Origin of the sequence: Candidatus Nitrospira nitrosa (assembly GCF_001458735.1) — a bacterium.
Lineage (GTDB): Bacteria > Nitrospirota > Nitrospiria > Nitrospirales > Nitrospiraceae > Nitrospira_D > Nitrospira_D nitrosa.
This window is the reverse complement of sequence record NZ_CZQA01000001.1, coordinates 1548441-1779126: the sequence shown is the minus strand read 5'-3', so window position 1 is coordinate 1779126 and position 230686 is coordinate 1548441. Positions and strand designations below refer to the sequence as shown.

Genomic DNA, 230686 nt, shown 5'->3' with positions numbered 1-230686 from the left:
TCAGGCAGCGGACACATTGCCGACCTGCGGTCCCTTCCACCACGCCGGTCACATAGATGCTCCGTTCGATTGGACGAAGCTCCAATCCGACCGACATCGTTCCGCGAATGGATACATCCGCGTCCGTCAGACCCAACTCGTCCCCCGTCAGGTCTCCGGACAGCGAAAAGCCCTCATCCGTGATGTCCGCGATTTTCGGCGTTAAGACGCCCATGAGTCCCCTCGACGATATACCACCGCTCCATCCCAGGGCATCGATCTCACCGATCACGTTCGTTATCGCTCCTCAGCAAAGCTGATGATGGCGATATGCCGAGCCCGCTTGACGGCCACCGTTAGCTCACGTTGATGCCGCATGCAATTGCCGGAAATCCGACGTGGAACAATGCGTCCTCGCTCCGTCAAGAAATTCCGAAGTAGTCCGGCATCCTTAAAGTCGATCGGTGCTTTCTCCAGACAAAACCGGCAGGGACGTCTCCGTTGGAACAGCCGTCCACCCCCACCACCCCCACGTTCATTTTCACCTCGATCCATCACTGCCTCCTCATATGCCTGTCATTAACCTTCGTCGCCTGTCTCATAGCCGGGTTCATCATGCATCGGAGGTTCGGCGCCGGCGCCACCATCTTGACGCTTGGGCATAAACGTCACGGTCTGGGCCACCACTTCATGCTTGCTGCGCTTTTGCCCATCTTCGGTTTCCCATCGGCGCTGTTGCAACCGACCCTCGACAATCACGCCGTTCCCCTTGCTGAGATACTGCCCGCAATGTTCGGCTTGTTTACCAAAGACCACAATATCGACAAAACACACTTCTTCCTTCAAATCGTCGCCTTGTTTAAAGCGGCGACTGACCGCCAAGCCAAAACTGGCCACCGGCGTCCCGCTCGGCGTATACCGAAGCTCGGGATTCCGAGTGAGGTTTCCGAGTAAGATGACTTTGTTAAATCCGGCCACCGTCTGACTCCTGCGATGCAGCTTCCACTGGACGCCGCTCCACTAATGGCTTCTCATGATGAACCGTCAGAAACTTGATGATATCGTCTTCCAAGCGATAGGCCCGTTCCAGCTCACCGACGGTATTATTCGGTGCCTTAAAGTAAAAATAGCCGTAGGTCCCCTTTCGCTCCCGACGCACTTCGTAGGCGAGTTTTTTCTTCCCTAAGTTTTCGGCTTTGATGAATTGCGCGCCGGTTTTGTCGGCAACCGCTTTCATCTTGTCGATGAGTGTTTTGGTGTCCTCATCGGAAAGGGACGGACGAATAATAAACAGAGACTCGTAGAGCTCCATGCAGTAATCCTCCTGGACAATGGCCCCCGAACCAGTCGGGAGCGAGGTGTAGGGTGCCTATCTGGCACAATGAACGGAGGACGGTACCATAGGGGTTCTTACACTGTCAATGAATCGCAGAGCCCATCTCCTCCATCGATGGGACCCTCGACTGAGAGCAAAGACGTGCTTCCACGATCTGATTGCCGACTTCATACGAGCTTCTATACTGCTCCCCTTGAAATTGAGACCACCCCTACGACATGGTCCTGAGTGGACCGTGAGGTGGCAATGGCATCAGAAGCGGCAGATCCAATTGAACGATGGACAGCCACACGACGGGTGGCATTGGTCGTCAGTCTCCTGAAGGGGGAGACCTCCGTGGCCGAGGCAGCTCGGAAATATGGCTTGACTGTAGCGGAGGTGGAGGCTTGGCGGGAGAAGTTTCTGCTGGGCGCCGAGAATGCACTCCGCACTCGACTAAAGGACGAAGACGCGGTCAAGGACGAGCAGATCAAGAAGTTGAAGCAGAAGATTTGGGGATCTGGTCCTCGATAACGATATGTTCAGGTGCTCGGTGTCAACCGAGCTGGCTTGCACCGAGCCACGGGAGCGGGGCGACGCCGAAGCCCCGCAGAGCCTCCCTGGCTGGAGCGGCTGCGATATTGGATACAGCAGCATCCGACGTTTGGCTATCGCCGGTTGTGGGTGCAGTTGCGATTCCGAGATGGCATCATGGTCAATAGGAAGGCAGTCTACCGGGTCCTGAACCAGAACGGGTGGTTCGTACATCAACGCGTCTGTACCCCATGCCCTCGCGTGCAAGGCTGGACGAGTCGGGCAGATCGCAGCAACGAACGATGGGCGATGGATGTGACGCATATTCCGTGTGGACAGGATGGCTGGGCGCATTTTGCGGCGGTGATCGACTGTCATGATCGGGAAGTGATCGGGTACGAGTTTGCGATCCGCAGTCGAGCGAAGGAGGCGGAGCGGGCGATCGAAGCCGCCTGCCTCGCGCGGTTCGGGACGCTTCGTCCCGTGGGGGCCCCAGTCCTTCGCAGCGACAATGGCTTCATCTTTCAGAGTCGTCGGTTCCGGCAAGCCTGTCGGGACTATCGACTACAACAAGAATTCATTACACCGAACACACCGGAGCAGAATGGGATCATCGAACGGTTCTTTCGCAGTCTCAAGGAGGAGTGTGCCTGGCAGCACACGTTCCAGACATTTGAGAAGGCGCGGCGGGTCATTCGGGCTTGGATGCAGTGGTAAAACGAGGACCGACCGCATCAGGCGCTGGGGTATCGAAGCCCAATCCAATACCGGGCCCAAGAATCAACCCAGGTGGCTTGATTTCAGGGGAGCACTACAAGAAGGCGTCCAGAACCATTCTCTTGCAGACTCCCCCCTCATCTTGCCTTGCCTCCCTTCACCTCTTCCCTTAGGACGACTCTAAGACCACCTATTGGTCCCCTGAGGAACACAAATGGAGTCAAGCTTTTGACACAATCGCTGGTAGACGAACCAGACAGGATGGCACGAGCGTGCCGTCAACCCGCTGCTGACCACACATTTTCCCTCCCTGCACATACCGCATGCTGGCCGTGTGTTCGTTCCACTCTGCTGCAAGTCGCTCGACCTGGGTTAGCTCTTGTCTCAAGGCTATGCGGTCGCTGGTGCAGAACTCAGTGAGCTGGCTGTGCCTCCGCTCTTTTCTGGCATCAAAGAGCGGGGGCGATTCTTGACTTTGCACGGGCTGAGGCTGGCCCAACAGCAAGGCAGGTCTGGTAACCTACCATCCCTTGAGGCGCCAAAAGCCACCGCATGATGAATTTCTTTCCGTCTGGCGATCTCCTTAGACTCCTCTCCAGCTCGTCTTACCTCTTCTCACCTCACGCTCAATCCTAACTCGTCGACGATATCCACCCTGATGAGGGCTCCAGGGTGGGAAGACTTCCTACCGACTTTGATCTCTTTCTTTGCCATAAGCGACAGTCTTCAAAATATAAAAGCCATTGATGTATATATGTAATTCACAACTATTGTCCAGATTGTCTAAACTGGATATAATTGCTGCATGAGGTAATAACCATGCGATATGTCTCAGCAAGCGATGCGAAGCAGAGACTGGCGGCGATCCTGGATGCCGCTCAGCGTGAACCCGTGATGATCCGCCGCCAGAAGCGCAATGTAGCCGTCCTGCTCTCGGCTCAGGAGTATGAGCGGGTGTGTGCCATGAACCGGAAAGAGTTTCTGAGGTTTTCAGATCGGGTGAGCAAGAAAACCAAGGCGCAGGGACTGACGGAGGAAAAGCTCCACGAGATTCTGGCCGATGAAGGCTAGGCGGCGGTTGGTGCTGGATACCAACACCCTGATCAGCGGCGTCCTGCTGAGCGACTCCGTGCCAGGACAAGTGGTGCGAAAGGCGATTACCGAAGACCTCATCTTACTGTCCGAGGACAGCTTGTATGAACTGGCGGATGTGTTGTCGCGTAAGAAATTCGATCGCTATCTCTGCCTAGAAGACCGGGAAGAATTCGTGCAGCTCGTGCTGCGGGTGGCCGAGATGGTGCCGATCGTGACGGCGGTGCATGAATGCCGGGACGAATCAGACAACCGGATTTTAGAGGTCGCGGTCAACGGCGATGCGGCGCTGATTCTGAGCGGCGACCAGGATCTGCTGATGCTCAATCCCTTTCGAGGCATTCCCGTGCTGAAGCCAGGAGATTACATGCGGGAGGCCCACGATACTGATGACACCCCCCGTGCGTCCGAGGAACTTGAGTAAAGATTCCATTGAAGCCTTGGCCTCAGCCTGAGGGAATGTCCTAGCAGAAATCGTGTTTTCTTCTCGTCTTGCCTCTCCTTACCTCCGCCCTTTAGGATGGCGCTCGCAACTGGCAGATTATCCCACACGGAATTATTTCATGGATGCAATTTTTTGGCACAATCGCTGGCAGACGAACCAGACCGGGTGGCATGAGCGCGCCGTTAACCCGCTGCTAACCACACATTTTCCTTCCCTGCACATACCGCATGCTGGCCGTGTGTTCGTGCCGCTCTGCGGGAAGTCACTCGACCTCGGTTGGCTCTTATCCCAGGGCTATGCAGTGGCCGGGGCGGAACTGAGTGAACTAGCTGTGACCCAGCTCTTTACCGAGCTGAGAATGGAACCGGCCATCTCAGAAGTTGGGAAGCACAAGCTCTTTCACGGGGAGAAGATCGATATTTTCGTGGGTGACCTCTTCGATCTGTCCCGCGAAACTCTCGGACCCGTCGATGCGGTCTATGACCGGGCTGCATTAGTCGCACTACCAGACACCATGCGAGTCCAATACACCGCGTATCTCAAATCTCTCACAGCCTTGGCATCTCAACTCGTCATCGGTTATGAGTACGACCAAACCATCGTGCCAGGGCCGCCGTTTTCCGTGACTCCCGATGAGCTCCATCGCCATTATGGTGATAGCTATGCCCTCACACCATTGGCCCGTATCGACGTCCCTGGCGGGCTCAAGGGGAAGTGTCCGGCGACGGAACATGTCTGGAAGTTAGAAAAACTGCAAGGTTAGCAAGTGGCTAGGCTTCAATTCAGACAGAGATATCACACAGGTGTGGCGGCTTTTGAGGAGAAAAGAGAAACTCCAATTCTGGATTATACGTTAAACCTAAAGTAGACGATATCCGCTTCTTTAATGACGTAGTCTTTGCCTTCAAGACGAAACAGCCCCTTCTCCTTCACCTTGGCCTCTGATCCACAGGCCAGCAAATCGTCGTAATGATAGACCTCGGCACGAATGAAGCCACGCTCCATGTCGGAGTGGATCTTGCCGGCCGCTTGCGGAGCTTTGGTGTTTCTAGGAATCGGCCAGGCGCGGGATTCGGTATCGCCGGCGGTGAAAAACGTCACCAGATCCAGCAAGCTATAGGCTTCACGCGTCAGCCGGACAAGCCCGGATTCCGTCAGTCCCATTTCACTCAGGAAGTCCGTCCGTTCGCTTTCAGGTAATGATGAGAGCTCAGCTTCCAGTTGCCCGCAGATCGTGACAACTCTAGCCCCTCGCTTGGCGGCAAAGTCTCTCACCGTCTGGACCATGGCTTCGTCGGCATTCTTTCCTTCCGAAACGTTGGCGACAAACAGCACTGGCTTGGCAGAAAGAAGCTGACATTCCATGAGGATCACCCGTTCCTCCGCTGGGTATTCTCGATTACCCAGCCACTCCCCTTTGTCGAGCATGCCGATGAGCTTAGTGAGAAACTCCACTTCAAAAGCAGCCTTCTTATCGCCCGCCCGGACCTTCTTTTCGGTCTTCTGCTTTCGCCGATCGAGCGTTTCCAGATCGGAGAGCATCAGTTCGGTCTCGATCACCTCAATATCACGAAGCGGATTAACACCACCGCTGACATGCACCACATCGGTCCCCTGAAAGCAACGAACCACATGCAGTAAGGCGTCCACTTCGCGAATGTGGCCCAGGAATTGATTCCCGAGTCCTTCACCTTTACTGGCCCCTTCGACCAACCCGGCGATGTCTCGCACTTCCAGCGTGCTGTAGGTGGTTTTCTTCGAGGCAAAGATCTCCGTCAATTTGACGAGCCGAGGATCCGGCACCAGCGCCACCCCGGTATTGGGCTCCACCGTGGCGAACGGATAGTTCGCCGCAAGTGCCCCACCACCGGTGAGTGCGTTGAAGACCGTCGTCTTACCGACGTTGGGAAGCCCGATCATGCCGCAACAAAGACCCATTGTTCTTTCCTTATCTTTTTACAGACTCTATTACCAAGGGGAGCAGCCGGGTTGACCTCACTGTGCGCATCCACCGATGCACCGTTCTTAGTTTCATCATTCGATCAATTCTTGTGTGCGTGGTGGGCGAGCACAGGTCAGTCCGGCTGCTCCCCTTTCTCCACTCGCTCTCTCACATTGAACTGATTCATCGCGACCTCTGGTCCACGATGGATCAAACATTCCAGCGCATCAACGGCTTGCTCCAGACAAGGCTCAAAGATAGCCAGTTCGTCTTTCGTGACCGGTTCCAACACATAGTCCGCCGAATCTTGGCCTGGGGCAGGCCGACCGACTCCGATCTTGAGTCTGATAAATTGTGGAGTGCCCAGCGCTTCGATGAGGGACTTGATCCCGTTATGCCCCCCATAGCCTCCGGAAAGTTTGATCCGCAGCCGACCCGGCTCTAAATCGAGATCATCATGGACGACGATAAGCTCGTTGGGAGTGAGGGAATACTCTCTTAGAAGACCCTTCACGGGAGGACCGGAACAGTTCATCCAATCGAGGAGGCTGGCCAACTCGATTAATTCTCGTCCAAGTCGCCCGGAACCTCGTTGTGCCGTACCGCGCGGTGAGAGTCGGATCGACCATCGAGCGGCAGCCCGCTCGATGGCCCACATTCCGACATTGTGACGGGTCTGGGCATAGGCCTTTCCCGGATTGCCCAGTCCAACAAGCAGACGCAACGTTACTTCTTCTTTTCAGCTTCTTTCTTCTCACCCTTGGGCGCGGCAGCCTCTTTCTTGTCTCCACCCTTCGCGTCACCAGCAGGTGCCGCTGCTGCTCCGGCTTTGGCCGGCGCTGCGGCACCTGCCGCACCTTCAGCCCCAGCCTCCTTACCTTTCGCCGCCACTTCCGGTTCTCCTGCTTGGCCAGCCCCAGCCGTCAGCAAGGCCTCCAGCTTCGCATCCGACATTGGTGCCGCAACACTCACTACCATCTGTTCAGGCTCATCGAGGAAACGGATCCCCTCGCGCGCGCCAATTTCTTTGACATGGACACCGCTCCCAATGGTCAAGGCCGACGCATCCACTTCAATATGATCAGGCAATGCCGCGGGCAAACATTCAACGTATATATCGCGCATGTTGTGGTGCAACACACCGCCTTCCTTCACCCCAGCGGGAATACTGCCGGTGACCTTGACCGGCACTTTGACCCGAATCGGTTTGCTCATCGAAATTTCAAAGAGATCAGCATGCAACACCGCTCCCGTTATCGGATCCACTTGATAGTCTCGCAAAAGGGCGGTACGGCTCGGCTTGGACTTGGCCCCGTTGACGGTCAGTGAAATCAGCGCGGTGCTGCCCGCGTGGGACTTTAGAATCTTGACCAAGTCGTCGGGGTTGGCGATCAGCGAGAGACATTCACCCTGGCCGTACAACACCGCCGGAATTTTCCCTGCCCGTCGCATCGACCGTGCCGCTCCCTTACCCGCTTGTTCTCTCACCGCTACTGTCAAATCGAATTTCATGATTCTCCTCCGTCTCCCCAGCTTCCAGCACAACGCCCCGCCCAGACCGGGCTAGGCAAATAATGAACTCACCGACTCATCTTCATGGATGCGCCTGATCGCCTCGCCTAAGAGGGGCGCCACCGACAATTGATGCAACTTCGGACAGATCAGCTCTTTCCCCCTCAAGGGAATGGAATTGGTAACCACCACTTGGGAAAGACACGACGACTGTAATCGTTCCAGCGCCGGCCCGGATAAGACCGCATGGGTGCAGGCGGTCATCACCTCTCGCGCGCCATGATCGAGACAAGCCTGAGCTCCCTGAACAATCGTACCCGCTGTATCGATCATGTCATCAAGGAGAAGGACTCGCTTCCCCTGCACATCTCCGATGATATTCATGATTTGAGCTTGATTGGGACCTTCTCGGCGTTTATCAATGATCGCCAGATTAGCCTGGATCCGTTTGGCGAATGCCCGAGCTCGCTCCACCCCACCGGCATCTGGAGAAACGACGACGAGGTCGGCTATTTGTTTTTTGATGATATAGTCCAGTAAGACCGGAAGTGCGTACAAGTGATCGACCGGCACGTTAAAGAACCCCTGAATTTGCCCGGCATGAAGATCCATCGAAAGTACACGATCCGCCCCGGCCGTGGTCATCAAGTCCGCGACCAACTTGGCGGTAATGGGAACACGGGGTTGATCCTTCCGATCCTGACGGGCATATCCAAAATACGGGATCACCGCCGTGATGCGATTCGCGGAGGAACGTTTCAACGCGTCGATGATGATCAACAACTCCATTAAAGAGTCGTTGACCGGCTGACAGCAGGACTGCACGACGAAGACATCGGCACCCCGAACATTCTCGTCGATCTTGACACGGATCTCACCATCGCTGAACGAAGAGACCGTCGCCTCACCCAGCTTTTGCCCAAGGTATGCGCAAATCTCATGTGCAAGCGCAAGATTGGCGTTGCCAGAGAAAATTTTCAATTCTCTGTTCATCGAACGTTCCTAACTGACCGTCTCGTCTTTAATCTAACGTGCTGGATTCTCTAGTGGTTCTTGTGCGGCACACAATGCTGATCGGTATCAGCCTGACAACACACGTGGCAGCACACACGACTGGGGAAACCAATCAAGGGGTGAAACTGTATAAGAAATCTCCAGTCTCTGTCAACAAACGACAGGAAGAATGTTGGAGCGGTCAAGACGATGGGTGTGAGGTCTGTGCGACAAACACCTTAAACTGTGGCTCATTCATAAATAGGGCTTGTGCCTGACGAGCCTTCGCCTCCTCACGAAACACGCCAAAAACGGTCGCCCCGCTCCCCGAGAGAAGCGCCGCCTCAGCCCCGTGAGCTAGCAGTCGCTGCTTGATCTCCTGCAGCATGGAATAGGTCTTAAACACCGGTCCTTCGAAGTCATTTTCTGCTGCCTCCAGCACCTGCTCCCATCCCAACTCAGATACTTGCTCCAGCATGGCATGGGACCGGGATAGTGGAGCCACGCCGGCTCGATTGGCAGACAGTTGCTGATACGCCCACTTCGTTTCCACAGGGAAACCCGGGTTGACCAAAACGACCCATCGCGTTCCTTTGATTCGAACTGGAGCAACCTGCTCACCGCGCCCTGCCACAGTCGCGGAGGGCGCGAAGAAAAAGAACGGCACATCGCTCCCGAGCGTTTGACCGATGTGTGCCATTTTTTCCGCCGACCATCCCAGATTGAACAACTGGTTCAAGCCGAGAATCGTCGCAGCCGCGTCGCTACTCCCGCCTCCCAACCCAGCTCCCATTGGAATCCGCTTCGCGAGAGTGATGTCCAATCCCCCTACCCATCCGCTCTGTTCCATGACCGCCATTGCCGCGCGATAAACCAAATTGGAACCATCCGCTTTCAAGGATGGATCGTCACAACGCAATGTGACTCCTGGGTGGGTATCAGTCTGCGCAATAGTGATCTCGTCCTCTACCTGGACCGTCTGCATGAGCGACCAAAGATTGTGATAGCCGTCGGTGCGACGATCAAGAATGCGCAACACGAGATTGATCTTGGCAGGTGCGACAACGCGAATGGAGAGAGGCGTAGAGGTCGATGCGGAAGAAAGGTTAGTCACGACCTCCTTTTATAGCATACTTCTCTAACCGATACCGAAATGATCTGGTGTTCAACCGGAGCATTCGCGCCGCTTTCTTCTTCACCCATTTGGACCGCTCCAGTGCCTTGAGTAACAGATCTTTTTCGATTCCGTTGATCAGCCCCTCAAGATCCACGCCTTCGTCGGTCAAGTCCAGCGGCATCCCCTGTACTGGCGGCGGCGCCGTGGGGCGATGAAGCCATCCGCGCACATCGGCCTCCGTTACCGGTCCATCCACAGAGAACGCCACGACCCGCTCGATCAGATTCTCCAGCTCACGAACGTTGCCGCGCCACTCATGTTCCAACAGGACATGCATCGCGTCGGAGCTGAACACCGGTTTTGGCTTCCCACTTTCCTTCGCAAATCGCTCCAGAAAGTGATTGACGAGTAGTGGGATATCACCCGTCCGCATTCGTAACGGGGGTAGCCGTATGGGGATCACATCCAAGCGATAGTAGAGATCCTCCCGAAATGACCCGTCCGCCACGGCTTTTTCGAGGTCCTTATTAGTGGCCGCCACTATACGCACATCGACTTTAATGTCTTGACTGCCCCCCACTCGACGAAATTCTCGCTCCTGAATTACTCGAAGCAGTTTCACCTGAATGGTCGGCGTCGTGTCTCCGATTTCGTCAAGAAAGATCGTTCCGCCGTTTGCGATCTCGAACAACCCTGCTTTATTCGCGATCGCCCCAGTGAATGATCCCTTCATATGGCCAAAGAGCTCGCTCTCCAACAAGGTTTCCGGGACCGCACTGCAGTTCACGGCTACAAACGGCAAGGCGCTTCGCGCGCTGTTGTAGTGAATCGCGCGAGCCACTAGTTCTTTCCCCGTACCACTTTCCCCGCAAATCAGCACGTTGCTTTTTGAGTCGGCAACCTTTCGCACGACCTCAAACACTCGCTGTATCGCTTCACTCTGACCGACCAACTGCGCGAATGACGACTGACTCGCCATTTCTCGCTTGAGCAGCATATTCTCGGTCGTCAAGCGTCGCTTTTCCAGCGCATTCCGGATGATCAACTGCACTTCATCGACTTGAAAGGGTTTCGTCAGATAGTCATAGGCTCCCTGCTTCATCGCTTCGACGGCTGAATCCGCACTCGCAAAGGCGGTGATGATCAAGACCACCGTTTCAGGAGAGGCTGATTTGACCGCTTTGAGGACCTCCATCCCATCAACTTTGGGCATGCGTAGATCGGTGATGACCAGGTCGAAGATCTCCTTCTGCAGTAATTCAACGGCATCCTCACCATCCATCGCGATGGTTACGGCATACCCGGCCCGTTTGAGCATGATGCTCAATACCTCACGCAAGCTTTGTTCATCATCGACGACTAAGATCTTTTCCACGGTTCTCTTCCCTCATGCCAGAGTCTGATTCCAGAATCTGCGGTGCGAGGCAAACAGACCCCGAATCGCGTTCCCAGCCCTTCCTCACTCTCTACTTTAATCCACCCGCCATGAAGATCCACGATGCGATGGACCGCCGCCAATCCTAATCCGGACCCGCTCTTCTTGGTGGTAAAGAAGGGGAGAAAGATCTTGTCGAGGTTCTTCTTCGGAATACCTTCTCCCGTATCCTGAAACGACACTTCAATCACATCAGCCTTCCGACCCGCCACATCTACCTTTCGGCATCCAGTTGATACCGTCAGCTGGCCGCCCTTCGGCATGGCATCAAACGCGTTCACCGCAAAATTCCAAAACACTTGCTTCATCTGATCCTGATCCACTTGCGCAGGCAGTGTGTCGGAACATGGAGCGGTCACAACAGTGATGTTCGTTCTCGTTCGTGCTTCATGTTGTACCAGATCAAACGTCTCAGCAAGGACTTTGTTCAAATCACACTCGGCCAAATTGAGAGCTGGAGGCCTGGCATACTGTAAGAACTCGGTAATGATTGCATTCAATCGAGTCGCTTCCCGAACTGCGATCTCCACCAACCGTTGACTCGTCTCGTCGGCCTGGACATCTTTCCGAAGCATTTGCATGGCACCGGCGAGGGCACCGAGCGGATTGCGAATTTCATGTGCCATCCCCGCCGACATTTCCCCAAGACTGGCAAGCCACTCCTTACGCCGCATTTCCTCTTCTAAATCCCGGATCTGCGTGAGATCCTTACACACACCCACCAGACCCGTCGTCTCCCCCTGCTCGTGTAAGGGGCCGAGTGTCATGCCAAGAATCAACCGATTCCCATCGGCCCGTTTACACTCGACCTCAAATCGCAGATTATGTGAAACGCGCTCAGTCCCTTCATTCTTCAATCCCTCTGGCTGCCAGTTGAATACTTCGCGCCAAGGGCGTCCTTGGACTTCCTTGCTGCAATAGCCGGTTGCTTCTTCAGCTGCAGGATTAAATGACGTGATCAGGCCATGCGCATCGGTTGTAAACACCCCGCTACTGATGCTGTTCACGATGTTCTCATGGAACGCGCGCAGACGATGGAGCCCCTGCTCTTTTTCTCGGAGCGATTGATCCGCCGTCCGCAATTGATCCGCAAGTGCCCCACTCAGGAACCCGACGACCAGAAAGGCCAGCGCATACACGCCGAACGCCTGAAGCGTTTCCGCGGCACTCAGGCGAGTATGAGGAAGCCAGCCCCAGATCTCCGTGAGACCATACAGCTGCAAATTAGTAAGAAGTCCAAACAGGATGATGCAGAGGCTTGCCGTCAACAGGCCGACTCGGCGTCGTGGAACCAAGCTCGCCACAGTCACGCTGATGACGTAGAGCACAGCAAAGGGACTTTCTATCCCGCCTGTTCGTGCGATCAGCACAGACTCAACGACAAAATCTATGGCGATCTGCCCCCATGCAAACCGCACAAGTACTTCTGGACGAACAAGATGTTGCAGGGTGAGGGCGTAGAGGATCGTGGCCGCATAGGTGAACACGATCAAGGCATAGAACGTTTCGACGCGCTCACCCTTCGTCACCTGGAAGGCAAGGGACAACCCCAAGAGCAACGTAACAAGCACAACCCGCCAGCCCATCAGCCAATAAATTCTGGTCTTGATTTCGTCCACGCAGCGACCACCTTATTGTCAGGCCATTGTCCTTCATTCAGGAGAGCTGGCTGACTGGAGCGAACCTAGGAGTTGAAAGATCTACGGGCGGGAAGAATACTTCTAGCGTTGCCGAAACATGGATGGACAGCCGTCCGATCAGCTTGGTCCCCGAGGTGAGAAGAAGACGCACCCACCTCAGCGCATGTGTTACCCAATCGCAGAGGCCATCGTGAAGATTGGTAAATACATCGCCACCACGATGAAGCCGACCGTGACTCCCAGAAAGACCATCATCATTGGTTCCAAGAGTGCCGTGAGATTTCCAACAGCCTCGTCCACTTCGTCTTCATAGAAATCCGCGATCTTCCCAAGCATGGTATCCAACGCGCCTGTTGACTCTCCGACCGAGATCATGTGTGTGACCATCTTCGGGAAGGTACCGCTTTTTGCAAGCGGCTCCGAAATCGTCTTCCCGCCGCTGATACTGACCTTCGCATCAAGAAGCGCTCCTTCGACAACCTTATTGCCGGACGTCTTGGCGCAAATCGTCAAGGCCTCGAGCAATGGCACCCCGCTCGCCAGCAATGTCCCTAATGTCCTGGTGAACTTGGCCACCGATGCTTTTCGAATCAAGTCCCCGAACACCGGCAATTTCAGCAGGAACTTGTCGATGGCCAACCTCCCCTGTTTAGTTGCATAGTATTTTTTGAGCCCCACCACGGCTCCGATGATCACACCCAGCATGATATACCAATTCCCTTGCGCAAAATTACTCATGTCAATGACGAGCTGGGTCGGTGCCGGAAGTCCCATTTTTCCGCCGGACATTTCCTTGAACATTTTCTCGAACACCGGGATGACCCAAATCATTAAGACCGTAATTACGATGGCGGCGATGCCCAGAATGGCGGCGGGATAGACCATGGCGCTCTTAATCTGTCCTTTTAACTTCATGGCCTTTTCGATATGTTTCGACAATCGTCCGAGAATCGTGTCCAGTAATCCTCCCACCTCGCCGGCATGGACCATATTGACGTACAGATCATCGAAGATTTTGGGATGTTTGCTGAGGGCGTCTGAAAACGTTGATCCGCCTTCGACCCGTGCCTTAATCTCACCCACCGACTTTCTCAATACGGCATTCTCGGACTGTGTCGATAGGATTTCGAGGCATTGAATCAACGGCAACCCGGCATTGATCATCGTCCCGAATTGTCTGGTGAATACGACCAGGTCCTTTTCCTTCACCCCGCTTCCCAGTTGAAAACTGAATCCCTCTTTGGCCGCCTTCTCTTCGAGGCTCGTGACGACGAGGTTCTGCTTGCGTAACTGCTCCGCGGCCTCATCTCTCGACTTGGCGACCAGCTCACCCTTTTTCACGACTCCGGATTTACTGCGCCCAATATACGCAAATGTGGCCATAGGCTCTCAACCTGTTACGGCTCCAATGCCGGTTATCGAAATAAGAGGAAGACTACAACGCGAGTCTACTGGTGACTCCAAACCCTGTCAAAAACAATTACATTATTTACCTGGGCTCAGGGTCGAGTCGTGAAACTGAACAAGGGGGATTAGCTCAGGGGAGGGGCTGCATTTGCATCTCGGTACCCTCGATACAGGTAGTGGAATCCTGAGGCAAGGGTAAACCCAACCATTAAGACAACCAGCGGGGTAATCGTCGAGCGATCGATCCCACGCCATGTCAGCAGAATGGTAAGCAGAACATAGCTCAATTGAAACAGCGTCGTTCCCTTCCCTAAGAACGTTGGAGTGACAGTAATCGGCGTACTCGTCACATGGGCGACCACCGTCCCGAGCAGGAGCATCAGGTCGCGGCTCACAACCAAGATGACGAGCCAGGACGGCACAAGATGGAGCACGGCGAGCGAAATAAAGCTTGATGTCAGCAGCAGCTTGTCCGCGAGCGGATCGAGCAACGTTCCCAATCGTGTTCGCTGATTAAGCTTACGTGCAAGGTAGCCGTCAACTGCATCCGTAAGGCCAGCGAGCAGCAGTGTCAGCAGGGCGAATCCATAGGAACCATAGGTCATGAAGCCAATAATGACGGGAACCAAGAGGATACGAAGGATGGTCAGACTATTCGGAATATTCATGGAGTGGCGTTTGGACATGCCTCCGACTTGACGAGGCGAGGCATCATAGTAACCGATGGTGCGCTTGTCAACGAGTTGCAGGGAGGGAGGGACACCTCCTATAATCAAAGAGGTGGTCTACTATCTCAACCGATGGCGAAGGGATACGGAAGTATGAGCACGTTACCGCTTCTGTTCAAGAAGGAAGGATTGGTCGAAAAACATCAAGTGGAAGGGGTGGATCCGAGTGACCGCTACTTTAACCGAGCCATCCTCGTGAATCGAACTTCTGCAGGTTATTCGACAAAAGTGATGTACGAAGCATTGATCGTGGAGAGCCGATCGCACTCAACCATTATCGCGGCCGTAAAGGAATTGGTTGAAAAACTCCAAGACTTTGGGTTTACACGTCTGCGAACGCGAACTAATTTTAAGGGCACCAGGTATCTCGCCGAGAAGGAAACCTGGATCGATTTTCCAGACCGCTTTTGAGGTCAGGTATGAAATTCTTGACTGACAAGGTCGTGGATCACCGGACGGAACTCCCGAATCGCCTCATTCCGACTTGAGGGATGAACACGATTGGACATCAACACAACCTCCAAACGCGCTACGGGATCAATCCAAATTGAAGTTCCGGTATAGCCGAGATGACCGAAGGACTGAGCTGAGAAGTGCGATCCGGCCGATGACGGCTTTGAGGGAGTATCCCATCCCAGAGCCCAACTAGATGCCCCTTCTTTCGCCTGCCGCTTGGTAAACTCCCTGACAAGATCTCCATCGAGGATTGACGGCTGTCCATGGTACGCCCTTAGCCACTCGCCTGTGATAGCCATAACTGCGTCAACATTTCCAAATAACCCCGCGTGACCCGCCTCGCCTCCCATTGCCCCGGCATTCTGGTCGTGCACTTCTCCACACAATACCCGGCCTCGCCAGGGATCGAACTCCGTCGGAGCGACCCCGTCATGTGTTTCACGCACTCGCTCAAGAAATGTGTCTCGCTCTTCAGGCAGGACAAATTGAATACATGGGCTCCCCAGCCGATACAGGATGCGATCAGAAAAAAACTGATTCAATGGTTGCCCGCTGGTCCGTTCAACGACCAGGCCCAATAACATGAACCCCAGATCGCTATAAAGGCTGCGAGCACCGCGCGCATAGACTGAAACTTCCGATCGGATGCAGCTCAATAGCTTTTGTTTCGCCAGGCTCCTCTCCTCTCTCGATGATGGAATGGTTCCATCCGGACTAAGCCGCTCATAATACCCTCGCCATCCAGGCAATCCAGATTGATGAGTCAATAAGTCTCGGAGAGTCGCAGACCCGATCGGACTCTCACCGCATTCCTCAAGGTACTCAGCAAGATGCGCATCAAGCCGACACCGGCCGTTCTGAATCAGCAGCACAAGAGCGGTCACGGTGGCCAGAGGTTTCGTTAAGGAAGCCAGATCATAGATAGTTGAGGTAAGAACAGAGGCTCCTGGTGGATCTACTGATAACCGACCGGCACAAAATCGAGCGATCGGGCCATCTCCCTGACGCACTGCCAATACCGTTCCAGGGAAAACTCCATTCTCGACGGCTCGGTCGAGTGCAACCTGAATGGCTGAAGGTTCGAACATGTGGAGAAGCTTGATGTACAACAACCGGAAGAAGCGTTACAACTGGGCCATCGATGAGACGATGAGATGCGACGAATCATCGCATCGGGCTGGATTCTCCCTCCAGTTTTTCCTCCGGCAGACTGTGATGCTCTTGATAGACCTCACTTGCTTCAACATCCAGCATTCGTTCGAATGTGCTGAGTGTGGCTCGCATACGCTCCACCATCAGCAGACGCTGCTTCTTCAGGACGGACAGATCCCGCTGGGTATTCCCAAGCTCAACCCGTGCTTGCCGAAAGAGTTCACCAGCCTTCAATTCCGCTTCTTTCACAATCAGCTCGGCATCTCGTTGGGCGCTACGCTTCACGTCCTCGGCCAACGACTGTGCCGAAACCAGGGTGTTGGACAACGTCGTCTCGGTCCGCTTCAACTCCGTCACCTGTTGCTCAAGTGAGTAGATTTTTTCACGTAATGCGGCATTGTCCCGATTCAGGTATTCAACCGTCTGTGCGATCTCTTCCAGAAATCGGTTCACCTCTTCGCGATCATAACCACGGAGCTTGACCTGAAACACCATCTGTTGAATATCAATCGGCGTGATCTTCATGCCATCCCCCGTTGGTTGAGTCAATTCATCCGTACTGCGATGTCCTTTACCGACTGGACAACCGCAATTTGCATAAACCAAATCGCCGCGATGACGATCAATGGAGAAAGGTCCATGCCCATCCCCAATCCAATCCGCCGACGAATTGGAGCCAGTATCGGTTCCGTTGCACGAGTGAGAAATTGGACAATTGGATTCCACGGATCCGGATTGACCCACGAAATAAGCGCCCGTGCAATAATAATCCAACTATAGAAAGACAAGGCATAGTCTAGCACCGTTGCCAGCCCTAACAAGGTATTTCCAACCACAAACATTAGTTTCCAAGCTCCTGAGATCGTTTTGTTGCAGCCTCAACTGCGTCCATCAATACAGCTCGCAGGCCACCCTGTTCCAACCGATGCAATCCCGCGATCGTCGTTCCCCCTGGAGACGCGACTTGGTCCTTAAGACGCGCAGGATGCTGACCGGACTCTACTACCATCTTAGCCGCACCCAAAACCGTCTGCGCAGCCAACACACTCGCCGTCTCTCGAGGCAAACCCATTTTTACTCCACCATCCGCCATTGCCTCGATAGCCAGGAAAATATACGCGGGGCCGCTTCCGCTCAAACCAGTTACAGCATCCATCAGGCGCTCCTCAAGCAGAACAACTTTCCCGACCGATTCAAATATCTGCTGCACGCGGGCGACCGCCTCTGATCCAACTCCTGGACCAACCGTTAATGCCGTCATCCCTGCCCCGACCATCGCCGGCGTATTCGGCATGGCACGTATAATTGACGCTTGAGGGCCGAGAAGTTCCTGAATTCGATTGATGGGAACTCCGGCAGCCACCGACACGATAAGCCGATTACTGACACCCTTTCCCAGTCCCCTGAGTACGTCGGCAATGACCTGCGGCTTAACGGCGAGCATGACGACATCACTTGCACGTACCACCTCATCATGCGTGAGACCCACGTGAACACCGTAATGTCTCTTCAAGTGATCCTGCCTCGTAGCATCTGGATCGGCCACACGAATCTTTCCCGGCTCAAACAACCGGGCAGTGAGCACCCCACTGATCAACGCTTCTGCCATGCGCCCACCTCCGATAAACCCAATGGTGTGCATAACGACTGCGTTAGACATGTCGTGCTCCAAAAAGGGCGCTGCCGACCCGAACAAGCGTTGCCCCTTCCTCTATCGCGACTTCGTAGTCATTCGACATGCCCATGGACAGCTCGTCCATCTTCACCGACGGGAGCTGTTGAGCATCAATCGTCTTGGCTAATTCAGCAAGCTTTCTAAAATAGGGCCTGGCTGAACCAGGATCACTCGTTGGAGGCGGAATCGCCATTAATCCTTTGATACGGATATGGGAGAGGTGCGCCATCTCTGACACAGCCTGTGGTACATCGTCTGGGCGAAACCCTGCTTTTGTCGGCTCGTTGCCGATATTGACCTCCAGTAGCACATCTTGCTGATGACCGGCATCTCCAGCGCGGCGGTCGATTTCTTGCGCCAATTCCAGGGTGTCGACCGAGTGAATCAGATCAAACACACCGATCACGGATCGCGCCTTCCTCCGCTGTAATTGCCCGATAAAATGCCACTGGACGGAACCATGGGTGAAGGCAGGAATTTTGGTAAGGGCCTCTTGGACTCGATTTTCTCCCAAGAGGAACAAGCCCGCCTGCACTCCTTCTGCGATCTGCGGGATACCGACCGTCTTGGTCGCAGCCACAAGGCGAACCTCGCTGGATGAACGGCCGGCCTTCTCTGCCGCCGCTCGAATCTTTGCTAGGACTGATTGCACCCGTATTTTGATGGTGTCTTGGACGAGCGATTCCATATGCCCACTCAGAAATTCCAGCGCACCCCTACGGCACGCCGCCCATATTCTATCGGATTAGACTAAGAATTGGCAGAGACTGGTTTATCGTCGCTGGGTGGCAAGCCAATGGCACTAATCATAGTCCCATTGACTTTTCCTTCTCGCCGATAGGAAAAAAACAGATCCTCATGACAAATCGTACAAAGGTTCACAGTCGTGATGGCCTGTGGAGTGGCTCCATGGGCTAATGCCTGCTCCTTAATAAGGCCCTTCAAGTCCAGTTTGGCCTTCCCCTCGCCCTGAAATTGAACGACCTTCTCCCAACTAGGAACCCCTTGGCGAAGACGTTCAAGAACTGGGGCATCCACTTCGTAACAACAGGCGCCAGCTGATGGACCAATACTCATCCGTACCTGTTTAGGATTTGAGCCAAAACGTGACTCAAATAGCGCCAGTGTCTTGGGGACGATCGCCTCTACGGCTCCTCGCCATCCGGCATGGATTGCCGCGACAACTCCACGGACAGGGTCATGCATGAGAATTGGCACACAATCGGCCGTCCTCACTGCTACCATAACCCCTGGCTGATCAGTCACCAAGGCGTCCCAGCCTCCCACAAAGCGGTCGGCTGCTGACAGCGCACGATCCACCACCAGAGCCTCGGTCCCATGAACCTGTTTAACAGACAACGTCCATGCTGAGGGCGCAGCCCCTTGGACGCCCTGCAAAGGTCTGCCAACTTCCAGGTCGTGCTCCATCGTGTGCTGCCTGGTTCCAAAAAAGTGGTGCGCCTGATTCTTCGTATCCATAAATGCCGGGACCGTTATCACGAATGCGCTTACCATCTCAATGTTCACCCGATCTCACGTACTGAGCGACCCAGGATTAGTCGGCCTGCTTACGAAGAAATGTTGGGACATCCCATTCGTCTTCAGCCGTCATTGCCGCGCGATCCGTTGGGTCTCGCATCTCCGTCATGCGCCGTAAAAATGTGGGACGGTCGAGATCTTTCATCGGCCGATCCGCCGCAAGAGATGCGACCATCCCTGCCAAAAGCGGCTGGATCGGCTTTGCAGGCCGATTTACTCCTCGGTCACCAGCCATAGGAGCCGCAGGCTGATCTTCTTCTCGTTCAAACCCAGTTGCGATCACCGTGATAATGAGATCTTCACCCATATCAGGATTAATCACTTGCCCAACGATAATGTTGGCCTCAGAGTCCGCCGTCTGCTGGATAATGCTGGCCGCCTCTTCAACCTCATGCAGCGATAAACTAGCCCCACCGGTTATATTGAGAAGCACTCCCCGGGCTCCTTCTACGCTACCTTCCTCAAGAAGTGGGCTGCACATCGCCTTCTGGGCGGCTTCAATCGCCCGGTTGGGACCACGTGATACGCCCATTCCCATGACGGCACGACCGGTATGTGACATCACCGTGCGGACATCGGCAAAATCGACATTCACATGTCCCGTCGTCGTAATTACATCGGCAATACCCTGAATGGCCTGCCGAAGGACATCATCGGCCACCTTAAAGGCCTCCAAGAGCGGGGTTGATTTATCAACGATGCCCAAGAGCCGTTGATTGGGGATAATCAGCAAGGTATCGACATGCCGCCGCATGTCGCGGATCCCCTCCTCGGCGTGTTTGTTTCTCCGTTGGCCCTCATATTGAAACGGCTTCGTCACTACGCCCACCGTCAAAATCCCCATTTCTCGAGCGATGCTGGCGACAATGGGTGCGGCTCCGGTCCCGGTGCCTCCTCCCATGCCGGCCGTGACGAACACCATATCCGCTCCCTCGAGGCATTCCCGGATATGCTCCTTACTTTCAAGCGCGGCATCACGTCCGATTTCCGGTTTCGCGCCAGCGCCTAAACCACGGGTCCTCTCCGGCCCAAGCTGGATTTTGTACGGGGCCAGAGAGCGATCCAGTGCCTGAAGATCGGTGTTGCTGGCGATAAAGTCGACACGGGCGAGTCCAGAGGTGATCATCGTGTTGATCGCATTGCACCCGGCTCCGCCGATTCCGATCACTTTAATCCGCACAGGTGATAACATATCTTCCTGAAATGCAAACATCGGAGCACCTCCTCGTATCACCCGCACACCGAGCGTCTGACGCCCGCAAGGGTTTTATAAGGTTAAAAGACCTCCAACACCCGTTTCGTCCAGCTGAACATTTTTTTTGCCCAAGTCCCACCGTTTCGAAGCCCCGCAGTCTCTAATTCATCGACGTGTCGCCGGGCATGAAGCAAGAGACCGACCCCGGTTGAATGGCTGGGATGACCGACGATATCTCGGAGCCCTCCCACCCCCGATGGCAATCCCCGCCGCGCCGGCAAGTTCAAGACTTTCTCTGCAGCATCTGGCATCCCTTCCAACAACGATGTACCCCCGGTGATCACGACCCCGGCCCCCAACATGCCTTCGTATCCGGCCCGCGTGATTTCTCTCCGAACAAGCTCGAACATCTCGTCGACACGAGGCTCCAAGATCTCCGCAATATCCCGTCTAGAAAATGTTCGAGGTGGACGGTCTCCTACCGAAGGTACCTGAACGACTTGATGACCAATGACCAATTCGGTTCTCGCGATCCCATGTTGAGTTTTGATCCTTTCAGCCTCGGTTTGCGACGTCAAGAGACCAATGGCCAGATCCTTCGTCAAATTCTGTCCGCCAATCGGAAGAACTGCCGAGTGACGGATGCTCCCATCCAAAAAAATGGCCAGGTCCGTCGTCCCTCCCCCCAAATCCACCATCACCACGCCGAGTTCACGTTCCTCCTGGCTCAGCACCGCTTCACTGGAGGCCAGCGGCTGAAGGATGATGTCGACCACGTCAAGCCCAGCCCGATTGACACTCTTCACGATATTCTGCGCTGAGGTCACCGCTCCGGTGATGACGTGCACGTTGACTTCCAGCCGATTTCCGGATAGGCCCAACGGCTCCCGCACCCCTTCCTGGCCATCCACCATGAATTCTCGAGGTAACACGTGGAGGATCCTCCGCTCTTGCGGGATCACCGCGAGCGTGCGGGCGCTTTCAATGGCTCGGTGGATATCTTCTCGAGTCACCTCCGCTCGTTTCAGCGCCACAACACCCTTGCAGTTTTCGGCCGAGATGTGACTGCCGGCGATGCCGGTGTACACGGAGTTGATCTGAACAGCCGCCATCAGCTCTGCTTCTTCGACGGCCTTCTTGATGGATTCAACGGTGCTTTCAATGTCGACAACGACTCCTTTACGCAAGCCGCGTGAGGGACTCATGCCGAGGCCGATAATGCTGAGACCTCCCGCATCGGTCATCTCTGCAACGATCGCGCAGATCTTTGTTGTCCCGATGTCGAGTCCGACTAGAATTTGATCTCGCTTCGGCACCGCAATCACCCTCCGCCTTCCCGTACGATAATTCGATTATCGTACCGGAGATCCACTTCACTGACCCCGCGCCCCACGCCGTCAAAATTTAGTGATTTCAACGTTGGTTTGACGCGTTGGAACCGCTCCCATTGCTCCTCAACCGACTCCTCTCCAAATCGAAATCGAACGCCCTGGATGAGCGCCACAAGATTTGTTTGGTTTTCAGCCTGTACCCGCAACCTCCCATCGAAGGTGTGCCCAATGACTCTTGCCAGTTCGATGCCAGACATGATTGAGCGTCGCACTACGTCGGTCCCCTTTAGCAACCCGTCAAGATCAACTCCGGTTACCAACGGAAACGTATCATCATCAGCCTGCCCCAGCTTGGTCAGGATATGCCCCTCTTCATCACTCAGAAAGTTCTGTGATGCCGACCGGACGATCGCGGCAGGCTTTCGCTCGATCACCGCGATCTTCAACTCATGGAGTAGGACTCGCGAAACTTGAGCCTCCTTGATCCAGGGGTGTGCCTCGATCTGCTCTTCGACGGTGGTGGGCATGACCTGATAAAGCGACATCCCTTGTCTGACCTGAGCCAGCTCGATCACCTTCTGCTTGTCAAGATGATGCACACCTTCAACGGTGATCGTGTGGATCTCAAGCAAGTCACGGACTATGCGGCTGGAGTACGTCACGGCGGTCGTGATCAGCCACCCCAGAATCGCCAGACCCGTCACAAGCACACCGAGACGCACCGCAACCTTTCGCTTGGCCGTCCGTATCCGCCCGCCTTGCATCACCGCCTTTTCCCCTGATGGGTCCTTCCAACGATTCAGGCGCGGGACGGCAGGCTCAGCTCGTTGTTTTCTAAATGAGACTCTCATGACACAGGCCCTAATTGGGCGCACTGAGCACATCGAGCGGCACGGTCCAGTGCAGACCGTAAGATCCGCTCGACCAAGTCCTCGTACCCGATGCCGGCCTGCGCGGCAGCCATGGGCAGTAGACTCGTTGCGGTCATGCCAGGAACTGTGTTGATTTCCAATACATAGGGCTGGCCTCGAGGCGTGATGCGAAAGTCCACGCGTGCAGCCCCCTCACAGCCAAGGACTTTGTAGCTGCGGTAGGCCAATTCCCCTATTTTCTGAAGTACTTTGGCCGGAAGCGGAGCAGGGCAGAGATACTGAGTCTTCCCCTTTTGGTATTTGGCCGAAAAATCATAAAACCCTTCCGGGGCCACAACTTCTATGGCCGGAAGTATGTCTGCCTTGTCCATGGCTGTGCCAAGAATCGACACGGTCGCTTCATGTCCAGGAATGTAGCCCTCCACCATCGCTTCAGAGTCATAACGAAGAGCCAGTGCCAGTGCCTCCTTCCACTGAGCCGCGCGGCGCACAATGGTAACGCCGATCGTAGAGCCTTGCGAGACCGGCTTGACGACAATCGGTAACTGAAGCTTGCACGCCTTCAGAACCTTCGCCAGCGAAGGCCTCTCTCCAGCACGGATGACCGTTCCAGAAGGCACCGGGATGCCATGTGCGGCCAACAATGTCTTTGTCATCACTTTGTGCATACCCACAGCACTAGCCCGAACGCCTGACCCTGTGTATGGAATCCCGATGGTCTCAAGAAACCCCTGGACTAAGCCGTCTTCGCCCCCCAGCCCATGAAGCGAGAGAAAGGCGATGGCAACATCCTGCTCTTTCAAGTCTTGATACAGTCGATCACCGACGTCGATGGCCACGACATCATATCCTCGACGGAATAGTGCCTGATAAACCGCTTGGCCGGTCTTCAGGGAAATCTCCCGTTCGGAAGATCGACCTCCCATTAGGACCGCGATGCGTCTATCCGTCATTCTACCCATAGATACCAGGAGTCCGTAGGTTACGCTTGACCCACCAATTTCAGTTCCAGCTCCAACTTCACCCCGGTCTTCCGAGCGACCTGGGCACGAACCTTTTTGATAAGAGCGAGCACATCGGTGGCTCTCGCCCGCCCCTGGTTCACGATAAAGTTGGCATGCTTTGTCGAGACACAGGCATCGCCGACCGAGACACCCTTGAGCCCTGCCTCCTCAACAACCCGTCCCGCTGAATCATTGGCCGGATTCTTGAACACACACCCAGCACTCGGGAGCGTCAGTGGCTGAGTCTCTCGCCGGTAGCGCAAATAATCCTTTACGACCTTCTCAATGTCAGCCCGTACTCCCTGCCTCAATTGGAGCCATACTCCGACCACGATTCCCACCGGCAATGCTGCCTGCCGATACCCAAATGAGATCGATTCCGATGGACAGTCCAGAACCTCACCGTTTGCGAGCACAACTCGAACGGCTTTGACGGAATCTTTCATCTCGCCGAGTTTCGTTCCAGCATTCATGACGACGCACCCGGCTACCGTCCCAGGAATCCCAGCAGCCCATTCCAATCCCGCCAACGAGCGACGAATGGCATGGCCAATCAACGTCGGCATACCGACACCGCCCTCGGCATAGAGAACAGCTCCTGATTCTTCCTTGATCGCACGGAGTTTTGCCAAACTGACCACCACACCCCGAATGCCCTTGTCTCGAACCAGGAGATTGGTTCCTCCCAACACAAAGATTGGAAGCTTCTGTTCATGCGTTTGTTTGACCAACCGAATGACATCTTCCACATCTGCAGGTTCCACCAGCACATCGGCCGGACCACCGATCCGAAAGGAAGTGTATTCACTCAACGGCGCATTCAAGCGAACCATTCCCCGAATACCGGCCACGGCAGACTGAACCTTTCGCTGTAGCCTCGTGCGTTGCGCCGCTGTCCCATACCTGTGAGATATACGTTTCATGAATCATCACGTAGACTCGAGCCGTGCAAGAATTCCGGTACCCGCTTTCCAAATGTCCCCCGCTCCCAAGGTCAATACGAGATCCCCTGCCCGAAGATGTGACAAGACCTGGTCCGGAAGGGTCTCCTTACGTTCGATGAAGGTTACAGCGGGATGGCCTGCCGCCCTTACCGTCTCTGCAAGCGCAGCCCCGCTCACCCCCGGTAGCGGTTGTTCTCCAGCCGCATAGATGTCCGTCATAAACAGGACATCGGCCTGATCAAATGCATGGGCGAACTCTCCGAGACAATCTCGCGTCCGACTATATCGATGAGGTTGAAAAAGGACGACCAATCGACGATCCCAGCCCTGTTTAGCCGCAGCCAGCGTCGCTTTGACCTCCGTAGGATGGTGCCCATAGTCATCAACCACCATGATCCCACCCGCTTCGCCCCGCAAATGGAATCGGCGTTCGACCCCAGTAAACGCTGCCAAACCTTTACGAATCAGATCTACCGGAACATCCAGCTCCATCCCAATCGCAATGGCCACGAGTGCGTTCGAAACATTGTGAATCCCAGGCACCGTCAACCGAAACGGACCTAGGTTCTTCCCTCGAAAATGCGCACGGAAGTCGGCTCCCCATTGCTTGAGCACGATGTCCGTCGCGAGAAAATCTGGCGCCACTCCGTCCCGTTCACGGAGTCCATACGTGTAATAGCGCTTGAGGACGTGAGGAAAGAGCGACGCGAGGCGGTCATCGTCTGCACACAATACCGCCACACCATAGAAGGGAATCTTATTGATAAACTCGAGAAAACTTTCGTTGATTCGTTCCATCGACCCATAATGATCCAGGTGCTCACGGTCCAAATTCGTCACGGCGACGATGGTGGGGGGAAGACGCAGAAAAGACCCGTCACTCTCATCTGCCTCGGCCACAAGGAGGTCGCCTCTGCCAAGCCGTGCATGGCTTCCCAATGCGTTCACTTTGCCGCCGATGACCATCGTTGGATCGAGATCACCCTGTGCAAGCACAGTGGCCACCATTGACGTCGTGGTGGTCTTACCGTGGGCTCCAGCAATGGCGACTCCGAACTTTAATCGCATGAGCTCTGCCAGCATTTCTGCCCGTGGGATCACGGGAATTTGCATCGCTTTCGCCTTCAGCACCTCAGGATTACTTCCGGCCACAGCCGACGAAATGACCACGACTTGCGCCGTGCCCACATTTGACTCCTGATGGCCGATGAAGATTCTCCCACCTAACTCTTCCAGTCGCCTGGTGGTCTCCGAGGCGTGCAGATCTGACCCCGTCACGGTATACCCCATTGTGAGCAACACTTCGGCGATGCCGCTCATACCGGAACCGCCGATTCCAACAAGATGAATTTGTTCGACCTTGCGAAACATTCCCATACGACTTACCCGTTGCCGTCCAGTAGCAGCTCGTGCGCCAAGCGTTGATCCTCCAAGCGTCCTACCCTCTGGCCTTTCTAAAAGATTGGTTGATGTCATGATTCACTCCCATCATCGCGTAACACTCGCTGACGATACGTTCGCCAGCGTCAATTCGTCGCATCCCCAAACTCCCATGATGCATGCGCTCCCACCGCTGAGAGTCCGATACAATCGCATCCACCATCTCGCTCAATCTCGCCCCTGTCAGGTCTGACTGCGGCAGCACCACTGCTCCACCTGCCGCTTCCATGGCTCGAGCGTTCTTCATCTGATGATCATAAATGGCCGTCGGCAATGGAATCAGGATCGCGGGTTTCCCACATGCCGTCAGCTCAGCGATCGTCATAGCCCCAGCACGAGCCACCACGACATCCGCCGTCCGTAACACCGTCGGCATGTCATACAGAAACGGGACAACGGTAGCCGAGATCCCCAGCGTCTTGTACCCTTCCCTGACCCGCTCATAATCTCCCTCACCTGTTTGGTGTGTGATCGTCAGTGTAGGCAAGCGCGCCATGAGTACGGGCAATCCTTCGAGCACCGCACTATTGATCGCTTTCGCTCCCTGACTGCCTCCGAAAACCAGCAGGTGTCGTCCATTCCGCTTATTCGCCGCCTGGCTCTCGGGTTCATGCCCCAGGAACTCCTGCCTGATGGGTGTTCCGACAACTTGTGCGTTCTGTCGGTCAAAGAACGTCGCGGCCGACTCAAACGCCAAAAAGATCCGTTGGGCAAGTGGACCCACCACTTTGTTGGCCAATCCAGGATATGCATTCGGCTCTAAAATCACTCGAGGAATCCCCCTCAGTGCTGCCGCCACCAACACAGTTGGGCTCGTGTACCCACCGACGCCAATTACGAGATCAGCACTCCGCCGTCTCAGAACTTGCCATGATTGCCAAATTCCGACTGGAAGCGACAGCAGAGCCTGAAAAACATCAAGTAATCCTTTCCCCATCACCGGCTTAGCCGTAATCATAACGAGCTCGAATCCCTCATGTGTGAGCACTCGAGACTCAACACCTCGGCTTGTACCCACAAAGAGAATCTTCGTTGAAGAGTCCCGCCGCAGAAATTCTCTTGCCAGGGCAATGGCCGGATAGAGATGGCCCCCTGTGCCTCCTGCGGCAATGACGATCGTCATCGTTAACGTACCCACCCATGCCCACTCCGATGTTCTATCGCCTCTCGGCCGGCATGGCGATCTCTGGAGATGCTCAACAACATTCCCACTCCAGCCAAGCTGACGACAAGAGAGGATCCTCCATAACTGACGAACGGCAACGTGAGTCCTTTTGTCGGCACAAGCCCAGTCACCACACAGGCGTTGGTTAACGCCTGCACTCCGATCAGTGTCGTGATACCGATCCCCAAGTACCGCCCAAAGGGGACCCGTGCGCGCGTCGAAATCTGAAATCCTCTGATCATAAACAACACAAATAACAGGATGATGACGCCGGTACCGACGAACCCCAGCTCCTCGCCGATGAGCGCCAAGACAAAATCCGTGTGTGCTTCGGGAAGAAAAAATAGCTTCTGCTTTCCCTCCCCCAACCCTACCCCAAAAAGGCCACCGCTGCCGAATGCCAGAAATGATTGAGTAATCTGAAATCCTGTATCGGACGCATCGTTCCATGGCTGCAAAAACGCCATGAGTCGTTGTCGGCGATACTCGGTGGACAAGACAAGCGCCAATCCAATTGGTACCGCACAGAGTACCAATGTTGACAGATGAGACAGGCGTGCGCCCCCCACGAATAAAAGGCTGCCCGTGACTACGCCCAACACCACGACTGTTCCCAAATCCGGCTCCATCAGAACCAATCCGCAGAGGAGGCCAATCACAAGCAGCGCCGGGAGCAGCCCGCTCTGGAAGTCTTGGATCCGACCTTCCTTTCTTGTCAGATAGGCAGCGAGATAGATCACTACCCCCAGCTTCACCATCTCGGCAGGCTGAATCGATATCGGCCCCGCTCCGAGCCACCGTCTGGCCCCATTGGCTGTCATTCCCAGGGAAGGAATCAGGACCATGACCAAGAGTGTTGCCATGCCTCCAAGCAACGGAATGGACAACCGTTTCCACCAGACATAGTCGACACGAGACAGCACGTGGAGAAGGCTCAACCCCATTACCAACCAGACACCCTGCCGCTTGAGGTAGTACCAGGAATCGTGATGCCGATTTCCGGCCAGAACCGCACTCGCACTGAACACCATGACCAAGCCGACGACCGTCAGCATCACCGTCACGCATAATAAGACCTGATCCATCCCAACTCGCGAACTGTTCGTGGTCCAAGGTAGTGCCAAAGTCCCAGCTGCTTTCTTTGACATTGTTCAGTGTCAATGCTCCTCTACATTGCCGACCATCAGGCCGACAAGGATTGGACCGCGCTCTTAAATTGTCTCCCACGATCTTGATAATCAGCAAACATGTCGAAACTCGCACAGGCCGGTGACATCAGAACGACATCGCCCGAGCTTGCTCCCAAGGAAGCCAATTCCACTGCCTCCTGCAGGCTTTTCGGCCAGTCGATGGCTCCATACCCCTGCACAGCATCAGCAATTAACGGAGCCGCCTCTCCAATTAATAGGAGGCGTTTCACTCGCTGACGAATCGCCGGAGCCAACCGCGAGAAGTCCCCACCTTTATCGCGCCCACCAGCAATCAGCCAAATCGGCTGATCAATACTATGCAGCGCCTTCAAAGTCGCGTCGACATTGGTTCCCTTCGAGTCGTTGATAAAGCGTACCCCTCGTCGGTCACGGACAACCTCCAAGGCATGTTCCAGACCTGGGAACTCCCTAAGTACGCGACGTACATCATCCAGATGGCACCCACTCAACAACGCATAGGTGGCAGCCACCATGGCATTCTCAACGTTGTGATCGCCAATGGTCTTGAGCTCGCTACGGAGACAGACCTCCCGTGCCTGACCATCAATGGCCGTCATGATGCGACCATGTTCGAGATAGGTCCCTCCTGCCAGGTCCGGTGGTAACGGGGGCCGCCGCGTAAATCCGAACGTTCGCGCCTTCACACTATGTCGTAGTGCACTGACTCGTGGATCATCGAGATTAAACAAAGCAACATCCGATGATGTTTGATTCTCGAAAATCCTATTTTTTGCGGCAATATACTCTGCGATGGACTCATACCGATCCTGATGATCCACCGTCACATTAAGGATGGCCGCAATCCAGGGATGAAACTGCTCGACCGTCTCGAGTTGAAAACTGGAAACTTCCACGACGGCAGCATCGTACGGACAAGCTCGTCCCTCCTTCATTGCCCGTAGCGACTGGAGCGCCGCTTCGCTAAAAGCGGTTCCGAGATTGCCGCCAACAAATACCTGTTTCCCGCTAGCCTGTAACATTTTCCCTATCATCGTGACTGTCGTACTTTTCCCATTGGTGCCGGTCAACGCAAGGATGGGAACGGGCATGAATCTCGATGCAAGGTCAAGCTCGCTGATCACCTTCACACCTCGACGACGGATGCGCTCCAACGCCTCCATCCGATAGGGCACCCCTGGACTAATGACCACTAATTCGGCCGTCGTCAGAGCCGTTTCATAACCGCTTCCCAACGCCACGTCGATCCCCGACTCCTCAATGGTCTTGAGGACGCCTTGTAATTCTGCGCGATCTTTCCGATCTGCGACGGTCACAACTGCACCGACTGCCTGCAAGAGATGCGCGGCAGCCACTCCGCTCCTGGCCAGTCCAACGACAGCCACCCGCCTTCCTTCAAGCTGTGTCATGTCCAGTCCAACCATATCGGACTACCTTAATTTGAGCGTGCTCAGACTTAATAGTGCCAGTAAAATTGCAATGATCCACAGACGGACGACCACCTTTGGCTCTTCCCAGCCCTTCATCTCGAAGTGGTGGTGTATCGGTGCCATGAGAAAGATCCGCTTGCCTCGAGACTTGAACGAGACGACTTGAAAAATAACCGACACGGCCTCGATGACAAAGACCCCACCGACCATCAGCAGGAGCAACTCATGCTTACTGATCACCGCTACCGTCCCCAGTGCCGCCCCAAGCGGGAGAGACCCGACGTCTCCCATAAATACTGACGCGGGATAGGTATTGAACCAAAGAAAGCCGAGGCTCGATCCCAAGATCGCGGCAGTAAACACTGCCAACTCTCCGGCCCCTTCAATATGGGGAATCAGCAAATATTCGGACATCAACCGATGCCCGGTGACATAAGCGACGACGGTGTAGGCTAATGCCGTGATCATAATCGGCCCAATGGCCAATCCATCAAGACCGTCTGTAAGGTTCACGGCATTGGAACTGCCGACGATGACGATGATGGCAAATACGACGTAGAACCAGCCTAAGTCCGGCGTGAAACTTTTAAAAAACGGCACGCTGAGCTTCGTGTTGTACTCAGGCATGCAATAGAGAACCACCGCGACGATGAGCGCCACGGCAATTTGCGCGGTAAACTTTTGTGACGCGGAGAGCCCCTTTGATCGAGCTTTGATAAACTTGAGATAGTCATCGACAAACCCAATCGCACAGAACCCAAGCGTCGCACCGAGCACCAACCAGATGTGCGGGCGTGAGATGTCTGCCCATAATAACGTTGATAAGGTCACTGCAAAAATGATCAGGATGCCGCCCATCGTCGGTGTTCCGCTTTTAGCAAGATGCCGCTTAGGTCCGTCATCTCTCACTTGTTGACCCAGCTTGATTTCTTGGAGCTTTCTGATCACCCATGGGGCCAGCACAAAGGCGATCAGAAATGCCGTGACTGCCGCATAAATAATGCGGAAGCTCTGGTAGCGGAAGACGTTCAGAAAGGAGAATTGCGCGTGAAATGGGTAGAGCCAAATATACAGCATCTGTCAGCGAGACCTATAAGGCTTTCTTTCGCGCACCCTTGACTCCTTGGAGTGCGTCTACCACACGTTCTAACTTCATTCCACGTGATGCTTTGATCAACACCACGTCCCCAGATTTAGCGATCGCCTTCACCGCATCGGCTGCAGCTTTGGCATCCGATACTTCCATGATATGGGCCGGATCTTGCCCAGCCTCCCTCGCACCCTTGGCAAGACTTTTCCCCAAGGGGCCACAGGCCACCAGTTGATCGATCCCCTGCCGTGCCACGAAGCCGCCGACCTCCTCATGCATCTGCGCGGAATTCGGACCGAGCTCCAGCATATCCCCCAAGACAGCTATCTTCTTTCCCTTCGTCCTAAGCTGGCCTAGGAGCTGAACCGCCGCCGTCATCGAGCCCGGGTTAGCATTGTAACAGTCGATGATAAGCTTGACCCCCTGAGTAACAGAGACCTGCGATCTCATGGCCGCCGGCCTAAACTTTGAAAGCCCCTGCGCAATCGCCACCCCTGATAGCCCCAGGGTCGTACCGACCGCTGCCGCAGCTAGGGCATTGACAACATTGTGCTCGCCCTGAACACGAATATGGATATTGGTATGGCGTCTGCCTCCAGGAAGCAGCAGGCGAAACATCGTTCCATTGCGACCGTCCAAGGTGACATCCAAGGCACGGACGTCTGCTTTGGCGGACAAGCCAAAAGACACCACGCGACATCTGGCTCGCGCGGTGAGATAGTCATAGTAGAAATCATCGGCATTCAGGACAGCAATTCCATCGCCTGGGAGCAGATCAAGCAACTCGGCTTTTGCTTGCGCAGAGACGTCCATGGATCCAAAAAATTCCAGATGATCAGGCCCGATGTTCGTAATGATCCCGATCGTCGGCTTGGCTATTTCGCACAACCTGGTTGTCTGACCAATATTGTCGACCCCCATCTCGATGACCGCCCCTTGGTGCTGCGCATTGAGACGGAAGATAGTTTGTGGAACCCCCAACCGGTTATTGAGATTGCCCTCTGTCTTGAGGATCTTCCAGCGATGCGCCATAACACTCGCCACCATCTCCTTGGTCGTCGTCTTCCCATTACTACCCGTCACGGCGACGATCGGAATCTTGAAGCGACCCCGAAAGTACGAGGCCAGCTGTTGGTAGGCATACAGTGGATCAGGAACACCGAGAATCACCGGCCTAACTCGTTTGGAGAAAAACTTCCCCGCACAGAGGGAGACATCGTACGAGTCGAGCACGATCGCTCCAACGGCACCCTGCCCTAGCGCCGTCTTGATAAAGTCATGTCCGTCGAATCGATCACCTCGTATTGCAATAAAGAGATCTCCAGGACGAAGTGACCGCGTATCGAGACTGATGCGCTGGACTGGTTGCTTGCCCCAGGCACCTTCATTTCCACTTAAAACCCGACCGCCGATCACTTCCCGCAACTCTTCGACGGAAAAGAGTGTCATGGCTGTACGTCCCTGCACCAACCAAATCCTACCGCTGTGGGTTAGGCCTGAAATTTGAGTCGTTCGATCGCCTGACGCGCCACTTCACGATCGTCGAAATGATATTTCGTGGTTCCGATGATCTGATAATCCTCGTGCCCCTTCCCGGCGATCAGCACCATATCCGCTTCCCGTGCTTCTCGTACCGCCGTTTCAATGGCTTCCCGTCGGTCAGGAATCTTATGATATTGCACATGAGGCCGTTGCCTTAACGCCCTCACAACCCCCTGCTCCACTTGTTCAAGAATCACATGAGGATCTTCCGTTCTTGGATTATCCGAGGTGAGGATCACGACATCACTGGAACGCACAGCGGCTTCTCCCATCTTCGGCCGTTTCCCTCGATCACGATCCCCGCCACAGCCAAATACCGTAATGATCCGTCCGGTCTTTAATGTTTCTGCCGCCATCAACAGTCGATTCAACGCATCTTCAGTATGGGCATAGTCGACGACGACGGTGAACTGCTGGCCTGCCATCACGCGCTCAAACCGTCCCGGTACATTCGTGACTTGAGTGACAGCGTGATTTATCTGATCAGGTGTTGCCCCCTCATGAAGGGCCACGCCAATGGCGGCTAGCAGATTGTAGACATTGTGTTCGCCCACAAGGTGGCTTTCGACTCGAAAATTCCCCCGTGGGGTCACAGCGGTAAACACCACCCCCTGAAGAGACAGTCTCACATCTTCCGCACGGAGGTCCGCTTTGGCCTTGATCGCATAGGTCCACGCCGGCACAGAACACTGTTCAACGATACGCGGGCCATAGCAATCATCGACGTTGATGATTGCCCGTTTATTGACTTTCCGACCATTGGCGAGTCCGGTAAAAAGTCGCAACTTTGCCTGAAAGTAGGCTTCCATTGTCCCATGAAAATCGAGATGGTCCTGCGTCAGATTGGAAAAAACCGCCACATCATATTCACACCCGCTCGTACGGTCCTGAGCCAAGGCATGTGAAGATACTTCCATCACAGCCGTCGTGCATCCGTGAGTGACCATTTTTGCGAGCAACTGCTGAAGCTCAAGCGCTCCAGGAGTCGTATGTGCTGCAGGGATTACCGTGTCTCCAATTTGATAAGCAACCGTGCCGATCATCCCCACTCGAGCACGTACAGCTTCCAAGAACGCTTTGCATACATAGGTGGTCGTGGTCTTCCCGTTTGTTCCGGTCACGCCAACCATCCGCAACCGTGACGAGGGATCTCCATAGAACTGGCTCCCCAGAAGACCGAGCGCCTTCCTGGAGTCTTCAACGTAAACAAAGGGAACCGTCCCTGTCTCCATTGGTTGCTGTGCAACCACACCTCCAACGCCAGCGCCCACCACCATTGGAATAAACTGGTGCCCATCCACCCGCTCACCTTTCACAGCCACAAAGACACTTCCGGCTGAAACCGCACGGGAGTCGTCGGTGATTCCTTTCACGGCGATATTCAGGTCACCACGATGTTCAAGGACAGGTACGCACCCTTCAAGGGCTTGTAGCATGGTGGCAAAGGTCATTGACGTTTCCTAGTATTATCAGAATTACTACAGTGCCATTGCGAGCGTAACGGGTTCTTCCGATGCCACACCCAAGTAGCTCAGCACCTGCTCGCCGACGCGGCTAAATACGGGAGCGGCCACCGTCCCACCCCACGCATCGCCCTGAGGTTCATCGATCACAACAATCATTGCCAGTCGTGGGCTGTTCGCAGGGACATACCCCGCGAACGATGTCACAAACCGAGAACCCGAGTAGCTACCCGTTCGAGGATCAATCTTTTGGGCCGTACCGGTCTTCCCGGCTACCCGAAAGCCTGGGATAGCCGCCTTTGCCCCTGTCCCATCTGTGACAACGCCTTCCAAAATGTTCGTCATCGTATGGGCGGTTTCAGGTGAAACGGCCCGTCGCCTCACCTGAGGAGACATTGTCTTCAGAAGCTGCCCTTCGGAACTTCGAATCTCTGAAACCACGTACGGTCTCATCAAGACACCTTCGTTTGCCAGGGCCGCTATTGCGGAAACCATCTGAATCGGCGTCACGCCTATTTCCTGTCCTATTGAAATCGAGGCGACAGAACGCCGCCCCCAGTCCTTTGGATGCTTGACCAATCCTGCTCCTTCTCCAGGAAGGTCGATCTCCGTTTTTTGCCCAAATCCAAACGCGTGAAGATATCGATAAAGCCGCTGCTCTCCCAACGCCATGCCGGTCTTCACCGCTCCAATGTTGCTGGACTTCTGTATGACCTGCGCAAAGGAGACCCAACCTAGCTTCTCATGATCATGAATCACTGTATTGGCAACCGCCATACGACCATGCTCTCCAAACACCATCGTATTCGGCCTCACGACCCGCTCTTCAATGGCCGCGGCCGCCATTACCGCCTTCAGTGTAGACCCTGGCTCGTACGCATCAGTAAGCGCCTTGTTTCGCCATCGATCAGGACTGAGGTTCGAGACGACGTTGGGATCAAATCTCGGACTCACCGCCATTGCCAGTACCGCTCCAGTCCGTGGATCCAAAACGATCATCGTGCCTGACTTTGCCTGAGCGCGAGTCACGGCATCTTCAAGTTCCCTTTCCGTAATGTACTGAATCACCTCATCAATCGTGAGTGCGAGGTTATATCCAGGTGTGGGACTTCGTTCAGTCATATCCTTTGGAAACACCGAACGCCCCAGAGCGTCACGCTGGAGGACCATCATCCGCTTTTCACCACGCAGGTACGATTCATACCGATGCTCAACCCCCTCCAGCCCCTCACCATCCATCCCTGCAAAACCCAATACATGCGATAGAAATGGACCCTTGGGGTAAAACCGGCGCCCCTCCATGACGACTCCAACCCCATCGATAGATAACCGTTCCAGACGACGTCCCTGCTCAGGGTCTAACTTTCTGGCCAGCCACACAAAACTCCGTGTCTGTCGAAGCTTACGCTCTAACTCTTCACTCCGAACTTGCAATACAGGAGCAAGCACCCGTGCAGTTTTTGTGGGACTATCCAACGTAGTCGGAACCCCAAAAGCGGAGGGCACTTCAACATTCATTGCCAAGACCTTACCGTGCCTATCGACAATCGTGCCGCGCGCTCCTTCCAGAGATACCGTTTTCCTATGTTGTCGATCCGCCTTGACCGACAGTTCAGCCGCTTGCCAGACCTGTAGTGTCACCAGACGGAACAGAACCAGCCCAAAGCCACACAGCAGTAGCAACAGCAGGATATAGTGACGACCGCTAGGAACAAAACCCGCCACTAGTACCTCCTAGCCAGAAGGTCGTTCTTCGCGACTCGGACTTCTACGGGTGCAACATCGGCAACGGCCATTGGCTGCATACTCCCGGGCCTGAACTGAACTAATATGACCTGCCCTTGCTGCGGCAAATTCATCCCCAGCTCTTTGGTCGCCATCCGGGCGATTCGACCGGATGCACTCAAGGTGGAGAACTGCACTTTTAATTCATCCCGTTGTCGCTCCAACACAGTTTTATCGTGCTTCAGCCGTTCGATCTGATAGCCAACTCGAACCATATCGACTCGCTCCCACACAAACCCGAACACCAGACACAGCCCAAGAAGAACAGCCAAGATTTTCATGACAGCTCCTACTTCGGTTGACGTTCAGCAACACGCAATTTAGCGCTTCGCGACCGTGGGTTTCTCTCACACTCTTCCCTGGATGGAACGACTGGCTTCTTCGTGCACAAGGAAAGTTGTGCCTGAGGCCCTTGCGCCAGAGACCGGAACGTATGCTTGACCACGCGGTCTTCAAGAGAGTGAAAAGAAATCGCGCAGATTCTCCCCCCCTCCGACAGAACGTCTGTCGCATCTCGAAGTGACGGCTCAATACTCTCAAGCTCTTGGTTCACAGCGATGCGAATGGCCTGAAACGTCCGCGTTGCGCAATGAATTCGACCGTGTCGATACGATGACGGCACTGAGCGAGCGATGACTGCAGCCAACGCCCCTGTCGTCTCAATCCGACAACGATGTCGTTCCCGCACAATGGCCCCGGCAATCCGCCGTGCATACCGCTCCTCTCCAAACTGATAAATAATGTCCGCAAGCATAGACTCTGGGCTGGTGTTCACTACATCGGTGGCAGTGGGACCTATCGACCGGTCCATACGCATATCGAGGGGGCCATCTTGCTGAAAGCTGAATCCCCTTGCAGCATTGTCTATCTGTGGAGAAGAAATCCCAAAATCAAAGAGCACTCCCCCCACGGTCTCAACACCGACCTCTGCAAGATGTTGCTTTAAGTCTCGATGATTGCCGTGACGCAACACGATGTGATCTCCAAATCGACGCAACCGCTGCCGACTGAACTCAATCGCTTCGGGATCGCGATCTAAGCCAATGACCTTCGTTCCCGGCTGACCAGACTCCAAGAGCAACTCAGCATGCCCACCATACCCCACCGTGCAGTCCAAAATAGTAACGGGCTGATGGAGAACAAGCCTTTCGCATACTTCCTTCCCAAACACGGATATGTGCGGCGATTCACTAGCAATCTTTTTCACCCACTAACCACCACTTTCACCCACCACTCGAGCGAGTATACTCTCGCATTTCTGGTTGTCAACTGCATTTCAGTGACTTACAGCTCGTTGTACCTGTAGATAACGTTCAAGATGGCACTCGTCATGGAGGCTAATTCTTCTGCCGTTATAGATCTAAGTGGCCATATCATTTACCGCTTTCAGCTCAACTCCATCCACTCAGACCATCCAACTCTTTGAGTTTCATTGACTTCTACAACCTTGAGTTAGAGAATGAAATTATGTGGAAAACTACCCTAATTTATTTCCTTACAGGTATTTCCCTTTCTATCACTGCCTTATTCCTTGCCCCAGGGCAAGCCATGGCGAAAGATTTCAATCCCGACAACCCACTCAATCCACCGGCTCAGGTGTTTTGGTGTCCGAACAAGACACCTGATCAGCAGATTTCGACCGGCAAAAGCTCCGGATGCAAGCCTCTCTATGACCAGCAGGCCATTGAATTGTTTCAAGAGTCCGTACGAAATCGAGGATTTGACCTCCCAGAGCGTGACCCGATCAAAGTCGTCGACTTACAAAATGCCGCTTCGCGGTTTTCTGATCGCTATCGAACGTTTGTGTCCTGCTGTCTCACGGACGGCGATGCATCCGCGGATATTGTGGACCTCATCGACGAGGCGAACCATATCCTCAAAGCGGTCCAGCAAAAAGGCATCTATAATTCGGCAGGATTTGGGAAGGGAGAGGGAGCCACCACTGCAGGCCCAGGAAACGGCACGGGAAATGGGGGCCTAGGCGGTGGTCCAGGAGTTGCCCCAAAACTTGGGACATTTGCGCGACAGTTCACGCTCAGTGAAATTGTTGGAACCGTCGCACGTGCTCGCGAAGACCTGCTTCGCCTCCACGACCGCCTGGAGAAACTGGATGACGCACAGCAGAACCTGAAAGACGTTGACTATGAGAGCAGTGGGCGCGCCAGATTGCACATTCACGAGGAGGAAGAAGCGATCAAGAGAGAGTTCCAGACGAAAAAGCCCCCCTCCTCCGCACCAACAGGAATGGATATTCAAGACACGACCTTGCGCTCACGAATCGGTGGAGACATTGAAGACACCAGACTGAATGCCAACTTTGGCGCGGATATCGGCGCCTCAGTTTCTCCTTACAGCAATGTGAATGAGTCACTTCGACCTCGTCGAGGAGAGACTATTCATGACAGTGAACTCCCCCATCGACCAGGCACAGATATCCAAGACACCAGTATGTCCAGCAGCACAGGCTTTGCCGTTGATCACTCGCAAAATCGTGACGGATCTTCCACCGTTCCTCGCCGGGGAGTCGGTGCCGCAATCGGGGATTCCGATTTAAACAGCCAACGCCGATAATCCGCCCCACTACCCCCCACCTACCAACGGCATCGGCTCCCACGTCTCGCCTGCATCCTGGCTCCGATAGAGCCCGCTTCCGTTGGTACCGGCATAGAGCACCCTCGGATTGACCTCGCTTTGAGCGAGGGCTCTGACATTCGTAGTCATCAATCCATTGTTGATTGCCTTCCAGGTTGCCCCGCCATCCTCACTTCGGTGCACCCCATCACGCCCCGTGATATAGAGTACGCCTCGTCGCGCTCGATCAAGCACCATCCCCATAACCATTTGATCTGCAAGCGATTCCCCAATGCGCTTCCAGGATTTGGCACCATCTGTAGTCTTGTACATCCCTGCCAAGGTAGCCGCGTACACGGTATCAGATTCATAGGGGTCGACCAGTATCGCTGTCACGTTCAAGGCTCTTGAGGTCTTCACCATATTCGGTGGAACGAGTCCGTTGTTTACCTTTTCCCAATGGCCAACCTGATCAGTCGATCTATAGACGCCCCCGCTCGTTCCTGCGTAGAGAATCGACGGACGAGTGGGATCTATTCCAAGGGTCACGACCATCAAGACCTCTTTCATGCCCTCCATTTTCTTGACCCACTGTTCTCCACCATTCTTGGTTTCAAACACACCCATCGTCGTGGCGATGAAGATATGCTGCGCATCAGCAGGGTCAAAGAGGAACTGATTCACGACGGAGCTGATAGTCGCATCATCAAGCCCTGAACGCATCGAAACCCAACGCTGTCCTCCATCGTGGCTCTTGTAAACAGCATCGCCCTTCGTTCCCGCATAAACCGTCGCGGGATACGCGGGGTCAACAGCCATGGCGATCACACGGGAATGGCTCATTCCGCGCGAAAGATTCGCCCAAGTCTGACCCCCGTCACGGGTCTTATAGATGTAATCATTCGTCGCAATGTAGATGATGTCAGGGTTCTTGGGATGGAGCTGAATCAGGACAATCGGATCACTCCGATCGCAGCCAACGAGAGCGACAGCGAACACCAGGAAGGTGAACAGATGTCCCATCAAAGAGGTCTGCAATTGCTTCAGAACAGTCAAACGGGCCATCCAATAAGGCCGCAGGGAGAATCGGACGCCGAGGGAGGCTCTGTTCTGCATGTTGATGTGGACGATCGACCAAGAACACGGTTGGGGGTCCGTTTCAGCGTCCTGCCTATCGATAATTTGCAAACTGCAAATCGATGCCGAAATCTTTCCCCTTGAGGAAGGCAATCGCCGATTGCAGCTCGTCCTTACTCTTACCCAAGACACGCACCTGCTCGCCTTGAATCTGGCCTTGGACTTTCAGCTTCGAATCCTTGATCGCCTTCGTAATCTCTTTCGCTTTGTCTGACGCCAGACCACTTTGTATCTTCGCCACCTGCCGCACCGTCCCACTCAAAGCTGGTTCAATAGTTCCGTAGTCGAATGCCTTCAATGATACTCCCCGTTTCACGCACTTGGCCTTAATGATCTCTTGAACAGCATTGAGCTTGTAGTCATCGTCTGACACCACCAGCAGCTCCTTTTCTTTCTCTTTCAGAGTAATCTCCGTCTTCGAGTCCTTGAAGTCGAACCGCTGCTTGATCTCCTTTGTCGCCTGATCCAGCGCATTCTTCAACTCCTGCATGTTCACTTCTGAGACGACATCGAATGAAAACTGATCAGCCATGATTCATCCTCTCATCTTTCTGTTCGTTTCCGACTTTCGGATGTTCAAAAAGGTCTTCGTTCTCACCCGCGTACCCCAGCGCGCCAAGACGCGCATTTCACTGATCAAGGCCGCAGCGAGCGTAGAGGCGAGAGACACGCTCTTCCGTATGTCGAGCCTCTGAGCGATGCGAGAACACAGCTGGAAGCCTTTTTCAAGATCCGCTAGCAACACCCAGTTCCATGCGGCAGCTTAAAACCTTTCTCCTCATTGTGATGACAGATTGCGGTTTGCATTCGCCCAGCCGAACCGCCACCCGCTACCACCACAACTTCGCTTGTTGTGAAGGGCTTCTTCAGGATCACGTAGCCGTACCACTGCCTGATACTATCGCTCAAGACAATCATCCCAAGCACAGCGACCAGAGCGACCAAGACCGCATCGAGATAGAGAGTAAATGCCTGGCCTGCCGCCAACGTTCCTGCCTTCTTCAAGAACATCCAAAACATCTCGTACGATCCAGTCAACGTAATCACTCCAACAAATAACATCGGCACCACCGTGACCCAGAGATACGGCGATTTCCACATCTTGATGAGCACCGTCGTCCCGATGCAGAGGGCCAACATACCGAGGAGCTGGTTTGCCGCACCGAACATCGGCCAAATCGTCGAAATGCTTCCGGTCCCGATCAAATAGGCCCAGGCTCCCACAACCAGGCCACTACTCACCATCACGCCTGGTACCCAGTTCATCCGACGAAAGGGCGCATAGACCCGGCCAACCATCTCTTGGATAAGATACCGTGCCACACGTGTGCCCGTATCGATTGTGGTCAGGATGAACAGTGCCTCGAATACCAGCGCAAATTGGTACCAATAGGCCATCAAACCAGCCATTCCGGGCAAGGCGGAAAAGATCGATGCCATGCCAACGGCAAGAGACACGGCGCCGCCTGGACGCCCTGCCACATCCACCTCAACCATCTGTGACAACTCGGCAATTCTCGAAGGGGGAAAGCCCATCATCGCGAGTGCATCGGCCCCTAACGTCGTATTGATCGCTAGATAATCGCCGGGAATCAACACCGAAGCCGCGATCAGCGCCATCACGCCCACGAAACTCTCCAACAGCATTGCCGCATAACCCACTACGGCTTGCGACTCCAGCTCAATCATTTTCGGCGTCGTACCTGATGAGACGAGTGAGTGGAAGCCAGAAATCGCCCCACAGGCAATGGTGATAAAGAGAAACGGGAACAGCGTGCCTGGAATGATCGGTCCACCACCGCCGGCGAACGTCGTGACTCTCGGCATCTCAATCGTCGGCGCCATGAGGATCACCCCGAGCCCCAGCAAAAAGACTACACCGAGCTTCATGAAGGTCGAGAGATAACCGCGTGGCACCAGCAACATCCAGCCCGGCAATACCGAGGCAAGAAACCCATAGCCTGCCAAGAGCCAGACCAGCGCGGGCTTCTCGAACTCGAAAAGCCCAGCGTAGGACGACTGCGCCACCACACGACCGAATAGCACTGCGGCAATCAGAAGGAGGACACCGAGTATCGATACTTCCACGACTGCACCGGGGCGAAATTTCTGCAGATAAAATCCCATGAGCAGACCGATGGGAATCGTCATTGCAATCGTAAAGGTCCCCCAGGCATTGTGATAGAGCGCATTCACGACGGCAAACCCCAATCCCGCCAAAGCCACTACCACAATAAAGAGCACCGCCACAGCCGTCGCCGTTCCGGTAACGGACCCGAGCTCATCGTGAGCAATCTCAGGGAGTGAACGCCCATTGCGCCGCATCGAAGCCACCAGAATGATGAAGTCCTGCACTGCCCCTGCCAGCACCGCACCAATCACCAGCCAGAGAAACCCTGGCATGAACCCAAACTGCGCGGCGAGCACCGGCCCCAGCAACGGCCCGGCTCCCGCAATCGCCGCAAAATGGTGGCCGAAGAGAACGACTTTATTGGTAGGGTGGAAATTAACGCCATCATTGAGCCGCACCGCCGGCGTCACATGCTGATTATTGAGTCCGACGACGTGCCTGGCCAACCAACGGCCATAGAACCGATAGGCCAGGACATAGATACAGGCCGCCGCCACCACCAGCCAAAGTCCATTCACTTTTTCAGTGGGATTCACCGCGCCGACCACATGAGCCAGCGCCAGCGCAGCGAGGCCGGATAGAAACACCCAGAGCAGATTCACCGCAGCGTTCATGCGCGGCATCCTAACAATCTGCCAGCCGCTTGTAAATCGCGAGCCTCCTCTTTCTGTTCAAACCACAGAGCGTGCGCATAACACCGGGACTGTTGCAGATAAGGAAAGAGCTGAACCGATCGACACCTCATGAGAGATCCAACTACCCAAATGACTCGTCTCGGCGGCACGAGTGGGAGGAGTCGAAAACCAACGAGTCAAATCGGATCGTATCCATGTTAGCCATACGATTACCCCACCTCGCAGTAACTAGACTGATACCAGAGAACATAAGCTTCTCCTCCACACCTTTTGGCATGTGACTTATTCTTTGATCAGTGCCGCCAATCGTTCGTTGTAGGCCATCTGGCTCACCGCCCGCCGACTCGGCGCGGTCGGCGACAACCGATCAATGGATTGGCGCCCCCGTTTTGGATATACTTCCGATTACCATGGCACCCGATGCACCCCCCTCGCAATCTTCCCCGAGAGACCGCCGCGAGTTCTACCGTATCACCAGTATCCTTGCCATTTGCCTTCAACATGAGACCGATACGTCCGAAGGCTCTTTTTCAAAGGCACCTGTGAATCTTAGTGCTGGTGGAATCGGCGTGACGATTAACACAGCCTTTCAAGCGAATGACATTCTCCTCTGTACCTTGTTACTGGCTGACCAGAAACCCTTCAGAGCCTACATAGAAGTGTTGCGAGTTGAGCCCATTCACAACACGCCGCACACCTTTCGTCTTCATGGTCGTTTCATCCGGATGAGCACCCAAGACCGCGAATTCTTGGTTAGAACGATTCTCCATCTGCAACGTGAGCATCTTACCAAGCACTATTCCGCCTGATGCGAGCCAACAGCGAGCTGCCCGCACCATTCAAGATTCCGTTGAATATCCGCGCCTTGTCCTACCAACGAGGGATTCCCTTTTGCAAACACGCTCGACTAGACTGCCCTACCGTGGAATTCACACGCACCTATTCCCGCCAGCACTATCGTGTCCCCCTTGCCGTGCAATACCCGGTGATGTTTTCCGCAACCGACACCATTGCAGAGGGAAAAGTCATGAACCTGACGGTGTTCGGCTGCACCATTGAATGCACGGATGCTCTGCAGCAGGGAACCCCGCTGCGAGTGCGATTAATCCTCCCAGACCAGGCTCAGTCGCTTGCGGTGGAAGAGGCGGAAGTTCGGTGGGTCCGGGGGAATCGCATGGGGGTTCAATTCCACAAGGTTGAACGCGCGGCAGACTTTCGGCTCCACGGCTTTGTGTGGGATCGAATGATCGAACGATTTCGGATGATTGTTCAGGAAGGATTCTCAACCCGTTGATCTTCGGTCAATCCCCGCTTTCCGACCATCGCGAGGCAGAGCAACCCGATCCCGATCCAGACGAGTTCTCGGAAACGTCGCAATAGCGCGAAGGTAATACCCGTTACATCACTATAACCAAAGGCGTTCAAGAGCAGGAGGTTCCCGGCCTCTTGAGTCCCCAAACTACCTGGAATGAAAAACGTTCCCCCCTTAATGAACACGGCAAGCGCACCGATCGAGATGGTCGACAACAACGTAGCCGGGCCGTCCAGAACATAGATAATCGCAAAAACTTCCAGCGCTTCCGCCATCCAGCCGAAGAAGTAGATCACGGTTGACGCGCAAAAGACTCCTTGGTGGTGGCTGTAGAAATGTCGAATCGTCTGGTCGATAGAGCGCAGACGTTCTTCCTGCGCGTCGAGCGCACGGATCCGCACTCCCAATGTGTTGACAATTGAGAGGATGGACGCGAAGAGTCCGCGCCGCTGAATCAACACAAATCCCACGATGGAACAAACCAGCACCCCCACACTCACCAGGCCGGCAGTGATGGTCTGTCCCGCCGAACTACCCGCGCCCAAAATCCAGAACCCCAAGGCGATCCCCACTAAAATAAACACCACCTGAGCGATCGTCATCGTGGTCTTGGCGATCACGACCGATGCTGCGCCCTCTGTAATGGGGACGTTGTATTGCTTGAGTAGATACGCCTTCAGCGGTTCACCACCTACGTACGCGGGCGTGGTCATATTGACAACTTCGCCGGCCGTCCGGATCGCCAATAATCGCCAAAATGGAACCCGTTGTGCCGCTTGCCCCAGTACAATGTGCCATCCATAGGCCTCGATCACATACATCACGACAGATGGGATCAAGATCAGGAACAACGTACTGGGGCCAAGTTTGGATGCAGCCTCGTAGATATTGCTGGGTCCTACATTCCAAACAAGCAGACAGAGAACGATGAGGCCAACGGCAAGTAAAATATAGCGCAACACGTAAGTCGGATGGGGAACGTGGTAGTTATAGCCGAGGTAACGCAACTGCAGACGGACGGATCACCCAGACCATGGCACAGGCAAATAGGAGAGAACCGATCGCCGCAAACAGAAGAAACCAAAAGAGCTGGCCGAACAGCGCAAACCCGATCAAGGAAACTGAAAAATCACGGCTCGCGACGTTTTTGAGCATTACGGTAGCCCAAGCCGCATGAGCCGGAGTCCTCCATCCGACCGAGCTTTTGATCTTTTGCGCCTTTTCGACGAGCAGGAACGAGATACCATTGCCCAGCACGGCCGCTCCACCAAGCGCAAGTGGCACCCAATCATCCTCTTGCCCGATTTGTGCCGTATAGAGCCCGATAGCAATCCCCGCGAATATTGCCATATGAACGAGATTATCCAGGGCGATATCGAGCCAGGCCCCGAATGGCGACTCTGTAAAAGTCAATCGAGCGACTTCTCCGTCGCAGCAATCAATCACCGCTGCCAGCTGAAACAACAGTGCTGCCAAAATACCAGCGCTGTACGTTCCCAGACCAAACCCCGCAGCAGCCACCAGCCCGATAAGTCCGGCTAAGACCGTGATGGAATTGGGAGACAGGCCGAGCTCAAGGAACAGCCGTGTGAACCCACGAGAGACTTTCCGATTGAAATACCGATCGACGAATCCTTCAAAGTCTCCCTTGAGCGAGTTAAACAACTTCTGTTCGGCTTTTCCCACATCCTCCGATGTCCGCACCGGCTGATACCATGTCCCTCGCTTTTCCTCAGCCGTCACCACATGCAGTCGCCCATCCCCTGCAACCTGTTCGATCCACTGACGAACCGGCGTGCTCCCTTTTTGATACGTACCCACATTTGCCGCGTTCATGAGGCTAGCTGGAACAACGAGAAGCTCAGCGACCAACAGGGTTGACTCGTCGAGACGATCGGATGCCATGGCCGTCAGGCCGGGATAGGGAATCTTGACGCGTACGCCACTACTCGTCGGTAACTCGTCCGGCTGTGGCCTAGGTTGGGCCACCACGATGGCATGCCCATCGCGCACATCCTTGCGTAATTGTTCAATTAGCCCACGTGAGAACACGCCATTGATGCTGGCGATAAGCGCAAATCCTCGAACCTCTGCTGCTAAGGCCTCCCATGTCCGAGGATCATCAATGGGAAATTCTCGGATCGGCATCCAACGGACGGGAATGGTGACACGCGGTCCTTTCGCCAGGGAATGCTTCAGCTGCTCCTCCTCGGGCCCGGAGAGAACGATCAATTGCCGAATCCCGGCTCGCTGCAATGTGAGGACGGTTCGCTGAAAAAGGCCGATCCCAACAACGTTGGTGAGGGGACCTAGTTCGCCGACCTCCGATCCGACAGGTCCTCCAAACACTCCAGCCGACGGGAGCAAAATTGCCGTCGCCAATCCTTGGATCTCGACTCGCTTCTGAAGAATACCTTTGCTCATGGTTCTACTGCTAACGATGCACGACAATATTCGCTTACACCTGTCACTTTCTCACAATCTTGGCAAAACTTCCAACTCAGCTTTCTTTATATCATTGACAAAATCGATCTCGGTCCAGGGCAATCCTCCGATCTTCTCATGCCCCACCCGCACATCGTGGAAATATTCCAACAGCGCGTCCTCATACTCCATGTGCCACATATTTTTCTCGATGTATCCGCGGAGAGAGGAGACGACCCGAGGGGTGTCGGCATGCCTCACCCGAAGAAACCCCACCCCCTCGCCGGCATAGTCGTAGTGGTCCGGCATCTTTTTCGTGAGGGCAATCACTCTGTCCCCAGCCACAACCACCATACACTCCTCACCCGTTTGCTTGACGGTCTCATCCATCAACAGGGCATTCTCAAACGGCGACAGAGCGAGACGACGCAAGATCCCCCGATGAAATAGGACATCTGCATCCATGACGATCACATCGTCATCCAGCAGCATCCTTGCCTCCCAAAGAGAAGAGATGCTGCCACGCTGGAATTGTTCATTGACAAGAAAGTTGACGCGGATACCGCATGGGTCCTGTGCAACTGCGGCACGAATCATCTCCTGCTTATATCCAACGACCATGTCCACTCGCCGAATCCCGACTGCAGCCAGTGATTCCAAATAGCGGTATAAGAGTGATCGCCCCCCAATCTCAATCAAGCATTTGGGGCGATGTTGCGTGACCTCCCAAAGCCGCTTGCCGACTCCTGCTGCAAGAATAATCGCTTTCATCTTGGACGACACGCCTGTTCGAAAGCATCGAGAAATCCGCCAAACTGCTCCTCGGTCAGCGCTCCCATATTGGCGACACGGAAAATCTTGTTCTCCAAGTTGCCTTGCCCGGCATAAATCACGTACCCCTGCTGCTTGAGCTGATCATGCAAGTTTTGGTACGACACGCCTTCCGGCAGATGATACGCCGTAATGGTATTTGATTGTCGTTCGACCGGCAAAAGCGCTTTCACTCCAAGCTTCGCCATTCGTTCACGGATCACCGTCGCCATCTTCTTATAGCGTTGAATACGATTCGATACGCCTTCCTCAAGCAGCTCATCCAGCGCCTCGTCGAATGCGTAGTAGACTTGCACAGCCGGCGTGAACGGAATCATCCCACGCCCTTCGTTGTCGATGTAATGAGTCAGGTGGAGATACCACGAGCGCTTTGGGTACGCGCGCATTTTTTCGACGAACCCCTTCCGGACAAGCACGAAGGACACGCCGGGAAACCCCTGAATGCATTTCCCCGCCGTGCCTACGACCATGTAGATATGCGACTTGCCGATATCGAGCGTCTCTCCGGCCAATGCGCTGACGGCATCAAGCACAAACACGCGATTCTGATTGTCGACAATTTCAGCGATCTCGTGGACAGGATTGAGAAGTCCGGTCGTCGTCTCATGGTGCACCATGCCCACGACATGCACTTCTGGATGCTGACGGAGGGCAAGAAGCAGCCGTTCGGGATCGGGACGAACCGTCCACTCATACTTCAGCTCGCTTACTCCCAAGCGATGGAGTCCAATGATCTGAGACATCCGCTCACCGTAGACGCCGTTGTTGAGGATGAGCATGCGCTTACCATGGGGAAGCGACGACATTAATGCGGCCTCGACGGCTGCGGTCCCTGACCCCGTCATAAGGACAGCCACGTATTCCGATTCAGCCCCAGGAACGAAAGCCGTGAGCAGTTTGGTTTGGATACGATGAAGCAGCTCGGAAAACTCTGATTCTCGATGGCAGATGTCGGGCTTCACGAGCGCTTGACGAACACGCTCTGAGACATTGACCGGACCTGGATTCAGGAGAACCATTCTTCTCTCCTCCCTTTCATAGGAGCCTAACCAACTTCCCTTCACTGCGCGCATTGACCGAGCACATTGCGATCATGCGCGGTCAGCGAGCACAAGGGACGTTTGCCGTGCCCCTACCCCTCAATCGCTTTCATGAACCGCTGGGTAATGACGAAGGGGTCATGCACGACACGGCCTGCATCTTCGACAAACTCATTGACCTTGATCAGCAACAAACTGGGACCATCTTTCTTCAGCATATCCTTAAACTCGTAGATAAGATCGTCACGATCAAGTACCCGCTCCACATTCACATAGCCGGCTGATTTGGCGACCTTGTCCAGCGGCACCACATTAGAAATCGTAGGCTGATTCCCCGTCGTCCCATACACTTCATTGTCGAACACCACGTGGATAAAATTCCTTGGTCGCAACGCACCAACCGTCGCAAGTGTCCCCATTCCCATCAGCACATTCCCGTCCCCATCGAACGTCACCACCTGCTTGTTCGGCTTCGCCAATGCGACGCCGAGTGCAATCGCAGCGGCATTCCCCATAGATCCAATCATATAAAAATGTGTGGGGCGATCGGCAATCTTGTGTGCCTCCCGCGAAGGGAACCCATTACAGATCACGACGGGTTGATCGGTCAACAATTCCAACAAGGTCGCGATCGCCTGAGCCCGACTGATCAGAGTGCCCTCTTCAGGTCTCATGGGTGCAATCCCCTCACCACACCCGTTGTCAGGACAAGCGCGACGGGGATCTGCCTCTTCCGCAAGGTATCGATGCCCCAGCGCAAATCTTCGACGGCTGTTTTTTCGGTCAATGTGCGATGGGGAATCCTCACTGTCTCAAGCAGTTGCGGCATGACTTCGCCCATCACAAGATGCTCGGGCGCATCGCTTTCACCTTGGCCCCGCCATGACACAATCAGCAGACACGGCTGGCGATAGATCAAGTTGAGCGACATGAGTGTATTCAAACAAGTCCCGAGCCCAGAATTCTGCATAAGAACGGCTGGGACCCTCCCCGCCATGTATGCGCCAGCTGCCATGCCGACCGCTTCATCCTCTCGGACGGCCGGGATATAGACCCTTCGAATCATGAGTTCCGCGATAATTCCACCAAGGATGGAATCCGGAACCCCGGTGAAAAAATTTACCCCCAAATCCTGCATGGCCTGAACAAACACGTCGCTGTCAATCACAAGAGATGTCCTGCATACCAAGCCAATAGACACTCGCGGAAGCCGGGGCATTATAAGATAGCCCTCTGCGGGTTCTCAAGAAAGATTGCGTAGTTGTGTTCATATCAAGCACATGGTAGCGTGAGATTGTTCGTTATACACCTGACTCCACCCCGAACGATGAATCCTCTCCCCCATCCGGCACATCATCCATGGATCGCTGCGCTCATGCTCCTCCCGATGCTTGGCATAGACTCGGCATGGGCGGTATCCATGACGGACGACCCGAAGGGTTTTCGAGATGTCCCCTGGGGGGCGATCTTGTCCTCCCGTCAAGACGTGGAACCGTTTCGCTCCAGCGCCCACATCATTGAATATCGACCTAAGACAGATCCGCTCTCGTTTGCTGACACTCAGATGACCAGCATTCTCTACCTCTCGATCGATGACCAATTCGCACGGGTGACGATCCGTTACCGCGGCAGTGACGTCCATAAAGAGGTTCTCAACTTTCTAGAAACTCGTTTCGGCCGATTGGATCGCGTACCAGGGCAAATGGCGCGAGGCCTCACACAGCAATATACCTGGCGTGGGTCCGACACGGAGATCAACCTGACCTACCAAGCCGGAACAGAGCGAGGCTACATTTTCTTTGATAGTCGAACCCTTGCTCCTCGGTTCAACGACGACATCACTGACTCTGCAGAGTAAGTTATGACGAGGCATCCCTTGGGACGATTAGCGCTCCTCGTAACGGTATTGGCACCTCTGACCTTCTTAGAGGCGAACCGTTTCTCATCTGCAGCCCCGATTGCAAATGATCCTGATGGATTTGAGATGATTCCATGGGGATCGATTCTTGGAGAAATGAAAGCGTACTCAAAGATCGATGAGGCAGGCCGTTTGGAGACCTACGAATTGAGCGAGCGGACTCCCATGCTCGGGACAGTCCCTGTAGACTCTCTACGGTTTACAACCTTTGAGAAGAAGTTTGGTCGCGTGACTGTGCGGTATACCGGTCACGCGACCCACGCCAAGATCCTGAGCTATCTGGAATCGCGATATGGTCCCCTTGATCGTACACCAGGCCAAATTGCTGCTGGTTCGGTCAAGGTCTACACCTGGCACGGACTATACACGGAGGTGACGTTGCGCTTTGAAGGTGGGCTTGAACGCGGCATTATATTTTTTGAAAGTCGAACCCTGCCTGAAAAATTGACCGATGAGACATCGACCACAGCTTTTTGATCATTATCGAGTCGCAGAGACGAATCGGAAGGCCTGAGTTATGTTCTCGTCGTAGCAGTTCGTCCCTCAATCAAAGACTTTCCCGCCCATTGCTGGCCCCTTTTACTCGCTCCCCCCTCACCTAGACTATTCTTACCCACATTCCCAGAGAGTTGCTTGTCGTGAAGCTCCACTATTCCTGAATTCATTTTGCAAACCACACCACTGACGTTATGATCCTCGAGTCAATCATGATTGGACGAAAGCAGTACAGCCCCCTCGATAAGCGATGTGCCGAACGTGTCGCCATTACCTGTCGTGTACGCTATACAGGCGAGGTTCCCACTCAACCGCATCAAGGGGAGGGACTCACAAAAAACATCTCGGTGTCCGGATGCCACGTCATCACGGATCAGCATGTCACCCGCGGGACCCTCCTGACTCTTACCATTGCACTTCCAGATGGATTGCCGACATTATCGTTAGAATCAGCGCTGGTTGTCTGGGTTTCAGGTAGTCAGTTTTCAGTCCGATTTCTGGACTTGAGCCGAGACCACCGGAAACGAATTCAGAACTTTATTTGGAAAAGTATTTCCCATAATACGGTGAGCGACCAACGGACGCGCTTCCGGCTGATCTAACCTCTCTCAGGTACAGTGGCCAACCATCCCTTACGCCGTGTTCCTTTAACCTGAAAATCTGAGATTTTCGTTAGTCAGCCCTCGGCTCAGCAGGAATAAGACTGTTCCTGACTGAGTTCACTCCTGTAACGGGTTGAGATACCTCACGACCTTTCACATACCGCTGATGCCCCAACCTCTGGATGGGTTCTTCCCCCCACATAAGAGGGAGGGCAAAGATGCCTTACCACGCTAGCCTTGAACCTGACAGTAGCCTTCCAAAACCGATGAGATCTGCAACAAATAGGCAAACGGATGACCTGGCGGAAAGCGGAAACTTGTCTTAGACACTCAAGGAAGGAGGAACAGAATCGGGAGGGAGCACGGCAATGAGCTACGGTTATCGAATCAATCAGGAGGGACATCCATGAGACAGGCAAGGGGAACGGCCCGATTTAAACCACATCAATCCCACCACTCAATTGAGCGCCGCAGAGCATCAAGAAAGAGCGTCTCTTTTGGGCTCATGTACTCGGGAGTGTCTGGTGAGGATGTGCTCATTGGAGACGGGACCATAGTGGACCTCTCGGAAAGTGGCCTCGGTCTTCGTGGTGATATTCGTGTCCCGGTGGGCATGGAGCTGACATTGTTCTTGTATCTTTCCGATCGGGATGAGCCTTTATCCATTCTGGAGTCGACGGTCGTTTGGAGTAGCGGCTCCTTATTTGGTGTCGTATTCAATGACCTCAGCCTCTCTGATGGCGAGAGACTGCGGTCATTTCTTCACACCCATTCAGTCGGCCAAGCGTAGTCGATTCGTTTCCTTCAATTGGTCTTCAACCCCTCTGCGATGACCATCCCGTTCGCGAGATGGTCATCGCGAGCTGATCAGCCCTTTCAATACCAGTGATACCAAGTTCTGATGAAATCTTGCCTTTCAATCAAACGACGTGCTACCTTGGTGAGTGCTTACTCACCTGCCATGAACAACGTTGTCAAACCGGCTCGCCGGCAACCAGCGAGGACGCCAGGTCATCAACGGCAGGCGAGCTTGATCAGCGCAGCAGCATCACTCTTTGCGACGAACGGTTTTAGCGGGACCACAACAAAACAAATCGCGCTGGCAGCAGGTGTCAGCGAGGCACTGCTTTTTAAGCACTTCCCTACCAAGCACGCACTGTACTCGGCCATCCTTTCTGAGAAAACCGATTACACCGGACTACAGGAATCGGTTGAAGAGGCTGCCGCGAAGCGAGACGATAGGCGACTCTTCATGTTGCTTGCCGGCTATCGAATCAGAAAGGGAGCAGACCCGATATTATTTCGGCTACTCCTGTTCAGTGCGTTAGAAGGTCATGCGATGTCGGATATGTTTTTTCAACAACAGTATCGAGTATTTCATGATCTCCTTGCGGGCTATATCCGACAACGTATCAATGAGGGTGCCTACCGCCCAGTGGATCCAGTGCTTGCGGCGAGAGCTTTTTTCGGTATCATGGTCCATCATGGATTGCTCCATGACATTCTGGGTTTACCCATGCATCTGACTCATGAGGCGACCGTAGAGGAATATGTCTCCCTGTTCCTCAACGGCCTCATTCGGTAATGACTCAACCCATCATGATCCAATCCTGATATGCGCCGACTTGCTCGTCATCCGTTGATCGCTCTAGGCATGATCGTTGTTCTGGCAGTCATTGGTCTGGTGGTCCTGCGCCTCACCACCGGTGCCAAAACTGACACAGTGAGAGCGCGTGTGGTCACGGTAGGGATTGCACCACCGATTCGGGCAGACATCGACATTCGCTTAGCCTATACAGCGGATATCTCCCCCTATCAGGTCGTCAACATTTTCTCCCGGGTTGACGGGTATATCGCCATGCTGCATGTCGATAAAGGTGATTTTGTTAAAACCAACCAGTTACTCGTTGAAATTGACCATACGGACTATCACCATGCCGTGAACCAAGCCAAAGCCAACCTTTCGGCCGCTAAGGCAAAAGTCGCACAACAGGATGCCGTCCTTCGTAACGCCAAGCTGACGTTCGATCGTATGCAGACTCTCATCAAAGACCAATTCGTGTCTCAGCAGGATTTGGATAATGCTCAGGTCAACCTGGATGCCGCCAGGGCCGCACAAGATTCACTCCAAGCCCAAGTCAATCAAATGGAGGTTGCACTGGCCCAGTCGGAGAGAAACTTGACCTACTCGTACATCCGAGCCCCCTTTGAGGGCTATGTTGCGGAACGGAATCTTGATACCGGTGCGTATGTCAGCAGCGCAACCGCGAGCACGTCCACGATGTCGCGGGGCATCATGAGTCTCCATGATATCAATACCGTCCGCGTGTTGATTGAGGTCGTTGAACGAGATATCCCGCTCGTGCAAGTTGGACAAAAGGCTGAGCTTCGCGCGGAAGCCTATCCAGACCATGTCTTCGAAGGAACGGTGACGCGCATTGTCCAAGCCTTGAATCGCGCAACCCGTACCATGACCGTAGAGGTCGATCTCCCGAACGGTGACCGGCGGCTCAAAGGAGGCATGTTTGCTCGAGTCGAAGTCCTGGTGGGAACCCACCGCCAAGCCTTACAGATCCCCATCGATGCCGTGAGCCGGCTGGAAGAAACCCAATACGTCTATGTGGTTCGAGACGGGAAAGCCCGACGCGTCGAAGTTGAGGTCGGAGCACGCAGCCGCAATCGCATTGAGATCACCAAGGGGTTGACAGGCAATGAATCGGTCATCGTATCTGGTAAAGACTTGGTACACGACGGAAGACCGGTGCAAACCCAACCATTGGATGCAGTGAAAAGTGAGATGTAAAACGTGAAACGCAACGGGGTGACACGATTGCTATTTGCCCTTCATGACTCGGTCGCTGACGTCTATCCCTACACCTTTCATCAATCTATATGTGGTTGACCCTTCTCGCATTGCGCAATCGTATCGGCATCCTCATGCTCTCGCTCGCGATGGTCGTGCTGGGGTTCACGGCCCTTCAACGCTTGCCGGTGGATCTTTTCCCCCAAATTCAGGTCCCCGTTGCGTTTGTCGGCGTCATCTATAAAGGAGCCCCTCCACTCGATATCGAACAAAGTGTCGTGTACCCGATCGAGAAAGCGGTGAGCTCTGCATCCAATGTCGAGCATGTCGAATCATTCAGCAAACAGGGCCTTGGAGCTGTGCAGATCTGGTTCAACTGGGGGACCGATATCAACGTTGGGCAGATGGAGGTCATGCAGCGTATTACCCAGATTTTAAATAGTCTCCCGCCAGGCATTCTTCAGCCTTTTATCGTCAAGTTTGACGTGTCCAATATCCCCGTCTCCATCGTGTCGGTGGCGAGTGACGAACTGGACGAACGAGCCCTGTACGATCTGGCGTACAACACCATCGCCCCGCAAATCGAACAGATCGCGAATGTCGCTGCAGCCACGGTCGAAGGCGGGAGAATCCGCCAAATCAATATCAATCTCGACCCTGCGTTGCTGAGTGCCCGCGGGCTTTCGATTCTCGATGTCGTGAAATCCGTCAAAGCCTCAAACGTCATTCTCCCCTCCGGCGATGTCAAAGCCGGCAATCTTGATTACAACGTCTTTACCAACAATCAATTTCGCACCGTGGAGCCGATCCAAGACGTCATCATCAAGGTGAATCCGCAAGGCAACCCAGTCCGGGTGCGTGATGTGGGAACCGTGACCGATTCGTCTGATATTCAAACCAATATCGTCCACGCAGACGGGGCCAGATCCGTGTTCCTTCGTGTGAACAAACAACCGATCGCCAATACGGTCGAAGTTGTGGATGCCCTACGTGCAGCCATACCCAAGATACTTGGAGTCCCGGAGGGAGTGAATCTCACCATTTCGTTTGACCAATCGCTCTATATACGCCAGTCCATCCGCAATCTCGTCGAACAAGCCCTTCACGGCTCATTATTGGCCGCAGCAGTGATTTTCATCTTTCTGCGCAACCTGACGAGCACCCTGATCGTCTCCGTCGCCATTCCTCTCTCCATGCTGGTCACCTTCATCGTGCTCTATTTCACAGGACAAACCTTGAACGTCTTCACGCTTGGAGGACTTGCTCTCGGCATCGGTCGACTCGTCGATGACTCCATCGTGGAACTGGAAAATATCCAACGGCACCTCAATACCAACCCCAGCCGGTGGGACAGTATCCTCAATGCCGCCCGAGAAGTGGCCATGCCGATTTTGGCATCGACTGTGACGACCGTGGTGGTCTTTCTCCCCATGTTTTTCGTTGTCGGTATCGCACGCCTATTGCTGATTCCCTTGACGGTCACCATTGCGATCGCGCTCTTTACATCATTCTTGGTCTCCCGCACCGTCACACCTGCTCTCTGCTACAAATTCCTCCGTCCTGAACAAGAAGCCCATCGAACGATGCCAGGCTGGCTGGTTGCACTCATGGAATGGAGCCGCCACCGCTATGACTCGATCGATAGGAGTTACGAAGATTCCTTGCGGTGGGTACTCGGGCACCGCCGTATCTTCATCCTCGCGGTTCTGCTGATCTTTCTGGGCTCACTCACCTTGATTCCCCTGATCGGGACGGAATTCCTGCCTGTGTCCGATGAGAGTCAGTTCCGCATCGTCCTGCGGGCTCCGGTCGGCCAACGAGTGGAACGGACCGAGCAGCAAGTCACGGAAGTCGAGCGGGTCCTTCGTACGGTCATCCCTTCGAATGAACTGGAAACCATTGTCTCCAGTACCGGCATCTTGTCTCAGGGCCGTTCGTCACTGTTTAACCCCAATACCGGGCCTCATACCTCATCGATTCAAGTGTATTTGGTCTCACCGGAAAAACGGACTAGGAGCCAAGTCGACATCTTGAATGACGTCCGCCCAAAGATCGTGAAACTGTTTCCCGGTGTCTCGATGTATTTCGACCCTGGGGGGATCGTCAAACGCGTCACTAGCTTTGGGTCACAAAAAGCCGTCGATGTCGAAATTTATGGGTATGATTTTGACAAAGCACGGGAGGTCATCGCGCGGGTCAAGGAGATCATGGAGCGGACTCCCGGTCTGGCCGATATCGAACCCAGCCGGGAAGAAAACTACCCGGAAATCAATGTCACGGTCGATCGAGAAAAAGCCGCACTCCTCGGTATCAGTGAGGCGGATGTGGCCAATACCGTACTCTTTTCCTTGAACGGGAATGGCCAAACCGACCCCATTATCTACACAGACCCATACAACGGAAACGAGTATTTCATCAGTGCCTGGTTAGCCGAAGAGCACCGCGCCAATCTCTCCGATCTGGAAAACATCCTCCTCACGAGCAAAACCGGCGACCCCGTGTTGCTGAAGAATGTGGCATCGCTCAAACTGAATGCGGGCCCGGTCAAAATCGATCGCAAATATTTCCAGCGTGTGATTCACCTGACTGCCAATCCCACTACTCGCACACTCGGCGAGATTGCCGACGATCTGGAGTCAGCCTTTTCAGGACTTCAGCTGCCGGCAGGATTCAGCATCAAGCTGGCCGGGCAAATTCAACAACAGCGTGAAACTTTTCAGGGGATGCAGTTCGCAATCATACTGGCACTCCTACTGGTCTACATGGTGATGGCCGCTCAATTTAAATCGCTCATCGATCCGTTCATCATCATGTTTTCAGTGCCCATGGGCTTCCCTGGCGTCATCTTGATCCTGTTCCTTACCAACACGACGCTTTCAACCGCATCGCTGATGGGCATCATCATGATGTTTGGGATTGTTGTCTCGAACGGCGTGTTACTGGTCGATTACACCAACGTGTTACGACGCCGAGGGGCGCTCCTACAGAACGCCGTGGTGGCCGCCGCCCGCACGAGGTTGCGACCGATTCTCATGACCTCACTGGCAACGATCTTTGGGCTCCTGCCCATGGCAATCGGGCTGGGAACCGGCGGGGAAACGAACGCACCCCTTGCACGAGCAGTGGTGGGAGGCCTGAGTGTCTCCACCTTACTCACCATCTTTCTCATCCCAACGCTGTATATGATTTTAGAAGAGTGGGTGCCGAGAAATCTGGAAGCAGAGCGGGACCATTCCATACCAGCGACGCCAACTGCCGTGGCGACGCCGGAGTAGCGACATCAATCCTCAGTGATGTTGGGGAACAGGGATTTCAGCTGCATGGCCAGTCCAACATCCCCGGCGACTTGCAACCGACCTGACATGGCCAGCATCATTCCGCTTAATTGTCCATTCAGAACCCTGATGCAGTCCTCACCGGTCATCGACAAGGTCACGTGGGGATCAGCATGAACGCCGTCTTTCACGACACAGGTCCCATTCTGCACCAGCAGGTGATACTGCCCACCTTGATGCCCCTGGAGATCGAACTGATAGACGGCATCGAGACCCTCCGCAGCATACTTGTCGAGCTTGTCGGGTAGGGAGTGAAGCACCTCATTGATGGTCGTGACTTTCATAGCTGTAATCATACCCATGATAATTAGGGTTTATAAAACACGTCGGGGGCGCCAACTCTGCGCCCCCGACGCGATCTCAATGCGGATGAGAGTCTAGTAGCGGAGCGTGGCCGTCGCAACACTACGACGGGCACCGAAAAACTCTTTTGAGAACGATTCCACAACGGTGGGATCATACCCTTTGCAGCTGAAAATGTCGAGGTAGGCGTGGTTGGTGGCGTTCGCAAAATGGCCGCTGATCAAGGATGTGGAAATCAGCTGCACCATCGAATACCCGGCCACAGGTCCATCACCAAAATCGACGACCTGACATTCGCCGAAGCGTTTCATTTCGATGAGCTCGCAGAGCTCGATCACATAGCGCTTGATATATTCAGCATCTCGAATAAGCTCAGGATTGCAGTCGTGGAGGTCAACAGCAGTGCAGAGTCCCCAGGCTTTGCCGCTTCCCACCATATCCTGGATAGGACGGGCAGCAGCCTCAGGGGCAGTGGATGGTAAGATGGTGGACTCGGAACTAGCCGAGGTACTCATAGAGGGGGGGTCCCTTTCTGTAAGATGGTTGAAAAGACAGAACCTGTCATGCGTGAACTATACCATGTTTTCTTCTAATCGTATGGGATGATAAAGAATATTTTGGCTCCGGTAGGAAGGCCTTCATCGATTAGTTGACAAGGTCTCGACGCTCAGGAAGAATAGGCAGCATGGTCTCTACATCAGACGTACCTCGAATTGAATTGCCGGATCGCCTTTGCACCTGGTGCAAAGTGCTTATGACCAAACGACTGGTCGGGGGAAAACAGTTTATCCATTACACCTGCCCTAAGTGCATTTTTCAGCACACCCGTCGCGTGACATCCAAGCCATAACCCTATGACTGTGCTTGCTATTTTACTCTCTGGAAGCTGACCTTTGCATGTTCTGCGTAGGCGGAATCGTCACCTCCATACACTCATGAGTTCCCCAGGTACTTCACCTCTCTGTTGACAGTATCTCACACGTACCCGATCCAGGCCGTCCCAAACCGGTCGAAGCTTGATTCATGTTGAACTCCTAGTTACGACCAGACAACCCTATTACTCAATGGCGGGAGAACTATGAAACCTGGTGTCGACGAAGGGTGAAGCGGCCAATCGAAGACTTAAAGAACAACACGTCTGCGAGGGAAGGAGAATCCTTCACGAACAATGCAGACTAGAGTTTTCCCGACACCAATGTCCGCACCTGCTCCATCCGCTTCCGGTTCACACCAAGATCGCTATAGCCGGTGCGGGAAGCAGAACGGAAGTGAATAGTCTTGGTGGTTTCGTCGAAGAGAAACTCGACGTCATCCACGAAGCGGAGCAAGAGGGTCGTGAACTCATAGTGGAGATACGAGTCGTCCTCATCGACTAACCTGGTGCGCGGCAACGTCGCCATTATAACCTTGAGGAATTCCTTTGCCTCGGCACGAGCCTTTGCGTACCGGAACGGTGCGATCGCATGCTCCTCATCAGTCGCTTGGGTTGAGACGCAGTTGGGGCTCGAGGGACATGCCGATAAGGTCCGTTTGCTCATAGCAGTCATCACTTTACCCTCCCCCACTATCGCCCGCAACCAGACTTCAACCACTAGCCCCGCATCAGCGGGAATAAACCCAGGGACGTCTTTGTCGCGATGGGCTCGAGGGGAGACTGAGGGAAACCTTCCGATAGTTGGCGATTTTCATGCCTATCAGCATGCGTTCCACGCCAGCAACCGCCTGGCGGCTACCAAGTCGAGTTGTGTGCTCAAGCAGGATAGCATTGCCGACGACTCGGAGCACTTCTATCGGCAGAGACCTGATCTGCCTTTCCTGAATCCTCACCTCTTCGTCTTTGTTCAGAAAGGTTCGGGAATAGAGACAACGTGGTCTCCTCGTTGAACTTCTCGCCCCTCCGCTTCTCGGTTCTTCGAGTAGCTGCAAATCGCGGAGGCGTTTCATGACACCACCTCAATAGGAGATGGTCGCCAGCGTCGGTTGTGCATCGCCTTGGTCAACCACATCCACATATACGCGCCCGAGAATGCGTCCGTCTTTGGCTTCGACATCCACACGCCACTCACCAACATCCAGGCCCTGCTTGAAACTGTATGCACGGTAGCCTCCCTCTCGACCACCGGATATTTTGAGTGGAATTTTGTCTGCATGTGAAAAAGACCGGTTACTATTAGCACGATAGTACCAGTGATGATGAATTGTGGTATTGAGATCGACGGGAGCAAACACAGCCGTGAAGCAATAGATCGGGGTATTGGAGGGAAACGTGGTATCTGATTGTTTCCAGAACTCATACCACTGTCTTTCAAACGCCAATTCGAATTGGGCTCCGGGTCGCTTGACGTCATGATAGATCCCTCCGAACTTCAGCGAGAGCGGTACGGGAGGAATCCAATTCAAAAAATAAAACCCGACCAGAATCCCGATCAACGCCGCAGCGGGAACAGTGACACCGATGCCCTCCTCTCGTGATCGGTCTGGATTGTTTCGATAGATCAACTGAGCCACGCGTAAGATCACCGCGACGCTCAGCAGAGCCCCGATTGCGAAAACTATCGCATTCATATAGCCGGTGATCACGGGCAAGAAGAACGTGAAGAACGCAAAGCAGACCACCGCATAGAGGCTGATGAGTAATCGAAGATTCGAGAGTCGGTCACGCAAGAACTCATTGGCCACCAAGAGCAGGATCAGCAGGGCAAAGAACACTGCGGTACCGGAGAAGGTGGCGCTTCGCGAATAAAAAATCGTATAGGCACTGAAGAGGCTGCCTAATAGAAACTGACTGGCCATAGGATAGTACGGACGGCTCTCCAACACCCAGCGCATGAAGGGTGAGGATGCCGCAAGCTGTTCAGGATCCGGCGGAGACTCGATCCCGAGTCGTCCTGTCATCACAATCAAGGCCCCAAGCATGGCAAGATACAGCAGGAGGATGAGGTTATCTTGAAGCCGGTCTATCCGCGTGAGCGTCAGCGTATCGTACGTCACGCCGGAGAGGAAAAACACAGCCGGCATGAACGGTTTTGTGAGAAGCGACTGAACTTTGACCAGAGGACTCATGCCGTTCCTGTGCGAAATCCCGTTCGATTATTCAATCCACGTACTGAATCGCCCGGCAACCTACCCCATGTCAGAGACGGATTCTCTGGATACTCGACAAGGTCCCTCAACGAGGCGCAGACGAGAACAGTACCGAAAGGGTACCCTCTGGGATACGGTGATGGGTTTTCCGAAGCGAGAACCACGTTGGAAATCTTTTTCAGCGTGCCGTCACACAAAGGCGGGCAGCGGCGCATATACGACCGGATACCCAATCAATCGTTCCAACCATGGTGCCATATTGTCCTCTGGGAGCGGCGCTTGGTTGAGACGTACTTCAACCTTGAACTGTTGATGACCTCCAACAATACCGATGATCGCAGAAGCATCGCCCCGGTCGGGTAAGAGCGTCTGTGTTTGAAACTCACAGAGCGTGGCGTAGAGGACCCCATCAGGCCCGATCGCCGTTAATATCTCAGGGAGTTCATCCAGCGGGCAGTGGACCGAGCATCGATACATAAGCCGGGCACTCGGCTCGATGGCTTGGAACTCGGCCAACGCCGCTTCGGAAAACCCCGTCAGATAGGTTCGAACCCCGGCCGGTTCAGGATGGAACGTCTCTGCGAGCTTGCTGGATGGGACGAGGAACTCAAACGCATCGGACGTATTGTACTCAAATTGGCAAGGGCCAAACGCATCAGGCCAGGAGCAGAAGAACGGAAAAGACGTGTCGATGGGTCGCAGGACTACGGCCTCCTTTTCGACGTAGGTTTCGATTGGGAGATCTAAGAGGGTAATCGCTTCCAGAAATGCCGCTCGCCGCTCGTCCAGCCATCGCATCCGGTCCGTATCACCCCGCGTTTCCCCTGGTGCGATGACCTGGCTCGTTTGAAGCCGGATTCGAATGAACGAATGGGCATGGCGAAATCCGATCCAGCACATGGCGCGCGGCTCGTGAAATCGCAGGCGCTCTCGGATGCGCCAGGGATGGCTGATGGAGCAATAGGTCCCGATGTCTTGATGACGCTGGTAGACCGTATGATAGGCACCGGATAGGAGAAAGAAATCCCCGCGCCACCCCTCCCGTACATGGATCAGCGTGACATCTTCCGTCGCCCACGGATCAAGCTGATCGATGGCATCGAGAGACGAGACCGTCCATTCCTCGACGTAACAAATGACATCCTGAGCCGGCGAGACAGGTTTCAACCCCAGAGCCGCCAGCCGTTCCCCGACTGCGAGAGCTTGCTGAAAACTCAATGGCGCCGTCGTTTCCCACCGCCGCTCTCGCACGGATTACTTCCTTTAGCGTGCCCCGAGATCAGAGACCGCATGATGCGCACACTGGCGCCCACATCAGATTCGATGGGCGTCTCTGCTCATTTCTGCCGTACCGATCTCAACGCCTTACGCTCGATCATCGTGTCGCCCAGCAGCCGCTCGATTCCATCCCGTAAGGTGGCGGAGAGTTGCTCCTGCACGTCGTCATTGTTGAACCAAAAGACGGTTCGCGACCGGGCCCCTTCCACTCTTCGAATGGTGGTGCTGTGATCCGACTGATTTTGCGCCTGTACGTGAAAGCGGCTGCTGGTTTCAATCACCGTCGAAAAGACCCGGCTCTTGGCGCTCGCCGAGAAATCTTGGACCTGTCCACTGATAACGATGTCCGCATCGGGCACCGCGCCGGCCGGAGCGACACGCACGTTCCAGACACGATCATTCCACCCACGGGTTTTCAATCGGTCGGCGAGCCGCTGCGTGAGCATCTCGGCGAGTCGATCGCCCGGCACATTGAAATACGTCGTTCCCCCCCAAAGATGTGTGCGTGTCCCGACACGGCTTTTGTCCGTCCGTCGATCCTCAAAGGGTTCAATGACGATCTTGACCGGCTCGATGTCGGTCACCTGTACCATTGGCAGCTTTTCACGCAAGTCGAGAGTCCGTACCTCTCCCGTTCCCCGACAACCAGCCAACATAGCCGCCCCCATGATGGCACAGCCAAGAACTCGCAACGACGATGGCTTCACAGGCGCCTCCCTGTCAAAGTTGGGACATAGTAGTGGGCACAGTCTACCCAAGTTGAGCCTCGGAGACAATTAGGATTACATGGTTAGTGAATAATGATGGGAAGTATCGTCCGAAATGTCTCACAGGCTATATGAGGGAGTTCCCCATTCCGAATGCGTAGATCCTCAAAAGAAACACACCGCAGCACCTTGATCAGTGATCGCTCGGCTACGATAGCGGCAATCTGGGCCTTTCGGTCATGCGTGATCGGAAAGGTATAACCCTCTCCGCGTTTCCACTCCCAAAGCGCCGGGGCCAGCGACAATTCCAACCCTCTTCCCGCCACTTGGTGAAATCGCCCAAGAAGTTGTTGCTTATAGTGCCGAAGTCCATCGCCTTCCAATAGCATGGCGCACACCACGTAATGCCCCCACCAGACCAACGTCCGAAACGTGAACGTATTCCCGCCCTGGAAGTGTTTGGGGTAATCAAGGTACTGATAGGGGAAATCTTCCAGGTGCTCCCCTTTCACCAGTTGATGGACCTTTGAGTCAAAACCGGGAGGACTGACGAGCGTAACAGCGTCAAGGTCGGCCTGTAGTGCTTGGCGCGTCCCTTCCAGCATGCGTCGGATCTTCGCCGTGACGGTAGCCTTTTTTCGAAACAACTGCGTATCGGCCAGCAATGTCGTCTCATCATCGGTAAACGCAAGTGACTGGAGCATGGCATTACATGGGAAAGAACTCGCTAATTCTGGCTATTAGCTGACAACTCCCCTCTATTTTTGGCGCGTTTCAAATACCGAGACCGTCACATCGTACAGACGCCGGCAGTCGGCACAACGGAGCCGCACCAGATCCTGAAACACATCCATCTCCCGAAGCGTGAGCGAGGCAGCATGGGCAGTGACGCAGGCCTTGAGATAGTCTTCCCCAGGCGGTTCGTCTCGGGAAGCCACTTCTACAGCCGCCTGCTGCGCTGACGAGGCGATCGCTGTGACAGTTGCAATATTCAAATAATGGGCCGACTTGCAGGAACTGCAGAGGAGAACCACTGCGTTTTCTTCGGTTACTCGCTTGACCGTCACACAGAGGGGATGAACCGACCAGCATTGCTGGAGAAACGCCCCACTGCGAATCACCTGTGTCATGATCGCCTCAGTCAACGGTGAGTCGGCCATAAGCCTTCACCAATTGTTCAGCTGACCCCTTCTGGAAATCGGACAGGAGCAGAAGAGAACCAGAACTCAGGGCATGGCTGCCGCGGGGGACCCATCGTTGTTCACCGAAGGAACAGAACCTCCCTCCCGCACGGCACGGCAGGCCTTGCACACCCGCGGTCTGGCTTTCAAAAAAGAGACTTTCCCACTGGCAAGACAACTGTAATGGACAAATTCGTCACAGACCGTACATCGGGACCAGCCTCCGCGAAGCATGGTTTTGTCCCGATAAAGATCCTCTTGGCACACCCGACAGAGACGCGCTAAAACCGGAAGCGTCATCGGCTCCCACTCACCACCAGCTTTTCGAATACTCATGGGGCGGCAGTATAGCGGGGCAATCGCGTGAAAAACAAGCAAGCCCCTGCCTCGCCCCTTCACCAGTGGCCCATATCCAACAATCAGGTGATATCCGACTGGGTGTACGCTTCAGTCTGTCGATTCACCAACGATCCGAATATCCACAAAATGTATATCCGATCGCTCTCTGCCGGTATAAGCATATCCGCCCGGAGGTGAGCTGGGAGCCGTATCAACTGTGTTGGTCGTGCGGATGACACTGTACAACCTGCCGGACTTACCCCCCTGCTCAAGCTTGATGACTCCAACACCGGGGCAACTCCCTTGTGCAGCATGGTTGGCCGTCACAGGTGCAGGTCCACGCAATGCAACAAACAAATAATCTCCATTCGGGCTTCGCGAAATCAGATCGGGTGCCGGATCATTCAATGGCATCGAGGGATCATCCGTCACGCTGGCTGCCAGGCAGGGGCCAACACCTCGCCCTTCACCGTTTTCTGAGGTGAGATCGTAGATCGCCGCCGGTTTCGACTGTCCCCTCGTTTTGACCACCTCGACTTTATTCTGAATCCGATCTCCCGTGTGCACGTACTTTTCATCCACTGTAGCAACTACACCATGGGCATCACGGCGCGTGGTCGTGCCAGGGATTTGCCCTGTGTCGTTAGAGGACACGCCGCTATGATCATGATTTCCATTCGTCAGTGTGTTTGTCGGATCCTTGATCACAACAACGGGGAGAGGCTGGTTCTCGGAATTATGTTCAGGCGCAAAGGGAAAGGCCGCGTGAGGAAGCACATACACCGCATACGTGGATTGAGTAAGTCCCGCCACACCAGCCGAAACCCCTCCGTCCAGATGAATGAGCCCGTTGGCCTGGGTACCGGCACACCCGGCACCATTGATTACTTCGTTGCCATACTCAGCAACGATCGCCATCGGTGTCGTACTCGAATCGATCACGAGCAAGCCTCCACCGGCTAATGTCACATACACCAAGGCGTTGTTATTGGCTGGGATCGGGCAGAGAATCGCATTATTGGGACGCCCACCGGAGGACCCATTTGGGCCAGTGGTGCAACCGTTCTCTTTACAGAATCCGTTCGGCGTCAGATCACTGAAATCAGAAGTCCCGACTTGGATGCTGCCGATCAGTGGATGCCCCACCGCATTGCTACCAAGATAGACTCGTGGTGGTTCCACAACGGTTTGCCCTTTCCCAACTCCCAAACCAGCCTTCATGTTGTAGCTCAGGGTTGTAATACGACCAGTGGCATCCCGTGTGACATCAATTCGTTCCACGATCCGCCCATCCAGATTACAAACCAAAATCGCCAATCCGTCGTGCCGCCAAAAACTCATGTGGTTCGTCCGTCCAGTACCAGTCTGAGTCGCACGAAACAACGCGACAGCTTCTTTCGTCTCAGCATCCATCACCCCGATCATCCCACCACCTGGCGCAAAGAAACTCAGGAGCGCATATTTCTGTTGTGGATCAATAAAAGCAGAATGAAGACGGCCCGCCGGCGGGCGCACATTCCCGGTGGGAGCGTTGAACTCGTTGTGTTCGGGAAGCCCGGCAGGAAACACCAAATTGGTGTCGCAAGGTGCAGCAGTGCCAGCGCAAGGCATTGGTGCAGCAGAGCGGCCACCGTCTACCTGTTTCTCAATTGTCTTATTATCCCAAATCCACAGGAGACTGCCGTCAATACCGAGTGCACCTTTGCCTACCACGGTATTGGACTGGTCACTCGCCCATAATTCATATCTGACGTCACCATGAGAACCACCTCGTCCATCTTTACCCGCCTCTACCTGAGGAGAGGCTAAGAGAACCCAGGCGAGCAAGCCCATTGCAGCTACTCCTCCAAACATGTCCACGCGAATTTTCAACATCATGGCTTCCTCCCGTTTGTTCGCTTCAGATATTCGTCGTTGTGCTCCAGGCACTCCATGAAGTCCAGCGACTGGCTAACACAATGCAGCCGCATCGATATCGAAGACCAACCCGGAACGAATCACCTGTTGTAGGCACTTCTACCATTCCCCCGCCAGACCAATGATATTCAGCCGGATTTGGAGATTTATTATTTTCTTCCATCACCTTCATATTGAACGGGCATATTGATGAGAGAGGGCGCATTTTCCATCGATCGAGACTCTCCGTCAAGACTCACCGAGCACGATGGATAATTGCCCATCGCTCCTGTTTGACTCATCCTTCCTTGTTTGTTACTCTCCGCGCGAATTGACCGATCATTTGAAAGATGAACGTCATGAACATCGCCGACTACCTTGAACAAAAGCGGATCGACGTTGATCGATTTCTGGACTTCATCGCGCCTCCGTCCGTCACCCCGCCGACGACGCTGCATGAGAGTCTGCGCTACAGCCTGATGGCCGGCGGGAAACGAGTTCGACCGATTTTGACGATCGCGGCGGCGCAGGCCCTTGACCAGACACCTCCCGGCCTGATGGCCGTTGCCTGTTCTTTGGAGCTCATCCACACCTACTCGCTGATCCACGATGACCTGCCAGCAATGGACAACGACGATTTTCGTCGTGGAAAACCGACGAACCATAAAGTCTATGGCGAAGCCATGGCCATCCTCTCTGGCGACGCGCTCCTGACGATGGCCTTCGACTTGGTCAGCCGACCGGATCTTATGAAAGGCTGCGATCCCTTGCGGCAAGTCCGTATCATTCAGGAATTGGCCTTTGGGTCCGGCAATATGGGCATGGTGGGTGGCCAAGTGTTCGACATCCAGGCTGAAAATAAAGACATCGACCTCCCGATGCTTCAGAATATTCACAAGCATAAAACCGGCATGCTGATGCGCGCTGCGGTCCGCATGGGCGCCATTGCCGCCGGGGCAAACGACCGCCAGCTCGATGATATGACCGGCTACGCCGAAGACATCGGCCTGGCATTTCAAATCGCGGATGACGTGCTGAACGTCACCGGCACTCGTGAAGAGTTGGGGAAGAATCCTAATACCGATGCGGAACGTGGGAAGAAAACCTATCCCACATTCTACGGAGTGGATGGAGCAAAGAAGCTGGCCGACGACTGTGTCACTCGTGCGATCACCCGCTTATCGTCCTTCGGCTCTTCTGCCGACCCGCTGCGCGAGATCGCGCGATATATCACGGCTCGCAAAAACTAAGAGCTCATCGCATATGGCTTATGGCGCAAACATAGGATTAGGGTTTTTTGCTGTCAGTTATGCGCCACCTGCCGTTCGCTCTCCTCAATGAAAGCTCTCGTCACAGGCGCAACCGGGTTTGTTGGAGCTGCGGTTGCCAGGGCCCTTGTACGAGCCGGGGTCGAGGTTCGTGTCTTGGCGCGACCTGAAGCCGACCTCACAAACCTACAGGGTCTTCCGGTAGAACGAGCCGCAGGGGATTTGCGCGACCCCGCATCACTTCGAGTCGCGCTCAGCAACTGCCGCCAGCTCTACCACGTCGCGGCACACTACGCCCTCTGGGCCAAAGCCCCCTCCATCTTTTATGACGTCAACGTGGTCGGCACCAGAAATCTACTGGAGGCTGCACGCGAAGTTGGCGTGGAACGGACCGTCTATTGCAGCACCATCGGGGCCATCGGCTTACCACCTGGTGGGGGGCTCGGAACAGAAGAGACACCGGTCTCTCTTGAACAAATGGCCGGTCACTATAAGCGTTCAAAATACTTGGCTGAACAAGAGGTGCACAAGCTGGCCAAGGAAGGCTTGCCGGTGGTCATCGTCAATCCCAGCGCCCCGGTCGGAGAGGGCGACGTCAAACCGACGCCCACCGGCCAGGTGATTGTCGATTTCATGAAGGGGCGAATGCCGGCCTACATTGAAACCGGGATGAACATCATCGATGTGGATGACGTCGCGACCGGCCATCTGCTCGCGATGGAGAAAGGCCGCCAGGGCGAACGGTATATTCTCGGCTCTACGAATCTCTTGCTTCGTGAAGTGTTTGAGATCCTCAGCCGATTGACCGGGCTCAAAGCGCCATCCGTAAAACTCCCACGGGGTGCGGTGCTTCCGCTCGCCTACCTCAATCACTGGTTTGCCAATGTGACGGGTCTCCCTCCGCGCATTCCGCTGGAAGGCGTGAAGATGGCCAAATACAAGATGCACTATGACTGCAGCAAGGCAATCCGAGAACTTGGACTGCCGCAGCATCCTCCCGAAGTTGCCCTGGGCAAGGCCGTCCGGTGGTTCAAATCCCACGGGTACGCATAACGGCCACCTCAAACTCCCATTGAATGGAACACCTCGTCCTCTTTTTCAAGACCATTCTCCTCCGACCCTATGTCTTTATTTTTCTTGCCGCCTTTCTCTTTTCCGCCATCAAGCTGATCGGCTGGCCACGAACCTGGCGGTTCTGGCTTATTAGTTGGGCGACTGCCTTTGTCTGTGAATTTTCGTCGACCAGAACCGGCATCCCCTTTGGGTGGTACTTCTATAATGGTTCGACGATCGGACAAGAGCTCTATTTTTTTGACGTGCCGTTCATGGATTCCATCTCATTCAGCTTCCTCCTCTTTGCCGCCTACTGTGTGGCACTTGGGCTCCTACTTCCGTTTGATGTTACGTTGAAGCACGACCGGTCTCCTCTCAAGCCCCTACGCTTCGATCTAACTGTCCGCACAAGTTTGGCGATCTCTGGCCTGACTGCCTTGCTGTTTGCCTTCATCGATATGGTGATCGATCCCGTAGCCCTGCGTGGTGACCGTTGGTTCTTGGGGAAAATTTATGACTACCCTGATCCAGGGTGGCACTTCGGCGTCCCCTTCGCGAACTATGTGGGATGGGCGGTCGTCGGACTGATTTCGCTGGCGCTGTATGCTCCATTGGATCAACGACTCGCTCCACTCACAATATCTCCATCGATGACTCAGCGCCTCCTACTCGGGATCGGGTTATATTACGGCGTCCTAGCCTTTAACCTCGGCATGACATTTTGGATCGGTGAAACGTTCATGGGTATCAGCGGGTTGCTGATGCATCTCCCGGTCCTTATGATCTTGACCACTCGCCTTGTTATCCGCCACTCCATACACCATGCCAAACAGCATGGGTGACATTCAGCCCAAAGAATTTGTATAGTCAGATGAGTGTCATGCCAAAGGGAATCATCGCAATGGCCAGACAGATGTACTCACACCCCGTTGATCGAGACCACTCCCGACACGGGCATACTGTGTTCGATCATGCGGTGGGACCAGGTCGCAGTCGATCTCCCTCAGGCGGTATCCTGCTCCTCACCGCCTTATCGTTCTGCCTGCTGGCGTTAGCCCCCGTACCAGAACTCCTGCACGTGCTGGGGATCGTGACATCCATCGATGAGAAGCACATTGATGTGAAAACTGCGAAAGGACAGGTCGTATCAGTCCTGCTGACCAAGCAGGTCAAATACAAGAACAAAAACAACCCGAAATCACTCGACCCACCTGCCGTCGGCGACCGCGTCATCATCGAAGCGTCAAGAGATGAGAAAAACAAGAAAGTCACCGCGACGGTCGTGCACTATTCACCGGGCAGCATTCCTCCACCTCCACGATAAGCCATGCCGACCCTTCGCTTCGCACGAGCCGTCCATGAGTCGCCCTTTCACGGTGGGTTACGCCAGGCCTTTATGCGGGTGTTCATCACCGGTATCGCCGTCTTCCTGGCCATCGCCATTGTTCCTGGATTGGAGGCCAACAGTTTCGGTGCCGGTATGGCCGCCGTACTGGTCTTGACCTTCTTAAACCTGATCCTTCGCCCCATCCTGTTTCTGCTCACGTTGCCGCTGATCGTCGTTACACTTGGACTCTTTCTGGTGGTGCTGAACGCGCTGCTGCTTGAACTGACCGCGTTTTTCGTGAAGGGGTTCACGGTCTCAGGATTCTGGGCTTCCGTCGGTGGTGCGCTGGTCATCAGCTTGGTCACAACAGTCCTCAACGGCTGGACGGTTGACCGCCGTCTCCCTCCTGATCTTCAGGAGGAACCTCGTCGGCCACCCAAGATCATCAATCCTGATTGAGCCCGCGCAGTGATAAAGAAGGGATACCGGGAGCCTCCAGGAAATCATGAAGGCGCGCCGAAATACGTCATCGGCATGCCATGCCCTTTGAAAAAGAACCAGTGACCATTACGCGTCCACACCCTTGCCGATTCGCACGTTATTCATCGTGATGCTCATACGCGACATGCCTCCGGTAGTCTCCTTCCTGTCCTGATCGACCGATGTCATACATGAACAGCGCGAGCATGTTGATTGAGGCCAAGATTGGTATCATCGCAATATCCTCAAACATGGCGTTCCCTTCTTTTCTGTCTTGTTATGAGAATTGTTTCTCTATCTAGAATCGAAGGCGCCTACGATCTCACGTTTCTTATTTCTGCTTATGCGGAAACATCCATGCCCGCGACCCTCTCGCCGGTTACCATTGTTCACCCGTCCATAAGTGATGAAAATTTCTGAATGCCGATGATCTGGAACATGCCACTGACCTTTGTCACCAAGTGAGAATCGCACGAGATGGATCTGGTTGAGACCACCCCCTATCGCTGACGATTCCTCGATGACAAGCCCTCTCCTGGACACGACTGGAAGGCTCGGAGCATCCCCCGAGGCCTGATCTGGTGAATTACTTACCTTCCAAGGACGAGCGACCAACCCCCGCTTGCGTTTCTACGTATGGCACAACCTTCACTTTTTACATGTTGCGCAAAAGCTTTCTACTCCGTTCACCAGCAAATACTGTGTGTACCAACGTTGAACACAGTTGATACTGCATAAAGTGTGAGCTCGAGCCATTGAGTATGAGTCGTCACGCAAGACGGCATGCGCCTTGCTTTGGAATGCTCTCATTGACTCACTTACACACACATGGGAGGTTACATGAAGCCAATGTTGCCATTGCAACACTCATCGAGAGGCCATCGAACACGTCGCCGTTCGTCTTGGGTTCCACGCGCGATACTCCTCGGTCTCTTCGCTGCAACCCTCAGCATTCCGACGATTGGACTCTGCGCATCAACAGGATCGCCGGTCCCGCTCTTTGTGGAAACACCCAGCGGTATCCCTCCTGCGATCGACCAGGCGTTTCCGCCGGCTCAGCTCTCGAAGCAATGGGTGCGCCGACACCATACAATGGGGCTCAATCCCGCTGCGTTGGAAGCCATGAAACTCTCCCGCAAAGAGTCGAAACAGGACATCTCCCTGAACCTCTTCGATGCCGGCACACGCACACTCGAACTCGATGAACCAGAAATCCATCGCAATAAGGCGAAGGTGTGGCGTGGGCGGGTGCGAGGTGACCAGGACAGCGATGTTACCTTGTCTGTACGAGGCAAGAAGATGGCGGGGACAATTGTCTCAGGTCAACGGCTCTACAAAATTGAGCCGACCGAGGATAACCGTCATCGTCTCGTCGAAATTGACGACGACGCCATGCGTCCGGATCACCATCCGCTCGTCGTACCAGACGATGGGACCCCTGCAGAGCCTCCTGCACCGGAACCAAAACTCAAGCACTCCGAAACAACCGCCACGACCGAAAGCGTCACCACAGCCGCCGCCACAACGACGAACACCATCGTCGACCTGATGGTCGTCTACACCACCACGGCACGGATAAAGCAGGGTGGCCTGTCCGCCATGAATGCGTTGATTGCGATGAGTGTCGATCTGGCGAATCAAGCGTACCAAAACAGCCAAATCGCCATGCGGCTCCGTCTGGTGCGGACTGCCGAGGTCGCCTATACGGAAACCGGCAACATGAATACCGATCTAGTCCGTCTCCGCAGTACGAGCGATGGCTTCATGGATCAGGTGCATACCTTACGCGATCAATACAAGGCCGATCTCGTCACACTCATCGTCGACAACGGCGGAGCCTATTGCGGAATTGCCTATGTTATGGCAAACGGCCCGCGCGCGAGTTTTGCCTCTTACGCCTTTAGCGTGACAGACCGCGACTGTATCTCGAACAATACCCTGACCCATGAACTGGGACACAATATGGGGGATGCCCACGATCGGGAGTCCGGAGGCACAGGCGTCTACCCCTACTCCTATGGCTATCGGGACCCAATTGGAAAATTTCGGACGATTATGGCCTACCCCTGCCCGACCGTGTCATGCCCACGGGTCAAGTATTTTTCCAACCCGAAGATCCTGATCAACGGCCGACCAGCCGGAATCGATTACGCAATCAATCCTTCCAAGTCTGCGGACAATGCCCGTTCGATGAACGAAGTTCGAAATGTCATTGCCGCCTGGCGCGCAAGCACCACGACCTCTGCTGCCACCGCACCGAGTAGATTGAGGGACGTCCGTCCTGACTCTCGAGACGACCTCGACGATGATGCAGACGATGACTCGGATGACGACATGGATGACAATGCTCCCAATAAGCCTCGAAAAGATGCTCCGGGAACATCGCGCGGAAAGTCTCCCGCGCCAACTCCTTAACTGATAGGATGCAGGGAGGATCGAGTTTCGGTTCTCCCTGCTCTTGACTCCCACAGACATCACGAGATGGGATCGAAATGAAGAAACACCATGTGTGACTCAAAACCACAATCAGCCGTTCGACAATTCAACCTTCTTCTCCTTACCCTGCTGTTAGGTAGCCTCGCCGGCCCAATGGCGCGGGCCGACGAGTTATCCGGACCAAAAAGCCTATGGCACACCGTTCTGAATCCTCCGACAATTACCCAGTCTCCAACACCGAAAAAACCATGGATGCTCCGCAGTCGAGAAATCGAGTTGGACCTTTCTCTCCTTAAAGTTCTCAAGGATGCAGGAGCCAGACCCCTTCCCATGATCACCGTTGAACTCTTCGACAATACCAACCCAGAACTCGACGTCTCCTCCACGGTCTCTCGAATCAACGACACCGCTGTCATCCGTGGAACGTTCAAACCGCCCATACAAGGGGATTTTACATTCGTGATCACCGGCAATCTTCTGGTTGGAACCATCCAGATCGGCCCTCGCATTTATAAGACGGATCATATCGGGAATGGTCGCCTGCGGTTGGTTGAGCTCGATCCCGACAAAATGCCGCGGGATTGACGGTCCTCGTTCCTTCATAACAATCAATCTCAAGTGTTGTCCCAAAGAGTACCCCGCTGACGTTGTTATCCTGTCACACGTGAAAGCGATTCGAACGGATCGCAGAATGTCATGATTACTCAGAGAGAGTAGCTATTCGTCACCGATCCGGCTACAATGCGCTCTCTTGTAGTGAAACGTATGACCACGGCGACTCCTCAAACGAAACCGGCTCCGGAAACACTTCTTCAACGGACGTTGAATGCCGCGCTGAATGAGATCGGCACGGATTCGGTGTTGGCGGCAATCTTCCATCAGGAAAACGGCCCTCTCGTTGAGCATGCCTCACGTGGGTTTACACCTCGAGATGTTCAAGCTATTCTTCGTACCCTTTCGACACAAAACGCCGCAGCCCTGAGCCCAAACACAGCGGATTCCGACAGTGGGCGCACCGTCCATTTGCGGTTGATTACACCCGGCGCCAAGTCCTTGCTCGTCGTGCCACTGCGCCATCTCACTCGTATATACGGCTGTCTGGTGATCGGCAGGAAAGAAGGCGCGGCCTTTTCCAAGAAAGACCGATCACAGCTAGACCAAATGTGTGAGGGGATGACCAAAGCATTGGATCGCGAGGGCTTGTTCAATACCGCTGCGGTGCTCAGCCGTCCGTACGTGACGCAGGAAGCCGCGCCTCCCCAACCAGCTGGAGGCGACTTGTTTCCGCCCATGATCAAGCACTTCTCGCCGGAGCTGCAGGCGAAAGTTGAGGCAGTCCTCACGGAAGCCAACCAGTCCGTGGCCTACGACCGAGCCTGGGCCTGTTACTACGATCCGCTGGCGGGAAATGTGGAAGTCTTGGGAGTTGTTGGTGATGTCAAGGCTGATCAACGGGACGCGAAGAAGGACCTGAAGCCCGGTCAACGTCTCACGCTGGATAGTTCTGCCGCCGGATGGGCCGTGCGCCACCGCAAGCCGCGCGTGGATCATGACCTGGCCTCCACTCAGGGCCGCTTTCTCGATCACAAACAGCTTTTTAAGGACCGCTTTCAGTCATCCCTCGTCATCCCATTTTTCGTCAAAGGGCAAGTCGGCGGCACCCTCACGCTGGGGGCAAAGGATCCGGAACGCTATCAAACGACCGATGCCCGCACGCTGGAACCTACGATCGTTCAACTTGCCGATCTCTTACAAACACCGGCGCCTCAAGCCCCAGCCCCGGCTCCACCCACTGAGATTGGGTCACCAAGTCCTCAGTCCGTTTCCTCGACACCTTCCGAGCCGAGTATCAGAAAGCAAGAACGCCAATCGGCAATCGGGGAGTTCAGTGCATTTTTGGCGACGGAGATCCGTGAACCTTTGGCCTCTATACGATCACAATTGGAAGAAGTGACCGGTGAGGGGATTCTTGATTTCGATCCTCAGACACGGGTGGAAAACGCCATGCGCGACTTGATCCGGATCGAGGCGATCCTTAACGAAATCCTCGATTTCGCCAAGCCGCTGGAGCTAAACCGGCATCTCTGCCGAATTCCAGAAGTGCTTGAGAGCGCGTTGGTGGTAGTCGGAACCGATCTTGAGGCAACCCGCATTCAAGTCACGAAAGACTATGCCAACATCATCGCTCCCGTGCGTGGTGATGAAGCGAAGCTTCAGCAGGCCTTCTTGAGCATTTTCAGAAACGCCTGCGAGGCCATGTCTCCAGGTGGTCATCTCGCGATCGCCGTCACACAACATCGGGCTGGGCGCGGATTCGAGGTGCAAATTCTGATCAAGAACAACGGGGTGCCCATCCCGGCTGAAATCGTGGATAAAGTCTTCGAGCCGTTTTTCACGACGAAGCGGTCGGGCATCGGGCTAGGACTGCCCAGCGTCAAGAAAATCATCGAGGAACACCATGGGACGATTGCGATCGGCAGTGCGACCGATGAAGGCACTACTGTGACCATCCGCCTCCCTGGTGTCAGTCGAGGACCAGCGTTCCGCCACCGTGGACGAGGTCGGCGACCTCCGCGCCGTCCAGGTTGACCCGAGACTCTTCATCTCGACTCACCCTCGGAAGGCTTTGCCTGTTTGACAGAAACGGCTACCGATCGCTATGATTCGATCGGTACCATTGTGCAACGAAGCTACGCCGTCATTGTGTGATCCTCATTCACTCTTCTATCTCAAAGGGAGAACGGGTATGAAACTTGTCACTGCTGTAGTTGCCACAGCCTCCGCAGTTCTGTTCGGTCTTTCCATGGCTTCAGCCAACCCAGCACTGCTGCCCAAGCATGAAGGCTATCCGATGAAGAACTCGGGCAGCCCTGTCACAGGCCAGCCGACCGCGAACGATCCAGGCCAGCCGGATGCGCATGGAGCCTCCACGCTGCTGAAGTCGGCAGATTCGGTCAAGAACGCTGAGCAGAAACTGATGAAGACGGACAATGCACGCATCACCGAAGGACAGGGAGCCGGCAGACTTCCACATGTGGAGGGGCCACAGATCACGATCGCTCCACCTGTGACCTCTGCCACCAAAATCACCGGCGACCGCAAAATCGACTAACCAGTTTTGACCGATGCGATACAGAAAGGGGAAGTCCTTTAGAGGGACTTCCCCTTTGCTTTGTGTTTCCTAAGGGAACTGTTCGTACGGCCGTCTTCCTGAATCAACCGGAACCGCCAGGGTTTTTTTGCCCACAGCCCTGCGTAGTCCACTCCAATCCGCGGAAAGGTGCCCACCTGATTGCGAGGGACTCTCTGACCTCGATCTTCGAACCAGATAGCTCGTCCCTGTGTCAGATCAACTCGATGCAATGACCGATCGATACCCAGCTCGCGGCAGAGCTTTCCCGGACCATCTATCAATTCGCCATCCACTTCAATGGCACGGATCAACACGGCGGCAGGAAATTTTTCCCGCTCCGTCACGACATTCAGCATGTGGTACATACCGTAGATCAAATAGATGTACGACATCCCCGGGGGACCAAACAGGACTTCTGTTCTTGGCGTCCGCCCCTTCGATGCATGACAAGCCTTGTCTTCTGTACCGATATACGCTTCCACTTCGATGATTCTTCCAGCAATAGCTCTCGTCCCATTCTCACGAACCAGGTACTTGCCGACCAGCGAATGGGCGACGGTCAACGTGGGGCGATTGAAAAAGGCTCGAGCAAGAGTCATTGGCATGGCAATAATGGAGAATGGTAAATGTCAGAGCCAAAACTTTCAATTCCTCATCGACCATTCACTATGGCACATTCGCCGTTCAGAAGTACCAGGCCAGCCCCCCCATCACCGTCCGAGGATTGCCCGGCACAAAGTGAATGTCCGTCACTCCGGTCGGCTCAGTTCGCAGACGCGACTCGAATGCAAAAATTGCCTGTTCCCACTTAGTATTGAACAGATTTTGAACGAAGAGAAACGCCTCAAGCCGCCCATGCGGTAATTTCACGGGAATCCGATAGCGCTCAGAGAGATCAAACGTAATCCATGAAGGCGACTTGATACTCCGATCTTCAACCAGCGGACGAACTCCGAGATAGGTAGCTTGCAGTTGGGAGGTCAACCCTTCCGGCCATTGCAGAATCGCTGCACCATAGGCGGTGTATTCCGGTGCCAATGGGATCGCATCCCCATTGCGAAACTCCGCATGCGTCCAGGTAAAGCTTCCGTTAACATAGAGCGGACCCCATACCTTGCCTCTGGCAGCAACTTCGACTCCCTGCCGTCTCGTCGCTCCACGGATCTCCGTTGTCCCCTCATCGCCGATCAGCACGAGTTCCGACTTAAGATCCAGTCGCCATGCCGTAGCACTCAATTCGAGACCTTCCGGCCCCCAGGGCTTCGAACGGATCCCCACCTCATAATTTTGAGATCGGGCAAGCGGTGCGGCCCCAATCGACACTGCTGATCGCGCATCATTGCTGTGAAACCCCTCACCATAGTTGACAAAGAACTCCGTTCTGGCCCAAGGCCCTAGAATCATGCTCATTTTGGGGAGGACCATCCCGGAACCTTTTCGTCCATCTGGTCGCTCGGCACAAATGGCGCACCGGTTGCCGACATCAAATGTAAAGAACTCGCCCCGCACACCTCCTGAAAACCTCAGCCATGAGAACGGTTGGATTTCCCCCTTCACGAATGGAGAATAGGACACGCTGCGCGCATCGCTGTCGATCGTGGTACCTGTCGGAACCCGCAGGGTCTGAGTTCCCAATTTTGTATGCACGTCGTCCACTCTTGTTTGAAACCCCACAGTCCCGATCACAGGCATGCCCAGAATGTTGACCCGCTGCTTGTACCCGATATCGCCGCCATAGATGACCCGACGATCGTATTGCGCAAAGCCGTCACCATTCGTCGGATCGTTCAGGAAAAATGTGAAGTCCGTGAACAGATCGAGTCGGTAATACTGGCCATAAGCATTCGCGAAAAATTGCCCCCCGGTCGTCGTGTCGTAGTGATAATTGAGTTGGCCGGTGGTTCTGAGCGTATTACCCCCTTCATACGGATTGATGGAGCCAAACCGGTTCAAGAGCCCCGTGCTCACGGCACGAAACGGAATCTCGCCGGAGCCGTCCCATCGGGACTGAAGAAAGGTACCCTGCAGGCTGAGTTCATCCCGCCCAGTCAAGCTGGTGGTGGCTTTACCGAACAAATTCGCTCGGTGATACTGATTATTGTTCTGGTACGGACCGTTCGTGTAAAACCCTTCGGCGGCGAATAGCGTGCGCACACGGTCTTTGGTCGGAGAGAACATCAGTAAGTACCGCTGCGTGCTATATTCCCCACCGGCTCCTTGAATGACGCCCTCCTTCACCACATCACGGGTCCGAAAGTTCACCGCTCCCGCCGTCACGAAATCACCATACTCCGGTAGATACGCCCCCTTGTGCACATCAACTCCCTGGATCGTCTCCGGGATAATGAAATTGAGGTCCGTGTAGCCTTGCCCATGCGCATGCGTGCGCAGATTGATCGGCATGCCATCAAGGAAGAAGCCGACATCTGTTCCGTGATCCGCGTCGAAGCCTCGGAGGAAGTATTGATCAGCCTTTCCGGCGCCGCCGGAATGTTCCACGGCCACGAAGCCAGGAATCAGGCGAAGGACCTGGGCTGGGCGACCTTGAGGCTGCAGGATAATCTCTTTATCAGGGATGAATTGCTGAGAAGAAGCCGCGACCGGCTTTTCGCCAATGACAGTAATCTCAGGAATTTCCAGTTCAGGTTCATCTGGGTCATGCCCCCTGGCTTTTCCCCACGAACTGAGAACCAGTACAAGAGCAAGCACACATATTACTGTTCGTGTCATGTCCACCATTCCTCATCATAAACGGCGTGGACGGATGAGACGCCCACGATGGTTTCTCGACAGTCGGCTCATCGACCGGCATAGACCCTCGTGGTCTCGCAACTCAGAACGGATAGGAATGTTGTTATGCTTGGCCGGTCGCCCGTACGGCGATACGGACTCGGGAGAGGCACTCGTCAATCAACACATCCATCGTGCGGCCTTCGGTCCCCACGATTTCTATCTGGACTCGATTCAGCGGCAACAGCACCTTCTTGGCCTTTGCCTCAAGAATCGTTTTTGAGACCTCAGAAGTCACTTCACCCAACATGGCACCAGGCAAGATCATGTTTAACGAGGCCACGATGACATCCACCGTCGGCACCGTCTTAGAGATGGCGTCAACCCCGGATGCAACTGGTTCAGCTCCGGCCTCCCGCATTGCCTCTGCCGCCGCAAGGTTGGTTCCCAACCCAAGGATTTGGCAATTGACACCCAGCGTGGCCCGTAACCCCGCCACTAACCGGGAACCCAGCCCCCCGCCTCGGCCATCAATCACGCAGACCCGCATGGTTTAGTCTAGACCCTTTCCTGTGGTCGTCATCGTCAACTTTCCATGCTTCACACCCTTCACACTCACGAGTGCGTCGGCAACTTTTCGAATGTCCGACCCTTTGCCTCTGACAACCAACACTTCAAGGCAATGGTCATGATCGAGGTGCACATGCATCCCTGAGAGAATTTGACCATGGTAGTCATGCTGAATGTCCGTCAACTTGCTTGTCAGGTCTCGTACGTGATGGTCGTAAACAAACGTGATCGTACCGACCGTTTCTTTGTTCTCATCCCATTCTTGACCGACGAGGTTGTCGCGAATGAGATCACGCAACGCTTCCGAACGATTGGTGTAGTTTCTCCGTTCAATATGCTTATCGAAATCGTCCAATAAATGATGATCGAGCGAGACGCCGAATCGGACCAGTTTTTTCACCGCCGCCTCCTTCCTGGCAGTGGCACGAATTTGTATTTAATAGCACCGTCATGTCATAGAATCAACCGGCGTTTTCCACCTCTACATATAGTACGTAGATTCGTTCCGATTGGATTGAGGACTCAGCGAAGACCGGCCCATCGGCCACGAACTATTTCAACATCTCGTTCTGGGGAGAGGAGATCACGAGGAGGAGACATCCTTCCTCGGTCGAAGTATCGTGATGCACGGTCCCGGCTTCGGCTCGGTGATAATCACCGACCGCCATCTCACGACTGGCAATGGAACACCCGCCTTCAAGCACATAAAGTTCTTCGACCGCAGCATGACGATGCGGGGCATAGCTGGTACCGGGAAGAAAGCGAAGGAGCGTCGTGGTCCTACGAGAAACCGGGTCAAACGCGAGCAATTTGGCCGTCACCCCCTGGGCAATTTCTCGCCAGGCTCCCTCCGACGCCTTGACGAAAGTGAGCCCACCTGAAGACGGTCGAGGAATCATGGAACGAATCAGAAGCGTTCTCACAAAGTTTGAAACGGCTGTCCAGCCGGAGGACAACCACGTGGGCAAGGGGGCCGCATCCTGCGATACGTCTATCTTTTCTTCACTCACCCGTTCATCGCTCGCCCGACTCGCGATATCTCCCAAAACGGGTACCGACTCATTGACAACAAGTCGGACAGCCGAATGCGTTTGGATTTGAGAAAGGAGCCGCTCCCGTACTGAGTCCCGAGGCTTGACCGGGGTCGATCCTAAAGCCACGGTGTTGGCGGCCAGCTCGAACTGTTCGACTTCTCGGGCGGCTTCTTCCGCAACCTGCCGAACCAGCCGCTCACGAAGGGTGGAGGGCGGTGTCACAGGAGCCACAAGCGTACTGAGGACATAACCGGTCGCTTGATAGGCTGCTGCCGTTTGCCGCAGGAGAGCTGGTTCACCTTGGAGTCTTAACTCAAACGCCCGACGATCCTCTGGATCCAGGACTCCAAGAGCATACAGCATCGCCCGTTCTTCCAGTTCTTCCGGCAACTTCGTCTCGGTCATAGCTGTAAACCCGCTTCGAATGGTGCCAGAGCCTCCCGCAATTTGATCAGGCCGGATCGCATTCGTGTCTTTACAGTGCCGAGCGGCACTTGCAGCTTCTCGGCAATCTCACTCTGGCTTAATCCATAAAAATAGGCCAAGGCAATAACTTGCCGTTGTTCAGCCGTCAGCCCAGCCAAGGCCTCTTGGACATATCGACGGCGTTCCTCGCCCTCCACATTCTCTTCCGGCGTCTCGTCGGAACTGGCGAATAACTCGACTGCGTCCAATGATTCGAGGCGCCCATATTCGGTAGCCCTGGCACGCAGCCGGTCGATGGCTCTTGTTCGGGCCACCGTCATCAGCCATGCCCCGGGCGCGCCTCTGGTTTGATCGTACGTATGAGCCTGTCGCCACACCTGCGTGTAGACATCCAAGGTGACTTCTTCCGCAGCCTCTCGGTTGTTGAGGATTTTGCAGATAAAGCCAAACACCTGTGGGCTTGTACGATCATAAAACGTGGCCAGCGCAGCCTGATCACCCTGGGCGGTGTGCGCAATAAGTTGGGCCCACTCGTGGTCTTGATCCAGTTTGGTCGGTTCTATGGTCATGGTCGACATACGGTCTTCCCCATGAAGCTCTACGAGTAACAGGGAAGAATTGGATTGCGAGCTGGATCTATCGTGTGACGATAGGCGGACTATAGCACCGCCCCCATACCCCCACAAGCCAACCGGCTCGGACGCATACATCCAATCTTGAAATCCTCTCGTAGTGATGAACAGACCGCCGGCAGGTGCTTAGGACAAATGTAGGCGACAGTAGCATTTCACCATGTAGAGAGGGAGCAGAGACATGACACGACCCATGTTATGGCCGTTAGGCGTCGTCTGTGCCGTCGGACTGTTGTCCGGCTGCAGTGGGAACGACAACGTGCCGGTCATCACCCCCAGCGGACCGACTGCCGCCGTAGAAGAGCAGCGCATGGCCCAATCAGATGCCCTGACTGCTGAGGAGGCTTCGCTGGTCGGCCAAGCAGAGTCTGAACCGGTTCCGGCTTTACTCCCGGACCTGTAATACAAACCAAGAAACCTACGTGCGTTCAATAAGGAGGATTCCATGTTTGCTCAATTTCGACCACTTCTGTGCACAGCCCTGGTCATGCTGTTGGCGACGCCGGTCTTGGCAGCCAGTCATCGCGAGGCCCCATTAATTACCAACGATCCTGCCGCTGATATCACGGACTTCTATTTCTTCCGGAGCTGGCAGAACCCCGACAACGCCGTGCTCGTCATGAACGTCATTCCGAGCCAGGAGCCGGGGTCCGGCCCCAATTACTTCAACTTTGCCGACGACGTGCTCTACGAGATTCACATCGACAACAATAAAAACAACATCGCGGCGAACATCGTCTATCAAGTGCGATTCAAGACGGAGATCCGACAGCCAGGCAACGTCTTCCCGCTATCCTATGTTGCCTTACCACCGATCATGGCCCTCAGTGGGAACGGGTCTGAAGGGCTGCTCTTGCGGCAAAGCTACACGGTGACGGAAGTTCGCTATGGGCACCGACCGAAGGATCTTGGAACCGGGGTCATGTATGCCGTTCCATCGAATGTCGGACCACGAACCATGCCGAAATATGAAGACCTCGCCGAGAAGGGGATCTACCCTCTGAAAAACGGCGGGAGAATCTTTGCAGGTCAACGGGATGAGACCTTCTACATCGACCTGGGAGGGACATTCGACACATTGAACCTCCACATCTCACCGATTCTGTCGAATGCCGACGATGCCAATGACACAATCATCGTGGGAGCTCCGGGCGCCGGCACAGCCGATACGTTCAGCGGCTTCAACGTCAACACAATCGCACTGGAGATTCCGATCAGCGAACTCCTCGGTCCAAACGGCAATAAAGTGCTCGGCGCCTATGCCAGCACAAGCCGCCCGAAGGTCAGCGTCCTCAGAAAGAACGGCGATCGTGACAACAGCACCCGCTTTGTCCAAGTGGCCCGCATGGCTAACCCCCTCGTCAACGAGTTGATCATCGCGACCAACATGAAGGACAAGTGGAACGCTACGGACGCCGAAGATGAGAACGACTTTGTTCCGTTCTACTGCAACTCGGCGTTGGCAACAGCGCTTAATATGGTATTCGGCACGGGCTTCCCGACGGCAAACCGCGAAGATCTCGTGAATGCCTTGCTTCGTTATGCACCAGGACCATCCGTGTGCGGCTCAGGAAAGACCAACGAAGTGCTTGCCGACCTCTTACGCGTCGATCTGGATGTCCCACCGACCCCAGCCGGGGGACAGCGACGACTAGGCCCACTGGCCCATGATGCAAGCGGCAACGCAACGCCGGATAAGGCCGGCTGGCCGAACGGCCGACGCCCGAACGACGACGTCACGGATGTGGCGCTCCGCCTTGTGGCTGGGATCTTGAGCAACCCAGCCGTCCCGAACCTGGGAGACGGCGTGAATTTCAATGTCGGGACAGTCGGCAGCAACAAGACCGCCAACGGGATCGCGATGGAGTTTCCATTCCTCCCAACGCCGTTCGATGGACGAGACCGTCGGCATATCGATCCCAAAGAAGCATTCTAATCACCACCATCGGGTGCCGCAGCTTCTGCGGCACCCGCGACGGGAGCACGCAACGCTATGAATCCTGGGTGTCAGAAGAAGGAGCGTCGTTGAATTCCTCGGGGGCAAAGAGTTCGGGCCTCGATCGCATCGATGAGAACGCCGTCTCGCTTCTGCCACGAGTCTTCCCGATGCAGTTTGCTCGGAGCCTGGATCGCGCGCAGATTGTCATGCGCAGTCCCATCACCTATTCACGCGAGTAGCCCTATGGTTCGACTCCCATTGTTTCTGATGCTTATCCTATTCGGGTGGGTGACGATGATTCGGATTCACCCCGCTTACCCTGAACCCTATCTCCCCATGGACGATGCACAGGTCCTCGAACGACTCAGTTTCAAGGGATCTGATCCAGTCTCGCGGGAGCTTGCCACGTTACGTACGAAGGTACGGCAAAATCCTCGCAACTTTGAGTCTGCTGCAAAACTGGCCGCTCGCTACATCGAACAAGCCCGATCAGAAGGCGATCCCCGGTTCATTGGACAAGCACAGGCCGTTCTCAGTCCCTGGTGGAACGAGGCGACTCCACCACCGGAGATACTCCTGTTACGGGCGACGATCAGGCAGAATGCCCATGAATTCGATCAAGCTTTGGCTGATCTCGATCAGGTGCTGGCCGTAGAACCGACCAATGCCCAGGCCTGGCTGACCAAAGCGGCCATCCTTCAAGTCCAGGCTCACTACGACGACGCACACCGAGCCTGCCAGCGCCTTGCGCGGTTAGCTGCTGCTCATGTGCTACTTGGTTGTTTGAGTGATATTGCAGCTGTCACAGGCCACTCAATGAAAGCCCGCGAGCTGCTTCAACCGATGCTTGCGGACAAAAAACTCATCGGCCGCGAGCGGATCTGGATTACGACAATCCTGGCAGAGACAAGCGCACGCATTGGAGCGATACGAGCCGCCGAGCAGTATTTCGCAGAGGCCTTCAAGTCAGGCATCAAGGATCAGTATTTATTGGGTGCCTATGCGGATTTTTTGCTGGATCAAGGCCGTCATCAAGATGTCGTCTCACTGCTCCGCTCGGAGACAAGAGCCGATGGACTCCTGCTCCGCCTCACGCTCGCAGAACAGACACTGGATATATCCTCATCCAAGAGCCATGTCTCTGAACTTGCCGCCCGCTTTGCCGCCAGTCGGGAGCGGGGTACTTCGGTCCATGTCCGAGAAGAAGCACGCTTCACGTTAGCGTTGCTCAAGGATGCTAAGAAGGCGCTGCCCCTGGCCCAAGCTAATTGGAATGTGCAACGCGAACCAGCCGACGCCAGGATCCTCCTCGAATGTGCATTAGCCGACAGAAGGCGATCAGCGGCCCAGCCTATAATTGATTGGTTAAAGACCAACCACGTGGAAGACTTTCGGTTGCAACAACTCGCAAAACAAATTCAGGAGGTACCACTCTGATGCGCATCCTTCTTGTTTTGGCATGGCTTCTCCTGACGGTCCCCGTTTGGGCCCATAAGCCCAGTGACAGCTATCTCTCACTGTCTGTTCAGCATGAGCAGATTGTCGGCCAGTGGGACATCGCGCTACGTGATCTCGATAATGCGATTGGATTAGATAGTGATGGAGATGGACAGATTACGTGGAGAGAAGTCCGAAGCAAGCATGACGAAATCAGCGCGTACGCCACCTCTCGCCTTACGCTGTCCACTGATATCGGAACGTGCTCAACTGAGATTCTGGAACAACTCATCGACTCTCATACGGATGGAGCCTATTCGGTTCTGCGCTTTCATGCCGATTGTGGCCAGAGAATCCAACGGCTCCATGCGGATTACCGACTGCTCTTTGATATTGATGCGCAACACAAGGGGCTCTTACGCCTGGTACAAGGCGGACAAACCAGCACCGCCATCTTCAGCCGAGAAACTCCGCTCCAAACATTTTCGATCGCCGAACGATCACGCTGGGATGAAAGCCGCCAATTCATTCACGAAGGCATCTGGCATATCTGGCTGGGATTCGACCATGTGCTGTTCTTACTCGCTCTGTTATTGCCGGCAGTATTGGTTCGTTCGGAAGGTCGTTGGCAAGCGGCCGGCGAGTTTCAAGGAGTCTGCGGCAATGTTGTCAGCATCGTCACGGCCTTTACCCTGGCCCATTCGCTGACATTGAGCCTGGCCACGCTGAATGTCGTTCGCTTTCCGTCGCGATTAGTGGAATCGACTATCGCAGCTTCGGTCGTGCTGGCCGGGCTTGGTAATTTGTACCCAATGATGGCAAGTCGCCGCTGGATCGTAGCATTTGGATTCGGCCTGATTCATGGATTCGGCTTCGCCGCCGTGCTCACCGATCTCGGGCTGCCTCACGATTCGCTGTTACTGAGTCTGGTCAGTTTTAACGTCGGCGTGGAAATCGGCCAGCTCGCCATCGTCGCCGCCTTCTTACCCCTCGCCTATGTAATCCGCCGCTCATGGTCATACCCGCGATTGGTCCTCACTGGAGGATCGATAGCCGTGATCGCCATTGCGCTCGTGTGGTTCACCGAACGGGCATTTGATCTTCAGCTGTTTCCTGTGTAGCGGATTAATGACGATTCGCACTTATCAGGAACAGCTGGGCAGGCAATATTCAAAGAATTTCACCAACGAGGAGAAGTCGCCTTGATCGGCGTCCCGCATGGCGGCGACGTACTGCGCTCGGATTTGATGGCCTTCAGACATCAGGTGGGTTTGGGGCCATTCCGGCAAGGGATGTCGACGGGAATGAAAGAAGATATCGGTGATCAATCGTGCATGTCTTCCATTCCCATTTCTGAAGGGATGAATCTTCGTCAGCCGATTCTGAAGCCGTGCGGCGACTTCTAAAATCGGCATCGTTGACGTTGCAGAGTCCCAGTGGAGAAAATCATCGCATAACAAGCGAACCTGTTCCGGTATGTGGCGCCAGTCCATACCGATATTGAGGTTTTCCGTCCTGTAGTTCCCGGCCCAATCCCATATTGCTCCCAACATGTCTTGATGGACTGCGCGGATGCACTTATCGGTGAGCCATCGTGCGCCCTGTTTCTTCCTGCGGGCTTCAAAGATGTATTTGTCATAGGCCAAACTAATGGCCTGTGCTTCGGCCACATTTCGTTCCGCTCTTGTCTTGAGCTGAACAAGAATGAGCCCTGAGATGTCATCACCCGAAGTTTCCCCCTCGGGCTGTATTTCGTCCGCTATGGTCATCGAGTGGGTAGTCGTTTACGAGGACTGCGGAGGAGATCGTCGGTACGTTTTTCAAGAAGCTGCCTGAATGTGTCTTTGTCAGGAGCTTGGTCTTCAAGTGCCATGGTTCCCATCGTCTGTTTCAGTCGTGTGAGGGCCACAGCTCGGGCACGATCTCTGACGAGTTCTTCCAGTGGCTTGTGCAGTAGAGGTTCGAGGTTGAGCTCACAGCCTAAGCCTTCATAAATTCGGCGGAGTGTCCCTACTTGAGGATCAACTTTTCCAGACTCAATCGCGGCGAGGTTCGGCTGCGTAATATGGGCGCGGTGAGCGAGTTCAGCCTGTGTCATTCGTAGCCGATTTCGGAGCAAGCGTATCCAGTCCCCCACGATGAGTTTGCTTTTGTTTCTAGATGACCACACCGTTAGCCCTGATAGCGTGATGTCATCAAGCACAGTTATGAATTTGTGTTTCATGGAAATAATTATACTATTTACAATCTCAATATATGCATAAATATACCGCTCACAGTATTAATATGTCATTTAATTTATTTCTTTCAGTATTAAATTTAAATAACTATATGATTTAACTGCACTAATTAATATTAGCTCGGCAGGGCTTACCAATAGAGGCCAGAAAAAATAGTCCGATTAAGGACCTACGTCACAATAACCGTCTGTCCGTTTTGGGTCGTACCCAAGATTAGTCCTCACCGGCGGCTCACTGGCTGTGATTGCCATCGCACTTGTCTGGTTCACCGAACGGGTGTTCGATCTTCAGCTATTCCCGATATGACAGACGCTCACATGAGAAACCCTGTGAGGCTAAATGCACCCTCCATTGATCCTATCCTGCATGAACAGTCACAACCGAAACGGTCTACACGAAAAAGGCCTCGCCTGGCGGTCGCAATTCCAACTCGAAGGTCCAGGCGCCGGGCTTCTGCCTGGTCAACGCCCAATAGGTCTCGGCCATGTCCTCCGGATTCAGCAATGGTTCGCTGGTTCCAGCAGCCAGCTCGGCTCTCACGGCAGCCGTATCGATCACCCCATCCACAAGGATGTGTGCGACATGGATACCCTGCGGCCATAACTCCCGCGCAAGGGAATCGGCCAACCCGCGGACGGCGAACTTGGCGCTACTAAAGGCAGGCGCACCGTTCCGCCCCCGGATGGATGACGTAGCTCCCGTAAACAGAATGCTTCCACCGCTGCGAGCAATCATATCGGGCACGACCTGTTTGCAACAGAGAAAGGCTGCCAGAGCGCATCGTTCCCACGTGGACCTGAACCCCTCCGCCGTTAACTCATTGAACCCGCCCCACACTCCGCTGCCCACATGATTGATCAGGATGGAGACAGGCCCAAGCTTGCTACGCACCAGAGCAAACGCCTTGGCCACGGCTTCGGCATCCGTCAGATCCGCCGACACTGGAAGCACGCGCGCCCCAGACTGACGCAGTTCCTCTGCCAGGCGGTTCAAAAAATCAGCCGAACGGGCCAACAGCGCGATGGCGCAGCCTTCACGGGCAAACTTGCGCGCCAAAGACGCACCCAATCCAGGCCCCACACCGGCGATAACGGCAACCTCTTGTGTCGACACGCTCATACAACTCTATCCTTTGCTATGTGAGCTTCAGACATACTTTCTGCGTAAGATTCCGCCACAGCTCCTTAAACAACCGATCGGGTCTCGCCAGGCTGGCGGTAGTCGCAACCGCACTCGCGTGATTCACCTAACACCCCCCTCGATCCTCAGCCATTGCAGCAGGTTCAATCGGGAAAAACCAAATGCTTGTCGTGCAAGGTAAAGCAATTGATATTTCCATCAGACCAGCAGAAGCTGCGAATCTGCAACTCTACCTTCTGAGTGCAGAGTTTCCTTGCGGGAGAAATCTGGTATATGATTCTCCCTCATCAAATGACTTCAGTCATATTCATACGACTGCTAATCCCAATACTGATACTGGGATTAAGCCATTCTGAAATTCTAGCCGAAGAGCCTAAGCCCTCCACATTGCAAATTTCGGTGTCGAACCGGATCAAGCAGCCGTTTCTCGCAGATGAGAAGAGCATAAGGAAACTCAGAGAACTTATTGAAAAGAGAGGATCGGAAACATGCCAGAATAAAAGGGTTCTGTATCAGGCAAAATTTTCAGATAACACCTCTTATGAAACCGAGGACCTTGAACCAATTCTGAGCGAAATGAACAGAGGTCCGCAGACCATTGTCTATATTTCGATGAAATTGAATTCCATCGAATGCTCGCCGCATTACGGTGGTCCAAGAATCGAGCTTGAATTTTCGACAAGGGCTTTTGATGAAGGCCTTGCATATGCCATATCAGGCAATAGCCGTGACTGGGTCTATCTCACCCAGGCAGACATTACAAAGCATATGGAAAGCATGCTCATCAACTACGGATTACCGCGTTGGGCATGGCAGGTAATTGTTTCATTTTTTACAGCTTGCACTGCCGTTACAGTTATTGGGCTTCTTCTTTATTGGCAGTACCGCAATTCTTGGAGCAAAAGAAACCCCGCGACCCAGCCACTCACTTTTAGCCGCTTCATTGTCCACGACACGTACCTTTTCAGTACACTTCTTCTCATCGGCTCTACCACGTTTGTAGTGTCGAGCATATTTTCGGACAGCCTTATAGATCATTTATGGCCACCTGGAGTTTTCTTGATAGGGGACGAAATTAGGCGCTATGAAGAAATAACCAAAACTCGTAATGGAATCTTATCTTTTCTCGGTCTTTCAATACTCTTACCGTATTGTTACAGGATCCTCCGTCGATTCCTAAGGAGGAACGGCGTGCGTCTCCCCTAATTGTAGTGCTGCTCAACTGTGGCAGAACTATCCTGTCCAGCCTGGTATCACCAGGTCTTTATCTTTATCTTTATCTTTCTCTGCCTCCTCTGTAACTGATTAAGATTGAAACGATGAGGAACTATTGTGACCCATAGACTCTGACCCTGTCGGGGCTTCAAATCTCGCGGCCTCTGTCTTGCTGGCAGAAGCCGTCTCGATCCCTACTCTCCCTGAATCGGAACGTACATGACATTCCCCTGGCGATTCACGAGCAAGAGAGCAAGATCGGTTGGCTTGATGGGTTCGGCAAGACGTTGGAGAATCGCAAAACTGTTGATGTGCTGTCGGTTTAGTTCCAGGACGACATCACCCGGTTGCAAACCGGAGGCTTCGGCAAGACTGCCTTCTTCAATATCTGTCACAACCACGCCGCTGCTCACCGGCAAATCCATCTGCCGGGCCAAGGGAGGCGTCACATCGTCGAAGACCACGCCCGCCAACGGATGCACGGTCGAGGCGGTTGAGGAGGCCGCCTGACTTTTCTTCGGCCGTTCACGCGGCGCTTCCTGAATAACCAGATCGGCCTGGTATTGCTTGCCGTCTCGAATGAGATCCACACGATGTTTACTCCCGATCGGCGCTTGCGCCACCAGGTTGCGTAATTGGCCGCTGTCCATAATCTCCCGCCCATCGAAACGCACCACGACATCGCCGCGTTTCAAGCCGGCCCGTTCAGCGGATCCCTTGGCATGCACGTCCGTCACGATTGCGCCCTTGACGTCCGGGAGGCGAAAGATCTTTCCTAAAGGGGAGCTGACATCCTGCGTCGACGCGCCCAGAAAACCGCGCACCACGCGGCCCGTCTTGATGAGGCTCTGCATGGCGGCACGGGCCATGTTGCTGGGAATGGCAAACCCGACGCCCACACTGCCACCGGTGGGGCTGGCGATCGCCGTATTGATGCCGACCAACTCACCATTTGTATTGACCAGAGCTCCCCCGGAATTGCCCGGGTTGATCGGCGCATCCGTCTGGATGAAGTCTTCAAAATCCGCCACGCCAACATCGGCCCGCCCGACCGCACTCACAATGCCGAACGTGACGGTACGGCTCAATCCCAAGGGGTTCCCGATCGCGAGCACAAAGTCGCCGACAGCCAGTTGGCTCGAATCCCCCCAGGCCGCGGTTGGAAGATTCGACGCATGGATCTTCACCACCGCCACATCGGTCTTAGGGTCCGTCGCCACCACCTTCCCCTTGTATTGGCGACGATCCGCTAAAATCACTTCAACATCGACGGCGTCAGCCACGACATGATTGTTGGTCACAATATAGCCATCCGGCGTCACGATCACACCGGACCCTTGCCCGTACTGCCGGCGGGCGGGTGGCTCCTTAAACAGACCGAACGGCAAGGCTTCGTCGCTGAACGACTGATCACGCACCATGACCGTGGACGCAATGCTGACCACCGCCGGAATCACTTTATTGGCGGTCGCCTTGACCTGCCCCTGCAAATCGTGACCGGTTGCTGGAGGGATCTGTTGCGTCCCGGCCAGTCCTAAACCAGGAACCACCAGACCAACAAAGATTCCGCAGGCCACACCCTGCACGACACTTCCTAGGCTTCTTTGCACTGATACGCCTTCTATCTAACCTACTATTCTGAAATCATCGCAATATCGTGCGCCAGCTTATCACGCACAATGAGCACACGCATTCACAATTCACTATGACGTCATTGAATTCCTGCGATGAGACCTTCTGCTGACCCATTGCGCGACTCATGACTACGATAGTACCCACCGTCACAAGGCCTGTAAATACCGTGTGAGCCTGAGCGCCGCCAACATAGCGTACTGTAAGGCAGTCGCACCCCTGTGTTACCATGATCAATCGAGGCTTCATCTTCTGTGATTCAGCTGATGAATGTGGCTATCGTCAAGGGGAGGCACGATGACACGTCTCGCAAACGTTCTGGCACTTATTCTGCTTATGACTGGTGCAGAAATTCTTACCGCTTCAGGACAAGCCGAAGAGGGCAAGTTTGGAACCCCCAAGGGAGATGAAGGCACCAGGACTTTTAAAGCCACTGAACATCCTTACTATTCAGGCGAGTTTCGCCTCAAGGGGGATCGGGCAACTCTCATCGGCAGCATGAGCGATAGTCCCCCCTGGGACCACCTCGACTACCGAGGTAAACATCTGACGTCTGTAAAAGGGGCCATTGACATCGAGGTGAATGAACTAACCAACACTGGGCAAGTGGTAGCCAAATTCATTGAAGGTTCTACTCGATATCGAATCGTATTTGATCGATTTGCTGGGAAAGCTCCGTTCCAGGACGGCGGCATTGCCACCAGGATCTATGAGCATGGGGATTCCAACAACGGTGACCCCCTCTATCCGAAAACCTGGTTGTACTTGGGCGGCTGGGGTACCGCCACGATGTATCGGGATGACCAAGTGCTCTACAAAGACTACGACGCACACTTCATGGTGATGGAGCGCTCACGGGATCCCAAGACCCACGAGGTCCGCTACCCAACTAAACGCATCCTGCCAGGCGGCGAAACCGACCCGGCCGGTATGGAAATCGATCTGTGGGTGCGGTCGAAAGAACAAAACGTCGACAACTTTCCCCCCTTTGAGACCTTTGTCCACCTCTGTTGGGAAGAAGTCACCTGGCTCTGAGCTATGAGCTTCTCACTCCAACAACTTCTCCTGTTTAGCCTGCTGGTGATAGCCATGCCGGCGAGCGGGGCCTCCGGAGAGAATACAACCCACGTGTGGACCTTCGACAATGATCCCACGGATACACTTCCCGCTGAGTTCCAGGTGGGCACCTTGTTTGATGGGCGGCCTGCCGGAGAATGGAAAGTGATTCAGACCGATCAGGCCAAGAGCTCTCCGCACGTGCTGGCTCAGCTCCTGAGAAAGGGGGCCGAACATGCGTATAAAACGGTGCTCATGAATGGGACCACGGCATCCGACCTCGAGCTTCACGTCTCACTCTTGCCGATCGACGGGAAAGCCGATATGGGAGGCGGCCTCATCTGGCGGGCCACTGACGACCGCAACTACTACCTGACGAGAGCCAATCCGCTGGAGCAGAATATTCGCATCTATCGGGTCGTGAAGGGCGTCCGGCATATGCTGAAGAACTTCGATCAGATCATTGATGTCCGCCAGTGGCATCGTCTTCGCGTGATCACGAATGGATGTCAGATTCGAGTCTTTTTTGACGGGAAGCAGGTATTTGACCTCTGCGATCAGACCTTTACGACCGGCCAGATCGGACTCTGGACCAAATCAGATGCCGTGACCTATTTTGATGATTTGAAGCTCCAGATTGAACGCTGAGCAAGGGTTCTTACGGTCTTTCGTTTATGCCAACTGCGTTGCCGTTCGACTAGAGATCCCGGGCTCGCTCATCCGTTCCACCCGCTGTCCCTTCCGTCATGTCCGAGGAGCGTACATCATGACGATCATGCCGACCAAACAGAGCAGAGCCCCTACCGCATCATAACGATCCGGCCGAACTCCGTCGATGCCCCATCCCCAGAGTAAGGACAGCACGATAAACATGCCGCCATATGCCGCATAAACACGGCTGAAGTGAGCCGGCTGCAGGGTGGGAATAATTCCATACAGACTCAGTACCAACGCGCCCGCTGCAGCATACAACCAATGTTGGTTTTCCCTGATCGCAAGCCATATCAAATACCCGCCACCGATTTCACACAAACCGGCCAGGATAAAAAGCCCGATTGAGCTAGGAAGCGACATCGCTACCTCCTTCGCCGACAATATTCGTGTCCCACAAGCGAACCCTATCGGAGATCATGAAAGCGCGACGCCTCGGGTTTTCTTCTCGACACGTTCCTCAATCCACCGATACAACACCGGCAACACGATCAACGTCAACAGGGTCGATGACATCAATCCGCCGATCACCACGGTTGCCAGCGGCCGCTGAATTTCCGAGCCAGGCCCACTTGCCAACAACAGCGGTGTCAGCCCCAAAGCCGCGACCAGTGCCGTCATCAAGATCGGACGAAGCCGTAGGACCATGCCGGTCACAACCGCCTCATCGAGGGACAGCCCCTGTTGTCGCAATTGGTTGATGTAAGCGATCTTCACCACTCCGTTGAGCACCGCGACGCCGAACAGCGCGATGAAACCGACGGAGGCTGGAACCGACAGATAGAGTCCCCCGATGAGCAGCGCGACCAGACCACCGACCATCGAAAAGGGGATCGCCAGGAGAATAAGCGCTGCCTGCCTGAGATTTCCGAATGTGAGAAACAAGAGCAACCCAATCAGACCGATGACCACCGGAACCACAATTGCCAGACGAGCCATCGCCCGTTGCTGATTTTCAAATTGTCCTCCCCAAGTCACATAGTAACCAGGCGGCAATTGCACCCGACCGGCCACGGCTCCCTGAGCTTCCTCCACAGCCCCGACCAGGTCTCTCCCGACCACGTTTGCCTCGATCACCACTCGTCGGCTGGCCTGTTCACGGCTGATTTGAGCCGGCCCTTCCACGATTTGAATATCAGCCAACTCCCGCAAAGGGATCCGAGCGCCGTCCTGTGCCGTCACCCAGAGGGCCTTAATTGAGTCAATGTCGCCTCGTCGGTCATCTGGAAATCGCACCAGGATTGGAAATCGCCGTTGCCCTTCATAGACGTCTCCGGCACGGATCCCGGCACCGACGGCTTCGATCACTTCCGTGATATTGGCCACATTGATTCCATGACGCGCCACCTTGGATCGATCGACGTCGAGCTTCAAATAGTAAAGTCCCGAGACTTGTTCGACGCGAAGATCGGAGATGCCCTTCACTTGGCGCAGCACACGAGCGATCTCATCCGCTTTCGCCCGCAAGATATCGAGGTCATCTCCGAAGAGCTTGACTGCCACCTGCGAACGAACGCCGGACACCAGTTCGTCCACACGCATCGCGATCGGCTGTGACAACCCGAAGGCAATGCCTGGCACCTGTCCCAGTCGCTGACGTATCAGTTGTTCAATTTCATGTTTGCTGCGGGCCTTCCACTCGGATTCCGGCCTGAGCAAGACATACATGTCGCTGAGCTCCATTCCCATCGGATCCGTCCCTAATTCATTGGCGCCGGTGCGGGTCACTACCGAACGCACATCCTGAAGCTCCAGCAACAACCGCTCGACCTGCCCAGAAATCTTCAGTGATTCGGTGAGACCGATGCTCGGCAGCCGCACCAAATTCACCACAATCGATCCTTCGTCCATGATCGGCACGAACTCGCGTCCGATATAGGGTATGAGCGCGACACCTCCCACCAGCACCATGGCGGCTCCCGTCACAATCACGGACGTTCGACGAATGGCTATCTCCAACAGTTGCCGATACAGTTTCCGACCTGTTGCCAAGACCGCCCCTGCCTCCCCCACGGATCGCGGCCGCATGAATACGACCGCCAACACCGGTACGACCGTCATCGAGAGCGCGAGGGAACTCAGAAGAACGATGACCACCGTCATAGCCAGCGGAATAAACATCTTGCCTTCAATCCCTTGGAGCGTGAGCAAGGGAACGAAGGTGAGCGCGATGATCAATTCTCCAAACAGGCTCGGCCGTCGCACCTCCAGCACGGCCCGAAGCACCAGGGGAAGCCGTTCCGATACGGTGGCGAACGAGGTGTGTTCGTTGGAACGTTCGCTCAAATGCCGTTCGATATTTTCCACCTGCACAATCGCGGCGTCGACGATCATCCCCAGTGAAATGGCCAACCCGCCCAAAGACATCAGATTTGCCGAGAGCCCGATCCGTTGCATAATCAAGAACGTGGTCAGCGTCGCAAGCGGTAAGGTCAGGGCGACGACCAGCGCACCTCGCAGATTTCGCAGAAACAGATAGAGCACGAGAACCACAACAACGGCACCCTCCAGCAAAGCCCGCTCGACCGTTTCAAGCGCCCGGGTCACGAGTTCAATACGGTCATAGAACGACCTGATGGTGACACCATCCGGCAACAGCCGATTGATCACTCCCACCTTCTCCTTTACGGCGGAAACAACTTGTCGACTATTTCCCCCGCGCAGCATGACGGCGATACCTTGCATCACTTCGCCGGTTCCGTCTCGTGTGACCCCTCCCAAACGAACCGCATGTCCCTGACGAATTTCCGCCACATCCCGTAGGTAAATCGGCGTTCCCTGCCGGGCCGTCACGACAATGCGTTCCAGATCTTCAGCCGAACGTGCCAGCCCCTGGCCATAGACCACCAACTTATCGCCGCCTCGCTCGATGTAACTGCCGCCTGCATTTTGGTTATTCTCGGTCACCGCTGCCTGAACCTGTCGCAATGTCAGACCCAAGCTGGTCAAGCGATTAGGATCCACGAGCACGTGGTACTGCTTCGATAGTCCACCCAGGGTATCGACATCCGCCAGCCCTGGCACAGCCCGCAGCATCGGACGAATCACCCAGTCATGAAGCGTCCGTAATTCCTGAAGGCTCTGTGATGGCCCCTCCACGAGGTACATGAAGACTTCGCTGAGCCCGGTACTCACAGGCCCGAGGACGGGGTCAGCCCCCGGCGGCAACTGTGCACGGATCTGAACCAGCCGTTCCAAAACCAACTGCCTGGCAAAATAGCTATCGACCGACTCCTCAAACACCACCGTGATCACAGAAATCCCGAACCGTGAAACCGATCGGAGGTCTGTTTTCCCTGGTAAGTTAATCAATTCGATCTCAAGTGGAAACGTCACGAGGCGCTCGATTTCTGGTGGCGCCAGAGACGGGACGCGGGTAATGACTTGGACTTGGACCGGTGTCACATCAGGAAACGCATCGATCGGCAGATGACGGAACGCAACCACTCCACCGATACTCACGACGACCGCCGCCAACAGCACGATGACCCGCTGTTCCAGCGAGGTACGGATCAGCCGCTCGATCACAGCGGACCTCCCATGGACATCTGCCCGCGAAGCGCTTCGGACTTCAGCGCGTAACTGCCTTCCGTCACGACCTCATCGCCTTCCTTCAGTCCGGCCTTGACCTCGACGTATTCCTCCGACGACTCACCGAGTGTTACTTCGAGCCATTCAAACCGACGTGGGCCTCTTGTGACAAATACCATGGTCCGGGTCCCGACTTGCTGCAACGCGACACGCGGTACGGCAAGGACCGATTGTTCCTGCGTGTGCACCGTTACCTCGGCAAACATTTCCGGACGTAACCGCCGGTCTGAGTTAGGAATCTGCAAACGTGCCGTCACCGTCCTCGTGGCCGGATCGATCATGGCGCCGATATAGGTAATGTCGCCCTGAAATATCGTCTCTGGGTAGGCCGCGACCCGAATTTCCACAGCAAGGCCGGCTTTCAGTTTCCCGATCTGCTGTTCCGGGAAGTCCGCTCGAACCCATACGGTGGAAAGATCCGCTACGGTGAAGAGGGTTTTACTCGAATCGACCACCTCTCCGACCGTGGCATTCCGTTCGATGATTTCACCGGAGAAGGGAGCCCGCAGAAACACCTGGGCCACCTCGGCATGGGGCAATTGTTCGGCAGACAGGCGCTGGATTTCCCTTTCCGCCATCCCCAGCAAGTGAAGTTTCTCTTCTGCTTCGTAGAGCTCGGCCCTGGAGTTTTCATGCTCAGCCTCACGCCGCTGATATTCGCTGATTCCGATCGCGCCTTCGCCTGAGAGCGCTTTGGCCCGTTCAAAAGCCTTCTCCGCCACCCTCATTGCCGTCCGCCGCTTGCGATATTCCAACTGAGCCTCGCCAAACGCCGGACTATCGAGCAATAGCAGCCGCTGACCGGATTCCACCCGATCTCCAAGATTAGAATAGACGGCCACAATGCGTCCCGGCACTCGCGGGCCCAGATGGGCCAGCCGGTTTTCATTGGGCAAAATCTTGCCCCCCTGCGCCTTCAGCGACATTCGCATGGAACGGTGCCCCACCCGCTCAGTATGAATCTGTGAGAGCATTGAAGTCCCTTCCGGCAGTTCAATCACACCGGCTTGAGTCTCGGGCGCAGTCGCTTGAGCCGGCCGTTTCTGTCCCTCGTCCTGAGGCGGTTGGCACGACACAGACGAGAGGAAGACCACAAGAAGGACGATAAGCCGTACTGCACATCCTGGCACGAGAGACTTCCAGGAATAGATCATGACCATTCTCCAGTCGCCCGGGGGCTGGTCGCCCAAGGTGCGTGTTGAGGCTGTCTTAGAGAGTATAAACGGACAAGAGCGCTACGCGAGAAAAGTGGGTGGACCACGGAAGGGCAAACCGTGAATCAATCGTGCAAGGGAAAACAGCGTGATGGCTTGTGGTTCTTGCGAAACGCTGGCTTCCAGTTTCCATGCCGCGACAGACACGAGAGCATGGGCCTGGCTCAAAAGGGGATTGAACAACTTACGATCTGAATCAGTCAGAAGTGAGAAACCGATTTCGATATGCCGATGTCCCCCTCCGGCGACCGTGGCCCCGTTGTCATGCGAATTGGGGGCAAACGACGGATGGCTCTCCCCCTCGCACTCAAGGTCAGGCGACATGACCGTATGAATAGTCCCACCATGGAAATGACCTGCTTGTCCATGAAGATGGTCCGCGTCTGGATGCACATGAAATAAGGGAACGGCCAGCATCCACAGGGAGGCCCACACCAGGACAGCCATCCGGAAATAACCGAGCGATGTACATGTCAAATTCATTACATCTTAAGATTAACACAGTAGCCGAAGGCCATCAATTGAGGGGCTTTTACTTGTCCGTCACATTCGCGGTAAGGTCTCAGCAAGACGTTCATGAGAAATCGTATGGCTCCTCCTTTGCCGTCAGACCGACCCAACCAACAGCTCCCAGGCGGTATCTGGGTCCTCGGATTCGTCAGCCTCTTGATGGACGTTTCATCGGAGATGATCCACAGCCTCCTTCCGCTGTTCATGGTGACAGTGCTTGGAACTAGTGCCACTGCCGTAGGCTTCGTCGAAGGCTTGGCCGAGTCCCTTGCGTTGATGGTGAAGATTTTTTCCGGCACGCTCAGTGACTATCTTGGAAAAAGAAAGGAACTCGCTGTTTTTGGCTATACCTTGGGAACAGTGACCAAACCACTGTTTGCGCTGGCCTCCAGCCTCGGAGTCGTCCTAACCGCTCGCCTCCTAGATCGAATCGGTAAGGGGATCCGTGGTGCACCACGAGACGCGTTGGTCGCCGATATTGCGCCCCTTCACCTTCGCGGTGCGGCCTTCGGTCTGAGGCAGGCTCTGGATACGGTCGGCGCCTTCCTCGGCCCCCTACTGGCAACCTTGTTGATGGTACTGTGGGCCAATGACTTCCGCGCGGTCTTTTGGGTCGCCGTCATTCCCGGCATCCTGTCGGTGGCGCTATTAGTTGTTGGAGTTCAGGAGCCGTCAACTCGACAGGATCGCAGCCGCGTGAACCCGATCCGATGGGAAAATCTCTCCCGCTTGGGACCTGCCTATTGGTGGGTGGTTGGGATCGGGGCCATCTTCACGCTTGCCCGATTCAGTGAAGCCTTTCTCGTACTTCGTGCCAACCAGGTAGGGGTTCCCCTCGCGCTCACCCCGCTCGTGATGGTTGCGATGAATCTCGTCTATGCCGGTTCAGCCTACCCTTTCGGCAAACTCTCGGACCGCATGAGCCACACAAAATTGCTCGTCATTGGGCTGATGATCTTGATCGGGGCTGACCTGGTGTTGGCCATGCACGGCCATTGGGAAGTCGCGCTCCTGGGTGTGAGCCTGTGGGGACTGCACATGGGCATCACACAAGGTCTACTGGCCACGATGGTGGCCGACACGGCTCCGGCTGATCTACGCGGAACCGCCTATGGATTATTCAACCTGGCAAGCGGACTCGCCATGTTCGTTGCCAGTGTCCTCGCAGGCCTACTGTGGGATGGGCTGGGCGCGTCAGTCACATTCTACGCCGGTGCGATTTTCTCCGGGCTGGCGATATTCGGAGTGGTCCTGCGTTCGGCAGCCATTCGCACCGTCAGCGATCGCTGATCAACGCTCCCGAACAATTGTGGTGCTCTTTCCGTTCAGAACCACATCCTCACACCGACCACGAATCGAATCTGGCTCGGATCTCCGCCCTGCCGACGCACCAATGTCGCCGTTTCCCCGTAGCTACGGTCCAGCGACAGACCGACGTACGGAGCAAACTCCCGGCGGATCTCGTAGCGCAGGCGACCGCCGAATTCAAGATTGTTGAGGCCCGAGCCGGTCGTAAACTCCTCCACTCGCTGGATTGCCAGGTTGGTTTCGAATCGCCCTTGAAGGATCAGCCGTTGCGTGAGCAAGAAATCTTTCGTATAAGCCAATCTCGCCGAAACAGCACCACGCTGATCAATGAACAGCGCCGATTCGAACTCGTAGTTGTAGGGCACGATTCCCTGTAGCCCGATCACCCCCATACCGCGTGTCACATTCCCACCACGAAACGACTGTGTTTCCATTCGAGCACCGGCTTGAATGTCGTAATGCTTCCAGAGAAATCGACCATAGAGCAATTGGAAGTCCACATCATAGTCGGCCTTGAACGCGGTATCCCGCTGCCCTTCGCTTTTGAACCAGAGTCGGTGGTGATCGCCGCCGTACCAGCCTTCGAGGTCCCACCGGTAATCACTATTGCTTCCCCCTCCCCCAGTGCGGGGGCGATATTCCAGCACATCCACCAATGTGAACAGACGGCGTTCCTGGTCGTTCACAGGACTGGGCCAATCCGGTTGTGAAACTCCATACACCTGAGACTTGTCCTGTGTCTGGCTCGGCTTGACCGTCATCGTACTCTCGGAAACAGAAGCCCCATGCTCATGTCTGTGCTCAGATTCCGCGGCAACAGTTCCCACGCCCACGCCTATACTCAGGGCACAGGCGATGAACCTCCCCCAACATTGTTGGATCGTTCTACCCACTGATCCCATCTCCGGCTGGTTATGGATCCACCTGAACAACGCGGAACATCCCCGCTTCCATATGCAGGAGGAGATGACAGTGAAAGGCCCAAGGCCCTGGGGCATCGGCGCTGACAACGACGGACAACCGTTCAGCTGGCTTGACGATGACCGTATGTTTTCGAGGAAGATAGGCGCCTGCACCGTTTTCGAGATGCATCCACATTCCGTGCAAGTGAAGCGGATGTTCCATCATCGTGTCGTTGACAAAGGTCAGTCGCACTCGCTCACCGTAGCGAAAACGTATTGGTTCCGGTGCATCAGAGTATGTCTTTCCATCGAATGACCACATGTACCGCTGCATATGGCCGGTGAGATGCAACTCGATCTCTCGCTCCGGTGCTCGTTGGTCTGAATACGGCACCAGACTCTTCAAGTCGGTGTAGACCAGGACAGACCTGACCGCCTGCTCAAGTCCTCTGCCCGGTTCATGCATCCGGCTTTGGGAGTACTCGGCCACCGTTTGGTTACCGGTCCCGTGGTGATCGGCCCCATGCTTTACTGGCGTTGCCCCTGGGATTGCTGAATGGTGCTGTCCGTCATGCTGTTCACCCCCCACATTGGCGGACGGTTTCCCTTGCATCATGCCATGAGTCGAAGTCGGCACCGACGATTCCAGAGCAGGAGCGTGATGTCCGTTACCGTGATCCACCATTCCCATATCTTCCATGGTCCGAAGTGGACGGGCACGACGCTTGGGGATTTCTCCTCGCATTCCAGGACGAGTGGCAAGGGTTCCACAAGCGTACCCGCTCCTATCCATGGTTTCGGCAAAGATCGTATAGGCACGATCCTCGGTTGGCTGAATCAGTACGTCGTAGGTTTCTGCGGGACCGAAACGAAACTCCTCAACTGAAACCGGTTGCACATTTTGGCCGTCGGCCTGGACCACCGTCATAGTCAACCCTGGGATGCGAACGTCATAAAACGTCATGGCGGCAGCATTAATAAAGCGCAGCCGCACCCGTTCCCCCGGTTGAAAGAGACCTGTCCAATTGGCCGCAGCAGGCAGCCCATTCATCAAGAACGTGAAGGTTGCACCGGTCACATCGGCAAAGTCGGTGGGATCCATCCGCATCTCGTCCCACATCACATAATTCCGCATCGTCGGCCACAATCCCCAACGTTTCGCGTCGGCGAGAAACTCCCGAGCATCCCGCTTCTGGAAGTTATAATAGCCGGAGGACTTCTTGAGGTGGTCCATCATGACTTCCGTGGACTCATGGCTCCACTCCGAAAGCATGACGACATACTCCCGGTCATACTGAAAGGGGTCCGGTTCAACAGGGTCGATGATCATCGCCCCATACATCCCTTGCAATTCCTGACCGCCGGAGTGGCTGTGATACCAGTAGGTCCCGCTCTGCTTGACGACGAAACGGTAGTGATAGGTCTCTCCCGGCTGAATGCCCCTGAAGCTCACCCCAGGAACTCCATCCATATGCGAGGGCAGGAGGACTCCGTGCCAGTGAATCGACGAATCCTCCATCAACTGATTCGTCACACGGATCGTGATGTCCTGACCTTCCTTTAAACGGATCAACGGGCCAGGGATGGTCCCATTGATCGTTGCGGCAATGCCGGTCTTCCCATCCACCGTAAAGGCTGTTTCACCAATGAGGAGGTCAATGACCTCGCCGCGAAGCGTCGAAGCGTGCAGGCCGGTCTGAGTGGTCGGAAGCGGAGACGTTGTCGTGCAAGCAGAAAAAAACCGCTGTGTTGTGGCAAGCAATCCCAACGCCGCTGCTCGCTTGAGCAAGAGACGTCTGGATATTACCGGGTCATTCATCTTCGTTGAGCGGTATGCCCAAGAGTGATTAGAGCGCCAGTCTACGTAAACGAAGTGCGTTGGAGATCACGGAGACGGAGCTGAACGTCATCGCGGCACTGGCGATCATCGGGCTCAGGAGCAAGCCAAAGAATGGATACAACACTCCAGCCGCGACCGGCACACCCACGAGGTTATAGACGAAGGCAAAAAAGAGATTCTGCCGGATATTCTGCATCGTCGCTTTGCTCAACCGTCTGGCCCGAACCAGCGCCCGAAGATCACCCTTGACCAGCGTCATCCCCGCACTCTCAATCGCCACGTCGGCACCGGTTCCCATCGCAATGCCGACATCGGCGAGGGCCAGAGCCGGCGCATCATTGACTCCGTCCCCTGCCATCGCCACAATTCGACCCTCTGCTTTCAATCGGGCGACAACCTCGCCTTTCTGGTTGGGCAACACTCCGGCTCTGACATCGTCGAGGCCTAGTTGTCTGCCCACAGCGTTGGCCGTCTGCTGATGGTCCCCAGTCAACATCACCAGCCGAAGGCCATCGGCTTGCAATAGGCGGACTGCGTCTCCGGTCGAGGCCTTAATCGGATCCGCCACACCCAACAACCCTCCAGCCTTTCCATCGATTGCCACAAAGACGACGGTCTGTCCTTCTTGCCTAAGTCGATCTGCCTCTGCCTCAAGTGTGGCCAGCTCACCAGCAGTCACACCGATCGTCTCCCTCAAGAAGGACGCCGTCCCGATGGCAACAGAATTCTGCTCAACAAGACCGGAGACTCCTTTGCCGGTGGTTGATTGGAACTGTCCGGACGCAACCGTGGGGATCTTGCGGCTCCGCGCGCCGGCCACGATGGCCCCCGCCAGCGGATGCTCACTTCCCTGCTCAAGACTCGCCGCCAAACGGAGCAGGTCCGACTCGCTCCAGGCAGGAGTCGGATGAACGGTCATCAAGGCCGGCTTCCCCTCGGTTAATGTTCCGGTCTTGTCGAACACGATCGTATCCACCTTGCCCAAGACTTCAAGCGCTTCCGCCTTCTTCACGAGCACACCTGCTGTCGCCCCTCGTCCTGTCCCAACCATGATGGACATGGGCGTCGCTAAGCCCAAGGCGCAGGGGCAGGCAATGATCAGTACCGCCACGGCATTCACAAGCGCATAGGCCAGCTTGGGCTCAGGCCCCCAGAGAGCCCAGGCAAGAGCGGTCAGAACTGCCACCGACACGACAAGCGGGACAAAGTATCCCGCTGCCACATCGGCCACGCGTTGAATCGGAGCACGGCTCCGCTGCGCATCGCTGACCATCTGGACGATCCTTGCCAGCAACGTCTCGCGACCAACCCGTTGCGCCCGCATGAGCATGCTCCCGGTGCCGTTCATCGTCCCACCAGTCACGGACACTCCGATCTCCTTCGCGATGGGAATCGATTCCCCCGTGATCATTGACTCATCGACCGAGGTACTCCCTTCCACCACCAGCCCATCGACCGGCACACGTTCCCCTGGTCGTACGCGCAACCGGTCTCCCACATGCACCTGATCCAGGGGAACATCTTCCTCGCTCCCATCCGGACGGACGAGTCGGGCTGTCGCCGGAGCCAGTCGCAAGAGACTCTTGATCGCGGAACTCGTCTGACTCCTCGCCCGCAGTTCCAACACCTGTCCGAGCAATACCAGCACCGTAATCATGGCGGCTGCTTCGAAATAGACAGCCACGGTTCCATCGGGTCGATGAAAGGATGCAGGCAGGAGCGTCGGCAGCAGCGTCGCCAGAATACTGTACCCAAAGGCAGCCCCGGTTCCGATGGCGATCAGCGTGAACATGTTCGGCGCGTGGTTCACGATGGAGGCCCATCCCCGTTGAAAGAACGGGGCTCCGCCCCAAAGTACCACCGGCGTGGCCAACAGCAGCTGCACCCAGTTCAGCACCTCCCCTCCGAACCGATGGTGGAGCGGCATGCCGGGAATCATGTCGGACATGGCGATGAACATCACCAACACCGCCGGTCCCAAGCAGATCCGGAATCTCCGGCTCATGTCCTCCAGTTCAGGATTGCCGACGTCCTCAGCCGAAACTACTTTGGGCTCAAGCGCCATCCCACAAATCCTGCAGGCACCCGGTTGCGTCTCCAGCACCTCCGGATCCATTGGACAGACATACTCGACGACGCCACCGGCAGGGACCGCAACAGGTTTGGGGACTCGCTGGTCAGGCGGAAGCAGGTAATACTCGGGATCGTCACGAAATTTTTCGAGACACCGCGTGGCACAGAAATAATACCGTTCCCCTCGATATTCGTACGACCCGGCAGCTGTGGTAGGTTGCACCGTCATCCCACAGACCGGATCGATCTCGGCATGCTCGGTCGGCTGCATCATCGGCAATGGCTTCTTTTTGCTGAGCACCTCTTCTGGATGTGCACGGAATCGCGCCAGACAGGACAGCGCACAGAAATAATAGGTCTTCCCTTGATACTCGTATCGGCCCGCTGCCGTGGCTGGATCAACCGTCATCCCGCACACCGGATCGATCTCAGCGTGCTCGGTCGGCTGCATCATGGGAAGCGGCTTTCTCGAAGAAGGCATGGTGACGAGATTGACCGGCTTCTTGCTCAATGCACGCTCGGGATCCGCGCGAAATCGTTCCAAACACGACACCGCACAGAAATAGTAGGTTGCACCTTTATAATCATACTGACCCGCTGCGCCGGTTGGATCGACACTCATCCCGCAAATGGGATCGATCTCCGTCTTCGTGTGAGCACGCGAAGCGTCATGGGTGTCTTGAATATCTTTGCTCATATGATCATGTCCTGCATGCAGTCTCCCGCAACATCCGCCCGATGATTCATTCACCATGCGTCCAACTCCTTTCATTGTATCCCGTACGGCGACTTATTGTCGCCTTCAGCATTACAGACGGAGCAGGTCGTCAAATATTACAGAAGACTAAGAGACACACATGATTAGGGGGCAAAAATACGGGGACAACCACCGAGACCGATGCGAGTTGGAGAGACGTGGCAACCTGTTATCCACAGGAACAGTTGAGGCATCCGTGCTTACTGCAGATCCCGCAGGCGTCTTCGAGAGAAGCCCGCAAGGATTGACGGGCTCGGTGCAAGCGAACCGTGAGATTGTTCCGAGATATCTTGAGTTCTTTCGCAACCTGTTCCGGCGATTCGCCACCAAGATCGATGCGCTTGATGAGGTCCGCATAGTTTCCTCGAAGGCTCGGAATGAGATCGTGAAGGCAGGCACATGCGGTAGCCTGCACCTCATCCAAAGATGGTTCCTGGAGGATGCCGGAAATGGTCGATTCCTCCAGGAATGCTTGATTGCGGCGAGCCTCAGCTCCCTGTGCACGATAATAATCGGCTATCGCATGACGAAGGATGCGGTAGAACCAGGCAAGTACACTTTCCTCATTGTGCAAGGAGTGAGCGGAGGCGACTGCTCGGGCGAAGCTTTGCTGAAGAATATCGTCCACGAGGGCTTCTTCGCCGACCCGACGACGAACAAACTTTCTCAGAGCCGATTCATCCTCCAGAAGGCGTTGAATAATGCCCTGTGCCTTAGCCTCCGCCATCACCAATCGTCACCGATTACTTTTTCGTATCGGCTTCAAGAATACTTCGGATGATGGTGAGCACGTTCTCCGGCGTCATGTTGACGCCATCGACCTTAATGTTCCCGTCAATCAGAATCGACGGAGTGGAAGACACCTTGATCCGTTCACCCCAGCGACGGCCCTCTTCGAACAACTTGGCCGGTTTTCCACTTTCCATCCCAGCCTCGAATGCCGCCACATCTAAGCCGACCTCCTTGATCAGCAATGAGCGAATCGAGCGATCCAACACCCCATCGAGTTTTTCCTTGTGAATGGTACGGAACAAGACGGCCTTCATCTGATCGCCTTTCCCCATCATCTTGGCTTGCTCGTACATATCAAACGGAGTCGGCAGCTTCCCATGGATGACCGGAAACCCGACCATCGTAATTTCAACCCGATTCCCGAATTCTTTCACCAGCAGAGGAACCCCTGTCTCTTCGAAGTGGTGGCAATGCGGACAATAGAAATCCGCAAACTCGATGACTTTGACTTTTCCCGGTTGATGGGTGGACGTCTCATCCTTGAGAATCTCGAATTTCCCCTTCAGCTCCGGCTTGGTTGCCTGTGCCACGACTGGAGCAAGCAGCAATCCCACTACCCCCATCGTCCAAACCACTGCCGTCCACCTCGATCTCGACTGATTCTTCATGTCCGACTCCTTTCTCAGATTAACTGGGCAGGGCTATTATAACGGATGGAGAGCCCCTGTGTGCTTTGTTATAATTGCTTCCATGGGCCGAATTCTTGCTGCAAGCCTCTCTTCTGCCATCATGATCTCCGGCTGTGCCTTCACCGGCGATCACACAGAGACGCTCTCGTCCGACGCGCCTCCGTTGACCTTTGGGCAAGTGAAAGCAGCACCTGAGTCTTACAACGGACAACCCGTGACGTTCGGCGGCAAAGTGCTGGGAGCGCGCCGACTTAAAGAAGGAACCAGAATTGAAATCCTCCAGTTGCCGTTAGCTGGCTCCCTTCAACCGACCACGGACCTTAGCACTTCCCAAGGCCGGTTCGTCGCATTGCGGAAGGAGTTCCTTGACCCTGCAACCATCCCTGCTGGTACGTTCATCACCGTAACGGGTGAAATGGCCGGTTCCATCACCCTACCGCTCGATGAAACGGAGTACAGCTATCCGCTCATGCATGTGACCAGTTTGCGTGTGTGGAGCGAACAGGAGGAAGAGGTTCCACGCATCCGTCGCCCTCTCGGCCCTGGCCCCTCTTGGGGCCCCTACTGGTCTCCTTATTGGCACCCCTGGCCGTATTATTGGTAAACCTGAAAAAGACGATCGGATCGTCGAGATGGAGTCCCCTTACGCCATCTACTCAGCGGGCTAAAGATGACGGTATACAACGCTAGTCTACTAATGGAGACACACACATGAAGAAGATGGTCCGCCGGAAGGACACACAGGAGAAACCTGCCTCATCAAACCTCAGCTCGGCAGTCGTGGCGACACTGAAGGAAGAGATCGTCCACTGGCACTACCCGCCGGAACATCGGTTGACTGAAGATGGATTGTGCAAGCGGTTTGGGATGAGCCGCAGTCCGATTCGGGAGGCGCTACGCGTCTTGACCTCATATGGCTTCATCAGAAAACTGCCCAACCGAAGCTATGTCGTTAAGCAGTACACGACCGAGGAAATTGAAGAACTCTACGAAGTGCGCCAGGCACTGGAACTCTATACCGTCGAGCGTTTGGCCGCTCAAGATATGCTCTCACAACACCAGGCTGATCTTGATGACCTTCAGCACACGTGGGCTGACCTCCTGAAGGAACCGTCGAAGAAACCAGAAGAATTTGCGATCCTCGATACCCTCTTTCACGACACCCTCGCCCGCGTCCTCGGGAACACGTTCCTGCTTCGGAGTCTTCGAACCATCAATGAGCGCTTGACGCTGTTTCGGTTGCTGGACTTTGAAAACCCGGAACGCGCCGAAAGAACATGCCGTCAACATCTGGAGATTCTGAATCGGATTCTGACGAAGGACGCGGCAGGTGCACGCGAGGCGATGCGGGAGAACATCGAAGCGGGGCGGAATCACATCCGAAACACGATCAAGGATGCGCTGGCTCGCTCGTATCTCAAGAAGAGATAAACGATGCAGCCGTTCACGGCAGAAGGGACGGATTCGGATCTACGCGCGGAGCATGAAACCGCTTTTCAGTACGGCTTCATGCTCCGTGAGGCGACGTGTTCGCCGGCCTACTTCTTTTTTGCCGGGTGGTGGGCCTCTTCGGCATGTGCCAGAGATTCCTCGGCATGTTTCATCGATTCCTTCGCATGCTCAAGCGCTTCCTTGGCGTGGGGATTGTCGCTTCCCTGAATGGCCTCTTCCAGATGTTTGATCGCTTCCTTTTCGTGCGCAATTCCCTCTTTGGCGTGCTTGATCACTTCCTTCACATGTCCGCCCTCGCCCGCCAGCGCTGCACTTGCGAATCCCCCTGCGAGCAATCCACATACTGAAACTGCGACAACGGCGGCTTTCATCCTGTTCATGCGACCTCCTCATAGGGCTAGTTGATTGAAATCAGCTCGTACTATCGACGTTGAGTATACACCTCCGACCCAGTCAGTTGTATTGAGACTGGTCGATAGGCAATGGAGTGGTGAAATAAAGGAGTAGAGAGGATGGACACCTTGTCTCTCGAACCTATGCACAACTGCGAGACCTGTTTCGTTCATCGCCTCTCGCTCCATGTCATCTGCCCGCTCTCGCCTACTACAGTTCGCACTGCCTATCTGATTTATTCCTGCTACTTGCTACTTCACCCTGTCATTTTCCAGATAAAGGAGCCGGGGCGGAGGTCGACGGAGGTGACACCCGCGCCCCGGGTCGGTCCGAGTGAGGGGGCAGCTCGACCCGGACATGAATCGCTCCATGAGTTTGAGCATAACCACCAGGAATTCTGAATAACTCTACCCTCCTAAGTCAGATTAGGTGACTGGAGCGAGGTCTCCATGGAAGGAGAAGCCCCGCTCCGATCTATCCGAGAGTGGCGGGCCACCGCTCCCGGGACGTTGCACATGTTCCGACATGTCAATAGGACGATTGCGATGGATCAGATAGGACGCGTTCGAAACGAGCTCGACGGATGAGATGTGGAAATCCGTCGTCTACGCAAAGATTGCAGAGCGCGTCTTCCCTGAATTATCCGACGATGAACAGAGGCGGAGCGCGAGAGGAGCGCGAAATAGAAGGAGACTCAGGACGGGACTGAGGAACAGGAACCATCCCTGAAATCATGACGACAGTGGCGACTGCCGTGGGCACGGATGCGGCGAGCGCACTTTGCGATACCATCTGGCAAGACCAGGCACAAAGCGCAGAATGCGTCGCATCTTGGGAATGATGATGGGCTTCCGACGGCACGATGGGCATCGCGGCGCAGCCGGCGGCGAGCACAACCAGCCCTAGATACACAAGAAGCATCAGGCACGAGACAGCGGGAGGGAACCAGGTTGATCGAAGGGTAGCCATGCTGATGTCGTATCTATACCGGTTCATTCTCTCTGTCCACCACCGATGCCCCGCTTGCACCAGAAATTCAATGCCCTGTACCTGCTAAAGCAGCAACAGACTAGAAGTGAGCCATTGAGCTCAATGGTGCGGACTATTGATTGGTGAATTACGCAGCGCAATATTGAACCGACCAAGACCAAACTCGGTGGATCACTCAGTTCAGATGTCTCACCAAGTCAGAGTGCCGTTCTGCGTTCTTCCTCGCCCTTACTACCCCCTATGAGCGTCATCGACCTTTCCGTTTCGCTGGGCGAGGCTCAACGGATTTGATCCGGCCATTGACCTGAGTCTTTTCCCCGTCGATCTTTTCCTTCTCGATCAGTTCACTGACCGATGCGCGAAACACCCGCAGGCTGCCTTGGCCGATTTTAGTACCACGTAAACGACCTTCATCGATCCACCGATAAATCGTCCATTTACTGACTTGAAGCACCTCGGCGGCTTCCTGGATACGCAGCAACAACGGTTCCATCGTCTAGATCTCTGTCGGACGCAATGTTCACGGGGCAGATGGTTCAAATTCAGAATGCTCGCTTACTTCATGACTTGAGCACTACAATGCCAGCCTTCTCCCTTCACTCCATTCACGGCGTCGGCGAGCTGCTTCGTCGTCGACTTATCACCCTCCAGCGTCACAATCGCATGCCTTTTCATGCTCTTGAGATCGACTGCTTTGACACCGGCAATTTGTTTCAGAGCAGATTCGACATTTCCGAGATAGAGATCGCAATACTGTCCCCCAAGCATCAGCATGACCGTTCGATCCGTCATAGCCTGAGCCCAACTACCACAGCCGATACCGATCCCCATACACACCAACCCAATTCGTAGCTTATCCATTGAATTCCCTCTTATTTTTCTCACCATCCCCCGAGCGGCACACCGCCCCCCCCAGTCCAGGCTGGACATGAGGAGCGTTCGATTGACCTTCCGCACCTCGGCCCACCCCGGAAAGGAGTCATTCTTTTCTCTTCTACCCAATTCTAGTCATCACGAAGGAGCACATGAGGACACAATCTAACTAGCGAGTGCCGCATGGCCAAAATGACCCACTGCTGTTGGCCTTCGTGGCATCCGGTTAGGACGCCGGCGTGTGACCCGCTTAAGGGCGGGAACGTGAGGTGAGGGAAACTGACAGAGCGGATCGACGCTGGCTTGTTTCGCTCGTAAGCCGGAGGCTGCCGCTAATTCTTCAGATGTGTTGCGATCACCCGGGTGAATCGAACACTCGACTTCCACGGCACAGGAGACCGGCATCGCATTCTCCGCCTTGAGCTTGAACCCAACTCCCTTGATCGTGATGAGCTGACAACGCCGTTGTGGGACTAGATCCAGTTGCCGGCGAAGCGCATGGACATGCACATCCAGCGTGTGTTGCCCAATGGCAAATTGCGGCCCCCACACGCGATCGACCAATTCACTTCGACTGAATACTCTGGAGGGCGCCTCCATCAGCGTTTTGAGAATGGCAAACGGCTTTGAGGAAAGCGGAAGCTGCTGCCCGGCAATCGTCACCTCATGGTGATCCGCATCCAAGTGCAGAGCCCCCACCTGGTACACGGCGCGATTGGTGACCGCACACCCGGCTCGCCGAAGGGAGGCTCTCAGCTTGGCAAGAAACAGGCGGCCTCCATCACAAAAATCGTAGATGCTGTCTGCTCCACGCTCCAAGTCCGACATCCATTGCTCCTCCGTGCACAAACTTCCTGCCGGTGCCAAGCTGATCATGGGGACGCTCTTCAGCACCGGACTGGTACGAAGCATGTCCCAATCTGGAACGCGGCGATCAACGAGGAGAAGCGCCGGCACGACATGTTCACTGATCGTGAGGGTGTCATTGATGTCAGCGGCGATTCGAGACGGATACCCCGCTTGGCTCACCTGCGCTTGAATGCCCTGAGAGAATGTGGGATCCGCCGACAGGATGAGCAAGCCGGGAGTACTTCCAAACGGCGGCGGTTCTCTCAGCGATTCCGTTTCGGAACCGGACGCTGTCAGCCGATGTTGTTCACGCAACAGGACTCCGAGTAGGCCGACTAACCCGGGCAAAAACAGCAGAACAGACGAGGGAGAAGATGCAAGAGGCATGATCGGCGAACTGCTGGCCAGCTTGACCGGACCAATTGACAGCAGAAGCGGCCCATGCCCCGGTCGTCCTTGTAGCGTCAAGGCGAAGGTAAATCCCCAAGCCTCGTGATCGACCTCGAATATCGAGCGCCAACCGACCGCCGTGAGTTCATGATAGGAAATCGCCAAAGCGCGCACCAAATCAGCCGGCGAGGTCGTCAATGAGAGCACGGGTTGCCGATCGACCATTTCCGCGTCGACCTGGTCGTCGATGTCCCACCTATCGGCATTGACCGGCGCCGAGACAGCGATCGGTCGATCACCGATGGGGTACAGTACCGCAGCGCTCACTTCCTGGCTCATCCCTACTGACCAGAACACCAGCAGGGCCAGTAAACTGAAACATTCCACGAACGACCGTGAGACCAATCGCGACCGAGTGTTCATTCTGTGTTTCATGGTAATTCCATCAAGCAATTCGATTTCAACGGATCGGCCCCACCATCTGACGGCTACCTCAGCATGTGCCAAGGTAGCCGCCGATGCCGTAGAAGAACCCGCGTGGAGTCCTTCCGTGAACCAGTCTCGAGATCAGACTGCCGCCGCCATCTTGCGACGGGCCAAGCCCGCCAATCCGATCACGCCGCTGCCGAACAGCCAGGCTGCAGCAGGGAGTGGAACAGCCGGGCCACCATTCGAGCCCCACAAGGTCAACGTGTAGCCTGCTCCAGCAGGAGCAAGGCCTGCAGGATGCAGGTGATAATCACGCGAAAGCCCAAGGTCGGCCAGTGCTAGTGCGTTGAACGTGTCAGCTGCACCTTGATACCCGCCAGGCACTACGGGAAGCTCAGAATCACCATTGTTCTCAAAAATGGTGGAGCCAAAAGCAGTGATGCTATTGGCTACGGACGTCATATTGAAATGCGTGAATGAACCCAGATCAAAATTAATGGTGTCCAAGAAAATTCCGCTCCCTCCGGACAAACCTGGATCTGGGACATTAATCACGACCGGATTCGCCGCATCGCCGTTGCCCACCGCAAAGACACCAGCATCAAGCGTGACGGCCTGTGCCGTCACCGCCATCGAGAGGACGCCGGCGACAAAAAGGCCGGACATCGCTGTCTTGAGGTTGTACGTATGTTTCATGGAACACTCCTTTGATAGAGGTGAAGTAAAATGACCCTCCGTATGGTTAGATACCCAGAGCATCGTGACCATAGGGCAGACAATACCGTCCCAGGACAAACGTGGTCTACCGACTGTGGCAACAGATGCTACAGATGTGACAAGAAATACAGGTCAAGGGACTGAAATGACCGAGACAGTTGGCCCAAGTGGCTAGGGAGAAGCTTCTCGACAGAGAAGCCAGTTGTACGAGTGCTGGTCAGGTACTTACTCTTGTTTGATCAATTTACAGAAACCTCGAGGCCGAATTATTTGAACGTGGGGAATTTGTGCGTTCTTTCGTCGCGAGGTACTCGGTCAGATGGCCGGAACAGGCCTCCCCACCAGGACGATGAAACAGAATTTGTGAGTTGATCGTTTAGGGGAAGTCCGCTGAGTCGGTCCAACCGTACCTCGATGTCACGATACGATCCCACTTCCTGATAGATTCGCCTATAACGCTCGGCTGCCTCAGCCGATTTGCCGGCATCCTCGAATGTGCGTCCCAATAGGTATTGTAATGCGAGGTGATCTTTTGATGAGGCTGCCTTGCGATCGATGGCAGCGTGGAATGTGCTGAGGGCCTCATCGAATTGTCCCATTGCGCGCAAGCACAATCCTTTTTTCATCAGGGCCTTCGTCCCCCAGGACTCGTCACCGGTCACGCGATTGAACAGTACGATGGCTTGTTTGAAATTGCCTGCTTCCTGGAGTGCCATGGCTTCTCGATACAGAACCGGCAGATCTTGTTCGCCGTCCTGATCAGACGGCTGGACCGGCGTGTTTGATGGGCTATTCCCTGTGACAAAGCACTTCACTTCTTCCCGTTCTTCTCCAATCGCTTGTTGAGACCATTCGACGGATTCCGGCGAGACCTTGAACGGGAATACACCATGACGGTCACGAGCTGCCGCAGTCTCCAGCACAATGCCAGACGTAATGACCTCCACCTGGGCGGCAAAGCCATACACCAGGGCATGATCACAGAGCTGATTGATCAGACGCGGAGTACCCCCGGTCAAGCGAAACACCGAACGGCTTGCCAACGTCGTAAACAGCGGCGTGCGTCTACCGGCGACATCCAACCGATGCCTCATATACCCACGCGTTTCCTCTTCCGAGAGTGCCTCCAGCGTGTACTCGACACCGATCCGTTGGGCGAATTGGACCATGCCCGGCCCCTTCAACAGATCCCGCAAACCCAATTGTCCCGACAAGAGAATCTGTAGCGATCGACGACGTCCGTCATTGAGATTCGAGAGCAACCGAAGCTCTTCCAACATCGTAGTTCCGATGTTTTGCGCTTCGTCGACCATCAACAGCACGCGCCGTCCGGCAGTTCGTTCACGTTCGAGAAATTTGGCGAACTCATGAAACGCCTCCACGTCACTCTTCCCGGCGATCGACAGATCGAAGGAGGCGGCAATCCACGGCAGCAGCCCACCGATGCCGACATGCGTGTTCGACAACACACCGACGGTCCAGGGATGGCGGGTCTCATCCAGCAACCGGTTCAACAATGTGGTTTTTCCCGTACCGGGATCTCCGGCGATGACGATCAAGGCCGACCCGTTCGTCAACCCATATTCTAAAAGGCTGAGCGCCATCTTGTGCTTGGCCCCTAAATAGAGGAATTCCGGATCCGGCAACAACGTGAAGGGCTTCGTCTTCAAGTGATAGTGTGTTTCGTACATGATTCCTACGCAGAGTGGCTGTGCAGCAAACCCATGGCTCGCCGCTTGGTCAGTTGTGTACGCCCTGATTTATTGAGAACACCTCCAAGAATGGGCACAGTGCCCGCAATGGCCGACACGGCCTGTTCGACCTCAATCGATGAGGTGCGCCCTTCTTCGATCACGAGCAACAGGGCATCGATGTGGGAACTGAATCCCAACACATCGGCTCGAGACAAGATCGGCGGCAAGTCCAGCACGATGAATCGTGAGGGATAGCGATGCTTGAGCTCCTGGGCAAGAGCGGCCATTCTGGGAGAGGCCAGCGCCTCCGCAGAATTCTTGATCGAGCGTCCCCCCGGTAGAAACACCAGCCGCCCGACTCCGGGATGAACCAGGAGCTGCGTAAGCGGCACCTGATCGAACAGATATTCCGTCAATCCCTGGGCTTGTTCCATACCAAACAGTCGGTGCACGGCCGGTCGGTGCATATCGGCATCAACCAACAGGACCGTATGCGCCAGGTCCATGGCCAGAGCCAGGGAGAGATTCACCGCCGTCAAGGTTTTGCCTTCGTGCGCGGTAGGGCTGGATATCCCGAGCACATTCCACTCTTTTTGGCGAAACTGCTGCATGACCTGAGCACGCAACCGCTTGTAGGCATCGACAAAGGTCCCCTCAGCATGTCCGGAAATCAACCGTTGGTCCCGCATCAGCTGTTCCGAAAGGGAAATCGCTCTGGTCGAAGAATAAATCAGGGGTGGCGCGTGGGTCACCGACTGGTCGGCAGGGCGGTGTGCGCCGGAACCTCCTGAGTCGGATTGTTGCTTGAGTCGTTCCTGTGCTTGCTGGAGATATTCCATCGAGAGACTCTCCTCTCAGTCGTTCGTCTTATCCGAGTTTTCGCCAAATGGCATACCACAAGACATCCAGAGGCATCCATGCCAGATGTACAATCACCGCACTCACCACCAAGACACCAAGTCCGGCAACACCGACGACCGTCCGCCGACGTCCAAGAGACGAGAGTTCGCGTTCAGACGGGAGGTAGGGAATCACGGCCAGTGGAACCCCCTGCAACACTCGAGCGAACTGTTCAGGGGTATGAATCGTCCGATCGACGTTGTCCATGACCACACCGGTTCCGATGCCTCCCCCCACGGCAAGAAAGGATCCCAGTAGGAGAATCGCCAAGCGATTGGGCCGCTCCGGCTTTTCCGGCAGCTCCGGAGGATTGATCAGCGAAAACCGCTCCCCCTTTCGCTGCACCTCCAACTCCGCCGACACTTGCGCTTCCATCAGTCTGGACGTGATCTCTTGATGCTTGCGCATGGAATTCTCTCGATCTCTGAGCAGGTCCATATAGTCGGGTTCGATCGTCGGTGTCATTTCGACTCGCTTTGCGTACTCCGTCATCCGACGTTTGAGATCGGCTCGAGCCGACTCCAACGATCCCAACATGGCCTGAGTCGATGCCAACTGGGATTGAATGTTGATGTAGGCGGGGTTTTCCGGCTTGACGGGCGGAGGGAGTGTCGGGCGAAGCGAGCGGGCCTGCAGTTCCCGCTCCAGTGACGCCACAACTTCTTGGGCACGAATCACATCGGGATGGGAGTCATACATCCGGTCTCGAAGATCGGCCAGTGTCGCTCGCTCGGCCTGGATCTGTTTCGAGAGTTCATCGCGTTCATCGATGCCCCCCGTTTCTTTTTCAAGCGAATCGATCTCTTGTTTGAGTTTGATGAAATCAGGATGGTCGGGCAGCATGTAGGCGGAGACACTGGCATACTGAGCGCGCAACGCCTTCAGCCGTTCCCCCGTATCCAAGAGCCGGTCGCCGCTAGCAGTAATGATCGGTGTTTGGGGCTTCAGCTGCGCCAACTCCCCTTCCAAATATGTCTTCTTCTCGCGTAGACTTCGGATATCGCGGTCAGCATCAAGCAGCTCGCGCTGCGCCTGAGTCAACAGTTGCATATTGAGCTGTATCAACTCCGGCAACGCCCCGTCGGCTTTGTGCTTCACAGCGGCAAGCATGACTTCCAGTTCCTGGATATGCTTATCCAGATTCTCCGCCTCTCGCTTCAGAAAAGCCGTGGTTTCCTGCGCATGCCGTTCGCGGCTTTTCAAGTTTTCCGCCAGAAAAAGACTCGTCAGTTCATTGGCGACCTTTTGTGCCGATGCCGGAGTTTCGCCGTCGTACGCCAAGGTAAACGCGATGGTGGCTTGGGTCGGGTTCTGCGTCCGTTTATCAACCACCTTGACGTTCAGAACATCGATCTGAATGTCCTTGGTAAAGCGCTCCAACACTTCCTCGGTCGGGCTCCGTTTCCGGAGCTTCTCATAGAGACCATACTGTTCGACGATGCGCCAGAGCGTGGCCCGGCTGAGGACTTGTTGCTTGATCGTCTCGATACGCTGATCGGCATAGGTCGCGATCGCCGACCGAACCAGATCGGGTGGAATTTCCTGCTCCTCGATGAGAATCGTGGCGGTCGAGCGATACACGGCCGGGAGCAGCAATGCCAGCGCCGCACTCGCGGCCATGAGTGCCACACAGACCGCCAGAATCAAGGTTCGGCGCCGGCGCAAGAGAACCAGATAGTCCGGCAGTGTCCGCGCACGCGCGGCGGCCCGTCCCTGCAATCTCCGATCTTGACTCATCGCGACACTGACCATTTATCGCCTCCGTACGTCAACATGATGAAAGTCGAATTTGAATTGTACCGTTGATCGAGATCATCCACAGCTCGTTCTCCGTAGGTGTAAGACACCGAGGCCGACCACCATTGGGCGAACTGCCAGGAGAGCGTGGGCGTAACGGAGAAAAACGTCGTACGGGGCAACGGCCGACTGCCTTCCGTCGTGTTGATCCCTGAGACAAAATAGAGCGCTCCGGAAACCGAGAAATTGATCGTCTCGCTGAGGTTGTGAGAAAGCGATCCGCCCACGCGGTCGGTCTGCAATAGTCGGCCGAACCCACTGGGGTTAATCTCTCGGCTTCCGTCGATCTGAACCGCTGTCCTCTCGAATTGTTTCCGCAACGACCCTCGGTACACCCACACGACCTCATGGCTGGTCACCGAGCGGTCCCGAGTCCTTCCCAATAGAAACCCAAGCAGGCCCGGGATTCTCGGAATATCCTGCGTCGAGCCTACCAACCGTCCTCCCCCTGAAATTGAACCGACTACTCCATCGCCAAAATCATGCGTCCAGCTACCCTGGGCGCCGTAATAGGTCGATTCAAGTCCGACCGAAGGAATTCGAACCAGGTTGTATTCGCCCGTGAGACTGACCTCATCCAACTCAGTTAGGTGATAGGTCGGTCCGGCATTCACTCCGTGAACTTGATAATTCGCAAAGCCAAGTCGGCTGCCGTCCTGATACTGCGCATCCATGAAGTGGTACCCGGTCTTCCAGGACAACCGCTCAGTGATTCCGACCTTCCATGTCGGCATGGCCGTCCACAGACTTCGCTGTGTAAAGCCCAAGACCAACCCGGTTCGTTGCAGCTCCCCAACCAAGGTGTTGTCACGCGTAAAGCCGCCATCAAATTCGAAGCTGTGCCGGTCTAAGCGATACGAAGTCCTCAGGGGAAAGTACAGATTGGTGAGCTCCCGCTCATTGCTCCCATAGTAGTGAATAAAATCGGCTTTAGTTTCTCCTTCGATCTCGAAGGTTTCCGTCGCTCCTTTAAACTTGAGATCCGGGGTAATCCAATGACCGATCACTTCGTTGTTCCCGGCACTCAACAGCAAATTACTGTTGTAGACACCCTTCACGCTCAACGATGGAGCCGCCGACCATTCGGCGGCGCTGCTCACTCCATTCCCGGCTCCTATCGTGAACAACACCAGCCCCCACATTCCGGCAAGGGCCCAAACCCATGTTTGAGCTCGAGCACCACCTTGCCTGTGAACCACAAGGGAACCTTCCATTCCGTCACGGCACCATCACCACATCGCCGCGCTGCAAGACGATGTTCTGATGTAACTCTCTGCCCTTTCGGGCATCACCATAGCGGAAGGGAAACACCAGTTCCTCACCGCCTTGCTGCCGACGAATGATCTTGATGTCGTTCTCCGCGGCATAGGGCGTGAGTCCCCCGGCCATACTCAAGGCCTGCAGCACATCGGTATGATGGCCTGCCTGATACTCTCCCGGTTTAAGCACCCGTCCCAACACATAGATGCGATAGCTCTGTACCTTGAGCACCGTCACTGTCACGTTCGGCGTCGGAAGATATTTCATCAGCCGCTTCGTAACGTCCAAACGCACGTCTTCGGCTGTTCGCCCTGCGGCCGTGACCTCCCCGATCAACGGGAAGGAAATCATCCCATCCGGCCTCACGACCATCTCCTGCGTCAATTGGTCATCCTTCCACACTGCAACCTTCAGTACATCTTCCGGGCCGAGGAGATAAGACGGCTCTGCATTCATCGGCTCTCCACTGATCGGCTCCGCTGCGCGGACCGTGATCGGACTCACGGTCCAGAGAAAGACACATCCGATGAACACCGCCAGCCCCTTCCATCGAATGTTGGACTGTTCTTCTCGTGGTGTGTTCATCAAGAGACCTCTCCGAGCAACGTCTTCGCCGTATCAGTCCAATCAAACACCGTGCTGGATGCCAGCGCTTTCTTGAGATGCGCGACGGCTTCGGCACGCTGGCCGGCTTTGGCATAGGCGGAACCGAGGTGATAATTCAGAATTGGATGTTCAGGAACCAGCGTCGTAGCCTTCTGGAGAATACGAACCGCATCCACGCCGTTTCCGGACTTATAGTAGGCCCATCCCAGCGTGTCGAGGAGGTAAGGATTCGGCTTCTGTGACTCGAATCCACGACTCAACGCCAACGCACGTTCCAAGCTCTGCGCATCCCCCTTGTGATCGACCAGGGCGACGGCAAGATTGTTCGCCGCCAAGAGTGATCCGGGAGCATGCTTCAGCACGGTCTCGTATTGAGTAATGGCTTCATCATGACGACGCTGTGCCGTGAGGCTTAAGGCCAACATCAATCGTAGCTGCTCATGTTTGGGATTAGCTTCCAGTCCTTTTAACAGCGCCGCATCGCCTTCACCCACCTGCTTTTGACCGAATCGAGCCCGCGCCAGGTGGACCCACGGAGTCGTCCACTTGGGATTGAGACGGGTCGCGGCCTCAAAATGCGCCACCGCTGACGCCGGATCTCCCTTTGTCAGCAACAGTTCGCCGAGGAAGCCATCGGCGTACGGATGGTCCGGGAATTTGGCCAACACGCCCTCCAAGCGTTTCTGTGCATGCACCGGCCGCCCACGTCGCATATCCAACTGCACCAGCGCCAACAGCGGTTCCGGTGCCGTCGGATGTTGCTGCGCCGCCTTGTTATAGGCACTCTCCGCGGCATCCCACTGCTGCTGGCCGAGGGCAACGTGTCCCTCGGCCAGGCTGGCAAGCGCTTCGTTCGCTCCGGCCCGACGCAACTGCTTCAACGTATCATGACTCTTACCCCAATCCTTTTCTTGCAACTGCAGTTGAAACTGCATCCCGAGCAACGCCACATTGTTGGGGTCCTGGGTGATCAACAGATCCAGTCGCTGCTTGGCTTCTTTGAGCTGGCCCGCTGCGGCATCCAACCCCACCAACAAGGTGTGCGCCTCTGTCATCGAAGGCTTCAAGGCCACCGCCCGATCCAGGCTCTCGCGGGCCAGCGATTGCTCACCGGTGAGCAGATAGGCTCTTGCCAGCAGCACATGGCCCTCCACTAATTCCGGCTGATCCTTCAGGATGGAGCGAAAGTCGAGCACGGCGTCTTGGCCCTTGCCGCGCTTGAGGGCTATCTGTCCACGCAGCATCAGGGCATCCGTGGAGCGAGGATTGTCTTTCAAGACCGCCTCGATCTGCCGCTCGGCGTCTTCAGTCTTTCCGGCCCCCCAATCCATCCCCGCCAACTTCACCTGAGCTTCCGATGCTTCCGGTTTGCCGGCGAACTCTTTCTGAATGTCGCGATACACCTCACGCGCCTTGTCACCCCGCTTGGTCGATTCGTAGAGACGTCCGAGTGCGAACCATAGCTTCCCGGCATGTGGCAGCTCTTTCTTCGCTTGTTGGAGCACGGCTTCAGCCTGTTCGACGCCACGACGACGGGCGATGTAGTCCACCTGTGCCATCCGTCGCTGTTCATCCTCCGGGTTCAGTCGAATGGCTTCCTGCAGAATCGCTTCGGCCTTGTCGTACTGCTGCTGTTGGTCATAAAACGCCACTTGTCGCAGTCGGTGACTGAGGATCGTCGGTTCCAGTTTGGCGATCTGCTCAAACGTCGACTCGGCATCCGCGAGCTTCCCCAGCTTCATCGATGTGGTCGCCACGGCATCCAGCAGTTCGAGGTTGCTCGGATTCGCCCCGAGCGCACGGCGTAGATGGGGCATCGCTTCCGCCGGACGTTGAGTCGAGGTGTAGAGCGAAGCCATGAGGAGGACCGCATCAATTTCCGTCGGAGCGTCGGTGACGAGCTGTTCGGCCTGCGTCACGGCCCCGTTCAGGTTTCCCCCTAGGGCGACGATCGCGATCTTGATGGCCCGAGCCTGGGCATGCTCCGGTCGGCCGGTGAGCAGTTGGTCTGCAAGTTTTCCCGCCTGTTCAAGCGCACGAAACTCAAGATAGTACTTCGCGAGCTTGACCATCGCCCGGTCATGCCCCGGACTCAATTCGATCACCTGTTGATAGGCTCCCGCGGCATTTCGATAGTTACGCTCTTTCTCTTCCACTTGGGCATAGAGCAAATAGGCATCGACATCCTTGGGATCGATTTGCAGCACATTTCTGAGTTCAACTCGCGCTTTCGCATAATCTCCCTGCTGAAAATAGTCCTGCGCGCGAAGGCGGTATTTCTCCTTGCGCTCTTCCGGCCCGCCACAGGCGACGAGGCCACCCACCAGAAGTGCCACCATCCACAGCACCGCATATCGCTTCATCACCTTACCCCCTTCTCCCGTCATGACCACCAGGCTCGCCACATGATTCCGGTCAATATCACCAGGGAAACTAGTCCCAGTCGTATGGCCGCAGACGACCGCAGATACAGCAGTAACTCAAACGCAAAAAACAACACGACGGCTTTTGCCATGAGCGGACCGACGGACACATCGCCGATGGTCATCTCCGGTAGAAACGGCATCGCAACGGCCAAGAACCCGATCAAGTGATCGAGTGGAGTGGTTTGAAATTGGCCGTCCCCCGCCCATCGAATCGCGAGGAAGACCAGCACGGCCAAGATCACCATCACCATATTCGTAGGTGTCAGCCACGTCGTGACGCTCGTACGTGGGAATGCCTCTCCGTAATACAGAAGGCACATGGACCCAATGTAGAGCGCCGCACGCACCACCCATGCAATCGCGGAACGACTCAGCAGTGCGCCAATCACGATGACCGCTAACCCAACCGCAATCGCTCCTCCGTCAGACGGAATTTCCTTTGGGACCGTCACCGCCCAGGCCAGATAACATGGTACGGTCACGTAGAGGAGATTGAGCGGCCACTCGCGTTTCATCCGAGTCCTCGACATGTTGCTCATGATCACTCGAGGCGCTTGGGTCACCGGCGATGCACCGTGCGCTCTTATCCCTCCAGGCGGCTGGGCAAAGACGAACAGGACGGCACCCGCAAACGCAAGATACATCGTCAGGAGCAACACATCGGACTGCCATCGTAGGAAATAGGCGCAGCTCACCATGAGACCATGCACGAGATAAATGGTCGTGACAGCTTGACCATGATTCAAGCCAAAAGACAGAAGTCGATGATGGATATGGTTTCGATCGCCGACAAACGGGGACCGCCCTTCCAGCACCCGCTGCCCCATGACACCGACCATATCGAGCAACGGAACTCCCCAAATGAACAGAACCAGCAAGGGACTATAGGCCGCGCGGTGGGCATCGATCAGCATGAGCGCGGCGACGGCCAGGTAGTAGCCGAGAAATTGACTGCCTGCGTCGCCCATAAAGACGCGCGCGGGGTACGTGTTGAATCGAAGAAAACCCAGCAGGCCTCCGAGAATGGACACGATCAAGAGAATGAGCAGCGGCTCGTTGACCTGATAAGCGAGGTAGGCCAACCCGATGAAACTGATAAGCGACAACCCTCCGGCCAACCCATCCAGGCCATCGGAGAGATTGACGGCATTCGTCACTGCAACGATGACGAGCAAGGTCAGCGGGAGAGCCACCCAGGCGGGAAGCATTACCTCATCGAAGAATGGGACCGAAGACAAGTGGACACCGGCGATGCCTATGGCGGCCAGGGCAGCCAGTACTTGTCCCGCGAACTTGATTCGATAATGCAGATCGGCCCGATCGTCCCATATCCCGAAGAACAGGATGACGGCACCGCCCAGGAGACTGGAAAGGAGAAACGAATCTTTCGGAGCCCAGACCAGAACCGCGATGAACGTCGCAAAAGCAAAAGCAATTCCTCCTACCTTGGCCATGGGCTCAGCATGCACATGCCGCTCTCGCGGCGAATCGATGAAGCTCAAACGGCTTGCCGACGTGGATAAGACCGGGATGAGCGCCATGCAGATGACGAGAGACCCGATAAAGCTTAGGAACAATGCCGAACCCATGCCTCAATCACCTCAATCGGGAACGTATCGACCCAACAACGGTGTGACCAAACCGACCATCGTCTGGAGCCGTTCATCGACGATGGCTTCGTTTTCTCCGGGATGTACCGACGAGGACAACCGCACGAGTGCTCCATCGGCGCGATGCCTGGTCAAGGAATCCCAAAAGAGGAAAAACTTCACGAGATATTCGCTCGTAATCCATCGATCGCGCTGCTTGAACCAGTAGTAGACGATCTGCTTATACCCATCTTTCTGCACGACGACGCGATTGATCTCTTGGCCCGGTTTGATCTCCGACACATGCTCCATCCGTGTCGGTTCGAAGGACGTGATTTCCCATCCGCCCCCCGGAATGCATTGTTTCGGTGAATGCGAAGAACGACCTTTCTTCGGAGAGAGATAGTACGCTACGTACACATTGACCGGGCGGCGATCGGCGGCCGTGTAATCCGCCATCACATAATCGTCCAACGCCAACGCATCGAGATATTGTCGCTCCATCGGAGCATTGACTCCCGTCCACCCTCCAAGCCGCAATGGAAAATCGACCAACTGGTGGCGACTTGGTGGAGGAGGAAACTCCTCGGGATTGATGGTGGGAGCGGCGACGATCGCCACAGCAAGCAACCCGCTCGCGACGAACAGGGGTGGAAAAGAAATGGCCGCAGCCGGTTGAGTGAGAGCGGGTGGCATGGCACCGCCGGCAGCCGGCAGACCGATCAAATCGGCGAACGAACGGCGAGGTCCGGCCGAACCGACTCTCGCAAAGATCCACATTTCACCACACAGCAAGACGAGACTCGCCACAAAGAAAATCCACCCTTCAAAAAAATGGGTAAACCCTTCGGCTGCCGCTTGCCCGTAGAATCCCACCAGGATACCGATGACACCGATTCGAAAGCCGTTCAGCAGAATCGAGATCGGTATGCTGGACAAGACGAGCACGGCCCGCTTCCAAAATGATTCGCGGTAGAGATAGGCCATGAGTAACGTCAGCGCCATGAGCGGAAAGAGATACCGCAGACCGCTGCAAGCCTCGACGACTTGAAGTTGCGTCGGCCCAAGATCGATCACGTTCCCTTCCCGATAGGCTGTCACCCCGATCGCATGAAGAAACCCGACGCCCAGGGTCGACGACCACAGTTGAAGTTTGCTCGATAGCTCATATTGCAGAAAGACCGGAAGCGGAACGGCTGCAAGCAAGTACAACAACGGAAACGTGAGCCGACGAAGGCCGGCCAGACCGATCGCAGAGCCCAGCAATCCGACGATCACCAGCCAGAGCGAGAGATGCACGACTGCGTGCATGGCGGCAAACTGACCGACCGCATATATGCACAGCCCGATACCTACAATGGAGAGGCCCCACCACGAACCCCGATGCTCAATGACATGGAGTGTCGGCCAGCGCAGCCAAATCATGTACAGCACGATCAACGGAATGAACGGCCCATGGCTGTTGTTGTCTTCCAACCATGACTCTCCCAAGAATCGCAGACTATCGGCATAGAGATAGCCGAGGACCGTCACGATCACGGCAAGAATCATCCAGGGCAAAGATGCGTTGTTCCGCATGGACGAGTGAATCAAAGGCGGTTCGGAGGGGGACGGCAGCGATTGCCCGAGAACCGTAGGTTGAGTATTCATGACAGCTCCACAGTGATGACGACGTTGAAGTGTACCGTTCGCCGATCGGCCGTGGGCCACGTCAATCTCAAGTTTGTGTTAACTGATCGTTAAAACGGGCGGGACTGTGGATACGGTAGTGGTCGGCTGACGGCGAGAAGCACCTTTACAGCAACCCCAGGGAGGCCAAATAAACAGCGCCCGACTGCCCCTCCATAGGAGCCATCGACGACGCGATGCCGATGGCAGTCGTCGATTCTTTTATTGGAAACCAATAGCTGAGAGACCGATCAGCCATGATTGAAAACCACCCATCGATCAGCTCGACACTAGTGCGCTTTCAATCCCGATGGGACACTAGGAACAACCCCGTCGATTCGGCTCATAAATCGCTTGGTCACTTGCCACCAAGGGGCATCTTCGTTCCATGGCTCCGGCTCATGCTTGCCCCATCCCCCCCAGATCACCACTCCATCCGCATATTGAGAAACGGTGTTTAATTGCAGCTCCCAATAATCCGGCTCGATTGGTTTGAGACCGATGAGATAATTCGACTCATGATACTGTGGCCACAGAAATGCATAGACCGGCTTTCCATTGGCTTTTCGGCGAGCCTCCTCGATCTGTGCAATCGCATAGGTTACCCAGCCTTGGCGATCGGAGTAGAACGTATAAATGGAGGGATACAAGGCATCCATACTAGGCAGCAACTCATCCAATCGGTCGTTATCCCGCTGCCAGGCTTGAAACTCCGCGTTCGTCCGCCCACGAATGGCCCGCCAATAGTCCGGCAACGGGACGGTTCCATAGGTGCCGATCTTGGCACTGGGCATTTCCTGCTTGATCCACGACAAAACCATCAGCAACTTCCCGACGCTCGTCTTCACGGCCTGCGCATCACCCTTGAGCGGCCAGCGCTCGATATCGAGAACCACCGGATCAGACGCCTCACTCAAGTCCTTGACGGCGGATCGCACCCTTTGCTCCGACGGCAATGCGGCTGACGACTGACCGGTAAGAAACAACGGCCATTCGTAGAGCACCGTGATCGGACGAAGGACCGGATAATCCGAGAAGGAGGGTTTGTTTTTATACAACGTCGCGTCAAACACGATGAACGGTCGTTGCATCGTGGAAGGCGTCTCGCCCTCCGCAGCTCCCGACATATCATGTCCCGTCGCTCCGACCACAATGAGGCTGATCAGAAACAATCGGGGCCAGCTGAATGGTCGAGACCGCGTCACGATCTTTTTCCACCAACCGGCTGCTCTATGACCGCTTCGACATTCACGGAAGCAAGATGGCCCGGAGCCGAGTTCAACAGCACACGCCAACTATCGAGCGCATGCCCACGTGAATACTTCCGGTCGAATGCCCGCCGCGCACAGAGCCCTGCGTCAATGACCTCCATCTTGTGGCGGTACAGCCTGAGAATGCAGGCAGCCAGTGCCTCGACCTCACCGATACAGAAACTCCACCCACAGCGTTCACGGTCAAGGATGCGGGCGATCTCTCCATCGGGATCGCCGATGTGGATGATCGGTCGTCCCGCCGCCGCGATTCCGTAGAACTTGCTCGGCACGATGAGTCCCTCGAGGGTCGGCCGCAGCGACACGAAATGTACGTCAGGAACGCTCAAACTCCACTGCAATCGATCGGCAGATTGGTATGGATAAAACTGCACATTCGTCAAACCCCGCCCCGCCGCCTCCGACTCGAGCCATCGTCTGGCCATGCCGTCGCCGATAAACACAAAGGCTATTTCATCCACGACCTTCAGCCGCTCCGCCGCGTCGATCATGGTCTTGAATTCATGAACGCGGCCCATGTTTCCGGAATACCCGAGTACGAACTTATCATCGAGACCCCACTCATGGAGAAGGGGATTGTCCTGTCGCCGGATAGGCTGGATGGCATCACCATCCGCCCAATTTTCGATGATCGTGATCTGATCGGAGGGAATACCCTCTTCACGGAGACGCTCAGCCATCACCTCACCCAAGACCACATTGGTTCGGCCCGATCGCAAGGAGTGATTGCGCAGCCGCTTGAGCATCGGAGCCGCGAATCGTAGCCCATGCACATCCAGAGAGGTGGCGACTTCCGGAAACAAATCTTGCACCCAATTGACCAGCACCCCTCCCTTGAGCTTGACCGCCCACGAAGCGGGAACCGACATCATCGGTGGATCGGTCTTGGCCACCACGGTGTCTCCTTGGCCTATCAGTCGAAGAAGCCGCCAGGTCGCGCCAAGATAAAACGTCAGATAATCGGCTGCTCGCCCCCAGAGATTGTCCCGCCCAAACCGCGACGTGGGCACGCGATGCACATGCACGCCACGGATCAACTCCTCAGCGCAAAGCGCCGCGTGAGGGTCGCCGTACAACTGACAGCCGGTGATGACATGAATTTCCTGACCACGAGAGGCAAGATCAAACGCGAGGTCGCTTAGGAGCTGACTCGTCGCGGAATGATCGGGGTAGAAGTATCGATTGATGAAGATGATTTTGCTCGCGAGATTCCTGGACATTCCGCTCCTCCACTTGTTCCTTCACCTTGAGATCGATCATGTATTCGTAGATCGCCCGGAGGATGCAATACCGCAATCCCGCAAGACCATCCAAAAAGCCTCCCCGCACCACGCAGAGGTACAGGAATACCAAGAGCGGACGCCCTGGCAGTCGGTAGGCAATCTGCTTCATGGTTTTCCGGCGCACGATCGGAGTGGTCGACCACAGTCCCCGAATCGCAATCTTCTCCCGTCGCTCTCCGGCAAGCGCGTTGGCCTCCATCGACGAGTATCGGTTATGACGTTCAAACCAATAGGCGACTTTCTTGTTGAACGGGTAATGCACTAGATGCTCGCTCAAAAATCTTGACTCCCCATGCGCGACGTACTGCTCATTGATCTCCCGCTCGACCGTCACATGCCCGACACGAACCAATCTACCGAACCAGGTCGGATAGCCGCTGCTCCGTCGAATCCACTGCCTAAACCAATAGTCCTTTCGCCTCATATGGAACATACTGACCGTCGGTTCAGCGGTCGCTATAGCCCTTCGCATCTCCGCCCAGAGCTCGGGGGTGACCCGTTCGTCGGCATCGACCATGAGAACCCACGGATGCTTGTACGAGGTCTCATTCAACCCGGCATTTCTTTGGGCCGCGTAATTGTCGAACCGTCGCTGAATCACGCGTACGCCCATTTCCGTTGCGATCGCGACCGTCCGGTCGCTGCTGAAAGAATCCAGAACGACGATGTCGTCTGCCTCGCTCACCGACCGGATACAATCGGCAAGGTTGCATTCTTCGTTCAGCGTCAGGATGAGAATAGACAGGTTCATACTCTCGGAAGAGTCTACGCCTGAAGGTCAAGCGCTGTAGCAACGCCAGATTTAAGTTCTTGTTACGGGAATATTAAAAGAAGAACGGGCCCGGTAGTCGAACAACGCTCAGGAAATCCGGTTCACGCAACCTGATGAAACCATCGGGCAAGGCCGATAGGTCCCTCATGAGCACTTGATGGTCCGCTCGGCGTACCGATAAGCCTACCGAGGGATCCTGCTATCCAGTTTACTGGAGGGAGAGTAATGAGAGCAGGCTAGGTCGATCGAATCGCCTGAATATGGGAGCTATCCGTATATGTCACCTCAAACCCCGCACGAGTGAGCAGCCGTTCAATCTCAACAGGAGCGAACATCTGGCCCCGGCTTTCGAGTAATGCAAAATGCATCTCACAGAACAGCCCTCTCAATTTTGGCTCCGTGAGCAACGCCTTCATGCCTTTGAACACCTCGTACTCAAAGCCTTCGACATCAATTTTGATGACATCCGGGACAGTCCGGCTACGCGCCGCATAGCTGTCAGCCGTCACAATCGTGACCTGAGCGGCCTCCTCGGAACTTGGATGCGCCTGGTCGACCAATTGGTGTGTGGCACCGAGCGGATCTGCGGCAAGCTTCATCGTCCCTATCCCATTGCTTGAAGATAGCGCAAGAGGCTCCAGCGTCACGTTGGTCTTCCCAGTGAACTTGGAGCGGAGCACATCGAAACAATCCGACACTGGCTCAAACGCGACAACGGCCCCTCCGCTTCCCACCTTCTCCAAGAACTTTTCGGTGTACAGACCAAGATTTGCCCCAATATCCCACACGACATCACCTGGCTGAATATGAGTAAGAAGCGCGGTATCGAAATACTCTTCGTACCCACGATGAAACACGGAATGGACGGCCTTCAGCTGAGATAAGATGCCCAGCTTCCTAGCAACCGATCGCGCACGGATAAGCAGAGTGTTCATGAGATGACCTCTTGAAGGTGTAACAATATGCCCAACAGTTTGCTTACGCAGTAGTCGGACATTCGATATCCTGTGACGTATTCACATGCAACGGGCTTGCGTCGGCAGCCAGTACCGCCCGAAGATGATCAGCCAAGCGAACCGTTAATGCCAACAGCGTGAACGTGGGGTTGGCACTTCCGGCAGAGGGAAAAACGGAGCAACTCGCGAGAAACAAGTTGGCAATGCCGTGAACACGTAGTTGCGGATCGGCCACACCGCCGCTCGGATGTTCGCTCATCGAAGTTCCGCCGGTTTGATGGTAGACATCGATCACATCTTCCAGCCACCGATCGCCTTCTTCGAACAGCTTCTCATTCCATCGTGCATCGCCAAGATCCAGTCGCTCCCATTCAAGGCGAAACCGGCGGACATATTCCTGCATGGTCCGCTTCTCAAGACGCTTGATTCGCCAATCAAGCCTCAGCATCGGCATCCCCAATGCATCGCATTCGTGACCCAAGCTCACCGTACTCTCAGAGTTGGGACATTGCTCCACATCCACTTGAAGGTGAAACCGTGCATTGTCTGGGTAGGCGACTCGTTGTTTCAGCACTCTGACCGCCCCGAGTCGGCACATATTGGGGATATCCCTCAGGATATTGGTCCATCCTTTGACGCTCGGCCAAGGATTGCGCCGAGCCTGCAAACGGCGCAATCCATCACGAAGCTCGGCAAACCCTGAATCATCAGGGGTCTCGAACAACACCTGGCCGAAACAACTCAGAAGCTTCCGATCCCGCTGCATGTTCGCACTCAGTTCAAGCCGTGCCGTGCGCATCGTCCCGTCGATGAAGAACGGAGCAAATTTGTTCTCAAGGCTGCGTATCGATCGAGGAAAGAGCTCCGCCCCACGAAGAGAGAGATGATCCTGAAAGTTCTTCCCAAGATGGCCGGAATGGTTTCCAATGCCGCCTGGAACCACGCCTCTGGATGCCAACAAGAGTCGTATCGTCTCCAAGGTCCCTGTCGCCACGACAAAGTGTTTCGCCTTGACGTCGATCGCAGCCCCATCCAGCGTACGGGCTCGGACTTGGACCACCTTGGTACCATCATCACTGAGAGAAATCTCCGTCACGTTCGCGTGAAGGACCACCTCCACCAAGGTTGATTCCGCACAGTCCTTCCCGACAACACGAGCCAGGTTTCGCCTGACAAATGGAGGCCATTTGGCATAACGGGCGGTGAATTGATTCGCATCAAAATCCGTTCCATGGATCGGCCATCGATTCAGCGCTTCAGGCTCGTACGGATCCCCATCGACGCCGAACAACTGTTCAACCCGCTGGTAATAATCTTGTAGCTCGGCATACGTGACAGGCCATGCGACCGCACCAATCCATTCCCGATGGTCGATATCGAGTGCCGTTAACGGCAACAGTTGCCCCCCCCAGCGCGTAGAAGTCCCTCCAAGCGTTCTAAAGCGGCCGTGAAGGTATCCGCGATGCGGTAAGCCGACAACCGTACAGTCATAGAGCTGCTGCGTATCCTCTTCGACGGTGATCCCTCCGGATTCCAATACCACGACCGTATGACCGCTGCTGAGCAACTCACGAACAAGCGCCAGGCCGGCCGTCCCAGCGCCGATCACACAGACGTCCGCCATGCGTGTCTGGCGACCGCCTCCGTGAAGAAGATCCGTAATCATGAGCCGCCTACCCGAACGCCGGCGTCGATGTGCAGCAGTCCGAGTTCCTCAAGAATGAGCCGGACCCTATCCTCTCCGATCAATTCACTCCGAACATGCTTCGCTACTGCGGCGATGTGATGAATATTCGTGGACGCAAAGACCACCGTCCCTCGTGGATTGGCATGGAAAGCGTAGCTAAGCAGGAGTCGAACCTGCTCTTGATGCGACCGAAGATCAACACCAGTGCTCTCAGCGACGTTGTCGACCACGGAAGGTACCTGTTCACATCTCGATTGGACCACAGGAAGGGCCGTCGCAAACGGCGCGAAGGTGAAGAGACGTGAATGCGGCGGAAGAGGAAGTCGATTGATTTGGCGACCGGTCGCATCGTTATCAAATTGCAGCACAGCAGTCAGAGCAGGATGTTGTCGGATCAGAGACATGAGGCTGTTCGCCGTCGACGACATCCCGAATCTGCGGATTTTTCCCTGCGTCTGAAGATCTTTGAGACTGTCGCTCAGTTCATCGGCAATGTAGTCACCCGGCATCGGCTCATGTAAAAACAGGATATCGACATAGTCCGTGCCAAGTTGTCGAAGGCTCATGTCCAGACTCGCTCGAAGGGAGTCCGGGGTGAACCGCTTGGGACGATACAACGGCTGATGCGTCCCGGTTGCGGAAGCTTTCAAACCAGGGAGCTTTGTGAAGAGCCAACGGACGGGTGCCTGAAGAGACGACAGATAACGAGTCGCCAGCGTGGGTTCAATCCCGAATTTAGTGGCGACAGTCACCTGCGTTCGTTTTGATCGTAGAAGCTTGCCAAGCTCTTTCTCACTCGCACCGAGCCCATACATTCGAGCCACGTCGAAATGGCGGATTCCTTGATCATAGACGGTATCCAAGAGTCGCTGCCGCTCCGCACCAGAAGGGAGACGCATCAGCTTCGACAGACCAAAGCCCACACGTTCCATTCCAGCCACTGGCTCACTGACGAGCCTGATTTCGACCGATTTCCGATCCGGATCGAGAGCCGCAGTGGCCTTGTTCGTTCCATTCGTCAACCGATTCGACACCGAACGCTCTCCCTAGCTGCTATGCACCCTAGTCGCACATGATGTACAAATTGCACGACCCTATTTCCCAGGCTCAGGCTGATATGTTCGAATCACTCGAGCTGGGTTCCCACCCACAACGGTCCAGGGATCTACATCACGAAACACACTGGCACGCGCACCCACAATAGCTCCCTCCCCAATGCTCACGCCGGGGCCGATAAAGGCATCCGCCGCCACCCAGGCACGATGCCCAATGGTAATGGGTGCCGTCGTCATCGGCCTGTTGGGCAGTCGGTAGTCATGACTGGCCGTACACAAAAAGCTGTACTGGCTCACCGTTGCTCCGGCACAGAGCACGACTTTGTCCACGCAATAGCAATTCACATCCGGCCCCAAGCAACTCATGTCATCCATGACCAAATTCCAGGGCCCCCACACCCTCACCGAGGGATAGGGATAGGCGCGTCGTGAAATCTTCGCGCCGAACAGACGGAGCAGAAATCGTCTCCATGCATGAAAGATCGTCGGGCTTGGCCGATAGGCCAGTAGCCACACAGCTTGCCACAGAATTCGCAGCGCTTGATTTGCGCGGGAGTGCGGGATCGAACACTCCGAAAGATCCGCGCCTTCCATAGCGCATGGTTGTGACATGCCAGCGTCCCCATTACCTTTTCGAGGAATGTACCCTGTCGAGCGCCGGATTATCGAAACGGCAGTCTCAAATCTGTGTTATCAGAACGTTAAATTGTGACAGGAGGCGGGCAAGCCACCCGACACAACCCACTGGGACTTAAGAGCGCTCCGCGCATTTACGGTATGCAGCACTGTCTCGAGATCCAAGAACAATGGACTCGGTTCGATTCCCGCTTCGCCAGACCACGTGCACATGAGATTATTATGGGACCGCTTCTTGTACATGCGCCTACAGCCATTATCTGGGCGGGCCTGGATACGCCCCTTGCTTCGTCGGTTCCGCCAACATGGCTTCATGAATCGCTTGTTGCCGCTCATCGAACCGATAGCGCAGAACTCTGGCCGGAACACCGCCGACGATCGCGTACGGAGGGACATCCGTGGTCACAACGGCGCCGGCACCGACGATCGCCCCGTTGCCGATCGTCACGCCTCGTATGAGGATGGCCCCATGCCCCACAAGGACATCCGCACCAATTCGGGTCACACAAGACGGAGGGCGACCGGAAAACACGATCGGAATACCCGGCTCTTCACAGTGGTGATCGCGTCCAACGATCGCGACATAAGCCGATAAGGACGAGTAATGTCCGATGTGAACCTGCGGCGACAGCACACTATACGGACCGATGTAGACGTAGTCTCCCGCAACGAACCCTGCCTCAATATACACGCCTCTACCGACATGAAATCCCTTGCCGGTTCGAGCATCCGGATACCACATCATCCTCAGGAACCAGGTACGAAGCCCCTTGAGTTTCGCTTTGACAAGCCGCCATAGCGCCGGCGAATCACGGGGGGAGATGTCTTGTCTCTCCACGTTCTTGCGCCACGGAATGGAACGTGGATCATCCAACGGTCGAATCCTCGATCACAGGAAAGGCTAATTCATCTTCCTCCGGCAGCGGATCGGCGTCCCATTGTGGTTGCATCACCGCGAGCAGAAACAGGAGGGACGTCGGATTCCCGACATTGATCAGATATCGCTCGAAGACGGCGAGAAAAAGATAGCCCACACTCAACCCCAAGAGGAGACTGGGAATGAATCCCCCTTCCGGCTCTTGTGCTCTCACCCAAAGGATCTGCAGGCCGCGTGCGATCAGGCAGGCAATCGCCAGAAACCCGATGAGTCCAAGCTCGGCGAGTGTCGCGAGGTACCCGTTGTGGGAGGAGGAGTCGACACGCAGCAGAAATTCATGTGCGCGAAATCCTACCCCAATGAAGGGATTATGGAGAAATAACTCCCATGTCCACTTCCAAGCCTCCAGACGCCCTGATGCTCCCGATCCGATGCCTCGATCCACCGTGCTGAGGGAATACAGACGATCCAAGGTCTCATACACCTGCCCGCCGTACATCACGACCGTACCGGCAACCACCAGTAAGCCGATTCCAACGAATAACAATACCGGCCTCCCGTGACTTCGGAGACGGAGCCATCCGGTCACCGTCAATGCTATCAAGACAGCAATGGCCGCGGCTCGCGAGCTGGTCAACACCATCACCGTCGCGACCACCCCCATGACCACCAATCGAAGTGCCAGTGTGCGAATAGCCATCGCAGCCACGAAGACCGACGTCGATACCAACGCGATGGTGTTGGGGTTCAAGATGTTCTTCCCCGTCCCCAATCGGGTTCCAGGCACATAGTCATACCAGGCAAATCCGACTAAAAGTCCGGTCGTCATGACGGCAAAGATCTTCAGTCCCTGCTCATACTGTTCCGCATCGAGATTAGTATTGAATTGAAGAGCCAGCCAGAGACCCAATAACGTCAGCACCACATACCCGGCTGAGAGAAGAGCCACCGGACTGAAGAAACTCGACAAAACCGAAAACGCGCCGAACAGCAGCGCGGCGACCGTCCCAATGAAGGACAGGGAGTCAGGAACGAATCGGCAACGTGAGACCATGAAATAGACAAGCGGCCACATGACGGCGGTGCCGATCCATACGATCGACATGATGGCTTCTCGACCTGCGTCCAATCTCCCGAACAGAGAGGCCGCGAATACTCCCGTCAGCCACACACCCAGGACAAGGCCGACCCAAGAACGAGGGTGAGTCTCGTCGAAAAACGTGTCGTCCATCTCTGTCATGATCGTGACACCTGTCGCATCAGGAGGAATCCCGTCACACCCAGGACCGCTGCTTCACCGCTCACGAGCGCAGCCGCTAATCCCCGTGCACCGTAACGCGGCACCAGAAGAGTTCCGAGACCGATCACCATCATCCACTGGACGGCCAGCCCCACGATGGGAGATCGATAGTCCGAAAGCGAATAACACGCATTCCGAATCAGCTGCCCCACACTCATGAAGGGCAACGCAAAAATCGTCACCGAGAGAATAGCCGCAGTCAGCTTGGCATGATCAAGCGAGAACCGCCCTCGCACAAATACCGTTTCGACGATCGGCTCGGCCAAGAGCGATACGAGCAGGACCACCCCGGCACTCGCCGTCACGAGCGCCGCGATCGGCATACCCAAGGTGCTGAGACCGGCTCGGACATCTTTCTTGAATATTTGGACCATGCGAGGAAAGAGCATGGTCGTGACCGGACGGACAATCAAAGAGAGCGGAACAGACACGATCGTGCTGGCATAGAAGAAGGCCGCGATTGAACCGGAAGGCAACCGGGACGCCAAGCTACGTTCAGTGAGCGCCATCCCGGCATAGATGAGCTCACCGATCAGCACCGTTGTCGCGGCTCCCCACAGCACGAACCAGCCACCATTCGCCGACGGCGCCAATGCCGGCGGAGTGACGGACCCCACCTCACGTTTAAGAACAACCAGCCGTCCAGCGAAAACAGTGAGCACGCCGAGATTTCCGACCGACACGCCCAATGTCAGCGCATCGATCCCGAGGCTGGAAGAAAAAAGCATAACCGATACGATCGTACAGCACGACACAATCGACCCGGCTAAGAACCCGGGCGCGAACGAGCCCAGCACGGCAAGTGCCCCCCGCAGCAGACCGGCGGTACTGGCGAAGATGATCGGGAGAAACAGAGCGTGTAGCGTATGAGACGCCAGCGTGAGCTGATCACGGTCAAAACTCGGAAAGATGGTGTCGAGCAGGAACGATCCCGTGACCGCGAGGCAGCCGATAATGCCGATATGAACCAACAACAATCCATAGATCGCCGGCCACAAGGATCGATAGACAATGAGCGTCTTTCCCTCCGAGGCCACACGGCTGATGAACGCGGTCTCCAATGCGTTACCGACCTGGGCACCGAAAAACAGTTGGATGGTCAGGACCGCGACAAAGACATCCAATTGAGGGCTGAGTCCGAATGCCGAAGCAACCGCCAGCTCACGTGCAAGTCCCAGGAGCAACCCAAATCCGGTGAGGAGTGAATACCCCGACAGTGTGCGAGCGGAGCCGGCAAGTTCCCGCATGGCTTTCCGCACCATATCGCCGCGTAGGCGCGCGGGCCGGACTACTGATCGCATGAAGAGTGCCATTGGGTCTCCGCTCAACTTGGCTGGTTTTCCGGCTGAAGGGATTTCGTCATACCGCTCGCATGAGTCAATGCCGGCTCGCGGCAACCTGAAGCCGTTCGTTCAATGCAGTCAGCGAGACTGTTTGCCCAGGTTTCCGGAGTATAGAGAGCCACAATCCGCCGAGACGCTGCTCCCATGGAGACACAATCGACAAGAGTCGAGGACATGACCCCCATCGTTCGAGCCATGCCGTCGACATCGAGCGGGTCGACCATGTATCCGTTGAAGCCAGGCCGCACGAGCTCCGCCACACAGCCGCATCGATGCGACACGATGACGGGAAGACCTGCTGCCATCGCTTCATTCACGACGAGTCCCCATGTTTCGCTCACGCTCGGTAGGATCAAGCAGGAGGCCAATCCATAGTAGAGCCCGAGTTCATCAGATCGGTGAGAGCCCGCAAAGACGACGCCCGGAATCCCCTGAGTTTGCCGGTGCAACTGTTCTTCCTGCGGTCCTCCTCCCACAAGAACAAGACCCCATGCCTCGGTTCCAGCAGCTCGGCGGTATGAGGCATAGGCCTCCACCAATCGAAGCAGATTTTTTTCCGGGGCGAATCGCCCGACAAAGAGGAAAAACTTCTCGGGAAGGTTGAGCCGAATGCGCAGCGCAGTGGCATCCTGCTTGGCTAACTCCGCCCCCGCTGAGAAGGCCTGGTTGTCGACGACGTCATACCCCGTCCAAATCTTCTCTCGTGGGAACCCCATCATCTGGAGATAGGCCGCTGCACGCTCTCCGGCGGCAAACGCGGCATCGTAATGACGACGCGCCCACCACCCCTTGATCCACTCCTTGACCGGATTTCGTCGGCGGTCTCCCCACTGCGAGTCGCCGATATAGATACTGAGCCGCTTATGTTGTCTGGTCCATCTGGCCGCTGCGCGCATACCGGCAAGAAAGTAGCCGGTGATCACAACCACGGCCGGATCTTCATTCGTCAGCCATTCAACCACTCGTGCTGCCTGCGCTTGCGAATTGAGATTCTCCAAACTCTCGTCAGAAAACGCTTCCACATAGTCAAACCCTAGATCTTGCTTGTAAATTCCCCACTCCCGAAGCCGTTCCCTGGCACTCAGCGCCATCACCTTCACCGAATAGTCAGGTCTGAGTGATTGAAACGCCTTGAACCGCGGAATACTGTAGGGAGCAAGAACCGGCTCCAGGCAACAGATCGTCGTTTTCATTCCAACGTCCTTTATCAAGATCGCCACAGCAACCAGAGAACGCAGTCTACTGCCGGAGACGACATCGATGGGCCACGAGGGGTTCAAATCTCTGTTAACAAATTGTCAAAAAGCCGCAAGCAACTGCTGTTGACCTACACGGTACCCGCTACGACGGCCAAGGCACCCTTGGGCAGGAGGATTCCAATTCGGAAATTGAATGAAGCACGTTTCCAATTCTCACCGCAGTAGCACCGGCACGAGCTGAATTGCGGTGAGATCTTCGTATCCACGGTTGTGTATTCCTGAGAGAGGCGACAAGACCTCCAAATTCTCTTAGTGCATTAATTTGTTGCATCTGGTGCACTCCGCCTAGACGGGTTGTCTTCGTGTCCATTATGCTCATGTCCTGATTGTAACAACCTCAGTCTCGAACAGAGATTGAGTTCGGTGACGAAAGGGTGTGGAACATGAAATGGAACAGGTCGATTCTGGCATGGGGACTCCTCAGTGTTGGGCTCTTGCTTCACTCGCCCGCCCACGCGACAACCGTGACACATCTGGAGATCACCAGAGGCGCCGTAAATTACGATGGGCCGCATCAGGACTCCCTCGATCGGCTGCTCGCGCAGGACGGCGTCATGCAGATGGGACGGTTTCAAGGAGTCGGCGAACTTGTCCCGACGATCAACCGATCCAACGAGACCCATGCGCTGTTCACCTCCGGCTTCAGCGGAGCCCCGACTCCGTCCGCCGTGATCACCGACTCCATCATCAAGGTCGACCTCTCCTCCCTGTTCTTCAGCGTGAATCAGGGTAATGCCTATCAGCTGTGGAACATCGGCACGGTCGCGACGGGGCTCTTCAATCCGACGTCCAAAGAGTTCACCCTTTCATGGGATCGCGTCTTCGACCAGAGCGGCCAACAAGGGCAAGCCTCTTTCTTCTTGAGTGGTGTGGTCCGTTTCGATTTCAACGTACAACCAGTTCCCGTTCCTGCCGCCGCCTGGCTGTTCGGAAGCGGATTGGCCGGTATCGCCGCTCTGATGCGCCGTCGTAACGCCTACTAACGATCAGCCGCCTATCACCCTCAGTGAGGGTGCGCCGACGAGAATGACTCACCGGCGCTCCTTGTTCATGTTGCTCGGAGCGTTAGACCCCGTCGAGCATTGAAATCCCCTAACCGCCTATTTGCATGCAAAGTATCTTGCCCATGCACGAGCGACACGACTTGCCCGAAAAACGGGATTCGTCTTGACAACTTCCCGGATCTGTCGCCCGTTTCCCGCTCGTCTCAGCATTCTCGAGAGAGCCGCTTCACGAAATATAGGTGACGGAAGGTTGCCGCAGGACCCCACCACGCCCAACCGTTGGCTTGCATTACTCTGGGAACGTGGGAAACGCGAGAGCCCCCACAAGCTGACCATGAAGCCACGATTTTCAAGAAGCGGGGCGCAAGAAACACAAACTCGGAGACGAGGCTAGAATGGGTGAGAAGAAGTAGTGCGTCACTGAGAGAATAAGGAGCCCCACTGACTCCCCCCCCGGCAGGATCATGCTCGGCGGGATCATGACGATCCCGCCGAGCAGATACAGCGAAACCTAACCCTTTGCCGTCATCTTCCGACGAGCCATGCCGGCCAAGCCGATGAGGCCGCTGCCGAACAGATAGACCGCCGCCGGTACAGGCACTGGCTGCAAGTCCACCCCATTCACGTTCATGCTGATTTGCATGTTCCGAGCAGCACGTTCCGTGGTATAGGCCGTGGGATATGCCGTCCCGCTGCAGGACACCGGATTGTTGGGATCGCAGGCGGTGAAACCCGCGGCCGGAGTTCCCGTCCCTTGAGTCACGAGGTTGAAGAGTGATTGCAGGTCAGTTGTGTTGGCTCCACCGATGACCAGTGAGTAGGTGCCTGGTCCGAGGCTGCCGGTCCACGTGACAGAATTGTCCTGAGTGTCGCCATTATGACCATCGCCGACGGCATTGCCCGTGAAAGTTGCCGTACTCACCTCACCATTGTTGTTGCCCATGGTGAAGTTGCTATCCGAACGGTACACGCCCCAATTGGCTCCACCACCATCGACCGCTCCGCCACCCTGAGCCGTGATTTCATCCGTGGCGTCAAAGAAGGGTGACCACGTTGCGAAAGCCGGTTGGGTCGACAAATAGCCGTTATGTGCGGGCGTTTGCATTGTGGCGATCTGGGCAGGAGTTAGTCCGTTGGTATCCCCCGCGCCGTCGTGGGAGGCTGCCGGTACCAGGCCGCTGAAAATGGAAAATCCGGGATTCAGGACCGAGGCCCCGTTGGTATTCGCCGTTCCGGTCACGGTGATGCTGACCGTAGAGTTTTGGTCGAGGGTAAAGAAGCGGAACCGGTTATTATGGGTATCCGCCAACGTATCGATGGCTCCAGTGCGATTAACGCCGTTGTTGCTCATCCCAGAAATCCAGCCCACATTGCTGCTGGCCGTAGGATTGAACCCATTGGATCCTGCAACACCGACCGTGTTGGTCGCCTGATCATAGAGCGACAGACCGTACCCGACGTGCGCGGACGCGACACCGGCCGCCAATGTGAGGGCCATGGCGGAGAGCGACCCGACTATGAGCGATTTATTACGCATGCACAATCTCCTTACTGTTTATGGTTGAGAGCGTTGCTGGATTGCTCTTGAAGTAAAAGCCGACGAGACGGACCATCCTCCTCCGGCCGCGAACCATTATCGGCCCCACGACCTGCGTATTCCTCCTCTTCCTTGAACCGGCTTGCACCCGTCTTCCTCCAGCAGATTGTCGCAACCGATGTATCAAATCGTATCCTGGCTCTCTACAGACGCGTACCGACACGTGCAACAGATGCGACACAAACTACTTGCAGCTCACATCCGTTCCCCAAAATGCGACATCTTTTCAGATCTGATTCATGGTAGATGTGGATATAGAAAGGAGCGTGCAGTTGTATCATGCAGACCAACCCCGATAGTGAACGCACACCACACATGTCGGCGCTCTATGTGACCGTCACCATGACCGGCGCAGCGGTGATGATCCTCGAATTGCTGGGCACCCGCATCATCGGGCCGTTTTATGGAGTCAGCCTCTACGTATGGGCCTCGCTCATCGCCGTCACCTTGATCGCGCTGGCACTCGGATATTTTGTCGGCGGTTATCTGGCAGACCGGGTGCCGGCCATACGGTTGAGCCATGTCATTGTGGCCGCCGCTGTGGGAACGGCAATCATCCCGTTTCTCACCAGCCCGGTTTTGCGATTGACGGATTCGTTCGGTCTCCGCGGCGGCGCCTTCGCCAGCGCACTGGTGCTGTTTACTTTTCCGCTGACTGCCCTCGCGATGGTAGGCCCCTATGTGATTAAGCGCGCAACAAACGATCTTCGTGGTGTAGGAAGGGTGGCCGGTTCGGTCTATGCCGTCAGCACGGTCGGGAGCGTGGCCGGCACGCTGCTCCTGGGGTTTTATCTGTTGCCGCTGTTCGGGACCAAAACGATTCTCATCGCTCTCAGCCTGCTGTTAGGCGCCCTTGCTCTGCTGGTTGCCTGGCATGAACAGGCTGCGCGGGTAAAAACCCAAATAGTGGTGACGACCGCGATAGTGCTCGGCATGCTGACCATGTCAAGCCTAGCTGCTGCCCCAAAACCGGTGGAAGGATTTACGGTCCGATCTGAAGCGGAGAGTCTCTATGGGTGGGTGCGTGTGGTGGATGACGAGCGGCGAGGCTACCGATTGATGCTTTCCGACGCCTCCGTCATCAGCGCTGTAGATCTGAAGCTGGATCGGAGCGTCCTTGGTTACCAACAGGTGTTGGGGCTGGTGCCTCTGTTTCGCCCGCACACCGAGCAGGCCCTGCTCATCGGTCTTGGAGGAGGACACGTCGCACGCGATCTCAGATCGAAGGGGATCGTGACCGATACGATCGAAATCGATCCGGCGGTCGCCGATGCAGCGCAAACCTTATTCCATTTTGAGCCGACCGGCCGTTTTCTCGTCGGCGATGCACGGTACGAGATCAAGCACCTCACCCGTCGATATGACCTCATTATCCACGATTGCTTCACCGGCGGAACCGAACCGACCCACCTGCTGACACGCGAAATGCTGAATGAACTGCGCGGACTCCTCCATGAAGACGGAATCCTCGCACTCAACTATGTCGGGTTTCAGACAGGCGAAGGTTCCGATGCGGTTGCAGCCGTGTATCGCACGCTCAAAAGTCTTTTCCCCCACCTCCGGATCTTCATCACGGAGAAAGCTGACTTTACAGATTTCGTATTTCTAGCATCCGACCAACCGATCGTCCTCGATGCCTCCAGCCAAGACCGGCGTGTCCGCTGGCTCATCGACCATGAACACCAAATCTCCGACAGCGACGGCTTTCTCATCACGGACGACTACAATCCGATGGAAAGCCGCCAGGTCCGCAAGTCCGAGGCCTACCGGAAGCTGTTTCTCGAACGCATCGCCTTCGATCTCCTGCTGCGCTGAGCCGCATCATTCATAAAACTTCCTCGAGAGCTCACCGACGGCGTCTCTCATGCAGCCTAGTTCATTTCGGATTCGGATGCGTCACGTTCCCAGATAACGAGTGTTGTCGCTGCCGCGTCTCAGCCTACCCGTACGTGCCGTCCTCCGACAGGCGGTTACAGTGGAAGTACTTTGACCAACTTGATATCTTTGAACGGGATACGTCTCATGTTCCACTGTTCGACAGCCCCACGACCTGAGTGCGATCCAGGGGCGAGCGACGAATCTGGTTGCAGCAAAAGACTGATGAATCATGCCCGGTAAAGGAAGAGCCTCGATGTTTGCTATCGCCTCGTCGCTCAGCATCCATCCGTTTGCCTGGAGCCTGCTTTTTACACGTCAACCAGAACCCGATCTGGAATTTACGGAAGCGTGGCTTGACCCGCCGTCCACGATTGGATCGCCGTCGCCCCAAAAGCCACCGAACCAATCGCACCATCGTCCTCTTCTGTGGGTCCTGTTCTTCTTGCTGATCAGTGGCGGCGCGTATGTTGCGACGGAGCCTGAGATGGTTACGAGGTATCTTGAGCCGCGCCTCGATAAAACCCCGGCACCGCAACCGCCTGTGGCTCGAAATCCAACGCCTCCAGTGGCAGCACCATCGAAACAACCTGAACAGGACTGGTCGTTTCTCGCGCCAGGTCAAACAACAACTCCATCGTCACCGGCTACCGCACCTATACCGACGACCTCCGATCCCATAAAGGCTCCTTCAACCGCAACAGCCTCTGCTCCGGCCAAAACACCCCCACCAGCCACACCGTCGGAACAGCCTGCACAGGACTGGTCGTTCCTCGCACAAGATGACATAGAAGCGCCCTCGTCTCCGACCAGAGCCCCACAGGCCGCAGCTTCCGTTCCCGTGAAAAAGGTTGAACAGGACGCGGCGTTCCTCGCTAGAATTCAATCCATCAGGGATGCGCGGAATATAACGCCAGGGGCGAGGGGGGCTCCCGTCCCACTGTTTAGTGAGGGTCAACGGGTCAGTCTACGACCAGATCTCAACGCACCTGGTTGGGCCGTCCTGCTTCGCCAAGACGCTGAAGGCACAAAACCAGGACTGACCATTCCCCCCGGAACCGTCCTCACCATTCTGGATGGAGACCTACAGGGACGCAACTGGGTCTACTTCGTTCGCAGTGACACCGGCCACGAGGGTTGGCTGACTGAAGGGCAACTGAGATTGAAACGCTGATCGTGATTTTCCACCGAACAGGGAACGCGGGTCTCTCTTAGGCCTCCCGCTGTGATGACACTCCAATAACGGACCTATTTACGGCAAAGGATCTTCCGCACTCAATAGAAGCGTATAGACCGCTGAACGCCGAGCTGCATCTCGGAAGAGATCATCAGCGACTGCCCGAGGCCAACATCACGCGAAGCGGTACGCGACACGAACGGTTCCCGAGGGCTCTCTTACGATTGAGGCCGCCTACGCGTCCGTCTTCATTCTGCGGCGAGCCAGTCCTGCAAGGCCGACGAGACCCGTGCCAAACAACAACACCCCGGCGGGTAGCGGCACTGCTGTGATCTTGAAGACTTCACCGGTCACGCCACCTGGTCCAAGGCGGCTCGTGGCAAGCACGTAGAGCTCGCCCTGCGCGTCTTGGCCGAAGCCGAGCACCCAACGATTCAGGGTCATGTTGTCGATATTCAGCTCTTCGATGGCGCCCGTTGCAAGATTGCCCGCGAACAATCGTGCGGCCGGAGCGGCAAAAGCTCCCCAATCGCCGAAAATATATTTTCCCTGTAGCTCCGGTATGCCGTTGCCACGATAGACGAAGCCGCCGATTATCGTGGTGCCTTGATCATGATCATACTGCAAGACGGGATCGATCAGCCCCGATGGAAGGCCGGTGAGGTCATTGGAAATCTCCCCGGTGATCGGGTCGAACTTGAACTGGCCTTCCTTGAAGTTCCAGCCATAGTTGCCGCCCTTGGTGATAATATTGATCTCCTCCACCGAGCCCTGACCGACATCGCCGAGCACCAGGGTACCGTTCTGGTTATCGAAACTGAAACGCCAGGGATTGCGCAGCCCGGAAGCATAAATCTCCCCGAGAGCACCGGCGGTGCCGACGAACGGATTGTCGTTCGGGATGCCGTACTGGCCGTTGGCGCTGTTGGTCCCATGCGGATCGACGCGCAGGACATCGCCAAGCGGATTGCTCAGGTCCCGTGCATTTCCGGTCGTACCATGTCCCGGCCCCACATCGTTGCCCTGGCCGCCGTCACCCATGGCGATGTAAAGCAGATTGTCCAGACCAAACGCGAGCATGCCGCCGTTGTGGTTCATCTGCGGCCAATCGACCCGCATGATCTCACGACGGGACGCCGGATTGACGATATCAGGATTGGAGGGATCGACAGACCATTCGGTCACCACGTTCTGGTGATTAAAGACGGATCCTGACGGCATCGACACGGTGAAATCCGCCGGCCTGGTGACCGGTTCACTGGTGTAGGTATACAGTTTGCCGAAGCCCGGCGTGCCTGCCGTGGAAAAGGTGGGGCTAAAGGCGAGGCCCAGCAGGCCTCGCTCATCATAGGCAGAATTCAGTGTGGATAGCCGCGCACTGACATCGAGAAAGGGTGTGCTCTGCAACACTCCATTCTTAATCAGTTGAACTTTCCCGATCTGGTCGGTGACGAATTGCCGATTGGTCCCGTCACCAGCGCTGATCAGGAGATTCGGAGCGGTCAAACCACTACCGGACGACACCATCGATGTCAGCCCGACATGCAGCGAGCCCTTCACGATCGGATCGGGGAAAGGGTTGAACGGGTCAAAGGGGTTGGAGACGTTGATCGCCTGGGCTTCCGCAGCCAGGAGAAAACAGGCGAACAGGATCCAAAATCGAACATGAGAAGTATATCTGTCTATCATGATGCTCTCCGCTTGTTGCCGATACCAGAGACGAGTGCCATTAAGACGTCAGCTCGAACTGAGTCTGTTCATCAGCAGTCCGCCCGTTTCCAACGCCGAGCCATCAGTCCCAAGCTGCCCAGGGCACTCCCCATCAACCAGAAGGCGGCGGGCAGCGGTATGGGCTGTACGTTCAATGAGAAGGTCGCGGAGTAGCCAGGGCTTTGACAGGCGGCGGTGCCGTCATTACATCGCTCGCCCCCTATGGCGACGGAATAGGTCCCGGCCTGCAGATAGTACTGCAACAGCGATTCGCCGGTTCCCACGGCGGTGTCGTGATTGCCGTTACCGCCCCACGTTAATCCACGGCTAGGATCGGAATCCGATGTCCCGGACACGGCGGTCACATACTGAACCGTTGCATGTTGCGTGGCATCGTTCGCCAGACTCCAACTACCGAAGGCATCGAACTGGCCTTCGTACGTATTGGTAACCGTATCCCGATAGCCGGAATGTTTCAGGTACAACCCACTCGGGTCTGCATCGGTGGTGCTCTGTATGGAGAGGAACGTAATCGGATCCACCGGATTCAATGGATCGATCACCGTGTCATCATGGGCGCTGAGATTAAACGCCCCGTTGTATAGGGTGAAGGCCGGATCAAGCCCAGCCGTGTTCTGGATTACGGAGAGATCGACCAGTCCGGGCTGGTTCAGTGTGAAGCGGTACCAGCGAGCCGATGTCCCACCAATCTGGTGGCTGTCACCCAAGTCAGCGTCGGTCCCGTCCACCCATCCATGAGCTTTGTACGCAGTACGGGTGTTGGAGTACGTCAGAACATCCGTTCCGTCGAAGGTACCGGCATTGTCGAACGAGACATGGGCAACGGCCGGCTGCAGATTGGCCGACAACAAGGCGCCCACGCCCAAGACCCAACTCGTAAGAACCTTCCGAGTATGGGTGTTCATGGCTTCGCTCAGCTTTCTGCTGCTAAAGATTGAGAGTGTCATGACTTCTATACTCCTTCATCAGCCTCAGGGCTGCTCGCGTTCGCGAGAATATCGACATAGTCCGCTCGCGTCATGCGTGAAGCGTCCGCATTATGAGTCGAGATACGTTTCACGCTTCACGACCGACAAATCTTGTCCTTAGACGGCGGTCTTCGTCCGGCGAGCCAGTCCGGCTAACCCCGCCAAGCCCGTCCCAAACAAGTACAGCGCGGCCGGGACCGGCACAGGCGAGGTACTTACATTCACGGTTCCATTGATAAAGGGACCGGTGCAACCGGCACCCGCATCGGTACAGGCAGCGCCTGACGCGACGATGGTGTAATCGCCTGCAGGGAGAAAATAGCCGAGCAAGGACTCATTCCCGGCGGTATCGTTCTTGTGCGTGAGATATTCAATGACGCGCCAGACGTCACCGTCAGACGGGTCGCTGGCCATACTCCAGGTCCCGAGAGCGTTGAACTGACCTTCGAAATCAATGTTGGCGGTATCCCGGAACGGAGACACGCGCCCAAGCGCATCCGTCGTCACGCCGTTATCCACCGGCGATGCGATTTTATTAAAACTTCCGTCTACCGGATTATTCGGATCAAACGCCGTGTCGTCATGCGCCAAGTCGCCCATGAGCCCCGCATAGAGAGTAAAGGCTGGGTTCAATCCGAGTTCATTTGCGCCGGTCATCGTGATATTGACCAATGACGCCTGACTCACGCTGAACTTGAAGAACGAGACCTGATGACTATCGCCCAGATCCGTATCCGTGCCATCGATCCAACCATACCGCTTCATGGAGTCGGTCGCTGAGCCACCCCCCCCAAGATCAAGGTATTCGACGTGGGCACCAGCGGTGCCGGCCCCCATCAACAGTCCGACGGCCATGGCTACAACGAACAACGTTTTAACTGAGCGCTTTCTCATTGTCGTATTCATCATGTCTCCTCTGTTTCTCTTGCTCGGAACGAGTCCGTTTGATCGCTCAACATTATTTCTGGAAGTGATATCACCCTGAACCATTTTCCTCACTGGAACAGGAACGTTTTTAGTTTCCACCATACGTTTGTGTATCAAAGGCTATGATGGTCTTCTACCTTCCTATGCACCGAGTGCAACAGATGAGACAGAATCGTCGACGGGAGCGAACTATCCTTGAGGCGCCCCCCAGGTGTGAACGAGGTGAATACCATGGGGAAGATGGGCGATCTAGAACCTCACTGCCCACCCTAATTTCTGGTGTCGTCGTGATGATTCAGAGGGCACTCGATTCGGAGAAGTGATTTGGGTTTGTTGTCTATATGAAGATGTAGGGCGTGCGGCGCTTACCGCACCACGCCGATAGGGCACACGCCAAATAGAACAAACTTATCGCTGCAGTTTCTATCACATGTGTTGCAGCCGTAGGTATCCACCGGTAGCCCCGTCCATATGATCCTGATACCTTCACCCACCATGATACGCGTGCCTTGTGACACAATTCTGCAGAGAGGCACGTTCTCACAAAGATTGTACGAACACAGGATAACTGTCGATGATCATACAGCACGACATCTCAACCCTCACGAAGGTCGAGACGGAACCAGAGCGTCTCTTGGCCGGAAAGGTCGCTATAAATATGAAGCACCAAGCCCTGCGTCAAGTATGTTCGGGGATGATGACCGCCACGGTCGCATTGCTGTCGGCTCTGTGGATCTGCCCCACGTCGGCGGATGCGCTCACAGTCAGCGAACTCGATTTTACAAGTGGATCGATCGCACTGAAAAACGGGAGCGCGACGATTGCTGCCAGGAATTTTACGACGAGCGGACAAATCGTCATGGAACAATACCAGCCTTTACCGGACATCATTGCTCCCATTTCGATCAATGTGCCCCTACTCGGAACCCATACTTTTTCTCTGTTTACCAGCGGCCCGAACCCCTTCCCGAGCGGCAATACGAGCGGCTCGACCATCACGGCCGATCTCACTTCGCTGCTTGCTAAACTGACCGGAGGACTTATTCCTGTCGGTGGGGTAACGACGAATATCGGCGGCAATGCCGTCGGCTCGTTCAATAGCCTGACGAACGCCTTTACCGGGTTGACCTGGTCGCATGGTCTGAGTGGGGTGCCAGGGTTGCCGAGCAATCTGACCGTACAGTTCACGCTCAACGGTACGGCGCAACTGGCAGCAGTCCCCTTGCCGGGAGCAGCCCTCCTGTTTGGTTCAGGGCTAGCCGGGTTGCTTCTTCGGCGGGCGCACAAGGTCGTATCGTAGCAGGCCAGCAGTTTCCCAAATCCTACAAATCGTGGCGCCCTGATTCGGTCCCCCGCGAGAAGGATCGACTCAGTCGGCTCCCCCAACGAAACCCACTGGATCTCCAGACCCGTTCCAGTGGGTTTCGTGCGTGTGGACAGTCACCTGATCAAACCACGCTAGCTTACAACCAAATTCCAACTCTCAAATATAGAGCAATTCGTCACAGCCGCCGTCTCACATAAACAGCGTCATCACGAAGAGCCTTGTCCCTCCTTACTGCGCGGTCGACGATGTGCGTGGAAAGGCTGAAGAAACTCAGCCGAGCTGGAGGAACAGGTTTGAGATTCCCGGCAATCAGGCTATGAGCTTGCCCTGAAACAGTACGTTCAAGGACCGTTCACTCTCCGGGTCTGGTAAACGCGATGGCCACGGACTACCAATCGTCGCGCAGCTCGTCGTAACACTCATCATGGGTAAACGCCGCCACGATGCCGACGATCGGCGCGAGACTGAGGAAGAGAAGGGCCAACAGGATGGACCGAATCGCTTCAATGATCTGCATGTACGACCAAATCGTCTCCCACACGAAACATCACGACCGACGAGGACCTTCTTCTATGGCTGTAACTTACGCCTGTATCTCTCCGGCTTGCTATAGCAGTCCGCTCCAGATGCTACAGATGCGACGAAACTTATTCCGGCTGCGGGTTTCAACGCCGCATTCGGAGGTGAGCCGTCTGAGTGCTCCACCGCATCGACCGAAACCGTTGCCGGGCCCTGTTCCTAAAAGGTATCTACCCTGTTGATAGTAATATATATCTGTCACAACTGTTGCAGAGATCGGTATCCATTGCTGGACAGTGCCTCAATCAACCACTACGTTGACGCTACGTGATTGACCTCATGTGCAGGTCATCACCCCTGAGCTGTTCGTCTCCACAGAGTACGGACGTCTCTTGTCGACCGACAGCATAAGTACTCGTCTCCAGGCGTGAATCGACGGGTCTTGTCCGACATCAGCCATCACAGAGGAGGTTGCCGTGCTTGTGAAGCACCGGAGTTCATTCGTGCCCTGCTCATGGAGTCGAGGCATGCGGTCCCATGGAACGAGATTTCAGGTTGAGCAGACGCACTCGCTCACAGGCGCGACGCTCTTCGCCATTGTCTCAGGGTTCTGCCTTTATGCGGCCTCTATCACCCTGGCCGCCGATTTCACTGACGTGGGGTACAGCGCCCTCCAAGCCGAACTGGGCGCCGGGACACCGACCGGAGCCGGCGTAAGCGCTTCGCAGGTTGAGGCCCCCATCAATGACACGAGCGGCGGCGCGGCTCCTATCTTCATGCCGAACCCGAGCGATGCTGAATTTTCAGGGAAAACCATTACCGCGATCAACGGTAATCCGTCAGGCAGTTTTTCAGGCCATGCGACTGTCGTCGGTCGATTGTTCTATGGAACTACGAGTTCCATCGCGTCGGGCATCAGCCAGATTGCCGGATATGACGCCAATAGCTGGTTCACTGGCCTATCAAATCCGTCCGGCACGGCCACGACCGGTCCAACCCGCATCACCAACCACAGCTGGGTCGGCACAGGAGATACGCCGACGGCCACCGGGCAGATTCTGCGCTTAGTCGATCGTCAGGTCCACGTAAACGAATCCATTCAAGTGGTCGGCCTAGCCAACAGTTCCGCCGACAGCCCGTTACTAGGGAGCGCCTACAACGCGATCTCCGTCGGTCGCACCGATGGCGGGCATCAACGGAATACCGTCTCGGTCTCCGGCGACAGTCTCTATGGAGCCGTCCGCACCGCTCCACTCCTCGTGGCGCCGGAATCGATAACAAGCAACGCAACACCCGTGGTCTCGTCCGCGGCCGCCCTCTTAGTGCAGACCGGACATGAAGCCGGTCTATCCCTCTCCAACGGCTCTACGGCCATCTCCGGAGTCGGAACCATTTACAACGCCGAACGGTCCGAAACCATCAAGGCACTGTTGATGGCGGGTGCAGATCGAGAAACCGCCAACCAAGGTACCACCGCCGATATCACCGACTATCGCAGCGCCGGGCATGAGACGGCGAACGGATTGGACGATCGCTACGGAGCCGGGCAGGTGAACATCTTGAACAGTTACCATATCCTCGCCGGCGGCGAGCAACCAAGCTTACAGCAGGACGGCGGCGACATCGGCCGCTTCGGATTCGATTATGGTGAGACCTTCGGAGGGCTGAACGGGAGTGCTCGAACAGCTTCGTATCTATTCTCAACGAGCAGCGACGTCACATTATTTTCCTCACTGGCCTGGAACGTGGGCGTCTCAAACAACAGCGCCCTCACCACCTCGCGACATCGGTTGAACCTTTCGCTGTTCGATCTCACGGCCAACAGCTTGCTCACCGAATCCACCAGTGACCTGGACAACAGCCAGAATCTCTACACGAGACTCTTGGCGGGACGCCGGTATGAATTGCGAGTGACAGCGGGCGAGACCGGCAACTTCTCGCAGGACTACACGCTGGCCTGGCGCATGGAGGTCGCTGCCGTACCGATCCCTGGCGCTGTGTGGTTGTTCGGGAGTGGAGTAGTCACATTGATCGGCTTGGCTCGGCGGCGAGGCACCGCGTAATTGACCTCCCATGAAGTCATACTTCGTGAAGGATGTGGGTTCGGCTGACGCGAGAGTCGAGTTCCTATCTGGGCATACAGGGAATCCGCCTGATTTCATCCGGCAGACATGAGAAGTTTTTCACCAAATCTGGTGCACTGATCAGCGCCGGCCGGTAGTCCGACATCCCCCCTCTGTGGCTTGATACGTCCTGTCATAGACTCAACTTCTCTTACCATGCCGCATCACCCGCAAATCGGCTTGATACGGCCAGCGAGCATCATAAGGAGAACCGATGATGGAGACTCTGCCGAACAAGAAACGAGCCTGTGTCCTAATCGTAGACCACGATTTGGAGTATGGCATCAAACTCGCCGATTGGCTTGCGGCGCACGCCTACCAGGCGATACTCGTCCGGTCGTTGGAGACGGCGATCAATGAATGCCGTGAGCTCCGTCCCCAAGTCGTCTGCATCGGACTCAGTTTCTCGGAGCCGGTTGCCACACTCAGCCTGCGGAGATTATTCCGCACGATCAAGACCGCTTCGCCTCATGTGCCGGTCATTACGATGGGGCCCCAAACCAACGGAGATCAGACGGACATCCCAAACAGCGGTCTCCTTCGTCATCTCCATCTTCCCCTCAAACCACTCGAGTTCGCATACATCGGTCGATTGCTCCGGTCGGAGCTTAATGCCGCGGTAGGTTCACCATTTTCACCAGGCACGGAGCCGAGCCCTACTACCGGTCGAGCCATCGAGAACCGTTTGCAGCCTCGCACGGCCCATCAGGAGGTCTCAACATGGATCGCGTAATCTGTCGACGCTGTCATGGGCTCATGCATCCAATCGATCCACTCGATCCGCTGGATCTCATCCAAGGTGCATCACTCGATGATATTCGCGCCTGGCGTTGCGTGACCTGCGGCGAGCTGATCGACCCGGTAATTGTGCAAAACAGGGCTCGCCCGAGGCACCACCGAGTCCGTCGGCGAGATTCGACGCCGCGCCAACCCGTGTTCAAGGATCCCGATGTGGAATGGCCGGTATGGAGATAGTTGCGTCACTCGTCGTTCGTGAATCGTGAAGCGTAACTGATGAAAGCTGGAACATCTGCAGTCTGGAACAGGATACGCTTCACAGGCTTTGGCAGCAGCACCCTTCACGTGCGACGTTTCACGACATCCATGGACCATGAGCCCGCCGCAACACCAGCCTGTCCAAGCAGTATCCATGCGGATACCTTTACTTCTACTCCTTAAAGCCTCTGCCAACTTGTTTTGTACGTATTATTAATAGGCGACACCAAACAACGCGCGTCATTTTCCTTCACATCTGTTGCATCTGTAGCAGTCGCGTATGGTGTCCCATTTCTTGACCCTGCTACCATTTGCTCGCCTTTCAAGAATCATCCTTGAAGCACATTGTCAAAGGAGTGTTGGTATGAAGCGTCTCTTGTTCTCTACCACCATCGTGTCGCTCATCCTCTGCAGCCAGGCCCAGGCGTTCTTTGAAGAGGAAGGCCGATGCCAGAAACGTGACCTGCGAGGAAACTGGGTCTCTTATCAAAACGAAGTTCTGAAGAATCCGCACACCGGGGTGTGCAAGTTTTCAATCGAGAATGGACGAACCGAAGGCACCTGCGACTTTTCCTTGAAAAACGATCAAGGGAATCCCTTGACCGGCCTTAAATTTACCGGAGAGGCGACCGTGAAGGAAGATTGTTCGGCGGAACTGACCATGGACTTCACGCCGCTTCCGTTCAAGTCCACGTTCGAGCTCCAATTGCACCGGGACAAGAAATCTTTTGTCGGCCGTTGGGAGAATACGTTCGGCGCCTTGGGAACGGCCAGCGGGGTAAAACAGTAATCTTCATTCGGTGTTCGTCAGACAGAAAACCCGATGAGGACAACCGCTTTGGAACAGGTTTTAGGAGGCCGAGAACGCTGGAGGATTTATGACAAGCAGACGGCTATCAATCGGTCTTGGCATCGTGTCAATTCTGTGTTCATCCACTCTTTACGCATTGACCGGTGACGGTACGATTCCGCGTGTACTCAATCCACCAGCGACCAGTGACTCAACCAATCTGCCTGGTGACCTCCGAGGCGTGCCGGTGCCTGGCCCCAGCGATCAGGACCTGGCGGAGTACGTGAAGGATAAGCAGGCCGCGATCGCCTTGGGCAAGGCGTTCTTCTGGGACATGCAAATCGGCAGCGATGGGGTGCAGGCCTGCGCCAGCTGCCACTTTCGCGCAGGCGCGGACCCGCGCTCGAAAAATCAACTCTCGCCTGGCCTTAAGCATGTGCCGCAGCAGGACCTGACGTTCAAGACGGGCGGACCGAACTACCAACTGACCGGTTCGGAGTTTCCCCTCACTCGCCTTGCGATAGCCGGACAGCGCGGCGCGCTCGATCAAGGCTCCGATAGTAATGATGTCGTCAGTTCCCAAGGCATCCCGTTTCTGAATCAAGGCCAGGATCCGTTGGGATACCAAGTCGGCCGACTCAAGACTCGTCGCGTCGAACCGAGAAACACGCCTTCGATCATCAACGCCGTCTTCTATCATCGCCAATTCTGGGACGGTCGCGCGGAGAACCTCTTCAACGGTGTAAATCCACTGGGTGCCCGGGACCCGGAGGCTCGCGTGATGGCGTCGGTAGGCGGCACCCTCGTTGAAGTCCCGGTGGCCCTGGTGAACTCAAGTCTCGCGTCGCAGGCGGTCGGTCCGATCGTCAGCGAGATCGAAATGGCTGAGCCTGGGCGGACCGCGCAGGATATCGCGCGTGATCTGCGCAAAGGCAAGCGCAGTCGACACCTCGGCAGACGCATCCACGGCTCTCGCCCACTTCAGCAACAACTGGTCGACCCATCGGACAGCGTCTTGGGACCGCTCAGCCGGTATCCGCAACGTGGCCTTCGGATGAACTCCTACAACCAAATGATCCGGACAGCGTTCCAGGAGAAGTACTGGCAGAGTGAGAAATTCGTCCAGGTAGCCGAGGACGGGACGGTATCGATCGTCGATCAACGCGATCGGAATCGGAACACCGACGAGTTTTCCCTCCTCGAATATAATTTTGCGCTTTTCTTCGGTTTGTCCGTCCAGCTCTATGAAGCCACACTCGTCTCCGATGATACCCCCTGGGACCGCTTCCGCCGAGAGCATCCGAGTGCCTCCGATGCGGCACTCAATCCCTGGACAAATACCAATCCGGTTTACATCAGTCGCTTTGCCCTCTTTGGCGCTCACCTGTTCAACGACCGGACCAGAGGTGCCAATAATCTGCGCTGCAGCAATTGTCATGAGAGCGCCGAACTCACGGATGCCTCGGTTCGCCGCATCGGCTTAGCCGCCAACGGCCCGGTGCGCAACCGCGACGGCAACGTTATAGATAAAGGCTTCAACAACATCGGCCTTCGACCTACCGATGACGATTTGGGGGTGGGAGCGAACGATGCCTTCGGCCCGCTCTCTCACAGCAAGCGCCTGTTCCCTGGCTCGCTTCCCGCCAGCTTCGACGGCGCGGTCGTGACAAAGGGATTCGGTCTCGAAGGGGCGTTCAAGGTGCCCTCGCTACGCAATGTCGCGCTGACTGCTCCCTATTTTCATAACGGCGACACTCCATCGCTGCGCGAGGCCGTGCTGCTCTACAGCCGTGGAGGGAATGTCTCGCCGATCACGCAACGGGATGGCACGCCGATCGAGCCGTTGGGGGTTGCCAACATGACGTCCGACGAGGCTGATGCCGTCGTGGCTTGGCTTGAAGCGCTCACGGATGAGCGGGTGCGCATTGCCGCGGCACCGTTCGACCACCCGCAACTATTCGTACCAAACGGACATCCAGGTGATCACCGCCAGGTCGAACGAGGCAAGCCAGGATTTGCGAAGGACGACCTGTTGGAAATCCCAATGACCGGCGCAGCCGGTGGGCCACCGCTGCCGGGATTCCTTGAGGGTGTGTTCGGGCCGCATTGAAGAACACTGACCGAGATGGCTGGCTGAAACAAGGTTAATCCAGATCACTGCCGGAAGTGAATCGTGTCACATTTCACTTCCGGCGCGCCTTACGAGTTCGATGTTTGGCTTCATTCGCCAGCTCATCGGCCAGCCCCTGAGCGATCGTTTTCGGTTTCCGATCAAGAACCGACAGCAAGTACAATCGCGCCGCTTCCTGCATTTGCTCGAGCTGTTCGAGGGGAATCCTCGCCGCCAACGGCTTTCCCTTGCACTCGATCACGAATTTATCGTGCCATAGTGCTATCCGATTCGGCAGATCTCCAAGCCGTTGACGGATCTCCAACGTTGATACCGTTTCTATCATGTTGCGCCCTACCTTTCGAAACCATGTATCTTTCACAAGTATCATGGTTATGACTGTTTACACAGTCAATACATCGAGAGATTACGACCATAGAGGAGGTGATCCGCCGCTGGCAGCGGTTCATCAAGGTCGACCTTAGGCCACATTGGAGGAGTCATCGCGCGAGCGGAGTCGCTCCACGGCTACGAACTGGCCTCAACGGCGCGGGGAAAATCTTTTTGTCATAACTGTTGCACGCATGGGATTGGATCAGTAGATACTCTAAGGTCTCCCTGGTACAACCCCCTGGCATGCACTCTGGTCTTCATAGGTATTTCCATAGTCAGCTCTAACTAGGAGGTGTGTTCATGCGAACACATTCGTGTTTCTTGGCGCTTACGGCGCTGATCCTTTCCGTCCCGTCTCTTGGTGCTGCGAATACACTTGAGGTGACGGGCACCCTCAATCGGCTCACGACAGGACCGCTGCTCGGTACCACATTTGATACCTGGAATATCGATATCCCAACGGGTGGAAATTTTACGGTCGACGTCCTCGCCTACGAAGCCTCCCAGAGCAACGTCGCGACAGCCGGCTATTTCTCGTCAGATCTGAACGGCGACGGCGAGCTCACTTGGCTGGATACCGACACCTATTTCTACCAGAACACCGGTTCACCCCTGGTGGCGGCTGACGCCTTGGTGCGCGCGGACGATATCAACAACAATACACCCGTCTACCAGAACGGGCTCACGGCGTTGACGAGCCCGGTGACGGTGACAAGTCTGACACAAGCCGAAGGCGAGACGGACGGGTCCATCCACTTCCGACGCGATCCGGCCTACAGCGTGACCGCCGCGCCAGGCAACTATCGCCTGCTGATGGCGGACTTTCGATTGGATCCGGCTGAGGCAGCGGGCGGCATCAACACCAACGACAACTTCAGCCCACCCACCGGATTCGTCGGAGGGATTACCGACCATGCGGACTACCGCATCACGTTCCGCTCCGACACGCTGAATTTTGCGCTTGACGGAAACACCATCACGGTCTCTCCAGTGCCGGTCCCGGCCGCAGTCTATCTGTTCGGCAGCGGACTAGTCGGACTCATCGGGCTGGCGAGGCGCAAGTTCTCGCACTAGTTTTTTGCAACGCGCAGCGGAGAGTCATTCGGGCTTCAGTCTGAGTGGCTCTCCGCTCCGTGCCTTGACAGTCATCCCGGGAAGCAGCACTCCCAGAACTTGTTTCTTCTCGCTTCTTGGCAAAACCTACGATCTATCTCCACTGAACCCCCGATGAATGCGACAAGAATTCAGGACGACTCAATCCCTTGTCATGAACCCGGCACCAATCTATCTCCTGCTTCGCGAGTCGGACTTGTGGTTTCTGGACAACTTTTTCGTCACATTTGTAGCAGGTGTTGGTTTCGACTGGTAGCTCAACGAGTCTTGCTTTGATATTTTTAGCCCGCGTGAGGGCTGGCTCTCACACGATTTGCTTCAATCTTCCCTAACCAAGGAGTGTCCGTATGAAACACTTTGTATCGAGCAAGCAGTCGCTCGGCTTGATCGCTGCCGCAGTGGGACTGTGGCTGGGCGGGGTCGCTCCGTCTTACGCCGCAACGGTGACCGCAGGGGACTCCGTCACCGGCGGTATCGGTTATCAGTGGACCGTCAATATGAGCGGCTACGACACTACCGCCGGCTCGACCCCCAACTATGCCGGCACTGTTGGCTCGCTGAGTTGGAGCGATCCGATCAATGCGGGCGATCCCATCGGCACGGGCTGGACTCACACGTCGAACTGGACCGCGTTGACATTGACGGAAGCGGCCGACCTCACCATCACCCTCGCGGCGAACGGCAGCACCTTGGTGCCCGCCTTCACGCTTTGGAGTGGCCACCAACAAACCGACAATGGCACTCCTGGTGGGTACCACACGTACAATAATGCCGGAAATTTTGATTGGAGCACACAAGGCGCAGGATATGACTCCTCCTCGCTGAACTATATCGGCAACGCTACGGCTTCTGGCACCGATTCCTCAATTACCAGGACCTTTTCACTTGGACCGGGGCTGTACAGCCTGGTCTTCGGCGGTAATCCTCCTGCCGGGACTCCCGGTAGTGCAGTTGCCTATCAGGCCACGCTTTCAACGGTGCCGGTTCCCGCAGCTGTGTGGCTGTTCGGTAGCGGCCTCATCGGTCTCGCGGGACTCGCCAGACGCAAGTTCTCAGCCTAAATTTACGGAGCGGAGAGTCGTTCAGATCAGTCTGGATGGCTCTCCGCTCTCTGCATCGGCTGCCGATCGATTCCACAGCTTGTCCCTTCCCCTTCTTGACGAACCTTGTACCCGTCCCCCATTGAACCAGACCAGACCCGTTACGATCCAGTAGGATTCAAGTACTTTCCGTCACATCTGTAGCACGGGTGAGATTCAATCGGTAGATCTGACCCACGCGATCAACTACAGATGTAAGTATGAGGGTCAGTTCCTCAGCATCTGTTGTATCACTCAATCTTTAACCAAGGAGTGTCTGTATGAACCCTATTACGACAAGAACGAGGTCTCTTGGCTTGATCGCCGCTGCGGTGGGACTGTGGCTGGCCGGGGTCGCACCGTCTCACGCCTCGACAGTCACGGCAAATCCGGCTGGTCACCAATCCGGAATCAGTTACGAGTGGGAAGTGGTCATGGGCGACAATGATTCTGCCACCTATTCCGGAGCGGTCGGCGCCAAGAGCTGGGCGGAACCTGGAAACCCCGATCCTACGCCAGGTTGGACCCATACCTCGAACTGGACCGTGCTGGACCTCACGGGTGCAAGCGGTACCCAGCTTGTGACGGTCACGCTGGGCCGAGGGGCCACCGGGTCCCTGTTTCCAGCCTTCAGCGTCTACGCCGGGGTAGAGGATGTAAACTCCGATGCATCCAATCATACGTTCAACAATACCGGCGCCATCAGCTGGGCCCCGAATCTTGCCTATACCTACCACCTTGCCAATGCCGGCGGACCCATCGGGACAGGCAACGGCACAGGTCTCACATCAGTCTCTGATAACTGGGTGCTGGCGCCAGGTCTGTACACCATTAACTTCGGGGGTAATCCCGCCCTTTCCCTTGGCCAAACAGGGACACATGCCTTTACTGCGACGTTGACGACCGCTCCTGTGCCAGTTCCGGCCGCCGCCTACTTGTTCGGCAGTGGGTTGATCGGACTTGTCGGACTCGCAAGACGCAAGTTCTCGGCTTAAGCCTGGTACAGAAGGGTAGTCGTACTTTTTTACCGACGACTGACTACACCCGCCAGGCAAGGGGAGAGTGTTCGGGCCCATCCTAAACACTCTCCCCTTCGTGTTTTCAGATTGTTCGACCCAGGATTTCTGACTCGCCTCCAGCTCGATGCGTTACCGTCTCATGCTATTCCCCAATTGTGCGTACGGTTGTTAGAACTCGTGTAATCCGAACTGGCTTCGATTTGAAATAGAGCGGTTCTGACAGATCGAACCGAATCCGATCAGATCCCAATCCACAATGGAATCTCCGCTCCAAACTTCTTTTCCGTCCTCTCACACAATTTTCCGTCACATCTGTAGCACGGACTAGGGTCCATTGGTAGATCCGGCAATGTTGGTCTGGTACAAGTTCTCGCTAGTGAGTGGTGGTTTCATTTGTTTATGAAGTCTACTTTTTTTCTAACCAAGGAGTGTCTATATGAAACCAGTTGCTAAACGAAAGCGCTCCCTACTTATGATCGCCGCTGCGGTGGGCCTGTGGTTGGCCGGAATTGTTCCGGCTCTCGCTTCGACCGTCACGCAAAATCCAGCCGGTCACCAATCCGGACTGACCTACGAATGGGAAGTCGTCATGGGAGGAGAATTCGACCTTGCCCATTACCACGGAGACGTTGGAGCCAAGAGTTGGGCAGAACCGGGCAATCCAGTCGGCGCAAAAGGCTGGACCCATACGTCTAACTGGACTCTTTTAGATCTCACGGGCATGAGCGGACCCACACTCTTGACCTTGGAATTAGGCCGGGCCGATCCGCCCAGCCCCAGTCAATTGTTTCCCGCTTTTAGCCTCTACAGTGGAGTCGAAGATGTGAACTCCGATGGGGCGAATCACACGTGGAATAATACGGGCAACATCAGTTGGGCCACGAATCTGACCTACATCGATCATCTGGCCAATGCCGGAGGGCCGAACGGCACAGACAGCGGGACCGGACAAGATGCCGTGTCCAGATCTTGGGTGCTGGCACCCGGCCTTTATACGCTCAACTATGGAGGCAATCCGTCATCTGCCCTCGGGCAGACGGGACTCCACGGATTTGCGGCCACCTTGGCTACCCAGCCTGTCCCTGTACCGGCTGCCGTATATCTGTTCGGTAGCGGCCTGATCGGCCTCGCAGGACTCGCCCGGCGCAAGTTCTCAGCCTAGGTTCCAGTAATGGTCTTCTTAGGGTAAGACCACCGGCCGGCTTCAGTGATACTGGGGCCGGCCTCCTTCCCCAGTGTGAACAGGAATCGGGTCGAGCAGTTCCGTAGAAACCAGTTCGACCCGATTCTCGATTACATTGACGTCTTCTTATCCACGAACCAAAGGAGTTGTGTATGCGCTCCCATCGATTCATCGGTTTCCCAGGACTTATTCTGTTGTGTGTCTGCACGGTCTGGTCCTCCTTGGCCCAAGCGGCCGCGATTGATCTCACCGAGATCATCTTTGAATACGACGGCTCAACGTGGACATTGGGCTGGAAATTCTCCGTGACCGCTCCAACTTCTGTTGAGGCGTTGGGCGTCTACGATTCCGGCCAAGACGGTCTGGCTGGGCCTGCTCAGGTCGGGCTATGGCTTGCCTCCGGCGGGGCGCCGCTCGTCCAGACCACGATCGCAGCCGGAACTGATGCTGCACTAGACGGATATTTCCGATTTGCGCCGGTGAGCAGCACCGCGCTCACACCTGGGATCGAATATATTGTCGGGGCGCATCTGGACAGCGACGCTACGTCCCTCTTCGGCGGAAATGGGATCGTCGATCCTCGCGTCTCCGTGATCGATGCTCGCTATTCCACTCTAGGCACCGGCTTCGCCTTTCCAGACCAGACAGATCCCGGTACGGAGGGCGCCGCGTTCTTAGGCGGAAACTTTCAACTCACCGCCGTCCCCCTCCCCGCCGCTGCCTGGCTGTTCGGGAGCGGGGTGATCGGGATGCTGGGCCTCGCGCGCAGACAATTCCAAGAGTCACGGAAAACCATGAATCAATCTCACGAATAATCAGCACCACCATTCTCATCCACGAGCAGGTTGAAAGGAGCCACTATGCGCAACAGACCAGTATCATCCATACTCGCATTGCTGGTTATCACCGGCATCATGGCAGGCAGTGCTCACGCCAGTTTGATCGATAACGGAAACGGAACGATTTATGACAGCGTCTCCGATGTGACCTGGATTTCCAATGGACTGACCTTTACCAATGACGTTGCAAGTACCACCTCCACCCCAAGCGCAAACCCCTACACAGGACCGCTCTTAGGAACGGTCGTTACGCCTTCATTGGGACCATCCCACACCATTGCCGCCGATGATCTGAGTTATGAGGCGTCACTGGGTCGCTGGGTGGGCAGTTGGTGGGCGGCATCCGCCTGGGCCGATGGCTTCACTTCTCAACACGGAAACCAGTCTGTCTCCGATTGGCGATTACCGACCACCTCGGAAGCTCAAAACCTCATCACGCAACTGAATCAACTCGGTACCGGTCGAGTGGGGGCCGCTCCTCCGTTTGCCTTCGTGCCGCCCTTCTTCTGGACCGCGACCTTGACCAGCGACACGAATGTGAACTTTGCCAACATGCTTACCGGAACCATCGCCAACCGAACTCTGTTCGATGCTGCGGCTGGACGCCCGGCCTACAGCAACGTGATGGCCGTGGCACCAGGCAACGTGTCTCCTGTCCCCGTCCCAGCCGCCATGTGGCTCTTCGGGAGCGGGCTCGTCGGTCTAGGACCCCTGACAAGAACCAGACTTCGGAAGGGACAGGCGGTTGCCCACAAGTAGTACCTGTTACTCAACGGGAAGCACGAACTCGCGGATCGGCTGATCCGTGAGCCGGTCCTTCCCTAACCCGTATTATTCATGAACACTTCTGCTGCAATCGCCGATCCGCTGTTCCGACAAGCCTGCGGTCGGCGGACTCGCCCCTCGAACCCTCGACGTACTGCACGAGTACGACTCAGGTCCTCTGAGCTTCGTGCGCCGATCTCACGACGCGGCGTGCCGATTTCGCGACGAACTGTCATGAACAATGCGGGCTGAACATCGAAAGGAGTCGTTATGCGCACCAGGATCACTCATGTTCTCGCCGTTGCCGCGCTAGGGCTCGGCATCACCGTCGCCACAGACGCTTTCTCTCAGGTCAACAGCCCGACCGATCCACCTCGTCCGCCGTCGCTCAAGACCATCCCTGTGCCGGAACCAACAAATCTCGCCGAGTTTGTCAGCGACCGCCAGGCCGCCATTCGTCTCGGCAAGGCCCTCTTTTGGGACATGCAGGTCGGCAGCGACGGGGTACAGGCCTGCGGAAGCTGTCATTTTAATTCCGGCATGGCCGATAGCCGATCAAAGAATCAGCTCTCGCCGGGATTAAAGCGTATCACCTCAACCGGTGCGCCGAATCCGGACCGGACCTTCCACAGAAATCTTGGACCTGTCGGACAAGTGACTGGATCCGATTTTCCATTCTTCCCCGCGAGTAACGATGTGCTCTCCTCCCAGGGCGTTCGCAACTCCGTCTTCCTCGGCATTGGAAACGGCCCTGCTGATCTGGTTCGCTCCGAACCAGATCCTGATGGATTTCGAGTCGGCTCAACGAACACGCGCCGTGTGGAACCCCGCAATACGCCGACTGTCATCAATGCTGTGTTCAATCACCGTCAGTTTTGGGACGGTCGTGCGGACAACGTCTTTAATGGTGTGAACGAAATGGGGGACCGGGATCCGAACGCCCGGCTGTTCCGTGCAGATAGCCCCACGAGTCCGGTCGCCGTCCAGGTGAGGCTTGAAGACTCCAGCCTCGCCTCGCAAGCGGTCGGTCCTCCGGTGAATGAAAGCGAAATGTCCGCCCGTGGCCGGACGATGCGGGACGTCGGAAAGAAATTCGCCCGTTACCAGATTCCCGGCCAGCCAGCCTCCAACCTTCGGCCGCTGGCGCTTCAGCTGGTGCACCCTGAAGACAGCGTGCTCGGGTCACTAAGCCGTTGGCCACAAAAGGGCCTGAATGTGAGCAACTACCCGGAACTCATCCAGGCGGCGTTTCACCGTCACTGGTGGGATTCACCAAAGCTCATCCGTGTCGGGACGGACGGCACGCCGACCGTGATCGACCCGCCCTCTGTGGCACTTGCGGTCAATGAATACACCGTGATGCAGTACAACTTCTCGCTCTTCTTCGGCCTGGCCATCCAGCTGTACGAAGCGACCCTCGTGGCCGACAATTCTCCCTACGATCAATTCATGGACGGCAACCCCAACGCCATCAGCGAGCAGGCCGTCTTGGGCGTGGATCTCTTCCGCAGCCAGGCTCGCGGCCAATGCATCACCTGTCATGAGGGGGCGGAGCTCACCAACGCCTCAGTCCGCCAAGTTCGTGCCGACCCGACGCGCATCCGAGACGGGCAGGCTGCGGACCGTGGCTTCAACAACACCGGCGTGCTCGGCACGATCGAGGACTTGGGTCTTGGGGCGAAGGACAACCTTGGGAATTGGCTCTCCACGGTCAAACGGCTCAGCCCTCCGCCTCCGGAACCGATCGTCTCGGACGGGGCCTTCAAGGTGCCGGGCCTGCGCAATGTCGAGCTGACGGCTCCCTACTTTCATACCGGGGGGCATGTCGATCTGCCGGCTGTCATCGACTTCTACGATCGAGCCGGTGATGCCCACGTCGGCATGGTGACACTCGACGGCACACACGTCGAGCTGATGTCGATCCTGGGACTCACGCCTGAGGAAAAGGCTGCGATGTTGGCCTTCCTGGTCTCGCTCACGGACGAGCGGGTGCGTTTTCAGCAAGCTCCGTTCGATCATCCGCAACTGTTCATCCCGAACGGACCGGGCGCACCCCGGATGATCATGCCCGGCGATCCGTTGTTCGAAATTCCCGCAGTCGGCCGCTTCGGCGGGCAACCGCAAAAGAAATTCTTGGAGCCATAACCAGGCACGTGAGGATGATGTATCAAGACTAAGCAATCCGGGCCGTCGTTGGTCAGAAAACGACGGCCCGGGCCTTCCACACAAACGTTTTCCCTCCTTCTATCAACCCAACCTCATTTCCTGTTGCATCCAGTGCAGCTGCAGGCACTGATCGGTAGATAATCTCGAATCGCCCTTGATAATAGTGTTCTTAAGGGTAATTCTCGTTTCCTTATCCCAACTCACGGCGGGAGGACTGCTTGGATTGGTCGAGCAGCCCACAGGCGCCTGCAAAGAATGCCAGATTGAATACCAGACATCACATCCCTCAATTATCACAACCAAGGAGAACCATCATGAAGTCCTCGACTCTCACCTCCCTCGTGCTTTCCACCGTGCTGTTCATTTTGCCGGCTGTGGCGCCGGCTGCCACCGTCACCGGCGGCGAGTTCACGATGAGTCTTGACCGTGATGCGTTAGCCCAACTCGTTCTGAATCCAAGCGGCACCCCGCCGACGATTTTTCTTGAGGAATTCTTCACCTCGCCTTCGCTGACAGGCGCGCAAATCAATGACGTCGTCAATACGAATCTCGTACCAGGCAACGGCGAGATTCCTGCCACTGGCTTGGTCTATGGCGTCACCGGGTCCACAGTTTCCAATCCAGCAGGTCGGGCCATTCAGGCGACGAATTTCACCTACGATCCGAACAACGTGACCGGCACGGCTGCCGGACAGATCGGCCTGGGCGGCGTACTCCGATTCATGGGGAATTTTCCTGGGATCTTTGCGACCGGCGACTACGCTTTGAAATACGATGCCACGCGAATCGGCAACTCGGCCGGAGGTTCAGGTTGGTACCTGCTGAACAACTATGGATTTCCCGTTCCTGGCCTAGAGTTGACCGATGTCGCCGTCGACAGCAATCCCTTCTCGTTGAACCTGTCCGGGAATCTCAAATGGAGTCCGGAGGTCACCAATGCCTTCTTCCACTCCAGCGATCTCGGCAAGACCGTCGGCACCTTCACCTTTGCCTCACCCGTCCCGCTGCCCGCCGCCGCCTGGCTGTTCGGCAGCGGGGTGATCGGATTGGCCGGAGTCGCGCGTCGTCGGATGGCACATTGTGGGTAGCCAGATGAGTTTTCGTTGCCGAACCCTTGTGGCTGCGGCCTTTGCCGCAGCCACGTATCCCATTTCACTGGTCCACGCCGCAGTGTTGCCCCTCGACACCGTGGTTGTCGGCAATGCCGGGAATCTCCCGGACCCCCTGACCGGACTCGGCTCAGTCGCGTACAGCTACCACATCACCAACACCGAGGTAACCAATGCGCAGTATGCCGCATTTCTAAATACAGTCGACCCCACCGGCAGCAACCCGCACGATCTCTACAACCCCGATATGACCAATGCCACCGGGTTTGCCGTCGTCAAAGGTGGGATTAATTTTGACCCGCAGGCCACAGCAGGCACGATGTATAGCCCCAAGCTCAACTATGATGACAAGCCGGTCAACTACGTGAGTTTCTACGATGCCGCGCGATTCGCCAACTGGGTGATGACCGGAGATACGGAGAATGGCTTTTACACCTTCAGCGATACCAACACACTAGCAACCCAGGGAACGCATGGATCGGCACAACACAACGCTATGAACTGGGTCGCCATTCCGAGTCAGGATGAATGGTATAAGGCGGCGTTTCACAAGAATGACGGCGCGACAGCCGACTATTATCTCTATCCGACAAGCAGCGACGACATCCCGGTGGTCGCCGCCGCGACCGCGACCGGCGTGATTGCCAATCCCGGCCCTAATGTGGCCAATTACAACTTCGGCGCCAACTGGGACGGCACCATCAATCTCGGCCATGTCACCTCCGTCGGCAGCGCCGGGATCGAGAGCGCGAGTCCTTACGGGACGTTCGATCAGGGCGGCAACGTGATGGAATGGATTGATGCGGTGAGCGGGTCGAGACGCATCATGCGCGGCGGGTCGCTCTGGCTCGATGAGTCGACGCTGAGGTCGACCTACACAAGCGAGTACAATCCTCTGATCGGAGGCAGCAGCCTCGGGTTTCGACTATCCAGCCTGGGCCCGATCAACGTCGTGCCGCTTCCCGCAGCGGCCTGGCTCTTTGGGAGTGCCGTCATTGGATTGATGGGCGTAGCGCGGCGGCACAAGACTATTGCCTCTTGAATTGTCTCACTGGGCAATGAACGGGGTGAGCCATCCGATGAATTGCCGGTGACGCCGTGGCCTGAAGTGCGCGGCTCTTTCGCTTACTCCAGCCGTACCGAACGGGGTGGTTTCCTGTTTTCGCAACACCGCATCGACTGGTGCCGGCGGCGACTCTTCTCTTCACGCACAGATAGCGATTGGTCAAGCATCTGCACACCCGATTCTGTGTCAACCAGTGCAGCGGTAGGTATCGGTGAGTAGATCGCCTGGTTATTGTCTTGCTAGAAATGGGACCTATCATGGACTTCGTGGTCGCCACGTATCATCAAGGAGACAATCGATGACGACCCGCGTCCTATTTTCACGGCTGCTTCGCCGGCAGAACGGCCCATCGGCAGCCTCTCGTGGTACGGATACCCGCATGGCACTAAGCCGCAGCGCCGTGACGTTCCTGGTCAGCGGCAACACCATCACGGCGTCTTCTGTTTCCCTCGCCGCCGTGGCCTGGCCGTTCGGTCGCGGCGTGAAACCACTCGGCTTCGCTCGTCGGTAAAGAACCATTGTCTCCTCATTTCTCCCATGGATTGCCGATGCGGTGAGCGCGTTGGGTAAGGAGAACTCATCCGTCGACCATGACGTACCGAAAGACCTGCGAGGGTACACGAACAGAAGAACGAGTGCCGTAAACATCACGTCTGACTATCGAGGTTGAACGGGAGAAGGGAACTTGTCACGCCGTTGCGATATCCCTATCAGAGCCGGAGCCCGCATTCCATGAATTGCCGTCGGTGCCGTGGCCTCATGTGCGCGGTTGATCTCCTCGTTACGGCCAGCAACGCTCAAGACGATTACCTCTGTGGATGGCGCTGCATCAGCTGCGGCGAGATCATCGATCCGGTAATCGTCCGGAATCGCAGTCGCACCAAGAACCAGAAGCCGGCTCATCGTCTGTTCAGAACCCTCCCCTCTTCCCTCTCGTCACACGGTGCGCGATCGGAACAATGATGCGCCGCAGTGATAGCCGCCTTCTCAGCCAGACAGCTTCTGTCAGTCGGTCATACCCTCCATTCCAACTGTCCTGATTGACCGTCTTTCTTCCTGATCGCACCTACGATACAGTGTGATACCCGATGATCCACTCTTTTCGTCCCCTCATTTGTGCTTCTCTTCTGGCGACGATCGCGCCGCTCTCGCTCGCACAGGCCGAGCTTCGGCCGCAGCATGTCGCCATCGTAGCCAACGCCACGAACCCCGACAGCCTCGCTGTGGCTCGGCACTATGCCGCTCAGCGTAACATTCCATCAGACCACATCATTCCGCTCACGCTCCCGTTTCGCGACACGATTTCCCGTCAAGAATACGAGGATCTCGTCGTCATGCCGCTTCGACGTATACTGGAAGACCGCGCGCTCCATTCGTCCGTTCGCATCCTCGTCACCACCTATGGAATCCCGTTGCGGGTGGAAGCGCCTCATCTCTCGGAAGAAGAACACCGCCGGCTCACAGACGCCCAACAACTGGTCAAAACCAGCCGGACAAGATTGGAGCAGTTGAAACAGCAGTTCGAACAGCTTGTGCCGGAAGCATCGAGACCACAGGGCACACCGCCTTTCCCGGCGCAAGATATTCTCGAAGCGGCCAGGACAGCCGCGCTTGTCTCACAAGTCGACCGGAGCTGGCGTACCGCGCTTACGCAGCTCCAGCAACAGCGGATCCCATCGACCGAGCGCCCTACGCAGGAATTGATTCAGCTGACTCAGCAATATGGTGGCTGGGGTATCATGCTCCCGAAACGAACGGGATCTGAAGCGCATGAAGCGCCTCCGGAAACGCCTCAAGCAGCCGCTTGGCGTGCACTACTGGATCGGTCAAGCTCCCTGTGGACAGGACTCGGGCTTTACCCGATCACCTCACACCGTCCGTTGCTCTACCGCTGGGCGGAACGGCTCTTCGGCGTACGTGGTGTGCTGGAACTCGCGAGCGCGGAGGTCGATCGACTCACCTATACCTATGCCGATGCTAGTCTCGACAGCGAATTAAGTCTATTGTGGTGGGACCGGAATCTTTATCCCGTCGCCTGGCGCTGGGACAACCCTCTTTTTCAAGATCATGCCGCCTCCAGCGATCAACTCCCTATTCTCATGGCCAGTCGGCTGGACGCTCCGACCCCTGAACTGGCGAAGGGTCTCGTCGACCGAGCCCTACAAGCAGAGCGCACGGGATTGAACGGCAGCGTGTACTTTGATGCCCGGGGATTGCAACCGGATGGTGCGATCGACACCTACGGCCACTACGATCACAGCTTGCGAGAGGCTGCAGCGCTGGTCAAGGAGAAATCTTCGTACAACGTCGTGCTGGACGTTTCCGAAGCAACGATGACCGCCGTCCCGAACGTGGCGCTCTACATCGGTTGGTACAAGCTACGGGCGTACGAAGATGTATTTTCGTTCAGCCCGGGAGCCATCGGCTATCACATGGCCTCTGCCGAATCCCTGACGGTGCATGACCGTGGCGAGCGAGGCTGGTGCAAGAATGCGCTGGAACACGGGATTACGGCCACGCTCGGCTCAGTCGGGGAACCCTACCTCGACGCATTCCCGGAACCGGCCCGCTTTACCACTCTGCTGTTATCGGGAAAGTACTCTCTCGCCGAGGTCTACTATCTCACAAGCCGAACCATTAGCTGGAGGATGGTCCTATTCGGCGATCCGCTCTACAATCCGATGAAAGGACGTTCATCGATACCGTCAGCGGATTCTCCATCCATCGCCCCTTCGGATCGGCGATTGGGCGATCCCGTTGCGCAACGGCGACGGGCACATGATCTCATGCACGATCGACAGAAGCGATTGATCTCCCTGCTGCAACAAGCCGAGCAGCGCCTCACCGCTCAGCCGAACTTACCGGCCCAACAACAGGCTCAGTGAGTACGGAAAACGAATGATCACCCGCGCTACTATTGGGGAAAGCCTCCCACTGCTTCAGCACTCCGTGTTCGGCGCGACCGATTGTACGGGCAGCAGAGACGAGCTACAGTCAGACTCTGCCTAACATTGAGTTGGGGCGAAACCGCGCTGTTCGTGCTTCAGGATGGCACGTACACGTGAAACTTCAGATCCTCAACCGACGAATTCGCCATGGACCATCGTGGCGTAACTCGCTTCCTTTCCCGAATCCAGGTAAAGACCTGGCTGGTCAAACTGGGATCAATTACCACCCGCCCGATTGCGACGGCTTCGATGGTTTTTAGGAGCGCCTCGCATGATGCCGACTTCAATAGATAGCCTTGCGCCCCGGCATTGATTGCCGAGCGCAGAAGGCTTGCATCATCCTTTGCGGTGAAAAATAGGACGGCGATGTTCGGATGTTTTTGTCGAAGGGTTCTACATATGTTGATCCCGCTCATTCGTCCGACGAGCATCTCCAGGACGACCACGTTCGGCTGACATATCTGCACCGCTGCTTGCGCATCGATCTCAGAGCAGGCCGTGCCGACCACCATGATCCGATTCTGCTTTGAAAGTGCTGTTTCCAACTCATGGAGCGCACTGTTGGAATCATCAACCAACAGCACGCGAACGGAGTGACTCTCTTCCTGTTCTGTCTTCATCATCGCTAAGCTATCGAATGAACGGTTCATCCTTTTGGTGAGCCTCGCGCACACATCGGCCTGACAGCATCGCGCCCGCTTGTCATCCGTCGCATCCTCACGTCACACGATCCGTCGCTACTTGAGCAGGAGCAGTGTGCCACCTGGATCTTTGGGATTGAGATGATCTCGATAGACGAAGGTGGCTCCAGCGGCATAGAGCAAATCGCTGGTGGGGATGCCGATATACTTACTCTCTCCCGGTTTGAGCACGAGCTGCACATTCAATACTGTTGGGGCCGCTTGATTCGCCGCCGTCGTCATGAGAAACCCCCGCTCGCTGGTGGATCGATTAGTCACACGCAGCAAAACCGGGTTTCCTGGACGCGACTTCAGATCCAGTACCGACACCGGAGGATAGAGCACCTTGAGCCCACCGATCTCCGTGGCATGAATGTCGAGATCAACCGACAATTCCTTGAACCGTTGGCCCACCACTGATCCGCTTTCAAGGTCGCCCACTTCCACTCCTCCGGCTTGTAATGCCCAGGCCGCCGCACCCATCATGAACATACTCACGGATACTGCCATACCGATCACACCAGACCTTCTCCTCATTCGTTCGCCTCCAAGGTTATGCCCCATTACAACGATTCCTCACGCGGCTGAACCGACAAGAGACAGGGTGGAAGCCCTTGTTCATTCAGCACCTGGCCTCCAACCACGGTCTCACCCACGACACGAAACCGGGCAGTAACTCGCCTGGTTTGATCCAGAAATTTTCCGCTCGCCACGGCCGTTACTTCATGCGCTCCATCGGCATCCGTGACGTCACGTTCAATCCTGACGTGATAGTAGTCAAAGCCGTCAAACATCTTATTGAATGCCTGCGCACGTAACAGCGTCACTAACGGCGCATCCTCAGCCTGAGACTGACTCATAGGAAGCAAGAACATCGTCAAGATGAGCACCATCAGTAGAGGCATTGTCGACTCCTTATGGGCAAGTTGTGCCTTGAGCTGTATCGACTTTCATCGATACCCTCAGCGTTCTGAGTACCATTGTGTCCGAGAAGTCTGACTCGCATGTACCGTTATCGGGCGACCCGCTTTTCAAAGTATTCATCGTAGCGAGGGACAAAGTCTTTCATGGTCAATGGGGCGTGACAGCCTCGGCACTTGCTGAAGTCTTCGGACAAGGCTTTCCCGTCAGGGCCATAAGCCGCAAAGACCCAATGACCGGTCCTGAGATTCTCGGGTACCTCTTGTCCCCAACCCTCACCTTTTTCCATGACGAAGATTTTAGCGAGATCCCCCTTCATCAATTTGCCGTCCGGACCGATCACAGGCGTTTCTCCGTCGAGCTTGACTTTATAGAGCTCCATCACCAGCACCGTCCCGTTTGGAAACGGTTGCCCCGCCTTCGTTGCGGCGCCTACGGCATTGATGAATAGCTCGCGGACTTGCTTGATGTCCGGTCGCTGAATCTCAGTCAAGAACTTCGGTCCATTCCGATACCCGACCGGCAACGCAGGCTCTCCATCTTTCAACCTTACCTGGGCAGAGCCAGTCTCCGCTGAGCCGACTTCGGCAAATCCCAATATCGCAACGGCACATAGTGCCAGGCTCCAATTCTTGAGTGTCATCGGCACCTCCTTCTGTACGCTTCTCCGTAGGATCCGGTTCCTTGTACCGAGTGCGTGCTTCACCGTCTACTCATACGTGCTACTCGGATCTCTTGTTGCTACAGATTTGGTGGATGAAGCGTCTGACGACTATGGGTTCAGTCGGTTTTTCATCGTTCATTGCTTCCGGTGAGCATAAAATAACTTATACTGTGCATCGCTGATGCCGATGGCATTGAGGCACATCTACATACACCCTCTCACCTCGATGACTGACGAAGTCGCAAGAGCCCAGATGAAGCGCCCGAAACCATTGATCCACGCGTTTCTCTTTGTGCTCGGGTTCTCGATCATCTTTGTGGCTCTAGGCACGGCGGTGAGTGGTATCGGTCAACTGGTCTTTGACCTTCGCGATTCGCTGGCCAGGATCGGTGGGGCCATTGTGATTGTCTTTGGGCTGGCGACGATGGGTTTGTTCGACACGCTGTCGACTTGGTTTGGCCGCTTGGAGAATTCTGCTACTGGGGGAATGGGGGTCCGGTGGTTTCCGCTGGTCCGGTGGATAAAAGACGGGATTGATTATTTTCGACGCCTTTTCTACACCGACACACGAATTGAACTGAGCGGTCGGAACAGCAGCGGGTATCTTCCGTCCTTCCTCATGGGTATCTTCTTCTCGGCTGGTTGGACGCCCTGCATCGGGCCGACCTTGGGCGCGATCATGGCCCTGGGCTACAACAGCACGACCATCGGTCACAGCACCTTACTGCTTACTGCCTACTCGTTGGGATTGGGAATTCCGTTCGTACTCTTCGCTCTTGCGCTGGACCGTGCAAACGGCCTCCTACGCTCGCTCACTCGCCATATCCGGACCATTCAGCTGATCAACGGTACGCTGCTCGTTCTGATCGGCTTTGCACTCCTGACAAAACAGCTCGCCGTCATCGCCCGATGGGCACAAGAGAACAATTTCTATATCGAGGCAGGCTTTCTCGGTAGTGACACTCCTTCTTTTTTAATCGCCGCACTAGCCGGTCTGCTGTCTTTCCTCTCGCCTTGTGTGTTGCCTCTAGTACCAGCCTATGTTTTTTATCTTACCGGCCGCACTTTTTCGAAGACGCGAACTGATCGGTCCGCTTGAGCTCTACGACTTCGCATGACGGTGTAAATACCGGACGATTGCTTCACGCTCAGATCCTGTCAGGGGCTGAATCCCCTTTTCACGCATGAGGCTGTCCATCCTGGTCAACTCTTCTTGCCATTCCATTATGGTCCGGAACCGTGGATCCGGCACGCCGTGCGTGATGCCATGGCTACCAAACGGCTTTCCGTGACAGGCCCCACACCGCTGAGCAAACACCCGCCCATCAGCGGTATTCAATTCAGGAATTTCCGTCAACACCGCCCCACATCCCCCGAGCCACATGCTCGCCATGAGCCCCAGAGCACACAGCGAGAACCTGCCTCTCGTGCAGATGGATGTTGCGACATGCTCATCGAATACCCTCATATCGTGGCCTCATTCACCTGATCGTCTCATGACCGATCACTGGGAACTGCGTTATTTGATTCCTTGTGTCCGAATGGCCGACGCTCTGGTTGCCATCAGTCCGGCCTGCAATGACTGTCCGAAGTCATGGAGCAGCACAGCATAGCGATCCAGTAGCATGGCCACCATGGGATGACTTCTTCCCAGCGTCTGTTCCTGAATGACAAGCGCCCGTTCATACCTCAACCGCGCCTCATCCAGTAACCCCCGATCGTGCGCGAGCATCGCCCAGTTGCCAAGAATACTGGCCATCAGTCCTTCAGACGGTTCCTTTGAACCCTCATTGCTGGCAATCGCCTGGCGATAGCGCTGATCGGCAAGTTCATGGAGTCCTTCGGCATGGTAGAGGTTGGCCAAATTGTTCAGGCAAATGGCAACTGCGGGATGCGAGTCTCCGAGATGCGCGCGGCGAATGGCCAGCGCGCGCTGATAGAGCGGCTCGGCAAAGACGTACAACTCTTTTTCTTTATAGAGCGATGCGAGATTGTTCAGAATCGGCGCGAGGTCGGTTGATTCGGTTCCATCCTGCCGTTCCAGCTGGGCTAGCGCCAGATGAAATCTCGTTTCTGCTTGAACGAGATACCCCTCTTTCCGGTAGAGAACTCCCAATCCGTTGTGTGCGATTGCCAACTGAGTATGGCCTGGCTCTAGAACTCGTTCTCCTATCGTGAGTGCCCGTAGATAGTACGCCTCGGCCCGCTCAAGCTCACCTTCCTGCTGATAGACTTCCGCTAGGTTATGTAGAGCGGTCGCCACCTCGGCATGTTCAGTGCCGAGCGCCTGCTCCCAGACGGCTAACGCCCGCTCATAGTAAGACTTCGCTCTTGCATACTGTCCTTGCTCATGAAAGACCAATCCCAAATTGTTGAACGTCGCTGCCACGCGTGTATCGGTCACGCCAAATTGCTCTGCCTGTTGAGCCGCCGCCAGAAAGACCTGTTCCGCTTGCCTGTACCTGGCCTGTTCACGCGCGAGTGTTCCCTCGTCCGTCAACTGCTGCCATCGATCAGCCGGTGCCGCCTCGGCTTGAATTGATGTAAAAAGGCCCACCAGCAGCCAGACGAGAAGAAGGGTGGGATGAATCCGTCGTTTACACCTGCTCGGGGTCATCAGTATGACTCGATTCGACATCATATGGCCCTCTCTCCATTGTGATCAGAACGGGATGATGTAGACGGATTTCACCAGGTCGGCGTGGCCTGGTTATCGCTGGCCACAAGTCCGGCATAGTACACTGAGACCTGCTTCGGATTTCGTCCCACAGGAATGGTTCCCGTGATCGTATTGGTCGATGCATCGATCAACGAGACGGACCCGTTGGCGCCATGCGGAGCATTCGTCACGACAATACCTTTCGCCGACCCTGCTCCGCTCGAACCCGTCGCCCACACATCCAAGCCATGCGCACCAAGCACACCGACCGGCGGCAAGTCGACTTCTGCCACTGCCCGAAAGGGGGTGGGGAAGATCGTCATATCGAATACCATCAGTTTATCCTTTTTCATCGCCGCAGCTTGCTGTGGAGTGAGACCACTGGTCCTATTCACCAGTGTCAGATAGAGCCGGGTTCCATCCGGTGTGAGGCGAAATTGTGCCGGCCATACATGGTCAACCCGTGCACCGGTTAGGGTGAGCGTTCCTTGGGTCAGATCAAGGAGCTCCAACTTTCCGATGATTTTACTCGGATCACTGGTCAGATCGACCCCCATCATAAAAAGATGTCGGCCGTCCGGCATGATTTCCGCCTGTTGAAGATCCGCTGCTACATCGACTCGCCGCGTAATTGAGAGAGAACCTGGGTCGATCTCGGCAACCGACTGATACCCGGCTAGGTGAGCGTAGATCTTTCCCGTCGCACGCGACCAGAATAAACCAGACGGCAATGAATGATTGGGGGTCGTCGCGTCCGTGTCACACACCGGATGGCCCAACGACAGCTCCTTGGTACTGTCGCACAGATCGATTTTTAGAGAGAACTCGCTCCAGGCAATGCTCTCGTCTGCCGTTGCCACAGGAAGCAGCACACTGACAAGCCCGGTCGCGCTGCTTGACACAAACGCCACTTCCTCCGGAACAACCGGCGGTCCGACGAAAGCGATGCGGTGCTCGCCTTTCCCGGACAAGCAGACGATCGATGTCACGCGAGGTTTATCCCCCCCACCGACGCCGAGATGCGAGTTATGCAGGACCGAGACCGATCCTCCCTTCGTACAGTTCGCGACCGTATCAAGACCGGAAGTCGGATCACCGTCGTTCATGGTCCAAAGCACTTCCTTATCGACCGGATCTCTATAGATACGGGTCGGCCGCTGCCCGATTTTGACTCTGGTATCCAGTGGATTCTCGACCAGAAACTCCTCAAGAATCGGCGCCGTTGCACTGATCGGATCGATCGTCGCGACTGTGTTTGTGGTGGAATTCGTGACGAATATCCACTCGCCGAGCGAAAAGGCGACTCCACCGATCGCGTCAGCCTGTGGTGGACCGAGTGAGAGTGTGCTGATCACGGGTGTCGCTTTCCCGTCGAGTCGAACCGTGGTGAGCGTGGTGTCGTCTTGATTGGCAACAAATGCCATCGGGGTCGTGAGGGGTGTGTTTGGAGCTTGGTCGCTGTCACCGGCGCCAGAGCACGCGCTGAGGAGAATGGCGACTGGAAAGATTGTGTATCTTCGCCACCACCTGAGCCGATCTTGGCGTCCGTTGAGAGAGATCGTGTGTGCCATGATTATGTTGCCTCACAGCGCCTGTGTGGTCGCTCCTCACTGTTTAAACAGGGACGGCGTCGTAAAGTACTTGGTGACACCTCCCACAAAGCTGATTTCTTGCTGCAAATTACCGTTGAAGTCGCGATAGATCGGAATCTGTGCGATGAAATAGACCTGAGCAAAGTCGAAAACGTTGATTACGGCCCCAGTTGAATAGGCTACATACGTATGATCGGTGGTCGGCACGGACCTCCCGATAATATTTCCATCGAGCAAGACGGGCCGGTTCACCGGAGCCGGCTGGAACTCAGACAGCGCAGCTTCGATATTGTCTCTACCTTTATAGCGAAAGTTGATTTGGTTCGTGAGCGTCAACCACGGAAACGTGACCAAATTCAGTCCCGCATTGACAGAAAACTCTTCTCCGAATCGATAGCCATCGGAATTACGGAATGTATATCGGACGTTGCCCGACAGGAACTGATTCAGTCGATGAGGAATGAGCTCGTAGGTTTGATAGAACCCCGGCTGCACTCCAAATGCCCCGCGGCCGACTTGCAGGGTGGATTCAGCGAGCTGCCCGGCGACAGGCATGTTTCCGTAGTCACCGACTGGAAACCACACGCCCATTTCCAAAACGACCATACTGCGCAGGCTCGGCAGCAGATTATATTTCACCTTTCCCAACACGTCTCCGAACCCTCGGTCGAATGTGTTCGCGACTGCGGCGGCGCCGATCTGTCCGACGGCATCGATCATGCGATACGGCACTTGCACCTGGATGCCGATTCGCTCGGTGAGTCCGTAATTGAGATCCAATACCGCAGTTTGAACCAGCGTACTCAGTTGACTGACTTGGCTATTAGCCAAAATCAATTGCTTGGTTTGCTGGTTGGCGAAGGGAATGGTGTTCACCCCCCCTGCCGGAATCTCATTCGGTGTATGAGTGAAGCTGAGATTCACGGTCAAGACCCCTGCCGGTGAGATTGCCTGCTGTGACCCGATCACCACAAAGCAGCTGACTGAGCCACAAGATGCCTCAGCAGAGGAGTACCCCCCCCACAGACTCAGCAGGGCAAGCAACAGATATGACGCTGCACGGCGCATCGGCGTTGAGACCTCGAGTCAGACTGCGGCAGCCTGTCGCAACCGGCTCGTTTCGCGACCTAGAGACCGTGCGCTCACCGCCCGGGGCTTGAGTGAATTGTGCTTGGTCGGTACATCGACGTGTTCTGCCTGGATCGCTCCGACGCAATGGAGATCGATGAGGGCTGCCACAGTGTGGCTGAAAATTCTCAAACTGCCGGCGCCCAAGCGTGTGCCACCCAGCCGACCGGCCTCGACCCATCGATACACCGTCCAGCGGCTGACATTAAGAATCTTTGCGGCTTCGTCTACGCGGAGTAACTGTTTGTTCTGCAACATGCCGATGACATCCATGATGAACCCTCCATAACTTTCCTGAATGTTTCCGTACCACAATCGGGAAATGACTCGTTACCGTCGTCACCTGTTCAAATGGCGGGGCGAAGGCCGAGGAAGAAGCACCTTCTCCCCGCACTCGTCCGAGCCAACGGCTGCTTGACTCAGACCGAACCGTTATGTGTCACAATTGAAAAATCGTGGAAAGCATCATCCCAGGACGTTAGCGAGAACGCGTACGCCCCTTGTGATCCTTATCCACGCGCGAGAAGGGTAGTGACTGGAGGCGCTCGAGGATGAAGTAGGGTTGAAACGGAAGAAACAGGATAAACAGCTGAAGGCAGTACTTGAGGCTCGGTGACCAACCAGACAACCCCCATGGATGGTTCAGCCACGGAGGCGATATCCGATGTCGCTTGGCAAGCCCAGGCGCAGAATGCACTTTGAGAGGATGAACTCTCCTCGCTATGATGGTGATGCGCCTGGGTCTGGTCGGCATGAGCCAGTGCACAGCCTGCACTCAGCACGACAAGTGCGGCATACATCAGCACTGTGCAGCCGACAATGGAAAGACTATAGAAGGTCCGATTCAATCGTTTCACGTTCTCAGCCCCAACGTGCTGTTCCACTTAGGCTCTTACGACTCTATCTACAATAGGTGCTCTTGTACATGAGCGCTTAATAGCTGTCTACCTACGCATACTCACCATTGCTCACGGATGCTACACTTTTGACAACATAAGCTTGGTCCTGCATGGAGCCGTCCGGTACCACCATAAATTTCGGCCATCACTGCGCTAGGCTCCCCTCACAAAGATGCCCCAGAACGCTCGTAACGATAATCGAGCGCGGTCTTATTAGGATATAAAGGGCGGGGCCAAGGTGGAGGCAGCCAACCTTCGCCCCGCGCTTGGTCCGAGCCGGAGGGTCACCTGCTCGGACAGTCCATCCATCCCACTTCCACCATTGCCGACACTGGATCTGCACAGGAGTATTCCGCTCCTCTGCATGTGTTGTAGGCCTAGAAAGCACTCTTGATCGTCATCCCCCTACACTGATTCACTCTGTGATAAAGGGCGGGGCCAAGGTGGAGGCAGCCAACCTTCGCCCCGCGCTTGGTCCGAGCCGGAGGGTCACCTGCTCGGACAGTCCATCCATCCCACTTCCACCATTGCCGACACTGGATCTGCACAGGAGTATTCCGCTCCTCTGCATGCGTTGTAGGCCTAGAAAGCATTCTTGATCGTCATCCCCCTACACTGATTCACTCTGTGATAAAGGGCGGGGCCAAGGTGGAGGCAGCCAACCTTCGCCCCGCGCTTGGTCCGAGCCGGGAGGCCACCTGCTCGGACAGTCCATCTATCTCACACTCACTTGCACTGCGTAGTACCCCGGGCTCCAAGGCCACTGCTTCTTGCTGACACACGCGCTTGACTCACAACTTTCGACAGTCACTCCCTCGGATATAAAGGGCGGGGCCAAGATGGAGGCAGCCAACCTTCGCCCCGCGCTTGGTCCGGGGGGAGGGTCACCTTCCCGGACGAGTCACACACCGACAGCTTGATTGTGAAATGGGCGCAAGCAGGCTCAATCGTACCAGCACACGAGAGCACGACTGCTCGGTACGAATTAGGCAAACCTGACGAAAAAACTCGAAGGAGGTGCCCGCGAATGGATTGCGGAAGAATATGTGGAGAAAAGAAGTCCAGTGGAAGTGAATTCTACCGGCTCACTATCGACATTCCTGACAGTCAGTGGTGGCCCACCTACCGCTACCGTGTCCGCCGTAGCCTGACAAGCCCAGGCACAGAACTGGTCCGCGGCGGATGAATCTTCGTCAGTATGATGGTGGTGATGACTTTGATTGAGGTCACCATGAACCAGATTGCAACTACTGCCCAGGACAAGCAGTACAGCGTACAGTAACGCTGCACAGCCGGCGATTGAAAGATGAGACAATGAGTGGCGTAAGCGATTCACGTGCATTCCGGTCCCTATTATCAGGGTTGCACTATACATGAATGCTCAGAACTTGTCTGCTACGGTTACTCATAACTGCACCACAAACTTTCATCATGTGATGTTTTCAATCCAGCGCTGCACTGCACGCAGCCCATACATCCTTAGTTTGCCAAACTGTACACGATGGGCAGACTCACGACGATCTGCGGCTTTCCAATGGCCTGTTTCATATAAAGCGGGCATGCGAGCTTGACCGCTTCGATCGCTGCCTCATCGAGCACGCTGTGTCCTGAGCTTTTCTGCACAACGACATCAGCCAACTGACCATCCGATCGAATGACGGCTTTCAGAATGACTTTTCCTTCTTGCCCATTCAGACGGGCAGCGCTTGGATAGCGCTTCAGCTCTGCGACCCGACGCCACAATGATTCAGCCAACCATCGGTTGTCTGTCCTCGCTTCAGCACCAGACATCGCAACAGCACTAACCGCATTCTCTTGAGAAATCGGAGCTTCGGAAGTCACGGCAGGAACTGCTGGATTCACAGCCGGTTCCGGCTGAGACAGCTGAGACTCACCTGGTTCGGACGGAGTCGTAGATGCCATGGACTCCTTTGATTCCAAGATTGGCTGAGTTTTGGCCTCAGTCACTTCAACTACCCGTTGTTCAGGTGGCTCTTCACGTACTTGAGGAACCGCTGACTGCTGCACGATCGTTGGCGGCGGCGTTTCAATGTTCTGTTCCGTCGGCCTAATGGGCTGAGACGGTTCCGGCACAGGCCTAGGCAGTGCGGGAAGAACCTTTTTTACTACCGGCTTCACCGATGCGGTTATCGATTCTGTCGGCTCTGCTTGTGAAACGTCAGTTGCTTGCTGCACGAGGGCTACATTCCAGCTGAAGAGATTTTTCTGCACAAGAGGCTTGATCTGTGCTGAAAATGCAAAGGATAGACCAACGACCACTCCATGCAGAACCAATGAGATGGCCCAGGCAGGAACCACAAACTGTTTTTCACCCACCAATGCCATGTATCACTTATGGCTGTTCCCACACCACTTATGCAAGCCCAACATGCCCAATAAAAAAGTGCGGGGCGAAGGCCAAGGGAGGAGCGCCTCCACCCCGCGCTGAATCCGAGCCGAAGGCAGCCGGCTCGGACAGGCCACATTCTCTAGCTCTCGCACTCTTGTCCAAGAGTCGCCAGGTGGCCCATCAGAGTCTCCATTGCACTCTGATGGACCGCTCTGTCTCCACTCCACTCTTCCTTTAATTGGAGGCTTGGTTGCCCGCCAAGGCCGCCCCGGAATCGAATACCATGACCCCTCCCGGATTTGCTCCGACGGGTACCGTCTGCTTTTCCTGATTATCGGTGGCATTGATGATCGTCAGCGAATTCGCCGGCGCTGCATTCGACACTGCCAGATACTTGGCTTCACCGGCTCCTTCAGCCAAGATATCGAAGCCGTGCCCACCAGTCGACACCAGCGGAATCTCCCTCAACAGCGTGAGTGCTGGAGGCGCCACAGTGGTCCAATCAAAGACAAACAATCGGTCTTTCTTTGTCGCCGTTGCTCCATTCCCCGCTAGAATATAGAACCGTCCGGAATTCGGGGCAAACTTGTATGCCCCCGCCGAAGTTCCATCCAGTTCTGGAATCGTCAAATCAGCAATAGCTGGAACTGCCGCACTTAAGTCGATGACACCAAGCTTCGTTGCCTGAGGGGCAGTGGTTTCTCCGCGCAAAAGCAAATACTTGCCGTCAGGAGAAATCCCATACGATGTGTAAGGAGTTCCGGCAAGATCAAAGGTCTTGGTAATGGCCAATGTTGCTGGATCGATCTCCGCAATCTCTCCATATCCTTCTTGAATGCTGTAGACCTTCTTCGTCAATGTTGACCAGCGGATACCGTGCGGAGCTGAGGCATTCGGCGTAAACGCCGTCGTGATCGGCGTTGCAGACTCATCATTGCAGGGTGTCGTCTCTTTCGACGATTTGCATAGATCGATGCGCGCAATCATCTTGCGATAGTTCGTGGAGGTCTCATCCCCGTCAACAACGGCAATTTCGCCGCCGGTTTCACTGGAGACAAAGACTCGTTTATTCTCTGCAAAGGCTGCGACCTTATGTCCATCAGCCAAAAGGCAGGTTGTTCCGAGTACGGTAGGCGGCGTCCCTCCTGGGCCGAGGTGCGAATTGTGGATCACTGTGACTGACCCCCCACCCGACGAGGCGCAATTGATCAAATCGTCGCCGGGAGTCGTAGTTCCGGCGGCATTGTCACCGTCGTTCATGATCCAAATTACCTGGCCATCATTCCTGTCCCGATAGAGGTGAACCGGGCGCGTGCCCGCCGCTAGATTTGCCTCATGAACCGGGGTCGCCGCTGTGAGTGGATCGATCGTCGCGACCTTGTTCGCTGCAGCAAGATTTAAAAAGACCCAATCTTTATCTGAGAACTGCATGTCTCCGAGAGCCACGTTCTCAAACTCCGCCGCATCGATCGTGTTCACCACCGCGTTGCCAGAATTGCCCTTCAACGCCACGCTGGTCAGCGTCTTGTCTCCGGTATTGTTGACGAAGACCAATGCACTGGCCTTACCTGCGCTACCGCCAGAGACCGGTGTTGCCGTGGTGGTTTCCCCTGAATTGCACGCCGCAAGGCTAATCAGCGCAAGCCCTAATGCGCTGATTGTAATACTCGAAATAAAGTTGCTTGTCTTCCTCGTTTCCATGGAACGTTCCTTCCTCGCGAATAATCATTTCAACGTTATTAATGGGAGCGCAGCCGGCGCCCTGAACGAATTTGTGCTATGCAATCTCCAAAATAGCCTGCGGCGGACCACGGGGTGGATATTGGCCATCCACATCGGCGTGCTGAAAGGGAATGGTGCCAAGACTCCAGACGAGACCTAGCTGGAGATCTGCGGGAGTCTCGCCTCGTCCGCCACTACTCTGAATATCGAAACCGCTGCAGTGCCACGCGCAATGGTTATGGCTCTGTTGGCTGTGCTGTGCCTGCCCACTCGGGCAGTGGGGCATGTTCCATTGTGGCAACAGATTCCCCTGTGCGACAGAGAGAGACCCGGTCAGCCAGAGCACAACCCAGCAGCCGGTCAAAACCCGAGAAATCTCTTTTCGCATCTTCCTTACCATGGCCGACTCGATACCATCGTTCTCATTGATTCCCTAAGAAGCTCCGCCGAACAATTGGAACGACTTGGTCATCCCAAAGATGTAGCTGATCTGCTGCTCCAAGTTGCCGTTGAAGTCTCGGTGAATGGGAATTTGTGCAATGAAATAGAACGAGGCGAAGTTCATCACATTGAGCATGACCCCCGGTGAATAGGCGACGTAGGTTGATCCGGTTGTCGGGACGGCCCGAAATTTGATCGCTGGATCGAGCAGGATGGGCGACCCTCCTGGGTTGAACTGAAACAGCGACGCGTCCATGGCGTCGTTCTGCATCCATCGGAAATTGAACTGCTGCGTCAGCACTAACCACGGCGTCTGTTCCAGCGGGACTACATTGAGGCCCAACGCCCCGCTCACTTCGTCGCCGAACTTGTATCCGTCACTGTTCTTAAACGTGTGCCGATAACTGACCGATGCAAATTGGTTCACCCGATGGGGAATCAGTTCATAGGTCTGATAGATCATTGGAACGATACCGAAATTGCCTCGACCGATTTGGAGAGTCGACTCCGCCAACGTGGTTCCCTGGGCAAACTGGCCATAGCTGCCGGTCGGAAAATCTACTCCCACTCCGACCACAATCATGCTACGCAAGGTGGGAAGTACGTTGTACTTCAGCGAAGCCCGAATATCCCCAAGTCCCCCCTCACCGTATGGGACAGGGACGAGCCCGCCGATTTGGGCATTGGACTCGACATGTTTGTAGGGAATCGCTACCTGGATGCCGAGGCGGTCGGTTAATCCGTAATTGAGGTCGAGCGTCGCAGTGCGTGTCGTAGTCTTGATGCTGTTCACATTCAGGTTAGCCAAGGTGAGCGTTCTGTCCCCCTGATTGGCGAACGGAATTCGTCCTCCTTCGCCAGGAGGCGCCTCCATCGGAGTCCAGTTATAAATCGCGTTGACCGTCAGCAGTCCTTTCATCGGCACTTGTTGTTGCGACCCGATCACGACAAAACAGCTGACCGACCCGCACGATGCCTCGACCCAGGATGGGTTGAGCATCGAGAACAACATTCCAACTACACCACCGACACTAATGACCCTGGACCAGATCGTCCGTACCATGATTCCCAAACTCTTTCTGTGTTGTGACACGACGGAATCCGATCATCGAAACCCGCCGCGAGACACGGTTGTTAAGAAAACACCTGCCGACTGCAGGCGTTATGCAAGGAGAAGCGGAGGCCCACGGAAGAAGGAGTGGAGAGAAACGGAGATATGAATCGGACTGATGGAAACGGCGACCGTCTGTTCGATCGGTTTAAGACTGGACTCCAACGACACCGACGTGGATTCCACGTCCTGCCCGGCCGCACAGAGCCAGGCACAGATTCCGGTCGAATGGGTCCCGGCCTGATGGTCTGCATGGTGCTGGGCATGGCCCACGCTTGGCGCAGCCATTGCCCCGTTCACCAGCACGAGACACACTAACAGCAGCCAGACAAACCAGGATTGTTTCAACCGTGCCAACATGTTGCGTCGACTACTTAAGCGATGCCGCCTTCATCGGTTCCGATTTCTGGATCCGCGCCACCGCGTCGAGAATCACCTGCTCGGTCAGCAGCCCGCCCTTGATGTATTCTTGCACGACACCTTTTTCATCAATGAACACGCTGACCGGTAATCCAAAGACTCCAAACTGGTTTGCCACCTTGTTGTCCCGGTCCATCAGCACTGGAAACGTATGGCCATGTTGCGTGATATGTTCACGCACCTTGAGTTCGTCTTCCAATTCGTTGACCGCCAACACCACAAAGCCCTGGTCCCGTAGCTTCTCATAGATGGCCTGCATGGCCGGCATTTCCGTCGTACAGGGTTTGCACCAGGTCGCCCAGAAATTCACCAATACGATCTTGCCGCGATGTTGACTAAGGCTTTGCTGTTTGCCGTCCAAATCGGCCAAGCGAAAGTCCTCGGCAGTCGTCCCGACCGCCGGCACGCGGGAGCCCATGGCCCAGACCAGACTGGTGCAGGTCAGGAGTGTGAAGCTCAGTGCCAGTGCTGCAATGTTCGTTGAATTGTACGTTCTCATCGTCATCTCTCCATTCGGCATGCTGCTCGCGTTCTTAGGTGCCAGTCTTCGTTAACTGGAACGACCTCGTCACGCCAAAGATATAGCTGATCCCCTGAGCGAGCCCGTTATTCGAATCTCTCATGATAGGAATCTGTGAGTGGAAATAGATCGACGTCCACTTGGTCAACGGGGAATCAATTAATCCATCGAGACTGACCTGAAATCCCGGTGAAAACGCAAAGTAGGTCGAGCCGGTGGTCGGGACCCGGCGGTTGGAGATCGTAGGATCAAGCACGATCGTCTCGCCTGGGAAGTCAGGAGCATCAGCAGGCGTGGCAGATCGTTCCAGTGATGCGCTGATATTGTCATGAACCAGATACCGCCAGTGGAACTGACCCGTCAGGACCAACCAGGGCGCTTGTTCGAATGGGACGCCGCTCGCACCGAGATTGAGGTTGTACTCATCCCCAAACTGATACCCATCGTTATTCCGGAACGTATGCCGATAGCTGCCGTAGAAAAATTGATTGAGCCGGTGAGGGATCAATTCGTAGGTTTGATAGAGCGATCCGATGAGCCCCACCTGGCCACGTCCCAATTGGGTCGGCGACTCCATCAACTCACCGGCATCGTCTCTGGCGCTGGTCCGACCAGTCGGCACTTGTACACCAAACCCCAGGACAATCATGCTTCGGAGCGTAGGGAGCACATTGTACTTCGTCGTAATGATCATATCGCCGATCCCATTGTCTCGAAATGGGACCAGTTCTCCTCGCCCATTGTCTCCATCTTCTCCCAACCCATCGATATGCTTATGGGTCCGCCAGAGATACGGAATTGTCACCTGGACACCCAGCCGATCCGTGATACCGTAATTCAGATCGAAGTTGACGGTCTGCGTGATGGTACGAACTTCTTGGTGGTGATCCAAAATCAGTCGACGGTTCGCCTGGTCAATGGCGGGAATCACCCCGTTGGTCCCATCGAGCAAACGCATCGGCGTGTAGTTGTACATCGTGTTGAATGTCAGGAGCCCCGCTTGTGGTACCTGTTGCTGGGAACCGACCACGACAAAACAGGTCACCGACCCACAGGCCGCCTCAGCTGGCCGATCCAAGGGCCAGGCCAGCGCGAACGGAATCAGCACCAGCAAGAACGAACATATAGAACGCTTGACTGCCATGATCAACGGAGTCCTTCTCTCCCAGAAACGACCTGTAAACTTCCTGCTGCGGGATATGTCGCAATAGCCAAGTTTGATGAAACGACTCTGACTAACGCGACGAAAGACAAAAGATTACAAGAAGAGGGATGGGGGCGCACGACTGGAAGAAATACGAACCGGCTCAGCGGCGAGGTCACTCGAATGAGGAAGAGGAAGAAGAGTAATGGGGCTGCGTTCAGCCTCAAGAACCACGACATTGCTATCGAGCACTGTACCGGCAGCACACATCCAGGAACAGAGAACCGTCCCGTGCGTGGCCGTTTGATGCTGAGCATGGTGTCCGGCATGTTCAGCGGCTTGCGCCTGGGCCAATCCCCCAATAGCGAGAACACAGAGTACAAGAGCTATTGAAAGAAACTTTCGGAATGTCTGACTCATGCGCGAACGCACTTCTCAAATAGTGTTCGGATTAACCACTGACATGCCTACACATGCTACAGATGCAACAACTCTCGCATACTAGGCGACCGAAACAACGCCTGTCAAGCCACCGGAGATGCTGCCGGAGGATCCGGTAGGATTCACCGAAAAGATGCTGTATACTCCACGATCTATTTTTATTCATCATCGTCTTCACCCCGACATTTTTTTATGGTTACACAAGTACTCAACCTAATTTTTGGCAGCAAAAACGATCGTGAAATCAAGACCCTGAAGCCGATCGTGACTCAGATCAATGGACTGGAGGCCGGGCTCACTCCTCTTTCCGATGAGGCGCTCGCCGATAAGACCCAGGACTTCAAAAAGCGGGTTGAAGCAGGCCAGACGCTCGACGATATTTTGCCCGAAGCGTTTGCCGTGTGCCGGGAGATGTCGAGACGCAAGCTCAACATGCGCCATTTCGACGTCCAGCTGATCGGCGGCATGATCCTTCATCGTGGCCGCATCGCCGAGATGAAGACCGGCGAAGGGAAGACCCTTGTTGCCACCTTGCCTATCTACCTCAATGCCTTGGAGGGCAAGGGCGTCCATCTCGTGACGGTCAATGATTACCTGGCAAAACGTGACGCCCAGTGGATGGCGCAGCTCTACCATGCGCTGGGACTCTCCACAGGCATCATCCAACACGATGCCTCGTTTATGTACGACCCGACCTACGAGGCGCCTGACAAACGGTTGCAGCATCTGCGTCCCTGCACAAGACCCGAAGCCTATCGCGCCGACATTACCTATGGGACGAACAACGAATATGGGTTCGACTACCTTCGCGATAATCTGGTCGTCACGGCATTGAACCAGTGCGTCCAGCGCGAACTGAACTTCGCGATCGTGGACGAAGTCGACAGCATCTTGATCGATGAGGCCCGCACCCCACTGATCATTTCCGGCCAGACCGATCAGACTACGGACCTGTATTACAAGATTAATGCGATCATCCCCCAACTGAAGGCCGAAACAGACTACACCATTGAAGAAAAAACTAAGACGGCGGCCTTGACCGAAGACGGCAACGCCCGCGTCGAAAAACTGCTGGGCGTGGACAATCTCTACGATCCGGCCAACATGGACATGGTCCACCACGTCGTCAAGGCCCTGCAGGCTTACACGCTCTACAAACGCGACGTGGACTATGTGGTGAAGGACGGCGAAGTCATTATTGTGGACGAGTTCACGGGACGGTTGATGCCGGGTCGACGCTGGAGCGACGGGTTGCACCAAGCCGTCGAGGCCAAAGAAGGGGTGAAGATCGCCAACGAGAATCAAACGCTCGCGTCCGTAACATTCCAGAACTATTTCCGGATGTACAACAAACTGAGCGGCATGACCGGTACCGCCGACACCGAAGCCGCCGAGTTCGCAAAAATCTACAACCTCGATGTTAACGTCGTACCGACTAATCGCCAGATGATCCGCCAGGATTACGCCGACGTCGTGTACCGCACCGAGAAAGAAAAGTTTTTGGCGATCGTCGAAGAGATCAAAGAATGTCACGAGCGCGGACAACCGGTGCTGGTCGGCACCATTTCGATCGAAAAATCGGAGAAACTCGCCGGACTCCTGAATCGCAATGGCGTGAAGCACAACGTCCTCAACGCCAAGCAGCATGAACGGGAAGCCGAAATCGTCGCGCAGGCCGGACGCAAAGGAGCCGTCACCATCGCCACGAACATGGCAGGCCGCGGAACCGACATCTTATTGGGCGGCAATCCGGATTTCATGTACAAGCAGGTGCTCTACCGCGAGGAGAATATTTCCGAGAGCCGCAAGCTTGAAGTCTATGAAGATATTCGATCCGACTGCGAAAAGAACAAGCAGGAAGTCATCGGCGTGGGGGGACTGCACATTCTCGGGACGGAGCGCCATGAGAGCCGCCGCATCGACAACCAGCTCCGGGGACGAGCCGGCCGCCAGGGGGATCCAGGTACGTCACGGTTCTACCTTTCACTGGAAGACGACCTGATGCGGATCTTCGCGTCCGAACGGGTCTCTCAGCTGATGCTCAAACTCGGCATGGAAGAAGGCGTCCCCATCGAACATGGCATGGTGACCCGAGCGATCGCCAACGCACAAAAGAAGGTTGAAGCCCATAACTTCGAAATCCGGAAACAGTTGCTTGAATACGACGACGTCATGAACAAGCAACGTGAAGTGATCTACCGTCACCGCAGGGCCGTGCTGAGCGGAGAAAACCTGACCACCGATCTCCACGATATGATGGCCGGATCGGTAGAATCGTCCCTGAATGTTTATTGCCCGCCGGATCAATATCCTGAGGATTGGGACGTTAAAGGGTTGACCGAGGTTATCCATGCGCAATTCGGTCTCGACATCACCCAGGGCAAGCACGATGAGGGAGATTCTCTGCGCGATGTGGGGCGCGACGCGCTACTGGAAGATCTCAAAACCCACGTGCGGGAAGCCTACACGAAAAAAGAAGCGGAGCTGGGACCGGAGTTGATGCGTTTCTTGGAAAAGACGTTCATGCTCCAGGTCATCGATCATCACTGGAAGGACCATCTGTTAGGGATGGACCATCTGCGAGACGGCATCGGGCTTCGTGGCTATGGCCAGAAAGACCCCTTAATCGAATATAAACGGGAAGGGTTCGATCTGTTCGCCGGCATGATGGAACGGGTCAAATCCGATACGCTGGAACGGCTGTTCCATGTGCAGGCCGTCCGTCATGAAGGCGAACAACCAACGACTCCACCTGACCCAATCCCTCAACGCCCACAACCCAAGCTGACCTTGAACCGTGGCGATGAACCGGTCGCGGCACCTGCTCCGGCTCAACGGACTGAGAATAAGGTCGGCCGCAACGACCCCTGCCCCTGCGGCAGCGGGAAGAAATACAAGAAGTGTCACGGAACATGAGAAAGAGTGTTCGCAGTCACGCTAACTTCCTCCTTCATCTCTCGAAGCGCCCCCTGAAGCTCAGGCTGGAAAGACCGCCAATATAGGAGTTCGCTCAGGGCCTCATTCTGTATACAAATATGACTCAATTGCCTATCCAGCGACGGGCAATTCTCCCTGATCTCACCTTGACTTAACGCAGTTCAAGAGGCTACCCTATCTCCCTTTCAATACCAGGAGATGGGTACATTTGGCCCATGCTCTCGGGGTGTCTTTTTTCCATAGTGACTGCAATTTTTGGAGCTCTTCGTGAGTGCTGGGCATCCAGAACTCGTTGCTGCCATTGCATCGGAGGTAATCGCCTCCGGTCCAATTCCGTTTGCGCGGTTCATGGAATTAGCTTTGTACCACCCGGAGTTGGGTTACTACATGCGATCGTCGAAACCGGCGGCTGAACGCATCGGCAGAAAAGGTGATTTCTATACTAGCTCAGATGTCCATCCGATTCTTGGACAAGCGTTGACCAAACAAGCCGAGCAAATGGACCGGCTGCTCGGGCAACCCAGTCCCTTCTCCATCGTGGAAATGGGGCCAGGTAAAGGGCTATTGGCACGACATATCTTATCGACTTCTCAGCGCGACTATCCTTCATTGTTCCACCGCCTCCGCTATGTCTTGATTGAACGAAGCCCAGCCATGCGCGAGGCACAACGTATCAGTCTGGCCCCTTGGCTTGAGCGACCTGATCTCATTCACTGGGTTGATGATCTCGCGCAGATCTCCCCGCACAGCCTGACCGGTTTGTGTCTCAGCAATGAACTCGTGGACTCCTTTCCGGTTCACCGCATTCAGATGACAGCGCGTGGCCTTGAGGAACTTTGGGTGGACTATCGGAATGGGCAGTTCGTTGAGTGTCTGAAACCTCTGTCCTCGGATCGAATCGCGTCTCATCTTGGCCATATCGGTTCGAACTGGCCGCAAGGGTACCGCACGGAAGTCAATCTCCATGCCGTAGATTGGATGACTCAGGTCGCGCAACGTCTCCATCGTGGTTTTGTGCTTACCATCGATTACGGCCATACCGCACAGGACCTGTACTCCGCCGATCGAAAACGCGGAACATTCCTTTGTTACCATCAACATGCGGTTCACGAGGATCCGTTCCTGCATGTGGGAGAACAGGACATGACCGCCCATGTGGATTTTTCGAGTTTGGCGACTGCCGGCGAGGAACAGGGCCTCCAGACGACCGGCTTCACCAACCAGATGAGTTTTCTCATGGGGCTCGGTATTGAGCAGATGCTTACAGGGCTGAGCCAAGACGGCCCGGAGCTCAGAGCAGCGATTCAGCTATTGAAGCCAAACGGAATGGGCACAACGTTCAAAGTTCTCATTCAGCATAAAACCGTGCCAAATCTGAAACTCGATGGATTGCAGTATCAGCCGTTCTTTCGTTCGGCACTCACAACACAGTCGGCGGCGTAAGGGCTAAAGCATGATGACCTCTCCAATATTATTCAGTGACAGTTCACGTGTCACACTTCATGACGTTGTCATCGCTCCCGTTCCTGAAAACTATTTACCCATTCTCCTTTTCATTGCCATAGGGATTGCCCTTGGCACATTGACGCTCTATGTTGGGAAGTTTCTTCGCCCCAACCACCCCTATCGCGCCAAGTTGGCGCCGTACGAAAGTGGAAGTCCGCTCTTCCAAGACGCCCGTGTGCAGTTTCCAATGCGGTATTACGTCATTGCGATGCTGTTCGTCATTTTCGATATCGAGATCGTCTTCATGTTTCCCTGGGCCGTTGCCTTCACAAGTCTTGGCCTTGTGGGATTAGTGGAAATGGTCGTTTTCATCGCCATTTTGGTCGTGGGGTTTTGGTACGCGTGGAAAAAGGGCGCATTGGAATGGGATTAACTAACGTGAAAAGGTAGAAACGGCCGTCTTTTGTTTCACCTTCTCACGTCTCACTTGAGTTATTCATGAGTCTACTTGAACGACAATTCGACGCCAACATTGTCACGACCAACCTGGACGCAGTCGTCAATTGGGCCAGAAAATCGGCGCTCTGGCCCATGACGTTCGGATTGGCCTGCTGTGCCATTGAGATGATCGCCAGCGTCTCCTCTCGCTATGACCTAGATCGCTTCGGTGCCGGTGTCTTTCGAGCCTCCCCCAGACAATCCGATCTGATGATCGTCGCGGGGACGGTCTCGCGCAAGATGGCGCCGGTCATTCGACGGATCTACGATCAAATGCCCGAGCCGCGCTATGTCATTTGTATGGGCTCCTGTGCGACCTCCGGCAATCACTACAACAGCTATGCGGTCGTGCAGGGCGTGGACCAGATCGTGCCGGTTGACGTCTATGTGCCCGGATGCCCCCCGAGACCGGAGGCTTTGCTTGATGGGCTGTTGAAGTTACAGGAAAAGATCCAGCGTGAAAGAGTGTTTGTGAAATAACCGGGCGCGACGCGCAAGTCACGTGATTTTCGCAATGTGACATGATGCAGATACTGATCGAGACATTGCTCAACAAGTTTCCTGAGGCCGTGCTCTCGGCTGACGTCGACACAGCGCGCTCGGAGACGACCGTGCATGTCGCATCGCCTCGGATCCTGGAAGTCATGCATTTCCTCCATGATGCTCCGGAAGCCTGCTTTGATCACATCACGGATATCTGCTCCGCCGATTATCCGTCCGATCAACAACGGTTCGAGGTCATCTATCAGTTACTCTCGCTCCCACATGGGAAACGGATCCGCCTCAAAACCAGAGTCACGGAAGAGAATCCCTCGCTCGATTCTGTCACGAGCATCTGGCGCGGCGCGGACTTTTTGGAGCGTGAAGTGTACGACATGATGGGGATCCGATTTATCGGGCATCCGGATCTGCGCCGTATTCTCCTTCCGGAAGACTATGCGGAAGGCTATCCCTTACGAAAAGACTTCCCCGCTGAGGGACGTGGCTGGCGCAGTCAGTTTGACTTTATCCCGCGACTTGATGAGCCGCCGGTGGAGCAAATCGACAGCGAGGTGCCGGAAGCCGAGCGGAAGCTGTTCCTGGCGAACCCCAATGCCTCGTCGCCCAATCGCCGGGAAGAACTCTTGCTGAACATGGGGCCGCAACATCCGAGCACCCATGGCGTCGTACGAGTCGTCCTCGAACTGGATGGCGAACGGATCGTCAAGGCCACCCCGGATCTCGGCTATCTGCATCGAGGCGTGGAAAAACTGGCCGAAGGCCTGGCCTACATGCAGATCATTCCGCACACCGACCGACTGGATTATGTCTGTGCGATGGCAAACAACTACGCCTATGTCCGAGCCGTCGAGAAACTCCTCGGAATCACCGTTCCCGAGCGCGCTGAATATATCCGTACCATCGTCGCGGAGATGCAGCGTATTCTCGGACATCTCTTCTGGCTGGGTGCCCAAGCCTTGGATATCGGTGCAATGACGGTGTTCTTCTGGACGTTTCGCGAGCGGGAAACCTTACTCGACATGTTTGAGCAACTCTGCGGAGCCAGGCTGACCCTGAATTACTATCGGATCGGCGGGGTCGATAGTGACTTCACTCCGGAATTGGTGACCAGACTGAAGACCTTCTTGGAAACTTTCCCACAGAAAGTCGACGAGTATGACTCGCTTCTCGCCAGCAACCGTATTTGGCTGGGACGGACCAAAGATATCGCGGTGATCTCAGGGAAAGACGCTATCAATTTCGGCATGACCGGTCCAACCCTGCGAGGATCGGGCGTGGGGTACGATGTCCGCAAGCTCGAGCCCTACGGGGCCTACCACAAAGTGGACTGGGAGGTCCCGGTCGGAAAAAACGGCGACACGTATGACCGGTATTGGATACGCGTTGAGGAAATGCGCCAGAGCGCGCGGATCATTGCCCAATGTCTCGACCAGATGCCGCAGGGCCCAATCATCGCGGACATGCCACAATACATTCCGCCGCCGAAGCAGCTCGTGATGCGGGATATGGAGAGCTTGATTCACCATTTCATTATCTTTACGCAAGGGTTCAAACCGCCAAAAGGTGAAACGTATTGCCCAACCGAAGCGCCTAAGGGGGAATTGGGATTTTTCATCATTAGCGACGGGAGCCCCCGTCCCTACCGGCTGAAAATTCGCTCGCCCTCGTTCATCCACATGGGCGCGTTCGACCATATGGCGCGGGGCTATTTGATTTCCGACATCATTACGATTTTCGGAACGTACGATGTAGTCATGGGGGAATGTGATAGATGAGGCATACGGTCAGGATGTTCCAGTGCTCGCTGCCCGCGCACGATCAGAATGTGCTCGGTCAATGCGCGCAGTTTGGAACGTCCTGACCGCCGCCTCGATAAAGGGGTGTGTGGAGGAACCGTGCTGAAGGACAAACACGGAAAAGAAATCGACGAGATCCTGAGCCGCTATCCGGTCAAGCGTTCTGCGTTGATCCCGCTGCTCTATGTCGCTCAGCGCGATCAGGGGTATGTGAGCGAGGCGGTCATGCAAGAAATTGCCCGGTTACTCGGGATAACCCCGCCGCAGGTCTACGAGACCGTCACGTTTTACACCATGTTCAACCTGAAGCCGGTGGGCAAGTTCCATATTCAGGTCTGTAAGTCACTCATGTGCGCACTAGTCGGCTCAGATACGCTGATTGGATGGATAAAGACCAAACTTGGGATTGCACCGGGCGAATCAACGACAGACGGCCTGTTTACCCTCAGCGCAGTGGAATGTTTGGCAGCCTGCGGGACCGGTCCCATGATGCAAATCAATGAGGACTATTATGAACAGGTCACCGAGGACAAGCTTGACCGAATTTTGGCTGATTTGCGATCGACAGGAACCAGCACACTGAAGAGCGGGCCCTTTATGTGGCCAGAACCAGCCCCTTCAGAGCGGGGCGCGTGAAGCGTGATGCGTATCTCGTTGTTCAGCAACAACCCAGCTGACGGGACATTCGATTCACGAGATTAAGATGCCACAACACGAATTGATCTTATTAAAAAACATGATGCGACCCGGCTATACCGGGTCGCTGCAGGACTATGAGAAGACGGGAGGCTATCAAGCCATCCGCAACGCGCTGGGGAAAATCGCCCCGGCGGATGTGACCGCGATGGTGCGCAAATCAGGCCTCCGCGGACGCGGTGGCGCTGGCTTCCCGACCGGTGTGAAGTGGGGCTTCCTCCCCAAAGATTACCAAGGTGCCCGATACCTGTGTTGTAACGCCGACGAGAGCGAGCCCGGCACGTTCAAGGACCGACAGCTGATGGAGCGCGATCCTCACCAAGTCTTGGAAGGCATCCTGTTGGCCTGTTATGCCATTGGAGCGGAAACGGCGTACATCTATATCCGCGGAGAAATGGTTCTGGGATCAAGGATTTTGGAGCAGGCAATTAATGAAGCGAGAGCAGCCGGATACATAGGGAAGAACATTCTCGGTACCGGTATTAACGCAGACGTGTGGGTGCATCGTGGAGCCGGCGCCTATATCTGTGGTGAAGAAACGGCCCTCTTGGAATCCCTTGAGGGCAAACGCGGCCTCCCACGCATTAAACCGCCGTTTCCTGCCACGCATGGCCTCTACAATAAACCAACGGTCGTTAATAACGTTGAAACCTTGGCCAACCTTCCCCACATCATGAACCGTGGCCCCGAATGGTTTGCAGCGATCGGGTCCCCGCCGAAAAGCACTGGAACCAGGGTGTTCTGTGTAAGCGGACATGTCAAGCGGCCGGGCAACTATGAAGTTCCAATGGGGGTGACCGTTCGAGAACTGGTGTACGAACATGCCGGCGGGATGCGATCGGATAAACCGATGAAGGCTTTTATTCCCGGTGGGGCCTCAGCTCCCTTTCTGACGCCGGCGCATCTCGATGTGAAATTGGATTTTGAGCATGTGGCGACGGCAGGGTCGATGCTGGGATCCGGTGGTGTCACCATCATGGAAGAGGGCACCAGTATGGTCTGGGCGGCGCTCCGGCTGATGGAATTCTTCTACCATGAGTCCTGCGGAAAGTGCAGTCCTTGTCGAGAGGGTAGCTCGTGGCTGGTTCAAACATTGCGCAGGATTATGGCCAAACGAGGTCGGATGGAAGACCTTGAAACCTTGTTGGATCTATGTAAGAACATCGCAGGCCGAACGGTCTGTGCGTTTGGTGATGCGGAAGTCGCTCCGATTCAGAGCACTCTGAAACACTGGCGGCAGGAGTATGTGGACCTCATCCACGAAGCGGAGGCCGCCAATCTGATCAAACCTGAGCCGGTAGGAAGACCTTGATGGGAACCTGTCAATCTCATGATCTGTTAAGTGGAAGATATCCCTCAGATCGCCGGATCATCAGATAACAAAGTTCAACTATGCCTGAGACCACAGCCCCGATGGTTCGCATAACGATCGATGGAATGACCGTCAAGGTTCCGAAAGGCACCTTGGTGATCGAAGCCGCTCGGCGTGTCGGCGTCATGATTCCCCATTTTTGCTACCATCCAAAGCTCAAACCGGATGCCAACTGCCGCATGTGCCTGGTTGAAGTCGAAAAGATGCCGAAACTCCAAACCGCCTGCAGTACCCCTGTCGACGAGGGCATGAGTGTGCGTACCGCCACGACCGTGGTCAACGATGCCCATCGATCAGTCCTTGAGTTTATTCTCGCCAACCATCCGCTCGATTGCCCGGTCTGCGATCAAGGTGGGAAGTGCGACCTTCAAGATTTTTCTCATCAGTACACGGCCACCAGCCGGTTCGCTGAAACCAAGCGCGTGTTTCAGAAGGAATATTTCAGCCCGCTGATCGAAACACAGATGAATCGCTGCGTGCAATGTCTCCGCTGCGTCCGATACTGCGACGAGGTGATGGACGTCAAGGCATTGGCGCCGGTCGGGCGCGGCACCATGACGGAGATCAAGCACTTCGGTCCACACCCGTTGGACTGCGAGTTCTGCGGAGGCTGCGTGCAGATCTGCCCGGTCGGAGCCATTACCAGCCGGCTGTCGATGTATGAATATCGGCCCTGGATGCTGAAGCGAGCTGATACCATCTGCGGGTACTGTGGCGACGGGTGCCAGATGACTGTGCACACGAAGGGAAAGGAGTTGATCGAGGTCAACTCAGCCCACGGAACTGGGCGCAACAACGGCGATCTCTGTGCTCGCGGATTTTTCGGGTTCCATGCGACCAGCCATTCGGAACGCCTGACTCACCCGCTCATTCGTCGTAATGGGGCATTGGTCCAGACCACATGGGAAGAGGCCTTGGAATATGTGGCCGATCGCATCAGCACGATCAAGACCACGCACGGAGGAACAAGCTTCGGCGGATTGATCTCAGGCCGGTGTACGAATGAAGAACTATACCTATTCCAAAAATTTCTGCGCGTCGCCGTCGGCACCAACCATATCGATAGCAGCGCCCGTTATGGCCATGTGAACGGCCTCTACGCCATGCAACTTGTCCAAGGCACTCATCGGTGGACCGTGACCTTCGATGACATCCTGGATGCCGACGTGTTGCTCCTCGTCGGGACGAACATTACCGAAACCAACCCGGTCACTGGCCTCAAGGTCAAGGAAGCCGTCAAGAAGCGTCGCGCGACCTTGATCACGATTGAGTCCCTGGAGCCGGTGATTGGAACGATCAGCAACATTGCGACTCTCTCGCACCATCATTTCCGCACTCTGCCAAGCGACATCCCCACCACCATCCTTGGCTTGCTGAAGGCCATCATCGAAGAGAACCTGATTCAGCCGAATCTGATGCAGCAGCACCCCGCCTATGTCGGCGCGATCACAGCTGCACTACAAGAAGTCTCCTGGCACGACCTCCAGGCGACAACGGGAATACAGTTCGATGCTTTCGTACAGGCCGCCAAAGTTCTCGCGGCCGGGCGGCGAGTAGTCGTGCTCGCCGGGCAACAACTTCTGCGCAGTGAACGGGGATATGCCGGATCCTTGAGTCTCCTCGATCTGCTGCTGCTGACCGGCAAGCTGGATCAACCAGGTTGCGGATTCGCGCCGCTTGCGGAAGAGAATAATGACCAAGGGGCTATAGAGATGGGTGCCGTGGCAGAACTTCTTCCTGGCGCCTCTTCCGTAACCAGCCGTACCGACCACAATCGGATCGTGAAGCAGTGGAACGCGGACGTTTCCCCCGAGGTCGGCGCCTCCCTCGTCGATATGCTGGATCGCGCCAAATCGGGATCGCTCAAGGGCATGATTATCGTCGGAGAAAATCCGGTCGGGAGCCTACCGGTCTCACTACGCCCCGAGGAAGCCTTGCGCAAGCTTGATCTGCTGGTCTGCCAGGAACTCTTTTTAACTGAAACCGCAGCGCTCGCTCACGTCGTACTACCGGCCGCATCATCTCTGGAGAAAAGCGGAACGTTTACGAATACTGAAGGGCATGTACAAGCCGTTCGTCCCTCGATTGATCCTCTTGGCGAAAGCCGGCCGGACTGGGAAGTCTTTTCAGCTCTCTCTATTTTATTAGGCTCACCGATGGAATACGGCGAGAGCAAAGAGATTCTCAAGGAGATCCGAAGCCTTATTCCTGGTTATGGATCGCTTGGACCTACCCCGCTGCCTCTGAAAGTCGATCACGCGACGACGGAACGGTATCTCACAGATGGCTATCAGCGCGATCTTGCGGCACGATATCGACTCGTGGTACCGAAAACCCGCCCGGATGGAACGTTGCGACTCGACTTCGTACAGAGCCTGTTTCACTCGGGAAAGTTTTCGACCCGTTCCAAGGGCTTGTTACAAATAGAAGACAGAGGACGGCTTCGAATCAATCCAGTTGATGCAGCCCGCTTTGCCTTGGTGAACGGCGACCGAGTTCGCCTCTCCAGCACATCCGGAGAAATGACCACCGAAGTGACGCTTGTGGAACGGGTCCCACAGGGAACGGCCTGGTTCCCGGATCATTTCGGCCAAGCTGCCGTCCGGTTATTTGACTGCGTCATTGATCCCATCACTCACGCGCCAGCCCTCCGTACGGCAACGGTGTCCATGATGAGGGTAGCCTGAGAAGCTGTTGAGTACTGCGACTATGCGAATCGAGGAGTCCCAATGGTGACTGAATTCGGATTACGTCTTGCTATTTCCCTGACTCAAATCGGTGCGGTCATGTGCATCGTGGTTATTACGGTGCTCATCCTCACCTTGGCGGAACGAAAAGTCTTAGGATGGATGCAGGATCGCATGGGCCCGATGGAAGTCGGTCCCTACGGCATTCTTCAGCCGTTTGCGGATGCCATCAAACTGTTTTTTAAGGAGGATATCGTACCAGCCGGCGCCAACAAGTTCATCTTTACCATGGCGCCGATCCTCTGCTTAATCCCGACGTTTATCGGATTCGCCGTCATTCCCTGGGGACCCAACTGGACGTTTGAGATCAATGGGATCTCGATAAAACCGTTCGTCATCAGCGACATTAATATCGGGATCCTCTACGTCTTAGCCTTCGCCTCACTCGCTGCCTACGGCATCATTCTTGGCGGATGGGCCTCCAACAGCAAATACTCCTTATTGGGGGGCCTCCGATCGGCCGCACAGGTGATCAGCTATGAGCTCAACGTGGGACTGGCGATTGTCGGTGTATTGATTTTAGCCGGCTCGCTCAGTCTCGTAACAATTACTGATGCCCAGGCCGGCTGGTTTTGGAATTGGCACATCTTCGCCATGCCGGCCCCGCAAATCTTTGCCTTCGTTGTCTACGTGATTTCGGTCGTCGCTGAAACGAACCGCGTACCATTCGACTTACCTGAGGCAGAGAGCGAGCTGGTGGCAGGGTTTTTCACCGAATATAGCGGGCTGCGGTTCGCCTTTTTCTTCCTCGCCGAATACGCCAATATGGTGCTCGTATCCTGTGTGGCGTCAGCCCTGTTTCTCGGTGGTTGGCACGCACCCTATCCAGGAACCTTGATGGAACTTGTCGGCTTGTCATCCTGGTCGTGGATCGAAAGCACCATGTGGTTCGCGGTAAAAACCTACTCACTCTTGTTCCTATTTTTCTGGCTCAGAGCGACGTTGCCGAGACTGCGCTACGATCAGCTGATGCGATTCGGCTGGAAGGTGATGTTACCCATTGCGCTGGCCAACATCGTTGTGACGGCCATCGCCGTGTTTATCTATCAACGGATCTAGCGTACGGAGCCATGATGATGAGAACCACGCCTACGACCAAGCGCCTGAGCCTCTCCGAATGGTTCAAGACGATTACGTTTTACGAAATCCTCGTCGGCATGAAGGCGACACTTTCGCACCTCATCAATTACCGTCCGGTGACATTGCAGTATCCTCACGAGAAACGCACACTACCGGACAACTATCGCGGCATGCTCGCTCTGCTCCGCTACGATGACGGAACGGAGAAATGTGTGGGGTGCGATCTCTGTGAGGCAGCTTGTCCCTCCCGTGTCATCCGGGTGGTCAGCGCGGAAGTGCCGGGTGAGCCTACGAAGCGCTATTCAAAAGAATATTACATGGATATGACCCGGTGCTTGTTCTGCGGGATGTGCGTGGATGCCTGTCCCGTCGATGCACTTGGGATGACTCGAGAGTTTGAATGGGCGGTGTACGATAAGCGCCAACTCCACTTAAATAAACAACAGTTGCTCGCCATCGGAGACCGCTCGTTTCCAGTTCGTGAGAAACGCTTGGAACTTCAGCATCCAAACGTGGCGTTCTTTAACGTAGCGTTCAGCCACGTACCGCCAAAGCCGAACTGAACCAAGGAATTACGTATCGGCAGACCAATGGCTGCAGCATCCGTGTGCTAGTCCGAGCCAGTCGACTTCGAACACAGGAACCGTCAGATGTCGCAACTCTTTTTTGTATATTTCGCCGGCATGATTATCGCCGCGTCCGTTCTCGTCGTGGCTTTGAAGAATCCCGTCTACAGCGCCCTGTCTCTCCTCGTCATGTTTTTCCACGTCGCCGGGCTGTTCATTACCCTTCACGCCGAGTTTTTGGCCGCCGTGCAAATTATCGTCTATGCCGGTGCGATTCTTGTGCTGTATTTGTTCGTCGTCATGATCCTGAACGTCAAACAAGACGACCGTTATCACAGTCAATGGCGGATCGCAGGATTCGTCTGCGTTCCCTTGCTGATCGAAGTCATGGTCCTCCTCTCCGGTGGGGCAGAGACAAGTACGACCGGGACCCGGGCTGCCGTCGCCTCATCAGCGAAGACCATTGCTCCGGATAATACGTTAGCCATCGGGCAAACACTGTTTTCAACCTACCTCTTCCCGTTCGAGGTTGCCTCCTTGGTGCTCTTAGTCGCCATGATCGGTGCGATCGTCCTCGCGAAGCGAGAGATCGGCGAACAGGACAATCCCAGCCCCATGGTTCGAACGAAGGCTGCCGAATGACCATCCCCATCTCTTACTATCTTCTTTTGAGCGGGATCGTCTTCCTGACGGGAATCGTCGGCGTACTCATTCGTCGCAACATCATCGCGATCTTGCTCTCAGTTGAACTGATGCTGAATGCCACGAATATTAACTTCGTCGCATTCTCCGATTATTTTCGAGACCTGGCTGGACAGGTGTTCGTCTTCTTTGCCCTGACCGTTGCTGCTGCGGAGGTAGCCGTGGGGTTGGCGATCATCATCGCCCTACATCGTTCGCGGTCCACCATCAATATTGAAGAATTCAATTTACTGAAATGGTAAAGAGATCGTTACTCGTGGAGCCTACATGGTTTTTTGCCGGGAGCCGTAGAATTGTCCAACCCTTTGGCCCCATGCCGCTTCACGAACGACGAATAACGAGAACCCGACGCTGATGCTCTACGCACTGATTCCATTTCTTCCTCTCGCCGCGTTCCTGATCCTTGGACTGGCCGGGTCACGGTTCAAAGAGAACGCCCATGTGATCGCGGTCCCGGCGGTGCTCTTGTCGCTGGTGCTGGCGCTGTCAGCCTTTATCCAAGTGGCTTCCGGTTCAGTCATTTCCGTCCCCCTCTATACCTGGCTGACCTCAGGCCATCTTGACATCCATATCGGCATCTACATCGACAGACTAACCGCCGTCATGTTGCTCCTGGTCACCGGAGTCAGCTCCCTTGTGCACATCTATACGATCGGCTACATGCATGGGGAGTCAGGTTATGCCCGTTTCTTCAGCTATATCGCACTGTTTACCTTCTCCATGCTCATGCTGGTATTGGCGGACAACCTCCTGCAATTATTTATATTTTGGGAGGCTGTCGGCCTCTGCTCCTACCTTTTGATTGGTCATTGGTACGAACGTGCGTCAGCTTGCGCAGCGGCAACCAAAGCGTTTCTCGTCAATCGTGTCGGAGATTTTGGATTCCTGCTGGGCCTGCTCCTGGTCTGGTACCACTTCGGCTCTCTGAACTATCTTGACATCTTTCCGGCCCTTCATGATGCAAGTGGTCTGACGATGAACCTCCTTGGCCCTCTGGGTGGCACATGGGAAGTTTCCTTGTTCACAATGATCGCGCTCTTGCTCTTCACCGGAGCGGTAGGAAAATCGGCACAGGTGCCTCTTCACGTCTGGCTACCCGATGCCATGGAAGGCCCGACCCCGATCTCAGCCCTCATTCATGCGGCGACCATGGTCACGGCCGGCGTATTCATGGTCGCTCGTCTAGCACCGATCTATAACCTCTCTCCGACCGCCATGAACGTTGTCGCGGTCACCGGAGGGCTCACCATGCTCCTTGGTGCGACCATCGCGTTGACGCAAACCGATATCAAACGTGTCGTCGCCTATTCGACAGTCAGCCAGCTTGGGTACATGGTCATGGCCTGCGGACTCGGAGCGTACGCCTCCGGCATGTACCATCTCCTCACGCATGGAGCGTTTAAGGCGTTGTTGTTCCTCGGTTGTGGATCGGTCATTATCGCACTCCACCACGAGCAGGACATCCGCCACATGGGTGGCCTTAAAAATCAGTTGCCGACGACCTATTGGACGTTTGTGGTTGGGTCCCTGGCTCTCGCTGGATTCCCCCTCACGGCTGGGTTCTTCAGCAAGGACGAGATCTTGGTCGCGGCTTGGTCTGCTGGCAATCTTGGGCAGATCCTGGCAATTGCGGGCTTGCTTACGGCTCTCTTGACCGCGTTCTACAGCTTCCGGCTGGTGTTTATCACCTTTTGGGGCGAGTCCCATGTCGATCCCCATCACGCAGGCCATATCCATGAGCCCTCGAAGACGATGACAACTCCACTCTTGATTCTGGCATTTTTTAGTATCGCCACCGGTTATCTTGGCATTCCCTCATTTCTCGAACCGGTTTTCGCCACCGATCAGCACCCGGTGGAGCACCACGGGAAAGCCGGCGGCATCATCATGATGACAGCCACAGTTCTTGGATTGATCGGCATTGGCACGGCCTACTACGCCTATGTGCTCAAGCCGGAGCTCCCGAATCGCCTGGCTCAGCAGTGGAGCAGTCTGTACCAGGCTTCGTTGAACAAGTGGTATGTCGATGAAGCCTACGACCGTCTGTTCGTCCGACCCACGTGCATCGTAGCTTCGGCACTCTGGAAACGAGTCGATGTCGCAATCATCGACGGTGCGGTCAACGGAGTCGCGCGAACGATCCGGTGGGGCGGATGGATTTTACGGTTGATCCAGAGCGGACAAACCCAACATTATGCATTGGCGATGGCAATGGGCATCGTGATCATCACGGCCTATCTGCTGCTCTGAAACGCATGAGTAACGTTGTACCTTTGACACACTGTACTAGATATGTGATGGATTGAAACCCTGATGACTGGTTTTCCTTGGTTAACCGCATTGATCATCCTTCCCTTGCTGGGAGCGGCAGCTCTCTTTGTCGTGAAAGATACCTCTGTCCGGCTCACTGCGCTCTCCGTGACGATTACCGATCTCCTGATCTCTCTCCCACTGTGGTGGCTATTCGACGCCACTTCCGGTGAGATGCAATTCCTAGAATCAGCAGCATGGATCCCGTCGCTGTCCATCAATTACCGTCTCGGCTTGGATGGAATCAGCCTGCCGTTGGTTCTCATGACGACCATCCTCATGCCCCTCTGCGTCTTGATTTCATGGCATGCCATCGAAACCAGGCTCCGGAGTTTCATGGCGGTGTTGCTCATCATGGAAGGCGCCATGATCGGCGTGTTCGCAGCACTCGACTTCGTCTTGTTCTACGTGTTTTGGGAGGCGATGCTGATCCCCATGTACCTCCTGATCGGAGTGTGGGGTGGGCCGAATCGCCTGTATGCCGCGATCAAGTTCTTCCTCTACACGCTTGCCGGAAGCGTCTTGCTGTTGGTCGCGATCTTGGTGCTGTATTTCCAGGGTGGCCATACGTTCGATATTCTTGCCCTGAGCCGGCAAACCTATGCCCTCTCTCTTCAAACAGGGCTGTTTCTTGCCTTCTTTGCCGCGTTTGCCGTGAAGGTCCCGATGTTCCCCTTCCATACCTGGCTGCCCGACGCACACGTGGAGGCCCCCACTGCCGGCAGCGTGATCCTCGCCAGTGTGCTGCTCAAGATGGGTACCTATGGCTTTGTACGCTTTAGCCTGCCGATGCTACCGGATGCCTCACGCCTCTTCACCCCCCTCATGGTCGTCCTGTCGATTGTGGCGATCATCTACGGGGCCTACATGGCGCTGGCCCAGTCTGATCTCAAAAAGCTGATTGCCTATTCGAGCGTCAGCCATATGGGATTCATCACCCTTGGCCTGTTTATGTTCAATATCCAAGGTATCGAGGGTGCTATCCTACAGATGGTGAATCACGGCATCACGACCGGCGGACTCTTTCTCTGTGTCGGGATGATTTACGAGCGTACCCATAGCCGGCAAATTTCCGATAACATCGGATTGACCAAGCCGATGCCTCGATATGCGATCTTTCTGGTGATTTTTGCACTCTCCTCACTGGGACTTCCCGGAACCAACAGTTTCGTTGGAGAATTCATGGTTCTCGTCGGTACGTTTCTCTGGAGCAAAGTGGCAACAGCCTTCGCCTCACTCGGCATCATTCTGGCCGCCGCATATTTATTGTGGATGGTTCAGCGAGTCGCGTTTGGCACACCGGCCCCTCACATGCTTCACAAACTTTCCGACTTGAACCAACGAGAAATGGCGACGTTGTTACCTCTGGCGGTCCTGATCTTCGTAATTGGGATCTTTCCCAACCCTCTCCTCAGCCGGATGCACACAAGCGTCGAGCAAGTCATCGCTCGCGTTGCACCCTCCTCCCCTCGCCAGAGTTCCATTCGAGCTGGTCTCGAGCAGACAACGCCCTTGCAGAAAGACGACCTGCTCTCGACGCTCGACGTAGTCCATGCCTCAACCGTTAATCCCATCGGCAACCTGCCGCTTACGGAAACGCAGGGGAAACGCCCATGACCTTTTCTGCAGCAGATCTCCTCCTCGTCCTGCCCGAGCTACTGGTCATCACGGCCGCCTGTGTCGTGCTTGTGCTCGACCCAGTGCTACGACCATCCGATAAGGATAGCCTGGTATGGGTGAGCCTAGGAACACTCGCCATTTGCATGGGCCTGACGGCGTCCCAAATGGGAACGCATGCCTCAATATTTAGTGGCCTTGTCGTCATCGATGCCTTTGGAGCATTCTGGAAACTGCTGTTGTACTTTGTGACGGGACTCACAGTCCTACTGTCCTACTCCTATCTCAAAGAAGAGCGGCTGTATTTCGGTGAGTATTATGGCTTCATATTGCTCTCGCTGTGCGGCATGATGGTGATGGTCTCCGCCGCCGACTTGTTGACGATCTATCTTGGTACGGAATTGATGTCGCTCTCCCTGTATGTCCTGGCAGGTCTCAAACGGAATGAACCTCGCTCCCTCGAAGCATCGGCGAAATACTTCGTCTTGGGCGCATTTTCCTCCGGCATTCTCCTCTACGGCATTTCTCTCCTCTACGGAGCGACCGGCAGTACGAAACTGCCGGCGATTGCCTCGGCAATTGCGACCCAGGGGTTCACCGATCCGTTGCTGTTATTTGCAACGATCCTGTTGGCGGTGGGGTTCGCATTCAAACTGGCCGTCGTTCCGTTTCATATGTGGACACCGGACGTCTATCAGGGCGCTCCAACTTCGGTCACGGCGTTCATGGCTGTGGGATCCAAAGCCGCCAGCTTCGGCGCATTCCTCCGTGTGTTTGTGGACGGGTTGGGCGGAGTCAAAGCCGATTGGTCCGCCATCTTCCTCTTGCTCTGTCTTGCCACCCTTGTTACGGGCAACGTCGTTGCTCTGGTCCAGACAAACATCAAACGGATGCTGGCCTATTCAAGCATCGCACACGCCGGCTATGCCATGATCGGTGTCGTCTCCGCTGGACGCACAGAGCCCTCGTCCGGCATTGCCAGCGTTCTGCTCTATATTGCCCTGTACACGTTCATGACGTTCGGCGCATTCGCCATTGTCGCGATGCTGCGCAAAGGCACGATTGAAGGTGAAGAGATCGAGGACTTCACTGGCTTGGCCAAACGTCATCCTATCCCGGCACTGCTGATGATGGTCTTCATGGTTTCCCTTGCGGGGATTCCCCCGACTGCGGGTTTTATCGGAAAATTGTACGTCTTCAGATCCGCCGTGGAAGCCGGCATGGCCTGGCTGGCGGCCATTGCCCTCCTGTTTGCGGCAATCTCAGCCTATTACTATCTTCGGGTCGTCATGGTCATGTACATGCGAGATCCTATTGATGGAACGGACCCTGTCCCGCGCTTGGTGATGTCCCCAACCCTTTCCATTGTGCTAGCCTGTGCAGTCGCTGGGGTGGTGGTCTTCGGTATCTACCCCAACCCACTCGTCAATCTGGCCCAGCAAGCCGTGTTGACGCTGAAGTAAGGCCATCCAGACTCTGACTATTTGCCGGTAAGGATCGTATGCCTGTCGTTCGCTTCCTGAGTGAGGCGGTCACATCGTTTTTACGTCAAGGATGCCCCAGCCTCGCGGCAGCCTTGGCCTTTTTCTCGCTGCTCTCATTGTTTCCCCTCGTCTTTCTCCTCTTGTATGGGATCGGGTTCCTTGTAAGTCAGAACGTGATCGGCGAGCAGTTCATGCTGAGTTTTCTCAAAGGGTTTCTGCCTTCCTTAGGGGAACGATTGGCGCAAGAACTCCATCGGATCAGTTCATTGGAAAGCGTCCGGTGGATCGTGCTGCTGTCATTCTTCTGGTTTGGTGGACTTGTGTTCTACGAGCTCGATTATGCGCTGAATGTCGTGTTTCAGAGCACGCAAAAGCGCCACCCGCTTATTTCCACTGCAATTTCCATCGCGCTGCTGGGATCCACCGGCCTGTTACTCTTCACGTCCTATGTGGCCACTCAAGCCATTGCCTTTTTGACGGCCTATGCACCTCGGCTCTGGGGATTGGATCTTGTCGCCTTAGCCGCCCACGAATTTCATCTGACCTACACCCTCCCTTTTGGTCTTGCATTCCTGGCGGTCAGCCTGCTCTACCGTCTTGTACCTCGACGTCGTCCACGATGGAGGGATGCCATGGCCGGCGCCCTCACATTCGGTTTGCTGTGGGTTGCAGCCAAGCTCTTGTTCGTCAATTATGGAGATTTTGCGACGGTCTATGCGCGACTCTATGGATCGTTGCTCGAGATCGTGCTTTTGTTGCTCTGGGTCTATTATTCTGCAGGGCTCCTGCTCTTCGGTGGCATCATTGCGCACAATCTGAAACAGATTGCCTGGCCATCGCCACCGGTTGATGACGATGATGGAAATGCTGCGATAACAATAGTCTAAGGTGAATGCCGCAATTCAACGGATGGGGTGGCTACGAAGCTGCAGAAAATGCACAAGGGCTGATTGTGTCACGAGTCCGACAATTTCTCCATCCTGCACGACGATGAGTTGATCCCATCCCTCACGAGCCATGCGCCCCATCGCTTGAATCGCTGGAACTTCAGGCGAAATGACCATCGATTCTGAAAATGGACGCATCACTTGATCAACCCGACGCCAGGACCAGGTCTCCGCCGGCACAGACTGAATGTCGGGTACGGTCACAAGTCCGACCAGACGCCGATCTTCAACCACAGGAAATCCCCCGTAACCATAGGCCTGGAAATACCGGTTGACCGCCTCATCAAGCGTGGTTTGGGCTGGAATCGACACAACCGTCGTCACCATCATGTCTTGAATCCGGGTTGTTGAAATGGAGTGCCGCAACGTCGCTTGTCGTCGGCTCGCCAGCGCCGCGATGTAGAGAAAGATACCGATCAGTGCCAGCCATCCTCCCGTCCAGACCATCGACGCATCCAGCTCACCGGTTGCCGCTTGCTGGATGCGCAGCAGCCCCCACAGCACAAAGATTACACCAAACCCAAGGCCTGCCCCTGCCGCTTGTTTCGTCGCGCGATAATAATCTTTTCCCCAAGCCCACAGGCCGGCACGCAGGATTCGACCTCCGTCCAACGGAAACCCGGGAATCAAATTGAACACTCCGAGCTGAAGATTCCCCATTCCCAGCAACAGCCCGAGCATGACTACCCCACGGAGCGCCTGTTCCTGTTGAATCGCCTCAGCCAGAGCGACAATCGCCAAGCAGCCCCCGCTGATCACGAAACTGACGATCGGTCCAGCGATCGCAATGAGAAACTCTGCCTTGGGAGACGGGGCCTCCTGGCGCATGTGCGCGACCCCGCCAAAGAGAAACAACGTGATCTGCTCAATCGGAATCCGGTAGTACAGTGCGACGTAGGAATGTCCCAGTTCATGCAGAAGGACGGACAGAAAGAGAAGCACCGCCGCGACGGCTCCCATCACCCAATAGCGACCAGGACTGAGTCCGGGGAGGGTCTCCGGCAGGTAGTCTGTTGAGAGCGTCCACGTGGCGAGGAGAAATACAAGAAACCAGGATGGATGGATTCGAATGGGAATGCCCAACGCTCGGCCGATTTCCCACGAACGCATCTGCATACCGCACACCGTAACAGTGGAACGGGGAAGGGGTCAATCTTCTCTCTGGGTTCATGTATACTAGCCCTCATGCATCGACTCGTTCGAACACCTGCACTGCTATTCTTGATCTCCCTCATAGCCTTTGAACTGATGCCTCCGTCCCCCACCTTTGCCCAAGTCATCACTTCTGGTCCACCAAACTGTCCCGGTGTGGCCCTGACGTTTGATCTCTGTCCCGTGCGTAAAGGATCCGGGTATGATCAGCCGTTAATGGACTATCTGATTACCCATCGCATCCCAGCCACCTTCTTTATGTCCGGTAAGTGGATGGCCAAACATGATGCGGAAGTGGGACAGCTGCTGGGTCTCGACTTTTTTGAAGTTGGGACCCATGGTGAGGTGCACGCTCACCTTCCCATGCACGATGCCGACGAACAACGTGCAGAGATTCTTGGCCCCGTGAAACTGCTGCAGGCGCGCTATGGCCATGACGCCACACTCTTTCGCCCACCGTACGGGGAGTACAATGATGTGACGGTCGCTGTGGTCAAGCTGCTTGGCCTGCAGTTTATTCAGTGGAATATCGAGTCAGGAGACCCAGACCCGACCCTTTCCGCTGACAGTATTTTGGCAAGAGTCACCAAGCGGACAAAACCCGGCAGCGTCATCGTGTTTCATGCCAATGGAAAAGGTAAGCAGACTCGACAGGTGATCGAGCACCTTACACGTGAGATTCTCCCGGCCAAGAACCTTCGCCCGATGACCGTGAGCGAACTATTGGATTGTACTTCCCGGACCCCATGACGACTTCGACCATCAGAACCATGGTGCCGGATGATCGAAAACCGGTCATTCAACTATTGAGTGATTCTGAACCCTGGAACCGCCTTGGCTATGGAGCGGACGATTGGAGTCGTATCTTTTGCCCGCTGCCTCAAGGGCGGGATTGCTATGTCGCTGAATTTGAGGGACAAGTGGCCGGCGTCGCGATCGTCAAGCAGAAGTTTCTCTTGGGTGATTACCTTGAACTCTTAGGTGTGGCCGTCTGGGCCCGACAGAGGGGAACCGGCAGTCAGCTGTTGCAGCACATCGAGACTCTCGTGTTTCAAAGAACCAGGAATCTGTTTGCTTGTGTGTCGGACTTCAATGAACCAGCTAGGGCATTTTACAAGAAACAGGGCTACCAAGAAATCGGCCCCATGCCGAACTTTTTGATACCCGGGAGTGCCGAGATACTCCTCCGGAAAACAGCGGGACCAGCCAGAGAGCCAAACTCATAGCTATTAGCCGTCTGGGACAACACAGAGTCGTATCAAAAAGAATGCAATATCGTGCTGTCGGCTTACTTCTTTTCTTTAACCACTGACTTTTGGGGGTATATTTTTCGCGCAACACCCGCCGCCTGCACCGCGGCAGTACGGATTGCCGCTGAAATCTCCTCGGAGGCTTTGGATGTCTGCACCGCTCGTGCGATTGTAAGTCCTCCAATCAAAATGCCGAGCATCGCCCAGGCCCGTGCACGACGCTCTTCTCCTGAACCTTGATCGAGACCCGCGGCAATAAGATCGGCAATCTTTCCTATCTTCTCCTCAAAGGCCGCGTGTGTTTGAGAACTTGCGCGCACGACTTCGGGAGAAAGGGTAGTCAATGCACATCCACAGGCGAGATTCTCTCGATGCGATTGACCAAGGTAATAGTCCGCAAACGCCTTGGTCCATTGCCCTCCGAAATCTCTTTGAAATTTAGGAATTCCCTCGATGACCTCCTCTAGCCCAACATCCAACGCAACATTGAATGCAGCTTCCTTCGACCCGAAGTGTGCGTAAAATGCCCCTGATGTGACGCCTGCCATCCTTGCGATACCATCCACTCCAATTCCGACAAACCCATGAGATCGAAAGCTCTGGCTCGCCGCCTGCAACATCCGACGTCTCGTCTCTTCCTTTCGGCCCTGTTTTTTCACCATGATTCCCTCATACTTATAACGGTCGTTATTTTATGGTTGACAATATAACGTTCGCTATATTACCGTGCGACACGGTCAATATATAACGATCGTTATTCCATGAGCAATGGGCAGCATCATAACAACATTCACTAAGAAGGAGTGCATTATGCCGATCCAAGTCATTGCCAGCGAGGGTGTCCTTTCCGCATCAGCCGAACAGGAGATCTTTACCAAACTCACAGACCTCTTACTCGAACTCAACGGTCTGTCCAAAAGTACGTTTATGAAACCGAACGTTATTGGAGAGATAACGATCATTCCAAAAGGACGCACCTTTTCTGGAGGGAAGCCCACCGCTATCGTGATCTTTGAACTGAAAGTTCCATCGATTGTGCTGCCCACCCGCGATCTTCAGTTGGCCTGGATTCAACGCGCCACCGAAATCGTCCTGGAAGCTGCTTCCGGAACAATCAGCAAAGATCGCATTTGGGGTAACGTGACCTATGCCGTTGACGGCCTATGGGGAATCAACGGACACGCTTACACAAACAGCGAGATCGGCGCTGTGTTAGCTGGACAAGCTGCCCCCTACTGAGTGACGAACCATTTACAAAGTCGTACGAAAGGAACCTATATAATGAACTACACTTTGGGCGCAATTCTCTTAGCGATTCTGTTTTCGGGCAACGGTGTCGGAGTTCAAATAGCGTATGCTGACTGCCTCGCAATTGGTGGCACTGGTTTGGGCAGTGCGATCGATGAGAGCAATTTGGTCGCGTCGTTGAGTGGCGCACTCAGTGGTGGCGCTCGTGCCCGAATTAAAGCGCAGAAAGAAACCTCAACCGGTCTGACCATGGATTTGGAACATTACTTCTTCACAGCGGCGGGTGGCATGCTACATACTGCTGATACCGCCACGCTGACAGCGATCCCTGGAAAACACAAGACGTACATGCTTGAAATCGCCTATGATGTGCTTGAGTCAAGTGGGTCTTTCGGCGGCTACAAAGGCCGTTTTCAAAGCGTCGGATTGTTCGACATCGGTGCGGGCAAAGTTGTGCTGCGCTATTCCGGCGAGCTTTGTAAGTAGAATGGGCTCGTAGGGTCCGGATTTGTTTCACTCAATTTTCAAGGAACAAGTCCGACGATTTGAACTAGGTCGTATACGGCAGACATCACGGAGACTGTTCAGCGCGCAAGGCCAAGTGGATAGTCTTCACATGAATTTATTAATATCGGTACTCGCTGGGCTCGGCGTGCATGGATTACTCACGGCATGAATGAAATCAAGGAAGACCTATTCAAGAGTCTACATTGATTAACAGAAAGCTATATACAGTGGCTATGTTTTCTACGAGTCCGGCGATCGGGATCTTCTTTCAACAGCCGCGAAAGGAATGAGGGCATGAAGGTCGCCAAATTACTCCATACAAGAATGCGCGTCAGCGATTTGGATGAGACCATCCGGTTCTACACAACTGTGTTGGGGCTTGAGGTTCTTGAGCGAAAAACCTCTCCACGTGGATCTCAACTGGCCTTCTTGAAAGTACCCAACAGCGACGAACTGATCGAACTGACCAGCTTCCCCCCAAGCGGACCAGTGAGGGTACAAGAAGACCTGGTTCACCTGGCCTTTCAAGTCGAGAGTCTTGATGAAACAATCGGCGCACTCACAACGCAGGGGGTCAAGATCACTGATGGTCCAACGAAATCCTCCTCCGGGAGTCGCTTCATCTTTATCGACGCCCCGGACGGCTATGAGATTGAGCTGATCGAACGGCCAGCAGGTGTGGACATCGTCTAGCCCGAAGAACTCTTCAAACGGCTAACCTTCAATCTCTTGTCCACATTGACGACATGGCTCTCCCCGCAGTACCTTCTCTCCTTCGGATGCCCCATGCCGATTGACATATCTGGAGGATTACAGAAATGAAGAACGGATTTTTCCGTGGACACGGGTTGGGTAACGATTATGTTGTGATGGACCCCAAAGAGCTGACGTTCAAGTTGACGCCGAAGACTATCAAAGCGATCTGTGACCGCAACTGGGGGCTCGGCAGCGATGGGATCTTAGCCCTGGTCCCCTCAAAAAAGGCGAATTTTGGCCTCCGCATCTTTAATCCGGACGGTAGCGAGGCCGAGAAGTCAGGGAATGGACTGCGCATTTTCGCCCGGTACCTCCATGCGACCTGCAAAACGAAGAAAAAGCGTTTCACGGTCGAAACCAAAGGAGGGTTAGTCAGCATTGACCTGCATGTCGATCGACACGGTGATGCCGGTGCTGCCACGGTTGAGATGGGAGTGGCCACATTTAAGCCCGAGGCGCTCCCCTGTTCGCTTGCCGTCCCAGAGTTGATTCAGCAGCCGATTGAAGCAGCTGGAATTCCACTGACTTTTACCGGCGTGAGCGTCGGAAACCCCCATTGCGTTGTCTTCAAGCCGGCGGGCGAATCCTGGTCGCGCGAGGAGCTCTTGGCACTTGGGCCGGCTCTTGAAAACCACAAACTGTTTCCCAAACGAACCAACGTGCAACTGGCCGTTCCAACCGGGCCCAAAGAAATCTTCATTCTGATTTGGGAACGTGGGGCCGGAGAAACACAGGCCTCCGGTTCATCATCTTGCGCGGCAGCGAGCGTAGCGGTACGTCTCGGGCTGGTGAAGAGTCCTGTGACGGTAAAGATGCCCGGCGGCACGCTGAATATCGAGGTGGCTCCTGACTTTAGTCTCACCATGAAAGGCCCTGTTGCCGAGGTGGCCCGTGGCACGTTGAGTCCATCGTTTGTCCGCTCGCTGAAGTAGTACGCACGGAACTAACCGCTGTCAGCCTAATCGCCGTCTCTACATTGCTCATGCCCTCTTCACGCCGTACAATGTCCAAGATCATCCTATTGTTTCTCCTACCTGAAGGCTGATAGCTGATGGTTCTCTCATCGGATTTACAATCCAAACTCGCCCATCTACCAGAGAGTCCCGGCTGCTACCTGTTCAAGAACGAGCACCAAGACATCATTTATATCGGGAAAGCTGCAGTACTCGCCGACCGTGTCCGATCGTATTTCCAGAAGAGTGCCGACCACAGCCCCAAGACCAGCTTGCTCGTTGATCAGGTGGCCGACCTGGAAACGATCGTGACGCGATCCGAGCTCGAAGCGCTGATTCTCGAAAGCAATCTAGTCAAGCGCCACAAACCCCGGTTCAACGTTGTGCTGCGGGACGACAAGCAGTATCCCTACGTGCGGCTGCCGATCAAGGATGACTTTCCTCGACTGTCGATCGTACGCCGCGTGCAAAAAGACGGGGCGCTCTACTATGGCCCCTATACCCCGGCCAACGCCCTGCGAGAGACCTTGAAAGTCATCAAGCACGTCTTTCCGCTCGCCACCTGCACGATCGATATCAACGGAACGGCCGACCGCGCCTGTATCGAGTTTGAAATCAAACGATGCATGGCGCCCTGCACAGGGAATCAGACAACAACCGAATATCATCAGATCGTCAAACAGGTCCGTCAGTTTCTGGAAGGCCGAGACCACGAGTTGCTGGATGATCTTCGGACTCGGATGGAGGCCGCAGCAGACCGGGAGGAATTCGAGGAAGCCGCACGGTTACGGGATCGTCTCTTTAAGATCGAACGGATGCTGGAGAAGCAACGGATCACGCAGACCTCAGCCGTTGATCAAGATGTGATCGGCCTATCCAGACAAGGCGCCGCCGTCGACCTTCAGATTCTGTTCGTGCGCGGCGGCTTGCTGATCGGACGGAAAGATTTCTTCTGGCCTGAGTCGGCTGATGCCTCGGACGAGGAGCTCGTTCGCTCAGCCATCGAACAATTTTATAACAAGGATGGGCAACCTCCGAGAGAACTGCTCATCCCAACCGACCTCGAAGACACGACATTGATTCAACAATGGCTTTCCGAAAAGCGAGGCGAACCGGTTCGTGTTTGCTCGCCCGAGCGAGGCACCAAACATCAACTCGTCCTCTTAGCCGAGGAAAATGCGGCCGCGGCTGTGGCCAACCACTTACGTGACGAAGAACTTGACCGACAAGCCGGTGAGGAACTGAAGCGGATGCTACGACTCGATCAGGCTCCGCGTCGCATTGAAGGATTCGACATTTCCAATACCATGGGCAACCAATCGGTCGCATCGATGGTCGTCTGGGAAGACGGACAGATGAAGAAATCGGACTATCGACGGTTCAAGATCCAAACCGTCGTCGGTGCCAACGACTTTGCCAGTATGAAGGAAGTGGTCACACGTCGATATGGGCGGGAAGAGAACCTGCCCCAGCCCGATCTGATTCTTATCGACGGCGGGTTAGGACAACTGGCGGCGGCGCTCGAGGGGCTCAAAACGGTTGGACAACAGAGCTTACCGATCCTCGGATTGGCGAAGGCCCGCGGCGAAAAGGAAGAGCGTATTTTTCTCGCAGGGAGGAAAAATCCTATCGCCCTCAAACCGCAATCTCCCTCCACTCACCTGCTCCAACGCATCCGCGATGAAGCCCATCGCTTTGCAATCACCTTCCATCGAAAGCTACGCAGTAAAGCGCTGGTCAGCTCCAAACTTGATCACGTCATCGGAATCGGTGAAATACGCCGCGATCGACTTTTAGAGCGATTCGGCAGCCTCGAACAACTAGCCTCTGCCAGCGACGAAGCTCTACGGGAGGCTGGATTGAATATGGAAACCATGGCCAATCTCCGCAAGACACTCGGCAATTGATCGGTATCCGTCCCGGGCCACTTGTCAGCAAAATACTCACGTGCCGCCGAGACGTTCTCACACCGCGCCGAGGCCCACTGCACCGAATGACCTCTTCACTCGCTGCGTCCTTGCTGGACAACCTTTTTGAGCATCCTGACAGGATGTGAGTGCCTACACCGCACAGAACATTGCAACCATCCGATTGGTATCAAGCGAGTTTTTCAGCAGACCGCTAGAAGAGATACCGAAAACTGAACGTTCCCAGGTGCACAAACGCATGGTAGGTCCCGTTCACGCTTGGATTCAAGTTGCCGACAACGGTTTTTGAGTCATAAAACCATTCCTGATATGCCAGATCGACTCCAATACCTTTTGGCCAGAAAGCTGAGTCTCCACTGCAAGGGATCAGGCCCAGAAATCGTCCTGCGCCCTGGCAGAGAAACCCGACACCCAGCGACAGCATGTTGGACGACAATGATATTCCACCGGGGTTAAAGGTTTGATTAGGGACAGGATCCTCGGTGCGTGTATACCCGGACCGAACGGCAACCTCCCAGTCGGGCAACCAGTGTGGATGCAACCATTTATACTCAGTGCCGATGGCAATCACCGGAACGTTTTTAAACTGCTGTGGCTGAGGGATCCTCGCCCCATTGGACAATCGTACATCAAGATGTCTCAACAAACTCCAGCCCACATATTCGACGTCCAACTCCACCTTCCACTCACTTTCACGAGTACGTATCGGCCAGAGAGCGACGGCCCCGGTAAAGATCTGAGGCAACACCAGATCGGTGGAGGCATCAGCCACTTTGGCACCGTTCACGAGGAACGACCCGTTCAGAGGAACCACAGCCTGGCTACGATAGACCAATCCGATGGATAGAACCGGGTGCCCACTCCCATTTCTCAGGGGAGTCATAAGCAGGCTGGCGGTGACACCCGCCCCAGTTCCTTTGCCGTTTACTTCTATGGAATCACCGGCTGGAATACCAAAGGTTCCGGCGCTGATTTGCTTCTGTTCCACATGTCCCTCGCCAAGAAAACTCGCGAAGGTGTAGATATCAGCACTGAGGCCTACTGACAGGTAATCATTGACCTTGTATGCGATCGTGGGCTTGATATTGATTAACGGGAGAGCCACCGACGTCACGGCCGTATTAAAAGGTCCGTCGACGGGATAGCGAGTATTCAACCCAAATGGCGAAGTGACACCGACTCCAACGGTCACCGACGAGAGCCTAGAGGCGCCCATGGCCCCCAGATTCGCACTGAGGTAAAAGTTGCTTGGAGGAGGCCAGCTCACACTGCCATGTAAATCGCCACGGCTGTCGAGCCCCGTCGGACTCTTGTACCTAACCGATCCTCCAACCGCATTAAAGCCCCATACACTTTGAATCCCTTCAACCTGAGTCAGCCCCGCTGGATTGTAATGGATGGCGGAAGGGTCATTAGCCTCCGCTGCGAATGCATTCCCCTGCCCAGCCGCGCGTGCGCCTTGAGGTTGAAAACGAAATGCCTGCGCATGGCTATCTGTTGGAGCAACAAGCATCAGCGAGTAGACTGCCAGGATACTATTCATGCACCAGATACGATACGTACGCATATGTGGCAAACTGATTTTTGAAAGCACCGTTGTCTGAAGGGTCGGTAATCCAGCTAAGTGATACCTTCCTCCCGTGGGGATAGTAAGCCTGGCCTGACCTATCCAGGTAGGGACAATGGGCCCTATCAATTGCCTCATATGTCGCTCTTGTGCTTCTCATCGCGTTCGGGCTAGATTAGGGTACCTGCTTATATCGTCCACAGCCCAGGAGACTCACCGTATGTCACACGCACACGCTCCGTTGCCCTTTTCACGCACTACATTCGCCAATCTCTCAAATGCTGAATGTCAGCACGTCATCGAGATTCTGCATTATGTCATGCACGCGGAGACCCCTGAGCACGTACGAGATGTCCTTGTTCGATTCCAGAATTATTTCTCGTTCACGAAGGCCTTAGGAGGGCTGGTTCGGCTTGGACCCAACCGGACATTTGCGGGATTCGGGAATGTTGTCAACGCGAGTTATCCTGACGAATGGCTATATATGTACTGGAAAAACGGATTTGCCGATGTCGATCCGGTGTTTCAGTCCGCCTTAAAATCTCCCGGTACTCAGCATTGGCAAGCGATCTACCAAAACATGTCTTCCGAGAAGGAACAGGAATTCATCTCCACCGCCCGCCAATTCGGTCTCTGTGACGGGATCACCACCGGCTCCGTTGATCAGGCCTGCGGGGTTGCGACGTTCTGCTCATTCGCCAGCGATGAGTCGCTTGATGCCAAACGATTGGTTCCACTTGTGGAGTACCTGGGCTACTATATCCATTTAGCCCTTCTGAGAACTGCCCCAAAATCGATGCCCTCAACCGAACGCTGCGTCAAAGAACTTTCATCCCGAGAAGTGACGATCCTCAACTGGATGAAAAACGGGAAAACCAATTGGGAGATTGGGAAAATTCTAGGAGTCACCGAGCGAACCGTGCGGTTCCACATCGAGAGTATTTTCTCGAAGCTCCAGGTAACATCCCGTTCCCAGGCTGTCGCAACCGCCATCGAACATGGTCTGCCAGCGATTCACGGTCTGCCATCTGCCATGTAGACATCTCTTTGTCTCCTGGCAGGAAGTAGGCCGGATGCCGGTATCCTGTGCAGGTCAGTTTTGACTATGCCGCGCGGACAAGTTGCCGATCCTTCACGAATTCACTGTATCCCGCCATATTGTTCTCCGCTGATGATTGCCCCTCTGCCGAATGGAGAATCGGTGTGGTGGTTGTGAGCCACTCAAGCATGTCCGGACGGGTGCTCTCCGCTTGAAGGCGAAATTCATCCAGATCCAATAAGCCCCCAATAGAAAGGACGTGAGCTGGTGGCAATGCCACCGGCTCTCCAATCGGCCGGCATGGCCATCCCATTCGTTGAACGACCTTGAGCAGCCTATGTTCCACCACCATATAGGTGTACCGAATCTCATGCTGAAGGCACCAGTGATACATACCTTTAAACACAGTTTTCATGAGCCGAGCCGAAAGGCCGCGATCAGCAATCTCCGGATCAATGGCCAGCCTGGTGATCTCAGCTGTATCAGTCTCCTTGCGAACCTGATGTCGTCCCACTAGACAGGCACTGAATTCGCTTTCCAGCATGAATGGAACCGGTGCATGAGTCATACGAACTAATCCGAGCAAATCTTTTCTGTGGTTGAATACCCCGATCGACGTACTCCACGCATCGTAGACATCTGCTTCAAGTCGGTCCGTTCGCTCTGGAACCCACTTCAGCCGTTCGGCAAAAACACGATGTCGCAATTGATACGCTTTGACCATCTCATCCTTCGCCTCAATGGTCTTTACGATAAGATCCCCCTCGGTGAATACAATGCTGTGTACTGCTCGATCAACGAGAATGGTCATAGCTGCCTCCCTTTGGACTAGTCTGTTTGCGTTTGAAGACAGGGCTGATCGCCCCATGAAGGAGGCGGATGGTTTCACCTCTGGTACCAGACGTCACCTGGCGGACCCGCCAGGTGACGTCTGCAGTCTAAAGGTGTAAACCTCAGGTCAGTGCGCTAGGGCTAGAGCTACAAACAACTGAATACTGTCAGCGGTGAACTACAAGGAGGGGTCGTGATCGAAAAAAAAGCCCAGTTCCAGCTGCTAAAAGGAGGGCGCCTGGCTACGTCGATGGTCTCACAGGCCAAATCTGCTCGTCCGTCTCCTAGATCCTTGGGGATGAATGAATTGGAACCGTGTGCTGGAGAATTAACGACTGTGTTCAAGGCAAGGGAGCAACGCTTACACCAACTATTGGAAGATCGTACCCGTATTGGGCGTGATCTACATGACTCCATATTACAATCACTGTATGCCCTTGGACTCACTATTGAATCATCCCATAGACTTAGGCATACTAGTGATACGGAACCCTATATGTCTCATGCGCCGGTTATCGAGCAAGTCAATCGACTCATCCATGAGATCCGAAGTATGATCCACGAACTGGAGTCTGACAGCGTACGGGAATTTGACCTCTCCTCTGAACTCACCTCGCTCCAGGGGACCTACGAGCAAGCAGGACACCTGGATGTGAAGTTAGATCTTCAGCGCCACGCCATTGAGATGCTTACCCACGAAGAAGAGCGAGAAATTCTCAATATCGTTCGCGAGGCACTCAGCAACTGTGCCCGCCATGCCCACGCAACCCAAGCCATGGTCTCGATTCGTATGAAGGACACAAGAATCCGAGTCAGCATTCAAGACGACGGGATCGGCTTTTCTCCGGCTTCAGGGTCGTCACGTGGGTACGGACTGACCAACATGGAGACACGCGCCAAGAAACTCGGCGGGATGTTACGTGTTCAGTCTAGGACCGGGAAAGGCACGCAGATCACGGCAGAATTTTCATTGGAACCCTTACTGACATCTATATGAAACAACCACAAACCAGTATCGTACTCATCGACGATCATGAAATGGTCCGCCGAGGATTGCGCGCCCTGCTACATCTCGAGGCAGACCTAGCAATCGTGGGTGAGGCTGCAACCGTCGCCAGCGGTGTGGGCCTTGTCGAGCGACTGATGCCTCAGATGGTCTTGCTCGACGTGAAACTTCCCGATGCGACGGTCACGGAAGCCATCCGCCGTTTGCTGGCCGTTTCACCAAAACTGCGAATTCTTATTCTGACAAGTTACGCTGAGGACACGACTGTCATGGCTGCCGTCCAGAACGGGGCCCATGGCTATGTACTCAAAGACGTTCGCATGGACGACCTAATTCGGGCTATTCGTACCGTCGCCTCGGGTCAGGGCTATCTCGACCCCCGAGTGACACAGCAAGCGCTGCATTGGATTCGGACCAGCTCACACTTGGGAGTCTCGTCACAGGGAGTCTCTCGGCTTTCTCCACAGGAACGCTTAATCCTACCGCTTTTGGCAGAAGGCAAAACCAACAAGGAAATTGCCGTCCAACTGCGCTTGAGCGATAAAACCATCAAGAACTACCTGGCCAATATCTTCGACAAGCTCCATGTAAAACGACGTACCGAAGCTGTGGCCTGGTTCATGAAGGAATCTCATATGCCGGGTGTGAGCCAAAGCCCGAAACTCTGACTCGCCTGCGACGACCAGAGTTCTCGCGTCCAGCGCTTATTGCCAACCCCTCAGCCTCCATCCCCCCCCTGGCTTTGTCAGATCGCCGGGTCCTATACTATTCCCCCATTTCTCAGATCATTGATTGCAACGATACTGACATTAGGATCTCGTCTGGACTACCCAGAGGTTTCTGTTTATGAGTTCACCCCTGAAGACCGCCCCTTCACCCCTCAGCGAGCTCGCCCAACTTCGCCACCAGATCCTTGATCTACAGCAGGCGCTTGTTCATGCGAAACAAGACCGTCAATCAACACAAACCACGGCACTCGGGGCTGCCCAAGTAGGGACATGGGAGTGGGACAGCCGAGCAAATCGGATGATATGGTCGGAGGAAACTGAACGGATCTTCGGCCTTCCTCCCGGTACATTTGATGGCTCATATGAAGGATTCTTGGCTCTCGTGCATCCTGATGATCGCCATTGTCTCAGTGCAGCCATTACCAAGGCCGCTCGCGACCACTCTCCTTACAGAGTAGAACATCGCATCCTCACTTCTTCTGGAACCACTCGGTGGGTAGCCTGCCGTGGTCGTGCGACGGGCAGTGAGAATGGACCGGTGTCGGGCATGACGGGCACAATCGAAGATATTACTGTCCGGAAAGAAGTCGAGCTGACTCAGCGCGCCACCCGAGAAACCCTTGAAATTCTTGTCCAAGAACGAACAGCCGGATTGGAACAGGCCGTCCATGAACTGAAGACTGAAATCGCTCGAAGACAACAAGCAGAATCGGCACTCAAAGTAAGTGAGCAGCGCTACCAATCCCTCTACGATCAAAACCCCTTCATGTATTTCACGCTCTCTCCTGACGGCACCACGTTATCTGTCAATAATTTTGGAGCGGATCAACTCGGATACCAGAAAGAAGATCTCATCGGCCAGTCCATCTTGCGGCTATTTGACCCGAAGGATCACCAGACTGTGCTGGGACAGTTGATCGCGTGCATCGCCAGCCCCTACACCGTGTTTCAGTGGGAAATTCAAAAACTCCGGAAAGACGGGGTCAGGATATGGGTCAAAGAGCGCGCGCGGGCGATCCACGACCACACCAATCAGCTCCTCGTCCTTGTGGCCTGTGAGGATGTGACCGAGCGCAAGCGGACAGAAAAGCAACTCCAGGAAACGTCTCGCCTGCTCCAGACTCTCGTCGAGGAATCCGCCTTGCCGCTTGTCAGCCTCGATCGAGAAGCGCGCGTGGTCAGTTGGAACCACGCCGCAACTCGTCTGTTCGGATGGTCGAAGGAAGAAGTGCTCGGGCGTGAACTTCCCTATATCCAGCCTGAGGAAGAAGTCGAGGCGAATGCCCTCTGGCAAGCAGGAGTACGGGGAGAGTTAATCGGCCCGATAGAGCTGCTGCGCCGGCGCAAAGATGGAAAGATGTTGAACCTTCTCCTTTGGCCCGTGTTCGTCTACGACGAATTCGAACAGCTGTCTCTGGCTGTCGGTCTCTATGTGGATCAGTCTGAAATCAAACGGGCGGAGGAGGCGACCCTGATAGCTGAAGCTCGTCTTCACTCGTTTTTAAACACGCTGGACGACCTCGCCTTTGAGTTTGACCAGGATGGACGATACCTCAATATCTGGACTCACAGTAACGACAAACTTCTGGTGCCCAAACAGGAACTCATCGGTCGACACCTCACCGACGTGTTCGGGGCGGAAGCAGGTTCCCACTATGTGGAAACAATTCGCCAGGTCTTTACAACCGGTAAACCTGCGACGATTAATTACGCCGTTCGATCGCATCAAGCCATACGCTATTTTTCTGGGGTCTCGACCCTAATTCCAGGGAGCCAAACGTCTCCGGCGACTGTCGGCTGTCTCGTGCGCGATATCACCGAGAGCCGCCTCATCGAGGCACAGGTTCGAGAAAGCGAGGCTCGATGGAGAGCGCTCTATGAACATGCGGGGGTCGGCATTGCCCAACTGGACCTGGACGGACGATTTCTTCGAGTCAATCCGCACCTCTGTCAGCTGCTGGGCTACTCATCGGAAGTCATGCTCCAGCGAACATTTCAAGATCTCACGCACCCGGATGACCTCAAAGCGAGCCTTGTCTGCATCGACGAACTGCTCACAGACAAGCGTTATTCCTTCTCTATGGAGAAACGGTATCGTAAAAGCAACGACACATGGGCGTGGGTCGATCTGACCGTCTCGCGTGTCCATAGCGGCTCTTCCGATGCGGACTATTTGATAGCCGTTATCCAAGATATTGATGATCGCAAACAGGCGGAACAGGCCCTCCAAGAACAAGAAGCACTGCTGCGATCCGTCATTGAAACAGCACCCGACGCCATTTTCATGAAGGGTCTAGACGGCCGCTATCGATTCGTCAATTCGGCATTTGCACAGACGCTCGGCAAGCTCCCCGAGGCTATCATCGGAACGACCGATGCCGAACTTTTTCCTCCTGAAGTTGCTGATCGCTGTATAGCCGGGGATCGCGATGTTGTTTCCGGCGCAACCCAACGGGAATTCGAGGAAATTGTGCCCATTCACGACACGCCTCGCATTTTTCATGTGATCAAGACACCGCACCGCGATCAGACCGGATGCGTGATCGGGCTGGTGGGAGTCGCCCGCGACTTGACGGACCTGAAGCAAGCCGAACGAGCCCTCCGGCTAACTCAGCTGGCAGTTGATCGATCTGCAGACCTCGTGTTCTGGGTCGATCAGTCGGCTCGTTTTCTCTATGTCAATGATGCCGCGTGTCAACGACTTGGGTACTCTCGTGAAGAGTTGCTGCGGATGTCCGTGAATGAGATTGATACCGAATACCAAGCGGAACGGTGGCCTGAACATTGGGCGCATTTGAGTCGGACAGGACGTCTCCGATTTGAGTCGCGCCATCGCACCAAATCTGGTGAAACATACCCTGTAGAGATTGTCGCTAATTTTATCGCCGTAGAAGGGAAGGAGTACAATTTCACCTTCGTTCGTGACATCTCTGATCGAAAACGATCGTACTCACTCCTACAAGCCGCCATCAATTCGGTTGCCGACGGAATATTGGTCATTGACCGACAAGGGAAGGTCACCAGTGCAAATCAGCGCTTCCTGCATCTCTGGAACATTCCCCAAACGCTCGCAGACAGCGGGAACGCCGACGCACTGCTGGCCTTTGTGATGGACCAGCTTCAGGAACCTACTGTATTTCTGCAGAAAGTCCGTGAGCTGTATGCTCATCCGGAACAGGAAAGTTTTGATGTGGCCGTTTTCAAAGATGGGCGAATGTTTGAGCGGTATTCTCGACCGCAGATCCTTGACAACGAAATAGTCGGCCGTGTCTGGATTTTTCGGGATATCACCGAACAAAAACGTGCCGAGCAAGCCTTACGGGAGAGCGAACTAAGGCTCCAGCGCTTCGTCGCCAAAGCTCCCGTTGGGCTCTGCATTTTCGATGAAAACTGGCGGGTAGTCACCGCGAATCTCGCCTTTTGTCAACTGACCGGATACGATGTTCAGGAAATCATCGGCAGTACCTATGCGTTGTATACCCACCCGGAGGATCTCTCCGCGAATATTCGATTAACTGAAGAATTCTACCGTGGAGTCAGATCCGGCTACACCCATGAGAAACGGTATATCAGAAAATCAGGTGAAATTATTTGGGTTCTAGTCAAAACCACCAGAGTCGACCTGCCTGGCCGGCAAGGTCCACTGCTTCTTGCTGCGGTACAGGATATTACCGAGCGTAAACTAGCGCTGGAAGAACGAGAGCAACTCAGTCGAGACCTGCATGATAACCTTCTTCAAGGATTGTACGCAGTCGGGATGCAGCTTGAAGCCAGCAAGCTTGCAATGGGACGAACACCGCGCCGGTCGAAAACGCATATCTCCCAGGCCATCCGCCAGCTAAACGGCCTCATGGTCGATGTTCGACGGTTCATTACCCTACTCACAGAACGGACTTCCGTTCGACTGGACTTTGGACAGTCAATTCAAGAACTGATTGCCTCCACGGCTGACACCGAAGGTGACACAGCAGAGCTCGACATTACGAGCCCCGTACTTTCCTTTATCACTCCTCAGATCGGAGAACAGCTGTTGAATATCGCTCGTGAAGCCCTAAGCAACAGCTTGCGCCATGCTCGTGCCTCCCGTCGCTGGCTGCATCTGAGCCTCGCGCACAACTCGATCCGGTTAGTCATCGGAGACAATGGCATCGGCTTCTCTCCTTCACGCAAACGCCGCACTGGCCATGGGCTTGCTAATATGGAGGCTCGTGCACAGCACATGACCGGCGCTTTTACCCTCGAAAGCGTGCCAAGACGCGGAACTACGATCACGATCGACGTGCCATTGAAAAAGGATGTGCTGTATGAGTAAGTCTCCAGCGATTCGACTCGTGATCGTCGATGACCACGAAGTCGTGCGAATCGGTCTCTGCGCCGTTCTCAACCTGACTCCTGGACTAAAAGTCATTGGGCAGGGAAAGCGAATGGCAGAAGCCAAAAAGCTTTGCGTTCGCCTGAAACCGGACCTCATCCTGCTTGATATCCGATTACCGGACGGAAGCGGTGTGGATGCAGCCCGTGAGATCCTTGCACAATGCCCGACAACCCGTGTGTTGTTTCTCACGAGTTTCGCCGATGATCATACGGTACTCGAAGCCGTTCTGGCCGGCGCTCATGGCTATCTCCTGAAAGACATCGCTTCTCAGGCGCTCGTGCGCGCCATTCGATCGGTTGCAGCCGGAAAGAGGCTGATGGACTCTCGCTTGCCCCAACACACATTGGATTGGGTGAAGCATGTCCCTACCGAGCCAGGACAGTCCAAACGCCCCCTCCTCTCGCCCCAAGAGCAGCGTCTTCTTCCTCTCGTCGCCAGGGGCCTCACCAACAAAGAGATCGCCAAATTTTTAGGACTCAGCGAAAAAACAGTCAAGAACTACCTCGCCAATATCTACTCTAAACTGAGTATAGGTCGCCGATCGCAAATCGCTGCCTTCTACGCTGGAAGCTTCAAGGGGTCGGAGCCCCGTCTACCGCGAGGCCGCACCTAAACAATTGCCGACGGCAGATTCTTGGGAAACTGCTCCTGGTAAAGAACTCTGTGCCTTATTCCGATAAGAACAGAGTCACTCTAGCAGTGTGGTGAAAAACGCGGTTTCTGCTTCGCACATCGTTGCACGATGCCAGAAGGAACTGTGGCACTCTACACCTCAGAATGCTCAAAAAGGCCGTCCAGCAAGGCCACAGCGAGCGAAGGGGCGAGGCGTACGCTTCGGTACGTCGAGCCGCTGAGTGATGCGAGAACGCCGCTGGAGGACTTTTTCAGCATTCTGCTAGTCTAGAACACGGGCTTCGTATGATACGCCGTCCAGTATCGTACCCGGTAGACCATTGCCATATTGAACATGCTCACAGAGCTATCATCGTCAAGTGCGGCGCTTTTGATCGAGCCTGATCCGGACCTTGTCCGGACATTCCGAGAGCTGATAGTTCTTGCTTACCATTCGTCGGCGACACTGGATGTCGTTTTCTCTCTTGAGGAGGGTCTCACCTACCTAGAGACCCATCACGTCTCAGTGATTCTCATGGATCTCTCGCTGCCGGGCAATTCCGGACGAGAAGCAGTGGAACGGGTACGAGCGAGAGCCATGTCCAGTGCCATCATCGGCTTCCACCAAACAAGCGATCCCACAAAGCTATCTGATGCCATCCGTGCTGGAGCCCATGAAGTGTTGCCCATCATTCCCCCCTCAGCTGAGACGCTCCGGCTGTCTATCACCAGCGCCTTGATCAGAGCCGCTCGCCCTCAGCTAGTTACGGAACGAGTGCCCTCGACTGAAGCTCTCCCGACCTCATCCTTCCCCCTCACGAAAGTCGCACACGACTTAAACAACTGCCTGACATCCATCAATGGGTTTACCGACATTCTCCTCGCACGACTGTCGGCGGAAGATCCGTCACAATATTGCGCTGGACAGATCAAACTGGCATGCACACGCGCTGCGGGTTTGATTAAGCAGTTACCGCAAATCACCACTACGGCCCCCGCTCCTCACCTATCAAAGCCAGCCAACAACGCTTCGGCAACCTGATCTCCCCACTGCTCTTACGAATTGACAGGCCATCCTCGCCTGACTAGGATACGGACGACTCTCGATTGAACACGTCATCATTTTTTCTGAAAGGAGCCTTGTAATGTCCGACTCCGGTTTACCCGATAGCCGGGAAACCCACCGTTTGCATAAGCCCACCCACTCCGCCAGCAATCAGGTCGAAGCCACGTTCGAATCGATTGTCTTTGCCAGTCGATGGATTCAAGCGCCCCTCTATGTCGGACTGATCGTGGCAGAATTGCTGTATGCCTACAAGTTTCTCGTCGAACTGTGGGAAATGGTGATTCATATCCACAAGGTGGATGAAACGGCCTTCATGCTTGGCGTCTTGGGCTTGATTGACGTCACCATGGTTGCCAATCTGCTCACCATGGTCGTGATCGGCGGATACGCAACGTTCGTGAGCAAGCTGGATCTAGAGCACCATCCCGATCGTCCTGATTGGCTGACGCACGTCGATCCCGGCACGATCAAGATCAAATTGGCGGCATCCTTGATCGGAATCTCCAGCATTCATTTATTGAAGGGATTCGTGGATGTGGCCAATGAGAACCCAGAGCACTTGAAATGGAAGATTTTTATTCATATGACGTTCCTCGCTTCTGCCATCTTGCTTGCATGGACAGACAAGATTATGCAAAAGGACAAGAAGCACTGAGCCGGGGATTCCCTCGCGGACAGATGAGAGTCACGCTTGTCGGCTCGAAACAAGTCGGTACGCTGCGGAACACCTCATTGGAGGGATTTAGTATGGTCAGCTAGCAGTGTGCTGACAAACCCAAGAACGAGCTCAGAAATCGAACCCTGCCTGAGGTCACGAACGTCTGGAGAGTACCGCACAGGCTGTTCAGAAAGGCCATCCAGCAAGGCCGCAGCGAGGAAAGAGGCGAATCGTACTCTCTGCCGTACGTTGAGCCTCTGAGCGAGGCGAGAACGCCGCTGGTGGACTTTGTCAACAGCCGGCGAAGTCACTCACTTCTTCGTCGGCTGTCTCAAGATACGGTAAGCAGGCCGAAGGACCGTCTGATTCTTACCAGGAGTGTGGAGACGCACCGCTAGGCGGCCTCGATTCCCGCCGCAGCCTTGATAGCTTCGACGGTAAGAGGTTTTTTGAGATAGCCCTCGACGACAAATGGAAGCTCCGGTGGGATTTCGCCACAGGACATATCGTGGGTCAGTCCAAGAATTCGTAGCTGAGGAACCCGTTCTTTCAGCCGTTGCACCTGAAGACAGTCAGTCTCCGAGGTCAACAGACTGCACTCCGCCACCAATACACTCGGTACGCGCTCAGGGCCAATCTGACACAGATCTGCCACATTCACGAGGCTCACGACTTGGTAGCCGAGCTTTTCTAAAGTTCTTCTGATAATCGCCTGACTGACCGCTTCCTTCACATACATGAGTGCATTTCGCTGCACCCTAACCTGTGGTGGGCTCTGATCTGCCGGGGCAAATGGGAGATCGAACCAGAACCGGCTTCCTCGCCCGAGCTCACTCTCAAATTCGATGGTTCCGCCCATCACTTCCACTAACTGCTTTGCAAGGGCCAATCCCAGTCCCATTCCTCCATATTTTCTTCGATAGGATCCATCTAGCTGGACAAAAGGCTGGAACAAACGATCCGCAGCGGCCTTATCAATACCAATTCCTGTGTCAGTGACAGTGAATCGTATCCAGCTTGCTTCATCTGAAGATTTGAGCTCCATGCCTGCCGTCGCTTGTGGGGTGAGACCTACATGTAGGGAGATCTCCCCCTGCTCCGTGAACTTGAGCGCATTGTTGAGTAGCACAGACAGCAGCTGACCAAGGCGCACCCGATCACCCCAGAGCCTGACTGGAACGGTTGACACGATCTCATGGCGAAGCAGGATATTTTTCTCCTCTGCCCGCGCACGAAGCGGCGTCAGGTAGTCCTCCAGCATCCGGTGGATCTCGAACTCATCTTGGCTCAGTGTTACACGTCCCGACTCCAACTTGGAGAAGTCTAAAATGTCGTTGACGATTTCCAGCAGTGCCTTGGCAGATGTCCTGATTGTTTCCGCACAGTCTCGCTGTTCCGATGTCAGATCTGTGTCGAGGAGCAAGTCATCCATCCCAATGATGCCGTTCATCGGTGTCCGGATCTCATGGCTAATGGTCGCCAAGAACTCAGATTTCAACCGCGCTCCTTCCAGCGCAGCGTCACGAGCCTGAACCAGCTTCTCCTGGCTGTCACGCAACTCGCGCATGGCGTGGCCGGCCCTCAGCATGTAGCGGACCCGATGGCTGAGCAAGAGCCCATTGATCGGTTTGACGATAAAATCAGTGGCTCCGGCATCATACGCCTGGGTAATCGATTGATAGTCCTCCAGCCCGGTCATCATGAGCACCGGAGTATGCGTTCCTTTGGGTAACCGCCTCACCTCCGCGCAGACGGCAAACCCATCCATCTCCGGCATCATGATATCCAGAAGCACCAGATCAGGATAATGACGGACAAACGCCTCGACTCCGAGACGCCCGTTCTCTGCCTCTTCCACCAACCAGCCGGACTGTTCAAGCGCCTCGCGCGCGAGCATGCGGGCGATGGTATCATCGTCGATAATCAAGACGGTCGGGCGTCGTTCGGTGGTCATGCCGCAATACTTCCTTTGGTCACTTCTCCTCGAAGCGCAATACAGGCCGTCGCATAATGCTGCTCTAGTCTGGCTGCTACCTCATCGGCATGCGTTAAATCTTGGCGCTCCCCCATTTGCTCCAATTCTCGACAATCAGCGGAAACCGCCATGGCTCCAAGCTGGGCGCTACTCGACTTAAGGCGATGCGCTGCAGCACGCAGCTCCGCGGCATTCTGTGACCGCACGGCTGAACGTATTCGGTCGACAATGTCCGGCGATGTTTCGAAATACGACGTCACGACACGTGCGACAATATCAGGCTGTCCGGAACGTTGAAGCGCACGGATTCCCGCCAGCGCGGTTTGATCAATGATCGATCCGGTGGCTGGCTCTACCGGCTCTGATACGCCACGCGGATCCTCCTGCAAATCACCCACCATCTCCTTCCCCATGGAACCGGGTGGAATCGTCTGCTGACTGACCTCACCCCTAAGCCGGTTCGGAAGCCATCGAGAAAGCATGTGTTCAAGCTGCACGAGGGTAAATGGTTTGCTCAGGTGGTCGTCCATGCCTGCGGCGAGACACTGCTCTCTGTCACCCTGCATCGCATGCGCCGTCAACGCCACGATCGGCAGTCGTGGCGGAGGAGCAACTGCAGAGTCTCCGGTCTGTTGGGTCTGTTCCGCTTCACGAGCTCTGATCAGTTTGGTCGCCGTCAATCCATCCATCTCCGGCATCTGACAGTCCATAAAGACGAGTGCATACTCTGTCTTGGCTATCGCATCGACGGCTTCTCGCCCATTCTCCGCCGTGTCGATGCGACAATTGAGTACTTCTAACATGCCGCCCGCCACTTCGCGATTCACAGGATTGTCCTCCACGAGGAGAATACGAACCTCTCTCCTTCTCACAGGACGCTGATCCCTGACCGCTTCACCACGGTTGTCTGACGCAGCGATCGACTCCATCGGCCTCTGACTCGGCATATCAGCGGGCTTACAGTAGACCGTGAATCGAAAACAGGTCCCCTCTCTTGGGCGACTCTGGAGCTTAATGGTCCCACCCATGAGGGTCACCAGTTGCTTCACAATTGCCAGGCCCAATCCTGTCCCACCATACTTTCTCGTCGTCGACCCATCTGCCTGAGAGAAGGCATCGAAGATGTTTGTCTGGGCTTCAAGGGAAATCCCGATACCTGTATCAGTCACACTGATGGACAACCCATATCGCCCTTCTCTTGTCTCCTCCAGCTCGGCGCTGACGGTGATGGCACCCTGCTCAGTGAATTTGACTGCATTGCTGACTAGATTGACGAGGATCTGTCTCAGCCTTGTCGGATCACCGATCAGGGAAACTGGAATGCGCGGGTCGATGTGACAGGATAGTCTCAGTCCTTTCTGTTCCGCCGTAGGGGAGGACACTGCTAAGGCTTCCTCAACGGTCCGTCGAACCTCAAAGGGGATGGCCTCCAATTGTAATTTCCCCGCCTCGATTTTGGAGAAGTCGAGAATGTCATTGATGATTGCCAGGAGAACGGACCCAGATCGATGAATCGATTGAGTCAGATGCCGCTCTTTCTCGTTCAGTGAACAGCGAAGCAACAACTCCGCCAGGCCCAGCACACCGTTCATCGGTGTCCGAATCTCGTGGCTCATGTTGGCAAGAAATTGGCTCTTGGCACGACTCGCTGCTTCCGCCGCGTCTTTGGCTTGACGTAGCACCTCCTCAGCGGTTTTCCGGTCGGTCACATCGATGTGGATGCCAACCATGCGAGACGAGAGTACTCCCTCATTCCTAATGATGGTCCCACGGGCAAGGATCCATCGATAAGACCCGTCTTTATGGCGAAGACGATGCTCATTCTCGAGTGCTCCCACGCGCCCATTGAGATAGGCCTCAATCGCACCAAGAGAGCGCTCGAGGTCGTCTGGGTGGACTCGACATTCCCACTCCTGAAACGAATTGGCAAACTCATGATCCTCATATCCCAGCTGCCGCTTCCATTCAGGGGAAAAGTACATCTCATTGGAAGTGAGATCCCAATCCCAAATCCCAATGTTCGTACTCTGGACCGTCATCGTCAGACGCCCTTCGCTGGTCCGTAAGGCCTGTTCAACCTTTTTCCGATCAGCCGCCTCAAGTGCCAATGTGAGCGTGTTGGATACCGACACGGCAAAATGTTGCTCCTCCAACGTCCAAGACCGAAAGGGACCAATGTGCTCGTGACAGATCACCCCCACCATCCGACCTCCGGAACGGATCGGGATATCAAGCATTGAGGTAATTCCCAGGGGAGCTAAATAGCTCGCGGTAAACTCCGCCGTCTTTGGATCGTGCTGCGCATCATCCGCCACCACAGGTTGTTCCGCCGCCAACTCTCTGAAATAATGTGGATACGCCGTCGCCGTCAGTACGGTGCCCTGCGAATACTCTTGAGTGGTGAAATGAAAGAGCTTGGCACATTGAATCGCGGAACGATCCTCTGTAAAAAACCAAATACTGACCCGTTCGACACACAGAAAGACCGCGGCCACACGCGTGATTGTTTGAAAGGCCTCCTCGAGGTTCCCATTATAGATTTCTGGACTTTCTGCCAATTCAGACAAGCCGGTCTTAATACGCCGAAGCACGCCCTCAGTCTGTTGACGTTCCCGTTCAACCCGCTTCTGATGCGAAACGTCTCTGAGCACCAACACCGCGCCGATTGCCTTTCCTGCCAACAGCAGAGGCGTCACGACCAGGGCAATGGGCAGCAGTTCGCCATTCCTGGCCAACAACACTCCATCATCCGTCCGATAGGGATCACCGGACGCGAGTGAAGGAAACGTCGAGTCGGTAATGAGACATTCGGACCGGTATTCTTCGGGGCCAGGTGAAATCATTCGATATACCGAACGCCCGATGAGTGCGGGACCGGTTTCCCCAAACAATAGCTCGGCTTGAGAATTGACCAACTGAATCTTCCACTCCGCGTCCACGACACAGAGTCCATCACCCAGCGACTGGAGCACCGTCTGGAGTGTGTTCCGCTCCTGCTCGAGTTGAGTTTCGCTGCTTTGCTTGAGCTGAGCATACAGTTCCTGCATTTCCGCAGAGGAAAGAGCCAATGACCGCTCCAGAAGCGCATGACCTTGGTCAGCTTCGACATAACTCTGATTGATCTTCTTCAGCAGCTCATCCCACACCACCGGAGATGGGGGATGCGTCTCATCCAGATCCAGGCGTTTCAGTTGTCGAGCCAGCAAGGGATGCATAGGCAATCAGGCAGCCTCACTCAACGTCGTCAAGGTCATCGTCTGGTTATGCAGGTCACACGTTCCTGTGGCATAGGGGGAAATCTCGCCGTAGGAGTAGAATCCGATCTGTTGCGTCCCTTTTGGCAATACATCGAGTGTCGCCTCGATTTCCTCTTCCGTTCTGCCACCCAGCACGAGCCGCCGGCCGACACAACTGATCGCGAGCGCAAGTGTGCAGGCAGCCCCGTCGGCCGAGAGTTTGGTTGATGTGGCGGCTTCCGAAGCCCCTTGAACCAATCGGTCGAAATTCGCCTTCATGAGCTGAGCCAGCGATCCTTCTTGAATATCCCCCGCGAACGTGAGCGACTGGTCCCGTTCATTCACGGCCAAAATGGTCCTGACGAGACTCTTGAGATCCGACGTGTTAGCGCGCAGTGCGAGCGGAAACAAGAGGCCGGTTGCGGGAAGTCCAGCGGCTCGATCACCAAGGTATTCCTTGTACAGTTCGAGTGCAGGGCGGTCATCAAGCTCATAGAGCACATTCCCTTTCGACTTGGTGACTCGGCGCTCCGGCCCGAATCGATCCCAGCCTCCTTTTGATCCATGTCCGATTCGGATGTGATCGCCATAGAAGCCGACCGCCGTGACAAATCCTGGCTTGGGTTTTCTGTCCTGTAACACCCACGTCCGACAAAACCGATCTCCATCCCCGGCTAAACCTCCCGTGACGACCACCGACGAAGACACCTGAGAGTTGAGACCTCGCACCAGCTCACTTCCGTTCACCTGAAGCCCATCGGAAAGGACAAAGATGCCCCTGAGTCGTGCATCGTTCAGCTGTCGAGCAATATCCTGTCCCGCAGCAAACGAGTCTTCTGCCGACCGTACCGGAGCACTGGCCATCCGAATATCGGTACGGTCAAATCGCACGACCGCCGCGCTCACA

General features: G+C 55.3%; 214 protein-coding genes and 3 pseudogenes (2 of these 217 only partly in view). 88 read left to right on the top strand and 129 right to left on the bottom strand.

The window, feature by feature from the left end; genetic code table 11:
* From COMA1_RS08455 to rpsF, 4 genes are all read right to left on the bottom strand, one after another.
* Positions 1 to 214, bottom strand: the 5' end (the start) of a protein-coding gene (locus tag COMA1_RS08455) for a YceD family protein (protein ID WP_090746563.1). 380 nt of this gene lie to the left of the window's left edge; 214 of the gene's 594 nt are visible here — the first part of the coding sequence; its start codon is at positions 212 to 214; its stop codon lies beyond the left edge, outside the window.
* Between the two features lie 62 nt (positions 215 to 276).
* On the bottom strand, positions 277 to 534 hold the full coding sequence (gene rpsR / locus COMA1_RS08450; RefSeq protein WP_090746559.1) for a 30S ribosomal protein S18: 258 nt from the start codon (positions 532 to 534) through the stop codon (positions 277 to 279).
* Between the two features lie 24 nt (positions 535 to 558).
* Positions 559 to 957 carry a single-stranded DNA-binding protein gene (locus COMA1_RS08445; protein WP_090746553.1) on the bottom strand — a complete coding sequence of 133 codons (399 nt, stop codon included), beginning with the start codon at positions 955 to 957 and terminating at the stop codon, positions 559 to 561.
* Positions 944 to 1291 carry a 30S ribosomal protein S6 gene (gene rpsF, locus COMA1_RS08440; protein WP_090746549.1) on the bottom strand — a complete coding sequence of 116 codons (348 nt, stop codon included), beginning with the start codon at positions 1289 to 1291 and terminating at the stop codon, positions 944 to 946. The genes COMA1_RS08445 and rpsF overlap by 14 nt, the downstream gene beginning before the upstream one ends.
* A gap of 270 nt (positions 1292 to 1561) precedes the next feature.
* Here rpsF and COMA1_RS08435 point away from each other — a divergent pair, with 270 nt between their 5' ends.
* From COMA1_RS08435 to tmpT, 6 genes and pseudogenes are all read left to right on the top strand, one after another.
* A complete protein-coding gene (locus tag COMA1_RS08435) occupies positions 1562 to 1828 on the top strand; it encodes a DUF1153 domain-containing protein (protein WP_090746546.1) in 267 nt (88 codons plus the stop codon).
* 12 nt (positions 1829 to 1840) lie between these two features.
* Positions 1841 to 2545: an IS3 family transposase gene (locus COMA1_RS08430; protein ID WP_090746543.1), complete on the top strand. Its 705-nt coding sequence runs from the start codon at positions 1841 to 1843 to the stop codon at positions 2543 to 2545.
* Positions 2546 to 2807: 262 nt separating this feature from the next.
* Positions 2808 to 2921 (top strand): annotated as a pseudogene (locus tag COMA1_RS22150) (thiopurine S-methyltransferase); the annotation flags it as partial.
* 443 nt (positions 2922 to 3364) lie between these two features.
* Complete coding sequence (locus COMA1_RS08420) at positions 3365 to 3616, top strand: type II toxin-antitoxin system Phd/YefM family antitoxin (protein ID WP_090746541.1); 252 nt, start codon at positions 3365 to 3367, stop codon at positions 3614 to 3616.
* Positions 3606 to 4061, top strand: coding sequence for a putative toxin-antitoxin system toxin component, PIN family (locus tag COMA1_RS08415; protein WP_090746538.1), 456 nt, complete (start codon positions 3606 to 3608; stop codon positions 4059 to 4061). The genes COMA1_RS08420 and COMA1_RS08415 overlap by 11 nt, the downstream gene beginning before the upstream one ends.
* 139 nt (positions 4062 to 4200) lie before the next feature.
* Positions 4201 to 4845: a thiopurine S-methyltransferase gene (tmpT, locus tag COMA1_RS08410; protein ID WP_090746535.1), complete on the top strand. Its 645-nt coding sequence runs from the start codon at positions 4201 to 4203 to the stop codon at positions 4843 to 4845.
* A gap of 83 nt (positions 4846 to 4928) precedes the next feature.
* On the opposite strand, the gene ychF is transcribed toward tmpT, so the two are convergent.
* The 9 genes from ychF to COMA1_RS08365 all read right to left on the bottom strand — a co-directional run bounded on the left by ychF (position 4929) and on the right by COMA1_RS08365 (position 14814).
* Positions 4929 to 6020, bottom strand: coding sequence for a redox-regulated ATPase YchF (ychF, locus tag COMA1_RS08405; protein ID WP_090746532.1), 1092 nt, complete (start codon positions 6018 to 6020; stop codon positions 4929 to 4931).
* A gap of 137 nt (positions 6021 to 6157) precedes the next feature.
* Positions 6158 to 6748, bottom strand: a complete 591-nt coding sequence (gene pth / locus COMA1_RS08400; RefSeq protein WP_090746530.1) for an aminoacyl-tRNA hydrolase — start codon at positions 6746 to 6748, stop codon at positions 6158 to 6160.
* Between the two features lie 2 nt (positions 6749 to 6750).
* A complete protein-coding gene (locus COMA1_RS08395) occupies positions 6751 to 7536 on the bottom strand; it encodes a 50S ribosomal protein L25 (RefSeq protein WP_090746527.1) in 786 nt (261 codons plus the stop codon).
* A 51-nt stretch (positions 7537 to 7587) separates the two neighbouring features.
* The gene (locus tag COMA1_RS08390) at positions 7588 to 8529 is read right to left on the bottom strand and encodes a ribose-phosphate diphosphokinase (protein ID WP_090746524.1); all 942 of its coding nucleotides are present in this window, start codon (positions 8527 to 8529) and stop codon (positions 7588 to 7590) included.
* Positions 8530 to 8731: 202 nt separating this feature from the next.
* Positions 8732 to 9643 carry a 4-(cytidine 5'-diphospho)-2-C-methyl-D-erythritol kinase gene (gene ispE / locus COMA1_RS08385; protein ID WP_090746522.1) on the bottom strand — a complete coding sequence of 304 codons (912 nt, stop codon included), beginning with the start codon at positions 9641 to 9643 and terminating at the stop codon, positions 8732 to 8734.
* Positions 9636 to 11021 (bottom strand): sigma-54-dependent transcriptional regulator, encoded by a 1386-nt coding sequence (locus COMA1_RS08380; protein ID WP_090746519.1) that lies wholly within the window; start codon positions 11019 to 11021, stop codon positions 9636 to 9638. The genes ispE and COMA1_RS08380 overlap by 8 nt, the downstream gene beginning before the upstream one ends.
* Positions 11006 to 12700, bottom strand: a complete 1695-nt coding sequence (locus tag COMA1_RS08375) for an ATP-binding protein (protein ID WP_090746516.1) — start codon at positions 12698 to 12700, stop codon at positions 11006 to 11008. Before COMA1_RS08375 ends, COMA1_RS08380 begins: the two co-directional genes overlap by 16 nt.
* A 189-nt stretch (positions 12701 to 12889) precedes the next feature.
* Positions 12890 to 14104 (bottom strand): type II secretion system F family protein, encoded by a 1215-nt coding sequence (locus COMA1_RS08370; protein ID WP_090746513.1) that lies wholly within the window; start codon positions 14102 to 14104, stop codon positions 12890 to 12892.
* A gap of 149 nt (positions 14105 to 14253) precedes the next feature.
* Positions 14254 to 14814 (bottom strand): CDP-alcohol phosphatidyltransferase family protein, encoded by a 561-nt coding sequence (locus COMA1_RS08365; RefSeq protein ID WP_090746510.1) that lies wholly within the window; start codon positions 14812 to 14814, stop codon positions 14254 to 14256.
* 135 nt (positions 14815 to 14949) lie between these two features.
* On the opposite strand from COMA1_RS08365, the gene COMA1_RS08360 reads away from it, so the two are divergent.
* Positions 14950 to 15267, top strand: a complete 318-nt coding sequence (locus COMA1_RS08360) for a hypothetical protein (protein WP_141654263.1) — start codon at positions 14950 to 14952, stop codon at positions 15265 to 15267.
* Positions 15268 to 15269: 2 nt separating this feature from the next.
* On the opposite strand, the gene COMA1_RS08355 is transcribed toward COMA1_RS08360, so the two are convergent.
* The 21 genes from COMA1_RS08355 to rsmH form a co-directional block, all read right to left on the bottom strand.
* Entirely contained in the window at positions 15270 to 16400 is a 1131-nt protein-coding gene (locus COMA1_RS08355; protein WP_090746503.1) for a serine hydrolase domain-containing protein, read from the bottom strand.
* 76 nt (positions 16401 to 16476) lie between these two features.
* Positions 16477 to 16989 (bottom strand): DivIVA domain-containing protein, encoded by a 513-nt coding sequence (locus COMA1_RS08350; protein ID WP_090746500.1) that lies wholly within the window; start codon positions 16987 to 16989, stop codon positions 16477 to 16479.
* A 20-nt stretch (positions 16990 to 17009) separates the two neighbouring features.
* The gene (locus COMA1_RS08345; RefSeq protein WP_090746497.1) at positions 17010 to 17306 is read right to left on the bottom strand and encodes a YggT family protein; all 297 of its coding nucleotides are present in this window, start codon (positions 17304 to 17306) and stop codon (positions 17010 to 17012) included.
* The gene (gene proC / locus COMA1_RS08340) at positions 17306 to 18124 is read right to left on the bottom strand and encodes a pyrroline-5-carboxylate reductase (RefSeq protein ID WP_176697941.1); all 819 of its coding nucleotides are present in this window, start codon (positions 18122 to 18124) and stop codon (positions 17306 to 17308) included. Before proC ends, COMA1_RS08345 begins: the two co-directional genes overlap by 1 nt.
* Positions 18117 to 18827, bottom strand: a complete 711-nt coding sequence (locus COMA1_RS08335) for a YggS family pyridoxal phosphate-dependent enzyme (protein WP_090746493.1) — start codon at positions 18825 to 18827, stop codon at positions 18117 to 18119. The genes proC and COMA1_RS08335 overlap by 8 nt, the downstream gene beginning before the upstream one ends.
* Before the next feature lie 62 nt (positions 18828 to 18889).
* Entirely contained in the window at positions 18890 to 19618 is a 729-nt protein-coding gene (gene pgeF, locus COMA1_RS08330) for a peptidoglycan editing factor PgeF (RefSeq protein ID WP_176697940.1), read from the bottom strand.
* 76 nt (positions 19619 to 19694) lie between these two features.
* Positions 19695 to 20891, bottom strand: a complete 1197-nt coding sequence (ftsZ, locus tag COMA1_RS08325; RefSeq protein ID WP_090746486.1) for a cell division protein FtsZ — start codon at positions 20889 to 20891, stop codon at positions 19695 to 19697.
* A gap of 62 nt (positions 20892 to 20953) precedes the next feature.
* Complete coding sequence (gene ftsA, locus COMA1_RS08320) at positions 20954 to 22195, bottom strand: cell division protein FtsA (RefSeq protein ID WP_407921314.1); 1242 nt, start codon at positions 22193 to 22195, stop codon at positions 20954 to 20956.
* Entirely contained in the window at positions 22195 to 23055 is an 861-nt protein-coding gene (locus COMA1_RS08315; protein ID WP_176697939.1) for a cell division protein FtsQ/DivIB, read from the bottom strand. Before COMA1_RS08315 ends, ftsA begins: the two co-directional genes overlap by 1 nt.
* Positions 23052 to 24038, bottom strand: a complete 987-nt coding sequence (locus COMA1_RS08310; RefSeq protein WP_090746480.1) for a D-alanine--D-alanine ligase — start codon at positions 24036 to 24038, stop codon at positions 23052 to 23054. Before COMA1_RS08310 ends, COMA1_RS08315 begins: the two co-directional genes overlap by 4 nt.
* Positions 24039 to 24058: 20 nt before the next feature.
* Complete coding sequence (gene murB / locus COMA1_RS08305) at positions 24059 to 25003, bottom strand: UDP-N-acetylmuramate dehydrogenase (RefSeq protein ID WP_090746477.1); 945 nt, start codon at positions 25001 to 25003, stop codon at positions 24059 to 24061.
* Positions 25004 to 25009: 6 nt separating this feature from the next.
* Positions 25010 to 26395, bottom strand: a complete 1386-nt coding sequence (murC, locus tag COMA1_RS08300) for a UDP-N-acetylmuramate--L-alanine ligase (RefSeq protein WP_090746936.1) — start codon at positions 26393 to 26395, stop codon at positions 25010 to 25012.
* 67 nt (positions 26396 to 26462) lie between these two features.
* A complete protein-coding gene (gene murG / locus COMA1_RS08295) occupies positions 26463 to 27602 on the bottom strand; it encodes an undecaprenyldiphospho-muramoylpentapeptide beta-N-acetylglucosaminyltransferase (protein WP_141654262.1) in 1140 nt (379 codons plus the stop codon).
* Positions 27590 to 28777: a putative lipid II flippase FtsW gene (gene ftsW / locus COMA1_RS08290; RefSeq protein ID WP_090746470.1), complete on the bottom strand. Its 1188-nt coding sequence runs from the start codon at positions 28775 to 28777 to the stop codon at positions 27590 to 27592. Before ftsW ends, murG begins: the two co-directional genes overlap by 13 nt.
* A gap of 35 nt (positions 28778 to 28812) precedes the next feature.
* On the bottom strand, positions 28813 to 30207 hold the full coding sequence (murD, locus tag COMA1_RS08285; RefSeq protein ID WP_176697938.1) for a UDP-N-acetylmuramoyl-L-alanine--D-glutamate ligase: 1395 nt from the start codon (positions 30205 to 30207) through the stop codon (positions 28813 to 28815).
* A 21-nt stretch (positions 30208 to 30228) separates the two neighbouring features.
* A complete protein-coding gene (mraY, locus tag COMA1_RS08280) occupies positions 30229 to 31305 on the bottom strand; it encodes a phospho-N-acetylmuramoyl-pentapeptide-transferase (protein ID WP_090746464.1) in 1077 nt (358 codons plus the stop codon).
* Between the two features lie 13 nt (positions 31306 to 31318).
* Positions 31319 to 32767: a UDP-N-acetylmuramoyl-tripeptide--D-alanyl-D-alanine ligase gene (locus COMA1_RS08275; RefSeq protein WP_090746461.1), complete on the bottom strand. Its 1449-nt coding sequence runs from the start codon at positions 32765 to 32767 to the stop codon at positions 31319 to 31321.
* 41 nt (positions 32768 to 32808) lie between these two features.
* The gene (locus COMA1_RS08270; protein WP_090746458.1) at positions 32809 to 34311 is read right to left on the bottom strand and encodes a UDP-N-acetylmuramoyl-L-alanyl-D-glutamate--2,6-diaminopimelate ligase; all 1503 of its coding nucleotides are present in this window, start codon (positions 34309 to 34311) and stop codon (positions 32809 to 32811) included.
* Between the two features lie 27 nt (positions 34312 to 34338).
* A complete protein-coding gene (locus COMA1_RS08265) occupies positions 34339 to 36048 on the bottom strand; it encodes a peptidoglycan D,D-transpeptidase FtsI family protein (protein ID WP_090746455.1) in 1710 nt (569 codons plus the stop codon).
* Complete coding sequence (gene ftsL, locus COMA1_RS08260; protein ID WP_090746452.1) at positions 36048 to 36389, bottom strand: cell division protein FtsL; 342 nt, start codon at positions 36387 to 36389, stop codon at positions 36048 to 36050. The genes COMA1_RS08265 and ftsL overlap by 1 nt, the downstream gene beginning before the upstream one ends.
* Positions 36390 to 36397: 8 nt before the next feature.
* Positions 36398 to 37306 (bottom strand): 16S rRNA (cytosine(1402)-N(4))-methyltransferase RsmH, encoded by a 909-nt coding sequence (gene rsmH / locus COMA1_RS08255; protein ID WP_407921313.1) that lies wholly within the window; start codon positions 37304 to 37306, stop codon positions 36398 to 36400.
* A 269-nt stretch (positions 37307 to 37575) separates the two neighbouring features.
* On the opposite strand from rsmH, the gene COMA1_RS08250 reads away from it, so the two are divergent.
* Positions 37576 to 38679: a hypothetical protein gene (locus COMA1_RS08250; protein WP_090746445.1), complete on the top strand. Its 1104-nt coding sequence runs from the start codon at positions 37576 to 37578 to the stop codon at positions 38677 to 38679.
* Positions 38680 to 38688: 9 nt separating this feature from the next.
* On the opposite strand, the gene COMA1_RS08245 is transcribed toward COMA1_RS08250, so the two are convergent.
* The 3 genes from COMA1_RS08245 to COMA1_RS08235 form a co-directional block, all read right to left on the bottom strand.
* Positions 38689 to 39702, bottom strand: coding sequence for a WD40/YVTN/BNR-like repeat-containing protein (locus COMA1_RS08245; RefSeq protein WP_176697937.1), 1014 nt, complete (start codon positions 39700 to 39702; stop codon positions 38689 to 38691).
* Between the two features lie 148 nt (positions 39703 to 39850).
* A complete protein-coding gene (locus COMA1_RS08240; RefSeq protein ID WP_090746439.1) occupies positions 39851 to 40348 on the bottom strand; it encodes a YajQ family cyclic di-GMP-binding protein in 498 nt (165 codons plus the stop codon).
* Positions 40349 to 40551: 203 nt separating this feature from the next.
* Positions 40552 to 42561 (bottom strand): carbon starvation CstA family protein, encoded by a 2010-nt coding sequence (locus COMA1_RS08235; protein ID WP_090746436.1) that lies wholly within the window; start codon positions 42559 to 42561, stop codon positions 40552 to 40554.
* Positions 42562 to 42992: 431 nt separating this feature from the next.
* On the opposite strand from COMA1_RS08235, the gene COMA1_RS22145 reads away from it, so the two are divergent.
* Complete coding sequence (locus COMA1_RS22145; RefSeq protein WP_090746434.1) at positions 42993 to 43391, top strand: flagellar brake protein; 399 nt, start codon at positions 42993 to 42995, stop codon at positions 43389 to 43391.
* Positions 43391 to 43876 (top strand): PilZ domain-containing protein, encoded by a 486-nt coding sequence (locus tag COMA1_RS08225; RefSeq protein WP_090746430.1) that lies wholly within the window; start codon positions 43391 to 43393, stop codon positions 43874 to 43876. The genes COMA1_RS22145 and COMA1_RS08225 overlap by 1 nt, the downstream gene beginning before the upstream one ends.
* Here COMA1_RS08225 and COMA1_RS08220 read toward each other — a convergent pair.
* The 6 genes from COMA1_RS08220 to COMA1_RS08195 form a co-directional block, all read right to left on the bottom strand.
* Positions 43852 to 44856, bottom strand: coding sequence for a lysylphosphatidylglycerol synthase transmembrane domain-containing protein (locus COMA1_RS08220; RefSeq protein WP_176697936.1), 1005 nt, complete (start codon positions 44854 to 44856; stop codon positions 43852 to 43854). The two genes, COMA1_RS08225 and COMA1_RS08220, sit on opposite strands and share 25 nt — an antisense overlap.
* Before the next feature lie 25 nt (positions 44857 to 44881).
* Positions 44882 to 46318 carry a CDP-alcohol phosphatidyltransferase family protein gene (locus COMA1_RS08215; protein WP_090746423.1) on the bottom strand — a complete coding sequence of 479 codons (1437 nt, stop codon included), beginning with the start codon at positions 46316 to 46318 and terminating at the stop codon, positions 44882 to 44884.
* Positions 46319 to 46369: 51 nt separating this feature from the next.
* Positions 46370 to 47089 (bottom strand): phosphocholine cytidylyltransferase family protein, encoded by a 720-nt coding sequence (locus tag COMA1_RS08210; protein ID WP_090746420.1) that lies wholly within the window; start codon positions 47087 to 47089, stop codon positions 46370 to 46372.
* Positions 47086 to 48168 carry a pyridoxal-phosphate-dependent aminotransferase family protein gene (locus COMA1_RS08205; RefSeq protein WP_176697935.1) on the bottom strand — a complete coding sequence of 361 codons (1083 nt, stop codon included), beginning with the start codon at positions 48166 to 48168 and terminating at the stop codon, positions 47086 to 47088. Before COMA1_RS08205 ends, COMA1_RS08210 begins: the two co-directional genes overlap by 4 nt.
* Positions 48169 to 48281: 113 nt before the next feature.
* Positions 48282 to 48863 carry a thiamine pyrophosphate-dependent enzyme gene (locus tag COMA1_RS08200; RefSeq protein WP_090746414.1) on the bottom strand — a complete coding sequence of 194 codons (582 nt, stop codon included), beginning with the start codon at positions 48861 to 48863 and terminating at the stop codon, positions 48282 to 48284.
* Positions 48860 to 49357 (bottom strand): thiamine pyrophosphate-binding protein, encoded by a 498-nt coding sequence (locus tag COMA1_RS08195; protein WP_176697934.1) that lies wholly within the window; start codon positions 49355 to 49357, stop codon positions 48860 to 48862. Before COMA1_RS08195 ends, COMA1_RS08200 begins: the two co-directional genes overlap by 4 nt.
* Positions 49358 to 49564: 207 nt before the next feature.
* Between COMA1_RS08195 and COMA1_RS08190 the strand changes: the two genes are divergently transcribed.
* The 7 genes from COMA1_RS08190 (at position 49565) to COMA1_RS08160 (ending at position 57282) form a co-directional block, all read left to right on the top strand.
* A complete protein-coding gene (locus COMA1_RS08190; RefSeq protein WP_141654260.1) occupies positions 49565 to 50047 on the top strand; it encodes a hypothetical protein in 483 nt (160 codons plus the stop codon).
* Positions 50048 to 50050: 3 nt separating this feature from the next.
* Complete coding sequence (locus COMA1_RS08185) at positions 50051 to 50584, top strand: hypothetical protein (RefSeq protein ID WP_090746405.1); 534 nt, start codon at positions 50051 to 50053, stop codon at positions 50582 to 50584.
* Positions 50585 to 50814: 230 nt separating this feature from the next.
* A complete protein-coding gene (locus COMA1_RS08180) occupies positions 50815 to 51204 on the top strand; it encodes a PilZ domain-containing protein (RefSeq protein WP_176697933.1) in 390 nt (129 codons plus the stop codon).
* 406 nt (positions 51205 to 51610) lie between these two features.
* A complete protein-coding gene (locus COMA1_RS08175) occupies positions 51611 to 51994 on the top strand; it encodes a PilZ domain-containing protein (RefSeq protein WP_090746400.1) in 384 nt (127 codons plus the stop codon).
* Between the two features lie 171 nt (positions 51995 to 52165).
* Positions 52166 to 52789 carry a TetR/AcrR family transcriptional regulator gene (locus COMA1_RS08170; RefSeq protein ID WP_090746396.1) on the top strand — a complete coding sequence of 208 codons (624 nt, stop codon included), beginning with the start codon at positions 52166 to 52168 and terminating at the stop codon, positions 52787 to 52789.
* A 30-nt stretch (positions 52790 to 52819) separates the two neighbouring features.
* Positions 52820 to 54007, top strand: a complete 1188-nt coding sequence (locus COMA1_RS08165) for an efflux RND transporter periplasmic adaptor subunit (RefSeq protein WP_090746393.1) — start codon at positions 52820 to 52822, stop codon at positions 54005 to 54007.
* An 89-nt stretch (positions 54008 to 54096) separates the two neighbouring features.
* Positions 54097 to 57282 (top strand): efflux RND transporter permease subunit, encoded by a 3186-nt coding sequence (locus COMA1_RS08160; protein WP_090746391.1) that lies wholly within the window; start codon positions 54097 to 54099, stop codon positions 57280 to 57282.
* A 5-nt stretch (positions 57283 to 57287) separates the two neighbouring features.
* Here COMA1_RS08160 and COMA1_RS08155 read toward each other — a convergent pair whose 3' ends face one another.
* From COMA1_RS08155 to COMA1_RS08110, 9 genes and pseudogenes are all read right to left on the bottom strand, one after another.
* Positions 57288 to 57626 (bottom strand): SCP2 sterol-binding domain-containing protein, encoded by a 339-nt coding sequence (locus COMA1_RS08155; RefSeq protein WP_176697932.1) that lies wholly within the window; start codon positions 57624 to 57626, stop codon positions 57288 to 57290.
* A 93-nt stretch (positions 57627 to 57719) separates the two neighbouring features.
* A pseudogene (speD, locus tag COMA1_RS08150) lies at positions 57720 to 58064 on the bottom strand (S-adenosylmethionine decarboxylase); the annotation flags it as partial.
* 756 nt (positions 58065 to 58820) lie between these two features.
* A complete protein-coding gene (locus COMA1_RS08145; RefSeq protein ID WP_090746381.1) occupies positions 58821 to 59192 on the bottom strand; it encodes a DUF1499 domain-containing protein in 372 nt (123 codons plus the stop codon).
* A gap of 406 nt (positions 59193 to 59598) precedes the next feature.
* Positions 59599 to 60708 carry a DUF2914 domain-containing protein gene (locus COMA1_RS08135; protein ID WP_090746375.1) on the bottom strand — a complete coding sequence of 370 codons (1110 nt, stop codon included), beginning with the start codon at positions 60706 to 60708 and terminating at the stop codon, positions 59599 to 59601.
* A gap of 210 nt (positions 60709 to 60918) precedes the next feature.
* Positions 60919 to 61980, bottom strand: a complete 1062-nt coding sequence (locus COMA1_RS08130; protein ID WP_090746371.1) for a hypothetical protein — start codon at positions 61978 to 61980, stop codon at positions 60919 to 60921.
* Positions 61981 to 62066: 86 nt separating this feature from the next.
* Positions 62067 to 62714, bottom strand: a complete 648-nt coding sequence (locus tag COMA1_RS08125) for a YajG family lipoprotein (protein WP_090746367.1) — start codon at positions 62712 to 62714, stop codon at positions 62067 to 62069.
* Between the two features lie 83 nt (positions 62715 to 62797).
* Positions 62798 to 63418, bottom strand: coding sequence for a hypothetical protein (locus tag COMA1_RS08120; RefSeq protein ID WP_090746364.1), 621 nt, complete (start codon positions 63416 to 63418; stop codon positions 62798 to 62800).
* A gap of 54 nt (positions 63419 to 63472) precedes the next feature.
* Positions 63473 to 63874, bottom strand: coding sequence for a hypothetical protein (locus tag COMA1_RS08115; protein ID WP_090746361.1), 402 nt, complete (start codon positions 63872 to 63874; stop codon positions 63473 to 63475).
* A gap of 468 nt (positions 63875 to 64342) precedes the next feature.
* Positions 64343 to 66112, bottom strand: coding sequence for a hypothetical protein (locus tag COMA1_RS08110; RefSeq protein WP_090746357.1), 1770 nt, complete (start codon positions 66110 to 66112; stop codon positions 64343 to 64345).
* A 377-nt stretch (positions 66113 to 66489) separates the two neighbouring features.
* Between COMA1_RS08110 and COMA1_RS08105 the strand changes: the two genes are divergently transcribed.
* The 9 genes from COMA1_RS08105 to COMA1_RS08065 all read left to right on the top strand — a co-directional run bounded on the left by COMA1_RS08105 (position 66490) and on the right by COMA1_RS08065 (position 75806).
* A complete protein-coding gene (locus tag COMA1_RS08105) occupies positions 66490 to 67380 on the top strand; it encodes a polyprenyl synthetase family protein (RefSeq protein WP_090746352.1) in 891 nt (296 codons plus the stop codon).
* Between the two features lie 87 nt (positions 67381 to 67467).
* Positions 67468 to 68451 (top strand): hopanoid-associated sugar epimerase, encoded by a 984-nt coding sequence (hpnA, locus tag COMA1_RS08100; protein ID WP_090746349.1) that lies wholly within the window; start codon positions 67468 to 67470, stop codon positions 68449 to 68451.
* Positions 68452 to 68474: 23 nt separating this feature from the next.
* Positions 68475 to 69293 (top strand): carotenoid biosynthesis protein, encoded by an 819-nt coding sequence (locus COMA1_RS08095; RefSeq protein ID WP_090746347.1) that lies wholly within the window; start codon positions 68475 to 68477, stop codon positions 69291 to 69293.
* Between the two features lie 38 nt (positions 69294 to 69331).
* Positions 69332 to 69775 (top strand): DUF5666 domain-containing protein, encoded by a 444-nt coding sequence (locus tag COMA1_RS08090; RefSeq protein WP_141654259.1) that lies wholly within the window; start codon positions 69332 to 69334, stop codon positions 69773 to 69775.
* 3 nt (positions 69776 to 69778) lie between these two features.
* Entirely contained in the window at positions 69779 to 70237 is a 459-nt protein-coding gene (locus COMA1_RS08085; protein ID WP_218055324.1) for a phage holin family protein, read from the top strand.
* Positions 70238 to 71098: 861 nt separating this feature from the next.
* Positions 71099 to 72673: a reprolysin-like metallopeptidase gene (locus COMA1_RS08080; RefSeq protein WP_176697931.1), complete on the top strand. Its 1575-nt coding sequence runs from the start codon at positions 71099 to 71101 to the stop codon at positions 72671 to 72673.
* Positions 72674 to 72763: 90 nt separating this feature from the next.
* Positions 72764 to 73279, top strand: a complete 516-nt coding sequence (locus COMA1_RS08075; RefSeq protein WP_090746338.1) for a hypothetical protein — start codon at positions 72764 to 72766, stop codon at positions 73277 to 73279.
* Positions 73280 to 73459: 180 nt separating this feature from the next.
* Positions 73460 to 75283: an ATP-binding protein gene (locus tag COMA1_RS08070; protein WP_176697930.1), complete on the top strand. Its 1824-nt coding sequence runs from the start codon at positions 73460 to 73462 to the stop codon at positions 75281 to 75283.
* A 157-nt stretch (positions 75284 to 75440) separates the two neighbouring features.
* Entirely contained in the window at positions 75441 to 75806 is a 366-nt protein-coding gene (locus COMA1_RS08065; protein WP_090746332.1) for a hypothetical protein, read from the top strand.
* A gap of 38 nt (positions 75807 to 75844) precedes the next feature.
* Here the strand turns inward: COMA1_RS08065 and COMA1_RS08060 are convergent, their stop codons facing one another.
* The 6 genes from COMA1_RS08060 to COMA1_RS08035 all read right to left on the bottom strand — a co-directional run bounded on the left by COMA1_RS08060 (position 75845) and on the right by COMA1_RS08035 (position 81165).
* Positions 75845 to 76432: a DNA-3-methyladenine glycosylase gene (locus COMA1_RS08060; protein WP_090746329.1), complete on the bottom strand. Its 588-nt coding sequence runs from the start codon at positions 76430 to 76432 to the stop codon at positions 75845 to 75847.
* Positions 76433 to 76511: 79 nt separating this feature from the next.
* Positions 76512 to 78557, bottom strand: coding sequence for a TonB-dependent receptor (locus COMA1_RS08055; protein WP_090746930.1), 2046 nt, complete (start codon positions 78555 to 78557; stop codon positions 76512 to 76514).
* A gap of 124 nt (positions 78558 to 78681) precedes the next feature.
* Positions 78682 to 79107, bottom strand: coding sequence for a DUF3842 family protein (locus COMA1_RS08050; RefSeq protein ID WP_090746325.1), 426 nt, complete (start codon positions 79105 to 79107; stop codon positions 78682 to 78684).
* A 3-nt stretch (positions 79108 to 79110) separates the two neighbouring features.
* Positions 79111 to 79527 carry a nickel-responsive transcriptional regulator NikR gene (gene nikR / locus COMA1_RS08045; protein WP_090746322.1) on the bottom strand — a complete coding sequence of 139 codons (417 nt, stop codon included), beginning with the start codon at positions 79525 to 79527 and terminating at the stop codon, positions 79111 to 79113.
* Positions 79528 to 79678: 151 nt separating this feature from the next.
* The gene (locus COMA1_RS08040; RefSeq protein ID WP_090746319.1) at positions 79679 to 80566 is read right to left on the bottom strand and encodes a cupin domain-containing protein; all 888 of its coding nucleotides are present in this window, start codon (positions 80564 to 80566) and stop codon (positions 79679 to 79681) included.
* A complete protein-coding gene (locus COMA1_RS08035) occupies positions 80563 to 81165 on the bottom strand; it encodes a sigma-70 family RNA polymerase sigma factor (protein ID WP_176697929.1) in 603 nt (200 codons plus the stop codon). Before COMA1_RS08035 ends, COMA1_RS08040 begins: the two co-directional genes overlap by 4 nt.
* A gap of 235 nt (positions 81166 to 81400) precedes the next feature.
* On the opposite strand from COMA1_RS08035, the gene COMA1_RS08030 reads away from it, so the two are divergent.
* From COMA1_RS08030 to COMA1_RS08015, 5 genes are all read left to right on the top strand, one after another.
* Positions 81401 to 81622 carry a hypothetical protein gene (locus tag COMA1_RS08030; RefSeq protein WP_090746313.1) on the top strand — a complete coding sequence of 74 codons (222 nt, stop codon included), beginning with the start codon at positions 81401 to 81403 and terminating at the stop codon, positions 81620 to 81622.
* 42 nt (positions 81623 to 81664) lie between these two features.
* The gene (locus COMA1_RS08025) at positions 81665 to 83155 is read left to right on the top strand and encodes a DUF4331 domain-containing protein (protein ID WP_090746310.1); all 1491 of its coding nucleotides are present in this window, start codon (positions 81665 to 81667) and stop codon (positions 83153 to 83155) included.
* A gap of 89 nt (positions 83156 to 83244) precedes the next feature.
* Positions 83245 to 83397, top strand: coding sequence for a hypothetical protein (locus COMA1_RS21060; protein WP_176697928.1), 153 nt, complete (start codon positions 83245 to 83247; stop codon positions 83395 to 83397).
* 4 nt (positions 83398 to 83401) lie between these two features.
* Positions 83402 to 84595: a tetratricopeptide repeat protein gene (locus tag COMA1_RS08020; RefSeq protein ID WP_090746307.1), complete on the top strand. Its 1194-nt coding sequence runs from the start codon at positions 83402 to 83404 to the stop codon at positions 84593 to 84595.
* Positions 84595 to 85716, top strand: coding sequence for a HupE/UreJ family protein (locus COMA1_RS08015; RefSeq protein WP_090746304.1), 1122 nt, complete (start codon positions 84595 to 84597; stop codon positions 85714 to 85716). Before COMA1_RS08020 ends, COMA1_RS08015 begins: the two co-directional genes overlap by 1 nt.
* Positions 85717 to 85740: 24 nt before the next feature.
* Here the strand turns inward: COMA1_RS08015 and COMA1_RS08010 are convergent, their stop codons facing one another.
* From COMA1_RS08010 to COMA1_RS08000, 3 genes are all read right to left on the bottom strand, one after another.
* A complete protein-coding gene (locus COMA1_RS08010; RefSeq protein WP_090746301.1) occupies positions 85741 to 86364 on the bottom strand; it encodes a mobile mystery protein B in 624 nt (207 codons plus the stop codon).
* Positions 86361 to 86732, bottom strand: a complete 372-nt coding sequence (locus COMA1_RS08005; RefSeq protein ID WP_176697927.1) for a helix-turn-helix domain-containing protein — start codon at positions 86730 to 86732, stop codon at positions 86361 to 86363. Before COMA1_RS08005 ends, COMA1_RS08010 begins: the two co-directional genes overlap by 4 nt.
* 493 nt (positions 86733 to 87225) lie before the next feature.
* Positions 87226 to 87954 carry an SDR family NAD(P)-dependent oxidoreductase gene (locus COMA1_RS08000; RefSeq protein WP_090746296.1) on the bottom strand — a complete coding sequence of 243 codons (729 nt, stop codon included), beginning with the start codon at positions 87952 to 87954 and terminating at the stop codon, positions 87226 to 87228.
* A gap of 294 nt (positions 87955 to 88248) precedes the next feature.
* On the opposite strand from COMA1_RS08000, the gene COMA1_RS07995 reads away from it, so the two are divergent.
* Positions 88249 to 89181, top strand: coding sequence for a hypothetical protein (locus COMA1_RS07995; protein ID WP_090746293.1), 933 nt, complete (start codon positions 88249 to 88251; stop codon positions 89179 to 89181).
* 203 nt (positions 89182 to 89384) lie between these two features.
* Here the strand turns inward: COMA1_RS07995 and COMA1_RS07990 are convergent, their stop codons facing one another.
* On the bottom strand, positions 89385 to 90800 hold the full coding sequence (locus COMA1_RS07990; RefSeq protein ID WP_176697926.1) for a Do family serine endopeptidase: 1416 nt from the start codon (positions 90798 to 90800) through the stop codon (positions 89385 to 89387).
* A 319-nt stretch (positions 90801 to 91119) separates the two neighbouring features.
* Here COMA1_RS07990 and COMA1_RS07985 point away from each other — a divergent pair, with 319 nt between their 5' ends.
* A complete protein-coding gene (locus tag COMA1_RS07985) occupies positions 91120 to 91857 on the top strand; it encodes a hypothetical protein (protein ID WP_090746288.1) in 738 nt (245 codons plus the stop codon).
* 3 nt (positions 91858 to 91860) lie between these two features.
* Entirely contained in the window at positions 91861 to 92526 is a 666-nt protein-coding gene (locus COMA1_RS07980; protein WP_090746285.1) for a 3-keto-alpha-glucoside-1,2-lyase-like domain-containing protein, read from the top strand.
* 96 nt (positions 92527 to 92622) lie between these two features.
* Here COMA1_RS07980 and COMA1_RS07975 read toward each other — a convergent pair whose 3' ends face one another.
* The 4 genes from COMA1_RS07975 to COMA1_RS07960 form a co-directional block, all read right to left on the bottom strand.
* A complete protein-coding gene (locus COMA1_RS07975; RefSeq protein WP_090746283.1) occupies positions 92623 to 92952 on the bottom strand; it encodes a YnfA family protein in 330 nt (109 codons plus the stop codon).
* A gap of 54 nt (positions 92953 to 93006) precedes the next feature.
* On the bottom strand, positions 93007 to 96117 hold the full coding sequence (locus tag COMA1_RS07970) for an efflux RND transporter permease subunit (RefSeq protein ID WP_090746280.1): 3111 nt from the start codon (positions 96115 to 96117) through the stop codon (positions 93007 to 93009).
* Positions 96114 to 97334, bottom strand: a complete 1221-nt coding sequence (locus COMA1_RS07965; RefSeq protein ID WP_176697925.1) for an efflux RND transporter periplasmic adaptor subunit — start codon at positions 97332 to 97334, stop codon at positions 96114 to 96116. The genes COMA1_RS07970 and COMA1_RS07965 overlap by 4 nt, the downstream gene beginning before the upstream one ends.
* Positions 97335 to 97415: 81 nt before the next feature.
* Positions 97416 to 97877: a hypothetical protein gene (locus COMA1_RS07960; RefSeq protein WP_141654258.1), complete on the bottom strand. Its 462-nt coding sequence runs from the start codon at positions 97875 to 97877 to the stop codon at positions 97416 to 97418.
* A gap of 105 nt (positions 97878 to 97982) precedes the next feature.
* Between COMA1_RS07960 and COMA1_RS07955 the strand changes: the two genes are divergently transcribed.
* Positions 97983 to 99194 (top strand): MFS transporter, encoded by a 1212-nt coding sequence (locus COMA1_RS07955; protein WP_090746271.1) that lies wholly within the window; start codon positions 97983 to 97985, stop codon positions 99192 to 99194.
* A 35-nt stretch (positions 99195 to 99229) separates the two neighbouring features.
* Here COMA1_RS07955 and COMA1_RS07950 read toward each other — a convergent pair whose 3' ends face one another.
* From COMA1_RS07950 to COMA1_RS07930, 5 genes are all read right to left on the bottom strand, one after another.
* Positions 99230 to 100039, bottom strand: a complete 810-nt coding sequence (locus COMA1_RS07950; RefSeq protein WP_218055323.1) for a copper resistance protein B — start codon at positions 100037 to 100039, stop codon at positions 99230 to 99232.
* 85 nt (positions 100040 to 100124) lie between these two features.
* Positions 100125 to 101933 (bottom strand): copper resistance system multicopper oxidase, encoded by a 1809-nt coding sequence (locus COMA1_RS07945; RefSeq protein WP_090746267.1) that lies wholly within the window; start codon positions 101931 to 101933, stop codon positions 100125 to 100127.
* A 28-nt stretch (positions 101934 to 101961) separates the two neighbouring features.
* Entirely contained in the window at positions 101962 to 104781 is a 2820-nt protein-coding gene (locus COMA1_RS07940; RefSeq protein WP_245630913.1) for a heavy metal translocating P-type ATPase, read from the bottom strand.
* 172 nt (positions 104782 to 104953) lie between these two features.
* Positions 104954 to 105511 (bottom strand): RNA polymerase sigma factor, encoded by a 558-nt coding sequence (locus COMA1_RS07935; protein ID WP_090746264.1) that lies wholly within the window; start codon positions 105509 to 105511, stop codon positions 104954 to 104956.
* Between the two features lie 16 nt (positions 105512 to 105527).
* On the bottom strand, positions 105528 to 106184 hold the full coding sequence (locus COMA1_RS07930) for a DsbA family protein (RefSeq protein ID WP_245630911.1): 657 nt from the start codon (positions 106182 to 106184) through the stop codon (positions 105528 to 105530).
* Positions 106185 to 106242: 58 nt separating this feature from the next.
* Between COMA1_RS07930 and COMA1_RS07925 the strand changes: the two genes are divergently transcribed.
* A complete protein-coding gene (locus COMA1_RS07925) occupies positions 106243 to 106809 on the top strand; it encodes a Slp family lipoprotein (protein WP_176697924.1) in 567 nt (188 codons plus the stop codon).
* Positions 106810 to 106916: 107 nt separating this feature from the next.
* Positions 106917 to 107636: a GntR family transcriptional regulator gene (locus COMA1_RS07920; RefSeq protein WP_090746258.1), complete on the top strand. Its 720-nt coding sequence runs from the start codon at positions 106917 to 106919 to the stop codon at positions 107634 to 107636.
* Positions 107637 to 107743: 107 nt separating this feature from the next.
* On the opposite strand, the gene COMA1_RS07915 is transcribed toward COMA1_RS07920, so the two are convergent.
* The 26 genes from COMA1_RS07915 to COMA1_RS07790 all read right to left on the bottom strand — a co-directional run bounded on the left by COMA1_RS07915 (position 107744) and on the right by COMA1_RS07790 (position 136611).
* Entirely contained in the window at positions 107744 to 108037 is a 294-nt protein-coding gene (locus COMA1_RS07915; RefSeq protein ID WP_090746255.1) for a hypothetical protein, read from the bottom strand.
* Positions 108038 to 108689: 652 nt separating this feature from the next.
* Positions 108690 to 109046 (bottom strand): hypothetical protein, encoded by a 357-nt coding sequence (locus COMA1_RS07905; protein WP_141654257.1) that lies wholly within the window; start codon positions 109044 to 109046, stop codon positions 108690 to 108692.
* Positions 109047 to 109287: 241 nt separating this feature from the next.
* Positions 109288 to 109533, bottom strand: coding sequence for a helix-turn-helix domain-containing protein (locus tag COMA1_RS07900; protein ID WP_090746247.1), 246 nt, complete (start codon positions 109531 to 109533; stop codon positions 109288 to 109290).
* Positions 109534 to 109595: 62 nt separating this feature from the next.
* Complete coding sequence (locus COMA1_RS07895; RefSeq protein WP_090746244.1) at positions 109596 to 109901, bottom strand: hypothetical protein; 306 nt, start codon at positions 109899 to 109901, stop codon at positions 109596 to 109598.
* 177 nt (positions 109902 to 110078) lie between these two features.
* Positions 110079 to 111587, bottom strand: a complete 1509-nt coding sequence (locus COMA1_RS07890; RefSeq protein ID WP_090746241.1) for a response regulator transcription factor — start codon at positions 111585 to 111587, stop codon at positions 110079 to 110081.
* 132 nt (positions 111588 to 111719) lie between these two features.
* On the bottom strand, positions 111720 to 112277 hold the full coding sequence (locus COMA1_RS07885) for a VPLPA-CTERM sorting domain-containing protein (RefSeq protein ID WP_141654256.1): 558 nt from the start codon (positions 112275 to 112277) through the stop codon (positions 111720 to 111722).
* 287 nt (positions 112278 to 112564) lie between these two features.
* Positions 112565 to 113989, bottom strand: a complete 1425-nt coding sequence (locus COMA1_RS07880) for an AAA family ATPase (protein ID WP_090746235.1) — start codon at positions 113987 to 113989, stop codon at positions 112565 to 112567.
* Positions 113990 to 113994: 5 nt separating this feature from the next.
* Positions 113995 to 114831 carry a CpsD/CapB family tyrosine-protein kinase gene (locus COMA1_RS07875; protein ID WP_090746232.1) on the bottom strand — a complete coding sequence of 279 codons (837 nt, stop codon included), beginning with the start codon at positions 114829 to 114831 and terminating at the stop codon, positions 113995 to 113997.
* Between the two features lie 28 nt (positions 114832 to 114859).
* Positions 114860 to 116644, bottom strand: coding sequence for a Wzz/FepE/Etk N-terminal domain-containing protein (locus COMA1_RS07870; RefSeq protein ID WP_090746229.1), 1785 nt, complete (start codon positions 116642 to 116644; stop codon positions 114860 to 114862).
* Complete coding sequence (locus COMA1_RS07865; protein ID WP_141654255.1) at positions 116626 to 117819, bottom strand: porin family protein; 1194 nt, start codon at positions 117817 to 117819, stop codon at positions 116626 to 116628. Before COMA1_RS07865 ends, COMA1_RS07870 begins: the two co-directional genes overlap by 19 nt.
* A gap of 88 nt (positions 117820 to 117907) precedes the next feature.
* The gene (locus COMA1_RS07860) at positions 117908 to 118534 is read right to left on the bottom strand and encodes a polysaccharide biosynthesis/export family protein (protein ID WP_090746224.1); all 627 of its coding nucleotides are present in this window, start codon (positions 118532 to 118534) and stop codon (positions 117908 to 117910) included.
* Positions 118534 to 120918, bottom strand: coding sequence for a tetratricopeptide repeat protein (locus tag COMA1_RS07855; RefSeq protein ID WP_176697923.1), 2385 nt, complete (start codon positions 120916 to 120918; stop codon positions 118534 to 118536). Before COMA1_RS07855 ends, COMA1_RS07860 begins: the two co-directional genes overlap by 1 nt.
* A 20-nt stretch (positions 120919 to 120938) precedes the next feature.
* Positions 120939 to 122570, bottom strand: a complete 1632-nt coding sequence (locus COMA1_RS07850) for a glycosyltransferase family 4 protein (RefSeq protein WP_090746217.1) — start codon at positions 122568 to 122570, stop codon at positions 120939 to 120941.
* Positions 122571 to 122582: 12 nt separating this feature from the next.
* Entirely contained in the window at positions 122583 to 124220 is a 1638-nt protein-coding gene (gene xrtD, locus COMA1_RS07845) for a VPLPA-CTERM-specific exosortase XrtD (protein WP_090746214.1), read from the bottom strand.
* A 145-nt stretch (positions 124221 to 124365) separates the two neighbouring features.
* Entirely contained in the window at positions 124366 to 124497 is a 132-nt protein-coding gene (locus COMA1_RS21815) for a hypothetical protein (RefSeq protein WP_281176228.1), read from the bottom strand.
* 31 nt (positions 124498 to 124528) lie between these two features.
* A complete protein-coding gene (locus COMA1_RS07840) occupies positions 124529 to 125443 on the bottom strand; it encodes a hypothetical protein (RefSeq protein WP_090746211.1) in 915 nt (304 codons plus the stop codon).
* Positions 125440 to 126729, bottom strand: a complete 1290-nt coding sequence (locus COMA1_RS07835) for a glycosyltransferase family 4 protein (protein WP_090746208.1) — start codon at positions 126727 to 126729, stop codon at positions 125440 to 125442. The genes COMA1_RS07840 and COMA1_RS07835 overlap by 4 nt, the downstream gene beginning before the upstream one ends.
* Positions 126632 to 127543 carry a glycosyltransferase family 2 protein gene (locus COMA1_RS07830; protein ID WP_090746921.1) on the bottom strand — a complete coding sequence of 304 codons (912 nt, stop codon included), beginning with the start codon at positions 127541 to 127543 and terminating at the stop codon, positions 126632 to 126634. Before COMA1_RS07830 ends, COMA1_RS07835 begins: the two co-directional genes overlap by 98 nt.
* 257 nt (positions 127544 to 127800) lie before the next feature.
* On the bottom strand, positions 127801 to 128499 hold the full coding sequence (locus tag COMA1_RS07825; protein WP_090746204.1) for an FkbM family methyltransferase: 699 nt from the start codon (positions 128497 to 128499) through the stop codon (positions 127801 to 127803).
* 43 nt (positions 128500 to 128542) lie between these two features.
* Positions 128543 to 130186 carry an FAD-dependent oxidoreductase gene (locus COMA1_RS07820; protein WP_090746201.1) on the bottom strand — a complete coding sequence of 548 codons (1644 nt, stop codon included), beginning with the start codon at positions 130184 to 130186 and terminating at the stop codon, positions 128543 to 128545.
* A complete protein-coding gene (locus tag COMA1_RS07815) occupies positions 130183 to 131241 on the bottom strand; it encodes an aldo/keto reductase (RefSeq protein WP_090746198.1) in 1059 nt (352 codons plus the stop codon). Before COMA1_RS07815 ends, COMA1_RS07820 begins: the two co-directional genes overlap by 4 nt.
* A gap of 60 nt (positions 131242 to 131301) precedes the next feature.
* Positions 131302 to 131874: an LbetaH domain-containing protein gene (locus COMA1_RS07810; RefSeq protein ID WP_218055322.1), complete on the bottom strand. Its 573-nt coding sequence runs from the start codon at positions 131872 to 131874 to the stop codon at positions 131302 to 131304.
* 280 nt (positions 131875 to 132154) lie between these two features.
* Entirely contained in the window at positions 132155 to 132772 is a 618-nt protein-coding gene (locus tag COMA1_RS21810) for a CatB-related O-acetyltransferase (RefSeq protein ID WP_090746191.1), read from the bottom strand.
* On the bottom strand, positions 132765 to 134015 hold the full coding sequence (locus COMA1_RS07800; RefSeq protein WP_090746187.1) for an O-antigen ligase family protein: 1251 nt from the start codon (positions 134013 to 134015) through the stop codon (positions 132765 to 132767). Before COMA1_RS07800 ends, COMA1_RS21810 begins: the two co-directional genes overlap by 8 nt.
* A complete protein-coding gene (locus COMA1_RS07795) occupies positions 134012 to 135388 on the bottom strand; it encodes a lipid II flippase MurJ (RefSeq protein WP_090746184.1) in 1377 nt (458 codons plus the stop codon). The genes COMA1_RS07800 and COMA1_RS07795 overlap by 4 nt, the downstream gene beginning before the upstream one ends.
* Positions 135389 to 135399: 11 nt before the next feature.
* Positions 135400 to 136611: a glycosyltransferase family 4 protein gene (locus COMA1_RS07790; protein ID WP_090746181.1), complete on the bottom strand. Its 1212-nt coding sequence runs from the start codon at positions 136609 to 136611 to the stop codon at positions 135400 to 135402.
* Between the two features lie 449 nt (positions 136612 to 137060).
* Here COMA1_RS07790 and COMA1_RS21050 point away from each other — a divergent pair, with 449 nt between their 5' ends.
* The gene (locus COMA1_RS21050) at positions 137061 to 137660 is read left to right on the top strand and encodes a VPLPA-CTERM sorting domain-containing protein (RefSeq protein WP_090746179.1); all 600 of its coding nucleotides are present in this window, start codon (positions 137061 to 137063) and stop codon (positions 137658 to 137660) included.
* 532 nt (positions 137661 to 138192) lie between these two features.
* On the opposite strand, the gene COMA1_RS07780 is transcribed toward COMA1_RS21050, so the two are convergent.
* Positions 138193 to 139218 (bottom strand): VPLPA-CTERM sorting domain-containing protein, encoded by a 1026-nt coding sequence (locus COMA1_RS07780; protein WP_090746176.1) that lies wholly within the window; start codon positions 139216 to 139218, stop codon positions 138193 to 138195.
* 339 nt (positions 139219 to 139557) lie between these two features.
* Between COMA1_RS07780 and COMA1_RS07775 the strand changes: the two genes are divergently transcribed.
* Entirely contained in the window at positions 139558 to 141093 is a 1536-nt protein-coding gene (locus tag COMA1_RS07775) for a fused MFS/spermidine synthase (protein WP_218055321.1), read from the top strand.
* 316 nt (positions 141094 to 141409) lie between these two features.
* Entirely contained in the window at positions 141410 to 142327 is a 918-nt protein-coding gene (locus tag COMA1_RS07770) for a hypothetical protein (RefSeq protein ID WP_090746173.1), read from the top strand.
* Between the two features lie 237 nt (positions 142328 to 142564).
* On the opposite strand, the gene COMA1_RS07765 is transcribed toward COMA1_RS07770, so the two are convergent.
* From COMA1_RS07765 to COMA1_RS07755, 3 genes are all read right to left on the bottom strand, one after another.
* Positions 142565 to 144019, bottom strand: a complete 1455-nt coding sequence (locus COMA1_RS07765; RefSeq protein ID WP_090746170.1) for a PQQ-dependent sugar dehydrogenase — start codon at positions 144017 to 144019, stop codon at positions 142565 to 142567.
* A 71-nt stretch (positions 144020 to 144090) separates the two neighbouring features.
* A complete protein-coding gene (locus COMA1_RS07760; RefSeq protein ID WP_090746167.1) occupies positions 144091 to 145008 on the bottom strand; it encodes a VPLPA-CTERM sorting domain-containing protein in 918 nt (305 codons plus the stop codon).
* A 138-nt stretch (positions 145009 to 145146) separates the two neighbouring features.
* A complete protein-coding gene (locus COMA1_RS07755; RefSeq protein ID WP_176697922.1) occupies positions 145147 to 145938 on the bottom strand; it encodes a VPLPA-CTERM sorting domain-containing protein in 792 nt (263 codons plus the stop codon).
* A 592-nt stretch (positions 145939 to 146530) separates the two neighbouring features.
* On the opposite strand from COMA1_RS07755, the gene COMA1_RS07750 reads away from it, so the two are divergent.
* Positions 146531 to 147256, top strand: coding sequence for a hypothetical protein (locus tag COMA1_RS07750; RefSeq protein WP_090746162.1), 726 nt, complete (start codon positions 146531 to 146533; stop codon positions 147254 to 147256).
* 415 nt (positions 147257 to 147671) lie between these two features.
* Here the strand turns inward: COMA1_RS07750 and COMA1_RS21805 are convergent, their stop codons facing one another.
* Positions 147672 to 147800: a hypothetical protein gene (locus COMA1_RS21805; RefSeq protein WP_281176227.1), complete on the bottom strand. Its 129-nt coding sequence runs from the start codon at positions 147798 to 147800 to the stop codon at positions 147672 to 147674.
* A gap of 529 nt (positions 147801 to 148329) precedes the next feature.
* Here COMA1_RS21805 and COMA1_RS07745 point away from each other — a divergent pair.
* The 5 genes from COMA1_RS07745 (at position 148330) to COMA1_RS07725 (ending at position 153821) form a co-directional block, all read left to right on the top strand.
* A complete protein-coding gene (locus COMA1_RS07745; RefSeq protein ID WP_218055320.1) occupies positions 148330 to 149865 on the top strand; it encodes an autotransporter outer membrane beta-barrel domain-containing protein in 1536 nt (511 codons plus the stop codon).
* A 274-nt stretch (positions 149866 to 150139) separates the two neighbouring features.
* Positions 150140 to 150658: a hypothetical protein gene (locus tag COMA1_RS07740; protein ID WP_090746159.1), complete on the top strand. Its 519-nt coding sequence runs from the start codon at positions 150140 to 150142 to the stop codon at positions 150656 to 150658.
* Positions 150646 to 150900 carry a hypothetical protein gene (locus tag COMA1_RS07735; protein ID WP_090746156.1) on the top strand — a complete coding sequence of 85 codons (255 nt, stop codon included), beginning with the start codon at positions 150646 to 150648 and terminating at the stop codon, positions 150898 to 150900. Before COMA1_RS07740 ends, COMA1_RS07735 begins: the two co-directional genes overlap by 13 nt.
* A gap of 385 nt (positions 150901 to 151285) precedes the next feature.
* Positions 151286 to 151711 (top strand): hypothetical protein, encoded by a 426-nt coding sequence (locus tag COMA1_RS07730; RefSeq protein ID WP_090746153.1) that lies wholly within the window; start codon positions 151286 to 151288, stop codon positions 151709 to 151711.
* An 88-nt stretch (positions 151712 to 151799) separates the two neighbouring features.
* On the top strand, positions 151800 to 153821 hold the full coding sequence (locus COMA1_RS07725; protein WP_090746150.1) for a cytochrome-c peroxidase: 2022 nt from the start codon (positions 151800 to 151802) through the stop codon (positions 153819 to 153821).
* 73 nt (positions 153822 to 153894) lie between these two features.
* On the opposite strand, the gene COMA1_RS07720 is transcribed toward COMA1_RS07725, so the two are convergent.
* Positions 153895 to 154212, bottom strand: coding sequence for a type II toxin-antitoxin system Phd/YefM family antitoxin (locus tag COMA1_RS07720; protein WP_090746147.1), 318 nt, complete (start codon positions 154210 to 154212; stop codon positions 153895 to 153897).
* Positions 154213 to 154514: 302 nt separating this feature from the next.
* Between COMA1_RS07720 and COMA1_RS21045 the strand changes: the two genes are divergently transcribed.
* The 10 genes from COMA1_RS21045 (at position 154515) to COMA1_RS07670 (ending at position 165064) form a co-directional block, all read left to right on the top strand.
* Positions 154515 to 155288, top strand: a complete 774-nt coding sequence (locus COMA1_RS21045; protein WP_090746143.1) for a hypothetical protein — start codon at positions 154515 to 154517, stop codon at positions 155286 to 155288.
* Between the two features lie 386 nt (positions 155289 to 155674).
* Entirely contained in the window at positions 155675 to 156388 is a 714-nt protein-coding gene (locus tag COMA1_RS07710) for a VPLPA-CTERM sorting domain-containing protein (RefSeq protein ID WP_090746139.1), read from the top strand.
* A gap of 299 nt (positions 156389 to 156687) precedes the next feature.
* A complete protein-coding gene (locus COMA1_RS07705) occupies positions 156688 to 157401 on the top strand; it encodes a hypothetical protein (protein ID WP_090746137.1) in 714 nt (237 codons plus the stop codon).
* A 460-nt stretch (positions 157402 to 157861) separates the two neighbouring features.
* The gene (locus tag COMA1_RS07700) at positions 157862 to 158587 is read left to right on the top strand and encodes a VPLPA-CTERM sorting domain-containing protein (RefSeq protein ID WP_090746133.1); all 726 of its coding nucleotides are present in this window, start codon (positions 157862 to 157864) and stop codon (positions 158585 to 158587) included.
* A gap of 173 nt (positions 158588 to 158760) precedes the next feature.
* Positions 158761 to 159423, top strand: a complete 663-nt coding sequence (locus COMA1_RS07695; RefSeq protein ID WP_090746130.1) for a DUF4082 domain-containing protein — start codon at positions 158761 to 158763, stop codon at positions 159421 to 159423.
* 45 nt (positions 159424 to 159468) lie between these two features.
* A complete protein-coding gene (locus COMA1_RS07690; RefSeq protein WP_090746126.1) occupies positions 159469 to 160206 on the top strand; it encodes a hypothetical protein in 738 nt (245 codons plus the stop codon).
* Between the two features lie 276 nt (positions 160207 to 160482).
* Positions 160483 to 162357, top strand: coding sequence for a cytochrome-c peroxidase (locus COMA1_RS07685; RefSeq protein WP_090746123.1), 1875 nt, complete (start codon positions 160483 to 160485; stop codon positions 162355 to 162357).
* Positions 162358 to 162692: 335 nt separating this feature from the next.
* Positions 162693 to 163466, top strand: coding sequence for a VPLPA-CTERM sorting domain-containing protein (locus COMA1_RS21365; RefSeq protein ID WP_090746120.1), 774 nt, complete (start codon positions 162693 to 162695; stop codon positions 163464 to 163466).
* Positions 163467 to 163470: 4 nt separating this feature from the next.
* On the top strand, positions 163471 to 164529 hold the full coding sequence (locus tag COMA1_RS07675; protein ID WP_090746116.1) for an SUMF1/EgtB/PvdO family nonheme iron enzyme: 1059 nt from the start codon (positions 163471 to 163473) through the stop codon (positions 164527 to 164529).
* 322 nt (positions 164530 to 164851) lie between these two features.
* Positions 164852 to 165064, top strand: coding sequence for a hypothetical protein (locus COMA1_RS07670; RefSeq protein WP_090746114.1), 213 nt, complete (start codon positions 164852 to 164854; stop codon positions 165062 to 165064).
* A gap of 146 nt (positions 165065 to 165210) precedes the next feature.
* On the opposite strand, the gene COMA1_RS07665 is transcribed toward COMA1_RS07670, so the two are convergent.
* Complete coding sequence (locus COMA1_RS07665; protein ID WP_090746111.1) at positions 165211 to 165456, bottom strand: hypothetical protein; 246 nt, start codon at positions 165454 to 165456, stop codon at positions 165211 to 165213.
* Positions 165457 to 165641: 185 nt separating this feature from the next.
* Here COMA1_RS07665 and COMA1_RS07660 point away from each other — a divergent pair, with 185 nt between their 5' ends.
* On the top strand, positions 165642 to 167438 hold the full coding sequence (locus COMA1_RS07660) for a TIGR03790 family protein (RefSeq protein ID WP_090746108.1): 1797 nt from the start codon (positions 165642 to 165644) through the stop codon (positions 167436 to 167438).
* A gap of 158 nt (positions 167439 to 167596) precedes the next feature.
* Here the strand turns inward: COMA1_RS07660 and COMA1_RS07655 are convergent, their stop codons facing one another.
* The 4 genes from COMA1_RS07655 to COMA1_RS07640 form a co-directional block, all read right to left on the bottom strand.
* Entirely contained in the window at positions 167597 to 168124 is a 528-nt protein-coding gene (locus tag COMA1_RS07655; protein ID WP_176697921.1) for a response regulator, read from the bottom strand.
* Between the two features lie 114 nt (positions 168125 to 168238).
* Complete coding sequence (locus COMA1_RS07650; protein WP_090746909.1) at positions 168239 to 168718, bottom strand: hypothetical protein; 480 nt, start codon at positions 168716 to 168718, stop codon at positions 168239 to 168241.
* 26 nt (positions 168719 to 168744) lie between these two features.
* Complete coding sequence (locus COMA1_RS07645) at positions 168745 to 169086, bottom strand: hypothetical protein (protein WP_090746102.1); 342 nt, start codon at positions 169084 to 169086, stop codon at positions 168745 to 168747.
* Between the two features lie 107 nt (positions 169087 to 169193).
* Positions 169194 to 169745 carry a cytochrome P460 family protein gene (locus COMA1_RS07640; protein WP_090746099.1) on the bottom strand — a complete coding sequence of 184 codons (552 nt, stop codon included), beginning with the start codon at positions 169743 to 169745 and terminating at the stop codon, positions 169194 to 169196.
* 955 nt (positions 169746 to 170700) lie between these two features.
* Here COMA1_RS07640 and COMA1_RS21555 point away from each other — a divergent pair.
* Positions 170701 to 170826 (top strand): annotated as a pseudogene (locus COMA1_RS21555) (cytochrome c biogenesis protein CcdA); the annotation flags it as partial.
* A gap of 42 nt (positions 170827 to 170868) precedes the next feature.
* On the opposite strand, the gene COMA1_RS07630 reads toward COMA1_RS21555, so the two are convergent.
* The 14 genes from COMA1_RS07630 to COMA1_RS07565 all read right to left on the bottom strand — a co-directional run bounded on the left by COMA1_RS07630 (position 170869) and on the right by COMA1_RS07565 (position 184172).
* Positions 170869 to 171234: a c-type cytochrome gene (locus tag COMA1_RS07630; protein WP_090746092.1), complete on the bottom strand. Its 366-nt coding sequence runs from the start codon at positions 171232 to 171234 to the stop codon at positions 170869 to 170871.
* Positions 171235 to 171285: 51 nt separating this feature from the next.
* Complete coding sequence (locus tag COMA1_RS07625; RefSeq protein ID WP_090746089.1) at positions 171286 to 172407, bottom strand: tetratricopeptide repeat protein; 1122 nt, start codon at positions 172405 to 172407, stop codon at positions 171286 to 171288.
* A 47-nt stretch (positions 172408 to 172454) separates the two neighbouring features.
* Positions 172455 to 173849, bottom strand: a complete 1395-nt coding sequence (locus COMA1_RS07620) for a hypothetical protein (protein WP_141654251.1) — start codon at positions 173847 to 173849, stop codon at positions 172455 to 172457.
* Between the two features lie 183 nt (positions 173850 to 174032).
* Positions 174033 to 175085, bottom strand: a complete 1053-nt coding sequence (locus COMA1_RS07615; RefSeq protein WP_090746084.1) for a transporter family protein — start codon at positions 175083 to 175085, stop codon at positions 174033 to 174035.
* Positions 175086 to 175103: 18 nt separating this feature from the next.
* Positions 175104 to 175418, bottom strand: a complete 315-nt coding sequence (locus COMA1_RS07610) for a helix-turn-helix transcriptional regulator (RefSeq protein WP_245630902.1) — start codon at positions 175416 to 175418, stop codon at positions 175104 to 175106.
* A gap of 236 nt (positions 175419 to 175654) precedes the next feature.
* Positions 175655 to 176029 carry a hypothetical protein gene (locus tag COMA1_RS07605; protein WP_090746082.1) on the bottom strand — a complete coding sequence of 125 codons (375 nt, stop codon included), beginning with the start codon at positions 176027 to 176029 and terminating at the stop codon, positions 175655 to 175657.
* A gap of 1494 nt (positions 176030 to 177523) precedes the next feature.
* Entirely contained in the window at positions 177524 to 178390 is an 867-nt protein-coding gene (locus COMA1_RS07600) for an energy transducer TonB (RefSeq protein ID WP_090746078.1), read from the bottom strand.
* Positions 178391 to 178628: 238 nt separating this feature from the next.
* Complete coding sequence (locus COMA1_RS07595; RefSeq protein WP_090746075.1) at positions 178629 to 180095, bottom strand: YncE family protein; 1467 nt, start codon at positions 180093 to 180095, stop codon at positions 178629 to 178631.
* Positions 180096 to 180171: 76 nt separating this feature from the next.
* On the bottom strand, positions 180172 to 180516 hold the full coding sequence (locus COMA1_RS07590) for a hypothetical protein (protein WP_141654250.1): 345 nt from the start codon (positions 180514 to 180516) through the stop codon (positions 180172 to 180174).
* Positions 180517 to 180549: 33 nt separating this feature from the next.
* Entirely contained in the window at positions 180550 to 181620 is a 1071-nt protein-coding gene (locus COMA1_RS07585; RefSeq protein WP_090746066.1) for a transporter, read from the bottom strand.
* A 99-nt stretch (positions 181621 to 181719) separates the two neighbouring features.
* A complete protein-coding gene (locus COMA1_RS07580; RefSeq protein WP_090746063.1) occupies positions 181720 to 182028 on the bottom strand; it encodes a hypothetical protein in 309 nt (102 codons plus the stop codon).
* A gap of 10 nt (positions 182029 to 182038) precedes the next feature.
* Positions 182039 to 182587, bottom strand: a complete 549-nt coding sequence (locus COMA1_RS07575) for a TlpA disulfide reductase family protein (protein WP_176697919.1) — start codon at positions 182585 to 182587, stop codon at positions 182039 to 182041.
* A gap of 34 nt (positions 182588 to 182621) precedes the next feature.
* On the bottom strand, positions 182622 to 183752 hold the full coding sequence (locus tag COMA1_RS07570) for a transporter family protein (RefSeq protein WP_090746057.1): 1131 nt from the start codon (positions 183750 to 183752) through the stop codon (positions 182622 to 182624).
* Positions 183753 to 183866: 114 nt separating this feature from the next.
* Positions 183867 to 184172 carry a hypothetical protein gene (locus COMA1_RS07565; RefSeq protein ID WP_090746054.1) on the bottom strand — a complete coding sequence of 102 codons (306 nt, stop codon included), beginning with the start codon at positions 184170 to 184172 and terminating at the stop codon, positions 183867 to 183869.
* Between the two features lie 213 nt (positions 184173 to 184385).
* On the opposite strand from COMA1_RS07565, the gene secA reads away from it, so the two are divergent.
* From secA to COMA1_RS07485, 16 genes are all read left to right on the top strand, one after another.
* The gene (gene secA / locus COMA1_RS07560; RefSeq protein ID WP_090746051.1) at positions 184386 to 187109 is read left to right on the top strand and encodes a preprotein translocase subunit SecA; all 2724 of its coding nucleotides are present in this window, start codon (positions 184386 to 184388) and stop codon (positions 187107 to 187109) included.
* A gap of 288 nt (positions 187110 to 187397) precedes the next feature.
* Entirely contained in the window at positions 187398 to 188573 is a 1176-nt protein-coding gene (locus tag COMA1_RS07555) for a class I SAM-dependent methyltransferase (RefSeq protein WP_090746048.1), read from the top strand.
* Positions 188574 to 188583: 10 nt separating this feature from the next.
* Positions 188584 to 189009, top strand: coding sequence for an NADH-quinone oxidoreductase subunit A (locus tag COMA1_RS07550; protein ID WP_342672678.1), 426 nt, complete (start codon positions 188584 to 188586; stop codon positions 189007 to 189009).
* 65 nt (positions 189010 to 189074) lie between these two features.
* On the top strand, positions 189075 to 189554 hold the full coding sequence (locus COMA1_RS07545; RefSeq protein WP_090746045.1) for an NADH-quinone oxidoreductase subunit B: 480 nt from the start codon (positions 189075 to 189077) through the stop codon (positions 189552 to 189554).
* Positions 189555 to 189595: 41 nt separating this feature from the next.
* Positions 189596 to 191350, top strand: coding sequence for an NADH dehydrogenase (quinone) subunit D (nuoD, locus tag COMA1_RS07540; protein ID WP_245630900.1), 1755 nt, complete (start codon positions 189596 to 189598; stop codon positions 191348 to 191350).
* Between the two features lie 48 nt (positions 191351 to 191398).
* Positions 191399 to 192007, top strand: coding sequence for a complex I 24 kDa subunit family protein (locus COMA1_RS07535; protein ID WP_090746039.1), 609 nt, complete (start codon positions 191399 to 191401; stop codon positions 192005 to 192007).
* A gap of 67 nt (positions 192008 to 192074) precedes the next feature.
* Positions 192075 to 193379 (top strand): NADH-quinone oxidoreductase subunit NuoF, encoded by a 1305-nt coding sequence (nuoF, locus tag COMA1_RS07530; protein WP_090746036.1) that lies wholly within the window; start codon positions 192075 to 192077, stop codon positions 193377 to 193379.
* Between the two features lie 80 nt (positions 193380 to 193459).
* The gene (gene nuoG / locus COMA1_RS07525; RefSeq protein ID WP_090746033.1) at positions 193460 to 196126 is read left to right on the top strand and encodes an NADH-quinone oxidoreductase subunit NuoG; all 2667 of its coding nucleotides are present in this window, start codon (positions 193460 to 193462) and stop codon (positions 196124 to 196126) included.
* A gap of 42 nt (positions 196127 to 196168) precedes the next feature.
* Positions 196169 to 197245 carry an NADH-quinone oxidoreductase subunit NuoH gene (gene nuoH, locus COMA1_RS07520; RefSeq protein WP_090746030.1) on the top strand — a complete coding sequence of 359 codons (1077 nt, stop codon included), beginning with the start codon at positions 196169 to 196171 and terminating at the stop codon, positions 197243 to 197245.
* 11 nt (positions 197246 to 197256) lie between these two features.
* Positions 197257 to 197829 (top strand): NADH-quinone oxidoreductase subunit NuoI, encoded by a 573-nt coding sequence (gene nuoI / locus COMA1_RS07515; RefSeq protein ID WP_090746026.1) that lies wholly within the window; start codon positions 197257 to 197259, stop codon positions 197827 to 197829.
* An 87-nt stretch (positions 197830 to 197916) separates the two neighbouring features.
* Positions 197917 to 198474, top strand: a complete 558-nt coding sequence (locus tag COMA1_RS07510; protein ID WP_090746023.1) for an NADH-quinone oxidoreductase subunit J family protein — start codon at positions 197917 to 197919, stop codon at positions 198472 to 198474.
* The gene (gene nuoK, locus COMA1_RS07505; protein WP_090746020.1) at positions 198471 to 198776 is read left to right on the top strand and encodes an NADH-quinone oxidoreductase subunit NuoK; all 306 of its coding nucleotides are present in this window, start codon (positions 198471 to 198473) and stop codon (positions 198774 to 198776) included. The genes COMA1_RS07510 and nuoK overlap by 4 nt, the downstream gene beginning before the upstream one ends.
* 112 nt (positions 198777 to 198888) lie before the next feature.
* Complete coding sequence (nuoL, locus tag COMA1_RS07500; protein ID WP_090746017.1) at positions 198889 to 200784, top strand: NADH-quinone oxidoreductase subunit L; 1896 nt, start codon at positions 198889 to 198891, stop codon at positions 200782 to 200784.
* A 63-nt stretch (positions 200785 to 200847) separates the two neighbouring features.
* Positions 200848 to 202461, top strand: a complete 1614-nt coding sequence (locus COMA1_RS07495; protein WP_090746014.1) for an NADH-quinone oxidoreductase subunit M — start codon at positions 200848 to 200850, stop codon at positions 202459 to 202461.
* Entirely contained in the window at positions 202458 to 203924 is a 1467-nt protein-coding gene (locus COMA1_RS07490; protein WP_090746011.1) for an NADH-quinone oxidoreductase subunit N, read from the top strand. Before COMA1_RS07495 ends, COMA1_RS07490 begins: the two co-directional genes overlap by 4 nt.
* Positions 203925 to 203962: 38 nt before the next feature.
* The gene (locus tag COMA1_RS07485) at positions 203963 to 204832 is read left to right on the top strand and encodes a YihY/virulence factor BrkB family protein (protein WP_090746009.1); all 870 of its coding nucleotides are present in this window, start codon (positions 203963 to 203965) and stop codon (positions 204830 to 204832) included.
* 15 nt (positions 204833 to 204847) lie between these two features.
* On the opposite strand, the gene COMA1_RS07480 is transcribed toward COMA1_RS07485, so the two are convergent.
* On the bottom strand, positions 204848 to 206008 hold the full coding sequence (locus tag COMA1_RS07480) for a site-2 protease family protein (protein WP_090746003.1): 1161 nt from the start codon (positions 206006 to 206008) through the stop codon (positions 204848 to 204850).
* 69 nt (positions 206009 to 206077) lie between these two features.
* Between COMA1_RS07480 and COMA1_RS07475 the strand changes: the two genes are divergently transcribed.
* Positions 206078 to 206794, top strand: a complete 717-nt coding sequence (locus COMA1_RS07475; protein ID WP_176697918.1) for a polysaccharide deacetylase family protein — start codon at positions 206078 to 206080, stop codon at positions 206792 to 206794.
* Positions 206791 to 207270 (top strand): GNAT family N-acetyltransferase, encoded by a 480-nt coding sequence (locus COMA1_RS07470; protein ID WP_090746000.1) that lies wholly within the window; start codon positions 206791 to 206793, stop codon positions 207268 to 207270. The genes COMA1_RS07475 and COMA1_RS07470 overlap by 4 nt, the downstream gene beginning before the upstream one ends.
* 62 nt (positions 207271 to 207332) lie before the next feature.
* Here COMA1_RS07470 and COMA1_RS07465 read toward each other — a convergent pair whose 3' ends face one another.
* Positions 207333 to 207956, bottom strand: coding sequence for a TetR/AcrR family transcriptional regulator (locus COMA1_RS07465; RefSeq protein WP_090745997.1), 624 nt, complete (start codon positions 207954 to 207956; stop codon positions 207333 to 207335).
* A 148-nt stretch (positions 207957 to 208104) separates the two neighbouring features.
* Here COMA1_RS07465 and COMA1_RS07460 point away from each other — a divergent pair, with 148 nt between their 5' ends.
* From COMA1_RS07460 to uvrC, 5 genes are all read left to right on the top strand, one after another.
* A complete protein-coding gene (locus COMA1_RS07460) occupies positions 208105 to 208533 on the top strand; it encodes a hypothetical protein (protein WP_090745995.1) in 429 nt (142 codons plus the stop codon).
* A 42-nt stretch (positions 208534 to 208575) separates the two neighbouring features.
* A complete protein-coding gene (locus COMA1_RS07455) occupies positions 208576 to 209028 on the top strand; it encodes a hypothetical protein (RefSeq protein WP_090745991.1) in 453 nt (150 codons plus the stop codon).
* A 315-nt stretch (positions 209029 to 209343) separates the two neighbouring features.
* Positions 209344 to 209742 (top strand): VOC family protein, encoded by a 399-nt coding sequence (locus COMA1_RS07450; RefSeq protein WP_090745988.1) that lies wholly within the window; start codon positions 209344 to 209346, stop codon positions 209740 to 209742.
* A gap of 125 nt (positions 209743 to 209867) precedes the next feature.
* Positions 209868 to 210737 carry a diaminopimelate epimerase gene (gene dapF, locus COMA1_RS07445; RefSeq protein WP_090745984.1) on the top strand — a complete coding sequence of 290 codons (870 nt, stop codon included), beginning with the start codon at positions 209868 to 209870 and terminating at the stop codon, positions 210735 to 210737.
* Between the two features lie 119 nt (positions 210738 to 210856).
* The gene (uvrC, locus tag COMA1_RS07440) at positions 210857 to 212665 is read left to right on the top strand and encodes an excinuclease ABC subunit UvrC (RefSeq protein ID WP_090745982.1); all 1809 of its coding nucleotides are present in this window, start codon (positions 210857 to 210859) and stop codon (positions 212663 to 212665) included.
* Between the two features lie 214 nt (positions 212666 to 212879).
* Here the strand turns inward: uvrC and COMA1_RS07435 are convergent, their stop codons facing one another.
* The gene (locus COMA1_RS07435) at positions 212880 to 214229 is read right to left on the bottom strand and encodes an OmpP1/FadL family transporter (RefSeq protein ID WP_176697917.1); all 1350 of its coding nucleotides are present in this window, start codon (positions 214227 to 214229) and stop codon (positions 212880 to 212882) included.
* 244 nt (positions 214230 to 214473) lie between these two features.
* Between COMA1_RS07435 and COMA1_RS07430 the strand changes: the two genes are divergently transcribed.
* Entirely contained in the window at positions 214474 to 215292 is an 819-nt protein-coding gene (locus COMA1_RS07430) for a helix-turn-helix transcriptional regulator (RefSeq protein WP_176697916.1), read from the top strand.
* Between the two features lie 64 nt (positions 215293 to 215356).
* Here COMA1_RS07430 and COMA1_RS07425 read toward each other — a convergent pair whose 3' ends face one another.
* Positions 215357 to 216103 carry an acyl-homoserine-lactone synthase gene (locus tag COMA1_RS07425; protein ID WP_176697915.1) on the bottom strand — a complete coding sequence of 249 codons (747 nt, stop codon included), beginning with the start codon at positions 216101 to 216103 and terminating at the stop codon, positions 215357 to 215359.
* Between the two features lie 270 nt (positions 216104 to 216373).
* Between COMA1_RS07425 and COMA1_RS07420 the strand changes: the two genes are divergently transcribed.
* The 6 genes from COMA1_RS07420 (at position 216374) to COMA1_RS07395 (ending at position 224565) form a co-directional block, all read left to right on the top strand.
* Complete coding sequence (locus COMA1_RS07420) at positions 216374 to 217120, top strand: sensor histidine kinase (protein ID WP_342672690.1); 747 nt, start codon at positions 216374 to 216376, stop codon at positions 217118 to 217120.
* A complete protein-coding gene (locus COMA1_RS07415; RefSeq protein WP_090745966.1) occupies positions 217117 to 217797 on the top strand; it encodes a response regulator in 681 nt (226 codons plus the stop codon). Before COMA1_RS07420 ends, COMA1_RS07415 begins: the two co-directional genes overlap by 4 nt.
* 178 nt (positions 217798 to 217975) lie before the next feature.
* Positions 217976 to 222169: a PAS domain S-box protein gene (locus tag COMA1_RS07410; RefSeq protein WP_090745963.1), complete on the top strand. Its 4194-nt coding sequence runs from the start codon at positions 217976 to 217978 to the stop codon at positions 222167 to 222169.
* Positions 222162 to 222845, top strand: coding sequence for a response regulator (locus COMA1_RS07405; protein WP_176697914.1), 684 nt, complete (start codon positions 222162 to 222164; stop codon positions 222843 to 222845). Before COMA1_RS07410 ends, COMA1_RS07405 begins: the two co-directional genes overlap by 8 nt.
* A 354-nt stretch (positions 222846 to 223199) precedes the next feature.
* Entirely contained in the window at positions 223200 to 223886 is a 687-nt protein-coding gene (locus COMA1_RS07400; RefSeq protein WP_090745958.1) for a response regulator, read from the top strand.
* A 103-nt stretch (positions 223887 to 223989) separates the two neighbouring features.
* Positions 223990 to 224565, top strand: a complete 576-nt coding sequence (locus COMA1_RS07395; RefSeq protein ID WP_090745955.1) for a TIGR00645 family protein — start codon at positions 223990 to 223992, stop codon at positions 224563 to 224565.
* Positions 224566 to 224962: 397 nt separating this feature from the next.
* Here COMA1_RS07395 and COMA1_RS07390 read toward each other — a convergent pair whose 3' ends face one another.
* The 3 genes in view from COMA1_RS07390 to COMA1_RS07380 are tightly spaced (at most 6 nt apart) and all read right to left on the bottom strand, a layout consistent with a single transcriptional unit that may run on beyond the window.
* Positions 224963 to 226522: a response regulator gene (locus tag COMA1_RS07390; protein ID WP_090745952.1), complete on the bottom strand. Its 1560-nt coding sequence runs from the start codon at positions 226520 to 226522 to the stop codon at positions 224963 to 224965.
* Positions 226519 to 229758, bottom strand: coding sequence for an ATP-binding protein (locus COMA1_RS07385; RefSeq protein WP_090745949.1), 3240 nt, complete (start codon positions 229756 to 229758; stop codon positions 226519 to 226521). The genes COMA1_RS07390 and COMA1_RS07385 overlap by 4 nt, the downstream gene beginning before the upstream one ends.
* A gap of 6 nt (positions 229759 to 229764) precedes the next feature.
* Positions 229765 to 230686, bottom strand: the 3' portion of a protein-coding gene (locus COMA1_RS07380) for an FIST signal transduction protein (protein ID WP_090745946.1). It continues 221 nt past the right edge of the window; 922 of the gene's 1143 nt are visible here — the last part of the coding sequence; its start codon lies off the right edge, out of view; the stop codon is at positions 229765 to 229767.

Excerpts from the sequence above, each read along its gene's own strand:
- COMA1_RS07610 (WP_245630902.1), bottom strand. The coding sequence starts at position 175,418 with ATGGATGTCATCGGCATGTTGCAGAACAAACAGTTACTCCGCGTAGAC.
- COMA1_RS07640 (WP_090746099.1), bottom strand. The coding sequence starts at position 169,745 with ATGACACTCAAGAATTGGAGCCTGGCACTATGTGCCGTTGCGATATTG.
- COMA1_RS21805 (WP_281176227.1), bottom strand. The coding sequence starts at position 147,800 with ATGCAGATCATTGAAGCGATTCGGTCCATCCTGTTGGCCCTTCTCTTC.
- COMA1_RS08360 (WP_141654263.1), top strand. The coding sequence starts at position 14,950 with ATGAGCACGTTACCGCTTCTGTTCAAGAAGGAAGGATTGGTCGAAAAA.
- COMA1_RS08155 (WP_176697932.1), bottom strand. The coding sequence starts at position 57,626 with ATGAAAGTCACGACCATCAATGAGGTGCTTCACTCCCTACCCGACAAG.
- COMA1_RS08240 (WP_090746439.1), bottom strand. The coding sequence starts at position 40,348 with ATGGCTGATCAGTTTTCATTCGATGTCGTCTCAGAAGTGAACATGCAG.
- COMA1_RS08020 (WP_090746307.1), top strand. The coding sequence starts at position 83,402 with ATGGTTCGACTCCCATTGTTTCTGATGCTTATCCTATTCGGGTGGGTG.
- tmpT (WP_090746535.1), top strand. The coding sequence starts at position 4,201 with ATGGATGCAATTTTTTGGCACAATCGCTGGCAGACGAACCAGACCGGG.
- proC (WP_176697941.1), bottom strand. The coding sequence starts at position 18,124 with ATGTCTAACGCAGTCGTTATGCACACCATTGGGTTTATCGGAGGTGGG.
- COMA1_RS07875 (WP_090746232.1), bottom strand. The coding sequence starts at position 114,831 with ATGGAATATCTCCAGCAAGCACAGGAACGACTCAAGCAACAATCCGAC.
- COMA1_RS07420 (WP_342672690.1), top strand. The coding sequence starts at position 216,374 with ATGGTCTCACAGGCCAAATCTGCTCGTCCGTCTCCTAGATCCTTGGGG.
- COMA1_RS07660 (WP_090746108.1), top strand. The coding sequence starts at position 165,642 with ATGATCCACTCTTTTCGTCCCCTCATTTGTGCTTCTCTTCTGGCGACG.
- COMA1_RS07455 (WP_090745991.1), top strand. The coding sequence starts at position 208,576 with ATGAACTACACTTTGGGCGCAATTCTCTTAGCGATTCTGTTTTCGGGC.
- COMA1_RS07435 (WP_176697917.1), bottom strand. The coding sequence starts at position 214,229 with ATGAATAGTATCCTGGCAGTCTACTCGCTGATGCTTGTTGCTCCAACA.
- COMA1_RS07565 (WP_090746054.1), bottom strand. The coding sequence starts at position 184,172 with ATGAGTCAGACATTCCGAAAGTTTCTTTCAATAGCTCTTGTACTCTGT.
- COMA1_RS07755 (WP_176697922.1), bottom strand. The coding sequence starts at position 145,938 with ATGATGAATACGACAATGAGAAAGCGCTCAGTTAAAACGTTGTTCGTT.
- COMA1_RS07630 (WP_090746092.1), bottom strand. The coding sequence starts at position 171,234 with ATGAGGGTATTCGATGAGCATGTCGCAACATCCATCTGCACGAGAGGC.
- murC (WP_090746936.1), bottom strand. The coding sequence starts at position 26,395 with ATGTTTCGCAAGGTCGAACAAATTCATCTTGTTGGAATCGGCGGTTCC.
- COMA1_RS08170 (WP_090746396.1), top strand. The coding sequence starts at position 52,166 with ATGAACAACGTTGTCAAACCGGCTCGCCGGCAACCAGCGAGGACGCCA.
- COMA1_RS08060 (WP_090746329.1), bottom strand. The coding sequence starts at position 76,432 with ATGCCAATGACTCTTGCTCGAGCCTTTTTCAATCGCCCCACGTTGACC.
- COMA1_RS08090 (WP_141654259.1), top strand. The coding sequence starts at position 69,332 with ATGCCAAAGGGAATCATCGCAATGGCCAGACAGATGTACTCACACCCC.
- COMA1_RS08345 (WP_090746497.1), bottom strand. The coding sequence starts at position 17,306 with ATGTTTGTGGTTGGAAATACCTTGTTAGGGCTGGCAACGGTGCTAGAC.
- nuoL (WP_090746017.1), top strand. The coding sequence starts at position 198,889 with ATGCTCTACGCACTGATTCCATTTCTTCCTCTCGCCGCGTTCCTGATC.
- COMA1_RS07770 (WP_090746173.1), top strand. The coding sequence starts at position 141,410 with ATGTTTGCTATCGCCTCGTCGCTCAGCATCCATCCGTTTGCCTGGAGC.
- COMA1_RS07430 (WP_176697916.1), top strand. The coding sequence starts at position 214,474 with ATGTCACACGCACACGCTCCGTTGCCCTTTTCACGCACTACATTCGCC.
- dapF (WP_090745984.1), top strand. The coding sequence starts at position 209,868 with ATGAAGAACGGATTTTTCCGTGGACACGGGTTGGGTAACGATTATGTT.
- COMA1_RS08000 (WP_090746296.1), bottom strand. The coding sequence starts at position 87,954 with ATGAGCGTGTCGACACAAGAGGTTGCCGTTATCGCCGGTGTGGGGCCT.
- COMA1_RS07385 (WP_090745949.1), bottom strand. The coding sequence starts at position 229,758 with ATGCATCCCTTGCTGGCTCGACAACTGAAACGCCTGGATCTGGATGAG.
- COMA1_RS08225 (WP_090746430.1), top strand. The coding sequence starts at position 43,391 with ATGCGAGCCAACAGCGAGCTGCCCGCACCATTCAAGATTCCGTTGAAT.
- COMA1_RS08415 (WP_090746538.1), top strand. The coding sequence starts at position 3,606 with ATGAAGGCTAGGCGGCGGTTGGTGCTGGATACCAACACCCTGATCAGC.
- COMA1_RS07985 (WP_090746288.1), top strand. The coding sequence starts at position 91,120 with ATGACACGTCTCGCAAACGTTCTGGCACTTATTCTGCTTATGACTGGT.
- nuoI (WP_090746026.1), top strand. The coding sequence starts at position 197,257 with ATGATGATGAGAACCACGCCTACGACCAAGCGCCTGAGCCTCTCCGAA.
- COMA1_RS08250 (WP_090746445.1), top strand. The coding sequence starts at position 37,576 with ATGTGGAAAACTACCCTAATTTATTTCCTTACAGGTATTTCCCTTTCT.
- pgeF (WP_176697940.1), bottom strand. The coding sequence starts at position 19,618 with ATGGATACGAAGAATCAGGCGCACCACTTTTTTGGAACCAGGCAGCAC.
- COMA1_RS07880 (WP_090746235.1), bottom strand. The coding sequence starts at position 113,989 with ATGTACGAAACACACTATCACTTGAAGACGAAGCCCTTCACGTTGTTG.
- COMA1_RS07695 (WP_090746130.1), top strand. The coding sequence starts at position 158,761 with ATGCGCTCCCATCGATTCATCGGTTTCCCAGGACTTATTCTGTTGTGT.
- COMA1_RS08210 (WP_090746420.1), bottom strand. The coding sequence starts at position 47,089 with ATGAAAGCGATTATTCTTGCAGCAGGAGTCGGCAAGCGGCTTTGGGAG.
- COMA1_RS07890 (WP_090746241.1), bottom strand. The coding sequence starts at position 111,587 with ATGAAACACAGAATGAACACTCGGTCGCGATTGGTCTCACGGTCGTTC.
- COMA1_RS08075 (WP_090746338.1), top strand. The coding sequence starts at position 72,764 with ATGTGTGACTCAAAACCACAATCAGCCGTTCGACAATTCAACCTTCTT.
- COMA1_RS07615 (WP_090746084.1), bottom strand. The coding sequence starts at position 175,085 with ATGCGCCGTGCAGCGTCATATCTGTTGCTTGCCCTGCTGAGTCTGTGG.
- COMA1_RS07595 (WP_090746075.1), bottom strand. The coding sequence starts at position 180,095 with ATGGAAACGAGGAAGACAAGCAACTTTATTTCGAGTATTACAATCAGC.
- COMA1_RS08050 (WP_090746325.1), bottom strand. The coding sequence starts at position 79,107 with ATGCGGGTCTGCGTGATTGATGGCCGAGGCGGGGGGCTGGGTTCCCGG.
- COMA1_RS08390 (WP_090746524.1), bottom strand. The coding sequence starts at position 8,529 with ATGAACAGAGAATTGAAAATTTTCTCTGGCAACGCCAATCTTGCGCTT.
- COMA1_RS07920 (WP_090746258.1), top strand. The coding sequence starts at position 106,917 with ATGAAGAAGATGGTCCGCCGGAAGGACACACAGGAGAAACCTGCCTCA.
- COMA1_RS08080 (WP_176697931.1), top strand. The coding sequence starts at position 71,099 with ATGAAGCCAATGTTGCCATTGCAACACTCATCGAGAGGCCATCGAACA.
- COMA1_RS21045 (WP_090746143.1), top strand. The coding sequence starts at position 154,515 with ATGCGAACACATTCGTGTTTCTTGGCGCTTACGGCGCTGATCCTTTCC.
- COMA1_RS07795 (WP_090746184.1), bottom strand. The coding sequence starts at position 135,388 with ATGGCACTCTTCATGCGATCAGTAGTCCGGCCCGCGCGCCTACGCGGC.
- COMA1_RS07450 (WP_090745988.1), top strand. The coding sequence starts at position 209,344 with ATGAAGGTCGCCAAATTACTCCATACAAGAATGCGCGTCAGCGATTTG.
- COMA1_RS07395 (WP_090745955.1), top strand. The coding sequence starts at position 223,990 with ATGTCCGACTCCGGTTTACCCGATAGCCGGGAAACCCACCGTTTGCAT.
- COMA1_RS07760 (WP_090746167.1), bottom strand. The coding sequence starts at position 145,008 with ATGACACTCTCAATCTTTAGCAGCAGAAAGCTGAGCGAAGCCATGAAC.
- COMA1_RS08310 (WP_090746480.1), bottom strand. The coding sequence starts at position 24,038 with ATGGGTAGAATGACGGATAGACGCATCGCGGTCCTAATGGGAGGTCGA.
- COMA1_RS08275 (WP_090746461.1), bottom strand. The coding sequence starts at position 32,767 with ATGACACTCTTTTCCGTCGAAGAGTTGCGGGAAGTGATCGGCGGTCGG.
- COMA1_RS07740 (WP_090746159.1), top strand. The coding sequence starts at position 150,140 with ATGATGGAGACTCTGCCGAACAAGAAACGAGCCTGTGTCCTAATCGTA.
- COMA1_RS07425 (WP_176697915.1), bottom strand. The coding sequence starts at position 216,103 with ATGACCATTCTCGTTGATCGAGCAGTACACAGCATTGTATTCACCGAG.
- uvrC (WP_090745982.1), top strand. The coding sequence starts at position 210,857 with ATGGTTCTCTCATCGGATTTACAATCCAAACTCGCCCATCTACCAGAG.
- COMA1_RS08040 (WP_090746319.1), bottom strand. The coding sequence starts at position 80,566 with ATGACCGAGACGAAGTTGCCGGAAGAACTGGAAGAACGGGCGATGCTG.
- COMA1_RS07720 (WP_090746147.1), bottom strand. The coding sequence starts at position 154,212 with ATGATACTTGTGAAAGATACATGGTTTCGAAAGGTAGGGCGCAACATG.
- COMA1_RS22145 (WP_090746434.1), top strand. The coding sequence starts at position 42,993 with ATGGCACCCGATGCACCCCCCTCGCAATCTTCCCCGAGAGACCGCCGC.
- murD (WP_176697938.1), bottom strand. The coding sequence starts at position 30,207 with ATGACACAGCTTGAAGGAAGGCGGGTGGCTGTCGTTGGACTGGCCAGG.
- COMA1_RS07690 (WP_090746126.1), top strand. The coding sequence starts at position 159,469 with ATGCGCAACAGACCAGTATCATCCATACTCGCATTGCTGGTTATCACC.
- ychF (WP_090746532.1), bottom strand. The coding sequence starts at position 6,020 with ATGGGTCTTTGTTGCGGCATGATCGGGCTTCCCAACGTCGGTAAGACG.
- nuoG (WP_090746033.1), top strand. The coding sequence starts at position 193,460 with ATGCCTGAGACCACAGCCCCGATGGTTCGCATAACGATCGATGGAATG.
- COMA1_RS08395 (WP_090746527.1), bottom strand. The coding sequence starts at position 7,536 with ATGAAATTCGATTTGACAGTAGCGGTGAGAGAACAAGCGGGTAAGGGA.
- COMA1_RS08120 (WP_090746364.1), bottom strand. The coding sequence starts at position 63,418 with ATGCTCCAGTCACTTGCGTTTACCGATGATGAGACGACATTGCTGGCC.
- COMA1_RS08160 (WP_090746391.1), top strand. The coding sequence starts at position 54,097 with ATGTGGTTGACCCTTCTCGCATTGCGCAATCGTATCGGCATCCTCATG.
- nuoK (WP_090746020.1), top strand. The coding sequence starts at position 198,471 with ATGACCATCCCCATCTCTTACTATCTTCTTTTGAGCGGGATCGTCTTC.
- nuoD (WP_245630900.1), top strand. The coding sequence starts at position 189,596 with ATGATGCAGATACTGATCGAGACATTGCTCAACAAGTTTCCTGAGGCC.
- COMA1_RS08365 (WP_090746510.1), bottom strand. The coding sequence starts at position 14,814 with ATGTCCAAACGCCACTCCATGAATATTCCGAATAGTCTGACCATCCTT.
- COMA1_RS07510 (WP_090746023.1), top strand. The coding sequence starts at position 197,917 with ATGTCGCAACTCTTTTTTGTATATTTCGCCGGCATGATTATCGCCGCG.
- COMA1_RS07675 (WP_090746116.1), top strand. The coding sequence starts at position 163,471 with ATGAGTTTTCGTTGCCGAACCCTTGTGGCTGCGGCCTTTGCCGCAGCC.
- COMA1_RS07780 (WP_090746176.1), bottom strand. The coding sequence starts at position 139,218 with ATGCGTAATAAATCGCTCATAGTCGGGTCGCTCTCCGCCATGGCCCTC.
- COMA1_RS08215 (WP_090746423.1), bottom strand. The coding sequence starts at position 46,318 with ATGAGCAAAGGTATTCTTCAGAAGCGAGTCGAGATCCAAGGATTGGCG.
- COMA1_RS07835 (WP_090746208.1), bottom strand. The coding sequence starts at position 126,729 with ATGTCCAGGAATCTCGCGAGCAAAATCATCTTCATCAATCGATACTTC.
- COMA1_RS08435 (WP_090746546.1), top strand. The coding sequence starts at position 1,562 with ATGGCATCAGAAGCGGCAGATCCAATTGAACGATGGACAGCCACACGA.
- COMA1_RS08025 (WP_090746310.1), top strand. The coding sequence starts at position 81,665 with ATGTTTGCTCAATTTCGACCACTTCTGTGCACAGCCCTGGTCATGCTG.
- ftsW (WP_090746470.1), bottom strand. The coding sequence starts at position 28,777 with ATGTCAAAGAAAGCAGCTGGGACTTTGGCACTACCTTGGACCACGAAC.
- COMA1_RS08010 (WP_090746301.1), bottom strand. The coding sequence starts at position 86,364 with ATGACCATAGCGGACGAAATACAGCCCGAGGGGGAAACTTCGGGTGAT.
- COMA1_RS08030 (WP_090746313.1), top strand. The coding sequence starts at position 81,401 with ATGACACGACCCATGTTATGGCCGTTAGGCGTCGTCTGTGCCGTCGGA.
- COMA1_RS07480 (WP_090746003.1), bottom strand. The coding sequence starts at position 206,008 with ATGCAGATGCGTTCGTGGGAAATCGGCCGAGCGTTGGGCATTCCCATT.
- COMA1_RS07895 (WP_090746244.1), bottom strand. The coding sequence starts at position 109,901 with ATGGATAAGCTACGAATTGGGTTGGTGTGTATGGGGATCGGTATCGGC.
- COMA1_RS07470 (WP_090746000.1), top strand. The coding sequence starts at position 206,791 with ATGACGACTTCGACCATCAGAACCATGGTGCCGGATGATCGAAAACCG.
- COMA1_RS07575 (WP_176697919.1), bottom strand. The coding sequence starts at position 182,587 with ATGAGAACGTACAATTCAACGAACATTGCAGCACTGGCACTGAGCTTC.
- COMA1_RS07765 (WP_090746170.1), bottom strand. The coding sequence starts at position 144,019 with ATGATAGACAGATATACTTCTCATGTTCGATTTTGGATCCTGTTCGCC.
- ftsZ (WP_090746486.1), bottom strand. The coding sequence starts at position 20,891 with ATGTTTGCATTTCAGGAAGATATGTTATCACCTGTGCGGATTAAAGTG.
- COMA1_RS08165 (WP_090746393.1), top strand. The coding sequence starts at position 52,820 with ATGCGCCGACTTGCTCGTCATCCGTTGATCGCTCTAGGCATGATCGTT.
- COMA1_RS08145 (WP_090746381.1), bottom strand. The coding sequence starts at position 59,192 with ATGACTGCTATGAGCAAACGGACCTTATCGGCATGTCCCTCGAGCCCC.
- COMA1_RS07965 (WP_176697925.1), bottom strand. The coding sequence starts at position 97,334 with ATGATCTATTCCTGGAAGTCTCTCGTGCCAGGATGTGCAGTACGGCTT.
- COMA1_RS21815 (WP_281176228.1), bottom strand. The coding sequence starts at position 124,497 with ATGGCTGATCGGTCTCTCAGCTATTGGTTTCCAATAAAAGAATCGACG.
- COMA1_RS07535 (WP_090746039.1), top strand. The coding sequence starts at position 191,399 with ATGTGCTCGGTCAATGCGCGCAGTTTGGAACGTCCTGACCGCCGCCTC.
- COMA1_RS07710 (WP_090746139.1), top strand. The coding sequence starts at position 155,675 with ATGAAACACTTTGTATCGAGCAAGCAGTCGCTCGGCTTGATCGCTGCC.
- COMA1_RS08135 (WP_090746375.1), bottom strand. The coding sequence starts at position 60,708 with ATGAGTCCTCTGGTCAAAGTTCAGTCGCTTCTCACAAAACCGTTCATG.
- ftsL (WP_090746452.1), bottom strand. The coding sequence starts at position 36,389 with ATGAAAATCTTGGCTGTTCTTCTTGGGCTGTGTCTGGTGTTCGGGTTT.
- COMA1_RS07585 (WP_090746066.1), bottom strand. The coding sequence starts at position 181,620 with ATGGTACGGACGATCTGGTCCAGGGTCATTAGTGTCGGTGGTGTAGTT.
- COMA1_RS08205 (WP_176697935.1), bottom strand. The coding sequence starts at position 48,168 with ATGGTTCTCCTGAATCCAGGTCCGGTCAATGTCTCAGAGCGTGTTCGT.
- COMA1_RS07490 (WP_090746011.1), top strand. The coding sequence starts at position 202,458 with ATGACCTTTTCTGCAGCAGATCTCCTCCTCGTCCTGCCCGAGCTACTG.
- COMA1_RS08370 (WP_090746513.1), bottom strand. The coding sequence starts at position 14,104 with ATGGCCACATTTGCGTATATTGGGCGCAGTAAATCCGGAGTCGTGAAA.
- COMA1_RS07945 (WP_090746267.1), bottom strand. The coding sequence starts at position 101,933 with ATGAATGACCCGGTAATATCCAGACGTCTCTTGCTCAAGCGAGCAGCG.
- COMA1_RS07750 (WP_090746162.1), top strand. The coding sequence starts at position 146,531 with ATGATCATACAGCACGACATCTCAACCCTCACGAAGGTCGAGACGGAA.
- COMA1_RS08420 (WP_090746541.1), top strand. The coding sequence starts at position 3,365 with ATGCGATATGTCTCAGCAAGCGATGCGAAGCAGAGACTGGCGGCGATC.
- COMA1_RS21365 (WP_090746120.1), top strand. The coding sequence starts at position 162,693 with ATGAAGTCCTCGACTCTCACCTCCCTCGTGCTTTCCACCGTGCTGTTC.
- COMA1_RS08190 (WP_141654260.1), top strand. The coding sequence starts at position 49,565 with ATGCTCCTCCCGATGCTTGGCATAGACTCGGCATGGGCGGTATCCATG.
- COMA1_RS07460 (WP_090745995.1), top strand. The coding sequence starts at position 208,105 with ATGCCGATCCAAGTCATTGCCAGCGAGGGTGTCCTTTCCGCATCAGCC.
- COMA1_RS08035 (WP_176697929.1), bottom strand. The coding sequence starts at position 81,165 with ATGTCGACCATGACCATAGAACCGACCAAACTGGATCAAGACCACGAG.
- mraY (WP_090746464.1), bottom strand. The coding sequence starts at position 31,305 with ATGCTGTATATTTGGCTCTACCCATTTCACGCGCAATTCTCCTTTCTG.
- xrtD (WP_090746214.1), bottom strand. The coding sequence starts at position 124,220 with ATGAATACTCAACCTACGGTTCTCGGGCAATCGCTGCCGTCCCCCTCC.
- COMA1_RS08245 (WP_176697937.1), bottom strand. The coding sequence starts at position 39,702 with ATGGGACATCTGTTCACCTTCCTGGTGTTCGCTGTCGCTCTCGTTGGC.
- COMA1_RS21050 (WP_090746179.1), top strand. The coding sequence starts at position 137,061 with ATGAAATGGAACAGGTCGATTCTGGCATGGGGACTCCTCAGTGTTGGG.
- COMA1_RS07620 (WP_141654251.1), bottom strand. The coding sequence starts at position 173,849 with ATGGCATTTGTTGCCAATCAAGACGACACCACGCTCACCACGGTTCGA.
- COMA1_RS08235 (WP_090746436.1), bottom strand. The coding sequence starts at position 42,561 with ATGAACGCTGCGGTGAATCTGCTCTGGGTGTTTCTATCCGGCCTCGCT.
- COMA1_RS07860 (WP_090746224.1), bottom strand. The coding sequence starts at position 118,534 with ATGAACACACCACGAGAAGAACAGTCCAACATTCGATGGAAGGGGCTG.
- COMA1_RS07935 (WP_090746264.1), bottom strand. The coding sequence starts at position 105,511 with ATGGCGGAGGCTAAGGCACAGGGCATTATTCAACGCCTTCTGGAGGAT.
- COMA1_RS07980 (WP_090746285.1), top strand. The coding sequence starts at position 91,861 with ATGAGCTTCTCACTCCAACAACTTCTCCTGTTTAGCCTGCTGGTGATA.
- COMA1_RS08115 (WP_090746361.1), bottom strand. The coding sequence starts at position 63,874 with ATGGCCGACTCACCGTTGACTGAGGCGATCATGACACAGGTGATTCGC.
- COMA1_RS08355 (WP_090746503.1), bottom strand. The coding sequence starts at position 16,400 with ATGTTCGAACCTTCAGCCATTCAGGTTGCACTCGACCGAGCCGTCGAG.
- COMA1_RS07975 (WP_090746283.1), bottom strand. The coding sequence starts at position 92,952 with ATGTCGCTTCCTAGCTCAATCGGGCTTTTTATCCTGGCCGGTTTGTGT.
- nuoF (WP_090746036.1), top strand. The coding sequence starts at position 192,075 with ATGCCACAACACGAATTGATCTTATTAAAAAACATGATGCGACCCGGC.
- COMA1_RS07810 (WP_218055322.1), bottom strand. The coding sequence starts at position 131,874 with ATGTCACAACCATGCGCTATGGAAGGCGCGGATCTTTCGGAGTGTTCG.
- rpsR (WP_090746559.1), bottom strand. The coding sequence starts at position 534 with ATGGATCGAGGTGAAAATGAACGTGGGGGTGGTGGGGGTGGACGGCTG.
- COMA1_RS08200 (WP_090746414.1), bottom strand. The coding sequence starts at position 48,863 with ATGAGACCTGAAGAGGGCACTCTGATCAGTCGGGCTCAGGCGATCGCG.
- COMA1_RS07390 (WP_090745952.1), bottom strand. The coding sequence starts at position 226,522 with ATGACCACCGAACGACGCCCGACCGTCTTGATTATCGACGATGATACC.
- COMA1_RS07405 (WP_176697914.1), top strand. The coding sequence starts at position 222,162 with ATGAGTAAGTCTCCAGCGATTCGACTCGTGATCGTCGATGACCACGAA.
- COMA1_RS07745 (WP_218055320.1), top strand. The coding sequence starts at position 148,330 with ATGCGGTCCCATGGAACGAGATTTCAGGTTGAGCAGACGCACTCGCTC.
- COMA1_RS07590 (WP_141654250.1), bottom strand. The coding sequence starts at position 180,516 with ATGGTAAGGAAGATGCGAAAAGAGATTTCTCGGGTTTTGACCGGCTGC.
- COMA1_RS08350 (WP_090746500.1), bottom strand. The coding sequence starts at position 16,989 with ATGAAGATCACGCCGATTGATATTCAACAGATGGTGTTTCAGGTCAAG.
- COMA1_RS07940 (WP_245630913.1), bottom strand. The coding sequence starts at position 104,781 with ATGGTGAATGAATCATCGGGCGGATGTTGCGGGAGACTGCATGCAGGA.
- COMA1_RS08105 (WP_090746352.1), top strand. The coding sequence starts at position 66,490 with ATGAACATCGCCGACTACCTTGAACAAAAGCGGATCGACGTTGATCGA.
- COMA1_RS08175 (WP_090746400.1), top strand. The coding sequence starts at position 51,611 with ATGAGACAGGCAAGGGGAACGGCCCGATTTAAACCACATCAATCCCAC.
- COMA1_RS08015 (WP_090746304.1), top strand. The coding sequence starts at position 84,595 with ATGCGCATCCTTCTTGTTTTGGCATGGCTTCTCCTGACGGTCCCCGTT.
- COMA1_RS07580 (WP_090746063.1), bottom strand. The coding sequence starts at position 182,028 with ATGTTGGCACGGTTGAAACAATCCTGGTTTGTCTGGCTGCTGTTAGTG.
- COMA1_RS07915 (WP_090746255.1), bottom strand. The coding sequence starts at position 108,037 with ATGAACAGGATGAAAGCCGCCGTTGTCGCAGTTTCAGTATGTGGATTG.
- COMA1_RS08185 (WP_090746405.1), top strand. The coding sequence starts at position 50,051 with ATGACGAGGCATCCCTTGGGACGATTAGCGCTCCTCGTAACGGTATTG.
- murB (WP_090746477.1), bottom strand. The coding sequence starts at position 25,003 with ATGAAACGTATATCTCACAGGTATGGGACAGCGGCGCAACGCACGAGG.
- COMA1_RS07725 (WP_090746150.1), top strand. The coding sequence starts at position 151,800 with ATGACAAGCAGACGGCTATCAATCGGTCTTGGCATCGTGTCAATTCTG.
- COMA1_RS07545 (WP_090746045.1), top strand. The coding sequence starts at position 189,075 with ATGAGTCTACTTGAACGACAATTCGACGCCAACATTGTCACGACCAAC.
- COMA1_RS07905 (WP_141654257.1), bottom strand. The coding sequence starts at position 109,046 with ATGAACCGGTATAGATACGACATCAGCATGGCTACCCTTCGATCAACC.
- secA (WP_090746051.1), top strand. The coding sequence starts at position 184,386 with ATGGTTACACAAGTACTCAACCTAATTTTTGGCAGCAAAAACGATCGT.
- COMA1_RS07790 (WP_090746181.1), bottom strand. The coding sequence starts at position 136,611 with ATGAAAACGACGATCTGTTGCCTGGAGCCGGTTCTTGCTCCCTACAGT.
- COMA1_RS07825 (WP_090746204.1), bottom strand. The coding sequence starts at position 128,499 with ATGAACACTCTGCTTATCCGTGCGCGATCGGTTGCTAGGAAGCTGGGC.
- COMA1_RS07900 (WP_090746247.1), bottom strand. The coding sequence starts at position 109,533 with ATGGAACCGTTGTTGCTGCGTATCCAGGAAGCCGCCGAGGTGCTTCAA.
- rpsF (WP_090746549.1), bottom strand. The coding sequence starts at position 1,291 with ATGGAGCTCTACGAGTCTCTGTTTATTATTCGTCCGTCCCTTTCCGAT.
- COMA1_RS07735 (WP_090746156.1), top strand. The coding sequence starts at position 150,646 with ATGGATCGCGTAATCTGTCGACGCTGTCATGGGCTCATGCATCCAATC.
- COMA1_RS08055 (WP_090746930.1), bottom strand. The coding sequence starts at position 78,557 with ATGACACGAACAGTAATATGTGTGCTTGCTCTTGTACTGGTTCTCAGT.
- COMA1_RS08180 (WP_176697933.1), top strand. The coding sequence starts at position 50,815 with ATGATTGGACGAAAGCAGTACAGCCCCCTCGATAAGCGATGTGCCGAA.
- COMA1_RS08070 (WP_176697930.1), top strand. The coding sequence starts at position 73,460 with ATGACCACGGCGACTCCTCAAACGAAACCGGCTCCGGAAACACTTCTT.
- nuoH (WP_090746030.1), top strand. The coding sequence starts at position 196,169 with ATGGTGACTGAATTCGGATTACGTCTTGCTATTTCCCTGACTCAAATC.
- COMA1_RS07645 (WP_090746102.1), bottom strand. The coding sequence starts at position 169,086 with ATGCCTCTACTGATGGTGCTCATCTTGACGATGTTCTTGCTTCCTATG.
- COMA1_RS07655 (WP_176697921.1), bottom strand. The coding sequence starts at position 168,124 with ATGATGAAGACAGAACAGGAAGAGAGTCACTCCGTTCGCGTGCTGTTG.
- COMA1_RS07400 (WP_090745958.1), top strand. The coding sequence starts at position 223,200 with ATGCTCACAGAGCTATCATCGTCAAGTGCGGCGCTTTTGATCGAGCCT.
- COMA1_RS07705 (WP_090746137.1), top strand. The coding sequence starts at position 156,688 with ATGAACCCTATTACGACAAGAACGAGGTCTCTTGGCTTGATCGCCGCT.
- COMA1_RS07850 (WP_090746217.1), bottom strand. The coding sequence starts at position 122,570 with ATGGGTTCGGCATTGTTCCTAAGCTTTATCGGGTCTCTCGTCATCTGC.
- COMA1_RS07495 (WP_090746014.1), top strand. The coding sequence starts at position 200,848 with ATGACTGGTTTTCCTTGGTTAACCGCATTGATCATCCTTCCCTTGCTG.
- COMA1_RS07670 (WP_090746114.1), top strand. The coding sequence starts at position 164,852 with ATGACGACCCGCGTCCTATTTTCACGGCTGCTTCGCCGGCAGAACGGC.
- COMA1_RS07415 (WP_090745966.1), top strand. The coding sequence starts at position 217,117 with ATGAAACAACCACAAACCAGTATCGTACTCATCGACGATCATGAAATG.
- COMA1_RS07550 (WP_342672678.1), top strand. The coding sequence starts at position 188,584 with ATGATGACCTCTCCAATATTATTCAGTGACAGTTCACGTGTCACACTT.
- COMA1_RS07885 (WP_141654256.1), bottom strand. The coding sequence starts at position 112,277 with ATGAAACATACGTACAACCTCAAGACAGCGATGTCCGGCCTTTTTGTC.
- COMA1_RS08110 (WP_090746357.1), bottom strand. The coding sequence starts at position 66,112 with ATGATGTTGAAAATTCGCGTGGACATGTTTGGAGGAGTAGCTGCAATG.
- COMA1_RS07685 (WP_090746123.1), top strand. The coding sequence starts at position 160,483 with ATGCGCACCAGGATCACTCATGTTCTCGCCGTTGCCGCGCTAGGGCTC.
- COMA1_RS07830 (WP_090746921.1), bottom strand. The coding sequence starts at position 127,543 with ATGAACCTGTCTATTCTCATCCTGACGCTGAACGAAGAATGCAACCTT.
- COMA1_RS07775 (WP_218055321.1), top strand. The coding sequence starts at position 139,558 with ATGCAGACCAACCCCGATAGTGAACGCACACCACACATGTCGGCGCTC.
- COMA1_RS07870 (WP_090746229.1), bottom strand. The coding sequence starts at position 116,644 with ATGGTCAGTGTCGCGATGAGTCAAGATCGGAGATTGCAGGGACGGGCC.
- COMA1_RS07730 (WP_090746153.1), top strand. The coding sequence starts at position 151,286 with ATGAAGCGTCTCTTGTTCTCTACCACCATCGTGTCGCTCATCCTCTGC.
- COMA1_RS07485 (WP_090746009.1), top strand. The coding sequence starts at position 203,963 with ATGCCTGTCGTTCGCTTCCTGAGTGAGGCGGTCACATCGTTTTTACGT.
- COMA1_RS08095 (WP_090746347.1), top strand. The coding sequence starts at position 68,475 with ATGGAACACCTCGTCCTCTTTTTCAAGACCATTCTCCTCCGACCCTAT.
- COMA1_RS07955 (WP_090746271.1), top strand. The coding sequence starts at position 97,983 with ATGGCTCCTCCTTTGCCGTCAGACCGACCCAACCAACAGCTCCCAGGC.
- COMA1_RS07465 (WP_090745997.1), bottom strand. The coding sequence starts at position 207,956 with ATGGTGAAAAAACAGGGCCGAAAGGAAGAGACGAGACGTCGGATGTTG.
- COMA1_RS07570 (WP_090746057.1), bottom strand. The coding sequence starts at position 183,752 with ATGGCAGTCAAGCGTTCTATATGTTCGTTCTTGCTGGTGCTGATTCCG.
- COMA1_RS07625 (WP_090746089.1), bottom strand. The coding sequence starts at position 172,407 with ATGATGTCGAATCGAGTCATACTGATGACCCCGAGCAGGTGTAAACGA.
- COMA1_RS08065 (WP_090746332.1), top strand. The coding sequence starts at position 75,441 with ATGAAACTTGTCACTGCTGTAGTTGCCACAGCCTCCGCAGTTCTGTTC.
- COMA1_RS07995 (WP_090746293.1), top strand. The coding sequence starts at position 88,249 with ATGATTCTCCCTCATCAAATGACTTCAGTCATATTCATACGACTGCTA.
- COMA1_RS08085 (WP_218055324.1), top strand. The coding sequence starts at position 69,779 with ATGCCGACCCTTCGCTTCGCACGAGCCGTCCATGAGTCGCCCTTTCAC.
- COMA1_RS07855 (WP_176697923.1), bottom strand. The coding sequence starts at position 120,918 with ATGAAGCGATATGCGGTGCTGTGGATGGTGGCACTTCTGGTGGGTGGC.
- COMA1_RS08270 (WP_090746458.1), bottom strand. The coding sequence starts at position 34,311 with ATGACCTTTGCCACCATGCTACAAGCCCTTGAAGGGTGCGTACCTGTC.
- COMA1_RS07650 (WP_090746909.1), bottom strand. The coding sequence starts at position 168,718 with ATGAGGAGAAGGTCTGGTGTGATCGGTATGGCAGTATCCGTGAGTATG.
- COMA1_RS07930 (WP_245630911.1), bottom strand. The coding sequence starts at position 106,184 with ATGAAGAATCAGTCGAGATCGAGGTGGACGGCAGTGGTTTGGACGATG.
- COMA1_RS08335 (WP_090746493.1), bottom strand. The coding sequence starts at position 18,827 with ATGGAATCGCTCGTCCAAGACACCATCAAAATACGGGTGCAATCAGTC.
- COMA1_RS07600 (WP_090746078.1), bottom strand. The coding sequence starts at position 178,390 with ATGGCATTGGTGGGTGAAAAACAGTTTGTGGTTCCTGCCTGGGCCATC.
- COMA1_RS08315 (WP_176697939.1), bottom strand. The coding sequence starts at position 23,055 with ATGAGAGTCTCATTTAGAAAACAACGAGCTGAGCCTGCCGTCCCGCGC.
- COMA1_RS07800 (WP_090746187.1), bottom strand. The coding sequence starts at position 134,015 with ATGACAGAGATGGACGACACGTTTTTCGACGAGACTCACCCTCGTTCT.
- COMA1_RS07410 (WP_090745963.1), top strand. The coding sequence starts at position 217,976 with ATGAGTTCACCCCTGAAGACCGCCCCTTCACCCCTCAGCGAGCTCGCC.
- COMA1_RS07960 (WP_141654258.1), bottom strand. The coding sequence starts at position 97,877 with ATGAATTTGACATGTACATCGCTCGGTTATTTCCGGATGGCTGTCCTG.
- COMA1_RS07475 (WP_176697918.1), top strand. The coding sequence starts at position 206,078 with ATGCATCGACTCGTTCGAACACCTGCACTGCTATTCTTGATCTCCCTC.
- COMA1_RS07665 (WP_090746111.1), bottom strand. The coding sequence starts at position 165,456 with ATGAGCCGGCTTCTGGTTCTTGGTGCGACTGCGATTCCGGACGATTAC.
- hpnA (WP_090746349.1), top strand. The coding sequence starts at position 67,468 with ATGAAAGCTCTCGTCACAGGCGCAACCGGGTTTGTTGGAGCTGCGGTT.
- COMA1_RS07820 (WP_090746201.1), bottom strand. The coding sequence starts at position 130,186 with ATGATTACGGATCTTCTTCACGGAGGCGGTCGCCAGACACGCATGGCG.
- COMA1_RS07700 (WP_090746133.1), top strand. The coding sequence starts at position 157,862 with ATGAAACCAGTTGCTAAACGAAAGCGCTCCCTACTTATGATCGCCGCT.